This window comes from Streptosporangium brasiliense, assembly GCF_030811595.1.
GTDB lineage: Bacteria > Actinomycetota > Actinomycetes > Streptosporangiales > Streptosporangiaceae > Streptosporangium > Streptosporangium brasiliense.
In genome coordinates this window covers 399871-628379 of record NZ_JAUSRB010000001.1, presented here as the reverse complement: position 1 = coordinate 628379, position 228509 = coordinate 399871, and the positions used below count along the sequence as shown (strand labels likewise).

The window sequence follows — 228509 nt, the reverse complement described above, 5'->3', positions numbered from 1 at the left end:
TCGGGATCACTTCGATGGGCGCGCGGGTCTCATCGCCGAGGCGCATGACAGAGCCCTTGCCGAACTGACGCTCGATCTGAGCGAGCGCGGTCTCGAGCGCCTTCTCGCGGTCGTTAGCCGCCATGGGAGCCCCCTGAAGGGTCGCGGGTTGAATCGGTTGCCAGAAAGCTACGGGGTGCCACCGACATTTTCTGGAGAGCACGCCACGGGTGGCGGCGTGTCCAATATAGCCGAACGATTGTTCGATCGTGGCTCAACGGCACCGGACGCTCCCGGGGGCGCCGCAGGTCACAGGAGAGGGCGACCCCATCCTTGAGGCGACATTTCCGGGCATTCACTCGGACCTGTTGCCACCGGGCTGACCTGGGGTGATGCTGGAGGCAAACGACTCCGAGGTGCCCGACGTGACCGCTGCGTTCGCCCAGCAACGCCTGGCCCGCCTTGAGGCCCTGGCCGCCGAGCTGTCCGGCCGAGGGCTGGTGGGACGCATTGTCGGGGCCACCGCTCCCGTGCTCTGGGTGTGGCATCCGGGCAGCGGGAGACAGACGATCGTCTTCGCCAGCCCGGCCAGGGAGGGCTGGCTCTTCCTGTGGTCGCCAGACGGCCAGGAGAGCGCGGAGGCCCCCGGCCACGTGGCCGAGCTGGTGCGGAAGCTGCTGGACCGCGCCTCCTGACCGCACGCCCCGAGAGAGCTCCGGCGCCTTTCCACCGGTCGCGGTCTCGGACCGCGGTCGCACTCTCGGAACGCGGTCGCGGTCTCGGACCGGCCGGCGCAACCTTTCAGCACGACCGGACGGCGCACCCCTCCGACACAGCCCTTCGACACAGCCGGACGGCGCAGCCCTTCAGCGGAGCCGTGCGGGGACGTCGGACACCCCGCACACGGCCCGCCAGACGTCCTTGGCGGCGATGCCGTCGGCCAGCGCCTGGTTCACCGTCCGGCCGCCGAGGTCGGCGATCACGTAGTCACGGGCCCACGACTCGGCGTAAGAGTCGCCGAAGTGTAGTTTCATCCGGTTCCAGAACTCCGACAGGCGCATCCCCCAAGTGTGGCCCCTCCCGGCCGCGCCCATGACCGCCGGTTCCTCCTCCGGGGCGCCGGCCAGTCCCGCCCGGGGCCTCAGATGACGCGGAAGCCGTACATCTCGCCGAGCGGGTCGGCGAGCAGCTCCAGGCGGGCTCCGTCGGGGTCCCTGAAGTAGATCGACGCGCCGCTCTCGATCCGGTGCGGCACACCCTCCGCCTCCAGCTTGCCCCGCAGCCGCTCCCAGGTCGACGGGTCCACCGAGATGGCGATGTGGTGGAGCCCGCCGAGGACCTCCTTGTAGGGGCCGAGGTCCAGGCCCGGGAAGTCGAAGAAGGCCAGCAGGTTGCCGTTGCCGACGTCGAAGAAGAAGTGGCTCGACCCCCGGTGGTCACGGTTTTCGAAGATCTCCGTGAGGGGGAACTCCAGGAGGTCCTGATAGAACGCGATCGTCGCCTCGACGTCGGAGGAGATCAGCGCGAAGTGGTGCAGACCCCTCGCGCTGCTCGGTGGACGGTGCTCCCGCAGACGTTCCGCCTTGATCCGCTCACGCGCCGTCTCCACGGCCGGCTGGTCGATGCTCATCGCTGGCTCACCGCTCAATGCGTCGGATGCTCGTCTGGTCTCTATCTCCGTGACGGGACGCGGTGAACCTTCCCCAGCCGTCACGCCATGGTGGCGAGGATCTCCTCCACGATCTCCATGGACGTGCCGGGATGCAGGAACGCGAACCTGGCGACGGTCTCGCCCTCCCAGCCGGTCGGCGTGACGAAGCCGATCTGCCCGGCGAGCAGCCGCTCGGACCACTCGTAGTAGTCCCGGGCCGTCCAGCCGGTGCGCCGGAACAGCACGGCCGACAGCTCGGGCTCCCGGATCAGCTCCAGGTGCCCGGAGCCGTCGATCAGCGCGGCGGTCTCGCGGGCGAGCGTCAGCCCCTTCTCGATCGCCTCGGTGTAGGCGTCGGTGCCGTTGACCGCGAGGGAGAACCAGAGCGGCAGGCCACGGGCGCGCCGGGTCAGGTGGTAGGCGTAGTCGGTGGGATTCCACTCGTCGCCCTCGGCGTGCAGGACGTCGAGATAGGAGGCGTCCTGGGTGTGCACGGCGCGGGCCAGGCGAGGGTCGCGGTAGAGCAGGGCCGCGCAGTCGAAGGGCGCGAACAGCCACTTGTGCGGGTCGACGACGAAGGAGTCGGCGTGCTCGATGCCCGCGTAGCGGTGACGGATCGAGGGGGCGAACAGCCCGGCGCCGCCGTACGCGCCGTCCACGTGGAACCAGAGGCCGCGCTCGCGGGCGACCTCGGCGATCCCGGCGAGGTCGTCGATGATGCCCGCGTTGGTGGTGCCCGAGGTGGCGACCACCGCGACCACGGTGGAGGGGTCGGGGTCGGCCGCCAGCGCCGCGCGCAGGGCCTCGCCGGTGAGGCGGTGGTCGGAGGAGGGCACGACGAGGGCGTCCACGTCGATGATGCGCAGGGTGTTGGAGATCGAGGAGTGCGCCTGGTCGCTGACCGCGACGCGCAGGCGGCCCTCCGGACGCGCGCGCCGGGCGGTGTCGCGGGCCACGACGAGTGCGGACAGGTTGCCCGCCGAGCCGCCGGAGACGAAGCAGCCGCCCGCGCCGACCGGCATCCCCGCCCTGTCGGCGAGCAGGCGGAGCACCTGGTTCTCCGCGGCGATCGCGCCGGAGGCCTCCAGCCAGGAGATGCCCTGCAGCGAGGCACAGGAGACGACCATGTCGAACAGCAGGGCGGCCTTGGTCGGCGCGGCCGGGACGAACGACAGGAACCGGGGGCTGTCGGCGGAGATGACCGCCGGGGCCAGCTGGGTCGCGTAGACGTCCAGGACCTTCTCCGGGTCGGTGCCCCCGGGGGTGATGAGTCCGGCCAGGGCGGCGTCGAGCTTGTCCTTCACGCCGGGGTTGTCGAGGGGGACGGGATCAAGGGCGAGCCGCTCCCGCATGTAGGAGAAGACCAGATCCGTCAGGCGCTCGTCGTAGCTGTGCACCCGAGAATTATGCGGACAAAACAGCTAAAACGGGTAATGGATGCCTAAGATCACTTAACACCACTTTTCCCCCATTCGTGCGGCTACGTCCCGGCGGCCGGTTCTGTCGGTGGGGCGATGCACTATGGAGCGATGACCGGATCAGCGCTCGACCACTTCAGCCCCGTGACCAGGGAGTGGTTCGCAGGAGCCTTCGCCGCGCCCACCGCCGCCCAGGAGGGGGCGTGGTCCTCGATCGCCCGGGGGGACAACACGCTTGTGGTCGCGCCCACCGGGTCCGGCAAGACGCTGGCCGCGTTCCTGTGGTCGCTCGACCGGCTGGCCACCGAGCGGATGGCCCCGGCCGCCGGTGGCGGGCCCGCCGCCCCGGCCTCCGGTGGCACCCCGGGCACCGCGGGCGGGCGCGGGCGGGCGGGCAAGGACGGCGGCCCGGCCCGGCTGTGCCGGGTGCTCTACGTGTCACCGCTCAAAGCCCTGGCCGTGGACGTCGAGCGCAACCTCCGGGCACCGCTGGCCGGGATGCGGCAGACCGCGCGGCGGCTCGGGCTCACCGTGCCGGAGATCTCGGTGGCGATCCGGTCGGGCGACACCTCGCCGGAGGAGCGGCGCCGTTTCGCGGCCAAGCCGTCGGACATCCTCATCACGACCCCCGAGTCGCTGTTCCTGCTGCTGACGAGCCAGGCCCGCGAGGCGCTGCGGGGTGTGGAGACGGTCATCGTCGACGAGGTGCACGCCGTGGCGGCCACCAAGCGCGGCGCCCACCTGGCCCTCAGCCTGGAGCGGCTCGACGCCCTGCTGCCCCACCCCGCGCAGCGCGTCGGCCTGTCGGCGACGGTGCGGCCGGTCAGCGAGGTGGCCGCCTTCCTCGGCGGCCCCCGCCCGGCGGCGGTGGTTCAGCCGCCCTCGGAGAAGGTGATCGAGGTCGAGGTGGTCGTCCCTGTCGAGGACATGACGGAGCTCGACGGCGCCCCGCGCCCGGCCCGCTCCGGCGACGACGACCAGTGGCTGATCGAGCCCCCGGCCCGGCGCTCCATCTGGCCGCACGTGGAGGAACGGCTGTTCGACCTGATCGGTGGTCACCGCTCGACGATCGTGTTCGCCAACTCCCGGCGGCTGGCCGAGCGGCTGTGCACCCGCCTCAACGAGCTGGCGTGGGAGCGGGAGGCGGGCGGGGCCGGGGCCGCGCAGCCGGCGGAGCCGGCGCACTGGGCCGAGGGGTTCCCCTCGCCGCCGGCGTCCCTGTCCACCCCGGCAGCGATGATGGCGCAGGCCGGCGCCTCCAAGGGCGCGGTCCCGGAGATCGTGCGGGCCCACCACGGATCGGTGTCGAAGGAGGAGCGCTCCCAGATCGAGGAGGCGCTCAAGTCCGGGCGGCTGCCCGCCGTGGTCGCGACCTCCAGCCTGGAGCTCGGCATCGACATGGGCTCGGTGGACCTGGTCGCCTGCGTGGAGTCGCCGCCGAGCGTGGCCAGCGGCCTGCAGCGGATCGGCCGGGCCGGGCACCAGGTGGGGGCCGTCTCGCGCGGCGTGATCTTCCCCAAATACCGCGGCGACCTGGTGCAGACGGCCGTGGTGGCCGAGCGGATGAAGAGCGGGGAGATCGAGGAGCTCCGCTACCCGCGCAACCCGCTCGACGTGCTCGCCCAGCAGATCGTGGCGATGACCGCGCTGGAGGAGTGGACGGTCGACGAGCTGGAGACCGTCGTACGGCGCGCCGCGCCGTACCGGACCCTGCCCCGCAGCGCGCTGGAGGCGACGCTCGACATGCTCGCCGGGCGCTACCCGAGCGAGGAGTTCGCCGAGCTGCGCCCGCGCATCGTCTGGGACCGGGTCACCGGCGTCCTGCAGGGCCGGCCCGGCACCCAGCGGCTGGCCGTGACCAACGGCGGCACGATCCCCGACCGCGGGCTGTTCGGCGTGTTCCTGGTCGGGGAGCGGGCCTCGCGGGTGGGCGAGCTCGACGAGGAGATGGTCTACGAGTCCCGGGCCGGCGACGTGTTCGTGCTGGGCGCGACCTCCTGGCGGATCGAGGACATCACGGCCGACCGGGTGCTGGTCTCCCCCGCGCCCGGACAGCCGGGCAAGCTGCCGTTCTGGCACGGTGACAGCGCGGGGCGCCCGGCGGAGCTGGGCCGGGCGATCGGCGCGTTCCTGCGCGAGATGTCCGGCGCGGACGCCGGCTCCGGCGCCACGGAGCGGATCAGGGCGGCGGGGCTCGACGGGTCCGCCACGGCCAACCTGCTGTCCTATCTGGCCGAGCAGCGGGAGGCCACCGGATACGTGCCCGACGACCGGACGCTGGTGGCCGAGCGCTTCCACGACGAGCTGGGCGACTGGCGGGTCGTGGTGCACTCGCCGTACGGGGCGCGGATCCACGCGCCGTGGGCCCTGGCGATCGGGCGGCGGCTGCGGGAGCGCTACGGCGTCGACGTCCAGGCCGTGCACTCCGACGACGGGATCGTGCTGCGCATCCCCGACACGCTCTCCGGCCCCCCGACGGATGTCGCGATCTTCGACGCGGAGGAGATCGAGCAGATCGTCACCGAGGAGCTCGGCGGCTCGGCGCTGTTCGCCGCGCGGTTCCGGGAGTGCGCGGGACGGTCGCTGCTGCTGCCGCGCCGCACACCCGGCAGGCGCACCCCGCTGTGGCAGCAGCGGCAGCGGGCCTCGCACCTGCTCAACGTGGCAGGCCGCTACGGCTCGTTCCCGGTGGTGCTGGAGACGATGCGCGAGTGCCTGCAGGACGTCTTCGACGTGCCGGGACTGGTCCGGCTCATGCGGGACATCTCGGCGCGGCGCGTGCGGCTGGTGGAGGTCGAGACCTCCCAGGCGTCGCCGTTCGCGGCGTCCCTGCTGTTCAACTACGTCGGCGCGTTCATGTACGAGGGGGACGCCCCCCTGGCCGAGCGCCGCGCCCAGGCGCTCGCGCTCGACACCAACCTGCTGGCCGAGCTGCTGGGCCAGGCCGACCTGCGCGAGCTGCTCGACCCGGAGGTGATCGCCGAGACCGAGCGCGAGCTGGCCCGGCTGGACCGGCCGCTGCGCGACGCCGAGGACCTGGCCGACCTGCTCCGCGCCCAGGGTCCCCTGGTCGAGGCCGACGTGAGCCTGCGCGGAGGTGACCCGGCCTGGCTGACCGGCCTGGAGAGCTCCCGGCGGGCGATCAGGGTGCGGGTGGCCGGGCAGGAGCAGTGGGCGGCGATCGAGGACGCCGCCCGGCTGCGCGACGCGCTCGGCGTGCCGCTCCCGGTGGGGGTGCCGCACGCCTTCCTGGAGCCGGTGGACGACCCGCTGGGCGACCTGGTCGCCAGGCACGCCCGCACGCGGACCCCGTTCTCGGCGGGCACGGCCGCCGCCAGGTTCGGCCTCGGCCCCGCGGTCGTCACCGACGCCCTGCGCCGCCTGGCCGCCGCGGGCCGGGTGGTGAGCGGGGAGTTCAGGCCGGGCGGCCGGGGCGAGGAGTGGTGCGACTCCGGGGTGCTGCGGATGCTGCGCCGCAGGTCCCTGGCCAGGCTCCGCAAGGAGGTGGAGCCGGTCTCCGCCGAGACGCTGGCCGCCTTCGCCCCCGCCTGGCACGGCATCACCGGCGCCCCGCAGCGGGGCAGGCCGCCGATCGACGCGCTGGTGAGCGCGGTCGAGCAGTTGCAGGGCGCGGCGGTGCCCGCCTCGGCGCTGGAGACCCTGATCCTGCCCTCCCGGGTGCCCGGATACGACCCGTCGCTGCTGGATGAGCTGACCTCCTCCGGCGAGGTCGTCTGGGCCGGGCAGGGCTCGCTGCCGGGCGGGGACGGCTGGGTGGCGCTGTATTTCGCCGACACCGCCCCCCTGCTGATGCCCGAGCCGTCCGAGATCACCATGACCCCGCTGCACGAGGCCGTCCTGTCGGTCCTCGGCGGCGGGGGCGCGCTGTTCTTCCGCGACCTGGCGGGCCGGGTCGGCGCGCTGACGGCCGGCGCGGTCCCGGACGACATGGTGCTGGCGGCGGCGGTGTGGGACCTGGTGTGGGCCGGGCGGGTCACCGGTGACACGCTCGCGCCGCTGCGGGCCACCCTCGGCACCGGCCGTCCCGCCCACCGGCCGGCCACGACGCGCAGGCGGCGGCCGGTGCTGCCCACCCGGAGCGGGCCGCCGACCGTGGGCGGGCGCTGGTGGCTGCTGCCCGCTACGGCGGGCGAGCCGACCCGGCGGGCGCAGGCCCAGGCCGAGGTGCTGCTGGAGCGGCACGGCGTGGTGACCCGGGGCGCGGTCGCCGCCGAGCGGCTGCCCGGCGGGTTCGCCGCCGTCTACCAGGTGCTCCGCGCCTTCGAGGAGAGCGGCCGGTGCCGCCGGGGCTACTTCGTCGAGGGGCTGGGCGGCGCCCAGTTCGCCCTCCCCGGAGCCGTCGACCGCATGCGCGCCGCCTCGGCGCCGCCCGCGCCGTCCGTGCCCGACCCGTGGAGCACCCGCAGGCCGGACGGCAACGGCCGGCGGGCGGTGGTGCTGGCGGCGGCCGACCCGGCCAACCCCTACGGCGCGGCCCTGCCGTGGCCCGGCCGTCCCGGGGAGGCGTCCCACAAGCCGGGCCGGAAGGCGGGCTCGCTGGTGGTGCTCGTCGACGGGCACCTGGTGCTCTACGTCGAGCGCGGCGGCAAGACCCTGCTGTCCTTCTCCGACGACGACCGCCTCCAGCCCGCCGTGGACGCCCTGGCGCTGGCCGTACGCGACGGCGCCCTCGGCAAGCTGACCGTGGAACGCGCGGACGGCGCCGCCATCAACGACTCCCCGCTGGGCGCCGCGCTGGAGGCCGCCGGTTTCCACCCGACCCCCCGGGGCCTGCGCCTGCGGGCCTAGGTGTCCATTGAGGATCTTGGCCTGGGCCGCCGGGCCTCGCGTCGTCCGGCGCGAGGCCGGACCGCGCGTGGGCTCCTAGCCGAGCTTGCCGAGGGCTCGGGCGAGGATGGTGGCGGTGTCGGCGATGACCTTGTTGTCGTTGGGGGCGTCGGCGGCGCGGTGGGTGGTGTAGATGGCCATGATCAGCGGGGAGGCGGACTCGGAGGTCCGGATGACGGCGATGTCGTTCGTGGATCCGTAGTTCGTGGAGGAGCCGGTCTTGTCGCCGATGATCCAGGTCTTGGGCAGTCCGGCGCGGATGCGCTCGTCGCCGGTCTTGTTCGCGCGCAGCCATGCGTTCAGCCGCGCCCGGTCCCTGGTGTCGAGCGCGTTGCCGGAGGTGACTTCCCGCAGGTTCCGGGCCATGGCGGCGGGGGTGGTGGTGTCCCGCTTCTCCTTGGGGTTCCAGTCGTTGAGCTCGGTCTCCCAGCGGTCCAGACGGGAGATCGGGTCCTTCAGCGTGCGGAGGTACTTCGTCAGTCCCGCCGGCCCGCCGATCTGCTTCAGCAGCATGTTGCCCGCGGTGTTGTCGCTGAGGGTGATGGCGGCCTCGCACAGTTGGGCGACGGTCATCCCGTCCTCCACGTGCCTCTCGGTCATCGGCGAGTTCGCCTTCACCTCACTGGCCTTCCAGTGGACGACCCGGTCCATCAGCCCCGGGTCGGAGGTGCGGGCCTTCTGCAGCACCGCGGCGGCCGCCAGCGCCTTGAAGGTGGAGAGCATCGGGAAGCGCTCGCCGGACCGGTAGGCGACCATCCTGCCGGTGGCCGTGTCGAGGGCGTAGGCGCCGATGCGGCTCCCGGAGGAGGCTTCCAGCGCGCGCAGCCGCCGGCGCGCGTCCGCCTGGTGGGACGGCTCCCGCAGGTCGTCGAGGACGGCCTGCCCGCTCCCCGCCCCGGCCGGGGCCGTCGCGGCCTGCGGGACCGCCTGGCTGTCGGCCGAGGCGGCGTCCACGCCACAGGCGGTGCCACCCACCAGGATGGAGATCGCCAGCCCGGTCGCCTTCAGGCTCGCGGGGAGGCGGCGGGCGTCAAGGTGTCGCATTCCGTGTCCTTGCTCTTGATCAGCAGATGGACGGAGCCAATCAGACAGGATTGACTGATGTCCAATATCGATATAAGTAAAGTATCGATATTGACTTGCGTATCAATGCAGCTCACGTCGTCCCTGGCGGGCCTCGCCGCAGAGACCGCGGACGCTCACCGGGGCCGCGGGCGGTCAGGGCCCTGCCCCCTACGGCTACCGCCACGGGCTCGGGCCGGCGGTATGCGCGAGAGCCCTGTGTGTGCGCCCCTCACTCCCTCATCGGGACCGGAGGGCCGGCTCATCCACTGACGGCCAGCGCTTCATCGGGGACGGCCTGTGAGATCTTGCGGCGAGTGCCGAGCATGACGAGCAGCGAAGCCGCTATCAGCGCCGCACCGAACCAGAAGGCGCTCCTGACCCCGAAATGATCGGCGAACAGTCCGCCGAAAAGCGCTCCGAGCGCGATGGACGTGTTGTATCCCAAGGTGTTGAGTGACATGGCGGCCTCGAAGGTGTCGGGCGCGGCAGCCAGCGTCATGTTGACCTGGCACAGGTTCATGGCGCCGAAGGAAACCCCCCAGAGGGCCACCGAGACGATCAGACCGACCTGCCCGTGACCGATCGTGAGCAGCAACAGCAAGGACACCACGAGCCCCGCGCAGGCGACGACGGAACTGGCCCGCAGATTCTTGGTCACGGTGTATCCGGCGATGAAGTTCCCGGCCGCGCCCCCGACGCCATAGATCACCAGCAGCGCGGTGACGAAGGCGGGCGTGGCGGATGAGTTGTTCTCCGCGAAGGGCCGTATGAACGTGTACGCCCCGAAGTGGCCGAGCACGTACAGCGCGACGGCAAAGATCACCAGACGTAGCCGCACGTTTCTGAGCGGGAGCCCGAAGACCTCCCGGACCGAGACCGCGTTCTCCGACGGCAGTGACGGGATCACGGCGGCGACCGCGAGGAACACCAGCACGCTGAGGCCGCTCCAGATGAGGAACGTGGTCCGCCAGCCGGCGAGGCTCTCCAGGAATGTTCCCAACGGCATGCCCACCACCGTGGCGATCGAGATGCCGGACAGCGCGACCGCGGCCGCCCTGCTCGCGTGGCGTTCCGGGACCAGGCGCATCGCCATGCTCACGCCTATGGCCCAGAACACCCCGTTGGCGAATCCCATGATGAGCCGCGTTGTCAGGACCAGCGGAAAGTTCGGCGAGATGGCGGTGATCAGGTTTCCCAGGGCCAATATCGCCAGTAGCGCGGACAGCAGCACGCGCCGGTTGACGCGCCTGGTCCAGGCCACGATGAACGGGACGCCCAACCCGGCCGAGATGCCGTACAGAGTGACCATCAGCCCGGCGACCCCCACCGATATCCCCAGGTTCACGCTTACCGGGGTAAGCAGGCCGACGGGCATCAGCTCAGTGGTGACGAAGACGAACAGACTCGCTGTGATGATAGAGACACCCAGCCACGACCTCAGGGCCGAGTGCGGGTGTTCATCGTGTGCAGCCATTTCTTCTCTCTGTTTTCTCAGGTTTCGGACTTACGGACAGCCGGATGAACCGCGGTGTTTCAGGCCGCATTCATCGAGCTCTGTGCGCGGATGCGCAACGGCCTCGGAGGAGCCGTGGGTGATGACGTCGGATTCCGTCGCCACCGGCGGCCGGCCGACGGCGATGACGTCCGATATCTCTTCGCCGGACACCGATGGGCCCGCTCGGGGGTCGCCCAGGTGTCGTCGTGAGCGCCCCCACCGTCCACGGTGGATCCGTGCCGGGTGCCGCGGGGTCGTCGCTGTCAGGGGGTCACAGGGTGGAGCTCTCGCGGCTTGACCGGTCGGGGTTGCGCGAGCAGCACGGCACCGATGATCACCACGATCCCGGCCAGCTGCGGAATCGACAACGCCTGCTGAAGGAACAGATATCCGAGGAGGGCCGCGACGATCGGGCTGCCCAGGGTGAGGACCGAATCCTGTCCCCGATGAGCAGCGCCGCCAGGACCAGCACGAGCATCGGCTGCACCGCCATGATCATTCCCGCGACACCACCCGGCAGGCGATAGGCCGCGACGAACAGCAGGAAGTTGAACGCGCCGATGTTGAGCGCCCCGAGCACCAGGACGCGCCACAGCCACATCCCGGTCGGCAGCGTGCGGGCGTAGGCCAGCAGGACCAGGCCCACGGGAAGCACCCGCACGGTGGCGGCCAGCAGGGGACGGTCCGGCGGCAACCACTCCGTCGTCACCAGGTAGGTGCTGCCCCAGATCGCCGGCGCCAGCGCCGTCACACCCGCGGTGAGGAGTTGCCGGTCGCTCTTTATGCCACACCGCCTCCGTGTCGAATCACCGGTCGCCGAAGTCGCCGGCGCCAGGCGACAGCCGGTTAGTTTCCATGGAAGTTACATTATTTTCCATGGAAGGTATAGTCAAACCATGCCTCAGGACATCGACTCCTTCGCCTCGCGCACCGACGCCGACGCGGTCGATCGCATCGTCGGCCAGTGGCGCCGGGAGCGGCCCGACCTCGACCCCAGCCCGATGCATGTGATCGGACGCATCACCCGCCTGCACTGGGCGTTGGACGAGCGGCTGGGCCGGGTCTTCGAGCGCTACGACCTGGGCAGGGGCGAGTTCGACATGCTCGCCACGCTGCGCCGTTCCGGCCCTCCCTTCGAGCTGACCGCCGGCGAGCTGCGCGAGTCGACGATGGTCACCTCGGGAGCGGTGACCAAACGGATCGACCGGCTGGAACGCGCCGGGCTGGTCAGTCGCCGAGCGGCCGAGGACGACGCGCGGGGCCGGCTGATCCGGCTCACCCACCGGGGCCAGGAGCTCATCGACGGAGCGGTCGAGCAGCACGTCCGGAACGAGACGCGACTGCTCGCCGGGCTGACCGCCGACGAGCGGAGCACCCTGACCGATCTGCTGCGCAAGCTGGGCCGGACGTTGCCGGACGAGTAGCGGCCGGCGGTGTCGCCCGACCGACGGGACCACCGCGCCGCCGGGGGGGAGCCCGCGGCCCTGTGACGCGCACGCCCGCCGGCCCGGCCCATGGAGGCCGGGCCGGCGGGCGCGGACGTCACATCTGACCAGGACGGCGGGCGCGGACCCCGTACTACGACCGGGCCGGCGGGCGCGGGCGGTTCACCTCCGTACGGCGGCCGCCTCGACGGCCGGCTCCGCGGCCGGTCCGTGGCGCTGCTGCAGGGTCTGGAAGCCGACCAGGTCGTCCGGGAGCGCGTCCGGCACGTCCACGTCGAACCGCGACAGCGTCCGGGTGCGCATCGCGACCAGCGCGGTGACGGCGATGGCGACCGCGAACAGCACGTACATCAGGCCGACGCCCCGGCCCTCGCCGGTGCCGAGCACGAGGCCGACCGTGCCGGCCAGCGGGCCGCCGGGCAGCAGCAGCGGCTCGAACAGGGCGCTGCCGTACGGCGCGACCAGGCCGAAACCGATGGGCAGCGTGGACCAGGCGATCAGCGTGTTGAGCGCGATGACCCGGCCGTGGAAGCGCTGCGGCACCTTGACCTGGATGATCGTGGCGTAGACCCCGTTGAGCATGGTCAGCCAGAACGACATGCCGAACGCGCCGACCGCGATCACGACCAGGTTCTGCTGGAGGCCGGTGACCAGGCAGAAGACGGCGAGGATCACGGTGGACAGCAGCACGCCGCGCAGTCGCCGCCGGCGCGGACCGCCCCAGACGGTCATGGTCAGCCCGCCGAGGAAGACGCCCAGGCCACCGGCGAAGGAGATCCGGCCGACGTCCTGCAGCGTGGCGAAGCCCAGGACCAGCGGGGAGATGAGCAGGAACAGAGGGGACAGGAAGACGTTCAGCACCGCGAAGAAGAAGAGCATGCCGCGGAAGCCCCGGCTGCCCCAGGAGAACCTCCACCCCTCCACCATCTCGGAGACCAGGGACTCCCTGCGCTTCCAGGCCATCGTCTTCGGGAAGCGGACCAGGAGCAGCACCGCGATCGCGAAGGCGTAGGAGACGACGTCCAGGACCAGGATGCCCTCCAGACCGATCACGGCCATCAGGCCGACCGCGACCAGCGGGACGACGAGCTGGGCGGTGCCGGTCACCATCTGGACGACGCCGTTGGCGTGGCCGAGGAAGCGTTTGGGGACGAGCTGGGGGACGGCCGAGTTGTAGGCCAGGCGCTGGAAGGTGAGCGCGACCGACAGCAGCACCAGCAGCGGGTAGATGTGCCAGACCTCCAGGTTGCCGGTCCACAGCAGGATCCCGAGGGCGAGCTGGGTACCGAACGCGCCGGCGTCTCCGGCGAGCATGACCTTGCGCCGGTCGTAGCGGTCGACGAGGGCGCCCGCGATCGGGGAGACCAGCATGCCGGGGACCAGCGCGAGGACCGAGAACAGGGCGAACCTGGCGAGTGAGCCGGTGGTGACGTAGATCCACAGCGGGACCGCGAACTCGGTCAGCGACGATCCGACGATCGAGACGAGCTGCCCCGCGGCCACCGTGGCGAACCGCTTCATGCTGGGCTCCGGCCCCCGCCCCCCGACCGGGACCGCCCCGCCTCCCGGCCCGGCCCGCCCGGGTCCGGCCTGCTCGGGGACGGCCCGCCCGGGTCCGGCCGGGACAGGCCCGGCCCGCTCGGGGACGTCCGATACGGCCTGCTCGGGGACCTCCGACGCGGCCTGCTCGGGGACGTCCGGGACGGCCGTGGCCCGGCCGGTCGCGCTCTGGTCGGAGACCCCGCCGAGCCACCAGGTGGACCGGTCCGTGCGGCCCAGCGCGGCGGTCTCGCCGGAGGCGATGGCCCGGTGCGTGCCGGTGACGATGGCGGAGAGCTCCTCGGCCCGGTACTTCAGGAAGAAGTGACCGGCCTCGTCCAGGACGACCACGGCGGTGGAGTCGGTGAGGAGATGCCACTCGCGGTAGCGCTCCTGGTAGAACTCGGTGGCCGGATCGCGCTCGCCCGCCACGGAGATGATCGGCGCCCTGAGCGGCTCGACGCCTTCGGCGAACAGGCGGGTGAAGTAGCGCTCGGCCTCCTTGGTGCCCTTGCGGCGGTTGTCGATCATCAGCTTGAGCTGGTCGCGGTCGAGGTCCTCGACGTCGAGACCGGCGGCCTGGAGGGCGTTGGCCCAGACCTGGTCGCTGCGGAGGCGGTCGGTCAGGTTCGACAGCCAGGCCAGCGTCGAGGCGGGCCGGGCGAAGGGGAAGATGCCGCCGAGGTAGATGGCCTCGACCGGCCGGCCCGCCGCCTCCAGACGCCGGGCGATCTCCACGGTCAGCATGACGCCGAGTCCGCAGTGGCCGTACAGCGCCAGCGGCCCCCGGATCCCGTCGAGGATCTCCTCCACGCAGCCCTGCGCGACCTCGGCCACCGGCCGGGTCTCCTCGACCAGGCCCATCTCCTGGCCGGGGACGGCGACCGCGTGCAGCGCCCAGCCCGCGGGCATGGCGTCGGCCAGCGGCTGGTAGATGGCCGCGCTGCCGCCGCCGTACGGCACGCAGACCAGGGTCGAGGTGGCGGTGCGGGCCGGGGTGAGCCGGTGCAGGAGCATGCGTGGGCCGTCGTCACCGGCCTCGACGAGCCGGGCCAGCTCGCGGACGGTCCGGTGCTTGAACAGGTCCAGGATGCTGACCTGGCGCCCGCCTGCGGGAAGAGCTTTCCGCAGGCGGGCGACCACCTGTGCGGCGAGCAGCGAATGTCCGCCCAGGTCGAAGAAGTCGTCCAGCACGCCGACCCGGACCAGGCCGAGCACCTGGGCCCACACCGCCGCGATCGCCTCTTCCACCGGCGTCTCCGGCGGGACGAACCCGGCCTCCTGGTCCGGCCGCTCCTCGTCGGGCTCGGGCAGCCGGGCCCGGTCGACCTTGCCGTGCGACTTCAGCGGCAGTTCGTCCAGCCAGACGAACCGCCCAGGGATCATGTATTCGGGGAGCCGCTCGCCGAGTGCCGCGCGCAGCTCGCTCACGCTGGTCCGCTCTCCGACGAGGTAGCCGATCAGCCGGTCCCCGCGCAGCTCGACGACGGCCTGCGCGACGCCGGGCCGGCCGGTGAGGACCGACTCGATCTCCGACAGCTCCACCCGGTAGCCCCGGACCTTCACCTGGAGGTCACGGCGGCCGAGGAAGCACAGGTCCCCCGAGGGCAGCCAGCGGCCGAGGTCGCCGGTCCGGTACATGCGCGCGCCGGGCCCGCCGTACGGGTCGGGCAGGAACCTGTCGGCCGTCAGGCCGGGCTGCCCGAGGTAGCCCCGGGCGAGCCGGTCGCCGCCGAGGTAGATCTCACCGGTCATGCCGGGCGGGACCAGCCGCAGATGCTCGTCCAGCACGTAGACCCTGGCGCCGGGCAGCGGCCGGCCGATCGGGAGGTTGAGCGCCCGCTCGGCCTCGCCGGTGACGGCGTGGGTGGAGATGCCGACCGTGGCCTCGGTGGGGCCGTAGTGGTTGACCACGGTGGTGTGCGCGCTCAGCTCCCGCGCCCAGCTCCACCTGGACGCCTCGCCGCCGAGGACGAGCAGCTTGCGCGGGAGCAGCTCGGCGGGGTCGGTGACGTCGGGGTCGGACAGCAGCGAGGCGAGGTGGGAGGGGGTCATCTTCAGGTAGTCGGTACGGCCGAGCTGCCCGGCCAGCTCCTCGACCGGCGACTGCGGGTCGGCCAGGTGCAGCTCGCCGCCGGTCATGAGCGACAGGTAGAAGATCGTCACCCCGAAGTCGAACGAGAGCGACTGCAGCAGCGTGTAGACCGCCGCGGGCTCGACCTCGAACCGCTCCCTGACCCCGGCCAGGTAGTTCAGCACCTGCCGGTGCTGCACCCCGACGCCCTTGGGCCGCCCGGTCGTTCCCGAGGTGTAGATCACATACGCCAGGTGGTCCGCCGTGACCGCGGGCGCCTCGAACGCGCTGTCCCGCAGGGCCTCCTCGTCCAGGCAGACGACCGGCGTCCCGGGGACCAGGTCACGGAGGGAGGAGGTGGTGACGACGGCGACGGCTCCGGCGTCGCCGAGCATGTGGGCCAGCCGGTCGCGGGGCTGCTTGGGGTCGAGGGGGACGTAGGAGCCGCCCGCCTTCATGACGCCGATGACGGCCGCCGCCAGGTCGGTGGACTGCTCCAGGAAGACGCCGACCCGGGTGTCGGGGCCGACGCCGTACCGGCTCCTCAGCAGGGCGGCGATCCGGGTGGAGCGGTCGTCGAGCTCGGCGTAGGTGAGGGACTCCTCACCGCAGACCACGGCGGTGGCGCCGGGGGTCAGCGCGGCCTGCGCGGTGACGAGGTCGTGGAGCAGGTCGTGGCCGGCGGGGGCGGGGGCGGTGCTCGACCCGAAACCCAGGACCCGCTCCCGCTCCTCCTCGGAGAGCAGGGACAGCTCCCCGACCCGCGTCCGCGGGTCCGCCACGATCGACCGCAGCAGCGTCTCGAACCGGGACGCCAGCAGCTCCATGCTCTCCGGGTCGAACAGGGCCGTGCTGTAGGTGAGGTTCCCCACCAGCCCGTCGGGGCTCTCGAACAGGTAGAGGCCCAGGTCGAAGCGGGTGGTCCTGGCCGGCAGGGCGAGGTAGGAGACCCGGCCGTCCTCCTCGCCTGCCTTGAAGTTCTGCAGCGCGAACGTGACCTGGACGAGCGGTGACCGGCTCACGTCGCGGACCACGTTCAGCTCGTTGACGAGCCGGTCGAACGGGAGCTCCTGGTGGGCGAACGCGTCCAGCGCGGTCTCGCGGGTGCGCTCCAGGAACACGCTGAACGGCGGGTCGTCGGCCAGGTCCGCGCGGAGCACGAGCGTGTTGACGAACATGCCGACGACGCCGTCCAGCTCCGGCAGGCCACGGCCCGCGACCGGGGAGCCGACCGCGAAGTCCGACTGCCCCGAGTAGCGGGCCAGCAGCACCTGGAAGGCGGCCAGCAGCGTCATGTACGGCGTGGCGCCGGCGGCCTGGCCCAGCTCGGTGAGCCGCCGGGTGAGGTTGGCGTCCAGCCGGACGTCGAGGGCGGCCCCCGCGTGGCCCTGCTCGGCCGGGCGTGGCCGGTCGGTGGGGAGCTCGATGGCCGGCAGGCCGGCGAGCCGGTCCCGCCAGTGGTCGATCTCCCGGCGGTGGTCGCGCCCGCGCTGCCAGAGGGCGTAGTCGCCGTAGCCGACCGGGGCGGGCGGCGGGACCGCGCCGTCGTGCAGGGCGAGTAGCTCACGGATGATCACATCGGTGGACCAGCCGTCGATGACGGCGTGGTGCGCGGCGATGAGAAGCACGTGGTCGTCCGGCGCGAGCCGGACCACCACGGTCCGGAAGAGCGGGCCGTGCTCCAGGTCGAAGGGGGTGGCGAGGTCGGCGTCGAGCAGCTCGATCGCGGCGTCCAGATCGGCCGCCTCGGTGACGCGCAGCTCCGCCGGCCGGGGGTCGTCGACCACGAGTTCGGGGGTGCCGTCCTCGGTGGTGAGGAAGCGCGTCCGCAGGGCCTCGTGGCGCGTGACGATCTCGTCCAGCGCCCGGCGCAGCGCGCCGGCGTCCAGTTCGCCGCGTAGGCGCGCCGCGACGGGGACCGTGTAGGTGGTCGTTCCTGGGCGGTACTGCTCCAGGAACCACAGGCGCTCCTGGGCGTGGGACAGGGGCGGGGCGGTCCCCGGGGCCCGGGCCGTGATGGTCCGGGACTCCTCCCGGCGCCGGAGCCGCTGGGCGAGCAGCGCCCGCTTGGCGTCCGACAGCGCGGTCTCGGTCATCGGGATTCCTTATTCCTTAGGCGTGGAGCCCCCGGGCCGTGGCCGCGGGGAGGGGACCGGGCAGGAGGTCAACACAGCTCCGTCCGGAGGGCCGCGAGGAAGAGCGCGGCGTCCCGGCCGTTGATCAGCCGGTGGTCGTAGGCGAGGCCGATGTTCGCGACGGTCCTCGCCGTCACGGTGCCGTCCTCGCCGAGGACGAGCTCCGGCTGCGGCGAGGTGACCGCGAGCGCGCAGACCGTCCCGGGGAAGACGAAGGGGATCGCGAGGGTCACGTCGGCGTCGGTGTGCAGGGTGACGGCGATGTTCGCGCCGGTGAGGTCCCGCTCCCGGAAGCCGCCCTCGGTGGCCGCCAGCCGGTAGCGCATGAGCGTGTCGGCGATCTCCCTGAGCGACCCGGTGTCGTGGACGACGGGCACGTAGAGGCCCTCGCCCATGTCGAAGGTGACCCCGACGCGCGGGGCCCGCGCCAGCACGGCCCGGTCCCCGTCGACCGAGGCGAAGAACAGCGGGAAGGCCGGATGCAGCGCGGCCACGGCCTGGACGGTCAGCTCCGCCAGCCCGACCGGCCTGCGGACCTCCCTGCTCAGCCCCCTGGTCCGCGCCAGCAGCGGCCCGACGTCGAACTTCACCACGGTGTAGGCGGCGGGGATCGTGCCGTGCGAGGTGGTGACCGCCCGCGCGACGGCCCGCTGCACCCGGGAGAGCCGGTGCGTGCCCGCCGTGGTGTCGAGGTCCGTCGCGCCGGAGGCCGTCGCGTCGCCCTGCCCGGAGGCGCCGTCGGCGGGGCCGGAGACCGTGCCGGCCGGCGCGGCGGGGCCGTTGTCGGGACCGGAGCCGGCCAGGCGTTCCACGTCGGCGCGCCGGACGACGGACAGCCCCAGGGCGGCGACCTGGGCGGAGGTGACGCCGAGCTCCGCCATCCGGGCCCGGGCGGGGTCGGTGACGACCGGTCCCCCGGTCGAGGCGTCCGCGCCTCCGAACAGGGCGGGGGCGTCGGTGGCCGGGGCATCCGCGCCGGTGGCCGGGGCGTCCGCGCCTCCGGACGGGGTGTCCGCGCCGGCGGGCGGGGCGGGGGCGGCCTCGGGGGCGATCCGGGCGAGGACGGCACCGGGGGCGACCCAGGTGCCGGCCGCGGCCACGTGGTGGAGGTGACCGGGCTCGGCGGCCTCCAGCTCGTCGGCCGCCTTGGAGGTCTCCAGGACGGCGACGGGGTCTCCGGCCTGGACGGGCTTGCCGTCTTCGACGAGCCACTCCACGACCAGATACTCGGTGTCGTTGTTGTTGAGCTTGGGTACGCGGATGTCAGCCACGCAGGGCCTCCCGTACGGCGTGGTGGATCGTGGACTCCCCCACCAGGACCTCGTTCTCGAGGTGGGCGGCGGTGGGGATCACGCTGGCCCGGGAGTGGACGAGGCGGACGGGGCCGCGCAGGCGGTCCCAGAGGCGGCCGTGCAGGAGATGGGCGACCTCGCTGCCCCAGGTGCCGCCCGCCGTGCTCTCCTCGGCGACGAGGACGACCTCCCCCAGGTACGGCAGCAGCGCCTCGACGTCCAGCGGGTAGAGCCGGGAGGGGACCAGCAGCCGGCCGGAGACCTCCTGCTCCACCAGCAGCGACCGCATGGCGGCCAGGGCCCGGTGCGCCACCCCGCCCGGCGCGATGATCACGTAGTCCGGCCGGTCGCCCGGGTCGCGGAGCTCGACCACGGCCAGATCCCCGTCCCGGCGCACCGTGAACAGCGGGTCGACCTGGTCCATCTGCCGGGTGTAGAGGACCTTGTCCTCGAAGAACACGCACGGCTCGCCCCGCTCCAGCATCGCGCCGAGCACGGCGCGGTTGTCGTGGAAGGGGGACATCTCATACAGCGACAGCCCCGGCATCCCGACGAAGTGCTTCTGCAGGCTCTGGCTGTGCGTGGGCCCGTAGCCCCGGCCGCCGCCGGTCGGGCAGCGCACCACCATCCGTAGCGGCAACCGCCGGCCGTACATGGAGACCGACTTGCTCGCGAAGTTGCAGAGCTGGTCGAAGGCGAGCGCCACGAAGTCGCCGAACATGATCTCGGCCACCGCGGTGTTGCCGGTCAGCGCCAGGCCCGCCGCGACGCCGGTCAGGGCGCCCTCGCTGATCGGGGTGCCGATCACCCGGCCGGGGAACCGGGTCGACAGGCCCCTGGTGACCTTGAAGGCGCCGCCGTACGGGTCGGTGATGTCCTCGCCGAGCACGTAGGCGGTGGGGTCGTCGTCCAGCAGTCCGTGCAGGGCCGCGTTCAGGTTCTCGGCTACTCTCACGCCCCCTCCCAGCGGGCGGGCGGGCGGGCGGCGACCTCGTCGGCGATCGCCTGGACCTCGGCCCTGACCAGCCCGTCGAGCCGGTGGAACTGGTCGGGGTGGTCGTGGGCGTAGCGGTCGTACCAGTCGTTGTCCCTCGCTGCCCGCACGGCGCCGGCCGGGCGGATGTCGTCGCCCTTGCTGTGCGGGCCGAGCCGGTGGGTGACGAACTCCACCACCAGCGGCCGCGACCCGCGCACCTCGGCGACCAGCGGGCCGAGCGAGGCCCGGATCTCGTTGACGTCGCCGGAGACGACCAGGTGGTGCCGGATGCCGAAGGCCGCCGCCCGGCTCCCGACGGTGCCCGCCATGTGCGACGCGGTCGGGGTGGACTGGGCGATGCCGTTGTTCTCCACCACCAGCAGCAGCGGGAGCTCCCAGAGCGCGGCGAGGTTCAGCGCCTCGTAGACCGCGCCCTCGCCCCAGGTGCCGTCGCCGATGTAGACGCAGGCCAGCGCGCCGGGCTCGGACCGCTTGAGGTGGAGGGCGACCCCGGCGGCCACGGGCAGGCTCTCCCCCTGCACGCCGGTGGACAGGTAGCGGTCGCGGTGGATGTGCTGGCTGCCGCCGACGCCCCCGCAGACCGCGCCCTCCCTGCCCATGATCTCGGCGAGCAGGCCGTGCGGGTCGCGGAAGGCGGACAGGTAGTGGCCGTGGCCCCGGTGGTTGCTGAAGACGTGGTCGTCCGGGCCGAGCAGCGGGCGCAGCGCCACCGGGACGTATTCCTGGCCGAGGCAGGTGTGCGTGGTGCCGTTGAGCTCGCCCCTGCCGTACAGCTCCAGGAGTTTCAGCTCGAAGTGCCGGACCAGCAGCAGCAGTTCCAGGTCGTCGTCGTCCAGACGGGACAGGCGGAGCCGGTCGAGGGTCTCAGTCATCGCCGAGTGACTCCACGATCCCGGCGATGGTGGGGTTGTCGAAGAAGGCGTCCAGGGAGACCTCGATGTCCAGGCGCTTGCGCATCCGGGCGATGATCTGCGTGATGGTCAGGGAGTGGCCGCCCAGGTCGAAGATGTCGTCGTGGTCGTCGATCGGCGAGATGCCCAGGACTTCCTCCCAGATCTCGCGTACCTGGTCGGTGAGGGTGGTGACGGAACCCATCTCTTACTCCTGAATTTCGTTCAGTATTTCGTTCAGCGTCAGGTCGGGGTCGTGTGTGGCGCGTTCCAGGAGGAGGCGCAGGTCGGCGGCCGCCTTCGCGGCGTCCGGGACCGCCTCGGGGTCGTGACGCAGGCTGATCGTGAGGCCGCCGGGACCGTCCACGCACTGCAGGTGCAGCGCGCCGCGGACCGCGTGGTTGAAGACCGTCCACTCCACCGAGGTGTCGAGGCCGGCGAACACGGGGTCGGCGCCGTGCGGGTGCGGTAGCTGACCGAGACGGGGACCAGCGCGGCGTGCGGCCGGATGCGGGGCATCGCGCGGGTCAGCGGCACCTGCCGGAACCGGTAGACCTCGCGCAGCTCGGCGCGGAGCGCGGTGGCGAACGCCCGGAAGGTCGTCTCCGGTGAGGGGGTGGAGGCGACCGGGAGCTCGTTGACGAACAGGCCGATGTGGCCGGCCGCCTCGGCGGGCCGGGTGGACAGGTCGACGGCGGTGGTCACCTCGGCGTTGCCGTACCCGGAGAGCAGGACGTGCAGGGCGGCCAGCAGCACCTCGAACCGGGTGAGCCCGGGGACCGACGGGTCGGCGGTGATCCGCAGCACCCGCCCCTCCCCCGCCCGCCGGGACCGCAGCGCCCGGCCGAGCAGCACGGTCTCGCCCGGATCGCGCCACCGGGGCTTCCAGAACTCCTTCGCGGCCGGGAGCAGGGCCGCCACCCGGTCGCGCTCGGCGCGGCCGTGGTCGATCGCGGGCAGCGGGGGCGGCCGCTCGCCGTTGTAGAAGGTGGCCAGGTCGCCGACCAGGATGTCCTTGGACTGGCCGTCGAAGACCAGGTGGTGGGCGACGAAGACGAGCAGGTGCCGCCCGGGGCCGGTCTCGAACAGGGTGAACCTGGCCAGGGGGCCGCTCTCCAGGTCGAAGGGGCGCAGGATCTCCTCCCGCACCGCCGCGTCCATGCCCGCCCCGCCCGCCGGGCCGGTGGACGGCCCGTCCGGGAGACCGTCCGCCGGACCTCCCGGACCGGTGAGCGGACCGTCCGGCAGGCCGTCCGCCGGACCTCCCGGGGGGCCGGCCGCCCGCCGTACGGGGACCTCGGCGCCGGGCACGAGCCGCAGCTCGTCGCCCACCTCCGCCACCACGCCGCGCAGCACCGGATGCCGCTCCACGACGGCCGCGCAGGCGGCCAGCAGCGCCGCGGTGTCGGGCTCGCCGCGCAGATGGACCAGCAGCGGCATGTGGTAGGCGGTGCCCACCTTCACGGTCTGCTCGGTGACCCACATCCCCTGCTGGGTGAAGGTGACCTCGGCCGTCTCCTGCCCGGCGGAGGCCGCGCCGCCGGTCATCGGGCGTCCTCCAGGGTCCGGCGCAGGGCCCGCTTGTCGACCTTGCCGCCGTTGTTGCGGGGCAGCGCGCCGGCGGTGGTCACGTGAGCGGGCAGCTCGTGCGGGGCGAGCCGGTCCTTGAGGAAGATCCGCAGCTCCTCGGGCGTGAGGGGGACGCGGGTCACCATGGTGACGGCGACGACGGTGCCGAGCACGGGGTGCGGGACCCCGAAGGCGGCCGCCTCGACCACGGCCGGGTGCTGGTAGACGGCCTCCTCGACGTGGATCGTGGAGACCTTGTAGGCGCCGGACTTCACCACGTCGCCCTCCCGGTCGACGAGGTAGAGGTAGCCGTCGGCGTCGATGCGGCCGAGGTCGCCCATCCGCACCCATCCGTCGCGGAAGGTCCCGCTCTCCGGGTCGCCGTAGTAGGCGCGCGGCGCCGCCGGTGACCGCATCCAGACCTCGCCGGTCTCCCCCTGCGGGAGCGGCGCGCCCTCGGCGGTGGCGATCCTGACCTGTCCCCCGGCCACCGCGCGGCCGACGCTCCCCGGCCGGTCCGGGTCGAACATCATGATCGTCTGGGCGGGGGCGGCCTCGGTCGAGGTGTAGTAGTTGGTGATCGTCGCCTTGGGGAAGGCCGTGGTGAGCGCCTGGGCGACGGCCGAGGGCAGCGGCGCGGCGGCCGAGCCGAGCAGCAGCACGCTGGACAGGTCGTAGCGTTCGCCGACCCCGGCGTTGATCAGCTCGATGGCCATCGCGGGGACGAGGAAGACCGTCCCGGCCCGGTAGGACTCGACCAGCGCGGCGAAGCGGCCCGGGGTGAAGCGCGGCAGCGTCACCACGGCCGGGTGGGCGTCGAGCGCGTTGATCAGCATGGCCTGACCGGCGTTCGTGCCGATCGGGAAGGCGTGGAGCAGGTGCCTGGAGTGCGCGAACGGGCGCCGCTTGGCGCCGCAGCCGTAGGCCAGGTTGGCGTGGGTGGCCGACACGCCCTTGGGGCGACCCGTGGTCCCGGAGGTGTAGAGGATCTGGGCGAGGTCTCCGGGGGCGGGACAGGTCAGCTCGCGGGCCGCCCCGCTCCGCTCGTAGGACGTTTCGGCCCGCAGCTCGGCGACCGTGGCGCTCCAGCCGACCTCGGGCACGGTGAGCCCGCCGGCGTGGACGGTTCCGCTCGCACGGCAGTGCTCCAGCATGAAGCGCAGATCAGCGGGGGCGAGGCGGTCCGACAGCGGCACGGCGGCCGCCCCGGCCGCCAGCACCCCGCAGAACGCCACGGCGTAGTCCGCCCAGTCTGCGCTCCCGAAGACCAGGCCCACCCGATCGCCCCTGGTGACACCCCGCGCCACCAGGCTGTTCGCGATCACGACGGACCGCTCGTACCACTGGCGATAGGTGAGCGGATCCGAGCCGTGCACGATCAGCGCGACCCCGTCGGGGTCGGCGGAGGCTCGGTCTCTGAGCAATTGGGGGACGGTCAGGTTCACCATGTGAACCTCCCAATAAAGATCGGATGTATATGAGCTCAGCGCATGCGGGCGCCCGAGTCGCAACAGGAAAGAATCTTTACTATTCTAAAACGAGCGTCAGTCTTACATGATCGCCACAGCAGCGCAAGCCCTTTGCCGAGGTTCGCGAGAGCACCGGAAACCCTTGCCACACAGGGCCTTGCGCACCCCGGGCGGAGGTGTAACACTAACCACCCGGAACTAACTGAAAGGTTTCTTTCCAGAAAGAAGCTTTTCCCATTACGTGCTCAACTCGGTAAATATGCGCGGAGCGGGCTTCCGCATTCCCATTTTCAGGCGCCATCGCGCGAATGCGGGCCCGCGGCCGACGAAGGAGCTCTGCGTGCCCCAGCCAGAGACCGTTTCCCCCGGCCGACCTGCGACGGAATACCCGCTGTCGTACGGACAGCAGCGGCTGTGGTTTCTCCACCGGCTCGATCCAAGCGACTCGGCCTACAACACATCCTATGTTTACAGGTTGAAAGGCCGCCTTGACACGGTCGCGCTGGAGGCCGCCTTCACCGCCGTGGCGGCCCGGCACGAGAGCCTGCGGACCCGGTTCCGGGAGGTGGCCGGAGAGCCGCTGGCGATCGTCGACCCGCCCGCGCCCGTGACGCTGGAGCGGCTGACGGCCGGGGACGAGCAGGAGGCGCGGGGCCTGGTCTCCATGCTCACCAACACGGCCTTCGACCTGTCCGCCGCGCCCCCGTTCCGGGTCGCGCTGATCGGTCTCGGACCCGACGAGCACGTGCTCTGCGTCGTCCTGCACCACATCAACGGCGACGGCTGGTCACTGAACGTGCTCCGCTCCGAGGTGGCCGTCCACTACGGCAGCGGCGGCACCGCCCCGCTGCCCGAGCTGCCCCTCCAGTACGGCGAGCACACCCGCCGCCGGCACTCGGCGGACTCCGGCCTCCAGTGGTGGGTCGAGCGGCTGACCGGGGTGCCGCCCCTCGAACTGCCCACCGACCGGCCACGTCCCGTCCAGCGCAGCGGCGCCGGCGGCGAGGTGGACTTCCGGATCGACGCCGACGTGGCCGACGCCGTCCGGGACCTGGCCCGCCGCGCCCGCTGCACGCCGTACATGGTGCTGCTCGCCGCCTACCAGGTCCTGCTCGCCCGGCACACCGGCCAGAGCGACTTCTGCGTGGGCACCCCGTCGGCCGGCCGCGACAGCACCGAGCTGGAGACCATGATCGGTTTCCTGTCGACCACGCTGGCCCTCCGCTGCGACCTGTCCGGCGACCCCACCTTCGGCGAGCTGCTCAAGCGCACCAGGCGGGTCGTGCTGGACGCGCTCTCCCGGCAGGACGTCCCCTTCGAACGGCTCGTGGCGGAGCTGGACGTGGAGCGGGACCTCAGCCGCACCCCGCTGTTCGCGACCCTGTTCGCCTTCCACACCCACGGCGAGTGGGTCGACCCGCTGCCCGGCCTGACCGCCACGCCCTTCCCGCACGGCTGGTCCCGGGCCCGGCTCGACCTGTCGGTGGACATCTCCCCCGCCCACGACGGCCACCTGCTGGGCAGCGTGGTCTACAGCACCGACCTGTTCGACCGCGAGACCGTGGAGCGGATGGTCGCCCGCTTCCAGGAGCTGCTCGTGGCCGCCGTGGCCGACCCCGAGGTGCCGGTGGGCTCGCTGCGGATGCTGCCGGAGGCCGAGCTCGCGCTGCTGGAGGAGTGGAACGGGACCGGCGCCGAGCTGCCCGGCGTGACACTGGTCGACCTGGTGCTGGAGCAGGCCGCCGCGACCCCGGACGCCGTCGCGGTGCAGACCCTGACCCACCCCGGACAGCCGGCCCCGGACGCCGCCGCGGAACCGGCCCACGCCGGCCGGCCGGCCGCCGCCCCCGGCCACACCGTGGTGAACACCGTGACCTACGCGGAGCTGGTACGGCGGGCCGCGGAGCTGGCCGGCCGGCTGGGCGCCGCCGGCATCGGCCGCGGCTCGCTGGTCGCGGTCCGGATGGAGCGCGGCGCGGACATGGTCGTCGCGCTGCTGGGCGTGGCGATGAGCGGCGCCGCCTACCTGCCGGTCGACCCCGACTACCCCCAGGCCCGCGTCTCGTACGTGATCGAGGACTCCGCGGCCGCGCTGGTGCTGACCGGCCTCGACGACCTTCCCCCCGCGGCCGCCGCGCTCTCGCGGCCCGGCCCCGGCGACACCGCCTACGTCCTGTACACCTCCGGGTCCACCGGGCGTCCGAAGGGCGTGGTGGTGCCGCACCGGGCGCTGACCAACTTCCTGCTGGCGATGCGGGGCCTGGTCGGGTCCTCGCCCCGGGACGCGTGGCTGGCGCTGACCTCGCTGTCGTTCGACATCTCCGCCCTGGAGCTGTATTTGCCGCTGGTGACCGGCGGCCGGGTGGTCGTCGCCGACGCCGAGACGGCCCGCGACGGCGCCCGGCTCGCCCGGCTCGTCCGGGACGCGGGCGTGACCCACGTCCAGGCGACGCCGTCGGGGTGGCGGGTCCTGCTCACCGGGGACCTGCCCCGGGTGACGGGCCTGACCGGCGGCGAGCCGCTGCCGGCGCGGCTCGCCCGCGAGCTGCGTCCCCGGGTGGACCGGCTCGTCAACGTCTACGGCCCGACCGAGACCACGATCTGGTCCACGGCCTGGGAGGTCCCCGAGGACCCCGACGAGATCGTCATCGGCCGCCCGATCGCCAACACCACCGTCCACGTCCTGGACCCCACCGGCGCTCCCGCCCCGATCGGGGTCCCGGGCGAGCTGCTCATCGGCGGCGCGGGAGTCGCGACCGGCTATCTCGGCCGCCCCGCCCTGACCGCCGAGCGCTTCGTCCCCGGCCCCGGCGGCTCCCGCGTCTACCGCACGGGGGACCGCGCCCGGCTGCGGGGTGACGGCGCCCTGGAGTTCCTCGGCCGCACCGACAACCAGGTCAAGCTCCGGGGCCACCGCATCGAGCTCGGCGAGATCGAGGCCGTGCTCGACGCCCATCCCGCCGTACGGCAGGCGGTCGTCGCGGTGCGCGGGGACCGGCTGGTCGCCTACGCCGTACCGGCTCCGGACGCCCGCGGGCTCCTCGACGAGATCGGCGAGCACGCCAGGCGGGAGCTGCCGGGATACATGGTGCCCAGCGTGTTCGTCGAGGTGGAGGCGTTGCCGCTGACGCCGAACGGGAAGATCGACCGCAGCGCGCTGCCGGACGCGGAGGGCGGGTCCCGGCGGGAGGCGAGAGCCCCCCGCACTCCGGGCGAGCGGCTGGTCGCACAGGTCTTCGCCGAGGTGCTCGGGGTGGCCGAGGTCGGCGCGGACGACGACTTCTTCACGCTCGGCGGTCACTCGCTGCTGGCGACCATGGTCACCGCGCGGCTGTCGGCGCTGTCCGGCACGGAGGTGCCCGTCCGGGAGGTGTTCCTGCGGCCGACGGTCGCCGCGCTGGCGGAGCTGGTCGGCGACGGCGCGGAGCCCGCCGGCCCCGGGGACGGGCGGGCGGGACAGGCCGACGACCCCGGTGACGGGACGGACAATCGGTCCTACATCGCCGGGGACAGGACGGCCGGGCACGCCGCCGGCTCCGGGGACGGACCGACGGGACGGGAGGGCCGTCCCGGGGGCGGGCCGGCCGACGGGCCCCGGCCGCGGCCGGCGGGGACCACCGCGCCGCTCTCGGCCGGCCAGGAGCGGCTCTGGTTCCTCAACCGGCTCGACCCGGACGACGCCTCCTACAACATGTGCCTGGTCAGGCGGTTGCGGGGCCCGCTGGACCTGGACGCCCTGGGCAGGGCCCTGGACGGCACGGTGGCCCGCCACGAGAGCCTGCGCACCCGCTTCCCCGAGGTGGACGGCGCCCCCGTCACGGTCGTCGACCCGCCCGGCCCGGTCGCCGTCGACCGGGTGGGCGCCGAGGGCGAGGCCGGGGCCCTGGAGCTCGTCGCGGCGCTGACCAACAGGCCCTTCCCGGACCTGGCCTCCCGGCCGCCCCTGCGGGTCACGCTGGTCAGGATCGGCGAGGACGACCATGTCCTGTGCCTCGTCCTCCACCACATCCTCGGCGACGGCTGGTCGCTCAACCTCGTCTTCGACGAGCTGTCGGATCTCTACTCCGGCCGGGCGGAGCTGCCCCCGGTGCCGCTCCAGTTCGGCGACGTCGCCCGCTGGCAGCGCGAGCGCGACACCGGCGGCCTGCTCGCCTACTGGCGCGACCGGCTCGCCGACCCGACCCCGCTGGAGCTGCCGGCCGACCGGCCGCGCACCGCGGGCGCCGCCCGGCGCGGCGACGTGGTGACGGTCCGGCTGACCTCCGGCGAGGCCGGCGCGCTGACCCGGCTGGGCAGGGAGCACGGCGCCACGATGTTCATGGTCCTGCTCGCCGCCTACCAGGTGCTCCTGGTCCGGCACACCGGCCAGAGCGACATCCTGGTCGGCACGGCCACCGCGGGCCGGGACCGGGTCCAGCTCGAACCGGTCGTCGGCTACCTCAGCGACACCCTGGTCCTACGCGGCGACCTGTCGGGCGACCCCACCTTCGCCGACCTGCTGCGCGAGACCCAGATCGGCGTCCTGGACGCCTTCTCCCACCAGGGCGTCCCGTTCGAGGAGTTGGTGACGGCCCTGCGGACCGAGCGGGACCTCACCCGCACACCCCTGTTCCAGACGATGTTCATCCTGCACACGCAGGACTCCGGGCACGCCCGCGACGCCTTCGCCGGGCTGACCACCACGGCCTTCGAGCACGGCATGCGGCAGGCCAAGCTCGAACTGATGCTGGAGGCCTGGCAGGACGAGCACGAGCTGCTGATCACCCTGGTCTACGACGCCGAGCTGTTCGACCGGGCCACCGTCGAGGGGCTGGCCGGCCGCTTCCGCCTGCTCCTGACCGCGCTGCCCGGGGCCGCCGGCGAGCGGGTCTCCGCCCTCCCGCTGCGCACCGGGGACGACGACGCCCTGCTCCGCCGCCTGTCCGAGGGCCCGGCCCAGCCGCCGGCGACCGCCGTGCCGGACCTGTTCGCGGCGGCCGTGCGGAGCACGCCGGACGCGGTGGCCGTCGGGTGCGGGCAGACCCTGCTCACCTACGCCGAGCTGGACGCGCGCGCCGACGGGCTGGCCGCGCTCCTGCAGGCGCGCGGCGTCGCCCCCGGCGACGTGGTCGGCGTCCGCCTGGGCCGGACCCCGGACACCGTCGCCGCGCTGCTGGCCGTCTGGCGGGCCGGAGCCGTCTACCTCCCGCTCGACCCCGACTACCCCGAGGACCGGCTCGCCTTCCTGGTGGCCGACAGCGGGGCCTCCCACGTGCTGGCCGAGGCCGGGCCGTACCAGGGGGTCCCGGAGCCCGCGCCGCGCGACGCCGCCGCCTACGTGATCTACACCTCGGGCTCCACCGGCACGCCCAAGGGCGTCGTGGTCGAGCACGAGGGGCTCGCGGCGCGGGTGGCGTGGATGCGTGAGGCGTACGGCCTGGGCCCCGGCGACCGGGTGGTGCAGTTCGCCTCGCTGAGCTTCGACACCCACGCCGAGGAGATCTACCCCACCCTGGCCGCCGGGGCCCGGCTGGAGCTGCTGCCCGACGGCGGCGTCACCCTGCCCGACCACCTGGACCAGGTCACCGTCCTGGACCTGCCGACGGCCTACTGGCACGCGCTGGTCGACCAGATCGACGAGATCGCCTGGCCCCCGACGCTGCGCCTGGTGATCCTGGGCGGCGAACAGGTCCACGAGGCGGCGGTGGCCCGCTGGCGGGAACGCTTCGGCGACCGGGTGCGGCTGGTCAACACCTACGGCCCGACCGAGGCCACGATCATCGCCACGGCCGCCGAGCTGGACGGCTCCCCCGGCAGGCCGCCGATCGGCACCCCGATCGGCGGCACCCGGGTCATGGTCCTGGACGGCCACGGCGAGCCCGTGCCGCCGGGCGCGCCGGGCGAGCTGTGCGTGACCGGGGCCGGGGTCGCCCGGGGCTACCTCGGCAGGCCCGCGCTGACCGCGCAGCGCTTCGTCCCCGGCCCCGGCGGTTCACGGATCTACCGGACCGGCGACCGGGCCCGCTGGCGGAGCGACGGGCGGCTGGAGTTCCTCGGCCGCGACGACGACCAGGTCAAGGTCAGGGGCTTCCGGGTCGAGCTGGGCGAGATCGAGGCCAGGATCCTGGCGCATCCCGGCGTCGGCCAGGCGGCGGTGGCCGTACACCAGGAGACCCTGGTCGGCTACGTCGTGGGCACCGCCACGGGCGAGGAGCTGGGCAGGCACCTGACCGGCGCGCTGCCCGCCTACATGGTCCCGGCGCTCTGGGTCGGCCTCGACGCCCTCCCGCTGACCCGCAGCGGCAAGATCGACCGGGCCGCGCTGCCCGCGCCCGAGGTCAGGACGGGGGCGGCGACCGCCCCGCGCGGCGACGCCGAGCTGCTGGTGGCCGACGTCTTCGGCGAGGTGCTGGGGATCGGGGAGATCGGCGCCTTCGACGACTTCTTCGCCCTGGGCGGCCACTCGCTGCTGGCCACCCGCGTCATCGCCAGGCTGCGCGCCCTCGTCGAGGTGGACGTACCGATCCGGACCCTGTTCGCGCGGAGCACCGTGGCCGGTCTCGCGGCGGCGGTGGAGGAGCTGCTGATCGCCGAGCTCGACGGGCTGTCGGAGGAGGAGGCCGCCCGTCTCGTGCAAACACCTCAAGGAGAAGGGGAGCTGGGATGAGTCACCGCGTCGTGGTCAACCACGAGGAGCAGTATTCGATCTGGCCCACCGGCCGGGAGCTGCCGGACGGCTGGCGGGAGGAGGGCGCCGCCGGGAGCCGGGACGAGTGCCTGGCCCACATCGACCAGGTCTGGACTGACATGCGCCCGCGCAGCGCCAGGGAGGCCGGCGGTGTGTGACGAGTGGATCTGGATCTCCAATGACGACGGCCCGCGGCACACGACAGGAGCCCGCAATGGTGGTTAGGGAACAGCTGGCCGCGATGGTGGCCACGGCGTCGGACGGCGCGGTGACGGCCAAGGAGGCGCTCGCCGCGACGGTCCCGCTGTCGGCGCTGGGGGTCACGTCCCTGGCGCAGATGCGGTTGATCGACGCGGTGGAGACCGAGTTCGGGGTCGAGATCGACCTGTCGGGCGACGGGTTCGACCTGCTGGACGACCTGGACGCGCTGGAGCGCTACATCGCCGGGGCCGGACGCACCGGCTCCTGAACACCTCGCGGACGTGCTCGGCACGTCTCGAACGGGAGAGGCACATGGACATCCGGTTCTCGGGGAGCCGATCGGACACGGCGCCGCTGACCTGGGGGCAGCGGGCCATCTGGGACACGATCCAGAAGACGGCGCCGGACGACCACTACTTCAACTTCGGCCGCGTGCTCGCCGTGCCCAGGCGGGCCCGGCCGCTCACCGTGGAGCGGGCCGCCGCGGCCCTGGGTGCGCTGGTGGAGCGGCACGAGTCGCTGCGGACCAGGCTGGGGGCGGGGCCGTCCCAGGTGCTGGGGACCTCCGGCGCCATCCCGGCCACCGTGTCGGCCGGTGATCCGGACCGGCTGCTGGAGGCGCTGGCGGCCAGGGCCTTCGACTACGGGGACGAGTGGCCGCTCCGGGTCGGCCTCGTGGTCGCCGACGGGACAGTCACCCACATCGTGCTCGTCTTCTGCCACCTGGCGGCCGACGGCCTCGGCGCCGAGGCGGCGATCACGGATCTGCGGCTGCTGCTGCTCCGCGGGGCCGTACCCGGGCCGCCGCCGCCCTCGCCGCTGGAGCTGGCCCGCTGGCAGCGGTCGGAGCGGGGGCTGAAGGTCGCCCGGACCGCCGCCGAGCACTGGGAGGACGGCTACCGGCGGATCCCGCCGACCATGTTCGACCGGCCCGTGGCCGTGCCGGAGAGCCCGCCCATCCGGCGGGCGCGGATCGTCTCCCGGGCGATGGACCTGGCCGTCCAGCGGATCGCCGCCGTACACGGCGCGAGCACCTCGACCGTGCTGCTGGCCGGCGCGTCCGTGCTGGTCGGGGCCGTGACCGGGCACGACGTGTGCGCGATGCTGCCGATCGTGGGCAACCGCTTCCGCGGCGACACCGCGAACGCGGTCACCACCCTCTCCCAGGAGGGCCTGTTCGTGCTGGACCTGCGCGGCGGCGCCGCCTTCGCCGACCTGCTGCGGGCGGCCAAGCCGGCCGCGCTGCGCGCCTACCGCTCCGCCTACCACGACCCGGGCGACCGGGACCGGCTGACCGCCCGGATCAGCCGGGAACGGGGCACCGGGATCCACCCCTACTGCTGCTTCAACGACATGCGCTTCATCGACCGGGTGGACGCCTCCCACGACGAGCGGACGGTACGGCAGGCGATGGACGAGACGGCCCTGACCTGGCCGCTCAGCCAGGAGCGGCTCAACTGCCGGTTCTGCCTGCACGTGACCGGCGAGCCCGGCGGGCTGGGCGTCTCGCTGACCGCCGACACCCGCTACCTGCCCCGGCCGGCCATGGAACGCTACCTGCGCGACATGGAGTCGCTGCTGGTGGAGGCGGCGTTCCGCGAGGTGCTGGAGCCGGTGGGATGACGGTCTACGCCTACGCCGAGGCCACCTCCTGCGTCCAGGGCGGCACGCTCGGCTTCCACCTCGCCCGCGCCTCCCGGGCCCCGCTGCGCGGCTCGGTCCTGGTGGAGGACGTCTGCGCGGACACGGCCGTGTCCGACGCGGAGTTCAGCGGGCCGCTGTGGACGCTCGACGTCCCCGCGGACCTGCCGAGCTCGCTCTACCGGGCGGTGTTCACCGCCGACGACGACGTCTCCGAGGTCTACTTCGCGGTGCGGGCCGCCCGCCCGCGCTCGCCGATCCTGCTGTCGATCCCGTTCCCGACCTGGCAGGCGTACAACCGGGCGGGCATCCCCGGCGAGTCCATCTACTGGACCGAGCAGGCCGGCCGGGCCTCGCGGGTCTCCTTCGACCGGCCCGGCGGCGGCCCGCCGCCCGAGCGCTGGGAGGAGGGGATGCTGCGCTGGCTCGGCCCGGCCGGATACGAGGTGGACTACTGCTCGGGGCTGGACCTGCACGACGGCTCGGCGCTCCTGTCGGGCTACCGGCTGCTGGTGGTCAACGGCCACGACGAGTACTGGACGGCGGGGATGCGCGACAGCGTCGAGGAGTTCGTCCGCCGGGGCGGCAACCTGGCGGTGTTCTCCGGCAACACCTGCTGGTGGCAGTTCCGGCTGGAGGACGGCGGGCGGACCATGGTCTGCTACCGCGACGCGGTCACCGACCCGATGGCCGCCGTGGAGCCCGGGCTCACCACGGTCGAGTGGTCCAGCGCGCCGGTGAACCGGCCGGAGAACACGCTGACGGGGGTCAGCTTCCGGCGCGGCGCCGGGACCTGGGGACCGTACATGAAGCTGATGCACGAGGAGTCCTACACCACCCGGTTCCCCGAGCACTGGGTCTTCGACGGGACCGGGCTGGGCGAGGGCGACAAGTTCGGCCGGGGCGCCATCGGCTACGAGACCGACGCCTGCGACTTCACCGAGGTGGACGGCGTCCCGGTGGCCACCGGCCGCGACGGCACCCCGCCGTCCTTCGTCGTCCTCGCCACCGCCGACCTGCGCCACTGGCACCGCTACGGCCAGGGCGGCATGGCCACCATGGGCGTCTTCGGCCTCGGCGCCGGGACGGTGTTCACCGCCTCCACCGTGAACTGGGGCAACACCCTGCACGACCCCGCCGTGGACCGGATCACCCGTAACGTGCTGGACCGGCTGTCACGCCCGTCCGCCGGGTGGGAGGCCATCGGCCCCGAGTGCTCCCTGCGGGCGCTGACCGCGTGCGACTCCCAGCTCTACGGCGTGGGCGAGGACGGCTCGCTGTACCGCAGGGAGGTCTCCGGCCAGAACCTGCGCTGGCGCCGGGTGGGCTCCGGCGGCGGCGTCGTGGCCATGGCCACCCCGCGTGAGGCGTCCACCACCAGGTCCATCGGCCTGTACGGCCTGACCGGCGACGGCCGGCTCGTCTACCGCGACTCCGATCTCGCCTCCCCCTGGACCGTGCTCGGCCAGGCGCCTTCCGGCGGGGTCGGGCTGGCCCTGGTGGACGGCGACCTGTGGGCCGCCACCGCCGACGGCGGCCTGTGGCGGCTGCCTCCGGAGACCTCCGAGTGGATCCTGGTCGGCAGCGGCACCGACGCCACCGCGCTCACCTCCATGAACGGCCGCCTCTACATCGCCGACGTGGCGGGCCGCGTCCGCACGCGCCTGCCGGTGGCGGCGCCCGCCGAGTGGAGCGACCTGTGCGGGGCGGGCGGCTGTACCGTCCTCACCGCCCACGCCGGCCGGCTGATCGGCACCGCCCCCGGCCACCTCCTCCGCTGGCGCGTCCCGGTCCCCGACCTGTAGCGGAAGGCGCGGCTCAAGGTCCGGGAAGGCGGGGCCGGGTCCGGGAAGGCGGGGCCGGCGCCCGAGCCCGGGGCCGGAGGGAGGGCGCGGCCCGGAAGCCCGGAAGCTCAGAAGGAGGCGGGGCCGTACACGGCGGAGGCGGCCCCGGTGGTCATGGCCCAGTAGCGGTCGCCGTAGGACCAGTGCCACCACTCGGTGGGGTAGTTGACCAGGCCGGCGGCCGTCAGGGCGGTGCCGAGGAGCCGGCGGTGGTGGCGGGCCTCGGACGACAGGCCGGGGGCGTCGGTGTAGCAGGCGCCCCCGCTCTGCTCGGGGGTGGCGTTGAGCGGGGTGCCCATGTCGAGCTCGTCCCCGTCGTCGGTGCACAGGGTCAGGTCCACCGCCGCCCCCGCGGTGTGCGGGGCGACCTCGACCGGTGAGACGTAACGGCTCGCCGCCACGCAGATCTCCTCGGGCGACATCTCCGGGAACACCACCCGCAGCTCCGCCGAGTATTCCTCGAAGATCCGCTGCTGCATCGCCAGCGGCCGGTAGCCCTCCACGACCAGCAGCCGGTAGCCCGGCGGGAGCTGCGCCTGCGCGCCCTCCAGCCGGGTCAGCAGCCCCTGCCGCAGGTGGGCGAAGGCCCCCTCGGAGTCGGCCAGCCGCCTGTCCACCCGCAGCCGTCCGCGCACGTCGGCCAGCCGCTCCCCGGACTCTTCGACGGGGATCGCGGCGACCCGGGGGTCGGAGATCAGCACGATGTCTCGCATAGCGGTAATTCTCACACCGTTTGCGAGAATACCTGTTCGCGGGCCTGCTCCAGGGCCGAGACCAGGGCGCCGCGCAGCACCGGGTTGCCCTGGACCCGCGTCGTCACGACCCTCGGCTGGCTGGGGCAGACCCTGGCCACGGCCTCCTCGACCCTGGCCGCGAGCGCGCTCCCGCCGGCCCGGCCGACGTCGCCGCCGAGCACGATCAGCGCGGGGTCCAGGACCACGGCCACCGCCGCCACGCCGACCGCCAGCCGCCCGGCCAACTCGTCGAGGAAGCCGTCCGATCCGTCGGCGACGGCCGTACGGACGTGGTCGCCGGGCGAGTCGCCGGCGACGCCGTGCGCGCCCGCCAGGCCGGCCACGGCGTCGCCGCCGACCAGGCGCTGGAACGAGCCGGACTGGGGTTCGCCCACGTCGGTGGGGAGCGGCTCCCCGGGGACCGGGAGCCAGCCGATCTCCCCCGCGCCGCCGGTGAAGCCGCGGTGCAGGCGCCCGCCGAGCATGACTCCCAGTCCCTGGCCGACGCCCGCCCACACGAGCACGAAGTCGTCCATGCCCTCGGCCGCGCCGTGGCAGCGCTCGGCCAGCGCGGCCAGGTTCACGTCGTTCTCGATCGTCACGGGGACGTTGAGGTCGTGGCGGAGCCCGGCGAGCACGCCCTCGTGCCAGGAGGGCAGGTCGAAGGAGAAGCGGACGTCGCCGGTCCGGGGGTCGACGACGCCCCGGGTGCCGATCACGAAGGCGCGCAGGCCGGTCATCGGGATGCCCGCCGACGCGCACGCCTTCTCCACGGCGCTGTGCACGAGCCGGACCGGGTCGTCGTGGCCGTTGGGGTCCACCGAGATCTCGGCGACGGTCTCGCCGGTGATGTCGGCCACCCCGGCGCTGATCCGGTCCGGCAGCACGTCGAGTCCCACGACGTAGGCGCACGAGGGCACGACGCCGTACAGCGCGGCGTTGGGCCCGCGCCCGCCGGCCTGCTCGCCGACCACCGCGACGAGGTCGCGGTCCTCCAGCCTGGCCAGCAACTGGCCCGCCGTCACCTTGGAGAGACCTGTGTGTTCTCCCAGCTCAGCTCGGGTGAGTGGGCCGCTGGACAGCAGGAGCTCCAGCGCCGCGCGGTCATTGAGCTGGCGCAGCAGCCGGGGCGTCCCCGGGCGTCTGGACAAGACTGCTCCCCCCCGTCACGATCCGCTAACGATCGTTTCTTTTAAGAAAGTTTCTTGTTAGTTTAGCCCTAGTCAGCCCGCAGGCAAGAGTGACAGCAGGCTGCGGGATGTCAGAGCGCCGACCGTGAGGAGGCGCCTTCGACCAGGTGTGGCGGGGCATGGGGACCGCGCCGGCACCCGAAGCGCGACCCCGACGCGAAGCCGGGAAGGGAGAACCCCGAAGTGAAAATCACGAAGATCGCGGTTACGACTGCTACCACCGCCGCCCTGGCCCTGGGCCTCGCCGCATGTGGCTCCGCCAGCGAGCCCGCCAAGAGCGCCGACCCGCAGGCCGGCGCCTCCACCGCGGCCTCCGGTCCGAAATACGCCGGCCAGACCCTGACCGTGTGGCGTCTCGGTGACAGCAACCCGGCCGCCCAGAAATACATGGACGACCTGAACGCGGCCTTCGAGAAGGAGTCCGGCGCCAAGATCAAGCTTGAGTGGATCCCGTGGCCCCAGGTGAACGACAAGTTCACCGCCGCCGCCGCGGGCGGCGCCGGCCCGGACGTCACCGAGATCGGCAACGACCAGGTACCGCTCTGGCAGAGCCAGGAGGCCCTCGCCCCGGTCACCCCGCTGGTCGAGGCCGGCGACCAGGCCGAGATCCCGAAGAACCTGCTCGGCCTGGAGACCATCGACAACGAGGTCTACGCCCTGCCTTGGGGCGCCGGCTCCCGCGCGGTGCTCTACCGCAAGGACTGGTTCAAGGAGCTCGACATCGAGGTCCCCAAGACCTGGGACGAGCTGGTCGCCGCGGCCAAGAAGATCCAGGCGGAGAAGGGCAAGGACGTCGACGGCTTCGCCTTCAACGGTGGCTCCGACGCCAACCACCTGCTCGGCGCGTTCGCCTGGTCCGAGGGCGGCGAGTACGCCCTCAAGGAGGGCGACAAGTGGGTCGGCAAGGTGACCGACCCCAAGTTCAAGGCCGGCTTCGCCACCTACACGGGCCTGGTCACCGACGGCCTGTCCGGTAAGTCGCGTCTCACCCAGAACACGGTGGACATCCGCAAGCGCTTCGCCAACAACAAGGTCGGCATGTACCTGACCGCCGGCTGGGACCTGCCCGGCATCGAGGTGGACAGCAAGGGCAAGCTGAAGGCCGACAAGCTGGCCTTCTTCCCGCTGCCGGCCAAGTCCGGCGGCGAGGCCCCGTCCTTCTTCGGCGGCAACGACATCGCCATCTGGGACAGCGCCAAGAACAAGGAACTCGCGGCCGAGTACCTGAAGATGGCCACCAACAAGGAGTGGGCGGGCCGTTACGCCACCGAGGGCGGCCTGCTGCCGATCTACCCCGAGGCGCTGGCGAAGCTGAGCTCGGACCCGGCGCTGGCCCCGTTCGCGGCGGCCTTCGCCAAGGCCAAGGCCTTCCCGGCCGACTCCAACTGGACCGAGGCCAACGAGACCAAGGCCGTGCTGCAGAACGCCGCGCGCTCCGTCATCGAGGGCAAGGCCACCGCTGACGAGGCGCTCAGCAAGGCCAACGGGGAAATCGAAGAGATCCTGAACCAGTAGTCACATGACGAACACGTCTACGATCGCCCGGGGCGGGGGCAACCCCCCCGCCCCGGGGCGGCGCCGTCACAGCCCGCAACGCCCCGCCAAGGCCAGCGGGCTCCCTCCGTGGGTCATCCCGTACGCCCTGCTCGTGCCCGGCCTCATGGTGATCGCCGGACTGCTGCTCTACCCGCTGTTCCAGATGATCGTCATCTCGTTCCAGAAGGTGGGCATCCCCCAGATCAACGGCAAGAAGCCGGCCGACTGGGTGGGCTGGGACAACTACACCAAGGTGCTGGACAACGAGATCTTCTGGTCCTCGCTCCGCAACACCGTCGTGTTCGCCGCCATCACGGTGACCCTGACGCTGGTCCTCGGGACCGCGGTGGGCGCGCTGCTCAACAAGCTCGGCAAGAAGATGTCCACGTTCGTGGTCGTCGGCATCATGTCCGCCTGGGCGGTACCGCCGGTCGCCCAGGGCGTCATCTGGCGCTGGCTCTTCGACGCCGACGCCGGAATGATCAACTGGGTGCTCAACCTGCTCCCGGACTGGCTGTCCAGCCTGCTGTTCGGGCGGTCCGACTGGACCGGCGAGCCCTGGCTCAACGACGCGGTCACCATCTATCTCGTGCTGATCGTCTGCGTGGTCTGGGCCTCGTTCCCGTTCATCGCGGTGTCGGTGCTGGCCGGCCTCAAGGGCATCCCCACCGAGCTCTACGAGGCGGCGAGGGTCGACGGCTCCGGCCCCTGGCGGACCTTCAGGAAGATCACCCTGCCGCTGCTCAAGCCGGTGTTCTCGGTGCTGACGATCCTGTCCATCATCTGGAACTTCAAGGTCTTCAGCCAGCTCTACGTGCTGATGAACGGTCCGACCAACCGTGAGGCGTTCAACCTGTCCATGTTCTCCTTCGCCGAGGCCTTCCGCAGCCCGCCGAAGATGGGCACCGGTGCGGCGATCGCGGTGATCCTCACCCTGCTGCTGCTGGTCGTCACCGCCGTCTATGTCCGGCAGATCGTGAAGACGGAGGAGATGTGATGACTCCGATCGCACGCAAGCGCCTCACGAAGGCCGCGCTCAACGCCGCCGGCGTCCTGGTCTTCATATTCGCGGTCTTCCCCGTCTACTGGATGGTCTCGACCTCCTTCAAGACCAACGACCAGATCTTCACGACGGACTTCATCCCGTTCCCCACGGAGTTCACCCTCGAACACCTGGACCGGGTCCTCAGCGAGGGCGTGGCCGGCAACTCCATCTGGCTCTACATGCGCAACAGCGCGATCGTGGCCCTGGGCACCGTGCTCATCGGCGCCGTCTTCGCGCTGCTGGCGGCCACCGCCATCGCCCGCTTCAGGTTCAGGGGCCGCGCCGGCTTCCTGGTCCTGCTGCTCATCGTCCAGATGATCCCGGCCGAGGCCCTGCTCATCCCGCTCTTCCTCAACGTCAAGCGGCTCGGCCTCTACGACCAGCTGCTGGGCCTGATCGTCATCAACGTCGGCCTGACCCTCCCCTTCGGCATCTGGATGCTGCGCACGTTCGTCGCCGCGGTGCCCAAATCCCTGGAGGAGGCCGCCTGGATCGACGGCGCCAGCCGGTTCACGACCTTCTGGAAGGTCCTGTTCCCGCTGGTGGCCCCCGGCCTGGTGGCGACGAGCATCTTCTCGTTCATCACCGCCTGGAACGAGCTGATCTTCGCGCTCATCCTGATGTCGGACTCCTCGGGCTACACGATGCCCGTCGCGCTGCAGTTCTTCTTCGGGCAGCGGGGCACCGACTGGGGCGCCATCATGGCCGGCTCCACGATGATGACGATCCCCGTCGTCGTCTTCTTCCTCCTGGTGCAGCGACGGATGGTCACCGGCCTCGTCTCGGGCGCCGTCAAGGGCTAACCCCTCCTGGGGCTGGTACGGCTCCGCACCCACAAGGCGCGAGCCGTACCAGCCCTGTCTCATATTCGACACCCCCTAACCTCAGGTAAGGAATCAGGTAGCGCCATGTCTGAGCTCATCGCGGACTCCAGCGATCAGGGGCTGCGTCGTCTCGCGGCCGGCACGTTGCTCGTCGCCTTCCAGGGCACCACCGCCCCTGAATGGGTGCTCCGGGACCTGCAGAACGGTCTCGGCGGCGTCACCCTCTTCGGTTTCAACGTCGCGGACCCCGCCCAGCTGTCCGGGCTGACCGCCCGCCTGCGCGAGGCCGGCGACCCGGTCATCTCACTGGACGAGGAGGGCGGCGACGTCACCCGCCTCGACTACCACGTGGGCAGCCCCTACCCCGGCAACGCCGCCCTCGGCGCCGTCGACGACGTCGAGCTGACCCGGCGCGTCTACCGCTCCATCGGCGACGACCTGGCCCGGTGCGGCGTCAACCTCGACATGGCGCCGTCCGCCGACGTGAACACCGCCGACGACAACCCGGTGATCGGCACCCGCTCGTTCGGGCCGGACACCGCGCTGGTCGCCCGGCACACCGTCGCCGCGGTCCACGGCCTCCAGGCGGCCGGCGTGGCCGCCTGCGTCAAGCACTTCCCCGGCCACGGCGCCACCCGCCAGGACTCCCACCTGGAGGTCCCGCTCGTCGACGCCTCCCTCGAACTGCTGCGGGAGCGCGAGCTCGTGCCCTTCCGCGCCGCGATCGACGCCGGGACCAGGTCCATCATGACCGCGCACGTCCGCGTCCCGGCCCTGACCGGCACCGCCCCGGCCACGCTGTCGACCGCCGCCCTGACCGGTCTGCTCCGCGGCGAACTGGGCTACGACGGCGTGATCGTCTCCGACGCCCTCGACATGAAGGCCGTCACCGACGCCTACGGCCTGGCCGGCGGCTCGGTGCTCTCACTGGCCGCCGGGGCCGACCTGCTCTGCCTCGGCCCGCTGCCGACCGAGGAGGACGTCCACCGGATCATCGCCGAGATCGTCGCCGCGGTCGGGGACGGCCGGCTGCCGCGGGCCCGGCTGGAGGCGGCGGCCGAGCGGGTGGAGCGCCTGCGCGCCTGGTTCGGCATGCCCCGCGCGGGTCAGGCGGAGGAGAACCTGATCGGCCTGGCCGCCGCCCGCCGCGCGATCAGCCTCACCGGCTCGGCGTCCCCACTGGTCGACCCGCTGGTGGTGGAGGTGGACACCCCGCCGACCATCGCCGTCGGCGACGTTCCGTGGGGTTTCGCGCCCCTGCTGCCGCAGGCGGAGATCCTCCGGGTCAAGCCCGAGGCCGCGGACGTCCCGGGCATCCTGGAGCGTGCCATCGGCCGTTCCCTGATCGTCGTGGTCAAGGACGCCCACCGCTACGAGTCCAGCAAGTCGGTGGTCTCCGCGCTGCTGAGCGCCCGCCCCGACGCCACGGTGGTCGAGATGGGCCTGCCGATCTGGCGGCCCGAGGGCGTCACCTACCTCGCCACGTACGGCGCCGCCCGCGCCAACGCCCAGGCGGCCGCCGAGCTGCTCGGCGTCTGATCCGCCGGTCACATGCCGGTACGGCCCGCACCCGGGAGGACCCCCCTGGGCGCGGGCCGTACTGTTGCGTGGTCAGGTCGCGGCCAGCAGGCCGTGGTGGCGGGCAGCCGCCTGGATCTCCTCCCTGAGCGCGGCGGGCGGGCGGTGGCCGAACCGCTCCAGGTAGGCGGCCAGGTGTGCGGGGTCCTCACGCAGGAACGGGAAGTCGGTGGCGACCATGTGCCGGACCGCCAGCAGCGGGACCGGGCTGCCCAGCGGCCGGAACCCGGGGTTCCAGAGCCCGGCCTTGGGCGGCGGGCCGGGGTAGAACTCCCCGATCATCAGTCCCTCGGAGACGTAACGCGACTTGAGCGCCTCCTGGGCGGCGTCGATCACCTCGGCCGCCCCGGCCTCGGACAGGTCGGGGAAGAGCACCAGGATGGTCCGGTACTGCGGGGACACCCCGGGCGGCGAGACCAGCCGGAGGAACCAGTCCCGGTAGCCGTCGAGCACCTCGGCCGCCTCGGCGCCGTCCGGCGTTCCGGGATGGACGCCCAGGTAGAAGGTGCCCCGCTCCAGCGACGTCTGGGCGTATGGGCAGACCGGGCCCTTCCTGCCGAGATCGCCGTGGGGGCGGCACAGATACTCCCGCGCCCAGGCGACGATCTCCCCGAGGGCCGCGCCGTACCGCCTGACCAGCTCGTGGCCGCCGTCCAGGTCGGAGGTCTCGACCAGCAGGCGGGTGGGGTCCGCGGGATCGGTCAGCATCGTGCTCCGCCCTTCCGGGTGCTCCGCCGTACGGCGGCCAGCGCCGCGGCGCCCGCCGCGGTCCCGGCCCAGCGCAGGATCGCGTCCTGGCGCCGGGCGCGGGTGAGGGCGTCCGCGTACGGGATGGTCGTGTGCGAGATCATCGTGTAGAGCGGGACCCAGCGGCCGGGCAGGAGCCGGGCGAGCAGCAGGTCCGCCTTCTTGCGCGCGAGGTGGAGCGGGGAGCGGAGCCGCTCGCGCAGCTCCACGAAGTTCTGCCTGGACAGCTCGTCCAGCACGTCGGTGTGCGGCTTGCGCAGGCGCTGGTACTCGGCGAAGGCCCTGCCGAGGTCATCGGGGTGGGCGCCGACGCAGCGGTCGAGGACCGTGCAGTCCTCCAGCGCCGCGTTCATGCCCTGGCCGTAGAAGGGGTAGACCGCGTGACAGGCGTCGCCGATGAGGGCGACCCTGTCCCGGTAGTGCCAGAGCGAGGTGCGGATCGACACCAGATGCCCGACGGGATGCTCGGCGTACTCCTTGGCCAGGTGGGGCATGAGCTCGATCGCGTCGGGGAAGCGCTCCCGGAAGAACGCCTCCGGGTCGGCGATCTCCGCGAACCGCCCGGCCGGCAGGAAGAGCGTGCCGGTGAGGGAGTTGTCCCGGTTGGGGTGGGCGACGATGAGGGCGTCCTGGCCGGGCCACACGTGCAGGGCCTCCAGCCTGGCCCTGGCCGACCCGTCGTCGGCGGCGGGGATCGTCAGCTCCTTGTACCCCCACTCCAGGAACTCCTGGTGGTGGTCCACCCTGAGCCCCTGCTGCATATGGGTGCGGACCTGCGAGAACGCGCCGTCCGCGCCGATCACCGCGGTGCCGGGGACGGTGAGCGCGGCCCCGGTGTCCTCCTCGACGAGATGGACGACCGCCGCCTCGCGGTCGAGGCCGACCAGCCGGTGCCGGAAGTGGAAGCTCACCCCGGGCAGGGTCTCGGCGTGGTCGATCAGCGTGGTGATCAGGTCCCGGCGCAGCACCGAGTGGAGGATCTCCCCCTCGTGCGCGCCGTAGGGCTGGAACGGCGCCCCGCCGCCGCGCAGGTGGATGGCCCGGCCCCGCATCGGCACGGTGAGCGGCCACAACGTCCCCATCAGCCCGATGCCGTCGAGCGCCTTGATCCCCCGGGCGGACAGGCCGAGGTTGATCGACCTGCTCTCGTCCTCGTCGAGCAGGCGGGGGTCGGCCCGCCGCTCGTAGACGTCCACCTGGAAGCCGCGCCCGGCGAGGTGGCAGGCCAGCAGCGTCCCCGCCGGGCCCGCCCCGACGATGATGATCCGGCGCCTCATCCGTCCTCCCCACGGGTCCGGGCCGCGTCCGCGCCTGTCTCCGGGGTCCGCTCCGCCCCGGATTCCGGGGTCCGCTCCGCGTCTGTCTCCGGGGTCCGCTCCGCCCCGGGCAGGCGGGCGACGAGCAGTTCGCTGGGGCCGTCGATCGCGTGCCGCTCGATCCGGCCGAACCCGGCCTCGGCCAGCCATCCGGCGACCTCGTCGAAGGAGTAGATCCGGCCGCCCTGGGTGACGGCGAGGTTGAGGCTGAAGGCCCGGGTGAACGCCTCGGCCACCGGTGGCGTGCCCTCGGGCAGATCCGCGAAGGGCTCCAGGATCAGCACCGTGCCGCCGGGACGCAGCGCGGCGGCGACCCGCGCCAGCAGCGCGCGGTTGCCCGGCCCGTCGAAGCCGTGGCAGAGGTTGAACAGCAGCGCCGTGTCGTGGCCGGCGCCGAGGTCGGCCCGGGCCACGTCGCCCGGGACCGCCGTGACGCGGCCGCCCAGCCCGGCCCGCTCGATCCTGGCCCGGCCGCCCCGCAGCGCCTCCGGCAGGTCCACGATCGTCGCGGTGAGCCGGGGATGGGCCTGGCAGAAGGCGATGCTGTAGCGGGCGTGGCCGCCGCCGACGTCGAGCAGCCGCTCCCCCGGGTCGGGCGCGGCCGCGGCGACCAGCGGCGCGAGCCCGGTGGCCATCCCGTCCAGCATGGCCTGGAACTCGCGCAGCGTCCGCGGCCGGCTCTCCAGCCACCCGTAGAAGTCGGCCTGGGGACGGCCGGTGCGGACGGTCTCCTCCAGCCCGTCCCAGAGCTCGCCCAGCAGGTCCTGCCAGAAGGCCAGCGCCGGGGCGTAGCTCCACGGGCTCCGCCGGTCCAGCACGGCCGCCATCGGGCTGGCGGCGTAGCGCCGGTCGGGCAGCCGGTCGAGGTAGCCGAAGGAGACGAGCGCGTCCAGCAGGACGGGCAGGGCGCCGGCGTCCGTGCCCGTCCGGGCCGCCAGCTCGGTCACGGGCAGCGGCCCGTCCAGGAGTGCCTCGAAGACCCCCAGCCGCTGGGCGGCGCCGGCCGCCCGGAACGCCATCGTCCCGATCAGATCGAGATGCGGCCCGGGTGCCTGGTCACGGAGTTCGTCAGGGTCGAGATACAACGGCATCGCTGTCTCCTTGCGCGATGTGAACGCCTTGCGCGACGTCGGGGTGCTCGGTCTCGGCCTCCGGACCCGCGCCCTCCTCCCGCCCCGGGGGGCGGGCGGTGGCGGCGTCGTCGTCCGGCGGTGAACGTGCGGGATCGGTCTTGGCGGGGACGGGCTCCGGCGGGTGCACGTCCTCGGCGTCGGGGAGCTCGGACTCCACGTTGCGGAAACGGGGCCGGAGGTAGGCGAGCGGGGCGAGCAGGAGCAGGCCCAGCCCGGTGAGGAGGAAGACGGCCGCCAGACCCCGGCCGGTGCCGGCGCCTATCACGCTGCCGAGGGTGCCGGCGAGCGCCCCGTCGGGGGCCATCATCGGTTCGAGGACGTGGTCGGCGAGGGGGCCGGCGGCCAGGTAGGTCAGGACGGTGGCGGCCTGGGTGAGCGTGCGGACCGTGCTGAGGACGCGGCCCAGCGCCGCCGGGTCCGTCTTGAGCTGCAGCACGGTCATCCCGACGCCCTGCACGAACGGGAGCGTGAACAGGAACGCCGGCGCCACCACCGCGATCAGCCACGGCGACGGGGCGAGGCTGTGCAGGGTCAGCAGCACCCCGCCGAGGGCCACCGACACCGCGATGCCGCGCATCCGGCGCCGGGGTCCGCCCCAGGCGCTCAGCACGAGACCCCCGGCGAAGACGCCCGCGCCACCGGCGAACATCAGCGCGCCCAGCACCGCCGGCGACCCGAACGACAGGATCAGCGGCTGGACCAGCACCCCGGACATCCCGAAGAACAGGTTGTAGGCCGCCAGCACCATGACGAGCTGGAACAGTCCGGGCCTGGCCCGCAGGTGCCGCCAGCCGTGGAGCAGGTCCCGGCGGAGCGGCTCGGGCGGGGTCGCGGCGCCCGGCCGGGTGACCTCCGGCGGCAGCCGTACGGCGAACATGACCACCCGGGTGACCAGGAACGTCGCCAGGTCGACCACGACCACGCCGGTGACCCCGACCGTCACCAGCAGCGTCCCCGCCAGCAGCGGGGCGGCGATCTTGACCGAGTCGGCCACCTGCATCAGGCCGTTGGCCCGGCCGAGGTGCCGCTGCGGCATGATCAGCGGCATCATCGAGTGGTAGGCGGCCATGTGGAAGGTGCCGAAGACCGAACCGGCCACCGTGATCGCGTAGACGTGCCAGACCTCCAGCGCGCCGGAGGCCAGCAGCACCGCCAGCACCCCGGTCACCGCGGCGGCCCCGGCGTCGGCCGCCATCAGCAGCCGCCGGCGGTCCCACCGGTCGGCCGCCGCCCCGGCCACCGGCGACAGCAGCACCTCGGGCAGGACCGCGCAGAGCATGATCAGCACGAACTCGGTGGCCGAGCCGTTCTTCTGGTAGACCCAGACGCCCAGCACGAACCCGGTCAGGCTCGACCCGATGATGGACAGGAGCTGCGCCGCCCAGATCACCACGAACCGGCGGATACCGTCACGCACGGCGGGCCCCCGCGAGGACTCCGGCGCCGATGTAGTGGTCGAGATACCGGCCGAGCAGGGCTCCGTCGGCGGGCGGGCAGACCAGCCCCGCCCCGGCGAGCGTCTCCTCGGTGGCCGAGCAGTCGAAGGACGGCCCGCCGGGCCCCTCGTGGTCGGCGACGAACGCCGGGTAGAGGGCGATCGGCAGGTCGTCCCCGACCGCCAGCCGGTCGCGGACCAGCCGACGCCACCGCCCGCCGGGCACGAGCCGCACCGGGAAGCCCCGCTCGCGCAGGCCCTCGGCCAGCTCCGCCGAGTTCAGGACGCGCGGATTGTAGTAGTGGAAGTCCCCGGTGGCGCGGCTCCGGGCCAGGTGCACGATCGCCGCGGCGACGTGGTCGACCGGTGCCATGTCGAGCCGTTCCCCGTCGGGCACCGAGCCCAGGAGCGCGCAGGTGGCGAAGAGCCTGCCGAGGAAGTCGCCGGGCGCGGACCGGCCGGTGCGGCTGTCGGCGGAGACGCGGGCGGGCCGGTGGATCGCGATCGGGAGCCCGGTCCGCCGGGCGGCGCCGGCCAGCCGGTCGGCCACCCATTTGCTCTGGTCGTAGCCGAGGTGGAGCAGGTCCGGGTCGGGCAGCGGGTCGCCTTCCCTGACCGTGCGCTCGCCCGGGGTCAGGTGGACGCCGAGCGTCGAGACCAGGTGGACCGGGGTGGTGATCCGGCCGCGCGCCGCCAGGCGCAGGATCTCCAGGACGCCGTCCACGTTGGCCGCCCGCAGCCGCCGGTAGGGCAGGGCGAAGTTGACCAGGGCGCCGTTGTGCACGATGAGGTCGGCCGAGTCGGCCAGCTCGGCGGAGCGTCCGGGCGGCAGGCCGAGCCCGGGGGCGCCGAGGTCGCCGCGCTCCGGGACGATCCGGCCGGCGAACCGGTCCTCCCAGAGGCCGTGGCGCTCAAGGTTGCCGCGCAGCCGCCCGACCGGGTCGTCGCCCCTGACCAGGCAGTGGATCTCGGCCTCGGTGGCGCGCAGCAGACCGGCCAGGAGGTAGGCGCCGAGGAACCCGGAGGCGCCGGTGAGCAGCACCCGTTCCGGTGGCCCGTCCGGGACCGGTGCCCCGGTGCGGGCGATGTCGCCGGGCAGGACCGCCTCGGCGCGCAGGTCCACCGCCTCGTCCGGCCGGCCGTCCACGACGGCCGCCAGCTCGGCCAGGTCCGCGGTGGCGAACAGCGCGGTCATCGGGACCGTGACCCCCAGCCCGGCGGCGATCCCGGAGACGATCCGCGGCGCCAGCAGCGAGTGGCCGCCCAGGTCGAAGAAGTTGTCCCGGCGGCCCGGCTCGACCTTGAGCACCTCGGCCCAGACCGCCGCGAGCGCCCGCTCGGTGCCCTCTCTCGGCGGCTCGTACGGCGGGGCGTCGCCGTCCCGGTCCGGCTCCGGCAGGGCCCGGAAGTCGATCTTCCCGTGCGAGGTGAGGGGCAGGGCCGCGAGCATGACGACGGCGCCGGGGATCATGTAGCCGGGGAGCCGGTCGGCGAGGAAGGCCCGCAGGGCCGCCGTGGTGAGCGGCTCGCCCACCAGGTAGGCGACCAGCCGCCGGGCCCCGGCGACGACCACGGCCTCGCGGACGCCGGGATGGGCCAGGCAGGCCGCCTCGACCTCGCCCGGCTCGATCCGGTTGCCGTTGACCTTCACCTGCCGGTCGGTCCGGCCGAGGAACTCCAGGTTCCCGCCGGACCGGACCCTGGCCAGGTCGCCGGTGGCGTACATCCTGGCCCCCGGACGGGGCGAGAAGGGGTCGGGCAGGAAGCGTCCGGCGGTCAGGCCCGGGCGGCCGAGATAGCCGTGGGCCAGGCACTCGCCGCCGATGTGCACCTCGCCCGGCACGCCGATCGGGGCCGGGTTGCCGTGCCGGTCGAGCACGTAGACGCGGGTGTGCGGCAGCGCGGTCCCGATCGGCAGGTGCGTGGCCGCGCCCAGCTCCGACCCGTCGACCGTCCGGTAGGCGGTGGCGCAGACGGTCGCCTCGGTGGGGCCGTAGTGGTTGTGGAAGGCGACCCGGCCGCCGGTCAGCCCGGCCCAGGCCCGCAGGCGCTCCAGCGGGACGCCCTCGCCGCCGACCATCATCGTGGTGAGCGGGAACCCCGCGCCGCCGGCCCGCGCCCCGCCGTCACCGGCCTCCTCCAGGTGCTCGACCCACTGCTGCCACAGCGCCGAGGCGGTGTCGACCATGGTGATCGAGTGCTCGGCGCACAGGTCGACGAGCGCGGGGCCGGTGAGCGAGGCGGGGTCCGGGTGCAGCACCAGCGCCGCGCCGCTGATCAGCGCGGGGAAGACGTCTCCCGCCGAGGCGTCGAAGCTGAGCGGCGGGACCATGAGGACCCGCTCCCCCGGCCCGAACCCGTGCAGGTCCCGGAACGACCTGGCCAGGTGGGAGAGCGTGCGATGGCCGACGACCACGCCTTTGGGCCGTCCGGTGGATCCGGAGGTGTAGATCACGTAGGCGGCCTGGTCGGGATGCCTGACGGCCGGCTCCGGGACCGCCGCCCGCTCCGTCGTCCAGAAGGCGAGGTCGGCCCGGGTCACGATCGGCCCGGTGAACCCGGCGAACCCGGCCTCCTCCGCGATCACCACCGCCGCGCCGGAGTCCGCCAGCAGGTAGGCCAGCCGCTCGGCGGGCTGCGCCGGGTCCAGCGGCACGTAGGCGGCGCCCGCCTTCAGGATTCCCAGCAGCGCCACGACGGCCTCGGGCCCGGCGGTCAGCGCCAGCGCGACCCGCGCGCCCTGGCCGGCCGGCCCGGACGGCGCCGTCCGGGCCAGCAGCAGGCGGAGCCGGTCGGCGACGGCGGTGGCGGCCCGGTCGAGTCCGCCGTAGGTGAGGACCGTGCCGCCGGGACCGCCGGCCGTGCCGGGGGCGGCGGGGCGGGCAGGGGCATCGGAGGTCGCGGAGGCGCCGGCCGTGCCGGGGACGATGACGGCGGGGGCGTGGGGGGTCCGGGCGGCCTGCCGGGCGATCAGGTGGTCGAGCAGCAGCGCCCCGGTCTCCCAGGCGAGCTCCTCGGGGGGCTCGCCGAGGACGGCGGCGAGCTCGCCGGCGGGCAGGATCTCTAGCTCCGACAGGCGACGGCCCGGATCGGCGACGATCGACCGCAGCAACGTCTCGAAGTGGGCGGCCATCCGCTCCACCGTGGACCGGTCGAACAGGTCGGTGCTGTAGGTGAACATGAGCTGGACGTGGGTGGGGTAGACGACCACGTCCAGGGCGAGGTCGAACTTGGCGCCGGTCAGGCCCGACAGCACCGGCTCGGTGCGCAGGCCGTCGAGGGTGAGTGTCCCGCCGTCGGGGTTGCCCAGCATGAGCATCGTCTGGAACAGCGGCGTCCTGGCCGGGTCCCGGTCGAGCCGCAGCTCGCCCACCACCCGCTCGAACGGCACCGCGGCGTGGCCGTACATGGTGAAGGCGCGCCGCCGCACCCGCTTGAGCGTCTCGCGGAAGGTGGGGTCGCCGGCCAGGTCCGCGCGCAGGGCGAGGGTGTTGATGAAGATGCCGAAGACCGACTCGTACTCCTCGTGGTCACGGCCCGCGACGGGGGTGCCGACGCAGAAGTCCTCCTGCCCGGTGTAGCGGGACAGCAGCACCTGGTAGGCGGCCAGGACGGTCATGAACGGCGTGCACCGCTCGGCCCTGGCCAGCGCGGTGACCTCCTGCCACAGCTCCACCGGGATCCGGTGGACGGACAGGTCCCCGCCGGTGGTCCGCACGGCGGGGCGCGGCCGGTCGGCGGGCAGCTCCAGCACCGGCACCCCGTCGAGCTCCCGGAGCAGGCCGTCGAGCTCGGCCGGCCGCTCGCGCTGCAGGCGCGCGTAGTCGCGGTACTGCAGGGCGGGGGGCGGCAGCGGCGACGGCAGCCCGGCGGTGAAGGCCGCGTACAGCGCGGCCAGCTCGGCGAACAGCACCTGCTCGATCGACCAGGCGTCCCCGGCGATGTGGTGCACGACCAGCAGGAAGACGTGCTCACCGGGTCCGGTGCGCAGCAGGGCGGCCCGGAACAGGGGCCCCTCGGCCAGGTCGAAGGGCCGGTTGCTCCGCTCGGCGAGCAGCTCCCGCAGCCGCTCCCCGGCCGTCCCGGAGGGGTGGCCCCCGTCCCCGCCGGTCAGGTCGAGCCGTTCGATCTCCACCGGGGCCGGGTCCAGGACCACCGCGGCGGGGGCGCCGCCGGCCTCGGGGAAGACGGTCCGCAGCGACTCGTGCCTGGCGACGATCTCGCTCAGCGCCCGGGCCAGCGCGCCGGGGTCGAGCGGCCCGATGAGCCGCTCGCAGACGACCATGTTGTAGGTCCCGTCCCCGGGGGTGAGCCGGTCCAGGAACCACAGCCGCTCCTGGGCGTAGGAGAGCGCGCTCACGCGAGCCCTCCTCGCAGCCGCGTGACCTCCTCGGCCAGGCCGGCGATGGTGGGGTTGTCGAAGAAGACGTCGAGGGAGACCTCCACGCCCAGCCTGCGCCGGGTCCTGGCGATGATCTGGGTGATGGTCAGCGAGTGGCCGCCGAGGTCGTAGAGGTCCTCCTCCAGGCCGATGTCGTCGAGCCGGAGGATCTCCTGCCAGATCTCGCGCACCTGGGTGATCACGGGGTCCTCCCGCTCCGGGCTGTCGAGCACGGGGTCCGGGGCCGGGGGGGACAGGTCGGTCACTGGAGCTCCTCGTCGGATTCGTGGTGAGGCGGCGCCGGAAGGTCCGCGACCTTCGCGTACGGCTCGCCGGCGATGGCGCGCAGCAGGGCGCGCAGGTATCCCGCGACACGGGCCACGTCGTCGTGGCCGATCACCGCGGGGTCGAAGCGGAGGCCGAGGGTGAGGCTCAGGTCGCCGTCCACGGCCTGGACGTGCAGCGCGCGGCGGGCGGCGCCGTTGAAGACCGTCCACTCCACGCCGGTCCCGAGGCCGGGGAAGCTCGGCGCGGGCGCCCTCCTGCGGTAGCTGAGCAGCACGGGGGCGGAGGTCGCCGGCGGTGGCGCGTGCCGGAAGCGGTACAGCTCGCGCAGCTCGGCCTGGACCGCGCGCAGGTGGGCGGGGAGGTCCTCGCCGGGCCCCGGATGCGGGACGAACGGCACCCGCGCGACGAAGTTCCCGATGTGGTGCCGCGTCTGGTCGGTCCGGGTGCCGAGGTCGAGGGCGAGCGGCGAGCCGGTGGCGCCGTAGCGGCGCAGCAGCATGCCCAGCGCGGCCACGAGCAGTTCGAACCTGGTCGCGCCGAGGGCGGTGGCGGCGGCGGCGAAGGCCGCGAACTCCGCCCCGCCGAGCACCATCTCGACGATCTCGCCGGGACCGGTGCCGGCACCGCCGGTGCCGGCGCGCAGGCCGGGCAGGACGAGCCCGGCGGGCCGGTGGTCGCGCTCGGCCCAGAACGCCTCGGCGCCGTCGGCCGGGGGACGCTCGCCGTACGGCACGGCCAGCGGGGGCAGCGCGGCCCGCGAGAAGTAGGCGTCGGCCAGGTCGTGGAGCAGGAGGTCCTTGGAGCCGCCGTCGAACACCCGGCCGTGCGCCGTGAAGATCAGCCGGCTGCTCCGGCGTCCCAGCGTGACCAGCGTGAACCGGGCGAGCGGGCCCTGGTCCAGGTCGAACGGGCGGGTGACCTCGGCGGCGGCGACCTCCGGATAGCGCCGGTCGGACGTCTCGGTCCGGGCGACCCGGACCGGGCCGAGGACCGGGTGCCGCGCGGCGACGGCGGCGCACGCGCCGAGGAGCGCCGGGACGTCCAGGGGGCCGTTCAGGTGGAGCACCAGCGGGATCCCCCGCAGGTCGAAAGAGGCGTGCGACATCCTGTCCGTCTCCCTCGTGGGTGACTTCTCTTCGGGCAGGTGACGGGGGGCATGGGTCACCCCGGACAGACATTTATTAGGAAAGTTTCCTGTCTATTTACGCAACCCGAATGGTACACATGTGGTACGTCTGAAACAAGCGACTCGTGATGAACCGAGCTGGAGGCATTTGATGATCGTTCGCGGCGGGCCGGCGGGCATGAGCCCCGAGCTGGCCGGGCTTGCCGACACCGTCCTGCAACCCGGGTTCGTGGGGGTGGAGGTGCCCGACTGGCTGCGCAGGCGCCTGGCCGAGGGGCTCGGCGGGGTCGCGCTCTACTCCCGGAACATCGTGGACGGCGCGCAGGTCAGAGCGCTGACCGCGGCCCTGCGGGCGGAGAACCCGGACGTGGTGATCGCCACCGACGAGGAGGCGGGCGACGTCACCCGGCTGGAGGCGCTCACCGGCAGCTCCCGGCCGGGCAACCTCGCGCTCGGCGCGGTGGACGACGCCGAGCTGACCGAGGAGGTCGCCCGCGGGATCGGCCACGACATGGCCGAGGCCGGCATCACCCTGAACTACGCCCCCGTGGTCGACGTCAACTCCGACCTGGACAACCCCGTCGTCGGCACCCGCGCGTTCGGCTCCGACCCCTGGCTGGTGGCCCGGCACGCCCGCGCCTGGGTCACCGGCCTGCAGTCGGCCGGGGTGGCCGCCTGCGCCAAGCACTTCCCCGGCCACGGGGCCACCGCCGTGGACTCCCACAACGACCTGCCGACCGTGTCCTACTCCGCCGAGGAGCTCGCCGCCACGACGCTCCCGCCGTACCGGGCCGCCATCGAGGCCGGCGTCCAGGCCGTGATGACCGGCCACCTGCTCGTCCCCGCCTACGACCCCGCCGCCCCCGCCACGATGAGCAGCCGCCTCCTCGTCGGGCTGCTGCGCGAGGAGCTCGGCTTCGACGGCCTGATCGTGACCGACGGCGTGGAGATGCCCTCGGTCGCCGAGCGGTACGGCGTGACCGGCGCGGCCGTCCGCGCCCTGGCCGCCGGGGCCGACGCCGTCTGCGTGGGCGGCGAACGCAAGGGCGCCGGCGTGGTCGGGTTCATGCGCAACGCCATCGTGAACGCCGTGATCGACGGCACCCTCCCCGAGGAGCGCCTGGCCGAGGCCGCCGCCCGGGTGCGCCGCCTGGCGGCCTGGTCGGCCGGGCAGCGCCGGGCCGCCTGGGCGACGGGCCGGCCGGCGCCGGCCCCGGCCGGTCTCGCGGCGGCCCGGCGCGCCCTCCGGGTCCACGGCGAGGGCCTGCCGCTGACCTCGGCGCCACAGGTGATCGAGTTCGTGTCGGAGACGAACATCGCCATCGACCGGGCCACCCCCTGGGGCGTCGCCGCCCCGCTGGCCGCGCTGCTCCCCGGGACGAGCGCCGTGCGGCTCGGCGCCGAGGACCCGGACCCGCCGCTGACCGGCGGACGCCCGCTGGTGGTCGTGGTGCGGGACGCCCACCGGCACGCCTGGGTCTCGGCCCGGCTCGACGCGCTGCTGTCCCGGCGGCCCGACGCGGTCGTGGTGGAGATGGGCCTGCCGGGCCCCGCGACGCCCGGCGGCACGCACATCACCACCTACGGCGCGACGAGCGCGTGCGGCCAGGCGGCGGCCGAACTCCTGGCCGGCCACCCCGCCGGGATCCCCGCGGGCACGCACTGACCCGGCCGCCCCGCCGGGGTCCCCGCGGACCGCGCCGGAGCGGCCGGGTCACCTCCCGACGGACCCCGCGGACCCGTGGGCCCGGCCGCCGCTCCAGGGAGCCCCCGCCGGACCGTGCCGAGACGGCCCGATCACCCGGCGGACCCCGCGGACCCGCGCCGGAGCGGCCGGGTCACCTCTCGACGGCCCACACCAGCTCGTGCTGGAGCGGCCCGGGCACGGCGAGGAACTCCCCGTAGTCACAGGCGAGCGGCGCGAGCTGGGAGGCGTAGGCCAGCACGGCGCGCCGTTTGACCGTCCACTCGGCCCCCTCCAGCCGGATCCGCAGCACGGGGCGGATCCGGTGCCGCTCCGCGAGGGCCCGGACCGGCGGTGTGGCGGCCAGTGCCCGATCCGCCGAGGCGGTGCCCCACTCACGCGCCGCGGCGGCGTACGGAAGGTCGGCGTAGACCCACGGCTCCTGGACGCCGGCCCGCCACAGCGCCTCGAGCGCCTGGTCCCGGACCGCCTCGTGGTCGGCGTTGCCGATCCCCATCGGGACCAGCACCCGCGTATCCGGCGTGACGTGCGCGGCGAGGAAGTCCTCCAGCTCCCGCAGCCGGAGTCCGGCCGCCGGGACGTCGGGATGGGCCAGCGCCACCTGGTCCGCCCCGAGGATCTCGCACGCGCGGGCGTCCTCCGCCCGCCGCTCCCGCGCCGTCTCCTCGGCGGAGGCGAACCCGCACAGCCGGTCCCATGCCGAGACCTGCCCGCCCGGCACCCCGCCCAGCGCCGTGACGATCACCGCCGGTCCCCCGTCCCGCGCGAGCACTCCCGCCACCGACAGGGCCGCGTCGTCGAAGTGCGGCGAGACCACGACCGTCCGCCGGCTCACCCCGCGGCCCCGGCCCTGGTCAGCACGAGCCCGCGGCTGCCCCGTTTACGCAGGTAGGCCAGGCCGTCGCAGACGGATTCCAGCGTCGGCGGGGCGAGTTCGAGGCGTTCGGCCACCCGCCAGACCGACTGCCCGCGGAGCCACGGCCAGACCAGGTCGTTGAGCCGGCCGCTCTCCAGGGCGATGAGGACGCGGTCGGTCGGCAGGGCGTCGAGCAGCGCCAGGTCCTGGTCGTAGTAGAGCATCTCGATCAGCAGGTACGCCGCCGCCGGGCGGTCCCGGCGGGCGGCCAGGTCCTCCAGGCTGTCCGGCGAAACCTCCGCCCCGGGCCACCCCGCCACCCCGGGGACAGCCCCCGCCGTATCCGGGGAACCCGCGCCCGCCTCCACACCGGTACCGGAGCCCGTGCCCGTCCTCATCCGCCCGGCCAGCCGGGCCCGGAACCCGGCGTTGGGCTCGGTGGCGTGGACCGCGTAGCCCTTGCCGGCCAGCCGCCGGGTCAGCTCGCCCTCGCAGGCCCCCACCTCCACGATCGGCCCGTCGTCCGGCGAGCACCACCGGGTGACCCAGGCCGCCGTCGCGTCGAGCCGGTCGGCCTCGTACGCCGACCGGCCGAACTCCCACGGGTCGTCGGCCACCGCGGCGTCGTCACCCAGGCTGGAGATCAGCGCGTACAGCCGGTTGGCCTGCGTCACGTCGGCGGCGAAGAAGCGCTCGACCACCGGGACCCGGTCGGTGGTGACGAGCCGGTCGGCCACCCTGCTGCGCAGCAGCTCCCCGGCGTGCCGGTTGATGAAGTCGATCTTGATGTCGGCCTCGGCCCCGGTGAGCGCGGCCACCTCGCCGGGGACCGTCTGCAGGAACGGGTTGTCCCCGACGGAATACGTCACGGTCAGGCCGGGGACGGCGCAGGAGACGGTCCAGCCGAACCGGGCCCGGCGGATCCGGTGGTCGGCCGGCGAGTGGGTCCAGACCTCGGCGGGCGGCCCGTCCAGCCAGCCGGCCACCTCCTCCGGGGACGGCAGCGCGGCGGTGTTGCCGCCGGGCTCGACGAGGGGGGCCAGCAGCCGCAGCCGCTCCCGCGGGGACAGCCCCGCCGGCAGGGTCACTCCGGCCCCCGACTGCCCGACGATCACCCGGATGTCCCGATCGGCATGGCGCCTCAGGACGGAAACGAACTCGAGAGCGACGTCCTCGGCATGCAGCACGGCGATGACGACTGCCATAGATCCCCGATCCCTGATCACAGAAGGATGTCTTTTCCATGACATTTCCGCGCCAGCATAGACGATCTTCCCGGCGCCGCAACGGGTACGGACCGAGAAGGATCGCCTGTCTCATCGGGCTCTCAGGACGCGAAGATCTCCTCCCGCGCCTGCTCCAGAGCGGCGAGGACGGCGCCGCGCAGCACCGGGTTCCCCTCCACCTCGCTGGCCACCACCTGCGGGCGGACCGGGCAGATCCGGGCCACCGCCTCCTCTATCCGGGAGGTCAGCGCACCTCCGCCCGCCTGGCTGACCTCTCCGGCCAGCACCACGAGCCCGGGGTCGAGCACGACCGAGACCGAGGCCACGCCCAGCGCCAGCCGTCCGGCGATCTCATCCAGCAGGGGCTCTCCCCGCTCCCCCGCCGCGACGGCCGCCGCCACGCATTCGGCGGCGCTGCCCCCCTCGAAACCGTGGGTGGCGGCGAGCTCGGCCACCGCCTCCGCGCTGACCAGTGACTGCAGACCGCCCGCCAGCGACGGCAGCCGGCCGGGCACCGCCCGCACGTCGGCGGCCAGCGGCACGCCGGGTACCGGGAGGTAGCCGATCTCACCCGCGCTGCCGGACCGGCCGCGGTGCAGCCGGCCGCCGAGCACGACGCCGAGCCCGATGCCGCGGCCCACCCAGAGCAGCACGAAGTCGTCGACGCCGCGCGCCGCGCCCAGGGTGCGCTCGGCGACGGCGACGAGGTTCACGTCGTTTTCGATCTTGATATCGCGGCGCAGGTCACGGGCGAGCGCCTCGTGGATGCCCTCGTGCCAGCCCGGCAGGTCGAAGGAGAAGCGCACGTCCCCGGTCCGGGGGTCGACCACGCCCGGGGTGCCGATGACGACCGCCCGCAGCTTGGAGAGCGCGACCTTGGCCGACCGGCACGCCTTGACGACCGCGCTGTGCACCAGGGCGACCGGATCGTCGTGTCCGTTCGGCGCGACCGTCACCTCCGCGACGATCTCACCGTGGATATCCGCGATGGCGGTGGTGACGAATTCCGGGCCGACGTCCAGTCCCGCGACATAGGCAGAGGACGGGATAATTCCATAAAGCGCCGCATTCGGCCCTCGCCCGCCGGCCTGCTCTCCAGCCACCTCGACCAGACCGCGCTCCTCCAGGCGGGCGAGCGTCTGCGACGCCGTCACCTTGGAAAGGCCGGTGAGCTCCCCGATCTGGCCCCGCGTCAGCGGCCCCGAGTCAAGCAACAGCTCCAGGGCGGCCCGGTCGTTGATCTCCCTCAATAGCCTGGGCACGCCAGGACGTCGCTCCATATGCATGCTCTCTTGTTCGCCGTTTCCCCGTCGCTTTTACATTCAGCCAAGAATAGCGGTTCTATTCATTAATAAAGCTTCCTGATAGTTTAGCCCCATAGGGGTCTCCCAAGGGCCCCGGGTGCCCGCGGCGCGCCGCCCCCCTCCCCGCCGCGCTCTCGTCCCCGCCACCCTCCACCCGGATCCGGCGGGCGATCTCCGCCCGGATCCCCGCAGGCGCCGGGAAATCGAGGCTTGCGACGCCCGCCCGTCGCGTGGAACACTCCCGGAAACGGTAAAGGTTCTTTTCAGTTAAAGCCCTTCCGCGTGTGCGAGGCAGGTCTCGACATGGACACCATCATCAGGATCGCCGCCGACTACGCGGGGCGACCGACCCGGAGCGGACCCGTCACCATGGGGCAGGCCAACATGGCGCGCTGTGTGCTCCGCGACCCGCCGCTGCACATGAACTTCCGCGTCACCAAGCACCTCCCGGCGCAGACGACCTTCGCCACCGTCTCCGAGGCGGTCGGCCGGCTGCTCTCCCGGCACGAGAGCCTCCGGGCCACCATCCACGCCGGCGTCCAGAACGTGCCCGGTACGGGTGTCTGCCCCATCGAGGTGCACGGCGCCGGGGCTGGCGCCACCGAACACGACCTGGACGGGCTCGCCGAGGAGGTCGGCCTGCGGATGCAGGGCACCCGCTTCGACGTGGCGGCCGAGCTCCCCATCCGGATCGCCGTGATCACCGAACAGGACGCGCCCCGCCGGGTGGTCTTCGTCCTGCCCCACACCTCGGTGGACGCGATCGGCCTGGCCACCGTCATGCGCGAGTGGGAGCGCCTGGTCCGGGGCGACACCGTGCCCGCCCCGTGCCCGACGCAGCCGCTCGACCTGGCGGCGGCCGAGGCCACCCCGCTCGCCCAGCGCCGCAGCACGGCGGCGCTACGGCACTGGGAGACCCAGCTCAGGCGGGCGCCGCAGGCCATGTTCGCGGTCCGCGAGGCGGCCGACACCGGCGCGATCCGGCCGCGGCTCAGGGTCCGTTCGGCCGTGGCGGGCAGGGCGCTGGGCGCCGTCGCGAGCCGCACCGGGGCGAGCCGCTCGGTGGTGACGCTCGCCGCGCTGGGCGTGCTGATCGGCCTGCGCAGCGCGCAGCGGACCTGCGTGATCGCCTCGCTGTCGAGCAACCGGGTCCGCCCCGAGCTGCGCGACTACGTCGGGCCGCTGGCCCAGGACGCGCTGATGGCCGCCGACCTCGACGTCCCCACCTTCGACGACGCGGTCCGCCGCTTCCGCACCGCCTCCCTGGCCGGATACCAGCACAGCCGGTTCGACTCCACCGCTCTCTGGGAGGTCATCGAGGCCGTCAACGCCGAGCGGGGGGTGAACTTCGCCCGCGACTGCGTCTTCAACGACATGAGCGGCGTCGCCGTGGCCGGCCGGGAGGCTCCGCCCGCCACCGACATCGAGCACGGCTGGCTCCCCGAGGCCTCGCTCCCCGCGCATCTCGCCCTCTGGGCCAACCGGCTGGAGGAGGAGGTGGACCTGACGTTCTGGATCGATCCGCAGGTGATGTCCCGCGAGGAGGCGGAGAGTTTCGGGACCGGACTCGTCAGACTGCTGATCGAGGCGGGAGAGCGGACGATCCCCACCGTGGAGATCCCGGCCGTCTCCGGGGTCACGCCCGTCGAGCACGGCCCCGGATGGGTCCACGCCGATTCCTGCTGGGTGAGCCTCGCCGAGGTCGACCGGCTGGTCGGCGAGGCCGTCGGCGGACGGCCACACCGCGTGACCTACGGCGCCGACGGACGTCTGACCTGTCACGTCACCTCCGGGACCCCGGAGGAGATCCACGCCGCCTGTCTCGCCCTGCTGCCGGGCCGCACCTCCGCCATGACACCCCACCACTACGTCGTCCACCGGCCCGCCCCCGGGGAGAGCCCGCTGGACGGCCCCGTGGTGACCGAGGGTGACGGGCGCCGACTCGGTTCTTCCATAACCGCGCGCATAAGCAGTCAATAGCAAGCGGGATAATCGATTACATGCGTCTATCCGCTCGTGTCGACTATGCCCTGCGTGCCGCCGCCGAACTCGCCGCCGCCGGCGACGGACCAACCACTGTGGGTGAGCTGGCCAAAGAGCAGGACATGCCGCCCAAGTATCTGGAGAACATCCTCCTGCAGATGCGCCGGGCCGGCCTGGTCCGCGGCCAGCGTGGCCCCGAGGGCGGTTACGTGCTGGCCCGCCCGGCGACCGAGATCACCTTGGCCGACGTGATCCGCGCCGTGGACGGCCCGCTGGCCAACGTGCGGGGCGAGCGGCCCGAGCATGTCGACTACCGCGGCCCCGCCGAGTCCCTGCAGCAGGTGTGGATCGCGCTGCGGGCCAGCGAGCGGGCGATCCTTGAGGAGGTCACGCTCGACAGCGTGGCCACCGGCGCGCTCCCCGAGCGGGTCCGCCAGCTCGCCGCCGACCCCGCAGCCTGGGACTGAGCGGGCTCCCGTGCCCGAGGGCGACGTCGTCTACCGCGCTGCCGGACGGCTCGGCCGGGCACTCGACGGCCGGGTCCTGACCCGCTCCGACTTCCGTGTGCCGCGCCACGCCACGGCCGACCTCACCGGCCGGACCGTGCTGGAGAACGTATCGCGCGGCAAACACCTGCTCACCCGGATCGAGGGCGGCCTGACCGTCCACACCCATCTGCGCATGGACGGGAGCTGGCAGATCTCACCCGCCACCCGCCGCCCGCCCCCGGGCGACGTGGTCCGGCTGGTGCTCGCCAACGCCGAATGGCAGGCGGTGGGCGTACGGCTCGGCGTGGTCGACCTGGTGACGACCGATGAGGAGCGCCGGCTCGTCGGGCATCTCGGGCCCGACCTGCTGGGACCGGACTGGGATCCGGCGGAGGCCGTGCGGCGGCTGTCGGAGAGACCGGGGACGGCCATCGGGGAGGCGCTGCTCGATCAGCGCAATCTGGCGGGGATCGGCACCATCTATCGGGCCGAGACGTTGTTCCTCGCGGGGGTCTCGCCGTGGCGGCCGGTGGGGGCGGTCGAGGATGTCGGGAGAGTGGTGACGCTCGCGCAGCGGTTGATGCACGCCAACAGGGAGCGGCCTGAACGCGTGACGACGGGCGACCTCCGCCCGGGACGGGGCAGTTGGGTATACGGCAGGGCAGGACGGCCTTGCCTGCGCTGCGGACAACGGATCAGTCGCGGGGAGATGGGTGCACAGCCGCAAGAACGGCTGATCTTCTGGTGCCGTCACTGCCAGCCGGGAGAACCGACCGGCTAAGCGGCGACCATGTCGTTGACCTCGGGGAAAACGGATTCCGGGAGGGCGCCGCCGGGCACGGTCTCGGCGATCGGCAGACGCTCCCGTTCGGGGACGTCGCCGGCAAGCACCGGGGCGTGCTGGAGCTCGGCCAGCGCGAACTGGTCGGAAACCTCACGGAGCACCTGTGAAAGCGGCACACCGAGGGCGCCGCAGATTGACGCGAGTAGCTCAGAAGATGCCTCCTTCTGGCCGCGCTCCACCTCGGACAGGTATCCAAGGGAGACACGGGCCAATGTGGACACCTCACGCAGCGTGCGGCTCTGCCGCACGCGCAGCCGCCGCAACACGTCACCGAGCAGCTGACGCAGCAGGACCATCTGTCGCTCCCTCCCCGGCGCGGGCGTCTGCACAACACTCCGCGCGATCGGTTCGTGCCGCCCGTTCTTCGAACTCGACCCTTGGTACATACTCCTCGCCGTCATCATCGCTTGACCTTTACCTCACTCACATCTCCACCGTACCTGTATCGACCAACACCGCGGCAGACCGTGATGAGCATGTTCGCTGGGGACGTAACGCGGTAATCACCCGGAATGTTCCCCCAAGTTCGTCTCGAGCACACCTTGAAGTAGGTCCACAGCCTCGTTCACCGTCGATTGCCGAATTTCCTCACGAGTCCCGTCAAGACGGAGGTCCCGGTGCCATACCCGCCCATCTGGCCCGCTAACAGCCAGATGCACGGTGCCGACCGGCTTGCCGTCCTGCGGGTCGGGGCCGGCCACGCCGGTGGCGGCCAGGCCGTACGTGGAGCCGGTGAGCTCGCGCACGCCGACCGCCATCGCCGCGGCGACCCGCGGGTGCACGGCCCCCTCACGCTCCAGCAGGTCGGCGGGGACCCCCAGCAGGCGGTGCTTGAGGTCGGTGGAGTAGGAGAGGACCCCGCCCACGAAGGCCGCGGACGCCCCCGAGGGGGCGGTGAGCGCGGCGCCGATCAGCCCGGCCGTCAACGACTCCGCTACCGCCACCGTCTCGCCCCGGCGGACGAGCAGGGAGAGCACGTTGGTGGCGGCGAGCAGGCGGTGACTCATCAGGCCCGCGCCCGCTTCGCCACCTGCCGCAGTTTGACCGCGCGGACCACGTAGTCGAGCCCGGTCCCCACGGTCACGACGACCGCCGCGCCCATGACGGCCCAGCGGATCGGCTCGGGCACCTCCGGCCACATGTAGGAGACGATCGCCGCGATCTGGAGCACGGTCTTCACCTTCCCGCCGTAGCTGGCGGGGATGACGCCGTGCCTGATGACGGCGAACCGCAGGAGGGTGACGCCCAGCTCCCTGCCCAGGATCACGGCGGTGACCCACCAGGGCAGCTCGTCCAGGACCGAGAGGCTGATCAACGCGGCGCCGATCAGCGCCTTGTCGGCGATCGGGTCGGCGATCTTCCCGAAGTCGGTGACCAGTCCGTAGCGGCGGGCCAGCTCGCCGTCGAGCAGGTCGGTGAGCGAGGCGACCAGGAAGACCACCAGGGCCGTGACCCGCCAGCCGGCCCCCGGCAGGAACAGGCAGACCACGAAGAACGGGACCATCGCCAGCCGTATCACTGTGACGACGTTGGCGATGTTCCACGCGCTCACCTTGGGGCGCGCGGCTGCCGCGGTCGCGTCAGTGCCGGTCTCTGGCGTGTTGGTCATACGCTCTCCCGGCCCGGCGGCGCGCTCATGGTGCGACCTTTATGCGGGCGATCAGATCGACCCCCTCGGAGTCGACCACGACGGCCCGGACGATCTGGCCGGGGACCAGGCCGATGCCCTGGACCGTCACGGATCCGTCGACCTCCGGCCCCTGGTGGGCCGCGCGGCCTTCGTAGCCGCCGTCACCGAGGTCCTCCTCGATGAGGACGTCCACCTCGGTGCCGATCCGCTCCTCGGCCCGCTGGGCCATGAGCTCCTCGGCCAGCTCGGTGAGCGCGGCGACGCGGGCGTCGACGACCTCCTGCGCCAGCTTGCCGGGCAGCTCGGCCGCCTCGGTGCCCTCCTCGTCGGAGTAGCCGAAGACGCCGATCACGTCGAGCCTGGCCTCCTGGAGGAAGGACGTCAGCTCGCCGAACTCCTCCTCGGTCTCGCCCGGGAAGCCCACGATGAAGTTGGAGCGCACACCCGCCTCGGGGGCGATCGCCCGGACCGCCTCCAGCAGGTCGAGGAAGCGCCTGGGGTCGCCGAAGCGGCGCATCCGGCGCAGCACCGAGCCGCTGGCGTGCTGGAAGGACAGGTCGAAGTAGGGGGCCACGCTCTCGGTCGAGGCGATCATCTCCAGCAGGCCCGGGCGGAGCTCGGCCGGCTGCAGGTAGCTGACCCGCACCCGTTCGATGCCCTCGGTCGCGGCCAGGGAGGGCAGCAGCTTCTCCAGCGCCCGCAGGTCTCCGAGGTCCTTGCCGTAGGAGGTGGAGTTCTCGCTGACCAGCACGAGCTCCTTGACGCCCTGCCCGGCCAGCCACGCGGCCTCGCCCAGGAGCTCCTCCGGAGCACGCGAGACGTAGGCGCCGCGGAAGGCCGGGATGGCGCAGAACGTGCAGCGCCGGTCACAGCCGGAGGCCAGCTTCAGCGACGCCACCGGGCCGTCGGCCAGGCGCTTGCGCAGCGGCCGGGGGCCGCTGGCCGGGGCCAGCCCCTCGGGCAGCTCGCCGTGGCCGGGGATGTTGGTCTTGGGCGCGGCCGCGCGCTCGACCGGCGAGATGGGCAGCAGGGTCCTGCGGTCACGGGGACTGTGCGGGACCAGCGGCTTGCCCGCCAGCACGTCGTCCAGGCGCGTGCCGATCTGGGTGTAGTCGTCGAAGGAGATGACGGCCGACGCCTCGGGCAGCGCGTCGGCGAGCTGATCGCCATAGCGCTCGGCCATACAGCCCGCGGCGACCACCTTGGCCCCGGAGTCGGCCGCGGCGAGCAGCGTGTCGATGGAGTCCTTTTTCGCTGAGTCGATGAAGCCGCAGGTGTTGACGACGATGACATCGGGGTCGTCGTCGCCCACCTGCCAACCGGCAGCCTCAAGACGCGCGGCGAGCTCCTCGGAGTCGACCTCGTTGCGCGCGCAGCCCAGTGTTATCAGCGATGCGGTTCGGCGGGATGACATGGTGAACACTACGGTATCGGGAGTTGGCCACCACCGATGCACCTCCCCCATCACAAGCTCGCTGCGGACCGGCCACCATCCTGTGGAGAGCGCCGCGGCGGACCGGGCCGCGGACCTAGCGCGACCGGGGCGCGGGGGCCCCGTAGGAGCGGGTGAGGACCTGTCCGGAAGGGCCGGGAGTGCCGAGGTTCTTCCCGTTCACCCGCAGGAGGAAGGCCCCGCCGTCGCCGAAGGTGACCTTCACCCCCTTCTTCGCCTTCCAGACGGAGGTTTTACCCGCCTCCAGCATGCCGGAGAAGAGTTTGCGGCCGCCCGCCTCCGTCACGTCGATCCAGGACGAACGCTCCGCCCTGACCTGGAAGACGACCATCTCGCCCTTCTTGCCGGTCGCCAGCGACGCCGCCTGGCGCGACGGGCTGGGCGCGGCCGACGCGGCCGGCGGCGGCACGGCCGGCACCGCGGCCGGGCGGACCTCAGCCGTGGGTGTTTCCTGGCCGCCCATCATCTTCACCACGCCGAACACCACGACGATGGCCAGCGCGACCGCCATCGCGGTCGTCCAGTTGGGCGAACGGCTCTCGCGGATCTTGATGGGCGTGTCGGCCTGGAAGACGCTGGCCGCCCGCACCGGCAGCGGCACACCCCCGTGCAGCTCGTCGTATCTGTGCACCATGGTCTCCGGATCGAGCCCGATGACCTTGGCGATGTTGCGGATGTGTCCGCGCGCGTAGAAGTCTCCCCCGCACTGGGAGAAGTCATCCCGTTCGATCGCGTGGATCAGCGCCTCGCGAACGCGCGTGCGCGCGCTCAACTGTCCGACGGTCAGACCCGCCGCCCGACGCGCCTCTGCCAGATCGCTGCCAATGCTCATAGCGCACGCCCCCCAGCCCCCGACGTTGCGTAGTGGGTCCTATTCAACCAGTAATCGAAAGGGGCTCGTGCGGTGGGGGTCGTTCTCCGCGCAGGTCAGTCGCGGTGGGGGTCATTCTCCGCCGCGCAGGTCGGCGAGGAGGCCGGGGAGCTCGTCGGGTTTGACCATCACCTCCCGGGCCTTCGACCCCTCGCTCGGCCCCACCACGTTCCGGCTCTCCAGCAGGTCCATCAGGCGGCCCGCCTTGGCGAAGCCCACCCGCAGCTTGCGCTGGAGCATCGAGGTCGAGCCGAACTGGGTGGTCACGATCAGCTCGGCCGCCTGGATCAGCAGGTCGAGGTCGTCGCCGATGTCCTCGTCGATCTCCTTCTTGGCGGTCGCCGCGGCGGCCACGTCGTCGCGGTATTCGACCTGCATCTGGGCCTTGCAGTGCGCGACGACCTCGGTGATCTCCTTCTCGGAGACGAAGGCGTTCTGCAGGCGCATGGGCTTGCTGGCGCCCATCGGCAGGAACAGCGCGTCACCCTGGCCGACCAGCTTCTCCGCGCCCGGCTGGTCCAGGATGACCCGGCTGTCGGCGAGGCTGGAGGTGGCGAAGGCGAGCCGGGAGGGCACGTTGGCCTTGATCAGGCCGGTGACGACGTCCACCGACGGGCGCTGGGTGGCGATCACCAGGTGGATCCCGGCGGCGCGGGCGAGCTGGGTGATGCGGACGATGGAGTCCTCGACGTCGCGCGGGGCGACCATCATCAGGTCGGCGAGCTCGTCGACGATCACCAGCAGGTAGGGGTAGGGCTGGTAGACCCGCTCGCTGCCCGGCGGCGGCACGAGCTTGCCGGCGCGCACCGCCTTGTTGAAGTCGTCGACGTGCCGGAACCCGCTGGCGGCCAGGTCGTCGTAGCGGCGGTCCATCTCGCCCACCACCCACTCCAGGGCCTCGGCGGCCTTCTTGGGGTTGGTGATGATCGGCGTGATGAGGTGCGGGATGCCCTCGTAGACGCTGAGCTCGACCCGTTTGGGGTCGACCAGCACCATGCGGACCTCGTCCGGGGTGGCGCGCATCAGGATCGAGGAGATGAGGCCGTTGACGCAGACCGACTTGCCGGCGCCGGTGGCACCCGCGATGAGCAGGTGCGGCATCTTGGCCAGATTGGCCACGATCGTGCGGCCCTCGACGTCCTTGCCGAGACCGACGATCATCGGGTGCTGGTCGGCCTGGGCCACCTGGGAGCGCAGGGTGTCGCCCAGCGACACGAGGTCCTTGTCGGTGTTCGGGATCTCCACCCCGATCGCCGACTTGCCGGGGATCGGGCTCAGGATGCGCACGTCCGCGGACTTGACCGTGTAGGCGATGTTCTTGGTGAGCGCGGTGACCTTCTCGACCTTGACCGCCGGGCCGAGCTCGATCTCGTAGCGCGTCACCGTCGGCCCGCGGGTGAAACCGATCACCTGGGCGTCGATGGAGAACTGCTCCAGCACGCTGGTCAGCGCGTTGACCACGACCGTGTTGGCCTTCGTCTGCGGCTTGGGCGCGCTGCCCGGGCGCAGCAGCTGCGAGTCGGGCAGCGTGTAGGGACCGGCCTGCGGCGACAGGACGAGCTGCTCCACCTTGCGCGGCGCCGGGCTCGGCTCGGGCGGCTCGGACCTGCGGGCCGGAGCCTCCTCGTCCTCCCCCACCAGCCCCGGCACGATCTCCGGGGAGTGGTCGGCGGGCTCGGGGGGCTCGGCCGGCCGCCTGCCCTGCGGTTCGGTGACGACCGGGGTGTCGTACGGCTTGACGTTGTCGCCGACCTCCGGCCCCTCCTCCGGCTTCTTGCGCGCGGTCCGCTTGCGGGGCTCGCGGGGCTTGGCCGGGAGGTCGCGGTTGAAGAGCATGTGCTTGATCTCGGCCAGCCGCTCCGGGATCCGGTGCACCGGGGTGGCGGTGATGACCAGGACGCCGAAGCCGGACAAGATCAGCATCAGCGGGATGGTGACGAAAGCGGGCAGGATGCTCGCCGGAGGCGCCGAGACGACGAAGCCGATCATGCCGCCGGCGGCCGACACCTTGTCCATGCCGTTGGGTCCGCCCCCCGAGGGGTACGGCGTGTCGTGCACGATGTGCACGACACCGAGGACGCCGACGGTGAGCGCGGACCACCCGATGCTCATCCGGCCGGTGTCGGCGTTCTGGTCCGGGTGGCGCAGCAGCCGCCAGGCCAGCAGCGCCAGCAGGATCGGGATCAGCCAGGCCAACGATCCGAACACCCCGCGCATGACGGCGTTGACCACCGCCGAGACCGTGCCCGTGCTCTCCCGCCAGGTCATCGCGGCCAGCACGATCGCCCCGGAGAACACCGCCAGGCCGAGCCCGTCACGGCGGTGCACCGGGTCGAGCTCCCGCGCGTTCTGCCCGAGGGCGCGCGCCGCGCTGCCGATGCCACCGGCGAGCAGCATCCAGACCCCCATGAACAGCTTGCCGATCATGGTGAAGACCCAGCCGATCGGGTCCTGGTTCGGCGTGGCGGACCTGCGGGCCGGGGCCGTCGTCCTCGCCCGCGCGGCGGAGGGCCGCCTGGCGGGGGCCGTACGGGACGGGCGGGGTCCGGACCGGCCAGCGGACCCCTTGCCAGCGGACCCCTTGGCGGGGGTCTTACCTGAGGCGCCTTTAGACGTACGGGTGGCCATGATAGTGAGGCTAACGAGACGGATGGTGGATCGCGCGGAGGCTCGCCGGGAACGGCACGGACCGCCCCCGGACCGCGTGACGGATCGACCGTCGCCACACAGTCGGGCCGTACGGCGGCGGCGGAGGTCGGACCGCGCGGCCCGAGGCGGTGGCGTAGGCGGGCTGCCGGCGGCACCGCCTCACGAGGAGCGAGCCGCCGCCCGCGGTGGGGCGGCGGCGGGCCGTGGGCGGCCGGTGGGGCCACCGTACGGCGGAAGGGTCAGACCTCGATCACCACGGGGACGATCATCGGTCGGCGGCGGTAGGTGTCGCTCACCCAGCGCCCGACGGTCCTGCGGACCACCCGGCGGATCTGCTGGACGTCCACCACCCCGTCGGCGGCCGCGTGCTCCTCCACGGCCTTCTCGATCTGCGGGATGACCTCCTCCAGCCGGTCGGGGTCGATGCCCGACCCCCTGGCGTGGATCTCCGGGCCGCCGGTCAGCTTGCCGGTGGCGGTGTCGACCACGATGACGATGGAGATGAAGCCCTCCTCGCCGAGGATGCGCCGGTCCTTCAGCGCGTAGTCGGTGACGTCGCCCACCGAGGTGCCGTCCACGTAGACGTAGCCGACGGGGACCGCTCCCACGACCTTCGCGCGGCCGTCGAGCAGGTCGACCACGACGCCGTCCTCGGCGATCACGATGTGGTCGTCGGGCACCCCGGACAGCGCGGCGATCTTGGCGTGCGCCCGCATGTGCCGCCACTCGCCGTGCACCGGCATGAAGTTGGACGGCCGGGTCAGGTTGAGCACGTAGAGCAGCTCGCCCGCGGCGGCGTGCCCGGAGACGTGCACCTTCGCGTTGCCCTTGTGCACCACGCGGGCGCCCCAGCGGGCCAGCCCGTTGATTACCTTGTTGACGGCGCTCTCGTTGCCGGGCACGAGCGAGGAGGCCAGCAGCACGGTGTCGCCCTCGGCGACCCTGATCGGATGGTCGCGGTTGGCCATGCGCGACAGCGCCGCCATGGGCTCACCCTGGGACCCGGTGCAGATCAGCACCACGTCCTCCGGCGGCCAGGTCTCGATCTCCTTGGAGTCGACGATCAGGCCCGTCGGTACCTTCAGGTAGCCGAGGTCGCGGGCGATGCCCATGTTGCGGACCATGGAGCGGCCGACCAGCGCGACCTTGCGGCCGTGCTTGTGCGCGGCGTCCATGACCTGCTGGACGCGGTGGACGTGGGAGGCGAAGCTCGCCACGATCACGCGCTTCCGCGCGGTGCGGACCACCTCGTCGATGACCGGCGCGATCTCCCGCTCGCTGGTGACGAAGCCCGGCACCTCGGCGTTCGTCGAATCGGACATCAGCAGGTCGACGCCCTCGGCGCCGAGCCTGGCGAATCCGCCCAGGTCGGTCAGCCGCCCGTCGCTGGGCAGCTGGTCCATCCGGAAGTCGCCGGTGTGCAGCACGATGCCCGCGGGCGTGCGGACCGCGACGGCCAGCGCGTCCGGGATGGAGTGGTTGACCGCGAGGAACTCGCACTCGAAGGGCCCGAACCGGCGCCGCTCTCCCTCGACGACCTCGATCTTGGCCGGCTGGATGCGGTGCTCGGTGAGCTTGGCCTCCACCAGCGCCAGCGTCAGCTTCGATCCCACGACGGGGATGTCGGCCCGCTCGCGCAGCAGGTACGGCACGGCGCCGATGTGGTCCTCGTGCCCGTGGGTCAGCAGCACGGCCTCGACGTCGTCGAGGCGGTCCCGGATGTATTCGAAGTCGGGCAGGATCAGGTCGATGCCGGGCTGATCGGGCTCGGGGAACAGCACCCCGCAGTCGATGATCAGCAGGCGGCCTTCGTACTCGAACACCGCCATGTTGCGGCCGATCTCACCGAGACCGCCCAGCGCGACGATGCGCAGCGCGCCTTCGGGCAGCGCCGGCGGCGGCCCGAGTTCGGGGTGGGGGTGACTCATGCGGCCACACCTCTCTCACAAGCGTCGGCGGAGCCTCTGTCCGGCAGGAATGCTCCCTCGCCGAGCACTCCGGTCTCCAGCGGACCGCTGTGTCCTCTGTCGCTCAAACTCCCGTTCCTCCCCACTGCGGCCGGTACCGGCCGCTACGTGCTTTCTCATGCCTTCTCATGACACAACCCCGTCGGACAGCTTCACGCCGCCCGCGATCAAGTCTTCTCTCAGCCGCGCGACCTGCTCCTCGGTGGCCTCCACCAACGGCAGTCGCGCCGGTCCCGCGGACCGCCCCACCAGCTTCAGCGCCGCCTTCGCCATGATCGCACCACCGGCCTGCGTCATGATCCCGGAGATCACCGGGAGCAGCCTGCGGTGGATGTCGAGCGCGCCCGAGACGTCGCCCGAGCGGTACAGCGCGATCATCGCGGCGATCTCCGCGCCGACGACGTGCCCGACGACGCTGACGCATCCGACGGCCCCGACCGACAGCCACGGCAGGTTGAGCGTGTCGTCGCCCGAGTAGAACGCCAGGTCGGCGGCCGCCATCACCTGCGATCCGGCGAACAGGTCGGCCTTGGCGTCCTTCACCGCGACGATCCGCTCGTGGCGGGCCAGCCGCAGGAGGGTGCCGGTCTCGATCGGCACGCCGCTGCGGCCCGGGATGTCGTAGAGCATGACCGGCAGGCCGGTGGCGTCGGCCACGGCGGTGAAGTGGCGGTAGAGGCCCTCCTGCGGCGGCTTGCTGTAGTACGGCGTCACCAGCAGGAGGCCGTGGGCCCCGGCGCGTTCGGCGGCGCGGGCCAGCTCGACGCTGTGGTGGGTGTCGTTGCTGCCCGCCCCGGCCACGACGGCGGCGCGGTCGCCGACCGCCTCGACGACGGCGCGCAGGATGCGATCCTTCTCGGCGTCGGAGGTGGTCGGGGACTCGCCCGTGGTGCCGCTCACCACGAGGCCGTCGTTCCGCTGCTCGTCCACCAGGTAGGCGGCCAGGCGCTGCGCTCCCTCGTAGTCGACCGCGCCGTCATCGGTGAACGGCGTGACCATGGCGGTCAGCATGCGGCCGAAGGGTGCGTCGGAGGTTCCAGTTGGCGCTGCCATAGACCGAACGGTACCCGGATCCACCCATACGGTGGACCCCGCCACCCCGCCTAGCCTCGGTACACCGATGCACTCAAGGGTTGATATCCCCTGAGACGCCTCGTTTCACGCCGTAAAGGCGGATATAACGTGCCAAACAGCGACGCCGCTCCCCCTTCCGGCGGGCACGACCGCCGGGAGGGCAACGAGGATCACAATTTTGTCCCCATAAGGGCAAAAAAAGTAGTTACAGGATTCATGTCCGCTTCCAGTCGGCCGGCACCCTCCACGGACATGAAAGAAGCCGCCGATATGTGCTCGGGGGTACACACATCGGCGGCCTCTACCGTTGAATCGCGGGCGCTTACGCGGGTGTTACACGGTCTCTGAGATATTTTCGGGCACTTCTCCGGGCCCCCGCAAAGTTGGAGCTCCAAACCGGGGCCATTACCCTGAGTTGTCCATCGAATACGACAGGATGGGACGACGCCTGTCGAACCCAGGGATGGACACGTGGCAACCTCCGATCCGGTCTACCTGCGCGTCGTCGCCGACATCCGCCGTCAGATCGTCGACGGCTCCCTCTCCCCCGGCGCGCCGATCCCCTCCCGCGCCCAGCTCACCCGCAAGTACGGCGTGGGCGAGACCGCCGCCCGCCACGCGCTGCGCGTGCTCGCCGCCGAAGGGCTGGTCGTCGGCCGGGTCGGCTCCGGCCACTACGTCCGGGCCCAGCCCGTGCTGCTCCCGCTGCACCGCTGGCGCCTGCCCGACCACCACTCCCCCTTCGGCGCCGAGATCCAGTCGCAGGGCCCCCGCGCCTCCTGGGAGCGGCGGGCCGAGCCCGCGGAGGCCACCCCGGAGATCGCCCAGCGCCTGCGCCTGGACGACTCCGCCCCGGTGACCCGCACCCGCCACGTCTTCCGGGGCGACGGCAGACCGGTCCAGCTCGCCACCTCCTACGAGCCCGTCGAGTTCAGCGAGCCCGCCGCCGAGGAGCACCCCCGCGGCCTGATCGCCCGGCTGTCCGCGCTCGGCGTCAAGATCACCGAAATAGTGGAGGAGGTCTACACCCGCGTCCCCCAGCCCACCGAGAGTGACGCCCTCGCCCTGCCGACCGGCGTCCACGTCCTCCACGTCGAACGCACCCACTGGGCCGGCGACCGCCCGGTCGAGACCAGCGACATCGTCATCCCCGGCGACCGCTTCCGCCTGGTCTACGCCCACTCCCCGCAGCCCTAGAAGGCCGGCGCCTCCCCGCAGCCCTAGGAGGCCGGCGCGCCGAGCCACGCGCGCAGGGCCGCCTCCAGCGCGCCGGGGTCCGCCCGGCCGGCGTCGGCCGCCCAGGCGACGGCCCCGTCCGGCCGCACCAGCAGCCCGGCCAGCTCGGGCCGGTCGGGCAGGGCCCCGGTGACCACCTTCAACCGGTCGCCGTAGCCGCCGGCCGCCGCCCGCAGCTCCCCCGCCGGGTCCAGCAGCAGCGCCCGGCCGTCGTGCAGGTGGTCGGCGAGCCTGGAGCCGTCGGCCAGCCCGAGGTCCGGCGCGCTGCCGCCGATCAGCCGATGGTCGCCGGGAAGGTCGTAGCGCTGCCAGACCCCGGAGATCTTCTTGACGAAGTAGGTGGTCCCGGTGACGGTCTCCGCCAGCTGGGCCACCACCTCGCGCAGCGCCCGGGCGTGCGGATCGGGGCGCATCAGCGCGATCTGGGCGCGCGTCCAGTCCAGCACCCAGGCGCCGATCGGGTGGCGTTCGGCGGTGTAGGTGTCCAGCAGACCTTCCGGAGCCCGGCCGCGCACGGTGGCGGCGAGCTTCCAGCCGAGGTTCATCGCGTCCCCGAGCCCCAGGTTCAGGCCCTGGCCACCGAAGGGCGAGTGGACGTGGGCCGCGTCACCGGCCAGCAGCACCCGCCCGAGCCGGTAGGTGGTCGCCTGGCGGGCGTTGTCGGTGAACCGGGTCGCGGTCCTGACCCCGGTCACGACGGCGTCGACCCCGCTGACGTTCCGGATGGACGCCTGCAGCTCATCGGCGGTGACCGGGGCGTCCCGGTCGGCCGGAGCGCCGCCGAACTCCACGGTGAGGACGCGGCCGGGCATCGGGCCGTGCGCGTAGACGCCGGTGGGGGTGGCCTGCCAGCCCGCCCCCAGCGCCTGGGAGCCCTCCATCTCCACCATGGCCTGGTAGGCGGTGATCTCCGGGCCGGTGCCGGGGAAGTCGAAGCCGGCGAGCTTGCGGACCGTGCTCCTGCCGCCGTCGCAGCCGGCCAGCCAGCGGCCCCGGATCCGCCCGTCGCCCGTCATGACGGTCACCCCGTCGGCGTCGGCCTCCAGGCCGGTCAGCTCCACACCCCGGCGCACCTCGACCCCGAGCTCGGCGGCACGCAGGGCCAGGAGCTCCTCAAGCTGCTGCTGATTGACCATGCCGACGAGGTCCGCGGGGCCGTGCCCGGTCAGCTCCGGGTCGGACGGGTCGAGCCGGTCGCCGCTGAGCATGATCCCCGCGAAGTGGCCGGCGAACCTCGGCGGCGCCTTGGCGGGCCCTCCTTCGGGGAGCCGCTGCCGCATGAACGCGGCATACCGCTCCAGGTTCTCCTCCTGGGCCCGCTGCAGCGCGGGCAGCAGACCGCGCCGGTAGAGCGCCTCCACGCTGGGCGTGTTCAGCGCGCCGGCCTTGATGGTGGGGTCCATCTCGGCCAGCCGCTCCAGCACCACGACCGAGACGCCGCCGAGCCGCAGCTCACAGGCGAGCATCAGCCCCACGGGGCCGCCCCCGGCCACCACCACGTCAACGTCGTACGACATGCCACCTCCCGGACAATCACTACCGTCGCTAAAAACTTACTGCGACTAAAAGTTTTTATCAACTATAGTGATTACCGTGAGCTATGAGCCTGGACTCCGCGAGCGGAAGAAGCAGCAGACCCGCAAGGCGATCTCGGACGTGGCCTCCGGCCTCTTCATCCAGCGCGGGTTCGACAACGTCACGGTCGCCGAGGTGGCCGAGGCGGCCGACGTCTCGACGAAGACGGTCTTCAACTACTTCCCGAAGAAGGAGGACCTCTTCCTCGACCGGTTCCCCGAGGCCGCCGAGCTGATCACCTGCGCGGTCCGCGAGCGCCCCGAGGGCGAGGAGCCGCTGGCCGCGCTGCGCCGCATGCTGCTGGGCCTGCTGGAGCGGCGCCATCCCCTGGGCGGGGTCGGCGACGGCTACCAGTTCTTCTGGCAGGTCATACTCGACTCCCCGGCTCTGCAGGCACGGGCCAGGGAGCTGGTGGACGGCCTGGAGGACCTGCTCGGCTCGCTGTTCGCCGAGACCTCCGGGGCCGGTCCCGGCGACCCGTGGCCCCGGGTGGCGGCGGCGCTGGTCGTCTCTGCCTACCGCACGACCTACATCACCACCGCCCGCAGGATCCTCGCCGGCGAGAGCTTCGACGACGTCATCGACGACCACATCGCCCTGCTGAACCGCTCCTTCGACGCCCTGGAACGGGCGCTGGCCACCCGCTGAGACCTCCCCGGCCCCCACGCCCCGGCCGGGGCGGAATGTCGGTGCCGCCTGGTACAACCGAGCTGGTTTTCCAAGCCGGAGGTGCCGATTGCGCGTCAAGGACATGCCCCCCAGCGACCAGCCGCGCGAGCGGCTGCTGTCCGGTGGCGCGACCGCGCTGGCCGACCGGGAGCTGCTCGCCCTGCTGATCGGCTCGGGCAGCCGGGGCACCAACGCGGTCGAGCTCGCCTCCCATCTGATCGCCCACTGCGGCGACCTGCGCGGCCTGGCCCGTTCCGACGCCCACCGCCTGATGTCGGTCCCCGGCATCGGCCCGGCCAAGGCCGCCCGGGTCGTCGCCGCCTTCCATCTCGTACGGCAGGCGCAGTCGGAGCCGGAGCGCCGCCGGATCACCTGCTCGGGAGACCTGGCCGCCGTCGCCTCCCCGCTGCTGCGCGGCCTCGGCCACGAGCGCGTGGTCGTCGTGGTCTGCGACCCGAGCGGCGCGGTGACCCGCAGGGCGATCGCCAGCGAGGGCGGCAGCGACCACGCCCCGGCTCCCGTCCGGGAGATCATCACCACCGTCCTCACCTCCGGCGGCGCCTCCTTCGGCCTGGCCCACAACCACCCCAGCGGCTCCCTCGAACCCAGCCCGGCCGACCTGGAGGTCACCGTCCGCCTCCGCGAGGCCGCCGAGACCGTCGGGATCCGCCTCCTCGACCACGTGATCGTCACCGACACCGCCTGGCGCCGCATCGCCGCCTGACGGCGGCCCGGCCGAGAGCCGCCCGCCCGGCGGCGCTCCGGGTGGACGGCGGCCCGGGTGGAAGCCGGCCTCCCGAAGGGCGGGTTCCACATGAGGGTCTCGATGAGGGTTTCGCTTGATGGGGTCTCGCTTGGCGGTGATCCCGTGCCACCCGGTTGGCACGGGACCACCGCCGGCCCTCAGCGGTCGGATTGTGGGATGCCCGCTGAGGACAGCACCCCGGCGGGTGATGGGAAGGGAAGCCCACCGGGGAGTTTCACGTGGTGGTCCCGCGTCCGCCCTTCAACGGACGCGGGGACCACCGCCCTGCCTCCCCGACCGTCATGGCCCGCCGGAGAGGCAGGGAGCTCATGGGATGCCCGGACGGAGCGACATGCGCCCCGCCGCCGAGCACGGCCGTCCGGCCGTCAACGGGCGCTGCCCATCAGCAGGCGGAGCCACAGCTCCTCCACCTGGCGCGAGAGCGCCCAGGGCGACTCGTGCACGGTCACCGCTCCTCTCAGCCGATGCGTCCGCCGTACGAACATCAATCCGCCTGCCTGACACAGCTCGTAGAAGGTCGCCCGGCAGTCACAGGTGTGCTCCTTCACCCGCACCCGATCGGCCCTCGGCCGCTCCGGCCGCCAGTCGATCAGCTCGTGCACCGCCTGCAACGGCCCGAGATGATGCCCGTGATGCCGCTCTCTCGACACCCCGGTCACCATCCCCACCACCGCCTTCCTCGCACGATCACTCGGTGACTATAAGTTAGGTCATCCGTCCCGGTCTACTCGCTCGTATAGTCTCGTTCCAATGAACGTCCGTTATGTAGGTATACGTTTGCATTGGTCTAGTGTTCAACCGTGCTTGATCGAGACGGCCCCATACCGGTCTATAAGCAAATAGCGGAGGTGATTCGTGAACGAATCACCAACGGCGACATCACTCCCGGCGAGGCCATGCCCAGCGAGACCGAGCTGGAGAGCGAGTACGGCATCGCCCGGGCGACCGCTCGCCGGGTCGCGCGGGAGCTCCGCGAGCAAGGGCTCGTCTACACCGTGCAGGGCGAAGGGACTTTCGTCGGCGAACCGGATGTGCCACGGGCTCCCCGCAAGACGCCCCTCTACCAGCAGATCGCCGACGAGGTCGCCGTGCGCATCCGCGAAGGCGAGTTCCGGCCGAACCGCGCGATCCCCAGCGAGAAAATGCTGATGGAGCAGTACGGCGTCGCCAAGGTCACCATCCGGAACGCCGTCGCGTTCCTGCGCGACCAGGGCTGGGTCTTCACCGTGCCCCATCGTGGCACCTACGTTTCGCAGCCTGAGGAGTGGCCCGGCTCGGCGGAGTGAGCGGGAGGGACGCCGGCGACGCGGAGCCGGGTGATCGAGGTGAGGCCGCCTCGGGATCGGACGGCGGCGCCCCCGGGTTCCCGGCCAGTCCCGCGCGCCCGGTCAGTCGTGGGTGACCGCGTCGGCGAAGCGGGTGGACAGCTTGCGGATGTGCCGGGCGAGTTCGGGTGGTGACTCGACCTCGAAGTCGGCGTCGAGCATGCTCAGCACGAGCACGACGGGGCCGAAGGAGTCCGCGGCGAGTTCCAGCAGGCAGGTGTGGTCGTCGAGGGGGGTCACCGTTCCGTTGACGCGCGCGGTGACCTCGGCCGCGGAGGCGTGCACCCGCAACCGCGCGCGCAGCGGCCACATCTCGAAGCCCATCGTTCTGCGCAGGTAGGCGGCCACGTCACCGTCGGGGGGCTCGCGGTGGGCGAACCGAGGACCGTTGGGCGTCCGCAGCGAGATCCGGTCGACCCGGAAGGTGCGCCAGTCCGCCCGTTCGACGTCCCACCCGACCAGATACCACCTCCGCCCCCAGCAGACCAGGCGATGCGGCTCGACGGCGCGGCGGGACTCGGTCTCGTGGTGGCTGACGTAGTCGAAACGCAGCAGCTCACCGGCTCGGACCGCGGCCGAGATCGCGGTGAGCGCCGCCGCCTCCACGGTGGGCTCGCTCCCCGGCGGCATCGTGACCACCGCGCCCTTCAGCGCGGCCACCTGGGGCCGCAGCCGGGACGGCAGCACCTGCTCGATCTTGGCCAGGGCGCGCAGCGAGGCCTCTTCGGCCCCCGACACATGGCCCGCCGCCGTGGTGTGCAGCCCGACCGTGACCGCCACCGCCTCCTCGTCGTCCAGCAGCAGCGGGGGCAGCGAAGCGCCGGCGCCGAGCCGGTAACCGCCCACCGGCCCCTTCCAGGCGTGCACCGGGTATCCCAGCTCACGCAACCTGTCGACGTCGCGGCGGACCGTCCTGGTCGTGACGCCCAACCGCCCGGCGAGTTCCGTACCGGACCAGTCACGGCGCATCTGCAGCAACGACAGCAGCCGCAGCAGTCGAGCGGAAGTCTCCAGCATTCCTCCACTGTCGCCGATGTACAGGACCGGAGCTGTCCTACACAGGGCGCATCGTGGGCGGCATGAGCACAGTAGAGCCCTTCCGCATCGACGTCCCGCAGGCCGGACTCGACGACCTGCGCGACCGGCTGGCCCGCACCCGCTGGCCGGACGAGCTCCCCGGCGTCGGCTGGACCTACGGGGTGAACAAGGACTACCTCGTCGAGCTGGTCGAGCACTGGCGCACCGGCTACGACTGGCGCGGGCACGAGGCCCGCCTCAACAGGGTCCCGCAGTTCACCACGGAGATCGACGGCCAGAACGTGCATTTCCTGCACGTGCGCTCGCCCGAGCCGGACGCCGTCCCGCTGATCGTCACACACGGGTGGCCGAGCACGGTGTACGACTTCCTCGACATCCTCGGACCGCTGACCGACCCCCGGTCTCACGGCGGGGACCCGGCGGACGCCTTCCACGTCGTCGCCCCCTCGGTGCCCGGCTTCGCGTTCTCCGGGCCGACGCGGGAGACCGGCTGGGGCGTCAACCGTACGGCGCGGGCCTGGGCCGAGCTGATGCGGCGGCTGGGATACCACCGCTACGGCGCCCAGGGCGGCGACTTCGGCAGCATCGTCTCCCCGGAGCTTGGCCGGATCGACCGGGAGCACGTCATCGGCGTCCATGTCAACGCGCTGGCCAACGCCGCGACCCCGGCCGATCCCGGCGAACTGGACACGCTCTCCGCGGCGGAGCGGGAACAGGCCGCGCAGAACCAGAGGTGGTGGTACGGCCACTCCGGCTACGCCACCCAGATGTCCACCCGGCCGCAGACCATCGCCTACGCGCTCAACGACTCCCCGGCCGGACAGCTCGCGTGGAACCTGGAATGGTTCGTGGACTGGGATCCCACCCGGACGGAGCGGCCCCCCGTCGACCGGGACACCGTCCTGACCAACGTCACGATCTTCTGGCTGACCGCGACCGCGGGCTCGGCCGCGCGACTCTACCTGGAGGCCGGATCGGAGGCGTGGGGCCGGCGTCCCGCGCCCTCACCGGTCCCCACGGGTGTGGCGAACTTCCTCGGCGACCGGGCGATCCGCGGGCTGGCGGAGCTGTCGAACACGATCACCCACTGGTCGCGGTTCTCCCACGGCGGGCACTTCGCGTCGCTCCAGGCTCCGGACCTGCTGGTCTCGGACATCCGGCAGTTCTTCCGGACGGTGCGCCCCCGGTAGCCGCCCAGGCGGCCATGCCCGATCTGGGGCACACGGCGGGCGTCACCGGTGCATCATGGACCCAAGACACGATCATGGAATGGAGCCGATGCTCTCGCCATCACGCCGCCGCCGCGCCACCGCTCCCCGCCGGGCGACGGCCGGAGGCGGGCTGGCGGCCACGCCCATCCTCGACCGGGGGCATCCCCGGATCCTGGAGCTGGCGGCCGAAGTCCAGGAAACGGGCGCCGGGACGGGCCGGGATCTGCTGATCACGGCCCACCGGCTCATCGCCGCGCGGGTGCGTCCGGTGTACGCCATGAACGAAGCACAGCCCGCCTCCAGGACGCTCGCCCTGGGGCGTGGGTCGTGCAGCCAGCGGCTGGCGCTGCTGGAAGCCGTGGCGCGGGCCTGCGGGGTCGCCAGCCGGGTCAGAGGACTGCTGGTGGAGGGGCGCTTCTGGTATCCGCGGTTCCCCCGCCTGCGGGCGCTGATCCCCCGCCAGGTGGTGCTCGCCTGGCCGGAGTTCCTCCTCGACGGCCGGTGGACGGCCGTCTCGGAGCTCTACGGCGACCTGGACACCTTGCGGGCGGGTGGCGGGTTCACCAACGCCGACGGTGAGACGCTCTTCGACGCGGTCGCCCGCACCGCCGTGGACTGGGACGGTGTCACCTGCTCGGCGTGCGACCTGTCGGGCCACGTACTGGCCGATCTGGGCTACTTCGACTCCCGCGACGAGCTGTTCAGGATGGGCGGTCAGACCTTGTGCCCGCCGGTCCGCATCGTCGCGGACCTCGTCATGAGCCGTCGGGCGGCCTGAGCGTCGGGTCGGCGAGGGGCGGTGTGCGCCCAGGCGTCCTCGCGGGTCCGTGGCGACGGTCCCTGTCCTGAGCCGTGCCGTCGTCGTCCTGCCGGGAGGACCCGTCAGCGGCCGGGGGGCGGGGTGGTTATCCGGCGGCCGGGTCGGGGCGGACGCCGAAGGTGACCGAGGCGAGCTCCTGGCCGTCGACCTCCAGGGTCCAGGTGTAGCGGCCGGGCCCGAGCGAGAGCGAGTGCACGTTGATGGCGAAGCTGGAGTGGATGTCGAGGCTCCTGGCCAGCCCGTCGAGCTCGGCGTCGGCCGGGTCGACCGCGAGCTGCCCGCTGAAGCGTAGCGGCCGCTCCTCCTCGGCCGCGGGCACCATGACCGGCTCTCCGCCCTCGTCGACCAGGCCGAGCGTGAAGTCGAGGTCCGCCCTGGCCTCCTCCCAGGGCACCCGGAGGAAGCCCGCGATGGCCGTGGAAGGCAGCTCCGGCCCGGTCAGCGACCATCCGGCGCCCAGCATGCTGATCTTCCCGGTCGCCCGGTCGGTGCTCGCCGAGTCGCAGAGCACCAGGAACCCCTGCATCAGCCGGCCGCCTGCGTGAGGTCCAGGCTGACGACCCCGCCCGTCGCGCCCCGGGCGGCCGTGGTGCCGCCCGCGCCGTCGAGGTGGATCCGGGCGGGGGCTGCCTGAGTCTGCGCCCGCGGACCACCCGAGGTCCGGACGAGGTGGGCGATGTCGGCGCCGATGGCCAGGGCGTAGCGGCGGACCGTGGACAGGTGGGGGTCTCCTCCCAGACGCTCGAAGTCCGAGACCGCCGGCTGGCTGCGGCCCATGCGCTCGGCGACCTGCGCCTGGGTGAGCCCCTGTGCCTTGCGGAGCCGTACCAGGGTCTCGATGAGGCGCATGTCACGCTCGATGGCCTCGTTCTCGCGCCGCACCTCGGGATCGTCCAGATCGATGCCGAGCAGTTCGGCGACCTGCGGGTCGGTCACGGTGCGCCTCCTCGTATCGGTTCAACCTTATATCCTCCGCAGCCAGTCGGCCAGCCGCCTCCCGGCAAGCTCCTTGACCCGGTCCTGAGCGCCCCGCCCGCCCTTCTTGTGGAAGGCGAGCCCGAGAAGCACGTGCTCCCGCTGCGGGCCGAGGGCGTAGTAGAGCCGGTATTCCGTCCCCTCGTGGCTCAGCCGGGCCTCGTACAGCCCCCCGCCCAGGGAGCCGGTGTCGCGGGGCAGCGCCTTCCCGAGCTGGATCCGCGTCATCAACGCGCCGAGCTCCTTCAGCGGAGGACCGCCCCCCAGGACCTTGCGGACCTCCTTGCTGACCACGGGCTCGCCGGAGGCGGACACGTACAGCAGCCAGGTGGCCTCCGGCTTGTCCACACCCGCCCCCGTCCCATGGCCGCGCCGATCGAGACCGAGGTGCCGAATGTAACGCTCCGTCCCGGCCCCGGCACGCATCGACGCGTCCGCACGCGGCGTGACGCGGGGCACGGCGGCACCGGGCCGGTCACCGACGGCGGGGCTTCCGCCGGGGGCTACCCCGGCAGTTTGGCGGCGATGACGTTGGTCCTGATGATGTTCGGCGCCTTCTCGAAGAGGTCCGGAGCCTTCTCCATGAGGGCCTTGGCGACCTCGCCGGACAGGTGGGTCTCACGGCCGGACTCGTCGGGGAAGAAGTCGACGATGGCGTAGAGCGACGGGCTCAGGCGGATCGCGAACCAGGCGACGGTCTCGGGCTCCGCCTCGGCGAGATGGAGCGCCTCGTCGAGGAAGCGCTCCACCTCCGCCTCCTTGCCGGGCTTGGCTTCGAGCGGAACGAGAAATCCCAGGCTGACCATGCATCCTCCTGCCGGATCCAGGGAAGGTTCGGCTGTCTCCCCTGAGCGTCTCCGGCGCTGGGTCACGGCTACACCGCGCGCTGTCCTGGGACCTCTACGCAAAAAGGCGTGACCGTCCCCGCCAGGTCACGCTCCGGCCCGTGATCGCAAGACTTCCAGGGCCCGGTCGGCGTGGGCCTGCATGCCGGTCTCACTGTGGATCACTTCGAGGAGACGGTGGTCCACGTCGACGACGAAGGTCATGCGGCGGGTGAGGAAGGGGCCCACCGCGATGCTGCGCCGGGCGCCGAACCGCCGGGCGACGGTGCCGTCGGGGTCCGACAGCAGGGGGAAGCCCAGCTCATAGGTCTCGGCGAAGCGCCGCTGCCGGTCGACCGCGTCGCGGCTGATCCCGACCCGGACCGCCCCCACCGCGGCGAACTCGTCGGCCAGGTCCCGGAAGTGGCAGCTCTCGGCCGTGCACCCCGACGTCATGGCGGCCGGGTAGAAGAACAGCACCACCGGGCCGTCCGCCAGGAGATCGGTGAGCCTGCGCGGGGTCCCGGTCTGGTCGAGAAGCTCGAAATCCTCGACCACGTCTCCGACCGCGGGACTTCCACTCACGACATTTCCTCCTGTGTCACCGAAGAGCCTCCCCACCCGGAAACTCCGCGGGCGACGGGACCGGGGCTGGTGTCCCGACCCCCATTGTGGGAGAGATCGTCACTCCAGGAACAGTTCCCCGGCGTTCTCATCGCCGCGGACCCGCCCGGTCAGGCCGTAGGCGGGCATCGGGGTGAACGGCGGCCGGGGCGCGCCGTGCCCGCCGCCGGACCCGGCGCGGGTCCGGCTCAGGCCGGGCCGTCGATGGCGCACGCCCGGCACGGGGGCCGCCCGCAGATGCACTGCAGGATGGCGTCCAGGACATCGTGGTCGTGGTACAGGCACTGGTCCCTGCAGGTGTGGCGCGGGACGAATCCCGGCTGGATCTCGTCGGGCCAGGGCTCCTCGCCGTCGCGGCAGCGGACGAACCGCTCGGGATCCGCCGAGTGCAGCCCCTCCATGCTCGTCCGGGCCTGGCTCTCCAGCACCCGCGCCTCCGCCACCATGGTCTTGATCTGAGCGGCGAGGCCGGAGTACCGGTCGTCACCGGTCCGTACGTGCGCGGCCCGCAGTGCCATCACCGCATTGCCGAGAAACCGGCCGGCGTCCTGGAGGTCTGTGGTGTGGTGCAGTTGTATGCCCGTTACGCCCCGTACCCACACGGCGTCGTTGTTCATTGATCGACCTTTCGATGACAGGCACTGTCACCTGTTTTGATTTGCCCCGATTCGGTTGACATGTCAGGATTTCCTAGTACACGAAAGCATAACTGCCTTTTGCGCGTTCTTGAGTTTCCGCCGACACCCATGTCCGACGAGCCGGGTGGCCGTCGGCGCACGGCCGCGGGCCGCGGAAACCCCCAAGGGAGCCGGACATCGCCCGATCGGGCCTCTCAACTGGCCTGGAAGGTACTTCGACCGATCACCCGGCACGCCGTCGGGGCGGAAGATATTTGACGATGAATTTGCCGGAAAATTAATCAGATAAAACCGGTTCCGCGCGTCGGGTGATCGACGCCGCCCCGGTTCTCGCGCGGCGCCCGATCCGGCGGATCCGTTCTCCGCGGCGGCGGGCCGCCGCTCCGCCCGCGCGCCCAGGCGACGCGGCGCAAAGTGACGAATACATTGATGATCGTTATGATCACTCGCATTGGTCACAGGAGAATCCCGTGCGTCACCAGTTTCTCGCAATCCTTGCCACCACCCCTCTGATCGCCTCCGGCGCCGCCTCCGCCGGACCCGTCGTGGCGGAGCACTACGCGGCTCTGGGAGATTCCTTCTCCTCCGGTTCCGGCGCCGGGGACTACGACCCCGACAGCGGGCTGTGCCGTCGCAGCGCCAACTCCTACCCGGTCCTGTGGGCCCGCGCCCAACGCCCCGACACCTTCGAGTACGGCGCCTGCGGCGGCGCGGTCACCGACGACGTGGTGTACAGGCAGATCCCCGACGCCCTGAGCGATGACACCACTCTGGTCACCCTCACGATCGGCGGCGACGACGCCGGCTTCGAGGCGGCCGTCGTCGACTGCGTCGTGGCCGACGGCGACGCCGGGGACTGCGAGCGCGCCCTCGGCGACGCCGGCCGGTTCACCGAGCAGGAGCTCCCCGGCAAACTCGCCTGGACCTACCGGGCCGTCCGTGCGGCCGCCCCGGAGGCGGAGGTCCTCGTCGTCGGCTACCCGCGGCTGTTCGAGCCGGACCACACCCCTGACTGCGCCGTCGCCGAGTGGCGGCGCAGGGGCGTGAACCAGCTCGCCGACCATGTCAACGCGGTCATCCGGGAGCAGGCCGGCAGCGCCGGCTTCCACTACGTCGACGTGCGTGAGGCCTTCGCCGGGCACGGGGTGTGCGCCCTCGGCGGGATCGGCCGGGAGTGGGTCACCCGCATCACGCCGGACGACGCCTGGCAGTCCTACCACCCGAACAAGCGTGGGCAGTCCTCAGGCTACCTGCCGGCCGTCGCCTCCGCGGCGGGCTGACCGGCCCGCCGCGACCGTGGCGAGCGCGAGGAGCGTGAACAGCAGCGGCAGCGCGCCCGCGCAGAGCGGCGCGAGGCGCAGCAGGAGCGCGGCGCAGAGCGCGCCGGCGACGAGGGCCAGGACGACCACCGCGCGGTGCGCGGCGTCGACGGTGCTACGCCCGGCCAGCGAGCGCATCAGCGAGGTGAGGGTGCCGGTGACGAAGGTGGCGGTGATGCCGGCGACGTCGACGCGCCGGGCCGCGGCCGCCTGCAGGCCCATGGCGCAGGAGGCCACCGCGATCAGCGGGAGCGTCCAGGCCGCTCCGGGTACGGCGTCGCAGAGCATCCAGCCGGCGAGGAAGACGGCGTGGAGCGCGAGGCAGGCCCGGAGCAGGCCGGTGACGGCCGGCGGCCACGCCTCGCCCGGCCGGCCGCGTCCGGGCGCCGCGAAACCGGCGAGGAGCCCGACACAGAAGATCACGCACGCGGTGCCCGAACGCACCGCGCGGAGCTGCCAGTCCTCGCCGCCGACGAGGGCCACGAGGATCAGGTTGCCGGTCATGTTGGCGGTGAAGACGCCTCCGAGCGCCAGGAAGGCGACCGCGTCCATCGCGCCCGCCGCCAGGGTCAGCAGGACCAGGACGGCGTAGCTCCACCGCCGCGCCGCCGCGGCCGCTCCGCCGCCGATGGTGGTCACCGGGGTCAGAAGACCGGGATGATGTCCTCGGGGTCGAGGAAGTCGACCTCGACGCCTTCGATGTCGAGCTCGGGGATGGCGGGGAACTCGATGCCCCAGCGCTCCACGATGGCGCGGATCCGGGCCATCGCCACGCGCCAGTTGTCGGCCTGCTCCTCGTAGGAGAGCACGCCGAGTCCGGCGTCGCGGGCGTGGTCCATCAGGACGCGGTGGTTGTGCAGGAAGTAGGGGGGCAGCTCCCAGAAGCCGCCCGGCGGCTCCCAGAGGATCATGGAGAGGAAGACGAACCCGGCGCGGAGCTGGCGGGTGATCAGCGTGCGGGTGTCGTCGGTGAGGCCGGGCCACTCGTTCTCCAGGATGGTCATGCAGATCTGGAGATGGCGCGACTCGTCACGGCCGATGCGCTGGAACATCTCGCCGAAGACCGGGTGGGTGGTGCCGGTGGCCATCCCGCGGAACAGGGTGGAGGCGGCCATCTCGCCCATCATGAAGCTGGTGAACAGCACCGGCAGGGTGTATTTGCCGACCGCGCCGCTGTAGCCCGTCCAGTAGCGGCCGCCGTTGTGGTAGAGCCAGCCGATGTTGTTGTGGGCGGCCCTCTCCAGGTCGGTGGCGGGGCTCCAGTCGAGCGGCCCGCCCGGCCAGAGTTTGGCGATGGTGCGCTGGCAGCACTCCTCGTGGTTCATCTCGTCACGTGTGATCGAGAAGAAGCACTTGCGGACCGGATCCTCCTCGTGCTTCTCGAACGCCTGGATGGTGGCCCGGGCGAAGACGGCCGGGCCCGAGGCGTCGAAGTTGGCCAGCACGGCGAACCAGTACATGATCCCCAGGCGCTGTTCGGGGGTGAAGTCGTCCGGGTCGAGGCCGTCCCAGGGCAGGTCGGCGGGGTTCCAGACCATGCGCTTGGACTTCTCGTAGATGGCCGCCAGCTTGTCCGTCTCGACCCGCCACTCCATCGGGTAGATGTTCGGCTGGGGGATCTCCGGAGCGGGCCAGAAGCCACCTTCGGGAATCGATAGGTCCGCCATGCTTTCACCCCTTTTGTGACAGCTACAGCTCACATCCTGCGCCTGGATGTCACATCCTTCAAGAGCGTGCCCGCTGGCTCATGGCGACACACACGAGCACGGCCAGCGCGGCCGCGACCGTCACCGGGCCGAACCGCTCGTCCAGCAGGAGCCACGCCCACAGCAGCGTCAGCAGCGGCTGCACGAGCTGGGTCTGCCCGGCCCGGGCGATCCCGCCCGCGGCCAGGCCCGCGTACCAGGGGATGAAGCCGAGGAACATCGAGACCAGCCCCACATAGGCGGATCCGGCCAGCGACACCGCGCTGGGCCGCGGGTCCGTGGTCAGCGCCAGCGCGACCGTCAGGGGGACGGTGAGCGGCGCGGCGACGACGAGGGCGTAGGAGATCACCCGCCAGCCGGGGGTCTCGCGGGCCAGGCGGCCGCCCTCGGTGTAGCCGACCGCGGCCGACAGCAGCGCGCCCACCAGGAGCAGGTCGGCCCCGGTGACGTGGCCGCCGCCGCGGCTGACGGTGAAGGCCGTGATCGCCACGGCCCCCAGGCCGCAGGCCACCCAGAACAGCGGCCTGGGCCGCTCCCCGCCCCGCAGCACGGCGCAGGCGGCGGTGGCGGCGGGCAGGAGCCCGATGACCACCGCGGCGTGGGAGGTGCTGGCCCCGGCGTCGAGCGCCAGCCCGCTGAATACGGGGAAGCCGAACACCACGCCGGCCGCGATGACGAGGTAGGACCGCAGGTGGGACCTGGGCGGCAGCAGCGGCCCCCGGGCCACCAGCAGGAAGGTCAGCGCCGCCGCCGCGGCCACCGCGGCGCGGCCGATCGCCACGAGATAGGGGTCGAACCCCTCCATCGCGAAGACCGTCGCCGGGAAGGATCCCGAGAACGACAGCACGCCGAGGCCGGCCAGCAGGGTCCCGCGCCACGCCGTGCCCGGAGAGGCGGACGGACCGGTCCCGACGCCCGCAACCGGGGCGACCGCTACTCGATTCGGGACAATAGCGCTACTCTTATTCATCATGAATGACGATAGCAGTATCGTCCGTCTGGCGGCCATCATCCGGGAGGTGACAGAGCGCCTGCGGCCCGGGGACAGGCTGCCGTCGAGCCGGGAGCTCATGCGGCTGCACGGCGTGAGCCCGGTGACGGTCTCACGGGCGCTCGGCCAGCTCGCCGCCGAGGGACGGGTGGTCATCAGGCCCGGCAGCGGCACCTACGTCGCCCCCGCGACCCCCCGCTCCGGCGACACGGCGGACCTGTCCTGGCAGACGGTGGCGCTGGGCGACCGGGTGGTGGACGACGCCACGGTGAGCGGCCTGCTGGCCTCCCCGCCGGACGGCGTCATCCCGCTCACCGGCGGCTATCTCACCCCGGCCCTGCGCCCCGCCAGGGCCCTGTCGGCGGCCGCCTCCCGCGCGCTGCGCCGCCCCGGCGCCTGGGAGCTGCCACCGCTGACCGGCCTGGCCGAGCTGCGCGGGTGGTTCGCCCGGGAGGTGGGCGGCGGCGTCACCGCCTCGGACGTCCTCGTCGTCAGCGGCGGCCAGTCCGCCCTCACCCACGCCTTCCGCGCCCTGGCCGCCCCGGACACCCCCGTCCTCGTCGAGACCCCGACCTACCCGGGCGCGCTCGCCGCCGCCCGGGCGGCCGGACTGCGGGCGACGGCCGTGCCGACGGACCGCGACGGGGTCCGGCCCGAGCTGCTGGCGGAGGCGTTCGCCGTCACGGGCGCGCGGGTCTTCTTCTGCCAGCCGACCCTGCACAATCCCACCGGCGCGACCCTCACGCTCGAACGGCGCCGGCAGGTGCTCGCGATCGCCCGGGCGGCGGGGGCGTTCGTCGTCGAGGACGACTACGCCCGATACTTCACCGCCGCCCCCGCCCCGCCGCCGATGGTCACGCTGGACGCCCACGGCACGGTCGTGCACGTCAACTCGCTCAGCAAGGTCCTGTCGCCCAGCATGCGGGTCGCCGGGGTCGTCGCCCGGGGCCCGGCGGCGCGGCGGCTGCGGGCGAGCCAGGTGGTGGAGTCGTTCTTCGTGGCCAGGCCGCTGCAGGAGACGGCGCTGGAGTTCGTCGGCTCGCCCGCCTGGCGGCGCCACCTGGCCGCGGTGGGCGCCGAGCTGACGGTCCGCCGGGACGCGCTCGCCGCCGCGCTGGCCGCCCGGCTGCCCGCCGCCGAGATCCATCTCGTCCCCAGGGGCGGCCTGCACCTGTGGGTACGGCTGCCGCCCGACCGTGACGAGGACGCCGTGGTGGAGACGGCCCGGCGGGCGGGCGTGCTGGTGAGCCCGGGACGCATCTACTACCCGGCCGAGCCTCCGGGCCCCCACATCCGGGTGACCCACTCCTCGGCCGTCCACCTGGCGGAGCTGGCCGAGGGGGTCCGGCGGCTGGCGACGGCGGTCGAACAGACACCGCTCAAAGCATTATGACGGCGTCTCACTGAACACCACCCCCTAATGACATACAGTGGTTACGGAGAGGTGACCGAACAGATGAACAGCCCTTCCGACCTGGTGTGCGACTTCGTCAACAGCTACGACGTCGAGAGCGGGGCCGACGCGATCCCGTCCCCCGCCGCGCTGGCCGCCTGGCTCGGCCGGCGGGATCTGATCGGACCGGGAGAGACGGCCGACGACGCCGACCTCGCCCTGGCCGTCGACCTGCGCGAGGCCCTGCGCGAGGCATTGCGCCGCAACCACGACGGCCGCGCCCGCGACGGCCGCGACCACGAGGGCTCCGGAGACCACGACCACGGCGGTCGCGCCCGCGAGCCCGAGCCGCCCCCCTCCTTCGCCGCCCTCCCCCTGCGGGTCACCCTGACGGCCGCCGGCCCCGTCCTCGAACCGGTCTCGGCCGGGGTCCCCGGCGGGCTGGCCAGGATCGCGGCCGCGGTGATGGGCGCGCACGCCGACGGGATGTGGCCGAGGCTGAAGGTGTGCACCGAGAGCACCTGCCAGTGGGCGTTCATCGACTCCTCCAAGAACCGCTCGCGGTCCTGGTGTTCCATGAGGGTCTGCGGCAACCGCACCAAGACTCGGGCATATCGGGCTCGCCGGCAGACCGAGACAGGCTCGCGTCATCTCTGAGTCGGATTCCCCGATACGGTGTAGGAGCCTGTCTCGGGGATCCACCCGCCTGATGCCCGCTCGCGTGGCACGAGACCCGCGAGACAGTGCTTCCTGAGGCGACGGCAGACGGCAGAGAAGGAGCGGGCCGAGATGGCAGACGTAGGCGTGCGGGCGGCTCGGCACGATGATGTCGCCGCGGTGACGAGCACCCAGATCCGCGCCTGGAAATACGGCTATCGGGACTTCCTGCCCGAGGGGCCGCTGGAGCAGATGACCGGCCCGGCCGCCGAGGAGATGTGGCGGCGCCAGTGGGACGAGGCGATCATCACCCCGCCGTCCTCGCGGCACCGTGTGCTGGTCGCGGTGGAGCAGGTCGTCCTCGACACCGACGCCTTCCCCGCCCTCGGCCCCGGCGGGATCGAGGCCGCCGCGGCGATGCGGGGCGCCGAACGCGTGGTGGGCCTCGCCTCGCACGCCCCCGCCGAGGATCCCGACCTCGACCCGACCACCACCGCCGAGATGCTCACCTTCCTGGTGGACCCCGACCACATCCGGCGCGGGCACGGCAGCCGCCTGCTCAACGCGACGGTCGACTACCTCCGTGACGACGGCTACCACACCATCGTGACGTGGGTGTTCGCCGACAACCACGGCCCGCTCGGGTTCCTGGAGTCGGCGGGTTGGGGCGAGGACGGAGCCGAACGGGTCCTCAACATGGGCCGGCCGGTGCGGATGATCCGCCTGGCCACCGACATCAGCTAGCACCGCGGCCGCCGGCCGGAGCCAGCGCCATCGGCTGGCCCCCGGCCCGGCGGCGGCCGTCCGAGAGGAACCCGCAACACCATGGCCACCCCGAGCCAGTGGATCGCCGGAGCCCGTCCGCGCACCCTCCCCGCCGCCGTCGTCCCCGTCGCCGTCGGCACCGGCCTCGCGGCCGGATACGGCGGGGCGGTCTGGTGGCGGGCCCTGCTCGCCCTGTTCGTGGCGCTCGCCCTGCAGGTCGGCGTCAACTACGCCAACGACTACAGCGACGGCGTGCGCGGCACCGACGACGAGCGGGTCGGCCCGATGCGCCTGGTCGGCTCGGGGGCGGCCGCGCCCCGGGAGGTCCTGGCCGCGGCCCTCGGCTGCTTCCTGGCCGCCGCGGTGGCGGGGCTGGTGCTGGTCGTGGCCACCGGCGCGTGGTGGCTGCTGCTGGTCGGCGCGGTGTCGATCGCGGCGGCCTGGTTCTACACCGGCGGCTCCAGGCCCTACGGCTACCGCGCGCTCGGCGAGATCTCGGTGTTCGTCTTCTTCGGCCTGGTCGCGGTGGCGGGCACCACGTTCGTGCAGCTCGAACGGCTGCCCTGGACGGCCCTGGCGGCCGCGGTCCCGGTGGGCCTGCTGGCCTGCGCGATGCTGGTGGTCAACAACCTGCGCGACATCGTCACCGACGGCCCGGCCGGCAAGCGCACCATGGCCGTGGTGCTCGGCGACAGCCGCACCCGGACGCTCTACACCCTCTGCCTGGTCCTGCCCCTGGTCATCGCGGCGGCCATGACGCCGTGGCAGCCGTTCGCGGCGCTGGCCGTGCTCGCCGCGCCGCTCGCGATCGCCCCGGTGCGGGCCGTCAGGCAGGGCGCCATCGGTCCCGCCCTGATCGCCACGCTCCAGCAGACCGGCCGCTTCCAGCTCGTCTACGGTCTGCTGTTCACCGCCGGCCTGGCGCTCCAGGCCCTGTAGAACGATCACCTTGGAGACCGCTACAGGCGGGCTCCCCCAGACTCGTGCTCTTCGACAACAGGAGCACGGCCTCCCCTTTGGTTCACTGAACGTGAATGTTCAATGACAAAGTTGGAGGCTCCGTGGCCGTCGAGCAACGCGGGATCGAGCTGGTCTCGCCGTCGGAGAGGTACGGCCGGCCGCGTGATCTGCTCTTCCTCTGGAGCGGCACCACGCTCGGCATCTTCACCCTGGTCTACGGCACGGTCGTCGTCTCCCTGGGCCTGAGCTTCCCGCAGGCCGTCATGGCCATCGTGATCGGCAACCTGCTGGCCTTCCCGCTGGTCGGCCTGACCAGCCTGCAGGGCCCGGAGGTCGGCACCTCCACGATGGCGGTCTCCCGAGCCGCGTTCGGCCCCAAGGGCGCCCGGGCGCTCAGCTTCTTCGGCTGGATCAACATGGTCGGCTTCGAGGCCGGCGGCATGGTGCTGATCACCTTCGCCTCGCTGGCCCTGCTCGACCAGGCCGGGATCACCGACCAGAGCGCCGCCCTGAAGATCGCCGTGATCGTCGTCGCGGCGCTGATCCAGCTCGTGCTGCCGCTCATCGGGCACGCCGCCGTGATGAAGGCGCAGAAATACTTCACCTGGGTGTTCGTCGCGATGTTCGCCGTCATGGGTGTGCTCATCGGGCCGAAGGTGCAGGTCACCCCGGGCGACGGCGCCGATTTCGCCACGTTCACCATCGCGGTGGCGCTGGTGATGTCGGCCGGCGGGCTGTCGTGGGCCCCGCTGGGCAGCGACTACTCGCGCTACCTGCCGGCGGGCTCCAGCAAGAAGGCCGTCTTCGGCTACGCGACGCTCGGCGGGCTCGTGCCGTACATCCTGCTGATGACGCTCGGCGCGGCCGTCGCCACCGTGGTCAAGGACGCCGGCGACCCGGTCTCCGGCCTGCCCGGCGCGCTGCCGTCCTGGTTCGTGGTGCCCTACCTGCTGCTGGCGATCGTCACGCTGTTCGCGGTCAACACCACCGACCTCTACTCCTCCGGCCTGAACCTGCAGGCCTCCGGGATCAGGCTGAGCCGGTCCGTCGCGGTCGTGCTCGACCTGGTGATCTGTGTCGCGATCACCTGCGTGGCGGTGTTCTCCGACTCCTTCAACACGATGCTCAACACCTTCCTCGGCCTGCTGATCATCTGGCTGGCCCCCTGGGCGGGCATCTACCTGACCGACTGGCTGCGGCGCCGGGGCCGCTACGACGCCGAGGGCCTGTTCGCCGACGGCGGGCCGTACCACGGCAGCGGCGGCATCCGCTGGAACGGCATCGCCGCGCAGGTCACGGGCATGGTCGCGGCGGCGCTCTGGATCAACTCCACGGCCTTCACCGGGCCGCTCTCCCAGGCCACCGGCGGCTCCGACTTCAGCATCTTCGCGGGCTTCCTCGTGGCGGGCCTGGTGTACGCCGCGCTCGACCGCCGCCCCGTCCCCGTCCCCGTCGCCGCCTGACCCCGATCCGAAAGGCATCACAGCGAAAATGGTCGACCGCACCCTGCTCGACGTCGCCTACGGGCGGCGTCCCGCCGACACGATCATCACCAACGGCGTCCTCGTCAACGTGCTGACCGGCGAGACCTACCCCGCCGAGATCGGCATCAGCGGCACCCGCGTCGCCGCCGTCGGCCCCGACCTCCCCCGGGGCCCGGAGACGGAGATCATCGACGCCGCGGGCGGCTATCTCGTCCCCGGCCTGATCGACGGCCACCTGCACATCGAGTGCAGCAAGCTCTCGGTGACGAGCTTCGCCGACCTGGTCGTCCCCTACGGCACCACCAGCGTCGTCTCCGGCCTGGACCAGATCCTCGTGGTGGACGGCCTGCCCGGCGTGCGGGGCTTCCTGGACGAGGCCGCCCGGACCGGCATGCGCGTCTGGTGGGGCGCGCCCGCCAAGGCCCCCTACACCGTCCCGGAGTCGACCGTCGGGCACACCTTCGGCCCGGCCGAGCACCGCCAGGCCCACGAATGGCCCGAGTGCGTCGGCATCTGGGAGACCGTGCAGGAGTTCGTCGAGCACGGCGACGAGGCCGTCATGGAGGCGCTCGACCTGGCCGAGCGGCACCGGCTGCCAGTCTTCGGCTGCGCCCCGCTGTCGGACCCGCGCCGCATCAGCGGCCTGGCCGCCGCCGGGATCCGCCTGGACCACGAGTCCTACTCCGCCGAGGAGACGCTCGACAAGCTCCGCCGGGGCATCTACGCCATCGTGCGCGAGTCGAGCGTCGCCCACTTCCTGGAGGAGAACATCAAGGTCGTCTCCCAGGTCGGCGCGCGCCGGGTGGCCTTCTGCACCGACGACGTGCACGCCGCCGACGTGCTCGCCGGGGGCCACCTGGACAAGCTGGTCCGGATGGCGGTCAAGGCGGGCGTGGACCCGGTGACCGCGATCCAGATGGCCACGGTCAACTGCGCGGAGATGTACCGGATCGACCATCTGGTCGGCAGCATCGCCCCCGGCCGGTACGCCGATGTGCTGATCGTGGACGACCTGGCGGACTTCCGGGTGCGCGAGGTCGTGGCGGGCGGCGCCCTGGTCGCCAGGGACGGCGCGATGATCACTCCCTCCACGCCCCCCTCCCGTGGCGAGGTGCGGCCCTTCCCCGTCCCCGAGCTGACCGCCGGCGACATCGTGCTGCGCGCCCCCGAGGGCGCCACCGAGGTCACCGCGCTGACCATGAGGATGACCCCCGAGCAGGTGTTCGTGCGCAAGCGGCACGACGTCACGCTCCCGGTCTCCGGCGGGATCGTGGAGCCGTCCGTGGAGCAGGACGCGCTCTACATCACGGTCGTCGAGCGGTACGGCAAGACCGCCAACCGGCCGGTCGCCCTGGTCAGCGGCTACGGCATCACCAGGGGCGCCATCGCGACCAGCGCCGCCCCCGACGACAACAACATCATCTGCGTCGGCGCCTCCCGCTCCGACATGGCCCTGGCCGTCAACACGGTCGCCGGGGCCGGCGGCGGCCAGGCCGTCGTCGTGGACGGCGAGGTCCGGCAGCTGCTGCCGCTGCCGGTCGGCGGCATCGTCTCCGACCTGCCGGCCGGGGAGATGGCCGAGGCCGAGAGCCGGCTGGACGACCTCGCCCGCGAGCTGGGCTGCGCGCTGCCCTCCCCGCTCATGTATCTGTTCTTCCTGTCGATCACCGCGATCCCCGACTACGCCATCACCGACCTCGGCCTGGTGGACTGCGTCAAACTTGAGGTCATCGACCCGATCCTCTCCTGGAGCTGACAATGACGGATTTCATCGAGGGCCTGCCCAAGTGTGAGCTCCACCTGCACATCGAGGGCACCCTGGAGCCGGAGCTCAAGTTCGAGCTCGCCGGGCGCAACGGCATCGAGCTGCCCTACGCCTCCGTCGAGGAGATCAAGGCGGCCTACTCCTTCGACGACCTGCCGTCGTTCCTGAAGATCTACTACGAGGGCATGGACGTGCTCCGCACCGAGCCCGACTTCTACGACCTGGCCATGGCCTACCTGCGCAAGGCCGCCTCGCAGAACGTCCGCTACGCGGAGATCTTCTTCGACCCGCAGGCCCACACCTCGCGCGGCGTGCCGTTCGACCTCGTGATCCGCGGCCTGCGCCGGGCGCTGATCGACGCCGAGACCCAGCTCGGGGTGAGGGCGCAGCTCATCATGTGCTTCCTGCGCGACTTCCAGGCGGAGTACGCCATGGCGACGCTGCTGGAGTCCCTTCCCTACCGCGAGTGGATCGTGGGCGTCGGCCTCGACTCCGACGAGAAGGGCAACCCCCCGGTCAAGTTCAAGGCCGTCTACGAGCGGGCCCGGCAGGAGGGCTACCTGCTGACGATGCACTGCGACGTCGACCAGGAGAACTCCACCGAGCACATCCGCCAGGCCATCGAGGAGATCGGCGTCAACCGCATCGACCACGGCGTCAACGCCCTGGAGGACCCCGCGCTCGTCGAGGCGATCAAGGCCCGGGGCCTCGGCCTGACCGTGTGCCCGATCTCCAACGGCTACGTGACCGACTCGATGAAGGACGACGCCATCCGCCGGATGCTCGACCTCGGCCTGCGCGTCACGGTCAACTCCGACGACCCGGCCTACTTCAGCGGCTACGTCCAGGAGAACCTCATCGCCCTCGCCGACGCGCTCGACCTCTCCCGGGAGGACCTCGTCCAGCTGGAGCGGAACGCCTTCGAGATCACCTGGCTCCCCCGCCACCTGAAGGACGCCTACCTCGCCGAACTCGACGCCTACGCCGCTCCCTGAGGCTCCGGCCCCGCGTCCCGGGACCTCCCCCGCCCCCGCGCCCTGAGCGCCGCCGCTCAGGGCGCTCAGGGCGCTCAGGACGTGCCGTGAACGGCTAGCGCATCCTGAGCGCCAGCAGGAAGTCGACCCGCTCGTCCAGGGCGTTGAGCGAGCGTCCGGTCAGCTCCTCGATCCGCTTCAACCGGTAGCGCAACGTGTTGACGTGGACGTGGAGCCGGTCGGCGGTCGCCGCCCACGAACCCGACTCCTCCAGGAACGTCTCCAGCGTCTCGACCAGGTCCGTCTGGTGGGCCGCGTCATACTCCTCCAGCGGCCCCAGCAGCCGCGTCCGGAACGAGCGGCGCAGCTCCCCCGGGATCGCCGCGATCAGCGAGCGGTGGGAGCTGACGTCGGCGCCGGTGATCGCCGACACCCGGCCCTCGCCCAGCTCGGCCAGCGTGCGGGCGTGCCGGGCCTCCTCGATCAGGCTGCTCAGCGCGGCCGGTCCCGTGGTGACGCTGCTGACGCCGATCGTGATCCGGGCCTGGCCCAGCCCGGCCTCCAGCGTGGCCGCCCCGGCCAGCATGTGGGCGGTCAGCTCGGCGGCGGTGTTGCCCGCCAGCGGGACGAGCGCGACCGCCTCCCGGCCCACCGCCGTCGCCACCCCCGGCGCCAGCGGGCGCAGCAGCTCGTCGAGCACGGCGACGCCCACCTCCTCGGCCCGGTCGGCCCCCTCGACCGCGAGCGCCACGGCCAGCAGGCCGTGCTCGGTCTCGATGTGCAGGGTGTGCAGCCGGGAGACCACGCCCGGCAGGTTCGCGTCGCCGGAGGCGAGCAGTCCCAGGAGCTGGTCCAGCACCCGCCGCTCGATCCGCTGCGCCGCCTCCAGCCGGGAGCGCTCCAGGGCCACCAGCGCGGCCAGCTCCACGATCAGGTCCTCGTGCTCGCCGCCCGCCCGCACCTGCTCCCCGGCGTAGGCCAGGAACCAGTTGGCGATCCGGTGCGGCGCCCCCTTGCTGACCGGGAACACCGACAGCACCGTGCCGTCGGCCTGCGCCGCCGTACCGGGCAGGAAGCGCGCCGACAGGAATGCGTGCGCCAGCCGCCCACCCGCCCCGGCCGGCAGCGGCTGCGAGCCCACGACCACCCGGCCGGTCGCCGACATCACCCAGCAGGGCACGTCCAGCTCCCCCGCCACCGTGGTGACGACCTTGCTCAGGCTCCCGCCGTCCACGAGCGTGCTGGCCAGCCTCCTGCGGGAGCCGTACGGCCGGCCCGGGGCGGAGCCGAACTCGTCGATCAGGGCGCGCAGCACGTATTCGGTGAGCGCGCTGAAGGAGACGTCGACGCCGAGCGCCAGCATCGGCAGCCCCGCGTCGGCGCAGGCGTCGATGAGGTCGGCCGGCGGGACCTTCAGCGCGGTGCCGGAGCAGAGCGCGGCGACCCCGGCCTCCACCAGCGCCGCCACGAACCGCCCGGCGGACTCGGGGCCGTCGTGCCAGGTCAGCTCGGTCAGGACGAGCTCACCGGCCTTGAGGAAGCGGCCCGGCTCGATCAGGTCGGTGGTCGCGACGCCACGGACCCGGCGGTCGAGCAGATCGTGGCCGCTGAGCACCTTCAGCCCCAGGTGATCGACCTGGCACAGGTCCCGCAGGCGCATACGAGTAGGTTAGCCGCGGCTCAGACCGGCCAGGACTCCCGCCGCCACGCCGCGTCCCAGAACAGCCACTCGTAGCGCGCGGTGGTCAGCGCGTGCTCGCACAGCCTCCCCCGGTCGGTCTCGGGCAGCTCCGCGGCGACCCCGTCGAGCAGGTCCAGCACCCCGGCGACGGTCTCCTGGTAGTGCTCGTTGCCGTAGGTCTCGATCCACCACGCGTAGAGCGGGTCGGGCGACGACTGCTTCAGCAGCTCCTCGCCGACCTTCGCGTAGATCCAGTAACAGGGCACGATCGCGCCCAGCGCCTCGGGGAAGGTGCCCAGGTGGCAGGCTCGCAGCAGGTAGGAGCCGTAACCGACGGTGGTGGGAGTGGCCCCCTCGCCGAGCGCGTCGCCCTCGTCCATCCCGAACGCGGCCAGCAGCTCGACGTGGAGGCTGTGCTCGACCTCGACCGTGCGCGCCGCGTCGGCGGCGAAGCGCTGCACCACGGCCGGGTCGGCGGCCCGCACCCCGCAGGCCGCCAGCGCCCGCGCGTAGTCGGGCAGGAAGTGCGTCTCCTGCACCACGAAGTGCCGGAAGACCTCACGCGGCAGGGTCCCGTCGGTCAGCCCCGTGAGAAACGGGTGGACCAGGATCTCGCCGTAGACACCCTCGACGACCTGCCACAACTCATCACGGAACCGGCTCACGCCAGCGATGCTACCGGCATCGCCGCCGCGGGGTTGACTTAATTAATACGGTCGTCCATATTGAAGGGGTGGCCAGACCATCGAAGAAGGAACAGATCCTGCGCGAGGGCCTAGAGGTGGTGCGCCGCCGGGGGTTCAACGCCGCCGGAGTGCGCGACATCACCTCCGCGGCGGGCGTGCCGCAGGGCTCATTCACCAATCACTTCACCTCCAAGGAGGCGTTCGGGCTGGAGATTCTCGACCGCTACTTCGCCGACGTGCACACGACCATGGCGGCGACCGTGGAGGGGGCCGGCAGCGGGCCGCTGGAAAGGCTGCGCGCCTACTTCGACGCGATCACCGACCGGCTTGAGGATCGCGGCTGGCACCACGGCTGCCTGATCGGGAACATGAGCCTGGAGGTGGCCGAGCACAGCGAGGCGATCCGCGCCAGGCTCACCGAGATCTTCAGCCAGTGGCGGGAGCCTTTCGCGCGGTGCCTGCTGGAGGCCGAGGCCGCCGGTCAGATCCGGCTCGACGTGCCGGCCGTGGAGCTGGCGGACTTCCTGATCACCTCATGGCAGGGCGCCATCCTCCGCATGAAGGTCGAGCGGACCCCCGAACCCCTGGAGCGGTTCAAGCGCGTCGTGTTCGCCACAGTGATCCATTCCTGACGAGCACGGTCGTCCATCCCGAGAACGAGAGAAGAGAGTTCGATGACATCCCCCCAGACTCCGCGGATCGACGCCGCCGACCCCCACCCCCGCAGGCGGATCCGTGTCCTGGACACCGAGATGAGCCACGTCGACACGGGCGACGGTGACCCGATCGTGTTCCTGCACGGGAACCCGACCTCCGCCTATCTCTGGCGCAACATCATCCCCGCCGTCCACGACCTCGGCCGGTGCCTGGCCCCGGACCTGGTCGGCATGGGCCGCTCCGGCCCGGCACCCGACGGCGGCTACCGGTTCGGCGACCACGCGCTCTATCTCGACGCGTGGTTCGACGCCCTGGGCCTGACGGAGAACGTCACACTGGTCCTGCACGACTGGGGATCGGCGCTCGGTTTCCACTGGGCGGCCCGTCACCCGGAGCGGGTCAAGGCGATCGCCTACATGGAGGCCATCGTCCAGCCCCGGCTCTGGTCGGACTTCCCGCACGGCCGCGACGAGCTGTTCCGCGCGCTCCGGTCCGACCGGGGAGAACACCTGGTCATGGAGGAGAACTTCTTCGTCGAGACGGTCCTGCCCAAGAGCGTCATGCGCACGCTGACCGACGAGGAGATGGCGGCCTACCGCGCGCCGTTCCAGACGCCCGCCTCCCGCCTGCCGACGCTGGTGCTCGCCCGTGAGCTGCCGATCGACGGGACTCCCGGCGACGTCGCCGAGATCGTCGAACAGTACGGGCGCCACCTCTCGCAGAGTCCCGTCCCCAAGCTGCTCGTGGCGGCCGAGCCCGGGGCCCTGCTCGTCGGCCGGGCCGCGGAATACGCCCGGAGCTGGCCGAACCAGCGCGAGGTGACCGTCAAGGGGAGCCACTACATCCAGGAGGACTCCCCCGTCGAGATCGGAACCGCTCTCCGCGACTTCCTCAACGATCTCTGACGCCTCCGGCGGTCCCCGGCCCGCGGGCGCGGACGGCCTCGCCCGGCTCCCGCCCGGCGGGACGGCCCGGCGGGCACACCGCCGCTCAGAGGGCGCGGCGCATCACGACGCGGGGCGCGAGCTCGATGCCCAGCTCCCGCTCGTGGTCCACCAGTGCGGCCAGCTCCGTCCCCCACTCGGCCGGATCGAGCACGGCGAAGCCCCGCTGGGCGTACCACGGCCCGTTCCAGGGCACGTCCCGGAAGGTCGTCAGCGTCACGGCCGCCGAGCCCGCCGAGGCCGCGTGGTCGCAGACCGCCTCCAGCAGGCGCCCGCCGATGCCCTGCCGCCCGTGGTCGGGGTGGACGGCGAGCTGGTCGAGGTGGACCAGCCCGTCCACCCAGCCGATCATCGCGAACCCGACCGGCGGGGTCCCGGCGACCAGGACCCGCGACGGGTCGTCGGTCTCCTCGACCATCGTGGTCCCCTCCGGGAAGGTGATGCCCACCTGGGCGAACACCCCGTCGGCGGCGACCTCCACCGCCGCCAGGCCGGGCAGCTCCCCGGCCACGGCCCAGCGGACCTCAGTCGAAATCGAAGATCGAGTGCTTGTCATAGAACTGGAGGATATAGCGGCACCGCACGCAGATCATCAGGGTTATCCGGTGGGAGGTGATCCCCCACCGACTGTCGACCCTGCCGTGCTCCTGCTGGAACTCCGTGCCCTGACAGAGGGGACAGACGAGCTCGGATCGCGTCATATCCGGTAGACGGACAGGCCGCCTCCGGAGTTCCTCGACCGGTCCCGGAGTGTCTCGGCCAGGTCCCGGAGTGTCTCGGTCACAGGTCGAGCAGGGGCTCCAGGCCGACGGTCAGTCCGGGCGTCTCCCCGACCCGGCGCACGCCCAGCAGCACGCCCGGCGTGAACGACGAGCGGCTCATGGTGTCGTGGCGGATGGTGAGCGTCTCCCCGTCGCCGCCCATGAGCACCTCCTGGTGGGCGACCAGCCCGGCCAGCCGCACGGAGTGCACGCGGACCCCGTCCACCTCCGCGCCCCGCGCCCCCTCCAGCTCGGCGCTGGTGGCGTCGGGCATCGGCCCCACCCCGGCCTTGCTCCGCGCCTCGGCGACCAGCTCCGCCGTACGGCGGGCGGTGCCGGAGGGCGCGTCGGCCTTGTTCGGGTGGTGCAACTCGACGATCTCGACGGAGTCGAAGTATCGGGCGGCCTGCTGGGCGAAGTGCATCATCAGCACGGCGGCGATGCCGAAGTTGGGGGCGATCAGCGCGTTGACGCCGGGGTTGTCGTCCAGCCAGCCCCTGACGGTCGCCAGCCGCCCGGCGTCGAAGCCGGTGGTGCCGACCACCGGGTGGATGCCGTGGGAGATGCACCATTCGAGGTTGCCCATGACCACGTCGGGGTGGGTGAAGTCGACCACCACCTCCGAGCCCGCGAGACCCTCGATCGGGTCGCCCTTGTCGACCGCCGCGACCAGCTCCAGGTCGTCGGCCGCCTCGACGGCCCTGCACACTTCGATACCGACACGCCCGCGGGCGCCGAGAACTCCAACCCTGATCACGGCCCAAGGCTATACCGTCCGCCTCCGCGCGGACCCGCCAGCCATGCCCTGACCTCGCACGCCGCGCCCGGACGGACAACGGCCCCGGCGCACGGGGCGCCGGGGCCGTTGGCGACAGGACGGCTAGCCGTTCACGGCCCAGCTGAAGTCCTTGTCCTCGTAGGGGCCGATCACCGCGAGGGTCATCGGACGGTTGAGGACGTCGCGGGCGACCTCGGTGATCTCATCCGGCGTCACCGCCTCGATCCTGGCCAGGACGTCGTCGACGGAGAGCAGCTCGTCGTAGACGAGCTCGCCCTTGCCGATCCTGGACATCCTGGAGCCGGTGTCCTCCAGCCCGAGCACCAGACCGCCGCGCATCTGTCCCTTGCCGCGGACGATCTCCTCCTCGGTGATGCCGTCGGCGATCACCCGGAGGACCTCCTCACGGCAGATCTTCAGCACGTCGTCGGTCTTCGACGGCAGGCAGCCGACGTAGATGCCGAACTGGCCGGTGTCGGCGTGGGCGGAGGTGTAGGAGTAGGCGGAGTAGGCCAGCCCCCGCTTCTCCCTGATCTCCTGGAACAGCCGCGAGGACATGCCGCCGCCCAGGGCCGCGTTGAACACGCCCAGCGCGAAGCGGCGCTCGTCGGTGCGGGTGAGGCCGGTCGTGCCGAGGACCAGGTTGGCCTGCTCGGTCGGCCGGTGCACCACCCGGACCCCGGAGCGGGTCCCGACGCCGGGGCCGGACAGACGCGGAGGGATGGGCGAGGCGTCCCCGCCGAGGGCTCCGGCCCGCTCGTAGGCCGCGGCGACCAGCGCGACGACCTGCTCGTGGCTGACGTTGCCGGCCACCGACACCACGGTGTGCGTCGGCAGGTAGTAGCGGTGGTAGTACTCGGCGATCCGGTCACGGCTGACGGCGTTGATCGACTCGACCGTGCCGAGGATCGGCCGGCCGATGGGCGTGTCGCCGTACAGCTCGGCGGAGAACTGCTCGTGCACCATGTCGGAGGGGTCGTCGTCGTGCATGGCGATCTCCTCCAGGATCACGCCACGCTCGGCCTCGACGTCCTCCGGGGTGATGAGCGAGGAGGTCACCACGTCGGCGAGCACGTCGATCGCCACCCGCAGGTCCTCGTCGAGGACCCGCGCGTAGTAGCAGGTGTATTCCTTGGCGGTGAAGGCGTTGATCTCACCGCCGATGCCCTCGATCGCCGCGGAGATCTCCAGTGCGTCCCGCGTGGGGGTGCCCTTGAACAGCAGGTGCTCAAGGAAGTGGGAGGCCCCCATGTGCTCGGGGGCCTCGTCCCGCGATCCGATGCCGACCCACATGCCGACCGCGACGGAACGCACGGTCGGCATGGACTCGGTCACCACCCGGAGCCCACCGGGGAGGACGGTGCGCTGCACCACCCCGGCACCGTCCTTGCCGGGGTGCAGAGTGGTGGTCATCACGAGTTGCGGTCTTCTCCTCCGCGGCCGCCGCCGCTGGTGCGGGTGCGGGTGCGGCGGGGCCGCTCCTCGCGGGGCCGCTCGTCGGCGGCGGGTGCCGCGGGCTCCTCCTCGGGGGCGCCGCCCTCGGCCTTGGCCGCGGCCTCCTTCTCGATGACCTCGACGGGCACCAGGGAGAGCTTGCCGCGCGAGTCGATCTCGGCGATCTCCACCTGGACCTTCTCGCCGACGTTCATGACGTCCTCGACGTTCTCGATGCGCTTGCCGCCGTGCAGCTTGCGGATCTGGGAGACGTGCAGCAGGCCGTCCTTGCCCGGCATGAGGGAGATGAAAGCGCCGAAGGCGGCGATCTTGACGACCGTGCCCAGGTAGCGCTCGCCGACCTCCGGCATGTGCGGGTTGGCGATGGCGTTGATCGCCGACCGGGCCGCCTCGGCGGACGGGCCGTCGGTGGCGCCGATGTAGATGGTCCCGTCGTCCTCGATCGTGATCTCGGCGCCGGTGTCGTCCTGGATCTGGTTGATCATCTTGCCCTTCGGGCCGATGACCTCGCCGATCTTGTCCACCGGGACCTTGATCGTGATGATGCGCGGGGCCGTCGCGTTCATCTCCGCCGGGGAGTCGATGGCCTCCTGCATCACGTCGATGATGGCCAGGCGGGCGCCCTTGGCCTGCTTCAGCGCGGCGGCCAGGACCGAGGCGGGGATGCCGTCGAGCTTGGTGTCGAGCTGGAGGGCGGTGATGACGTCCTTGGTGCCGGCGACCTTGAAGTCCATGTCGCCCATGGCGTCCTCGGCGCCGAGGATGTCGGTCAGCGTGACGTACTGGTCGCCCTCGTTGATCAGGCCCATCGCGATGCCCGCGACGATGCCCTTGAGGGGGACGCCCGCGTCGAGCAGCGCCATGGTCGAGGCGCAGACCGAGCCCATGGAGGTCGAGCCGTTGGAGCCCAGCGCCTCGGAGACCTGGCGGATCGCGTAGGGGAACTCCTCGCGGGCCGGCAGGACCGGGACGAGCGCCCGCTCGGCGAGCGCGCCGTGGCCGATCTCGCGGCGCTTGGGCGAGCCCACCCGGCCGGTCTCACCGGTGGAGTAGGGCGGGAAGTTGTAGTTGTGCATGTAGCGCTTGGTGCGCTCCGGGTTGAGCGTGTCGATCATCTGCTCCATGCGGAGCATGTTCAGCGTGGTGATGCCCAGGATCTGGGTCTCGCCGCGCTCGAACAGAGCCGAGCCGTGCACCCGGGGCACGACGTGGACCTCGGCGTTGAGCTGCCGGATGTCCTTGACGCCGCGGCCGTCGATGCGGACGCCCTCGGAGATGACCCGCTCGCGCATGAGCTTCTTGGTCAGCGAGCGGAACGCCGCGCCGATCTCCTTCTCGCGGCCCTCGAACTCGGAGCCGACCTTCTCGGCGGCCAGGGCCTTGACGCGGTCGAGCTCGGTCTCGCGCTCCTGCTTGCCGGCGATGGTCAGCGCCGCGGCCAGCTCGCTCTTGACCGCGCCGGTCACCGCCTCCAGGACGTCGTCCTGGTAGTCGAGGAACAGCGGGTATTCGGCGGTCTCCTTGGCGGCGACCTTGGCGACCTTGGACTGCGCCTCGCACAGGACCTTGATGAACGGCTTGGAGGCCTCCAGGCCCTGGGCGACGGTCTCCTCGGTCGGAGCCACGGCGCCGTCGGCGACGAGCTTGAGCGTGTCGCGGGTGGACTCGGCCTCGACCATCATGATCGCGACGTCGCCGTCCTCCAGGACGCGGCCGGCGACCACCATGTCGAAGGTGGCGTTGGCCAGCTCCGCGTGGGTCGGGAAGGCGACCCACTGGCCCTCGATCAGCGCGACGCGGACGCCGCCGATCGGGCCGGAGAAGGGCAGCCCGGCGAGCTGGGTGGACAGGGACGCGGCGTTGATCGCGACCACGTCGTAGAGGTGGTCGGGGTTGAGCGCCATGACGGTCGCGACGACCTGGATCTCGTTGCGCAGCCCCTTGACGAACGACGGGCGCAGCGGCCGGTCGATCAGCCGACAGGTGAGGATGGCGTCCTCGGAGGGACGGCCCTCACGGCGGAAGAAGGAGCCGGGGATGCGGCCCGCGGCGTACATCCGCTCCTCGACGTCCACCGTGAGGGGGAAGAAGTCGAGGTTCTCCTTGGGATTCTTGGAAGCGGTGGTCGCGGACAGGACCATCGTCTCGTCGTCCAGGTAGACGACGGCGGAACCCGCCGCCTGGCGTGCGAGCCGGCCGGTCTCGAACCGGATGGTACGCGTGCCGAAAGAGCCGTTGTCGATGACGGCTTCACTGCTGTGGACACCCTCCACGGGGGACCTCCTTGTAACTCGGTCGCCCGCGCCCACTCAGGCACGCGTCTCGCGCCTGAGTCGTCTGCTTGCCGGCTCCCCGTAGGTGCAGCGCCGGTCTTCGATCGAAGCGCCCGGTTCCGTACGGCTCACGCCATGATGACCGGGGGCCACTACCGAGGACCGGCCCTCCGACGCCGTGGGGCGCGCTTGCTGGCGGACGCGGGGCACTGTCTCGGCTATTCAGTTTGCTCACTGGGACGGCGTCTGCATGGCGCGACGCGCCGACACCGGCCCATATGAGATCCATATGAGATGAGGGAGCGGCGCGGACGCCACTCCCTCACAACTCTATCGGCGCAGGCCGAGCCGCTCGATGAGCGAACGGTAGCGCGCGATGTCCTTGCTCTGCAGGTACTTGAGCAGACGGCGGCGGCGACCCACGAGCAGCAGCAGGCCGCGGCGGCTGTGGTGGTCGTGCTTGTGCGTCTTCAGGTGCTCGGTGAGCTCGCTGATGCGCTTGCTCAGCAGCGCGATCTGCACCTCGGGGGAACCGGTGTCGGTCTCACCCTTGGCGTACTCACCGATGATCTGCTTCTTGGCGGCGGTGTCGAGCGACACGTCTCTCCTTGGACTCCTACGGGCACGCGTGATGTACAAGATGCCCGAGCGACCGTGCGTGCCTACAGTCGCCGTGGCGAGATCAGCGCCGGGGTTGTGACACCGCCGGTTACAGAGCTGACATGCCAGGTTACCATCAGCCCTCCCGTCATCGCACATCCACGGGAGCGCCGGGGCCTCAGCCCCTCCGGTGGACGGTCCGGCCGTCGACGATCACCGTCTCGGCCCGGACCTCGGGGATGCGGGCGGCCGGGATCTCGAAGAGGTCCTCGGACAGGATCACCAGGTCGGCGAGCTTGCCCGCGGTCAGCGAGCCCCGGTCGTGGTCGCAGAAGTTGGCGTAGGCCGAGCCTAGGGTGTAGGCGCGGACGGCGGTCTCCAGATCCACGCACTCCTGCGGCATCCAGGCCGGGCCGCCGGCGAGGCCCTGCCGGGTGACGGCGGTGTAGATGCCGATCATCGGGTCCATCTCGGCCACGTTCCAGTCGCTGGAGAAGGCCAGCACCGCTCCCGCCTCGTGCAGCGAGCGCATCGGCCAGGCCTTGCCCCACCGCTCCGGGCCGACCGCCGAGGCCCAGTCGTGGCCGGGACCGGCGATGTCGGGCGAGCAGTGCCGGGGCTGCATGCAGGCCACCACGCCCAGCGAGGTGAAGCGCGGCACGTCGGCCGGGTCGAGGCACTCCACGTGGACGACCTGGTGGCGGGCGTCACGGCGGCCGTTGACCCGGAAGGCGTGCTCGACGGCGTCCAGCACGGTGCGGATGCCCCGGTCGCCGGTGGCGTGCACGAACGCCTGGAAGCCCGCGGCGTCCAGCTTGGCCAGCAGGCCGGCGAACTCCTCCGGCGGGTAGAAGGTCTCGCCGCGGTGCGAGTGCCCGCAGTAGGGCTCCAGGAGCGCGGCGGTGTGCGGCTCCACCACGTCGTCGATGTAGAGCTTGAGGGGCCCGACCCGGAACCACTCGTCGTCGTGCTCGGCCGCCGCGGCGGCGAAGTCCGCCAGGTCCGCCTCGTCCGTCCCGCGGGGGTGGAAGAGTGCTGCGATCACCCGGGAGCGGAGCCGTCCCTCGGCCCTGGCCCGCCGGAACAGGGCCAGGTCGTCCAGCGAGTTCTGCGGTTCGACGATCGTGGTGACGCCCAGGGCGGTGGCCATGTCGAGGCTGGCCAGCAGGCGGGGGTAGGCGCGGTCCTGGCCGGCCCACGGCACGCCGAGATCGGCCAGCGCCCGCTGCCCGGCGTGGGAGAGCCCGCGCACCGCGAACTCGGTGACGAATCCGGTCGGCTCTCCCGACCCGTCGGTCTGGGCCACGCCGAACGGCAGGTCCGTGTGGTCGCGGTCGATGCCGAGTGCGCGCATCGCGGCGGTGTTCAGCCACATGGTGTGCACGTCGTAGCTGAACACGAAGGCGGGCAGGCCCTCGGTGAGCGGGTCCAGGTCGGCGGCGCGGGGCATCCTGCCGCCGGGGACGGCGGAGTACTCGAACGCCTCGCACTCGATCCACCGGGCCTGTGGGTTGGCCCGCCGCCACCGCGCGATCCGCCGGCCGATCTCCTCCAGCGAGCGGGCGCCGGCGAGCTGGACGCACGCCTCGTCCGAGCCCAGCCGGACGTGGTTGTGCGCGTCCACGAAACCGGGCAGGACCAGCCGGCCGCCGGCGTCGAGCGTCTCGGCGGCGGCGGGGGCGTCGGCGTCGGCGCCCACCCAGGTGATCCGCCCGTCCCGTACGGCCAGCGCCTGCGCCCGTGGCAGCGCGGGGTCGACGGTGTGGATGCGGGCGTTCCGCACGACCAGGTCGTTCATCGCTCAGTCCTCGGTGGTCGTCACGACCCAGCGGGTCAGCGGGCGGGGGCGCAGGTAGAGCAGGTAGTAGGCGGTGAAGAGCGCCACGATGACACCCGCGATGGCCAGGTCGACCCACGACTGCTCGGCCAGGGCGTAGGCCAGGGCGGCGACCACCGCGACCGGGATCGCCGGCCACAGCGGCATCCGCCACGCGGCGACCTCGCGGTGCCCGGCCGACCGGGCGCGCAGCGCCGCCACCGCGATCAGCAGGGAGACGACCGTCAGGACGACCGACGTCACCCCGAGCAGCCCCTCGATGTCGAACAGCGCGGCCATGAGCGCGCCGGGCAGGCCGATGGCCAGGGTGCTCACCCAGGGGGATCCCCATCGGGGGTGGAGCCTGGTCAGGGCCCGGTTGACCGGCTCGGGCCAGGCCCGGTCGCGGCCGGAGGCGAAGATGACCCGGCCGTTCTGCAGGGCCATGACCAGCACCGCGTTCAGGATGGCGATGGCGATGCCCAGGTTGATGAAGACCGCGAAGCCGGGGCCGGCCCAGGCCCGCACGTAGTCGGGGAAGGTGCCGTCGACCAGGTCGCCGAGCGAGCCGACGCCGAGCACGGCGGCCGCCGTGGGCACGATGATGACGACCCCGGCCAGGCCGAGCGCCCAGAAGACCGTGCGCGGCACGTTCCGGCGCGGCTGCTTGATCTCCTCGGTGAGGTAGACGGCGGACCCGAAGCCGTTGAAGGAGAACATCGTGACGGTGAGCCCGGCCATCAGGATCGCCAGGGAGAACGCCGACAGGCCGCCCTGGCCGTCCGGCACCACCGGGGAGACGAGCACCGACACGTCACGCTGGGCGTGGGCGAAGCCGAGCCCGGCGACCACCATGGCGGCGACCACCTCGATGGCCAGGAAGACGCCGGTGATGAAGGCGTTGGAGCGCACGTCGAGCACCGCGAACAGGGTGGCCAGCAGCATGACGACCGCGCCGGCCAGCGAGCGGTCCACGGCGAACAGGTCGGAGAGGTAGTCGGCGGTCCCCAGCGCGATGATCGGCGGAATGATGATCAGCAGGACGGCCGACAGACCGAAGGTGAGCCAGCCGGCGAAACGTCCCAGAAGCGTGGTGACCATGGCGTACTCGCCGCCGGAGCTCGGCGCGAGCGTGCCCAACTCGGCGTAGCAGAAGGCGATGCCGACCGAGACCACCAGGCCGGCGACGAGCGCGATGACCGCTCCGCTTCCCTGACCTGCGAGAACCTCGGGGACGATGATGAACAGCGACGAGGTGGGCGTGATGCACGACAGGGTCAGCATGACCGCGCCGAAGAGGCCTAGCACCCGGGGCAGGGAGGGTGCCGCTTGTTGCTTGAGCACGGGGGACATTCCTCACATGGCGATCATTTTGAACGGCATTCAAATATTTGAATGTCATTCAAAATGCACTGCCGTACAGTCGGACGTCAAGAGTGCGCCAGGACCCTTTACCGGAACGAGGCGAAATGGCACGACGGCGGCTGGAACGTCCACGCGAGCAGATGCTCGAAGCGGCGATGGAGGCGATCACCGAACACGGGCTGGCCGAGCTGACGATGGCGGCGCTGGCCCGGCGGCTGGGCACCAGCGGCGGCCACGTCCTCTACTACTTCGGCAGCAAGGACCAGGTCCTGCTGGAGACCCTGCGCTGGAGCGAGGACAGGCACACGAGGTCCAGGGCGACGCTGCTCGCCGCGGGAGGCAGCGCGCTGGAGCGGCTCGACGACTACGTGTCGATCTACCTGCCGGAGGGGGCGGGCGACCCGCGCTGGCTGCTCTGGGTGGATGTCTGGAGCCGCACCCCGGCGGTGCCCGCGCTGCGCGAGGGCCAGGTGGAGATCGACCTGGGCTGGCACCGCGACCTGGTCGCGCTGCTGGAGCAGGGCGCGCACGGGGGCGAGTTCGCCGGCGTCGACCTGGAGTCCTTCTCGGTACGGTTCCGCGCCATGCTGGACGGCTTCAGCACCCAGATCGTGATCGGCGTGCCCGGGGTGAGCCGGGAGGGCGCCGCCGCCCACGCCCTGGCCTACGCCCGGCAGGTGCTCGGAGCCGCCCCCGCGCCCACCGGCTGACGCCCCGGCGCCCACCGGCTGAGCCGCCTCCGGCCCCGGGCCCGGACGGCCCGTCCGGGCCGTCCGGGCGGGGCCGCGGGTTCAGGAGGTGAGGCGGCGGGCCTCGTCGACGTCGGCGCGTATCTGGTCGATGAGCGCCTCGACCGATTCGAACCTGACGTTGCCGCGGAGCCGGGGCCCGAAGTCCACGGCCATGTGGGCGCCGTAGAGGTCGAGGTCGTCACGGTCGAGCGCGTAGGCCTCGACGGTGCGCGGCACCCCCTCGAAGGTGGGGTTGGTGCCCACCGAGATGGCCGCGGGCCAGCGCTCGCCGCCGTAGACGGCCGGCAGGTTGCCCGTCGAGATGCCCTGCAGCCAGCCGGCGTAGACGCCGTCGGCGGGGATCGCGGTGAAGTCGGGGGACTCCATGTTGGCCGTCGGGAAGCCCAGCTGGCGGCCGCGCTGGTAACCGCGGACGACCACGCCCTCGACCCGGTGCGGGCGGCCCAGCGCCGCGGCGACGGCCTCCATGTCCCCGGCGGCGAGCCGCTCGCGGATGAGGGTGGAGGAGATGGTCTCCCCGTTGCTCACCAGCGGGACCGCCTCCGCCACGAAGTCGTATTTCTCGCCGAGGGTCTGCAACGTCTCGACGTCACCGGACGCCTTGTGCCCGAAGCGGAAGTTCTCGCCCACCACGACCCCGCCCGCGTGGAGCCGGTCGACCAGCACGGTCTGCACGAACTCGTCCGGGGTCATCCGGGAGAACTCCAGCGTGAACGGCAGCACGCACACCGCGTCCACGCCGAGCGCGGCGAGCAGCTCGGTGCGGTGCCGGGCCGTCGTCAGCCGGGGCGGGTGCGTGCCGGGCCGCACCACCTCCTCCGGATGCGGGTCGAAGGTCACCACGACCGAGAGCAGCCCGAGCTCGTCGGCCATCTCGACGGCACGGGCCACCATCTGCTGGTGGCCGCGGTGAACCCCGTCGAAGACGCCGATCGTGATGACGGACCTGCCCCAGTCTTCGGGCACGTCGTCCAATCCGTGCCAGCCTCGCACCGCAGCCTCTTCCCCTTGTAGCGGATCGACCCCTAAAGCCTGCCATGCTTGGCCGCCATCTCTCCAATCGGGGAGCTCATTGGAAAGTGACAGGCCACCTGACGTCCCCCGACGCGGCCCAGCGCGGGACGTTCGGTACGGCAGCGCTCCTGGGCGATCGGACAGCGGGGATGGAAGGAGCACCCCGTGGGCCGGTCGATCGGGCTGGGCACGTCACCGGTCAGCACGACGCGCTCGCGGCGCGGCGCCCCGGACCCGTCGTCGATCTCCGGGACCGCCGACAGCAGCGCGTGGGTGTAGGGATGCGAGGGCGCGGCGTACAGCGCCTCGGCCTCGGCCACCTCGACGATCTCCCCCAGATACATCACCGCGATCCGGTCCGAGACGTGCCGCACCACGCCCAGGTCGTGCGCGATGAAGACGTAGGTGAGCCCGAGCTCGTCCTGCAGGTCCGCGAAGAGGTTGAGCACCTGCGCCTGCACCGACACGTCGAGCGCCGAGACCGGTTCGTCGGCCACCACGAGCTTGGGCGACAGGGCGATGGCCCGGGCGATGCCGATCCGCTGGCGCTGGCCGCCGGAGAACTCGTGCGGGTAGCGGTCCAGGTGGGTCCTGGCCAGCCCGACCAGGTCGAACAGCTCGCCGACCCGCCTCCTGACCGCGGCGGCGTCGCCGTGGCCGTGGATCCTGAGCGGCTCGGCGACCGCGTCACCGGCCGTGCGGCGCGGGTTGAGCGAGGCGTAGGGGTCCTGGAAGACGAGCTGCAGGCCCTTGCGGACCGGGCGGAGGGCGCGCCGGGACAGGGCGGTGATGTCCTGCCCGTCGAACTCCACCCGGCCGGCGGTGACGTCGGTCAGCCGGACCAGGCAGCGGCCGAGCGTGGACTTGCCGCACCCGGACTCGCCGACCACGCCGAGGGTCTCCCCGGTCCGGACCTCCAGCGAGACCCCGTTGACGGCCTGCACGCCGCGGCCGCCGCGCGCCTTGAAGTGCTTGACCACATCGGTGGCCCTGAGCAGGGTGCTCATCGTCGTGTCCGCTGTGTTCACGGGTCGCTCACCGCTCCTCATCCGCCGCGTGGGCGGTCCGTCGTGCCGGGGTCGTCTCCGGGGCGCTCCGGTCACCACGCCGGATCCGCTCCCGGTCCTCCCCGGGCAGCCGGCAGGCGTCCAGGTGACCGGCGCCGCCGGTGAGCGGGGGGACCTCGTCGCAGGCCGCGTGCCGGTGGGAGCAGCGGCCGGCGAAGGGGCAGCCGCCGCCGCCCGAGGCTCCGGGGGCGCCCGGGATCGTGGGCAGCCGCCGGACGCGCGGTCCGCCCACCCGGGGCACCGAGTCGAGCAGGCCCCAGGTGTAGGGATGGCGGGGAGCGCGGAAGACGTCCCCGCGGGGGCCGCGCTCGACCGCGCGCCCGCCGTACATGACCAGGACCTCGTCCGCGATCTCGGAGACCACGCCCATGTCGTGGGTGATCATGACGATGGCCGAGCCGTGGTCGGCGCGCAGGCGCCGCATCAGGTCCAGGATCTGCGCCTGGGTGGTGACGTCGAGCGCGGTGGTGGGCTCGTCGGCGATCAGCAGCCCGGGGTTGCACGAGAGCGCCATGGCGATGACCACGCGCTGGCGCATGCCGCCGGAGAACTCGTGCGGGTAGGAGTCGACCCGTTTGCCGGGGGCCGGGATGCCGACCTCGTCGAGCAGCCGGACCGCGCGGTCGCGGGCGGCCTTCCTGGAGATCCTCTCGTGGGCGCGGATCTGCTCGGCGATCTGCCAGCCGACCGTGTAGACGGGGGTGAGGGCGGTCATCGGGTCCTGGAAGATCATGGCGATCTCCCGGCCCCGCACGGCCCGCATCTCCCGGTCCTTCAGGGCCAGCAGATCCCGCCCTCGAAAGATTACTTTCCCGGAAATTTCGGCATTAGGGGTGCGGATCAGGCGGAGCACGCCGAGCATCGACACGCTCTTGCCCGAACCCGACTCCCCCACCACGCCCAGCACCTCGCCCGGCCGTACCGAGAACGACAGGCCGTCGACGGCGGTGAAGTGGCCCGTGCCGGAGCGGAAACGCACCCGCAGGTCGCTGACTTCGAGAAGGGGCTCGACGGGCGGTTCGGAAAGGGATCGGTCAGGCACGGCGCACCCTCGGGTCGAGCCGGGCGTACAGGACGTCCACCACGGCGTTGGCCAGCACGACGAAGAAGGCGGCGTACAGGACCGTGCCCATGATCACGGGCAGGTCGAGGTTCTGCAGCGCCTGATAGGTGAGCTTGCCGACGCCCGGCAGGCCGAAGACCACCTCGGTCAGCAGCGCCGCGCCGCCGACGAGGGCGCCGAAGTCCAGTCCGAACAGCGACACGATCGGGATCAGCGAGCAGCGCAGGGCGTGCCTGATCAGAATGCGCCGCTCCGACAGGCCCTTGGCGCGGGCGGTGCGCACGTAGTCCTCGTTCAGCGCCTGGATCAGCTCGCCGCGCAGCAGCCTGGCGTAGATCCCCGCGTACAGCAGGGCCAGGGTGAGCCAGGGCAGCAGCAGGTGCAGCGCCCACTGCCCGGGGCTCTGCGAGAACGGCACGTAGCCGAGCGGCGGCACCCACGAGAAGACCGACCCGTGCAACTCCTTCTGGGTGATCAGGTTGACCACCTCGCCCAGCCAGTAGACCGGCAGCGAGACGCCGAAGACGCCCAGCAGCATGACCAGCGGGTCGACCAGGGTGCCGCGCATGGCCCCGGCGAGAGTGCCCATCGCCACGCCCAGCACCATCCAGATCACCGCCGCGCCCACGACGAGCGAGAGCGTGACCGGGACCGCGTCCATGATCTGCGGGATCACCAGCGTGCCCCGGTTCACGAACGAGGTCAGGTCATGGCTGACGAACAGGTGCTTCATCATCATCAGGTACTGCACGGGCAGCGGCCGGTCGAAGCCGAACGACTCGCGTACCTGCGCCAGCGTGGCCGGGTCGGCGTTCTTGCCCGCGATGCGGGCCGCCGGGTCCACGCCGGGGGTGGCGAAGAAGATCAGGAAGACCAGCACGCTGATCGCGAACAGGACGAGCACCGCGGCACCGAGCCGCCGCAGGACGTATCCGGCCATCAGGCGCCTCCCCGCAGCCGGGCGTTCGGGTCGAGCGCGTCGCGCACGCCGTCGCCGAACACGTTGAGCGCGACCGCGGTCAGCGCGACGGACAGTCCGGCCGCGATCGTGATCATCGGCCGGGTGTAGAGCAGGGCCAGGCCGTCGTTGATGATCGTGCCCCAGCTCGCGTCGGGCGACTGGACGCCGACCGACAGGAACGACAGCGCCGACTCGGTGAGCATGTTGAGCGCGGTCATCAGCGGCAGGAAGACCACCACGGTCGGCAGGACGTTCGGCAGGACCTCACGGCGCATGATCCGCAGGTCGCTCGCGCCCAGTCCGACGGCGGCGTGCAGGAACTCCTTGCCGCGCAGCGCCATCACCTGGCCCCGCAGCGGCCTGGCCACATAGGGGACGTAGATGAGCGCGATGATGACGACCGGCAGCGCGAGACTGCCCGCGTCGATGTGGACGGGTCCCAGGTGCAGGCCGCTGGTCAGCAGCACGACCGACAGGCAGATGGCCAGCAGGTAGACCGGGAAGGCCCAGACGACGTCGAAGAGGCGGGAGAGCACGGCGTCGATCCAGCCGCCGAAGTATCCGGCGACCACGCCGAGGACCGTCGCCAGCGCGCAGCACAGCAGCGCCGAGGAGACGCCGATCAGCAGGCTGTTGCGCCCGCCGTACAGGATCCTGGCCATGACGTCGCGGCCCTGGTTGTCGGCGCCGAGCAGGTAGTGGCCGGGGTCGCCGGTGGGGCCGATCGGGGTGACGCCGAGGCCGAGACCCTCGGTGCTCTGCTGCAGGACCTGGACCTCCTGGCCGCCCACGACCGTGGTGCCGGAGACGTTGGAGACGAACGGGTCGGTGTGCGCGATCGAGCCCGCGTAGACCGGGGCCAGCAGGCAGACGAGCACGATGAGCAGCAGCCCGGCCCCCGCGGCCATCGCCGAGCGGTTGCGCAGGATCCGGGTGGCGGCCTGCCGCCACGGACCGGCACCGGGCCGGACCGGGGCGGCGACGACGGGGATGGGTCCGGCCCCGTTCACCGTGCTCATCTACTTGACCCAGAGCTGGGAGATGAGCATGAAGAACTGCTTGTGGAACTGGTAGTTGCCGACCCGGCTGGAGACGAAGTCCACCTGCTTGGGGGTGAACAGCGGGATGATCGGGCTCGCCTTGGTCAGGTCGCGGTCGATCTCGCCCCACTTGGCGTTCGCGGCGTCCTTGTCCGTCCGGTCCAGCGTCATGGCCTCGGCCATCCGGGCGTCGACGTCCTTGTCGCAGTAGCCGGAGATGTTGATGCTGGAGTCGCTGCCGGGCCGGAAGGACGCGCAGGACAGCAGCACGTGCAGGAAGTCCGAGGCGGCGGGGTAGTCGGCGTACCACTGGGAGACGCTGACCTGGACCTTGTTCTTGTCGTTCTGGATGTAGGTGAAGTGGATGTTCGTCGAGATGACCTTGAGCTTGGCCCGGTAGCCGATCTGCTCCAGGGTGCTGCGGACGTACTCGCCGATCTGCTTGCTCACCTCGTCGTCGGCGACGACCACGGAGACCTCCTGGCCCGCGGTCCCCGACCGCTGGACGAGGTCCTTGGCCTTGGCCAGGTCCGGCTCGGGGAAGTCGCAGAAGTCGGCGTGGCCGGGGATGCCGGGCGGCAGGAGCGTGCAGGCGGGCTGGGCCACGTTGGCCCCGCCGAACATCTTCACCACGGCCTGGCGGTCGATCGCCCAGTTGAGCGCCTGACGGGCCTCGGGCCTGTCGAACGGCGCCAGGTTGGTGTTGAGCGGCAGGTACCAGAAGGCCGACAGCTGGTTCACGTGCGCCTGGGAGGCGTAGTTGGCGCCGATCTCGCCGAGCCGGTCGGCGGGCAGCGGGTCGAAGACCCAGTCGGCCTGGCCGTTCTGGACCGCGGTGACCGCGGCCTCCGCGGTGAGGCCGTAGGAGTAGACGATCTCGTCCGGGTAGCCCTGCGGCTGCGCCTCGCGCGACCACTCGGTGAAGTCGGGGTTGCGGACGAGCTTGAGCTCCTTGTTGGGGTCGTAGGAGACCGCCGTGTAGGGGCCGGTGCCGCCGATCGGCTTGGTGCCCTGGTCCTTGTCCGGGGTGTCCTTGGGCAGCACGACCGCGTGCGGCAGGGCGAGCTTGAGCGGGAACTCCGAGTCCGGCTCGACCAGGTTGACCGTCACCGTGTTCTTGGCCCTGTCGGCGACCACGCCCTTGTCGAGCGTGCACTCGTCGGGCTTCTTGACGCAGGCGGCGGCGCCGACGATCCCGGCGTAGAAGGTGCCGGAGGTGGGCCCGGAGACCTTGTAGATCCGCTGGAAGGAGGCCACCACGTCGTCGACGGTGACCTCGGCGCCGCCGGCGAACTTCACGCCCTTGCGGAGGGTGAAGGTGTAGGACCTGCCGTCCGCGCTGACCTCGGGCATGGCCTCGGCCAGGTCGGGGACCAGGTCGTAGGACGCCTCGCCGCCGACCTTCTTGAAGGCCAGCAGGCCGTCGTACATGGCCTGGAAGACCTGCCAGTTGCCGTTGCTGTAGTTGATGTGCGGGTCGAGCGTGCCGTCGCCGGCCTTGGCCTGCAGGCGGAGCGTGCCGCCCTTGTGCTGCTCCTGGAATCCCGCGCCGGCCGCCTGGGAGGTTCCGGCCGGCCCGGCCGGCCCGGTCGGCCCGGTCTGGGGGGAGCCGCCGGAACAGGCCGCGACGGACAGGGCGAGCAGGGCCGCGCCCGCCGCGATCGGGATGTTGCGCTTCATGGTGGTCCTAGTCCGTGGAGTCGAGGAAGGAGCCGACCACCTGCAGGAAGAGCTCCTCTTCCTCGATGTGCGGCATGTGGCTGGAGTGCTCGAAGATCTGCCATCGGACGTCGGGGATGTGGTCCGCGAAGGGCTGCACGGTGCGAGGGGTGGCCTCGTCGTGGCGCCCGGAGACGAGCAGGGTCGGCGCTGTCACCTGGTGCAGCCGGTCGACGACCGACCAGTCCTGCAGGGTGCCGACGACGTGGAACTCGGTCGGCCCGTTCATCGTGTGGTACACGGTCGGGTCCTCGGCGGTCTTGGCGTCGCTGGCCAGGACCTCCGGCGGGTTCGGCACGATCATGCAGACGTGGCGGGCGTTGAACACCTTCTCCGCCGCCCGGTATTCGCCGCTGTCGGTCGTGCCGGCGGCCTCGTGCTCGCGGAGCGTCCGCTCGACCTCGGGCGGCAGCTCGGCGCGCAGCCGGTCGCACTCCTCGCGCCAGAGCTTCATCGAGGCGGGCGAGTCGGCGATGACCAGGCCCCTGAGTCCGCGGGGCCGCAGTACGGCGTGCTCGGCGGCGAGCATGCCGCCCCACGACTGGCCGATCAGGTGGTAGCGGCCGTCGATGCCCAGGTGGGCGAGCAGGTTGTCCAGCTCGTCGAGGAAGAGTTCGACGGTCCAGAAGTCGGCGCCGCGCTCGGGCAGGTGGGTGGAGAGCCCCACGCCGAGCTGGTCGTAGTGGACGACGGCCCGGCCCTGTTCGGCCAGCCGCGCCATGCGCAGCGTGTAGTCGTGGGCCGCGCCGGGGCCGCCGTGCAGCACGACGAGGGGGGTCTTGTCCGCGTTCAGGTCGCCCGTCACGCGGTACCAGGTACGCCAGTCCTTGAAGGGGGCGAGAGCCTGGGTGGTCGGTTCGGGGATCGCCACCGCAGTCCTCCATATGACAATTGGGGACACATGCCACCAGATGAGACGAATGTCCGTGTTGTGGACATCTTAAGGATTAATGGCCTGAACACAAGACCTTTTTTGAAACCGGGAGTTTGGGTAACGTTCCAGGTGTGCACCCCGACGCGACGCCCCCCACTACCGACGACCTCTCCCGGATGCTGGGTCAGGTGCTGGACGACGTCGCCCAGCCCGCCGCGCTCGGCCCCGTCCGGGTGCAGTCGGTGGCCACCGAGGTGGCCGACCGGTTGATGACCGCCGTCGCGATAGGCGACTACCTGCCGGGCGAACGCCTGCCCGGCGAGCGCGAGCTGGCCACGATCCTCGACGTGAGCCGCGCGACCGTGCGCGAGGCCATCGGCCGGCTGCAGGCGGTGGGCATCGTGGAGATCAAACGTGGCCGGACCGGCGGGGCCTATGTCAGGGCGAGCTGGACCGAGGCCACCGCCTCGGCCGTGCGCCGGACGCTCCTGCCCCGCTGGCCCGAGCTGGAGCAGCTGTTCGACCTGCGCTGCCTGGTGGAGGGGCTGGTCGCGCGGACCGCCGCGCTCCGCCGTACGGACGAGGACCTGGCGGCCATGCGCGTGGCGCTGGCGGGCTACGCGGCGGCCGGCACGCTGGGCCAGGAGCAGGCCGCCGACGCGGCCTTCCACAACGCCGTACTGGCCGCGACGGGCAACCCGAAGATCAACGCACTGAGCCGGGACCTGCTGACGCGGGTGAGCCTGGGGTTCCCGGTCGAGCCGTACGGCGAGGACGACCCCGACGCCTACCAGCGGGCGCTGATCGAGCACCGGAAGATCTACGAGGCCATCGAGGCGGGCGACGCCGAGCAGGCGGGCTCCCTGGCGGAGGAGCACTTCACGCTCACCTCCGACATGATGCGCACCATGCTCGAACGCGCCCAGGGCCGGGTCCCCGGGCAGGCCGGCCCGGCCGGGGAGCCGGCCTCCCGGGTCGGGCCCGCCTAGCACCCGCCGGGGCTGCCGGACGGCATCGCGCGCGGCTCGCCGGCGGACCGGGCCGCCGGTGCCCGGAGACTGCGTCACCCGGGCGGGGCGCCGCAGCCGCCGGGCGATCAGGGGAGGTCAGAGGAGATCAGGGGAGGGCGGGACGGCCCGGGAGCCCCCGGCCGTCCCGCCGGAGACCTAGGCCGCCCGCCGTACGGCCACCCGGGTGTGGGCCACAGCGGCGTTGCCCGCCCGGTCCACCACCCGATACGTGATCGTGTACACCCGGGCCGACCCGCCGTCCCGCTCCGCACGCAGCGCGAAGGAGGTGTCGGCCGTGCCGTACGAAGCGCCGCGGACGTCGTCCTCCACCCCGGCCGAGGAGCTGGTGATCGAGACCAGGGTGACCGTGACGGGACCGGCGTCGGCCGCCTTCAGCGAGATGTCCACCGGCACCAGCCTGTGGTTCGGCGGCCACAGCCGGTCGGGGTCGGGCGTGGCGGTCAGTGTGGGAGCCGTCGTGTCGATCCTGACGGTGACCGATCGGGGCTCCTCGACGTTGCCGGCCCGGTCGACGCTGCGGAAGGCCAGCACGCTCTCCCCCTCACGGTCCACGCGCACGGGACCGGAGTAGGGCCGCCAGGAGCCGTCGCCGAGGTGGTATTCGGTCCGCTCCACACCGGCGCCCGAGTCGGAGGCGGTCAGCACCACCTGCACGGGCCGGGAGGTCCAGCCCGAGGGCACCCCGGACGCGGTGGTCACCGGCGCCTCGCCGTCCCCGGCGGTAGTGTGGATCTTGAAGCCGTCGACGATGAAGTAGGAGCCGTCCTTCTTCACTCCCTTGAGCGTGTGCGGCCCCGGTGCCAGGCCGGTCCTGGTGTAGACGATCTTCTGGTACTCACGGGTCGGGTTGTGGTTGTCGATGGTGGTGTCGAGCTTGCCGTCCAGGTAGAGGTCGACCTTGCCCTCGTCGGAGTTGACCTGGGCGATGTATTCGACGCCGGTGCCGTGGAAGGCCAGCTCGAAGGCGTCCCCGTCGGCCTGGGTGGCGTGCAGGTCGTCGAGGGTGGACCCGGCGCCGCCGCGCTGGTCGTTCTTCCAGTCCCAGCCGGTGCCGGTGTAGGTGACGCCGGAGACGTTGTCGATCGTCTCCACGCCGGCGGCCTTGGTCAGGCTCAGGTCCGTCAGCGCCTGGTTGCGCCAGACCTTCAGCGCCGTCGGCCGTCCGGCGGGGGTGCGGTTGTAGACCTTCCAGAAGCTGTTGCGGTCGCTCACCTTGACGTCGGCGATCTCCCTGATGACGTCGCCGGTGCGCAGCCCCTGCCGCCAGGCGTGGGAGTCGGCGGGCACGGCGGCGAAGAACAGGCCGTCGTAGTCGGTGAGCCCGACGGAGGACTTCACCTCGTCGCTGTGGATCTCGGTGACCGTCGCGCCCATGAGCGGCTCGGCCAGGTTGCCGATCGTCAGGCCGGTGTCCGGCTTGCGCCAGGTGAGCGGCGGCGGCGTGGGCGAGCCCGGCTTGCCGAACCCGGTCATCGCGAAGGGCTCGAAGCCCAGCGCCAGAGCCGGGGAGCCGGCCTTGAGGGAGTAGTCGAGCTTGGCCGGATCGGCGTAGGGGCTCGCCCCCTCGAACAGGGGATCGCCGACGACCGAGCGGGTGTCGAGGCCGCGGGCGCGCCAGGCGTCGGTGATGTCGGCGACGGGCCTGCCGTTGTTCCAGAAGAGGTTGTCGTCGTAGGCGGTCCTGGAGGCGGACGGATCGCTCTGGATGAAGTCGTAGGGGTCGTCGGTGACGAAGATGTTCTTCTCGACGACGTCGCCGTTGTCGGCGTAGGAGACGTGGAAGTGCCCGCCGCCGTTGACGAAGATGTTGCCGCGCACCGTGCGGAAGAAGCCCTCGCGCAGCTTCACCCCGCCGTTGAGCAGGAGGTTGCCGGTGACCTCGTAGTTGGACGAGCCGTCGTCGAGGTCGACGTCCCAGTGGGAGGAGTGCCAGATCCGGTTGTGCCGGATCTTCGTGGTCTCCATCGCGTCAAGCTTGGCGTAGTCCTTCTTCACGGCGTCGCCGGCGGTCAGGGGCCAGAAGCGGTCGCGGCCCCAGGAGTTGATCGGCCCGTGGTCGGAGGTCTCCTTGACGCAGTCGAAGATGTCGTTGTCCTCGATGACGTGCCCGCCCCAGGTGCCGTCGTTGATGTCGACGCAGGCTCGCGGCCCGTCGTGCACGGTGTTGCCGGAGACCGTGACCCGGCGGCTCATCGAGATCTGCACGCCGGAGGTCTGCTTCTCGAAGCGCCCGTTGCGGGTCAGGTAGTTGCCGGTGATCGTGATGTCGCGCGGGTAGTCCTCGGTCTTCGGGCCCGGCGTGGTGTCGGTGATGGTCCGCCGCATCTCGTCCCAGGTGGAGCGCTCGCGGACGGCCTCGTGCGAGCCGATGACCGCGATGTCGCTGGCCCCGGAGTCGCGGAAGTCGCCGCCGGAGACGACGTTGCCCTCGGCGTATCCGTCCATGAAGACGGCGTTGCCGCCGACCTGGTCGAAGCGGGCGTCACGGACGGTGATCTTCTTGGTGTTCTTGAGGTAGACCGCGCCCGCGCGGACGATGGCCCAGTCACCCAGCTGCAGTTTCTCGTACGGCCGGCTGAACAGCGTCCGGTGCGTCTGGGTGAAGGTGAACCCGGCGAAGGTGAGGTCGTGCACCGGTGACGCGGGTGAGTCGCCCACGACGCGGATGAGCTCCTCCCGCTCGGCCGTCTCGACGCGGACCGCCGCGGGATCGACGCCGGCGGGAGGCTGGAGGTACAGCCTGCCCGCGGCCCTGTCGTAGAACCACTCCCCCGGCGCGTCCAGCTCCTCCAGGACGTTCTCGACCATGCGCTTCTGCGGGTGCAGCCCGCTGCCCCGGTTGTTGTCCCCCACCCACTGCAGCGTCGGGTCGCCGTTGCCGTCGACGCCTGTCACCTTGAAGGAGTTGCCGCCCCATTCGCCCTGGTGCAGCCCGCGCACCAGCGCGGTCGTGGGGTTCTTCCAGCGGGCCACCCGGGACGGGGAGATCGCGTCGGCGGCGTACCCGTTGAGCACCGCGACCTTGGGGTCGAAGTTGGGGTACCTGGCCAGGACCTGCCGCCTGCCGTCCAGGAAGAGCTCGTCGAAGTCGAGGTCCTTGCCGATGTCGGCGACCAGGGTGGCGCCCTGGTGCGTGGTCCAGGCGGGCGCGAGCCTGCGCCCGCCGCTGAGCACGACCGGCTCACCCGCGGCCGCCTCGTAGGTGGCGCCGGAGTCGGCCGGGGTGAAGGTGAGGGGCTCGGCCAGATAGTAGACGCCGCCGCGCACCCGCACCCGCAGCGGGCCGGTCGCGGTGGGCCGTGCCTCGCGTACGGCACGCTGGGCGCGCGCGATCGTCCTGAACGGCGCGGCCTCGGTGCCGGCGGCCGTGTCGTCCCCCTGGACGGCCACATGGAAGACGGTGTCGGCGGCCAGGGCCGCGGTGGGGGTGAGGGCGGTCAGCCCGCTCGCGGCGACGCACGCCGCGAGGAGCAGCCGCCAGGGCTTGCCGTGGTGCACAGGGCCTCCTGTCGTGGATGGCCCTCATTGTTGGCACAGCCCTCTTGTGAAGGCGATCACGCCAAGGTTACGTTTCATCCGATCAATCAACGTCTGGAGCCCCCACATGAGGCGGAAACTGCTCTTAGCTCCCGCTACTAGCCTCCTTATCATCGGATCTATCTTCACCACGCAGCCTGCCGCGAGCGCCGACCCGCCGCCCGCGTACGAGCCCACGGTGGAGTCGCTGAACAGCCACCCGGTGCCGGGGTGGTTCAACGACGACAAGTTCGGCATCTTCATCCACTGGGGTGCCTACTCGGTGCCCGCGTGGGGACCGCGCGGCAGCTACGCCGAGTGGTACGGGAACTACATGAACTCGCCAGGCAGCGCGACGAACGCCCACCACAAGGCCACCTACGGCCAGGACTTCAACTACGACGCCTTCCTGCAGCAGTGGAAGGCGGAGAAGTTCGACGCGGCCGACTGGGTCAAGCTGTTCAAGGACGCCGGCGCCAAGTACTTCGTGCTGACCTCCAAGCACCACGAGGGCATGGCCCTGTGGGACAGCAAGGTCAGCGGGCGTGACAGCGTCGACCTCGGACCCGGCCGCGACCTGGCCAAGGAGCTGTTCGACGCGGCGCGCAAGGACGAGGCCAAGCTGAAGGCCGGGTTCTACTACTCGCTCTATGAGTGGTACAACCCCTCCTACACCGGGCGCCCGCCGACCAACCCCTACACCGGGGCGCAGATCCCGTACACGGGCGCGCCGGTCGTCGGCGACTACGTCAAGGACTACATGCTCCCGCAGATGCGCGAGCTCATCGACGGCTACGACCCCGACATCATCTGGTGCGACGGCCAGTGGGAGAAGCCGGCCTCCTACTGGGACACCGCCGGGGTGCTCGCCGACTACTACAACAAGGCGCTCAAGAGCGGCAAGGAGGTCGCGGTCGCCAACCGGTGCAAGATCCAGAGCGGCAACCTCGACAGCCCCGAACTGGACTTCCAGACCCCCGAGTACGCCGTCAAGCCGGACATCGACCCGGTCAAGTGGGAGTCCAGCCGCGGCATCGCGCACTCCTACGGCTACAACCAGAACGAGCCGGAGGAGGACCACCTGACCTCCGACCAGCTCGTGGACTCGCTCGTGGACATCGTCAGCAAGAACGGCAACCTGCTGCTCGACATCGGCCCGAAGGCCGACGGCACGATCCCCGAGATCCAGCGGCAGCGGCTGCTGGACATCGGCGCCTGGCTCAAGGCCAACGGCGAGGCGATCTACGGCACCACGTACTGGAACCGGGCCGAGGAGAAGGGCGGCCCCGACGACGTCCGTTACACGGTGAAGGACGGCACCCTGTACGCCACGGCGCTGAAGTGGCCGGGCGAGCAGCTCACGCTCGGCGCCGACCTGCCGGTGGACCACAGCACCCGCGTCACCATGCTCGGCTCCGACGCGCGCCTGTCATGGAGCCGTGACGAACAGGGCCGTGTCGTGGTGAACACCCCGCCGGAGACCGGGAAGCACGCCTACGTCTTCAAGATCGAGACGCCGGGCGTGCACAGCCTGCTGCGCACCTCCTCCAGCCTGGCGAAGGAGGTCGCCCCCGGTCAGACGGTCAGCGGCGAGCTCACGGTCACCAACCCCGGCAAGCGGCACGCCCCGGCCACCAAGCTCTCCCTCACCGTGCCGCAGGGCTGGACGGCCACGCTCGGGGCGCCCCGCGTACGCCCGCTCGGTCCCGGTGAAAGCGTGAAGGTCCCGATCAGCGTGAGCGCCCCCGCGGGTGTGGCGCCGGGCCCCTACACGCTGGGCCTGCACCAGCGCACCGGGCGCATGGGGACGACCACCGCCCTGCCCCTGGCGGTCAACCGCCCCAACCTCTCGCTCGGCAAGCCGGCCACGCAGAAGAGCACCGGCTACGACGCGCCGGCCTCCCGGGCCGTCGACGGCAACACCGACGGCAACTGGGGCTCCGCGACGACGACGCACACCGCCGAGCCGGAGAAGCAGGCCTGGTGGCAGGTCGATCTCGGCGCCTCGGCCGCGCTGGACAGCGTGGACGTCTGGAACCGGCTCGACTGCTGCGCCGACCGGCTGAAGGACTTCTGGGTGATGGCCTCCGACCAGCCGTTCACCACCGACGACCTGGACCAGGCCCGCACCGCGCCCGGCGTGACCGCCGTGCACGTCGGCGAGCAGGCCGGCTCGCCGAGCAAGGTCAAGCTGCCCGAGGGCACCAGGGGCAGGTATGTCAGGATCCAGCTCGCCTCGCCGTCCGACCCGCTGTCCCTGGCCGAGGTCCAGGTCAGAGGCTAGCCGTATGGACCAGGGGCGCTGCTGACAGCAGGGCTCGGTCCGTGGCGGGGACCTCCGGTGAGGCGAAGGTGTCGAGTCCTCACCTCACCGGAGGTCCCCGTGTCCCACCGTGCACCTCACCGGAGGTCCCCGTGTCCCACCGTGACGCCCGGCCGGGGGCGGGTCTCCGGACCGGCCTGGGAGCGGGTCTCCAGATAGCCGATCAGCGTGCGGACCATCGCGCCGGTCGCCCCGGCCGGGCCCAGGTCGGTGGCCTTGTCCAGGTAGGCGGTGGTGGCGAAGTCCAGGTGCGCCCAGGGCAGCCCGGCGGTGAACGGGCGCAGGAACAGCGCGGCGATCGTCGCGTCGGCCAGGCTGCCGCCCTCGTTCCTCGCGTCGGCGATCTCGGAGCTGAGCCTGTCGGCGTAGGGCTCCCACAGCGGCAGCTCCCACATCGGCTCGCCGGCCCGCGCCCCGGCCGCGATCAGCTCGCCGACCAGCCGCCGGTCGCTGCCGATCACCCCGGTGATGTCCTCCCCGAGCGCGTGCATCACCGAGTAGGTCAGCGTGGCCGCGTCGATGAGCACGTCCGGTGAGCTCTCGGCCAGGTAGGCGAGCGCGTCGGCCAGCACCAGACGGCCCTCGCTGTCGGTGTCGGTCACCTCGGTGGTCCGCCCGTTGCGATGTGTGAGCACGTCCCCGGGGCGGATCGCGGAGCCGCTGACCATGTTCTCGGCGGCGGGCACCACGGCGGTGACCCCCACCGGCAGCTCCAGCCGGGCGGCGGCCTGGACGACCGCGAGCATGGTCGCGCCGCCCGCCATGTCGCACTTCATGGTGGACATCGCCCCCTGGCCCTTGATGGCGAGACCGCCGGAGTCGAAGGTGATGCCCTTGCCCGCGAGGCCGACCGTGGCGTGGGCGCCGTCGCCGGGGTGGCTGACCTCGATCAGGCACGGCGGGTTGGCACTGGCCGCGCCCACGCCGAGGACGCCGCCGAAGCCGCCCGCACCGAGCGCGGCGGTCTCCAGCACCCGCACGCCCAGCCCGTACGTCTCGGCCATCGCCCGCGCCCGCTCGGCCAGGTCCATCGGGACCAGGTCGCCGGCCGGAGTGTTGACCAGGTCCCGGGCGAAGGTCACCGCGTCGGCGACGATCCCGGCCCGCGCGACTCCCCGCGGGTCCCCGCCGGCCAGAACGATCAGCTCCCGTACGGCGTGCCCGCGCGGCTCGCTCTTGTAGCCGTCGAACCGGTAGCCGCCCAGCCGCACTCCCTCGATGACCGCCTGGGCGTCGGGGAAGGCGACCGCCACCGTGGGGAAGTCGGCCAGCCGGGGCGCGACCCGGCCCACCGCCCGCCGCACCGTGTGCCCGTCGTCGTCGGCGCCGAGCCCGACGAGCAGGACCGCGGACGCCCGGAAGGCGTCGCCGTCCCGGCGCGGCAGCAGCAGGTCCTGGCCGGCCCGGCCGGTGAACCTGACCTGGCCGAGCACGGCGCCCAGGCCCAGCCCGGGGTCGCATCCCTCGCGCACCGGCAGGACGAGCAGGTCCGCGGCGACCTCGGCGGCGGGACGGGAGGAGAGGGACACCTCCATGAGGCGACTCCTAACAGAGCTAAAAGGTCCAGTCCACGAACCTTAAAGCACTGTCATGTCACGCGGAACACCGGGTCAGGAGACGAACACCGCCAGCGATTTGGTGATCTTTCCGTGCTCCTCCACCAGCGCCAGCAACGTGCCGTCCGGGCCGAACACCCCGATCGGGCCCTTGCCCAGCCCCAGCGAGGGCAGCCGCCCGCCGTGCGCGACGGTGCCCGCCTCCTCGGCGGTCACGTCGCGGCGTGGGAAGGCCGCCGCGACCGCGTCGGCCATCGGCAGGATCGTGCACTCGGCGGAGAGCTGCTCGACGGTGCGCGCCATCGACAGGTCGTAGGGCCCGACCCGGGTGCGGCGCAGGTAGGTCAGGTGACCGCCGGTGCCCAGGTCGGCGCCCAGGTCACGCGCCAGCGCGCGGATGTAGGTGCCGCTGGAGCAGGTCACCGAGGCGTCGACGTCGATCAGGTCGCCCGCGCGGCGGATGCCGGTGATCTCGAAGCCCGACACCGTCACCGGACGCGCCTTGAGCTCGACCTCCTCCCCCGCCCTGGCCCGCTTGTAGGCGCGCTCGCCGTTCACCTTGATGGCGCTGACCTGGGGCGGGACCTGCATGATCCGGCCGGTCAGGGCGGCGACGCCCTTTCTGAGGTCCTCCTCGGCGATCCCGGCGGCCGGAGCCGTCGCGATGATCTCCCCCTCGGCGTCGTCGGTGTTGGTGGACTGGCCGAGCCGGATCGTGGCGTCGTAGCCCTTCTCGGTGAGGGCGAGGTGGCCCAGGAGGCGGGTGGCCTTCTCCACACCGACCACCAGCACCCCGGTGGCCATCGGGTCCAGGGTGCCCGCGTGGCCGACCTTGCGGGTGCCCGCGATGCCGCGGAGCTTGCCGACGACGTCGTGCGAGGTCCAGTCGGCGGGCTTGTCCACGATGATCAGCCCGCTCGGCGGCGGGGTGCGCTTGGCGCGAGCCGTGCTCATTCGAACAGTCCTTCTACAGAAAGTGCGCGGAGGCTACAGGAGTGCGCGCAGACCGGCCATCGTCTGCTCGACGGGCAGATAGGAGGTGAAGCCCGCCGCCTTGGCGTGCCCGCCGCCGCCCAGCGCGGCGCAGACGCGGGAGACGTCCACCGCGCCCTTGGAACGGGTGGAGACCTGCCAGGCGCCGTCGTCGTCCTCCTTGAGGATCACCGCGACGTCGGCCTCCTCGGTGCGCCGGATCACGTCGATGATCCCCTCCACCTCGTCGTACGGCAGGCCGTGGGCGGCCCGGTCCGCCCGGGTGACGAACGTCCAGACCAGTCCCCGGCCCACCTCCGGCTCCAGCGTCACCCGGTCGAGGACGGCGCCGAGCACCTTGAGGTAGCCGAACGGGGAGCGGTCCCACAGCTCCCGGGCGATCTCCTCCGGGTTCAGCCCGGTGTCGAGCAGCCTGGCGGCCATGAGGTGCACCCCGGGAGTGGTGGAGGAGTGCCGGAACGAGCCGGTGTCGGTGACCAGCCCGGCGTACAGGCAGGTCGCGATGGCCCTGTCGAGCGGCAGGCCGAGCCGGTTGATCAGCTCCTCGGCGAGCACCGCGGTCGCCGCGGCGGCGGGATCGACGAGGTTGAGCGTGCCGAACCCGGTGTTGGACGGGTGGTGGTCCACCACGATCAGCTCGCGGGCCTTGAGCGCGTTGTCGGCGAGCAGGCCGAGCCGGTCGACGATGGGGACGTCGAAGGTGATCATCAGATCGGGGGCGGCCGGGTAGTCGCCGGGCTCGGCCAGCAGCTCCTGGCCGGGCAGGAAGCGCAGCAGCCGGGGGACCCTGAAGCGGCGCTCCCCGAAGGAGGCCGTGACCCGCTTGCCCGCCGCGCGCAGCGCCAGCCCGAGCGCCAGCGTCGAGCCGAGCGCGTCGCCGTCCGGCGAGATGTGGCAGGCCAGCGCGATCTCGTCGGCGGACGAGATCAGGCCGACGGCCCGATCCCAGTCGCTGACCGGGATCGGGACGCCGCCGCGCAGGTCGGGCGTCACGTTGCGGGGTATCCCGCGCGCTGTGACGGCTCCTCGTCGTTCTCCTCGGATCCGTCGTTCTCCTCGCCGGGCTTGCGGTAGGGGTCGGCGTCCCCGGCGTGCTGCGCGCCCTCGGCCCGCTTGGCGATCTCGGCGTCCCGGGCCTTCGCCTCGGCCAGCAGGCCGTCGAGGTGGCGGGCGCTGTCAGGGAGCGGGTCATGGGTGAACATCAGCGTCGGGGTGTGGCGCAGACCCGTCTGGCGGCCCACCTCCGAGCGGATGAGCCCCTTGGCGCTCTCCAGGGCCGCGGCCGAGTCGGCCCGCTCGGCCTCCGAGCCGAACACGGTGTAGAACACCGTGGCCTCGCTCAGGTCATTGGTGATCCGCGTGTCCGTCACGGTCACGAACCCCAGCCGCGGATCCTTGATCCGACGCTCCAGCATCTCGGCCACGACCTGCTGAATCCGGTCGGCGATCTTACGTGCGCGTGCGGCGTCCATATTCACTCCCCCCTTCTCACAGTAACGACCGGGCACGGAGGGCGGCTCCGCGACCGGTCATCCCTGTGACTAGTCCTCGTCCTCGTTGTAGAGCCGCTGCCGGGCGGACAGCAGCTCGATCTCCGGATGGAAGGCGACCAGGCGCTCGCAGTCGTCCAGCACCGCGCCGCAGTTCGCGGCGGTGGCGGAGACGACCGCGATCCCGATCTCGGTACGGCGGTGCAGATCGAGATGGCCGGTCTCGGCGACGGCCACGCCCGGGAACCGTCGCTGCACCTCGGCGATGATGGGACGCACCACAGAGCGCTTCTGCTTCAGCGAGTGAACGTCGCCGAGCAGGATGTCCAATGTCAGGGCACCTACATACATATTGAGTCATTCGCCACGGGGCACCGTGCGCCGGCGGCGCGGGGCCACCCGCCGGCCGGAGGCGGCCCACCCATGGGGTGGAGGCCGCCTCCGGCCGGGCGAGCGGTCCCGCGCCGGACCAGAGCATCAGACGCGCGGCTTCTCCCGCATCTCGAACGTCTCGATGACGTCGTCGATCTTGATGTCGTTGTAGCCGACACCGATACCGCACTCGTAGCCCTCGCGGACCTCGGTCGCGTCGTCCTTGAAGCGACGCAGCGACGACACGGTGAGGTTGTCGGAGATGACGACACCACCACGGATGATCCGGGCCTTGCTGTTGCGGACGATCGTGCCCGAGCGGACCAGCGCACCGGCGATGTTGCCGATCTTCGGCACCTTGAAGACCTCGCGGACTTCGGCGGTGCCCATCTGGACCTCTTCGAACTCCGGCTTGAGCATGCCCTTGAGGGCCGCCTCGATCTCCTCGATCGCCTGGTAGATGACCGAGTAGTAGCGGATGTCGACGCCCTCGCGCTCGGCCAGGTCGCGCGCCCGGACTTCGGGGCGCACGTTGAAGCCGATGATGACGGCGTTGTCGTCGGCGACCGCCAGGTTGACGTCGTACTCGGTGATCGCACCGACGGCGCGGTGGAGCACCCGCAGGCGCACCTCGTCACCGACGTCGATCTTGAGCAGCGCGTCCTCGAGGGCCTCGACCGAACCGGAGACGTCACCCTTGATGATGAGCTTGAGCTCGTCGACCTGGCCCTTCTCCATCTCGCTGAAGAGCTCTTCGAGGGTGCGGCGGCGGCCGGACCTGGCCATGTCCGCGATGCGCTTGCGGGCCGCACGCTGCTGGGCGATCTGGCGCGCCATCCGGTCGTCGGTGACGACGATGAAGTTGTCACCGGCACCCGGGACCGCGGTCAGACCGAGGACCAGCACCGGACGCGACGGGTCGGCTTCCTGGATCGCCTCGCCGTTGTCGTCCAGCATCGCCCGGACGCGGCCGAAGGCCTCGCCACAGACGATCGAGTCGCCGACGCGGAGCGTGCCGCGCTGGACCAGCACGGTCGCGACCGGGCCGCGGCCCTTGTCGAGGTGCGCCTCGATGGCGACGCCCTGGGCGTCCATCGTGGCGTTGGCCCGCAGGTCGAGCTCGGCGTCCGCGGTGAGCAGGATGGCCTCGAGCAGGTTCTCGATGCCGATCCCGTTCTTGGCGGAGATGTCGACGAACATCGTGGTGCCGCCGTACTCCTCGGCGACCAGGCCGTACTCGGTGAGCTGGGCCCGGACCTTGTTGGGGTCGGCGCCCTCCTTGTCGACCTTGTTGACCGCGACCACGATCGGCACGTCCGCCGCCTGGGCGTGGTTCAGCGCCTCGATGGTCTGCGGCTTCACACCGTCGTCGGCCGCGACCACCAGGACGGCGATGTCGGTGACCTTGGCACCACGGGCACGCATGGCGGTGAACGCCTCGTGACCCGGGGTGTCGATGAAGGTGATCTTCCGGTCTTCGCCCTCGTGCTCGGTGGCGATCTGGTAGGCACCGATGTGCTGGGTGATGCCACCGGCCTCGCGCGCCACCTCGTTGGTGTTACGGATGGCGTCGAGCAGCTTGGTCTTACCGTGGTCGACGTGACCCATGACGGTCACCACCGGCGGACGCGCGACGAGGTCGGACTCGTCGCCCTCGTCCTCGCCGAACTCGATGTCGAAGGTCTCGAGAAGCTCGCGGTCCTCCTCCTCCGGGCTGACCACAAGCAGGTTGTAGTCGAGCTCGGCGGCCAGGAGCTGGAGCGTCTCCTCGTTGACCGACTGCGTGGCGGTCACCATCTCGCCCAGGTGCAGCATGATCTGCACCAGGGACGCCGGGTTCGCGCCGATCTTGTCGGCGAAGTCCGCCAGCGAGGCGCCACGCGACAGCCGGATCGTCTGACCGTTGCCGCGGGGAGCCTGCACGCCACCGATCGCCGGGGCCTGCATGTTGTCGAACTCTTGACGCCGCTGGCGCTTGGACTTGCGCCCACGGGTCGGGCGTCCGCCCGGACGGCCGAAGGCGCCCGCCGTGCCGCCACCGCGGCCACGGCCACCGCCGCCACCGGGACGGCCGGCGAAACCGCCGCCACCGCCACCGGGACCACCGGTTCCGGTGCCGGGACGGCCCGCGCCGCCGCCACCACCGGGACGGCCGGCGAAACCACCGCCACCACCGGGACGGCCACCGCCGCCACCGGGACGGCCACCGCCGCCGGGACCGGGACGACCGCCGCCGCCCGGACCGGGACGGCCCACGCCGCCGCCGGGACCGGCGGGACGGCCCTGGGGCATCATCATCGGGCTGGGACGGGGACCTCCGGGACGCGGACCACCCGCACCGGCGCCGGGGCCGGGGCGCGGACCACCCGCACCGGGACCCGGACGCGGACCCGCCGCACCGGGCGGACCCGGACGGGCCGCGGGCGGACGGGGACCGGCGCTGTCGCGCTGCCCCTGGTCGCGGGGGCCGCGGTCCTCACGAGGACCGGGACGCGGACCCCTGTCGCCGGGGCCGCCGTCACGGCCGCCGGGACGCGGCGGACGGGCCTGGCCCATACCGCTGGCGTTCGACGAGAACGGGTTGTTGCCGGGGCGCGGCCCACGCGGGCCCGGACGCGGGCCGGGCTTGGGGCCGGGCGCCGCACCGGGGCGGGGGCCCGAAGGGGCTCCACCCGGGCCGCCGGAGGGACGGCCCTCCGGACGCGCGGCCTCCGGACGGGGCGCCGGTCCCGGACGCGGAGCCGGGCGAGGACCCGGCTTGGGGCCGGGGGTCGCGGGGCGTCCGGCGTCGGGGCGCGGAGCCTCGAAACGCGGCGGCTGAACCGGCGAAGGCTGCTGCTGCTGCTGAGGCGGCGCCTGCGGAGGCTGGGGAACCACGGGCGGGGCCTGCGGCGCGGGGGCCGCGGGACGGGCCGCTGCGGGCCCAGGCCTCGGACCCGGCTTGGGGGCCGGTCCCGGCTTGGGAATCGAGGACGGCGCCGCGGGGGCGCCGCTTCCGGCCTGGCTCTCAGCCGGCCGGGGTGCCGCCTGGGGCGGCCTGGGCGGCCTGTTGCCGCCCCTGTCGGACGAGCCCCTGGGGGGACCGCCCAAAGCTTCCGTGAGCCTACGGACTACCGGTGCTTCGATAGTCGAGGACGCCGAACGCACGAACTCGCCCATCTCCTGGAGCTTGGCCATGACGACCTTGCTCTCCACACCGAACTCCTTGGCGAGCTCGTATACCCGGACCTTCGCCACTGCACTCCCTTACTCGGCCCGGGAGGCAGTGCCGCCGGACCGTCGTTACGTAGATGTACTCATCGCCGCATGCTCATCAGGCGCTCATAGCTATCTGACCAGCCCATCAACTCGGCGTCCTACATGACAGTTGGCAACCATTTCACCCGATCCTTTCAGCGTGGACCTCTTCCAGGTGGGCCCGTACGCGCGACGGGTCGAGCGGGCCCGCCACGCGAAACGCGCGCGGAAACGCTCGGCGACGCTCGGCGAGCTCGAGACAGCTCAGGGAGGGATGCAGTGAAGCACCACGACCCTGGAGCCGTCGTCGCAGGTCGGGGACTATAACGCCCTCGACCACCACCAGGCGGAGCAGCTCGGAGGAGACCGTGCGAACCCGGCACCCCACACACATCCTCAGCGGGGCGGCCTGGCCACCATATTCCAGCTTACCGTGTGGACGCATCTGCGGAACCGGCCGCATCCCCTGCTTGTGTGTCCGGACGGATGTCGATGCGCCATCCGGTGAGGCGATTGGCCAGCCGGGCGTTCTGCCCCTCCTTGCCGATCGCCAGGGAGAGCTGGTAGTCCGGCACGGTCACCCGCGCGGCGCGCCCCTCGGCGTCGATCACCTCGACATGGGAAACACGGGAGGGTGAGAGGGCATTCCCGACGAATTCCGCGGGATCCTCCGACCAGTCGATGATGTCGATCTTCTCGCCGTGCAGCTCCGCCATCACGTTGCGCACTCGCGAGCCCATCGGGCCGATGCAGGCGCCCTTGGCGTTCACGCCGGGACGCCGCGACCGCACAGCGATCTTGGTCCGGTGGCCGGCCTCGCGCGCGATGGCGGCGATCTCGACCGTCCCGTCGGCGATCTCCGGGACCTCCAGGGCGAAGAGCTTCTTCACCAGACCGGGGTGGGTGCGCGACAGGGTCACCGACGGGCCCTTGTGGCCCTTCTTGACTTGGACCACGTAGCAGCGGATGCGCTCGCCGTGGACGTATTCCTCGCCGGGGACCTGCTCGTTGTGCGGGAGCACGGCCTCGATCTTGCCGAGGTCCACCAGGACGACCCTCGGGTCCTTGCCCTGCTGGATGACGCCGGCCACGAGCTCGCCCTCACGGCTGGCGAACTCACCGAAGTTGATCTCGTCCTCGGCGTCCCTGAGCTGCTGCAGGATGACCTGCTTGGCGGTGGTCGCGGCGATGCGGCTGAAGTTGCCCGGGGTGTCGTCGAACTCCCTGAGCACCTCCCCGCTCTCGTCGTCGATCTCGGCGGCGAAAATGGTCACGTGCCCGGACTGCCGGTCGAGCTGGGCCCGCGCCTTGGCGGCCGCGCCCTCGCTCCGGAAGTATGCGATCAGTAGCGCGTCCTCGATCGCCTTGACGACCAGGTCGAAGGAGATGTCCTTCTCCCGCTCCAGGCTGCGCAGGACGCTCATGTCGATGTCCACGAGGCTCCCCCTTAGCCTTCGTCGCCGTCTTCGCCGTCGTCTTCGGCGTCGTCTAGCCGGCGGAATTCCACCTGCACCCGTCCTCGGGTCAGGTCCTGATAATCGATGCGGCGCGGTGCGCCCGCAACGTCCAGCTCCACGCCGGTCTCGTCGGTGGCGACGATCCGGCCCTCCACGGAGGTGCCGTCCCTCAGGTCGGCCTTGACCAGCCGTTTCACCGCCCGGCGCCAGTGGCGCGGCTCGGTGAGGGGGCGGTCGACCCCCGGAGAGGAGACCTCCAGCACGTAGGGGGTGTTCCCCATGGCGTCGTCGGCGTCCAGCGTGGCGGAGACGGCGAGGCTGACCTCGGCGACGTCGTCCAGGCTCACGCCGCCGTCACGGTCGACGACGACGCGCAGCAACCGCCGCTTGCCCGCCGGTGTGACCGTGACGTCCTCCAAGTCGAGCCCTTCGGCTCCGACGACAGGTTCCAGAAGCTTTATCAGGCGGTCGCGGGATGTGGCGCTGCCCATGCCGACCTCCTATTGTCACGATCTCAAGCCGGGCGGACCTCGCCCATGTGGTTCACCAGCCTATCCACACCGGGACGTGGAAAGAGCGCCACTCGGTACGGCGAGCCCGTCCGAGAAGCGCGGTGAATGTGATTCCAAGCCCGTACGATGCTAGAGCGTCAGCAGCCCACCCATAACCGGAGGTCGTCCGTGCGTTCCCTGTCCCGGCGCGCCCTGTTGCGGGGCGGCGCTCTCGGGGTGGCCGCCGCGGCGGTCACGGGGTGCGCCGCCGAGGAGCCGGAGCCCCCGCGGGCCGAGCCTCCCGACCCGGAGACCGTGCTGCTCAAGCAGCTGATCGCGGGCAAGGAGCAGACCATCGCGCACTACGCGTCGGCCGCCTCCGCCAAGCTCGCCCCCTTCAGGGAGCGGCACGAGGCCCACCTCGCCGAGCTCCACAGGCGGCTGCCGCCCGAGGCCGCGGCCACCCCGGCGCCGGCCGGGGGCGCCCCGTCCCCCGCGCCCTCCGGCACCCCCGCGCCGGCCCGGAAGGCGTCCCTGCGGAGCCTGCAGGCACTGGAGCGGAAGGCCGCCGCGCTCCGCCCCCGCCAGCTCGACGGGGCCTCCCCCTCCCTGGCCCAGCTGATCGCCTCCATCGGCGCCTGCGAGGCCGCCCACGCCCTGGCCCTGTCGAGGCCGCTGTGAGGGCCGGACGGGGGCTCGACACGGCCCTGGCGGCCGAGCACGCGGCCGTCTACGCCTACGGGGTCATCGCCGCCAGGTCCACGGGCGCTCTGCGCACCGTCGCGACCGACGCCTTCGACGCCCACCGCGCCCGCCGTGACCGGCTCCGCGCCCTGATCGTCGCCCGCGGCGGCGCCCCCGCCGAGCCGGCCCCGAGCTACCGGCTGCCGCTCACCCCGTCCGGCGCGGCCCAGGCCGTGGAGCTGGCCGTGACGGTCGAGCGGGGGGTGACGGGCGCCTATCTGGAGCTGGCCGCCTCCGACGACCCGGCCCTGCGGAAGATGGCCGCGCTGGCCATGCAGGAGTGCGCCGTCCGCTCCTACGGCCTGCGCCCGGACATCGAGGCCTTCCCCGGGATGCCCGCGCGTCCCGCGCCCACCCCCACCGCGACGACCCCGCCACCGTGACCGCGTGAGCCGCCGCCCGCCCGCGTTTGGAACGGCGCAGGCGGGTAGCTGAACCTCCCTGCCGACACCTCAAGGGAGGAAGCAATGGGCTGGGGATACAGGAAGTCGCTGAAGTTCGGTCCGTTCCGTCTCAACCTGTCGCGGAGCGGGGTCGGCCACAGCTGGGGCAACCGCGCGTTCCGGGTCACCAAGACGGCCGACGGCCGCCGCACCCTGAGCGTGAACCTGCCCGGGGGCTTCCACTGGCGCAAGACCCTCGGCGGCAACTCCCGGTAACCGGCGCCGCGCGGGAGGACCCGCCCGGCGGGGCTCCCGGGCGCGGCGCCGCGGGCTCCACGTGCCGGTCCGCGGGCCGGGCGCGCCCCGACCGCACGGCCCGCGGGGGCCGATGCCCCGGCTGCACGGCCCGCGGGGGCCGATCATGCGGGCCGCGGACGGCTGGTTTTCTCACCGGACCCATCGGGCACAAACCTCACATGCAACGCGAAACGGACAATTCGGTCACAGTGACCCCTTGCGAAGACGGGCCGTTGCTGCTGCGGGGGCCGTTCACGCTGACGACTCAGGACGGGGCCCCCATCGCCCCCGGCAGGGCCACGGTGGCGCTGTGCCGCTGCGGGCGCTCGTCCGCCAAGCCCTTCTGCGACGGCTCGCACCGGCCCGCCGGGTTCCGGGCCCCGAGCGAGCCCGACCCGCCGGCCTGACGGTGCGCCCTGAGCCGACGGCTCGAATGCGCGGCCGTCCGCATCCGGCGCCCCGAGTAGGCGACCCCTCCCCGGAGGAACCGGGCCCCCAGCGCCAGCCAGCTGCAGACGGCCCGCTCCAGCACCCACACCGGGGCGAACAGCGCGGCGCCGAAGGGGAAGACCCGCCGCCCGCCGGCCCGGCGGCGGCCGATCTCGGCCAGCCCCACCACCAGCCCGGCACCGGCCAGGACCGTCCCGCGCCGCCGTAGCAGCACTCCGGCGGCCAGCGCGGGCAGGACGGCGAGGAAGAGCGCCATCCGGGCGGGCTGCGCCAGATCGTCGTAGGCCTGGCGTACGCGCTGGGCCCAGAACCTCGCCGGATCGGGCGGCAGGCGGCGGACGTAGAGGTCGAGCGGGCGGCGTTCGCGCCCACCGTGGGCGCGGACGGTGCGGATGAGCTCCAGGTTCTCGAACAGCACGTCGCCGTCGTAGCCCCCCATCCTCAGGAAGGTCGAGCGTCGCACGCCGAACGTGCCCGGGTAGTCCGCGCCGAAGCAGCGGTTGAGCAGCGCCCTGGCGGTGTCCCAGCGGGCGTGCCAGGGCAGGGGGTCGAAGTAGTTCTGTGGCCGCACCAGGTCGGCCGTCCGCAGCAGGGCGTCGACCCCGGCCAGCTCGGCCTCGCCGTAGCGGACGTCGTCGTCGGCGATGATCACGTGCTCCGCCCGGGCCCGGCGCATCCCGGTGATCACCCCGGCGACCTTGCCGTTGGCGGACCCGAGGTCGCCGTCGGGCCGCACGTGCAGGACGAGCCCGTCCCAGAGGGCGGCGTGCCGGTCGAAGACCGCCTGCGGGGAGCCGTCGACGACGATGACCCGCGCGCTCCGCCCGAGCCGGCGCAGATAGGCCGTCAGCTCCGCCAGGCCCGAGTCGTCGTCCCAGCGCAGCGGCAGCACGTAGTCGAGATCCGTCACCGGCCGCCCACCGCCTGCCCCGCCTCGCGCAGCGACGTGGCCCCGCGCTCCCAGCGGTCCAGGACCCGCTCGGCGAATAGACGGTCGAGCGTGAGGGCGCAGGCGGCCCCGTACAGGACGTCACCGGCCAGGGCGGGGTGCGCGGCGGCGAACCCGCCGCACATGTCGTGCGCGGCGATCTGCTCGTGGACGGCGTCGGCCTGCACGTGCTCGTCGTAGAAGCGGCAGGCCGTGGCGTCGCCGCCCAGCCGCCTCAGGCCCCGTCCGTATTTGCGGTTGGGCAGGGAGGAGGTCATCTCGAAGGCCGCGAGGTGCCCCAGCAGAGCGCCCCGGTGCCGCCGGTGGAGGCCGAACAGCGACATGGCGTTGCCGACCGCCAGGGTGGTCGCCGGGACCCGGTCGAGGTAGGCCCCGTAGGAGTCGTCGAGACCCAGCCCGCGCATCGTGGCCCGGAACAGCTCCGAGTGCATGCGTTCGAGCCGGCCCCCGCCGTACTCGTCGGCCTGGATCTCCACGAGGGCCGCCTTGGCGCGGCCGCGCAGCCGGGGGATCGCCCATGTGTGCGGGTCGGCCTCTTTCAGGTGGTAGATCGAACGGTGCGCGACGAACTCGCGGAACTGCCCGAGGTCCGCCTTCTTCTCCAGGAACGACGCCAGGGACGGGCCCTCGCCGGCGGCGACCACCAGCTCCGCCAGGGCCCGGCGCATGCGCGCGGGCGGCGTGGGCGGCGCGGGGAGCGGGCGCGGCACGGCCTCTGCCAGGCCGCCCTCGAACCGCCGTTCCAGCACCTGCCTGGCGGCCAGCAGCGACGGGTCCCACTCCCACCTGTCGTCCACCCCGTCGAAGCCCTGGTAGTGCAGCTCGTAGCAGGCGAAGAGCGCGAGCTGGAGGTCTTCGTCCTCGACCGCCGGTCCGCCGGCGGGCGCGGGCAGCGGGCCGAGCTCGCGGGGCGGGCCCGCCAGCCCGTCGAAGAGCAGGGCGGTGACGGGCCCTCGGGGCGCAGGTAGCTGCATCGCGGCCTTCCGGACGGGGTCGGGGCTCGGCGGGCGGGTCAGCGGCGGTAGACCGACACGTGCGCCCGGCTGTCGTCGGTGAAGGGGGCGCCCCGCCAGTCGGCCCATCGGTGCTCGCGCTCCATGCCCGCCAGGCGCGCCATCAGGTCGAGCTCGGCGGGCCAGGCGTAACGGTGGTTGGCGGGCAGGAGCCGCAGGCCGCCGGAGGTCAGGTCGATCTTGGTCGTGTACATCATCTGATCGGCCGGGGACAGCCGCGCCGCCTCCACGAAGACCCTGTCCTCGCCCAGCGACAGCAGGCGCAGCGCCGTGCCGTCCCGGAACGCCGCCAGATCGGGCGTCCACGCCTCGACCACGAAGCGGCCGCCGGGCCTCAGGTGGGCCGCCGCGTTGCGGAAGCAGGAGATCTGGGCCTCCTGCGAGGGCAGCGCGAAGATCGTGTTGACGGCCAGCACGACCAGGCTGAACTCGCCCTCGACCCGGGTGCCGGCGAAGTCGCCCACCGTCACCGGGATGCGGTCGCCTCCGGGTTTGGCGCGCAGCACCTCCACCATCTCCGGGGAGCCGTCGACCCCCGCGACGATCAGCCCCCGCGCCGCCAGGGGCAGCGCCAACCGGCCGGTGCCGATGCCGAACTCCAGAACGGGGCCGCCCGCGGCGAGCTCCTGGAGCCGCTCCACGGCGGGCTCCGTGGGGGCGTCCGCCATGGTCATGTCATAGACGTCCGCGATGGCGCGCCCGTACGCGGACGCGTCGAACTCCTGCGCCATGGGCCCCCGTCCCCCGATCCCCCGCATGCTCACCGTCCGCATGCGAGGGATTACCGTCGGTCTCAGTGACTGGACTGCCCACCTGGCCGACGGGGGAAACGTCCGCGGTCCGGGGCCGCGGCGTCAGGCGGCGGGTCAGCCGCGGCAGGCGGCCAGGACCCGCTCGGCGGCCTCGGCGACGGGGATCTCCTCCTTGACGCCGGTGGCGCGGTCGCGCAGCTCGACGACGCCCTGGGCGAGGCCCCGGCCGACGACCAGGATCGTGGGCATGCCGAGCAGCTCGGCGTCCTTGAACTTCACGCCCGGGGAGACCCCGGGGCGGTCGTCCACCAGCACGCGCAGGCCACGGGCCTGGAGCTCCTCGGCGAGCTGGGAGGCGACCTCGATCTGGTTGTCCTTGCCGGTGCCCACGACGTGGACGTCCACCGGGGCGACCTCACGGGGCCAGACCAGGCCGAGCTCGTCGTGCCTCTGCTCGGCCAGCACGGCCACGGCGCGGGAGACGCCGACGCCGTAGGAACCCATGGTGACGCGGATCGGCTTGCCGTCGGGGCCCAGGGCGTCCAGCTTCGCGGCGTCGGCGTATTTGCGGCCGAGCTGGAAGATGTGGCCGATCTCGATGCCCCGGTCGATGGAGAGGCCGGAACCGCAGACCGGGCAGGCGTCGCCGGCGCGGACCTCGGCCGCCTCGATCGTGCCGTCGGCGACGAAGTCACGGCCGGCGACCACGCCGGCGGCGTGCCTGCCGGGCTCGTTGGCACCCGTCACCCAGGCGCTGCCGTCGACCACGCGGGGGTCGACGAGGTAGCGGATGCCGAGGTCCTTGAGCACCTGCGGGCCGATGTAGCCGCGGACCAGCCCGGGGTGCTTGGCGAAGTCCTCGGCCTCGAAGATGGCGGGCTCACCGGGGGCCAGCGAGGCCTCCAGCCGCTTGAAGTCGACCTCGCGGTCGCCCGGCACGCCGATGACCAGCGTCTCGGTCTTGCCGGAACCGGGGGTCGCGACCTTGACCACGACGTTCTTGAGCGTCTCGGCGGCGGTGATGCCCAGGCCGTGGTGCTCGTTGACGTGGTTGACCAGCGACTCGATGGTCGGGGTGTCGGGGGTGTCGAGGACCCGCAGGGCCGGCCGCTCCCCGGTGATCGCCGCGGGGGCGGGGGTGGTGACCGCCTCGGCGTTGGCGGCGTAGCCGCACCGGTGGCAGGCGACGAAGGTGTCCTCGCCCGTCGGGGCGGGCGCGAGGAACTCCTCGGAGGCGGAGCCGCCCATCGCGCCGGAGGTGGCGAAGCAGATCTTGTAGTTGATGCCCAGGCGGTCGAAGGTCCTGATGTAGGTCTCGCGGTGCTGCTCGTAGGAGCGCTTGAGACCGTCGTCGTCCAGGTCGAAGGAGTAGGAGTCCTTCATGACGAACTCGCGGCCGCGCAGGATGCCGGCCCGGGGGCGGGCCTCGTCGCGGTATTTCGTCTGGATCTGGTAGAGCGTCACCGGGTAGTCCTTGTAGGAGGAGTATTCCCCCTTGACCATGTCGGTGAACATCTCCTCGTGGGTGGGGCCGAGCAGGTAGTCGGCGCCCTTGCGGTCCTTGAGGCGGAAGAGCGTGTCGCCGTATTCCGTCCAGCGGCCGGTCGCCTCGTAGTAGTCGCGGGGCAGGAGGGCGGGGAAGAGCACCTCCTGGCCGCCCATGCGGTCCATCTCCTCGCGCACGATGCGCGTGACGTTCTCCAGGACCATCTTGCCGAGCGGCAGCCAGGAGTAGATGCCGGGTGCGACACGACGGACATAACCGGCGCGGACGAGCAGCTTGTGGCTCGGGACTTCCGCGTCTGCCGGGTCGTCCCTCAGCGTTCGAAGAAACAACGACGACATTCGCAGCAGCACGGCTACTCCTAGCTAGCAGGGATCGATGGCTACAGGCTATCGACTCGCGCAAGCCGGTCGCCTGTCTTTAAAGGCCGACCACGAACACGAAGTAGGTGGAAGCGATGATCAGCACCACCAACGCCGAGCGGAGCCACCCCGCGCCCCGCCGCAGCCAGAACAGCAGCCCCGTCACGAGCGCGATCACCATCAGGACGCTCCACGGCCAGAATCCGGCGACGTGTTCCGGTCCGGTGGGCAGCGCCTTGTCCATGGCGTCGAGCGCGAAGACCCCGCCCAGCACCCCGCTCGCGAGGTCTCCCCACAGGTCCTTGCGCCTGGTGAAGTAGGACAGCATGCCGAAGGAGGCGAGGGTCAGGAGCGTGATGTTCAGCGTGGCGCCGTGGCTGCCGAGACTGAGGGACTCACCGCCCGTTCTGAAGATCGAGGCGGCCAGCAGCGAGATTATCGGGCCGAAGGTGGCCAGCGCGCTGGTCAGCGCCGCCCAGCCGAGGCTGGCGGCGGTGCGTCCCACGACGACGACGAACAGCACGTAGGCATAGGGCTCGTAGATCGCGTACAGCAGGTCCGACTTGGAGGAGAGCACCGCGCCGAAGGCGCCCAGCACCATTCCCCCGACGAACGAGAGGACCATGTGGAGCACGATCGCCCGCTCCTGGCGATCATCGGCGAGGAAGGCGGCCGTGTAGTTCTGGTCAAACGTGTAGTTCCGGTCAAGCGAAGCCACTGATCCCCCGATCCGCATTACCTTGTGGCCATGTGAAGCATATCTGACCTGCAAGAATGCACAAAATGCGGCAAATATTCCATAACAAGCAACCGCTTGTTTATGCTGGCCGGATGAGCCTGACCCAAGAGCAGTCCGAACTCCGCGAGGCCGTCCGGTCCTTCCTCGTCGAACGGCCCGGAGCCCCCTGGAGCCGGTTCGCCGCCGAACTCGGCGTGGCGGGCCTGGCCGTCCCCGAGGAATATGGCGGGGCGGGGTGCGGGATGGCGGAGGTCGCCGTCGTCTGCGAGGAACTGGGCCGCGTCCTGGCGCCCTACCCCTATCTGTCAACCGCGGTGCTGGCCGCCGAGGCGATCAGGACCGCCGGGGACCGCTGCGCCATGGCCCGGCTGCTGCCGGGCATGGCGGATGGCTCAATCACCGCAACTGTGCTGTTCCCCGATGACGCGGATCTAACCTTCAGTGACGGAAAGCTCACCGGGACCGCCCGTTACGCGCTGGACGCCGAGGTGGTGCTCGCCTATGTCGACGGCGAGCTGATCGAGGCCGTCCCCTCCTCCCGGACGCCGCACACCACCCTGGACCAGACCCGTCCGCTCACCACGCTCGTCTTCGACGCCGTCCCGGCCGTGCGGGTGGGCGACGGCGCGGCCTGCGGCCGGGTCCGGGACCTGGGGATCACCGGCCTCGCCGCCGAGCAGGTGGGCGGCGCCGCCCGCTGCCTGGAGACGGCCCTGGCCCACGCGAGGCAGCGCCACCAGTTCGGCCGCCCCATCGGCTCCTTCCAGGCCGTCAAGCACAAACTCGCCGACCTGCTCCTGCTCGTCGAGTCCGCCCGCTCCGCCGCGCAGGCGGCCGCCCGGGCCTCCGGGGACGACCTCCCCGTCCAGGCGGCCATCGCCGGCTCCTACTGCACGGAGGCGTATCTGACCGCCGCGGGCGAGAACATCCAGATCCACGGCGGCACCGGTGTCACCTGGGAGCACTCCGCCCACCGCCACTTCAAGCGCGCCACCGCCGACGCCCAGCTCTTCGGCCCCCCGCAGGCGCACCGCGGCCGGCTGGCCGCGGCCGCCGGCCTCTGACCCGCCGGACGGCCGGGGCACGCGCGCGGCGCGCGAGGACGCCACGGACCCCGGCGGGGTCAGCCGCCGAGGAGCACCACTTCCCAGGGCGGCCGGGAGGTGGTCCTGCGGGTGGTGTCGAGGGCTTCGGACATGCGCCAGAGGCCGGGACGGACGCGCAGCCGCTCGCGCCCCACGGGGTCCGCCGCGCGCAGGACGAACAGGACGCCCATGACGTCGAGGGCGGCGGTGGCGGAGGTGGCCGGACCCGCCGGGACGGCCAGGGCGCCGGGGACGCCAGGGTCCCGGACGCGCTCGGCCAGCGCGGCGGCGACCTCGGCGGCGTGGGGGCCGTCGCGCCACTCGACGTGCCAGCTCTGGTCGCTCCCCCGCCACCAGGCCAGGTCCCGGCAGGACTCCATGAGCCCGGCCTCGCCCGCCAGCGCGGCCATCACCCGCCCCAGGGCCTCGAACCGGCGCCCGTCCTCGGGCGGCGCCTCGCCGGAGGAGGCGCGGAGGCGCCCCGCCGGGCCCGGCGTCCTCACCTCCGGGGGCGTGCCGTCCCGCCGACGCCGCGCGCCGGCTCCGCGCCGTCTGTCCGCCCCTGAGCTCACAGAGCCAACTGTGATCGGCGGGGCCCGTCCCCGCAAGCCCCGGTCCGGCCGCCGGGTGGGCGGGGTCGGCTTGTTGCCGTCCCACCAGGCTGGTAATCTCGCCAAGCGAGCGCTTGGTTAAATGAAGGGCTCACGACCGGGGACCGGATGTGACACAACGGAGGCGTGGATGACGTCCCTACGGATCAGCCTGGGATATGAGCTGGAGGTCCGCGGGCGCTCCCGCGAGGTCGAGCAACAGGCGTTCCAGAACGTGATCGAGCAGGTGGTGCTCGGCGACCGGCTGGGCTTCGACACCGCGTGGTTCGTGGAGCACCACTTCACCCGCGGCTTCTCCCACTCCTCGGCCCCCGACCTGGTGCTGGCCGCCATCTCCCAGCGCACCGAGCGCATCCATCTGGGCCTGGGCGTGGTGCTGCTGCCCTTCCAGTCCCCCATCCGCACGGCGGAGCGGGTCGCGACCCTCGACGTCATCTCCGGCGGCCGGGTCGAGTTCGGCACGGGCCGGGGCGCCTCCCCGCTGGAGTACCAGGCGTTCCGGAAGCCGTTCGAGAAGTCCCGGCAGATCTGGGAGGAATCCCTGGAGGCGACCCTCGCCATCTGGAGGGCCGACGGGGAGCCGGTCAGCCGCTCCGGCGAGTTCTTCGAGATCCCCGACGTCGCGGTCTACCCGCGCCCCGCCCAGGTGCCGCACCCTCCCGTGTGGGTGGCCTCCACCTCGCTGGAGGGATATCTGGCCGCCGCCAAGCACGGCTACAACCTGCTCGGCATGACGATGCTGAAGGGGATCGACGACGTCGCCGACGACATCGCCCGCTACCGGCAGTGCCTGGCCGACAACGGCTTCGACCCCGACAGCCGCCGGGTCGCGCTGATGATCCCCTGGTACGTCGCGGAGACCCGCGCGCGGGCGTTCGAGATCGCCGCCGACCCGGTGCTGTGGTACATCCGGCGCCAGGTCAACCTGGTCACGCCGCCCGACTACTACGACGCCCGGCACGCCACGCACAAGGTCCTCGGCCAGCTCGCGGCCGGGATGCCGTCGGAGGAGGCGATGGCCACGCTCCGCGAGCACCACATGGTCGTGGTGGACGACGTGGAGGGCTCGCGCAAGGCGGCGGCCCGCATCGCCGAGGCCGGGGCCACCGACCTGATCCTCCAGGCCCAGGTCGGGGGGCTCGCCCACGAGCACGTCTGCGAGTCGATGCGGCTGTTCATGACCGAGGTGGCCAGATGACGGCCGGCCCGGGAGGGACCCGGGTCCGCGACCGGGGCGACAGGACGGCCGGTGACACGACGGCCTGGAAGACCCGGGGTGATCTCGCCGCGGCGGGCCGTACGGCGACCGGCCTGCTGCTGGTCTCCGCGGACGCCGGCAGCGTGGTCTCCGCCGGCGGGCCGGCCGAGACCGTCCGCGCCTGTACCGCCGCGCTGGAGGCGGCGGGGGTGGGCGCGACGGACCGGGTCGTGGTGGCGCTGTCGGGGGACGGCGAGCTCGCGGGCGCGCGGTGGGCGATGGCCGCGGCCGAGACGGCCCAGGCGGCGGCCTCCGTCGGCCCGCGCGGCAGGCTCCGGCTGCACCACGCGCTGGAGTCGCTGAGGGCGACCACCCTGGTGATCACGCCGACCGGGGCCATGGACCTGCTGGCCAGGCTGCACCTGGAGTTCCTGCTCGACCCGCTGGACCTGGGGCTGCGGCACATCATCCTGACCGGGGAGATCGCCTCCCGGCGGACGATGCCGCACCTGGCGGCGGAGTTCGAGGCGGAGGTGACGGAGGTCTACTGCTCGCCGTTCACCGCGGTGCCGCTGGGATGGCGCTCCTCGGAGACGGCCCCGCTCACCCTGTTCGCCCCGGGGTCGGCGGGCCTGGCCCCGCTGGACAGGGACGAACTACTGACCGCTCCGTACGCCCCCGGCCTGGCCGAGGTGGTCGTCGCCGACCCGTCGGCCGGCACGACGCTCCGTACCGGGCAGGTCGTCCGGCCGACCGCCGGAGACGCCTTCCCCGCGCCCGAGCACACCGTCGGCGACCACGTGCTGGTACGCGGGGTGTGGCTGTCGCTGGAGCGGATCGAGAGGGCGCTCGGCAGGATCGACGGCGTCTCCGGCTGGGAACTGGGCGTGACCCGGCAGGGCACGCTCGACGCCGCGACCCTGACGGTGACCTTCAACCGAGAGAGTCTCGTCAGTAACCCCATGTGGAGGTCGCGCATCCAGCAGTCGCTCAAGGCGCTCACGCCGGTCACGATCGCCGTCGAGATCTGCCCGCAGGTCTCGGAGGCCGGCCCCCGGGGCGTGGTGAACGACGAGCGCGGCCACCATCTCGGCAGGGACCGCACGGCCATCGCCCGCTGACCCCCCTCGAAAGGCGCGACCGGCATGGAAGTACCCGGCTGGGGGACGATCCCCCGGATGCTCCGCGACCAGGCCAGCACCCACCCCTCCGACATCGTCGTGGACGACGGCGAGGTACGGCTGTCGCTCGCCGATCTGCGCGACCGGGCCGGCGCCGTCGCCCGGGGCCTGATCGCCCTGGGCGTGCGGGCCGGGGACCGGGTCGCGATCTGGGGCCCGAACGACCCGGGCTGGGTCACGAGCGCGTTCGGCGTCTGGGACGCCGGGGCGGTGCTCGTGCCGCTCTCGGCGCGCTGCAGGGGCATCGAGGCCGCCGGCACGCTGCGCGGGACCGGGACGAGCGTGCTGATCACCGGAGACGGCCTGGACGGCACGGTCTTCACCGACCTGCTGGCCGGCGCGGCGGGCGGGCCGGACGCCGGGCGGCCCTACGCCGGCCTGCCGGAGCTGCGGCAGGTGATCGTGCCGGAGCGGGTGCGACGCCCCGGGACGGTGCGGCCCTCCCAACTGCTCTCGGACGGGTCCCGGGTCGGCCGGGCCGAGGCGGAGGAGCGGGCGCTGGCCGTACGGCCGGACGACCTGTGCGAGATCATGTCCACCTCCGGCAGCACCGGGACGCCCAAGGGCGTCATGCTGGAACACGGCCACACGCTGCGCGGCTACTGGGACTGGGCGGAGATCGTCACCCTCCGCCCCGGCGACCGCTATCCGGTCATCGCGCCGTTCGCGCACGGTTTCGGGCTCAACGCGGGGCTGCTGGCCTCGGTGATGCGCCGGGCCGTGATGACTCCGGTCCGGGCGTTCGGCCCCGACCTGCTCATGGACCTGATCCGCGACAGGAGGATCACGGTCCTGGCCGGGCCGCCGACGCTGTTCCACCGGCTGCTGGAGGAGCCCGACCTCGGGGAGCACTCGCTCCGGGTGGCGATCTGCGGCGCGGCCTCGGTGCCCGCCGAGCTCATCCGCAGGCTGCTGGAGCGGCTCGGGCTGGAGCGCATGATCAACGCCTATGGGCTGATGGAGGGCACGGTCGTCTCCATGACCAGGGCGGAGGACCCCGTCGAGGTCGTCGCGTCGAGCACCGGCCGCCCGGTGCCGGGCATGGAGGTCAGGATCGTGGACGAGCGCGGCACCGAGGTCCCGCCCGGCGGGCGCGGTGAGATCGTCGTGCGGGGCTACGGGGTGATGCGCGGCTACTGGAACGAGCCGGGCAGGACCGCCGAGGTGATCAGGGACGGCTGGCTCCACACCGGTGACGTCGGCGCCTTCGATCCCGGCGGCAACCTCGCGGTCGTGGACCGCAAGAAGGAGCTGTACATCGTCGGCGGGTTCAACGTCTCCCCCGCCGAGGTGGAGGGCCTGCTGCTGCGGGAGGGCTCGCTGGCCCAGGCGGCGGTGGTCGGGGTGCCGGACGGGAGGTCGGGCGAGGCCGGGTGGGCGTTCGTGGTCCCCCGGCCGGGCGTCGCCGTCGATCCGGCCGGGATCGTCGCGTGGGCCAGGGAGAACATGTCCGACTACAAGGTGCCCAGGCGGGTGGTCGTGGTGGACGCCCTGCCGGTCAACGCCAACGGGAAGATCGACAAGCGGGCCCTGCGCGCCCGGGCGGCCCCCCGGGCGCAGGCGTGACGGACCGGCGGTCCCCGCGGCCCGGCGCGCGGCGGGCGGGGCACGGCGGCGACCGGCGGAGCGGGTCGGCGACGGCCCCGACCGGTGGGATGCGGCGAGAAAGCCGCGGCGGGCGGAGTGAAGCGGCGACGGCCTCAGCGAGTTAGATCCGGCGAGAACGGCTTCTATGAGTGGGTATGACGGATATATACGGCATGACGTCGGATATATCCGCCGGTATGGCGGCGCGCGCACCGGCCACACGGGTTATCTGGATCATGTTGCCTGTCGAGGCTGGCAGGGCGCGCCCCGTTGATACAGAATCGCGTTCACGACAGCCCGCGCCTAGGAGGCGATGTGTCACTGCGAGTCGCGATCGTCGGATCAGGGCCTGCCGGGATCTACACGGCCGAGGCGCTGATGAAGCAGGCCCCCGGGGCCGTCGAGGTGGACGTGCTCGAACGGCTGCCCACGCCCTACGGCCTGGTGCGGTACGGCGTGGCCCCCGACCACACCTCGATCAAGTCGATCGCACAGTACCTGCGCCGGGTGCTGGAGCTGCCGTCCGTGCGGTTCCTGGGCGGCGTCGAGCTGGGCAAGGACGTCGGCGTCACGGACCTGCTGGACTGCTACGACGCCGTGGTCTACTGCACCGGCGCGATGGTGGACCGGCGGATGGGCATCCCCGGTGAGGACCTGCCCGGCAGCGTGGCCGCCACCGACTTCGTGAACTGGTACTGCGGCCACCCCGACATGCCCGCCGACCGCTTCGTCCTCGACAGCCCGGAGGTCGCGGTGATCGGCGTGGGCAACGTGGCGGTGGACGTGGTGCGCGTCCTCGCCAAGACCGCCGAGGAGCTGCGCGCCACGGACGTGCCCGACGAGGTGCTGTCCCGGCTGGCCGGCAGCCAGGTCAAGGCCATCCACATGATCGGCCGCCGGGGGCCCGAGCACGCCAAGTTCACCCTGAAGGAGCTCCGGGAGCTGGGCGAGCTGACCAACGCCGACGTGTGCGTGCGGCCCGAGGAGGCGGTGGCGGACGTCACGGACCTGCCGCGCCAGGTCCGGGGGAACGTCGAGGTGCTGCAGGGCTGGGCCGCCCGCACCCCGGTGGGCCGCCCCCGGAGGCTGGACGTGCGGTTCTGGATGCGCCCGGTGGAGATCCTCGGCGAGAGCCGGGTGGAGGCGCTCAGGCTCGAACGGACCCGGCTGGTGGACGGCCGCGTCGTGGGCACCGGTGAGTTCGAGACCCTCCCGGTCGGCATGGTCCTGCGCTCGGTCGGCTACCAGAGCGTGCCGCTGCCCGGCGTCCCCTTCTCCGAGGCCACCATGACCGTCCCGAACGAGGCCGGCCGGGTCCGTGACCGCGAGTACGTGGCCGGCTGGCTCAAGCGCGGCCCCACCGGCGTGATCGGCACCAACAAGTCCGACGCCGCGGAGACGGTCCGCACCCTGCTGGCCGACCTCGCCGGCCGCGAGCCGGCCCGCCGCGCCGACCTGGACGACCTCCTCGCCTCCCGGGGCGTCTCCCCCATCACCTACGGGCACTGGCTGGCCATCGAGGAGGCGGAGGCGGCCCTGGCCAGGACCCTGGGCCGCGGCGAGCGCGTCAAGCTCCTCGGTCTCGCCGCCATGCTCACCGCCTCCGGCCGATGACCCGGCGGTGCGGCGGGCCGGTGCCGGAGATCGGCGGGGCGGCCCGCCGCCGGACCGTCGGACCGCGCAGACACGGACACGGCGACCCGGCCACCGCACCGCGCAGACATGGACACGGCGACCCGACCACCGCACCACGCAGGCATGGACAGGGCGCCCGAGAACGGCCGAGCATTGAGGGGCGAAGCCCGGCCCGCCCACGAGGAGTACCGCCATGCGCGTCACACTCGCCGACCCGTCGGCCCTGATCCCCGGCTTCGAGCAGACCCACCGCGAGCAGTCGGCGGCCTATCCGGCGACGGCGGCGACGGTGGGATGGCAGCCGGTGCACACCGTCTACGTCCCCGCCGACCGGTTCGACGCGGGGACCGTGGCGGCGTGGGGTGAGGAGGCGCAGGACCTGCTCGGGCGGCACCTGTCCAGGAAGGACCTGGCCAGGCTCTTCGAGATGCACGAGCAGACCGCCAAGGCCGTGCACGAGAAGGTCGCCGCCAAGCTCGACCGGGAGCCGATCGAGGACCTGCGGGTGGACTTCGAGGACGGGTACGGCCTGCGTCCCGGGGAGGAGGACGGCCACGTCGCGCGGGCGGCGGAGGCCGTCGCGGCCCTGCACGCGGGCGGGACGCTCCCGCGCCGCTGGGGGCTGCGGGTGAAGTCGTTCGCCGACGGTGACCCGGTCCGGAGCCTGCGCACGCTGGACGGGTTCCTGACCGGGGTGATCGACCGGGTCGGGCACCTGCCGGGAGGGTTCGTGGTCACCTTCCCCAAGGTCCTGATGAGGGCCTACCTCGGCCAGTTCGCCGACTGCCTGGAGGCGCTGGAGCGGGGGCTCGGCCTCGCCGGGGGCACGCTCCGGTTCGAGATGCAGGTGGAGGCCACCCAGACGGTGCGCTTCCTCGACGCCGGCCTGGTCGCCTCGCTCGGGGGCCGGCTGGCCGCGGCACACTTCGGCGTCTTCGACTACACGGCGAGCTGCTCCCTGCCCCCGCACGAGCAGCGGCTGGACCATCCGGCCTGCGACCACGCCCGGCACGTCATGCAGACGGCCTTCGCCGGGACCGGGGTGGAGCTGTCGGACGGCTCGCTGGCCGCCTCGCCCGCCTCCGACGACAGATACGTCGTGCGGAACCTGTGGTGGCGGCACGTGGCGCTGATCAGGCACTCCCTGAGCCACGGCTTCTACCAGGGCTGGGACATGCACCCTTCGCACCTGGTCAGCCGCTACGTCGCGGTCTACCACTTCCATCTGTCGCGCTACGAGGAGTACGCGCGGCGGGTGCGCGCCTGGGAGGAGCAGCGCGAGGCGGGCGGCGGCGTGATGGACGAGCCCGCCACGGTCAGGACGATGGCCGCCGCACTCCGCCGCGCCGACCTGGCCCTCGGGACGGCCTGACGGCCGTCAGTCGATCAGAGCGCGCCACCGGCGGACCAGGTGCGGGTCGACCGGGTCGGACCACGACGGCCGCACGGCGCTGCCGACGTGGAAGGCCCGCACGCCGTACTCCAGCAGCGCCGGGACGTGACCCGGCCGGAGCCCGCCACCCGCCATGATCAGCGGGCCGTCGCCGGCCTCGCACCGGGTCTTGAGCAGCGCCAGTCCGTCGGCCACGCCGCTGGGCGCGCCCGAGGTGAGGACGGTGGCGAGGTTGGGCAGCAGCCGGACGGCCCGCCAGCCCGCCTGGAGGTCGGCCGCGTGGTCGACCGCCCGGTGGAAGGTCCAGGGCAGCGGGGCGACGGCGTGGATGAGCGCCTCGGTGGCGGCCAGGTCGACCGCCCCCGCGGAGTCGAGGAAGCCGAACACGAACCCGGCCGCGCCCGCCTCGGAGAGGGCCCTGGCATCGCGCCGCAGGCCCTCCAGCGACTCGGGCGTGGCCAGGAACGAGGGCTCGCCGCGCAACATCACCATCTGCGGCAGCGCGCACTCCTTGGAGATCGCCGCGACCGTCTCCACCGCGGGGGTGAGCCCGTCCGACGCCATGTCGACGACGATCTCCAGGCGGTCGGCACCGCCTTCTTCCGCCGCGACGGCGTCACGCACGTCGAGCGCGATCACCTCAAGCAAGGATCCGGTCATGGAGTGAGGCTATCGGATGACTTTGTCCTAGGATCGCCCTGGTTCAGACATGCTGCCTCACGGAGGATCCACGCAGGTCGACGAAGGGCAGCGCGGCACCGGCGGCACCGCCGCGCAGACCTCCGGCGCGCTGGAACAGCGCCCCCGAGGCGCGGTGCGGCAGATCGACCGTGCGGAGGTGGGCGAAACGCTGGCCCCGATAGTAGTCCTGCAGTCGCGCGTTGTCCTTGGAGCAGTCAAGCCGGAGCCAACGCCTGCCCGTCGCCAGCACCCGCAGGCCCGCCCAGTCGAGCAGCGCCTCCCCCAGGCCGCGGCCGGAGTGCGCCCGCGCCACCGACAGCTTGTGGACGTAGAGCGCCGACTCGGGGCCGTCCTCGGCGGCCCAGAACTCGGGGTCGGCGTGGCCGTCCAGGGCGAGGGTGGCGGCGGGCCCCTCCTCGCCGTCCAGCAGATACATGGTCCCCTCCTCGATCAGCGGGGCGATGCGCTCGGCCGGGAAGCCTCCGGCGGGCCACTGGCGCACGCCGCGGCGGTTCAGCCAGCCGGCCGTCTCGGCGAGGAGCGCGAGCACTCCCGGGAGGTCGGTCCCGGTCGCCCTGCGCAGCGCGAGCCGGCGTGCGGTGGTGGGGTGGAAGGTGTCGGAGTGCATGGTTGATCCCTTCGTTGCACTGGGTGCGGGAGTGGACACGGAAAGTGGCCGGATGATGGCGCGCGGTATCCATGCCCGGCTAGGCGGGGCGCCTAGGGGTCTGAGGGGAGCGGCGGGAACAGGCCGCGCCTGCCCGTCCGGCCGGCGCGACCCGGTGGTCGCCCGCGGCGCGGACGGTGTTCGGGCCGCCCCGTCAGGGCGGCCACGGAGACGTCAACGGCTTTCCAGCTCGTATCTGATCAGGTGCTTGTCGGCGGGGAGCACCGACACGGCGACACGTACGGCGGTGTCGGTCTCGTCGTATCCGACCCGGACGTAGACGACCACGGGCGTCCCCGACTGGAGCTGGAGCCGCTCGGCCTCCGAGCTGGTGGGCATCCGCGCCCAGATGTCGTCCACCACGCGGACCTGGGGGTGGCCGAGCTCCTCCAGCACCCGGTTGGCGCCGCGCATGATGTCGCCGGGACGGGCGATCTCGGAGCCGGCGACCAGCGCCAGGGGGAAGTAGGAGTCGTTGGTGTTGTACGGCTGGCCGTCCACGAACCGGAGCCTGCGGCGGACCACGGCGAGCTCCTCGTCGGGCAGCTCCAGCCTGCTGGCGATCTCCTCGACGGGCTGCACGATCGAGACCTCGATCTCCTGGCTGGGCTCGCGGCCCTCCTGGGAGACCGCCCAGGCGAATGCCTCCCTGGTCTCCTCGGGCTGCGGCTGGAGCTCTCGCTGGGGGTGGATGAGCAGCGGGCGGCGCTCCCTGACCACGGTGCCCCTGCGCGGGGTGCGGGTGACCAGGCCCTCGTTGACCAGCTCACCGAGGGCGAGCCGCACGGTGTTACGGCTGACCTGGTGGGTCAGCATGAGCTCCGCTTCGGTCGGCAGCTGATCTCCCGGTCCGAGCGCACCGGAGTAGATGGTCCTCCGAAGCTCGGAGGCCACCAACTGATACAGCGTTGACCGTGCCATTTAGTCCCCTTTGTGCCAACAAAACTAGACGATCTGGTTCTAGCGGGGAACAGCCCCTTGACCCAACCTCCCAATACCCGCATCATCCAATCGTTGGTACAAATCCATCGAAAGGTCGGCGAGGAGGTGAGACCGGTGCCGTCGATCCGCGCGGACGCGCCCTACCTGCCCTGGCGCGATCCCTGCGAGGCAACACGTTTACTGCGCTACGCGTTGCATCGCCAGGGATTCACCCACACCTACCAGAGCAACGGGAGCGGGATGTCCGTGCTTTCGGTGCTGACCGATCTCACCGTGTGGTGCAAGAGCGGCCTGTTCGTGTGGAGCGAGGCCGGCCGCGAGACCTCCCACCCGGCCGGCGACCCGGTCGGGGCGGCGCGTCTCATCTCACGTCACCACCGGTCGCCGGCCCGCGGTGCCCCCTCCGGGGAGAGGACGGGCCCCCGGGGCCACTCCTCTCCCCCCACCCGCTCCGCGCGCGATTAGCCGGTGCCAGGACCCCAACCCTCGCCGGGGTCCTCACACCGCCGCGCCGGGGACGGAGCGCGTCCTGGCGGGTCCCCCACGCCCGCCAGGGCGCGCTCCCGTCAGGACGCGCCCTCCGTCGGCTCCGGCGGCCCGTCCCGACCTCGACCGGACGTGCGGCCCGGGGCCTCCCCCGGCACTCCCGGGCCGCCCGTCCCCTGCGGCCGCGTCACTCCGCCGGCCGCCAGTTGATCAGGGACAGCTCCTCGTCCACCACGGCGAAGACCGCCCGGACGGGCCCGCCCGCGACCGGCGGCTCCGGCCAGTCCCAGTTGCCGTACATCACGCATTCGGGCGCGTCCGCCAGCCGTACCATCACCACGACGTAGGGCTCGGTCACCCCGGCGAGGAAGGGCTGGTGGCTGACGATCCAGCTTTCGACGCGGCCGGCCGGGGCGATCGGCCGCCAGTGCCACCGGCGGGTCCGGCAGCGGTGGCAGTAGGCCCGGGCCGGGAAGCGGAGCGTGCCGCAGGAGTCGCACTCCTGGACGGCGAACTCGTGCCGGGCGACCCGCTCCCACCACTCCGCCGAGTCGCGATCGGTGACCGGGCGCACGCTCACCCCTTCCGGAGGATCAGGGCCGAGGTGGCGGGCAGGATGTAGCCGGGCTGGGCGGTGGACAGGGCCACCTCGGCGCCCTCCACCTGCCGCTCGCCCGCATCGCCCCGCAGTTGCGAGACGGCCTCGGCGATGTGGTTGACGCCGTGCACGTACCCCTCGGACAGGAACCCGCCGTGCGTGTTGACCGGCAGCTCACCGCCGAGCGCGGTGGCGCCGGAGGCGACGTACGGCCCGCCCTCGCCCTTGGCGCAGAAGCCGTAGTCCTCCAACTGCACGATCACCGAGTAGGTGAAGCAGTCGTAGATCTCGGCCACGTCGATCTCGGCGGGACCGACACCCGCCTGGCGGTAGAGGCGGGGGGCCAGCTCGGCCGCGGCGGTCACCGTGACGTCCGTGCCGCCGCCGGACAGGAAGGAGTCGCCGCCGCCCCACGCCGCCGCGGAGATCAGCACGGGCGGCCGCCTCAGGTCACGGGCCCGGTCCGCGCCGGTGATGACGAGCGCGCAGGCCCCGTCGGTCTCCAGGCAGCAGTCGAGCAGCCGGAACGGCTCGGCGATCCACCGGCTGCCCAGGTAGTCGTCCAGGGTGATCGGGGTGCGCATGAGCGCGCGGGGGTTGCGTGCCGCGTTGGCCCGCTGCGTGACGGCGAGCCGGCCGAAGTGCTCGGGCCGCGTGCCGTACCTCTCCATGTGGGCGCGGGCGACCATCGCGTACTGCTGCGGCGGCGCGAAGTATCCGTAGGGCGCCTGGTACTGCACCTCCGGGCCGACCGGCAGCCCCCGGCCCGTGCCGCCCATCCGGAACTCCGAGCGGGCGTTGATCGCCCGGTAGCAGACGATCGTCTCGGCCACCCCCGCCGCGACCGCGAGCGCGGCCTGCCCGACCACCGCGTGGGAGACGCTGCCGCCGCCGAACTGGTCCAGGTGCCAGGCCGGCCGGTGGATGCCGAGCGCGGGGCCGACCACCGAGGGGGCTGCGGAGTCGCCGACCCGGTGGGTGGCGATCCCGTCGACGTCGTCGACGGTCAGTCCGGCGTCCTCCAGCGCGGCCAGGACCGCCTCACAGGCCAGGGTCAGCGTGCTCACCCCGGAGTCCCTGGACAGGCGCGTGTATCCGACCCCCGCGACGGCCGTACGGTCCCGGAAACCGCCCACGCACACCCCTCCGAATACAAGCAAGCGCTTGGCCAAAGGCTAGGCAGGACCACCCCTGGGTGTCAACGGGACGTGACGGCCACCACTTTTTCCGGCGCTCCACTGTTATCCAAGCAAGCGCTTGGTAATATGAACGGAGACGGCGGAGGACGCCGTCCGCCGCCGAACTTCCCTCGGGGGCCGACCTGGCGCGATCGAGGAGGCGAGTGCGACCATGAACACCCATGCGGCCCGGCTGCTGGAGCCGGACGGTCACCTGCGCGTCACCCCCGGCGCACGCGGGATCATCGCCAACGGAGTCGCCATGCACAGTGGCCTTCCCCAAGGCCTGTCCGACGGAGCCGACAACCGCGCCCAGGCCGTGGACGGCACATGGTTCCGCTCCGTGCTGGGCCATTTCGCCACCGGCGTCGTCGCCATCACCGCCATCGACCCCGACAGCGGCGAGCCGTGCGGCCTGGCCGCCAACTCCTTCACCTCGGTCTCGCTGGACCCGCCCCTGGTGGCCTTCTGCGTGGCGCACACCAGCACGAGCTGGCCGCGCCTGCGCGCGGCCAAGAGCCAGACCGTCAACGTGCTCGCCGAGCACCAGGAAGCGGTCTGCGCCGCGCTCGCGAGCCGGGGCGGCACCAAGTTCGCCGGCCTGACCTGGACCGACTCCCCCGGCGGCAGCCCGGTGATCGACGAGGCACTGGCCTGGATCGACTGCACGATCGAGGCCGAGTACCCGGCGGGCGACCACGTCATCGTCGTCGCCCGGGTCCACCAGCTCGGCCTCCACGGCGACGGCGGGCCGCTGCTGTTCTTCCGGGGCGGCTACGGCCGGTTCCGCTCATGACCCTGCGCGAGGAGATCCGCGCCTGGCTGGCCGAGCATCTCGACGGCGAGTTCGCGCACGCCCGCGGTCTGGGCGGGCCGGGCCGCGAGCACGAGAGCCACGACGTCCGCCTGGCCTGGGAGCGGCTGCTCGGCGAGGCCGGCTGGACGTGCCTGGGCTGGCCCAGGCAGTACGGCGGGCGGGACGCGACGCTGGAGGAGCAGGTCGCCTTCCACGAGGAGTACGCCCGCGCGGCGGCCCCGGCCAGGGTCGGGCACATCGGCGAGGGGTTGATCGGGCCGACCATCATCGACCACGGCACCGAGGAGCAGCGACGGCGCTTCCTGCCCCCCATCCGGCGGGGCGAGGAGCTGTGGTGCCAGGGCTACTCCGAACCCGACGCGGGCTCCGACCTGGCCGGCGTGCGGACCCGCGCCCACCTCGAAGACGGCCACTGGGTGATCACCGGCCAGAAGGTGTGGACCTCACTGGCCCACGTGGCCGACTGGTGTTTCGTGATCGCCCGGACCGAGCCCGGCTCGCAGCGGCACCGGGGCCTGTCCTACCTGCTGGTCCCGATGGACCAGCCGGGGGTCGAGGTCCGACCCATCGTCCAGATGACCGGCACCAGCGAGTTCAACGAGGTCTTCTTCGACGGTGCCCGCACCCCCGCCGCCAACGTCCTGGGCGCCCCCGGCGAGGGCTGGCGGGTGGCCATGGCCACGCTCGGCTACGAGCGCGGCGCCTCCACCCTCGGCCAGCAGATCGGCTTCCAGCGGGAGTTCGCCGGGGTCGTGGAGACCGCGAGGCGGACCGGGGCCGCCGCCGACCCGGTGCTGCGCGACCGGCTGGTCCAGTCGTGGCTGGAGCTGCAGATCATGCGCCTGAACGCGCTGCGCACGATGACCTCGCTGTCGGCCGGGGAACCGGGCCCCGAGGTGTCGATCGGCAAGCTCTACTGGTCGGAGTGGCACCGGCGGCTGGGCGAGCTGGCCCAGGCCGTCCAGGGCCGGGAGGGCCTGGTCGCCGACGGCCCGCCGTACGAGCTGAACGACCTGCAGCGGCTCTACCTGTTCAGCCGCGCCGACACCATCTACGCCGGGTCCAGCGAGATCCAGCGCAACATCATCGCCGAGCGCACCCTGGGCCTGCCCAAGGGCTGAGCCGGCCGTGCCCGCCCCCCTCCCCCGCCGGAACGGAGCCCAGGTGATCCCTCCGCCTCCCCCCTACCCCCGCCCCCACGGCCTGCTCGACGGGAAGGTCACGCTGGTCACGGCCGCGGCCGGCGCGGGCATCGGATACGCCACGGCCCGGCGCTGCGCCGAGGAGGGCGCCAGCGTGGTCATCTCCGACCGCCACGAGCGGCGGCTGGGCGAGGCCGCCGACGCGCTGGCCGAGCTGACCGGGGTCCGGCCGCTCGCGGTGCCGTGCGACGTCACCTCCGAGGCCCAGGTCCAGGAGCTGTTCGAAGCGGTGGAGCAGGCGCACGGGCGGCTGGACGTGGTGGTCAACAACGCCGGCCTGGGCGGTACGGCCAGGCTCGTCGACATGACCGACGGGCAGTGGGACGCGGTGCTGGGGGTGACCCTCACCGGCACGATGCGCTGCACCCGGGCCGCCCTGCGGCTGATGGTCCCGCGGGGCTCGGGGGTGATCGTCAACAACTCCTCGGTGATCGGCTGGCGGGCCCAGGAGGGCCAGTCCCACTACGCCGCCGCCAAGGCCGGGGTGATGGCGCTGACCAGATGCGCCGCCGTGGAGGCCGCCCCGCACGGCGTCCGGGTCAACGCGGTCGCCCCGTCCCTGGCCATGCACCCCTTCCTGGCCAAGGTCACCAGCGACGAGCTGCTCGCCGAGCTCACCGCCCGCGAGGCGTTCGGCCGCCCGGCCGAGCCGTGGGAGGTGGCCAACGTGATCGTCTTCCTGGCGAGCGACTACTCCACGTACATGACCGGCGAGGTGGTCTCGGTCTCCAGCCGCCACCCGTAGGACCGCGCGCCCTGCGCCCGTACGGCCGGCGCCGTCGACATCGGCCCAGCTCAGGGCCGAGATCGAAGAGTGTGAGTGGGTCGACACGGCTTGGGTGGGTATCGGACAATAGTCGGAGATGGAAGGGCTGCCGACCGAACGGCTCTGTTCCCCGAGGTGGGGGGACGGGAGGACCATGGAGAGCAGCGACCAGTCCCCTCCGCGTGTCGCCCTTCTGGGCGGCTTCCGGCTGCTGGCCGCGGGCGGCCAGGTGACGGTCTCCGGCGGGTCCGAGCGCCTCCTGGCGTTCGTCGCCCTGTGCGGCCATCCCGTGCCCCGCAACCTGCTGGCGGGGACCCTCTGGCCCGACGCGCCGGAGCGGCGCGCGGGTGCGAGCCTGCGCTCGGCGCTGGTCCGCCTGAACGGCGCCGGACGGCAGGTGCTCAGCGTCGGCTCGACCGAGATATGCCTGCGCCCCGGGGCCCACGTCGACTTCCACGAGGCCCGGTCACTGGCCCAGCGCGTCCTCGACCCCACCACGCCGACCCACGAGCGGGACCTCAGCGCGGAGGCCGTCGCCCTGCTGTCGGACAGCCTGTTGCCCGGCTGGTACGACGACTGGGCCGTCGTCGAGGCGGAGGAGTGGCACCAGCGGCGCCTGCACGCGCTGGAGGCGCTGACCGCCGACTTCATCACGGCCGGCCGGTACGCCGACGCGGTCGCCGCCGCCAGCGTGGCCGTGCGCGCCGAACCACTGCGCGAAAGCGCCCGCGCCGCGCTCATCCGGGCCTACCTGGCCGAGGGCAACCAGGCCGAGGCGCTGCGGTGCTTCGAGCACTACAGCCACCATCTCCAGGCCGAGCTGGGCCTTCAGCCGACGCCACGCCTGTGCGGACTCGTCGCCGGGCTGCGCCCGGGCACCGGCCGCTGACGGCGGTCTCACCTGCCGGCGGAGCCCGGCCTCTCCCGCGGCGTGGTCACGCCCGCATGCGTGGTCACGCCCGCATCACACCGGCGTCGCGGCCGGGTGACGCCGGGCTGGTCACGATGAACGAGGAGGTCAGGACCGGACCCGGCCACCGGATGGTGCCGTGGACGGCCCTGCTCCCGAAAGGAGACAGGCATGCATGGCAAGCGACGTCTGCTGCTGATGGGGCCGGCGCTCCTGGGCGCCCTCGCACTGGGACCCGCCGTGCCCTCGCAGGCCATGGCCGTCCCCGGCCCCGTGCAGCCGGCGGGGACCGGCACCATGGTGAACCTGACGACCGTGCTCACCTCCACATCCGAAAAGCCCGGTAAACGGTACAGAGCGGGTAGACGAGACGGCTTCGCGGACGGCCGGGGCGACTGCAAGGCCGGGCGGCCCCATGACCTCAACATCAGCGGTTCCGGGAACTACGCCAGGGGATTCCGGGACGGCTACAACGAGGGCTACCACAGCTGCACGCAGCCCAAGCCCAAACCCTCGACCACGACCACGACCACGCCGCCCGGCGGCGGTGGCGGTGGCGGTAGCGGCGGACCCGGTGGCGGGTCCGGCGGCGGATCCGGCGGGTCCGGCGGGGCCGGTGGCGGCGGCGGTAGCGGCGGGTCCGGCGGGGCCGGTGGCGGTGGCGGCGGATCCGGTGGCGGTAGCGGCGGATCCGGCACCCGGTAAGTGAGAGCGCCCGAGCGGGGGAGGCGGCACGGCGTCCGCCGCCACGCCCCTCCCCCTCGGTCCGTGCCGCGCCGGGGAGCGGTCATGCCCGGCGGGTCATTGGTACGTTCCAGATCCGTGACGTCCCGCATATGGCGCGGTTCGGGCTTCTCCCTCTAACGTGCGCATCATGACCACCGATGGGCGCTCGGCGCACATTCTCGACGTCCTGATCACCGAGTTCGGTGACTCCATCAAGCGCGACCCCGCGGCCTTCCGGCGCAAGTTCCGGAAGATGGCCGCCTCGCCCTTCGCCTTCTACCGGGGCAGCGCCAGCCTGTTCTACGCGGACATGACCGGGGCGTTCGCCGACGGGTCCTTCCTCGACGGCCAGACGCGCCGGGTGTGGATCCACGGTGACCTGCACGCCGAGAACTTCGGCACCTACATGAACGCCTCGGGCGTCCTGGTCTTCAACGTCAACGACTTCGACGAGGCCTACGTCGGGCCCTATGTCTGGGACCTCAAGCGGTTCGTGGCCAGCGTCGCGCTCATCGGGTACGCCAAGGCGCTGTCGGACGAGGTGATCACCGATCTGGTGGCCGGGTTCGCCCACGCCTACCTCGCCGAGCTGACCGGCATCTCCGAGGGCGGGGACGACGCGATCGGCTCGCTGACCCTGGAGACCACCACCGGCGTGCTCCACCGGGTGCTGCAGGTGGCCCGGCTCAACACCCGGGTGGCGCTGCTGGACGCCGAGACCACGATCGACAACTTCGACCGCAGGTTCGCCGCCATGGAGGGCCGTTTCCCGATCGACGAGGAGACCCGGCACGCGGTGGAGGCGGCCTTCCAGGACTACCTGACCACGCTCCCCGCCGTCTCCGGGGTCGAGCACCGGATCAAGGACTTCGCGCTCCGCACGGGCGTCGGCATCGGCTCGGCCGGGCTGCCCTCCTACAACATGTTGCTGGAGGGCCACACCCAGGCCCTGGAGAACGACGTCATCCTCTACATGAAGCAGGCCCAGGTCCCCGCCGTGGCCCGGCACATCTCCGACGAGAAGGTGCACGGCTACTTCAGGCACCAGGGCCACCGCACCGCCGAGTCGCAGCGGGCCCTGCAGGCCTACGCCGACCCGTGGCTCGGCTACACCACCCTGAACGGCGTCGGCCAGCTCGTCGCCGAGGTCTCCCCCTACTCCGCCGACCTCGACTGGGGCGACGTCAACGAGCCGGACGAGCTGGCCTCGGTGATCGGCGACCTCGGCCGGGCCGTGGCCCGGATGCACTCGGTGGCCGACGACGAGTCCAGCCACGACCTGGTCGACTTCTCCACCGAGGACGCGATCGTGGCGGTGATCGGCGGCGACGCCGACGGCTTCACCGCCATGCTCGTCGAGTTCGCCCACTCCTACGGCGCGCAGGCCAGGACCGACCACCAGCGCTTCGTCGACCTGTTCCGCAACGGCCGCCTCCCCGGCCTCTGAGGGCGCCGGATCACGGCCGCGGCTGTCCCCGGCGCGCCCCGGCGTAGTGGCAGGCGGCCTGCGACCCGGGCACGGAGGGGAGCACGGGCAGCGGCTGTGATCTGCACCGCCCCTCGACCCCGGCCTCGGCGGCCGCGCCCGCGGCCAGGACCTGGCAGCGCGGGTGGAAGCGGCAGCCCTGCGGGATCCGGGTCGGGTCCGGCGGCTCGCCGCCCAGCACGACCGGCGACGGCGACTCGGGGAGCACCGACAGCAGCGCCTGCGTGTAGGGGTGGGACGGCGACTTCAGGATCTGCTCGACGGGTCCTGACTCGACGATCCTGCCGAGATACATCACCGCGACGCGGTCGGCGATGTTCCAGGCCAGCCCGAGGTCGTGGGTGACCACCAGGGCCGACAGGCCCAGCTCGGCGCGGAGCCGCAGCAGCAGGGCGAGGATCTCGCCGCGGACCGAGGCGTCCAGCGAGGCCACCGGCTCGTCGGCCACCAGGAGCCGGGGCTCCAGCGCGAGGGCTCCGGCGATGACGACGCGCTGGCGCTGGCCGCCGGACAGCTCGTGGGGGTAGGAGTGGAAGAAGCGCTCCGGCGGGCGCAGCCCGGCGCGCGACAGCGCCGAGGCGACCCGCTCCTCCTCCCCGGCCAGGCGGTGGATCCGCGGCCCCTCGGCCACCGCCTCGTAGACGGTGTGCCGGGGGTTGAGCGACCCGGTCGGGTCCTGCAGCACGAGCTGCGCCTCGCGGCGGTACGCCTTCAGGGCGCGCGAGCCGTAGGACAGGGGCGCCCCGCCGTACAGGACCGATCCCGAGGTGGGCCGCTCCAGGCCGAGCAGGGTGCGCGCCAGCGTCGTCTTGCCGCAGCCGGACTCACCCACCAGCGCGACGATCTCCCCCTCGCCCACCTGGAGGTTCACCCCGTCCACCGCGCGGGCGCGCCGCCCGCGTGAGGAGAACTCCACGTGCAGGTCGCGGGCTTCCAGCAGGCTCATGTGGCCCCCTCCGTCGGTCGGACGACCGAGATGCGGTGCTTGCCGGTGCGTGTGATCCGCCCGGTCACTGGACCTCCTCCACCGGCCGGCCGGACACGGCGCCCCGCGCCCCGGGCTCCTCACCGTGCGCCCCTGGCTCCTCACCGTGCTCACCCTGTGCCCCGGCCGTCTCCGGCAGGACGCGCACGCACGCGGCGGTGTGCGGGGCCGGGCCGCCGCCCGCGGGCCACAGCTCGACCTCCCGCGACGCGCACGAGGGCAGGGAGACCTGGCACCTCGGGTGGAAGGAGCAGCCGGTGGGCAGGTGCCGGGGGTCGGGCGGGTCCCCGCCCAGGCCCTTGGGCGCCATCCGGGAGGCGGGGTCGCCGACCGTGGGGAAGGCGGCGGCCAGCGCCCGGCTGTAGGGATGGCGGGCGTCCTGGAAGACCTCGTGCGAGGGGCCCGACTCGACCACGCGCCCGGCGTACATGACCGCCAGCCGGTCGCACATCGAGGCCAGGACCGACAGGTCGTGGGAGATCATGATCATGCCGATGCCGTGCTCGGCGATGAGCGAGCGGATCAGCGCGAGCACCTGGGCCTGGATCATGACGTCCAGGGCCGTCGTCGGCTCGTCGGCGATGATCAGGCGTGGCGAGCAGGCCAGCGCCATGGCGATCATCACCCGCTGGCGCTGCCCGCCGGACAGCTCGTGCGGGTAGCCGCGGGCGCGCCAGGCGGGCATGCCGACCTGTTCCAGCAGCTCCGCCACCTTCCGGCGGGCCGCGGCCGGGGTCGCCAGCCCGTGGACCAGCAGGGGCTCGGCGAGCTGGTCCTCGATCCGCCGCACCGGGTTCAGGGCGTGCTGGGCCCCCTGGAAGACCACCGAGGCCGACGCCCACCGCACCGCGCGCAGCCGTCCCCACTTCATCGTGAGCACGTCCTCCCCGTCCAGCAGGATCTCGCCGGACACGCGCGCGTCCCGGGGCAGCAGCCGCAGCAGGGCCATGGCCAGCGTCGACTTGCCCGACCCGGACTCCCCCGCCACGCCGAGGGCCTGACCGGCGGCCAGGTCCAGGGACACCCCCCGTACGGCGGGCACCTCTCCGGCGGTGCCCCGGTAGGTCACCGTCACATCGCGCAGTTCGAGCAGAGTCACGAGGCCCCCCGCAGGCGTGGGTTGAGTACGGCCTCCAGCGCCCGGCCGCAGAGCGTGAACGCCATGACGACCGCGACGATGCACAGGCCGGGCGCGAGGATGTACCACCACGCGCCGGAGGTGGCGGCGCCCCAGTCGTAGGAGCCGCGCAGCATGCCGCCCCACGACACGCTGCCCGAGTCGGCGCCGAGGAAGGCCAGCGTCGACTCGGCGACGATGGCGCTGGCCACCTGCAGGGTGGTGTTGGCCAGCACCAGCGGGGCGACGTTCGGCAGCACGTGCCTGGTCATGATGTGCCAGTGTCCCGCGCCGAGGGCTCTGGAGCGTTCGATGTAGGGCCTGGCCTCGACCGACAGGGTCTGCGCCCGGATCAGCCGCGCGGTGGACGCCCAGGAGGTCACGCCGATCGCCAGGATGATGGTGGAGGTGCCGCCACCGAGGATGGCCGCGAGCACCAGGGCCAGCACGAGCGAGGGCAGGACCAGGAACCAGTCGGTGATCCGCATCAGCACGGCCGAGGTCCAGCCGCGGAAGTGGCCCGCCGCGATGCCCATCACCGTGCCGATGGTCATGCTGAGCAGGGCCGACATGAAGCCGATGAGCAGCGAGACACGCGAGCCCCACAGGATCATCAGCAGGACGGACCGGCCCGACTCGTCGGTGCCCAGCGGGAAGTCCAGGCTCGGGGCGGCCATCTTGGCGCCCGTCGCCTTGGTGACGTCCATCCCGGCCGGGTCGGTGACCAGCGGGGTGAGGAGGGCCAGGACGACGGCCGTGATCAGGATCGCGGCGCCGTACAGTCCGGCCCGCTGCCGGCGGTAGTCTCGCCAGAAGCGCGACAGCGCCGCCCTGCGGCGGGTCCAGGTGACGCTCACGCCGACCTCACCCTCGGGTCCAGGACGTGGTAGGCCACGTCGGCCAGCGTGTTCATGACGATCACCGCGGTGCACACCACCATGAACGTCCCCTGCATGACCGCGAAGTCCGGTCCCTTGATCGCCTCGTAGAACAGCAGACCGAGACCCGGCCAGGAGTAGACGGTCTCCACCGAGACCGCTCCCCCGACCACGAACCCGATGTGGATGAACACCAGCGTCACGGTCGGCAGGAGCGCGTTGGGCACGGCGTGGCGCCGCCGTACCTCGTCGTCGCGCAGCCCCTTGGCGCGCGCGGTGGTCACGTAGTCCTGGCCGATCTCGTCGAGCAGCGAGGAGCGCATGACCAGCAGGTACTGCGCGTAGACCACGGCGACCAGGGTGAGGCACGGCAGCACGAGGTGGTGGGCGACGTGCAGGAGGTAGGCGGGCCCGTCGGGCGCGTCGATCCCCTCCATGCCCCGGGTGGGGAACATCCCCGGGATCGGCCCCACCCCGGCGGCCAGGACCATCAGCAGCAGCAGTCCCAGCCAGAACGTCGGCACCGACCACAGGACGAGCGACAGGCCGGTGGACAGGCGGTCGAACCGGCTGCCGTGCTTCCACGCCGCCCGGGTGCCCTGCCACAGACCCAGGCTGACCGCGATGACCAGTCCGGTGCCCACCAGCACCAGCGTCGGGCCGACCCGCTCGCCGATGAGGTCGACGACCGGGCGCTTGTACTCGTAGGAGGTGCCGAGGTCCAGCCTGAGGGTCCGCAGCACGAAGTCGAGGAACTGCTGCGCCAGGGGCCTGTCGAGCCCCATCTGGTGGCGGAGCAGGTCGAGCTGTTCGGGGCTGAGCGGTACGTCGCGCGTGTAGGCGATCGCGGGGTCGCCGGGGATCAGCCGGAAGACGAAGAACGTCGCGACGATGACCATGGCGACGCTGAGCACGGCCCCGCCGGCCTTCGCCAGCGCGTAGCGCAGCACCGTCCGGCGGGCGCCGCGCTCCTGGCCGGAGCCCGCCGCCGGGCCGGCGGCGGGCTCGGTGTCGAGAGGCGCTGTCATCGAGGGGTCACTCGCGTTCGTCCGCCGCGGAGCGGCGCCGCCTGGCGAGCAGGAAACCGCCCGCGCCCAGGACGACCACGGCGGCGGCGATGCCCGCGACGAGGCCGGTGCCGAGGCCGCCGCCGGACGTGCCCGCCGCCGGCGCGGCCACCGCGTCCAGCGAGTAGAAGGGCCAGGAGCTGCTGCCGCCGTACAGCAGGCCCTTGTCCTCGGGGATCGGGGTGATGCTGGTGATCTTGTCCTTGCGGTAGCCCTCGAGGTTGTTGGGATAGTAGATGGCGATGACCGGGGCGTCGGTGTAGAGGCGCCTCTGCATCTGCTTGATGATCTCGATGCGCTTGGCGCGGTCGAGCTCGGTCAGCTGCTCCTGGTAGAGCTTCTCGTACTCGGGGTCGCAGTAGAACGACTCGGTGCCGCCGCCCTCGCCGCCTGCCGTGGGCCGGCGGCTGCACAGGTGGGTGGCCAGGACCTCCTCGGGGTCGGGGTTGACCGACCAGCCGCTGATCGCGATGTCGAACAGACCGGTGAAGCCGGTCTCCTCGGTGAACTTGCTGGAGTCGAGCTTCTTCGTCGTGAGCGCGATGCCGATGTCCTTCAACCAGCCGGTCAGGAACTGCGCGAGTTTGTCCTCGACCGGGACCTCGGTGTGGATGCTGAAGCGCATCTCCAGCTTGCGCTCGCCGTCGGGCATCGTCCGGATCCCGTCGGGACCCTTCTTGTAGCCGGCGTCATCGAGGATCTTGTTGGCCTTCGCCACGTCGTGGGTGACGAGGTCGTCGCCCTCGGCCTTCCAGAAGAAGTCCTTGTACATCGGCGGGATGACGGACCCGTCGGCCGGCACGGCCAGGCCGTTCTGCACCTGGTCGACCAGTGCCTGCTTGTCGATCGCGTAGTGGATGGCCTGCCGGACCTTCGGGTCCTTCAGGGCCGGGTGCCCGTCGCCGACCGGCTTGTCGTCGATCGTCTTCGCGCCGTGGTTGATCTGCAGGTAGGCGGCCCGGCGGCCGAGGGTGTTCCACTGGACGATGTCCGGAGCGCCCGCCAGCGCCTGGAACTGGGGAGCGTCCAGCCGGCCGATCAGGTCGATGTCGCCCTTCTTCAGGCCCGCGATGGCGGCCTCGGGGTTCTCGTAGAAGACGACGTGCAGCTCGTCGATCTTGGGGGCGCCCCGCCAGTAGTCGGGGTTGGCCCTGAGCTTGATGTAGGCGTCCTTCTTGTACTCGACCGGGAGGTACGGGCCACTGCCGGCGGCCGGGAACCGGTCGTTCTCGAACTTGCCGAGGTCGCCGACCTTCTCCCAGACGTGCTTGGGCACGATCGGGATGGGGTTCTCCAGCATCGAGGCCTGTGGCTTCTTGGTCTTGATGACCAGGGTCCGGTCATCGGTCGCCGTGACGCTCTCGAAGTTCTCCACCGCCGGACCGTTGGCCTGCTTGGCCGCGTCGACGGTCATGACCGTGTTGAAGGTCCACGCGGCGTCCTGCGCGGTGACCGGCCGGCCGTCCGACCACTTGGCGTTGGCACGGATCTTGAAGGTCCAGGTCAGCTTGTCGTCGGCCGTCTCCCACGACTCGGCCAGGTCGGGGCTCGGCTGCAGGGTCTTGGGGTCGGGGACGGTGAGGAAGCCGTACATCCACCGGTGGATGGAGGAGGAGACCACCCGGACCGCCAGGAACGGGTTCAGCGAGTCGACGGCCTGCAGGGCGCCCACTCGCACGATTTTCTTGCCCGTCGCGGGCGCCTGTCCGGCCAGCGCCTGCGTCGCCGGGAGTATCGCCAACAGCAGGGTCAGGCCGAGCGCGGCCAGCCGCGCGCCCATTCTCGTCATGGTGGTGTCCCATCTCCGAGCCGGTGGTCCGTTGTAGACGAAGGCACACCATAGAGACGCCGCACGTCAACGAGCGGTGGAAGATTGTTTCATTCTTGTTTCTTTCCGTGACGTTAATTTTCAACCAACCGTTCGGTATGGACGGGCGTCCGGCGGTGCGGCATGCTGCCGACCATGGATCTGTTCTCGGTGGAAGGCAAGACCGTCGTCGTCACCGGCGGCTCGCGCGGGATCGGCAGGATGATCGCGGCCGGTTTCGTGGCGGCCGGGGCGACCGTCTACATCTCCTCGCGCAAGGCCGCCGAGGTCGAGAAGACGGCCGCCGAGCTGGGATGCGTCGCCGTGCCGGCCGACCTGTCCACCGAGGACGGCGCCCGCACGCTCGTCGCGGCGGTCACCGCACGGGAGTCACGGCTGGACGTGCTGGTCAACAACGCCGGAGCGACCTGGGGCGCACCCCTTGAGGAGTATCCGGAGCACGCCTTCGACAAGCTCTGGGGGATCAACGTCAAGGGCGTCTTCCACCTGACCCAGCGCTTCCTGCCGCTGCTGCGCGCCGCCGCGACCCCGGAGGAGCCGGCCAGGGTGATCAACATCGGGTCGATCGACGGGATGCGGGTGCCCGCGATGGAGAACTACGCCTACTCGGCGGCCAAGGCGGCCGTGCACATGCTCACCCGGCACCTGTCCCAGCGGCTGGCCGGCGAGTCGATCACGGTCAACGCCATCGCGCCGGGCCCGTTCGAGTCGAAGATGATGGCCTTCGCGCTCGACGACCCGGCGACCCGCTCGGCGATCGAGTCCCACGTGCCGCTGGGCCGCATCGGCAGCCCGGAGGACATGGCCGGCACCGCGATCTTCCTGTCGTCGCGGGCGGGCGCCTATCTCACCGGGGCGGTCATCCCCGTGGACGGCGGCATCTCCGCCCGCGGCTAGTCCCGTCCCGCCACTCGCCGGGCTCCCGCGGCCCGCGGTAGCGTGGGAGCCGGCCTCTCCGAGCGGCAACCTCACCCTCGGTCCCGGTCCATCGCGCGGAGTCGGAGGTGATCACGGTGCATCCGGTCCCATGACAGCCCCATCCCGGGGTGTCACGGAGCCGAAAGGTGACCGTATGAGCAAGACCGACAAGACCCGGCCCTGGTGGGTGCGGATGGCCGAGGCGCCGATGGTGACCTGCCTGCCCGTGCATGATCACCGGTCCGGGCCGTGCACGCTACCGGAGGAGATCACCGCCGACAGCGCGTCCCTGAGCCACCGCACGGACGGTTGTTACTGGGGCGCCACCGCCCACACCTACTACCTGTTCCACTGCGGCCGCGGTGACGGGGGCCGGGAGTGGTACCGCTTCCGGCGCGAAGAGCGCCGCCGCAGCCGTCACCAGGCACGCCACGCGCTACGCGCCTATCACGGCGAAGACTGAGAGCCGAGGGCCGGACGTCGGCGGGCACCGCCCCCTGCCCCGTCCGGCCCGAGAGCAGAGGCTCGACTTCCCCGGCCGGCCGGAGAGCAGAGGCTCGACGCCAGCACATCGCGCCACAAAACGCCTATCGATCCTTAAATGGGACAATGCGTTGAATAGGCCGCAAGCATTAAATCATGTCCCTTAATGGGGATATCAACTACAACAAATCCCCCTTGTTCGCAATTAATGTGATGTGACATATTACGCGTGACACTCCCCGTTTCCGAAAGGAACTCCCCCCACGTGCGTAAGCTCATCACCATGCTCGCGGCCGGGCTGGTCGGGACGGCCCTGGGCGCCTCCGCGCTGCCCGGCCTCGCCGCCGCGGACCCGGACCCGGCCCCCAAGCTTCCCGCCGCCAAGCCCGGGGACGGCCGGCATTCGGACGCGGTCAGCCCGTTCGCGGTCGAAGAGCAGTCCCTCCGGACCAAGGCCATGGAGCAGGCGCTGACCGCCCCCCAGGCGGGCAAGCGCTCCTCGGGCAAGGTCAAGGTCGGCGACCGGTACGTCGAGCTCGCCCTCGAACGCAAGGACAAGATCTTCACCGTGCTCGCCGAGTTCGGCAACAAGATCGACAACACGACCCTGCACGGAGGAAAGATCCGCTACGGCGGCGTACCCGGCCCGCTGCACAACCAGATCCCCAGACCCCAGCGGGGCTACGACAACCACACGCTCTGGCAGCGGGACTTCAGCCGGGCCTACTACCAGGACATCTACTTCAACGGCGCCCAGGGCGCCAACTCGCTGCGCAACTTCTACCGGCTCCAGTCCGCCGGCCGGTACGACTTCGACGGCTACGTCTCCGACTGGGTGAAGGTCCCCTACAACGAGTCCCGCTACGGCACCCCCCGCTGCGACAGCGGCCTGGACTGCGACACCCCCCTGTTCGACTTCGTCAAAGACTCCGCCAACGCCTGGTACGACGCCGAGCGCGCCAAGGGCCGCAGCGTCGAGGACATCACGGCCGAGCTCAAGTCCTACGACGTCTGGGACCGCTACGACCACGACTTCGACGGCGACTTCGACGAGCCCGACGGCTACATCGACCGCTTCCAGGTGATCCACGCCGGTGTCGACGAGACATGGGGCGGCGGCGCGCAGGGCGCGGACGCGCTGTGGGCGGTCAACCACGACGCCTACTGGAACCTGCGCGGGAGCTCCGGTCCGGCGGGCAACCTGCGGGGCGGCACCCAGATCGGCGACACCGGCGTCTGGGTCGGCAAGTTCCTGACCGCCGGCGAGAACAGCGGCGTCGGCCTGATCGCCCACGAGTACGGCCACGACCTGGGCTTACCCGACCTGTACGACGGCGGCGGGAGCAACAGCGTCCAGTTCTGGTCGCTCATGTCCAGCGCCTCGTACCTGAGCAGGAAGGACGGACCGAGCGGCGAGTATCCGGGCGACCTGGACGCCTGGAGCAAACTGCGGCTCGGCTGGCTGTCCCACGACAGGGCCAAGGCCGCCACGGCGTCCACCCACACCCTCGGCGTGAGCTCCTACAACACCGCCGACCCACAGGCCGTCATCGTCGACCTGCCACCGCACACGGTCACCACCGAGCTGGTCGAGCCGGCCCAGGGCTCCCATCAGTGGTGGAGCGGCAGGGGCGACTACCTCAACGAGACGCTCAGCCGCGAGATCGACCTGACCGGCGCGGCCCCGGCCGTCCTGAACGCCAAGGTCTGGTACCAGATCGAGCAGGACTTCGACTACCTCTACGCCGAGGTCTCCGAGGACGGCAAGGTCTGGACGCCGATCGGCGGCACCGTCGGCGGGCAGCCGATCCCGAGCGTCAACGGCGTGCCCGGCATCACCGGACGCAGCGGCTGGACCGACCTGAGCCTCCCGCTGGACGCCTACCGGGGGAAGAAGATCCAGTTCCGGTTCCGCTACTTCACCGACACCAACACCGCCGAGAACGGCTTCATCGTCGACGCCGTCACCGGCGCCGTCACCGACGACGCCGAGAACGGCGACAACGGCTGGAGCGCGGCGGGCTTCAGCCGCGTCGGCAAGACCGGGACCAAGCAACACCCCCGCGCCTACATCGCCGAGAACCGGCGCTACACCGGCTACGGCGCCTACCTCAAGACCGGCCCCTACAGCGCAGGCTTCTCCAACGACCCCACCCGGCGCGAGATCTACGAGCACTACTCCTACCGGGAGGGCGTCCTCGTCTGGCTCTGGGACACCTACTACACCGACAACGCCACCCGTAACCACCCCGGCGAGGGCATGATCCTGCCCATCGACGCCCACCCGGTCCCGCTGCTCTGGAAAGACAACAGCATGGTCAACGACCGGCTCCAGGGCTTCGACGCCCCCTTCGGCCTGTCCTCCACCGGCCGTTTCGCGCTGCACAAGGACAGCGCCAAGACGACCTTCCCCTCGCTCCCCGCCGTCCCGGCCTTCAACGACCGCACCGGCGTCTACTGGTACAGCACCAGCCCCCTGCTGGGCGTCCGGCCTCCCGACACCAACACCGAGATCAAGGTGGTCCGGGAAGCCGCCAAGGGCCTTCGCACCACCATCACGGTGGGCCCCGCCTCCTGAGCGGGCGCGGGCTCGCGTTCCACCGGGCCCGGAGAGCCCGGATCCCGGCGGCCGATGACGGCCGCCTGCCACCCGCGGCCGGGTGAGCACGCGGGGGCGAACGCGCGGGGGCGCGCGACCGTGGTCGCGCGCCCCCGCTCATTCAGTCGCCCCGGGCCGGATCAGTAGATGACCGGCACATCGACGGAGACGGAGGTCGGGCCGGGCAGGGGCGTGCCGCCGCCACCGGGGCCCACCGGGCCGGGGGTGATCTCCACCTTGGCGCGGACCGTGGTCCCGGAGGCCACGGTCGTGGTGACGCCCTCGACGGTGAAGGTGTTGTTCCAGATGCTCAGCGCCTGGCTCCCCGACCCGAGCGGGGCACCGCCGACGATCGCGCCGGAGACCAGCGCACCGACGCTGCGGGGGTTGACCGGGGGCTCGGAGATGCCTAGGGCGCCGATGATCCCGTAGACCCGCACCTGACCGCCGGTGACGTCCACGCACGCCTTGACGTTCAGCCCCTGGATCGGACCGCTGGTGCTGCATGTGGTCGTCGTCGTGAGAGTCGCGGCCGAGGCGGGAGTGCTCATCGCGAGCCCGCCGGCGATGGCGGCCCCGGCCATCACGAGCGCGAGACCGCGGTTGACGATCTGGTTCATCGAATTCCTCCGTTGGGATCGGGCGCCCAGCCCCGTTGCCGGGCGCCCGTGATTTATAAGATGCCACATGTCACATTGCACAGGGGTGAGCTCCAAGAGAATTGCCGGAAAATTGCTTGGAGCGCCTTGGAACGCTGCAATCCTGCGGCGCCATGCAATGAAACGCCGCGCCAGATCGGCACCCCACCGGACGCCATTCGCCCTACTGCGGGCGATACCGAGTCCGCCCTTAATTAAGGGCATTACACAATCCAATTAAGGGCCTTACCCAATATCGGGAATCGGCTTCTCCGGCACCACCCGCCGCAAACCGCGCCGGCCTCGACCAGGCCCTCGCCACCGGAGTTCGGAGCGGCGCCGGCCGACGTCGGCCTGCCGCGCCGCTCGCACGGCTCGGTCTCACTGCCCCGAGCCGGCCGCCGGCTGACCCGGCTCAGGCCCGGGCGGCGCGTTCGATCGCCACCCCCACCCCGTCGAGCAGGTGGTCCAGGCCGGCGCGGAAGTCGTCGTCCGGGCCGGCCCCTGGGCGGGGGGCGAACACCCCGGCCTCGACGGCGCGGGCCAGCGCCGGGAACCGGCCGGGGTCGGCGAGCTCGGTGAGCAGGGCGGCGTACGTCTCGTCGGCCTTTTCCTCCGGTTCGGCGGTCATGGACGTCAGGAGCTGGGCCGCGCCGCGTACGTAGTGCACCGTCAGCATGACGATTGAGAGCCGGGCCCGCGGGTCCAGCGGCGTGCCGTCGAGGGCGCGCAGCGCGGCGTCCAGCCAGGCGAGCTGGCCGGGGTCCATCGGCGGGGAGTTCACCAGCTGGACGATCCATGGATGCCGTAGGTAGACGCCGAACAGCTCGACGGCCCACCGGGTGAGTGAGCCGCGCCAGTCGGCCGGCGCCGTGCCGAACTCCGGCGGCGGGCCGGGCGCGGCGGCCAGCATGAACAGCTGCAGGTCGTCCTTGCCGGCCACGTGCCGGTACAGCGACATGGGCGCGCAGCCGAGCCGGTCGGCGAGCCGGGCCATGGACAGCGCGGCCAGGCCCTCCTCGTCGGCGAGGGCGACGGCCGCCGCCACGATCCGCTCCAGGCTGAGCGCGGGCGTGCGTCCCCGCCCCTTCGGCTTGGTCCGCCCCCACAGCACGTTCAGCGCGTGTGGCAGCCCGTCTTCGATGTCGTCCGGCATTCCAGGAGCCTACCAGTTTGCGTATGGCCTACGCATTGCGTATATGATACGCAGTAAGCGTATGGCATACGCATCTGCTCGACCATCCCCCTTGGAGCCGTCATGCACACGACGATCGACAGCCCTCCGCCGGTACCGGCCCACCGACGTCCGTGGTGGCGGCGCCCCTGGACGGCGCCGCTCGGCCTGCTCACGGCCGGATTCCTCGCGTTCTCGCTGCCGCCGTACCTGACCGGGGACCCGTCGCTGTCCCGGGTGCCGCAGCCAGAGGGGTTCGGCCTGCACTACCCGCTGCTCGTGGCACACGTGCTGGTCGCCACGGTCGCCATGGTCACCGCGTTCTTCCAGGTGTGGCCGTGGTTCCGCCGACGGCACCCGGTGTGGCACCGGCGCGCCGGGCGGGTCTACGTGTTCGCCGGGGTGCTGCCGGCCGGCCTGACCGGCCTGGCCATCGGGGCAGGCAGCCCGTTCGGGCTGTTCCTCGCGGTCAGCGACGTGCTCCTCGCCCTGCTGTGGCTCGCCTTCACCGGGGCGGGCTGGCGCGCCGCCCGCGCCCGCCGGTACGCCGACCACCGGCGCTGGATGCTGCGCAGCACCGTGCTGACCTACTCCATCATCACCAACCGGGTGTGGACCGTGATCCTGATCATCGCCCTGCCCCCGCTGCAGGACACCGTCTTCCACGGCGACCCCAACCTGGTGGCGTGGACGACCTCCGGGCTGGCCGGCTGGCTCGGCTGGACGATCCCGCTGCTGGCCATGGAGTGGTACCTGGAGCGCGAGGTGGCCCGCCGCGGCCGCCGCAGCACGCTCGCGGCCTGATCCCGGAGGCCGATCCCGGAACGGTCCCGGAACGACCGCCCGCCCCGGAACCGCCGCCGGCTTCGACCCGGCCCCCAGCCCCCGATCGCGGACCTGTGGAACGTCTGGGACGGGGTCGAGGAGTACGCCAACGGCGGCACCACGGCCTGCGCCGAGACCGCCGATCTCGTCGTCGACGAGATCGCTGAGCGCCACCCTGTCGCGTCCGGCCGTCAGAGCCGGCGCATCCGTCCAAGGAGGAACAATGAAGATCACCATTGACCGTGCCAGGTGCGCCGGCCTGGGCATCTGCGAGTCGCTCGCTCCGGAGTACTTCGAGGTCGACGGCGACGGTGAGCTGGTCCTGCTGCGGGAGGACATGCCGGAGGAGGACCTCGACGGGCTGCGGGCGGCGGTCGAGGGCTGCCCGACCGAAGCGCTGCGGCTCAAGTCATGACCGAGCGGCGGCTGGTGGTCGCCGGAGCCTCCCTGGCGGGCCTGCGGGCGGTCGAGGCGGCCCGCAGGAGCGGCTTCGACGGCTCCATCACCCTCATCGGTGCCGAACCCCACCTGCCCTACGACCGGCCGCCGCTGTCCAAGGAGTTCCTGGGCGGGGCCGGGCTGCCCCCCTTCCGTTCCGAAGACGTGCTCCGCGACGGACTGGGTACCGAACTGGCGCTCGGCACGGCGGCGACCGCACTGGACACCGCTGCCCGGACCGTCCGGGCCGGGGATCGCGAGTACGGCTACGACGCCCTGGTCATCGCGACCGGTGCCACGGCCCGGACCCTGCCGGGCACCGAGGGGCTGGACGGGGTCCACACCCTGCGCACCCGCGACGACGCGATCGCCGTACGGCGGGCGCTGGACGCCGGTGCCCGCACGGTCGTCGTCGGCGCCGGATTCATCGGCTCCGAGGTCGCCTCCGCCGCCCGCGAGCGCGGCCTGGAGGTGACGATCGTCGAGGCGCTGCCCACCCCGCTGGCGCGCGCGGTCGGCGAGACCATGGGAACGGCCTGCGCCGTCCTGCACACACGCAACGGCACGGATCTGCGATGCGGGGCCGGTGTGGCAGCCGTCGAGGGCGAGAGGAGGGTCGAGCGGGTCCGGCTCACCGACGGGACCGTGCTGCCGGCCGACCTGGTGGTGGCCGGCATCGGCGCGGTGCCCGCCGTCGACTGGCTCGCCGGGTCGGGGCTGTCCCTGGACAACGGTGTCGTCTGCGACGAGACCCTGTGCACCGGAGCTCCAGGGGTGTACGCCGCCGGGGACGTCGCCCGCTGGCGCAATCCGGCGTTCGATCGGCACATGCGGCTGGAGCACTGGACCAGCGCGGCCGAGCAGGGGGCCGTCGCAGCGCGCAACGCACTCGACCCCGGCAACGCCAAGCCGTACTCCACGGTGCCGTATTTCTGGTCGGATTGGTACGGCTCGCGCATCCAGTTCGTCGGGGTCCCGGCCACCGATGAGATCCGCGTGATCGACGGAGACCCCGGCGGGAACCACTTCGTCGCTCTCTATCGAGAAGGCGGTCGCCTGGCCGGGACTCTGACGATGAACGGTCAGGCTCAGATCATGAAGTACCGCGGGCTCATCATGCGCGGTGCCTCGTGGGCCGAGGGCCTGGAGTTCGCCGAGCGCCGCAGGGCCGCGGCCATGGAGAAGGTGTGACAGGGAGATACCGGCGGTGAGCGTTGACACGACCGGCCGGAAGGCGCAGCCCCCACCGGGCAGGCCCGGCCGCCTGCCGTGCAGCGCGGGCAGGTCGTCCTGGGTGCGCCCTGATGAATCTTCTCCACCTGGATGTCGTGCGCCGTTACCACCGGGACCCCTGCCCAACGGCACGACAGCGCGCCGGTGGACCAGCGTGGCGTTGTACCCGGACGCCGCGCCACCGTCGCGATCCGGCTATGGCGGGGACGGTCTGTCGGGTGCGCTGGTGGCCCGGATGAAGCGTGCGCCCCACTCCTGGACGTGCGCGGCGAACTCCGGCGGCCCCAGCACCTCGAACTCGGCGCCCACATTGCCCAGCGCCTGGGTCGGCCAATCGAGAGAGGTCGAGGTCATGGTGATCCGGCAGGTGCCGTGGTCGAGCGGTTCGATCGTGCCCCACTGACCGACCGCCTGCCGTACCCGGGCCGCGGGGGCGTGGACGAGCGCCTGGACCGTGTACGGCGCCGGCGCCCCGCCGGCTTCCTGGACGAAGGCCGCGGCGTCCTCGGCCGGGAGCGGACGCGGTCGGAAGCGCGTGCCGGTCGCGGCCGGCTCGGTCAGCCTGTCGAGGCGGAAGCTGCGCCAGTCGTGCCGGGCCAGGTCGTAGGCGACCAGGTACCATCGTCCGCCGAGGGCGACGACGCGGTGCGGCTCGACCTCGCGCTCGGTGGGGGCGGAGCGTCTGGCGGTGTAGCCGAAGCGCAGCCGCTCCTGGTCCCGGCAGGCCTGGGCGACCGCGGTGAGCACTCCCGCGGCGACGACCGGCCCGGATGCGGCGACGGAGAGGGTCATCTCCCGCAGGGCGTCCACCCTGGCCCGCAGCCTGGGCGGCAGGACCTGAACCACCTTGGTGAGTGCGCGCAGCGACGCCTCCTGCATCCCGGCGATCCCGCTCTGCGCCACGTCACCGATGCCCACCGCGAGGGCCACCGCCTCCTCGTCATCCAGCAGCAGCGGCGGCAGGACCGCACCGGGCGCGAGCTGGTAGCCGCCGTCGGTGCCGCGGGCCGCGCTGACCGGGTAGCCGAGCTCGCGCAGCCGGTCAACGTCGCGGCGCAGGGTCCGCTCGGACACCCCGAGCCGCTCGGCCAGTTCCATGCCGGGCCAGTGGCGGTGGGTCTGCAGCAGCGAGAGCAGCGTGAGAGTCCGTGAGCTGGTGTTCGCCATACCACCATCCTCGCCCGACTTCCGGTCAAAAAGTGACCGGAAGCCTCTCTAGAGTCGATTTCGAAGGCCGCACCGACATAAGGACCAAGAGATGATCACCCGCGAGATCCAGCTGACCGCACAGGTCGTCGGCACCCCCACGCTCGACCACTTCACTGTCACCACGACCGAGGTGGAGGGCGAGGTTGTGGTGCGGACTGACCGGATCGGGCTCGCCGCGACCTACCTGGAGCTGATGCGCGCCGACTGCACCATCCCGGTACCGGCCTGGCAGCCGGGCCGGCGGGTGGGCGTGGCCGCCATCGGCACCGTCGTCCGGTCCGACAGCCCCGAGCTCGCGGTCGGTGACCTGGTCCAGTCGATGACCGGCTGGAGCGAGTACTCGGCGGGCCCGGCCATCCAGTACACCAAGCTTGATCCCGTCGTGGACCCCGGCTACTACCTCGGTCAGGGGCCCACGGCCTACTACGGGATGGCCGACGTGGCGGGCGTCGGCGAGGGCGACGTGGTGTTCGTCTCCGGCGCGGCGGGCGGGGTCGGCTCGCTGGCCGGGCAGATCGCCAAGTGCCTGGGCGCGGCGCGGGTGATCGGCAGCGCCGGCAGCCCGGCCAAGGTCGACTATCTGGTGAACGAGCTCGGCTACGACGCCGCCTTCGACTACCGCGACGGCTCGGTGGCCGACCGGCTCCGAGAGCTCGCGCCCGAGGGCATTTCGGTGTTCTTCGACGTCGTGGGCGGCGAGCAGTATCAGGCCGCGCTGCAGACGGCCAGGCCCGGCGCCCGCTTCGCGCTGTGCGGCTCGCTGTCCAGCCAGCTCGGCGGTGCGGCGGAGCGCTTCCCCAAGCCCGATCACGCCGCGGCCCAGGCCCTGGGCGTCGAGCTGCTGCCGTTCTCCTGCTACCACACCCCCGACCAGATCGCCGCCTGGCGGGAACACTTCAGCACCTGGCTGGGCGAGGGCCGCTTCGTCTACCCGCAGACGGTCGTCAAGGGCGGGATCGAGGACGTGCCGCAGGCGTTCCTGTCCCTGCTCCAGGGGTCCTACCGGGGCAATGTCTCGGTGCGGCTGTCGTGACGACGCTCTCGAGCGGGGCCCTGAACCGGGCCCTGCCGGGCCGCCGGTCGACAACGTGTCGGGGAAGCCGTCTCAGCCGAGCCGGCTCGCGCCCTCGACCAGCTCGGCGATGTTCGCGGCCGCCGCGAAGCTCAGCCGGAGGTAGGCGTCGGGGGGCTCGGCGGGGAAGTAGCGGTTGCCGGGGTTGACGAAGACGCCGCGGGCCTGGGCGGCGTCGGCCACAGCGACGGCCTGCCGGCCGGACGGCAGCCGGACCCACAGGTGGAGCCCGCCCTCCGGCACTCGGGTGAGCGTCCAATCGGGGACCTGGCGGGCCAGGGCGCCGGCGAGGGCGGCGCACCGTTCGCGCAGCGCGCCGGCCAGAGCCTGGAGGTGGCGATCCCACGCAGGCGTGCTGAGCAACTCGATCGCCGCCTCCTGCAGCGGCCGGGCGACGAAGAAGTCGTCGACGTAGCGCATGCCGAGCAGCCGCCGCGTCACCGGGCCGCGGGCGATGACGGCGCCGATGCGCAGGCTGGGAGAGGCGGGCTTGGTCAGGGAGGTCAGGTGGACGACGGTCCCGTCGGGGTCGTCGGCGACCAGCGGGGCGAGCGGGGGGCGTCCGTGGCCGAGGTGCCTGGCGAAGTCGTCCTCGATGAGGAAGGCGCCCGCGGCCCGCGCGACCTCGACGATCCGGCGGCGCCTGTCGGGGGCCAGCACCGTCCCCGTGGGGTTGTGGAAGGTGGGCTGGCAGTACAGAAGGGAGGCTCCGGTCATGTCGAAGGCGCTCGCCAGCAGGTCGGGACGGACGCCGTCGTCGTCCATGGGGACGGGGATCGGGCGCAGCCCCGCGGCCCGGGCGGCGGCCAGGGCCCCCGGGTAGGTGGGCGACTCCATCAGCACCGGGCTCCCCGGTGCCGCGACGGCGCGGAACAGCATGGACAGCGCGCCCTGGCCGCCACCGGTGATCAGCACGTCCTGCGCGGTCACGGCGCCGCCCACCGCTCGGGCGAAGATGGCGCGCAGTGGTTCCAGGCCCGCTGTCGGCGCGCGGTGCCAGGCGTCCGGGCGGCGCGCCGCGCGGGCGAGGGCGGCCGCCAGCGCCCGCGTCGGCTGCAGCGTCTCGTGAAGGTAGCCGCCGGACATCGCGATCCCTCCCTCCAGCGGAGGGTGGGCCGCCTCGACGGCGTTGCCCGGGTCGTACTCCCGGCCGGCCAGCGTGATCTCCTGCCACGACGTGTCACCCGGCGTCGCGGCCGGACGGGCCGGGCGAGGGGCGACGAACGTGCCGATTCCCGGGCGGGTGACCACGGTGCCCTCGGCGATCAGCACGGCGATCGCACGGGACACCGTGCCGGGCCCGACCCGGAAGCGCTCGATCAGCTCTCGGCTGCTCGGCAACCGGTCGCCGGGCGCCATACGGGCCAGCAGGGGCCGGAGGCTCTCGACCAACTCCGCAGAAGTGCTACTGTCCGCCACGGAAATCAATAGTAGTACTACTGGCATCGCTGCAGAATCACCTCCGGCGGAGGGCCGGCGCCGGCATGGTGGTCTGTTCTCAGGTGCAGAACTCGGCGTTCAGGGCCTGGTTCATGGCCTGGTCGACGGCGGCGTCGTCGGGGGCGGGCAGGGCGGTGGCGGCGACGGTGATGCTGCGGCGGTCGGTGTGGAAGCTGTAGGTGGCATATCCGGGGATGTGGCCCTTGTGCCCCCAGACGGTCGTGCCGCAGGTGAGGGTGAGTTTCATCAGGCCCAGGCCGTAGGTGAAGCCGGGGGTGACCGGGACGGTCTGTTTCATCTGGGTGAGCAGGCGGGCCGGGAACAGCCGGCCGTGCAGCAGCAGGGTGAAGAAGCGGTTGACGTCGGCGGCGGTGGAGATGACGGCGCCGGCGGCCCAGGCGTTGGAGGGGTTGAAGCTGGTGATGTCCTCGAGGTGGTTGTTCTCATCGCGCATGTAGCCGCGGGGGTGGGCTCCGGCGATGGCGCGGGTGGTGGTGGGCAGGTGGGTGGCGGGCAGGATGTGCGGGCTGAGCAGGCGAGTGTGCAGGGCGCGGGTCAGGTTCTGGCCGGTGATCTTCTCGATCAGCAGGCCGAGTGCGGTGTAGCCGGTGTTGGAGTAGGCCCAGGCGCCGCCGGGGGCGGAGGTGGGCGGCAGGCCGGTGCCGATGGCGATCAGTCGCCGGGGGGTGTAGGTGGTGATGGCCAGGCGGCGCAGTCCGGCCGGGGTGTTGCCGAAGGTGGCGGCATAGTCGGCGATGCCGCTGGTGTGGTTGAGCAGCATCCGGACGGTGATCTGATCGCCGTGGGGCAGCAGGCCGGGCAGGTGCCGGTCGATGGGGTCGTCCAGGGCGAGCTTGTTCTCGCCGGCGAGTTGGAGGATCAGTGCGGCGATGTAGGTTTTGGTGACGCTGCCGATGCGCCAGCGCGCGTTGGGCGGGACGGGGGCGTGGGTGCGGGTGTCGCCGGTGCCGGCGGTGCCGCTCCAGCGGCCGTTCTCGTCGCGGGTCTCGGCCAGGGCGCCGGGGGCTCCGGCGGTGACGATCGCCTCCAGGGCGGCCTGGACCGCCTGCCGGCGGGTGGGCGGGGCGGATGCGGTGTGCTGGGCGGCGGCCGGTGTGGGTGCCGAGGCCAGCAGCAGCGGCAGAGTGAGCAGTAGCGGGGCGAGGGCGTGCGGTTTCACCAGGGGTCTCCTTGGTCAGGGATCACGGCCGCAAGACGGTGGATCTCGATTCCGAAAAGCTCGGAGGGTGCCCCGGGGACGGCCCGCCGCAGGTGTGCGGGCCGGCCCCGGGGGCGTTCAGGACGGGATGGTCACCCGGCTCGGCGCGCGTTGTGGGATCAGCCGGCCTTCGCGGCGCTTTCGGTCATGGGCCGGCAGGGCGGTGTCTGGAAGACCACGCCGTCCAGGAAGTTGCCGAACGTCGGGCGGCCTCCGGCGGCCGATACCGACTTGAAGGCGAACCGGGTGACGGTCTGCCCGGCGGGCACGACGTAGGTGCCGCTGTAGTGGCCCCAGGCGGTGTTGCCGTCGGAGATGTCCGGGGAGGAGGCTCCGGTCGGAGTCTGGGGCACGGGTGCGCCCGGGGCGCCGATGAGAACCCGCATCACGTCGGTCCCCAGACGGCCTCGGTGATACAGCGACCAGGTCATCTGGGTGCCGGGAACGGTGGGGACGTCCTGGTAGAGCGTGGAGACCTGGTTGGCGTTGAGTTCGGCGAACTGCCGGCCGTCGGCTGCCGGGACCCCGCCCGCGCCGCTGGGCCAGAACTCCAGCTTGTTGTCGGTGGCGGTGGTGTGCCAGCCGACGGCGGGGTTGGTGGAGGCGTCGGGGATGTTCCAGTCGATCCGGCGCACGGCGGGTGTCTCGAAGCTGCCGTTGACCAGGTTGATGGGCTCGCGGGTGCAGGTGACGGTGACGGTGACCGTGGCGGTGGAACTTCCGCAGGCGGTGGTGATGGTGTAGGCGAAGGTGTCGGTGCCGCCCAGGCCCGGGTCGGGCGTGTAGACGACGGTGTTGCCGGAGATCGTCGCGGCGCCGTGGCGGGGCTGGGTGACGCTGGTGATCGTCGGCGCGGTCGCGGTGTCGTTGGCCAGCACGGGCACGGTGACGGCGGTGCCCTCCGTGGTGGTGGCGGTGTCGTCGACGGCGTTGGTGGGCGAGATGGACTGGCCGCTGACGATGTGGATCGGCGGGGCGGGGGCGTTGTTCCCGAGCTGGCCCGGGAAGGCGATGACGCTGCTGATCCCGGTCGGCCGGATGGTCATGCTGCGCCCGACGGTGCCCGGCCTGACCCGGAAGGTGATGACCTTCGCGGCCGGGTCGGTCTTGGTGCCCGGCGAGGTGATCGACAGGGTGTTGCCGTTGATGACGCCGGTCCCGGACTGGCCGACGATGTCGGCGCTGGCTCGCAGGGACGACAGGTCCCAGGTGGTGGTGTAGGTGCGCACCAGCAGCGGCCAGCGGGCCGTGCGGTGCGTCAGGGTGAGGGTGAAGGTGCTGCCCGGTGCGATCTGCCCGCCCCACAGGGAGGGGGAGGTGGTGACCGCCACCGACCCGTTGCCCAGCCTCATGCCGAGCACGTTCTTCCAGTAGTAGTCGACGGGGTAGTTGTGCTGCCCGTGCCGGATGCAGGGTGCGGCGGCCTGTGTGGTGGCCTGCCGCGTTGTAGCGCCGGTGTGCGCATCGGTGTCGGCTACCGCCGGGGTCACCCATGCGGCCAGCAGCGTGGTCAGGGCACAGGTAAGCGTGGTGAGCGCGGACCTGGGCCGTTGCGATATCGCCATGGAACTCCCGATCTGTGTGGGGACACGTTCAAGATCAAATACATGGCGATGTTACTGAATGCAACCGGAGGATTTCGTTCAGTGGCAGCCGCGGTGATTCCGTGTCGCCCTCGCCGATCACCGCCCGCCGATCACCGCCCGCCGACCACCGCCCGCCGATCGCTTCCTCCGGCGCGCACCGCCGGCGCTGGAAAGTCACGCTCCCGCCCGAACCGTCGATGAGATGGACTCCCGCGGGCGGGACAGCCGAGGGGGTGCGAGGTCCCGGTCGCCGGCGGGCGGGGTTGTCCCTGGCGGGGGCGCGTGGGGGCGGTCCCCGGCGAGCGCGATCAGCGCTTGTTTCCCCGCCGGATCGACGCTCAAGGCCCAGCGCAGCTTGACCGCGATCCATTCGGCCAGACACCGGCAGCGGGTCGGGGCATACGGCGGCAGCCACTGGCCGGGATCCTTGTCGGCTTTGCTGCGGTTGCTGCGCGCGGTGACCGCGACCAGGTGGTGCCGCCCGTCCAGGCGCCCTCCTCGACCCCCGCATCAGGCTCGGGTGACTTGGCGGCCGGCTCCGGATCGGGCATTGACGGAGATTAATTACATGTTTTGATGAGATAAGTCAGAAAATTTCCACACAGCTGCACCATCGGACCCGGGGGACCGTCGGAGCCCACCCCAGGAGGATGCGCATGGCGCGCAGCCAGCCCACTGACCCGCCCGTCGACTTACTCGCAGCAGTCCAAGGAGAAGTCTCCTGGTTCTGCTGCGGCACGGCCTGGGGGCCGTGCAGCAGCACCGGTAAGGGAGCCTGCGGCACCTGCAACTCCGGGAACCTGCAACACGCCTGGCCCAACACCTCCGACGCCTGCTGGTCGATCACCCGGCCGGACAGCTGCGGCGTCTCGCTGTCCCGCAGGACCTGCGGTTTCAACCACCGCATCACGGCGCTGTGCAGCGGCGCCGCCGTCGTCACCTCCATCGCCGACTGCGGACCGCAGACGGACCTGTTCTGCGGCGAGCGCAGCTGCTGCGGCGCGACCTGCGCGAGCAACCGGCTGATCGACCTGACCCCGGCCGCCTACAGCCGGATCGCCAGCCTCTCGACCGGCCTGCGGCCGTGCGAGATCTCGGTCCCCTAGGAGGCGGTCCGATGACCAGCAGAAGGCAACTGCTCAAGTCCGCCCTGCTCGGCGGCGGAGCCGGCGTCGTCGCCGCGACCGCGCTGGGATCGCTCGGCCCGGAGGCGGCCTTCGGCGCCGTGGCACCCGAGATCGAGCCCGGCACCCCCGACCCCAACTTCGCCGAGGGACGGATCCGTTCCATCAAGGACAACACGCTCTTCGTCCTGGGATCGAACATGGTCTTCCACCGCATCAGGGTCGTCGACGGCACGAGCCTGTGGAAGCTCGGTCCCGTCGCCTTCGACCAGGCCAGACCCGGTGACGGGCTCTACGCCCGGGGCGTCCGGATGCCCGACGGGGTGCTCGCCGCCGAGGCGGTGTGGCTCAACATCGTCAACATCAAGGGCCACATCAGGAACATCACCAGCGAGAAGATCCACCTGGACCACAAGGGGCAGGAGATCCTCTGCCACCGCGTGCCGGGCAGATCGGTCGCCGTCTACTCCGACTCGCCGCCCTCCGCCGACCTGTCGCTGCTGCGGGTGAGCCAGCACGTGCAGGTCCTGGGCGCCTGGCGGCCCGACACCAACGAAGTCGACATCGCCACCGTCTTCTCCCCTCATTAGGAGCGACAGATGCATGGGATCGCCGCGCTGCAGCCGTATGTGATCGGCTCCTTCCTGCTCTGGGCCGCGCTGGTGAAACTGCTCAGCCGGAAGATGCGGGCGCGGGCCGGGCAGAGCGCGCTGGCCCGGCTGGTCGGCTCGGCGCGCGCGGTCCCCGCGCTCCGGCTCGTCGGGGTGCTGGAGCTCGCGGTGGCGGCCGCGCTGCTGCTGCCGCCGGTCCTGCCCGCGGAGGGCGCGGCCGGCGCCGCGCTCTCCGCGGGATTCCTCGCCTATCTCACCTATGCGCGCCTGGCCGCGCCCGCCGCGTCCTGCGGTTGCCTGGGCACGCACTCCCGCCCGGCGGACCGGCGCGCCTTCGCCCGGGCGGGGCTCCTGCTCGTCATGGGCGTCGCGGCGCTCTGGGCGCGGCCGTACCCGCTGGACCCGCCGCTCGCGGTCCTGGGCCTGGTGGAGATCGCCGTCCTGCTGGGGCTCTCGGCGGAGCTGGACCGCCACTGGCTGATGCCCCTGCGCCGGCTGCTCGTACGGCTGCGCAGACCGCTCGCCCCGCCCGCACCGCAGGAGATCCCGCTGGAGGTCACCCTGCGCCTGCTCTACCTCAGCCCCGCCTACTGCTCGACGTCGGCGCGGCTCACCTCCGACGTCCAGGACGTGTGGGACGAGGACGGCCTGCGGTTCGTGGTCTACGCCGCCGGCGGGCGGACGGCGGTCTTCGCCGTCCCGCTCTCCGGCGGCGACCCGTCGGCCGTCCGCGCCGCCCTCGTCGACGAGCCCGCGCTCACCTGACCGTCCGGCGGCCTACCCGGCCGCCGGCGCGCGGGTCAGAGCGCCGCGCCCAGCGCGCGGGCCAGGTTGGCCGCGGCCTCGGGCGCGTAGCGCAGGAACAGGTAGGGCTCGGTGAGCTCCAGCTCGATGAGGACCGGGCTGCCGTCGGGCAGGCGGACCAGGTCCACCCGGGCGTAGAGCACGTCGGGGAACTCGGCCAGCACCTGCTCGGCCAGGGCGAGCTGGTCGCCCCCGGGAGTGCGGAGCTCACCGTGGCCGTTCCCGCGCCCCGGCCCGGTGGCGTTGCCGGCCAGCATCGGGTTGCGCCGGATGGCGTGGCTGAACCGGCCGCCGAAGTAGAGCAGCGAGGTCTCCCCCTCGGTCTCGACCATGTCCAGATAGGGCTGGATCATCGCGGTCCGCCCCTCGGCGACCAGCCGGGCGGCGTGGGCCCCGGCCTCCCCGCGGTCGCCGGTCCTGATCGTGTCGCGGGCCCCGGCCGACACCGTGGGCTTGACCACATACTCGTCGAGGACCGGGAAGTCGGCCTCCTCGCCCGGCCCGACCCAGTAGGTGGGGATGGCCGGCGCCTTCAGGTCCCGCAGGTAGGTCTTGTCGGTGTTGCGCTCAAGCACGGCGGCCGGGTTGAGCAGCCGGGTGACGGACTCGACGCGGCGGGCCCAGTCGAGGAACTCCGCCCGCCGGTCCACGTAGTCCCAGGCGGAGCGGACCACGACGGCGTCAAAGGCGGCCCAGTCGGCCTCGGGGTCGTCCCAGCGCACGATCCGCCCGGCGATCCCGGCCTCGGCCCAGGCGGCGAGAGCGAGCTCCTTCTCGTCGTCGCCCCCGTCCGGGTCTGCGAAAGTCACATAAGCCGCGGAAACGCTCATTGAAAGCCCCTCATGTCAGCACCAACCAAACATCAAGGACCTTACACAGAGCCGCTCGCCAGCCCCGGCCCAGCCCCGGGCCTCCGCGGCTACGCCCCGTAGACGGGCTCCGGCTCGGCCGCCTCGGCCAGGAGCCCGGCGACCGCGTCGCCGATCTCGGCGGGCTCCCAGCGGGCGCCCCGGTCGGCGCGGGGGCCGTGCCGCCAGCCGTCGGCGAGGGAGAGGACGCCGCCCTCGACCTCGAAGACCCGCCCCGTGACGTGGGCGGACCTCGCCGAGCCGAGCCATGCCACCAGCGGCGCCACGTTGGCCGGGTCCATCGCGTCGAAGCCGTCCGCGGGCCTGGCCATCGTCGTGGCGAAGACCTCCTCGGTCATCCGGGTCCGCGCGGCCGGGGCGATCGCGTTCACCGTGACGCCGTAGCGGCCGAGCTCGGCGGCGGCCACCTGGGTGAGCGCCACGATGCCCGCCTTGGCCGCGGCGTAGTTGCCCTGCCCCACGCTGCCGAGCAGTCCGGCGCCGGAGGAGGTGTTGATCACGCGGGCGTCCACCGGCTCCCCCGCCTTCGACCGCTCCCGCCAGTGCGCCCCGGCGTGGCGCAGCGGCAGGAAGTGGCCCTTGAGGTGCACCCGGATCACCTCGTCCCACTCCTGCTCGGTCATCGAGACCAGCATCCGGTCGCGGACGAACCCGGCGTTGTTCACCAGCACGTCCAGCCGGCCGTAGGCGCTCAGCGCCGTCTTGACCAGCCGCGCCGCGCCGTCCCAGTCGGCGACGTCGTCGCTGTTGGCCATCGCCTGGCCCCCCAGCGCGCGGATCTCGGCGGCCACCTCCAGCGCGGGCACCCCGGAGCGGCCGTCTCCCCGGGGACCCGCGCCGAGGTCGTTGACCACGACCTTCGCCCCCTGCCTGGCGAACTCAAGGGCGTGTTCCCGCCCGATGCCGCGCCCGGCCCCGGTCACGATCACCACACGCCCGTCACAGATGCCGCTCATGCAAGGTCCTTCCATGCAAGGTCCTCCGTCGTGATCATGCAGAGTTTCCCGGGGGTTCACCCGCCGTGTCCAGAAGCGATCCGCCGCCAGGCGGGGATCTCCCCGCCGCCGTGCAGGAGGAGCTCGGCCCCGGTCACATAACCGGGGGCGGCCAGCCACAGACACGCCCCGGCCACGTCCTCGGGCAGGGCCATCCGGCCCGCGGGGACGGCGGCGCCCATCCGCCGGACCCCCTCGGGGCCGCCGTAGTGATCGGCCGCGCTCTCGGTCTCGGCGAGGCCGACGACCACCGTGTTGACGCGGACCCGCGGCGCCCACTCGGCGGCCAGGCAGGCGGCCAGGTGGTGCAGGCCCGCCTTGGCCGCGCCGTAGGCGGAGGTGCCGGGCGAGGGACGCGCGCCGCTCGAACTGCCGATCATGATGATCGAGCCGCCCACCGCGGCCAGGAGCGGGTGGGCGCGCTGGGCGACCAGCAGCGGAGCGATCAGGTTGAGCTCGACGATCCGGGCGTGCAGCCGCGGCGAGGTCCCGGCCAGCGGCGCGTACGGCGAACCGCCCGCGTTGCTGACCACCGTGTCGAGCCGCCCGTGCCGCTCCTCGATCTCCCCGACCAGCCGGTCCACCTCGGCCGGGTCCCGCACGTCGGCCGCGACGAACCCGATGCCCGCCGGCAGCGCCCGCGGCTCCTGGCGCGCGCACACCACCACCCGGGCCCCGGCGGCCAGGAAGGCGCCGGCGATCCCGGCGCCGAGTCCCTTGGTCCCACCGGTGACCAGCACGACCGATCCGGCGTAGTCGTAGGAGACCCGCATGACACCCTCACCGTCTTCCTTCCGCCCGGCCTGTCGCGTGCTACCGTACCAAGCAAGCGTTAGGTGAATACAGTGAGGCGCGATGGGAATCACTCTGCACGGCGGCGGACCGGTCGCCGAGGTGGTCATGGACGTGCCCCCGGTCAACGCGTTGACCGTCTCGGGCTGGTTCGAGCTGGCGCGGGCCCTGCGGGAGGCCGGACGCGACCCCGTCACCCGCGCGGTGGTGCTGCGCGCCGAGGGCCGGGGCTTCAACGCCGGGGTGGACGTCAAGGAGATGCAGGCCACCCCCGGGCACGCCGCCCTGGTCGGGGCCAACCGGGGATGCGCGGCGGCCTTCGCGGCGGTCTACGAGTGCGAGGTCCCGGTGATCGCCGCCGTGCACGGGTTCTGCCTGGGCGGCGGCGTCGGCCTGGCGGGCAACGCCGACATCGTCGTGGCCGCCGAGAACGCCTACTTCGGCCTGCCGGAGGTGGACCGCGGCGCGCTGGGCGCGGCCACCCACCTGGCCCGGCTGGTCCCCCAGCACCTGATGCGCGCCATGGTCTACACCTGCCGCACCGTCACCGCCGCCGAACTGCGCGCCTTCGGCTCGGTGCTGGAGGTCGTCCCCCGCGACAAGCTGCGCGAGGCCGCCCTCGACATCGCCTCCGCGATCGCCGCCAAGGACCCCTACGTCATCCGCCGGGCCAAGGAGTCGCTCAACGGCATCGACCCGGTCGACGTCAGGCGCAGCTACCGGTTCGAGCAGGGCTTCACCTTCGAACTCAACCTGATGGGCGCCGGCGACAGACACCGCGACGCGTTCGTCTCCGGCGAGGCCGGGGCGGACGGGGCGCCGGGCGAGGAGGATCGATGAGCGGCAAGGTGATGTCGGTCGAGGAGATCGTCGGCTCGCTGCGCAGCGGCATGACGGTCGGGATCGGCGGCTGGGGCTCGCGGCGCAAGCCGATGGCCCTGGTCCGCGCGCTGTGCCGCTCCCCCCTCGAAGACCTGACGATCGTCTCCTACGGCGGCGCCGACGTCGGCCTGCTCTGCGCCCACGGCAAGGTCCGCAGGGTGATCGCGCCCTTCGTCACGCTCGACTCGATCCCCCTCGAACCGCACTTCCGGGCCGCCCGGCAGAGCGGCGCCGTGGAGTTCACCGAGTACGACGAGGGCATGTTCATGTTCGGCCTGCTCGCGGCGGCGCACCGGCTGCCCTTCCTGCCGACCCGGGCCGGGCTCGGCTCGGACGTGACGCGGGTCAACCCCGGCCTGCGGACCGTCCGCTCCCCCTACCCCGACGGCGAGGAGCTGATCGCGGTCCCCGCGCTGACCATGGACGCCGCGCTCGTCCACCTCAACCGGGCCGACCACCTCGGCAACGCCCAGTATCTCGGCCCCGACCCCTACTTCGACGACCTCTACGCCAAGGCCGCCGAGCGCTGCTACGTCTCCTGCGAGCGCCTGGTGGACACCGCCGACCTGCTCAAGGAAGGCCCGCTCCAGTCGCTGCTGATCAGCAGGTCCATGGTGACCGGCGTGGTGGAGACGCCCGGCGGCGCCCACTTCTCCACCTGCGAGCCGGACTACGGCCGCGACGAGACCTTCCAGCGGGCCTACGTGGCCGCCGCCGCCGACCCGCAGGCGTGGAAGGCGTTCCGGGAGCGCTACCTGTCCGGCGACGAGACCTCCTACCAGGAGGCCGTACGGCAGGCACGGGAGGGCGCGTGAGCGCCGGCCCCCTCCGGCGCCGCCGCACCGGACAGTTCAGGACACCGGCCCCCGGGAGGGACACGTGACGATCACCGCCACACGCGCCGAGGTGTGCGTCGTCGCCTGCGCCGAGGCGTTCCGGGGGGACGGGGAGATCCTCGCCGCCGGCATCGGCGGCGCGATCACCATGCTGGCCGCCCGGCTGGCCCGGCTCACCTTCGAGCCCCACCTGATCACCCATGACGGGACGTGCCTGCTGACCGGGGACGTGCCGCCGCTGGGCGGGACGCCCGGGGTGGTCGAGGGCTGGCTGCCCCTCCGGGACCACCTGTGGCTGGTGCTCAACGGCAGGCGGCACGTCATGCTGGGGGCTAGCCAGCTCGACCGGTACGGCAACAGCAACATCTCCTGCATCGGCGACTGGGCCAGGCCCCGCTCCCAGCTCCTCGGCGTGCGCGGCGTCCCGGGCAACACCGTGTGCGGCCCGACCAGCTACTGGATCCCCAAGCACTCGCCCCGGGTGTTCGTGCCGAAGGTGGACATGGTCAGCGGCGTCGGCCACGACCGCGCGGCCGAGGCGGGACCCAGCGCCTACCGCCACCACGACCTGCGCCGGGTGGTCACCGACCTGGCCGTGCTGGACTTCGACACCCCCGACCACTCGATGCGCCTGGCCTCGGTCCACCCGGGCGTCACCGTGGCGGAGGTCGTGGAGCGGACCGGCTTCCGGCTCGCCGTCCCGGACACGGTCCCCCGGACCCGCCTGCCCACCGGCGAGGAGCTCCGCGTCCTCCGCGAGGTCCTCGACCCCGGCTCCCTGCGCGAGCGCGAGGTCCCCGACCCGGGCCCGCCCGGCGCCCCCGCGGCCGCCGCGGCCCCTGGGCCCCCCGGCGCCGCCTCCCCGCGCGAGCGCGGGGCCCCCGCGTGACCTCCGGTCCCGGGCCGGCCGTACCCGCCGGCGGCGCCGCGGACCCGGCCGGGCCCGCGGCGCCCACCCTGACCACCCGGCTCACCGAGCTGGTCGGCTGCCGCCATCCCGTCGTGCAGACCGGCATGGGCTACGTGGCCGGCGCCCGGCTGGCCGCCGCCACCTCCGCCGCGGGCGGCCTGGGGATCATCGCGGCGGCCACGATGCCGGTCGAGCAGATGACCGCCGCGATCCGGGCGGTCCGGGAGCGGACCGACGCGCCCTTCGGGGTGAACATCCGCTCCGACGCCGACGACGCGCGCGAGCGGATCGACATCATGATCCGCGAGGGCGTCCGGGTCGCGTCGTTCGCGCTGGCGCCCAGGCGGGAGCTCATCGCCCGGCTGAAGGACGCCGGCGTGGTGACGGTCCCCTCGGTCGGCGCGCGCAGGCACGCCGAGAAGGTCGCCGCCTGGGGGGTGGACGCGGTGATCGTGCAGGGCGGCGAGGGCGGCGGGCACACCGGGGCCGTCCCGACCACGGTGCTGCTCCCCCAGGTCGTGGACGCGGTGGACGTCCCGGTCATCGCGGCGGGCGGCTTCTTCGACGGACGCGGGCTGGTCGCCGCCCTGTCGTACGGCGCGTGCGGGATCGCGATGGGCACCCGCTTCCTGCTGACCTCCGACTCCCCGGTCGGCGAGGAGGTGAAGAAGGTCTACCTCGGCATGTCCGACACCGTGGTCACCACCCGGGTGGACGGCGTCCCGCACCGCGTCCTGCGCACCCCCTTCGTCGACTCCCTCGAACGCTCCCGGCTGCGCCTGCTCCGCGCGATCGCCAACGGAGCCCGGTTCAGGAGGCTGTCGGGCACGTCATGGGCCGGGATGGTGCGCGAGGGCCGCCGGATGAGACACGGCCGCGACCTGACCTGGGCCCAGGTCCTGCAGGCGGCCAACACCCCGATGCTGCTGCGGGCCGCCATGGTGGACGGGCGCGCGGACCTGGGCGTCATGGCCTCGGGACAGGTCGTCGGGCTGATCGACGATCTGCCGAGCTGCGCGGAGCTGATCGGCCGGATCATGTCCGAGGCGCACGCCGTACTGGACCGTCTGCCGCGTCCGTGACCAGGTCGGGCCCGCCTTTACGAAGTATGTCCGTTTTTCGGGTCTCTTCGGCCGGTACGGCCCCGCCGGCCGACGCGGCCGCGTGGCACGCGCCGCGGCCGTCGGCCCGGGCGACGATCCGGCCCGCCTCGACGCGGACGGCGGCCTCGGTCCCGTCGCTGACGGCGGGCACACCGGCGGCCGCGGCGAGGGCGCCGGAGCCGTCGTGGACCACCTGGAGGGGCGGCCACGCCGTGGGCGGGAAGGCCTGGCGCAGGCAGGCGCAGAGGCCGGCGACGGCCAGCCGGGCCAGCGGCGTCAGCTCGGCGGGGTCGCCGGTGACCAGGACGGCGGTGACCGTGGCTCCGGCCGGCGCGGCCCGCACCGCCTCCTCGACGGCCTCGAGCCGGTGCAGCCCGAGGACCGCCACCACGCCGTCGTCGGCCAGCCGCGCGGGTCCGCCGCGGATGACGTCCGCGGCGGGCGGCGGGGACCACGGCTCGTCGGCGGGCCGCGCCAATGGGACGTAGGGGAGGTGCGGGGGCTGCCACGCGTCGCCCAGGTCGAGGTCCGCGAGCTGCTCGCAGACGCCGATGACGTTGAAGGGCTCGACAAAGCCGGGCGCGGCGGCGGCCAGCTGCCCCGCGCCGTGCAGGGTCGTGAGCACGGACTCGGCCACGCGCACCAGGCGGCCGGCGGGCGTCCCGGGCGGGCGCAGCCGCTCCAGGGCCAGTCCGAGCAGGATCGCGTCGAACCTCATCAGCTGCGCGAACGGCAGCCGGGTCCGCCCGTCCACCAGGATCTCGGACATCAGGTCCGAGCCGAGCCGGGCCGGGCCGGGCCGTTCGTCGGTGGCGAGGGGGAGCCCGGCGACCCAGGCGCGGGCGAACGCGCCGAGCGCCTCGCGGGCGGTGCGGCCCGGCTCCGGGTGCGGCGACCGCGGCGCGCGCTCGGCGAGGTCGGCCAGGACGGCGAAGTAGAGAGCCCGTTTGCCGGGGAAGTTGGAGTAGACCGCGCCGCGGGTGAGCTCGGCGCGCTCGGCGATCGCGTCGATCTTGGCGTCGCGGAAGCCGCGCTCGGTGAACTCCTCCTGGGCGGCGGCCAGCACCCTGGCGCGGTTGCGCTCCTGCGTCTCAGCCCTGGTGAGCCGGCCCATCGTCCCCCTCGTTCCGGCGTTGCCCGCCCGTTCCGCCCCAAGATATCGTCGCCATCTATATGATGGGATCATCTGATCAGATCATTCGAAGCCTGGGGTGTCCATGACCGGCGTCGGACCGGGTGCGGGCGGCGCACCCGAGATCGACCTGATCCGGCCGGGTCCCGGCCCGCACGACCGTTGAGGAGACGTTCTCGAATGGCACGCATCGGTGACGGCAACCTGCTGAGGTGCACGTTCTGCGGCAAGAGCCAGAAGCAGGTCCGCAAGCTCATCGCGGGCCCGGCCGGCGTCTACATCTGCGACGAGTGCGTCGGGCTCTGCAACGAGCTCATCGAGGAGGAGCTCGCCGAGTCCGCCGCGGGTGAGCCGTGGGAGCCGCCGAAGCCGCGGGAGATCCACGACTTCCTCGATCAGTACGTCATCGGGCAGGACGCCGCGAAGAAGACACTCGCGGTGGCGGTCTACAACCACTACAAACGCATCCGGCCGGGGGCCCGCGGGAGCGGGCGGCAGGCCGCGAAGGAGGAGCCGGTCGAGCTCGGCAAGTCCAACATCCTGCTGATCGGCCCGACCGGCTGCGGCAAGACCCACCTCGCCCAGACGCTCGCCCGGATGCTCGACGTCCCGTTCGCGACCGCCGACGCCACCGCGCTCACCGAGGCCGGCTACGTCGGGGAGGACGTCGAGAACATCCTGCTCAAGCTGCTCCAGGCCGCCGACTACGACATCGCGAAGGCCGAGACCGGCATCATCTACATCGACGAGATCGACAAGGTCGCCCGGAAGAGCGAGAACCCGTCGATCACCCGTGACGTCTCCGGCGAGGGCGTCCAGCAGGCGCTGCTGAAGATCCTGGAGGGCACGATCGCGAGCGTGCCGCCGCAGGGCGGCCGTAAGCACCCGCAGCAGGAGTTCATCCAGATCGACACCGGCAACGTGCTGTTCATCGTCGGCGGCGCGTTCGACGGCCTGGAAAGGATCATCGAGCGGCGGGCCGGCCACCGGGGCGCCGGGTTCGGCGCCCCGGCCCGCACCGAGGACAGGGCAGCCGAGAAGGACGCCCTCGCCCGGGTCATGCCCGCGGACCTGCTGAGGTTCGGCCTGATCCCGGAGCTCGTCGGCCGCCTCCCGGTGGTGTCGACCTTCCAGGCGCTGGACCGGACGGCGCTGACGCGGATCCTCACCGAGCCGCGCAACGCGCTGGTCAAGCAGTATCAGCGGCTCTTCGAGATCGACGGCGTCGAGCTGGAGTTCACCGAGGACGCCGTCGACGCGATCGCCGAGCAGGCGCTGCTGCGCCGCACCGGTGCCCGGGCGGCCCGCGCGGTCCTCGAAGAGGTCCTGCTCAACGTGATGTACGAGGTGCCGAGCCGGGACGACGTGGCCCGCGTCGTGATCAGCCGCGAGACCGTGCTCGGCAACGTCAACCCGACCCTGGTCCCCCGCGGGCGGCCGGACCGCGGATGGGAGCGCCCCGAGAAGTCCGCCTGAGACGTCCCCGGCCTCCGGCGCCGCGGTCCGGCACCGGAGGTCAGAGCTGGGCGTCCCCGGCGAGGAGCTCGGCGGCGGCCTGGCCGCAGACCCGGGCGGCCCCGTGGGTGGCGATGTGGACGGCGCCGAGGTCGGAGCGGCCGGGCAGGCCCATCTCGACCACCACGGCGTCCGGCCGGGCGGCCAGGAGGTGGTGGAGGGCGTCGGTCTGCCAGGGGTGGCGGTGGGCGTCGCGGACCACGGTGACCAGCGGGCGCTCCGCCGCTGCGGCGAGGGCGGCCTCGATCGCGCCGCCGGTGGCGGCCGAGGCGTTCAGGCGGGTCACCGTGGTGCCGGGCAGGAGCTTGCCGAGCGGCTCCCCGACGCCCCAGGGGGTGTCCTTCTCGATGGCGAGGTTCATCTCCGGGGCGAGCTCGACCACGTGGGGCGGGGCGGGCAGCGGGAGGACCGCGGTCGCCGAGCGGCGGGTGATCCGCAGGGCCCGCCGGGCGGCGGCCAGGCCGATCCCCGCGTCGCCGGGGCGGGCGGCCCCGGAGCGCCCCCGTGCGGCGGAGACGCTCCAGAGCGCGAGCTCGCAGACCCGGTGGGCCGCCTCGGCCAGCCGCTCCTCGGGGAGCCGTCCCTCGATCACGGCGTCCACGATGGCGTCACGGACCGCGGTCGCGGTGTGCTCGTCGGCGTGCTCGCCGCCCACGCAGATCGCGTCGGCGCCCGCGGCGATGGCCCGCGCCGAGGCGCCGCCGATGCCGTACGGGCCGGAGACGGCCGCCATCTCGATGCCGTCGGTGACGATGACGCCGTCGAAGCCCAGCTCGACCCGGAGCAGGTCGTGCAGCACCCGGCCGCTGAGCGTGGCGGGCAGAGCGGCGTCGAAGGCGGGGACCAGCAGGTGGCCGGTCATGACCGTGCGCACGCCCTCGGCGATGGCCGCGCGGAAGGGCCGCAGCGCCATCTCGTGGAGCTCTTCGGCGGTGGCCGCGACCAGCGGGACGCCGTGGTGGGAGTCGACGGAGGTGTCGCCGTGCCCGGGGAAGTGCTTGGCGCAGGCGGCGACGCCGGAGGACTGCAGGCCCCGGACCCAGGCGGCGGTGTGCCGGGAGACCAGGTCGGGGTCGGCGCCGAAGGAACGCAGGCCGATGACCGGGTTGTCCGGGTTGGAGTTGACGTCCGCCGAAGGGGCGAAGTCGAGGTTGACGCCCGCCGCGGCGAGGTCGCGACCGAGATCCCGGGCGAGCTCCTCGGTGAGCTCGGTGTCGTCGACGACGCCGAGGGCGAAGTTCCCCGGCCGGGTGCTGCCGGCCGCGGCCTCCAGGCGCGTGACCTCCCCCGACTCCTCGTCGACGCCGACGATCACCTGCGGGTTCTCCGCGCGGAGCGCGGCCGTCAGCTCGGCGACCTGGGACAGGGTCGCGATGTTCCTGGAGAAGAGCACCACTCCGGCCAGGCCGTCGGCCAGACGCCTGCGCAGCCAGTCAGGCGGCGTCTTCCCCTCGAACCCCGGAAGAACTACCGTGTCCGCCAGACGGAGCAGCTCTGGGCCGCGTTTCATGCACCCTCCTCGCCTGACGGCCGACCGGCATCCCCTGCCGAAGACACGTAGACAACGCATTGTGTGGCACCTCGAGAGAGAGCGCTCCCAGAGGCTTGGGCGTAAATCTAATAGGAAACTTTCCTAATTGCTAGTGGGCTGACCATGGGCATTTGACTCAAGGTTTACTCACCAAAGTGATCAGTGGGGCTGGAGGGAGCCCGCCGGGACGAGACCTCGTCCGGGCCGGGACGCCGGCCGCGCGCGGGAACCGGCCGTCACCTCCCCGGCGGACGCCGAGCAGCGCCCCGCCGGGGGACGTCGTCGCCGTCGAGCCCCGGCCGGCGGTCTCCAGACTGATCACGCGCAGACCGAACGGGACCGACGCCGAGATGGCCCGCACCGCCTCCGCCCGGGCCGCTCTCCCATTACCAGCGGAAGGCGCGTGCGACTTACCGGCGGAAGGCGCGTGCGACGACGCCGCTTCCGAGCGGACCGACGGCCACGACGAGGCGGACCGGCGGATCCACCGCCACCGCGCCCTCGACCTTCCCGCCCGGCGGATGGTCGTCATCGACCGCTCCGTCGCCTCCGTGGCCGTCACCCCGGACGACGGACGTCTCCCCGCGCACCTGGTTCACCGCCGCACGCCGGGCGCCCGCCCGGGGCGAATGCTCTCTCAGAGCCGTTCGATGATCGTCACGTTGGCCTGGCCGCCACCCTCGCACATCGTCTGCAGGCCGTACCTGCCGCCGGTCCGCTCCAGCTCGTGCAGGAGAGAGGTCATCAGCCGGGCGCCGGTCGCGCCGAGCGGGTGGCCGAGCGCGATGGCGCCGCCGTTGGGGTTGACCCTGGCGGGGTCGGCGCCGGTCTCCTTCAGCCAGGCCAGCACGACGGAGGCGAACGCCTCGTTGATCTCGACGGCGTCGATGTCGCCGATCGACATGCCCGTCCTGCGCAGCGCGTGCGCGGTGGCGGGGATCGGCGCGGAGAGCATCATGATCGGATCGTCGCCGCGGACGGACAGGTGGTGGACGCGGGCGCGCGGGATCAGGCCGTGGACCCGGACCGCCTCCTCGGAGGCGACGAGCAGGGCGGCGGCGCCGTCGGAGATCTGGGAGGAGACCGCGGCGGTGAGGCGCCCGCCCTCGACCAGGGGCTTGAGCGCGGCCATCTTCTCCAGCGTGGTGTCGCGGCGGGGGCCCTCGTCGACGGCTACACCCTCGTACGGGGCGATCTCGGCGGCGAACCGGCCCTCGTCGACGGCGCGCAGCGCCCGCCGGTGGGACTCGTAGGCGAACTCCTCCATGTCGAGCCGCGACACCTCCCACCGGGAGGCGATCATCTCGGCGCCGCGGAACTGCGACACCTCCTGCCCGCCGTACCGGGACCACCAGCCCTTGGAGCCCGCGAACGGGCTGTCGGAGCCGAGGGCCTGCCCGGCGGTCATGGCGTAGCCGATCGGGACGCGGCTCATGTTCTGTACGCCGCCGGCCACGACCAGGTCGCAGGTGCCCGACAGCACGGCCTGGGCGGCGAAGTGGACCGCCTGCTGGGAGGAGCCGCACTGGCGGTCGACCGTGACGCCGGGCACCTCCTGCGGCAGCCCGGCGGCCAGCCAGCAGGTGCGGGCGATGTCCCCGGCCTGCGGGCCGACGGTGTCCACGCAGCCGAAAACGACGTCGTCCACGGCCGAGGGGTCCACCCCGGTGCGCCGGACGAGCTCCCCGAGCACGTGGGCGCCCAGATCGGCGGGGTGGGCGCCGGCCAGGCCGCCGTTCCTGCGACCCACGGGGGTCCGGACCGCGCCGACGATGTACGCCTCAGCCATTGCGTGTCCCTTCGTTGTCCGCAGACGACAAGGGTAGCAAGCGCTTGGTCACATACAAAGACCTGGATGAGCTGGCGCGTTCAGGTGAACAAGCGATTGCGCAAGGGCTCATAATGGAGGTGTGAACACGCGAAAGAACTCCGGCGGCGCGACCACCACCCCAGTCAAGCGCCAGGGCACGACGAAGCGCGCGGCCTCATCCGGCTCCGCCTCCGAACGCCGCGACCACCTCGTCAAGCTCGCCGCCGAGCTTTTCGCCCGCAAGGGCTTCCAGGCGACCACCGTCCGCGAGATCGCGGAGGAGGCGGGCATCCTGTCCGGGAGCCTCTACCACCACTTCGACTCCAAGGAGACGATCGTCGACGAGGTGCTGACCACCTTCCTCGACGACCTCGTCGGCCGCTACCGCGCGGCCCTGGAGCAGGAGGGCGAGCCCCGCGCAATCCTGTCAGAGATGGTGCGCATCGGGTTCAGCACCCTCGAACCGCACCGCGCGGCGATCACCGTCATGCAGAACGACTGGAACTATCTGCGCTCCCTGCCCGGCGACCGGTTCGACTACCTGGTCAAGGCCGAGGACGAGGTCGAGCGCATGTGGGTGGAGCAGATCAAGCGCGGCCAGGCCGTCGGCCAGTTCCGCGCCGACGTGGACCCCAAGCTCACCTACCGCATGATCCGCGACACCATCTGGGTGGCGGTCCGCTGGTTCCGCCCCGGAGGCCGCCTCAACACCACCGGCCTCGCCGAGCACTACATCACGGTCCTGTTCGACGGCCTGGCGACCGGCGAGCGGAGCAGCCACAGCGCGTGACGCGCCCGGCCGGGCGGCGGCGGGCGGTGCGGACGGAGAGTGACGGGCGGGCATGACAGCGCGGGCGGAGCCCGCCCGACGAGCGCGGCGGCCGGCGCGGGACGGGCCGCCCACGGTGCGGACGAGGAGTGGCGAGCGGGCATGGACACCCTGCACGAGGCGGTGCGGCGCGCGTTCACCGAGGTGGCCGACCCGGCCAAGGCGCCGGCGATGCGGGCCTACATGAAGTCGGAGATACCCTTCCTCGGCGTCCAGGCCGGGCCTCGCCGTACGGCGCTGCGGAGGGTCTTCGCCGAGCATCCGATCGAGAGCGCGCCCGAATGGCGCAGGACGGTCCTGTCGCTGTGGCGGGACGCCGAATACCGCGAGGAGCGCTACGCGGCGATCGAGCTGACCGGACACCGGCCGTACCGGAGGTTCCAGACCCTTTACGCGCTCCCCATGTACGAAGAGATGATCGTCACCGGAGCCTGGTGGGACTACGTCGACGAGCTGGCCGTCCACCGCGTCGGCGGCCTGCTGTCGGCCTTCCCCGACACGATGCGCCCGCTCATGCTGGAGTGGGCGCACGGCGACGACCTGTGGAAGCGCCGCACGGCCATCCTCTGCCAGAACAGGTTCAGGTCCGCCACCGACACCGGCCTGCTCTACGCCTGCATCGCGCCGAGCCTGTCCGACATCGACTTCTTCGCCCGTAAGGCGATCGGCTGGGCCCTGCGCGAATACGCCAAGATCGACCCCGACGAGGTCGTCCGCTACGTCGACCACATGGGCATCACCGGCCTGAGCCGCCGCGAGGCCCTGAAGAACCTCCCGGCCCGGTGACCCCGCCGGCGCCTGACCGGCGGACGGGCCGGGCCCGCCCGCCGGGGCCGGTCACTTGATCGTGTAGGGGTCGCCGTAGACCTTCCAGGACAGCGGGGTGTTCAGGTCGAGGTTGCCCTTGTTGAGGAAGACCCGCTGCGCGGTGTCGACCCGGCTGGTGTCCTCGTGCGCCTCCTCGGCCTTCATGGCCACCTTGCGGGCGTCGAGGAAGGCGTGCAGGTATTTGACCTCGTCGCCGCCCTGCGCGGGCGGCTTGGCCTTCTTGAGGGCGTTCCTGCGGATCGCGCTGAAGCTCTCCGGGTCGCCCCCGTCGCCGTGCATGACGATGGCGTCGTAGTAGGCGAACTGCCCGAGGGCGCGCAGGCCGTCCTGCTTGGCCTGCTGGACCGCCGGGTTGAAGTAGACCCGGTCACGCTCGTCGTTCTGCGCCTGCTGGAAGGCCGTGTCCTTGGCCGCGGTGGCCCAGTCCTTGGGGTAGTTCGGGTCGAGGCCCTTGTGGGAGTCGGTGCCGTTGACCTTGCGCAGGGCGGGCAGGTATTTGGCGAGCACGTTCCCGGGCTTGCGCTCGGCGTAGAGCTCGACGAGGTCGAGCATGTCGCCGGTGCCGGAGCAGAAGCCGATGATCCCGGCGGTGTAGCCGCGCTCGTCGTCGATGTCCTCGATGTACTTGTACTGCGCCTTCCAGTTGAGGGAGGAGTTCTCCGCGCTGGAGACGAGCTGCATGGCGATGTCCTTCTTGCGCGGGTCGGTGAGGTCGACCCCGGCGGCCGCCGGCTCCGGCGAGGACACCGACAGGCGCGGTGCCGGCCCGGCGGCGTGCGCGGGACCCGCGTGGACGGACAGGACCGGGGCGGCGACCACGGCCGTGGTGAGCAGGAGCCGCAGCATCCGGCGGCCGGAGCGCGGATCTGACGAGATGGGCACGTGTCTCTCCAGGGGGACGGTGGAGGAACGACCGGAGGCGAGGAGTCTTCGCCCGCTCGTTAGGAAAGTTTCCTAACGAACTTAACCGCCGATATGCCCCACCCGTCAACCCGTATCCCCTTAATCGCAGAATAGGATCTTCTTAAGCGGAGGTTAACGGGCTACTTGAGCGCCCCCGCCGTCAGGCCCTTCTGGATCTGGCTCTGGAAGATCGTATAGACGATCAGCATGGGGAGGATGGCCATGCTGAGCGCGGCGAACAGGGCCGACCAGTCCGCGTCGTAGCCGGCGGCGGTGGAGATGTCGGCGATGCCCTGCGTGAGCACCCACTTCTCCTTGTCGGCGGGCAGCAGCACCAGCGGCAGCTGGTACTGGTTCCACTGGCCGAGCACGTTGAAGATGGTCACGCTGATGATGCCCGGCCTGGCCATCGGGAGCATGATCTGGAAGAACACCCGGGTGTGCGAGGCCCCGTCCACGAAGGCCGCCTCGGCCACCGCCCCGGGCAGCGTCCTGAAGAACGCCGCGAGGAAGAACACGGTGAACGGCAGCGAGTAGGCGATGTAGACCAGCACCAGCCCGCCGTGGGAGTTGAGGCCGATGAACCGGCCGATCACCGGGACCGCGCCCATGTTCTGCACGACGAAGAACAGCGGGGTCAGCGCCAGGTAGACCGGGAAGGCCAGGCCGGAGACGAACAGCAGGTAGATCGCCCGGTTGCCGCGGAAGCGGTAGCGGGCGAGCACGTAAGCGGCCATCGAGCCGAACAGCATCGTGCCGAAGGTGCCGGCCCCCACGACGACGATGCTGTTGATCATGTACTGGCCCACGTGCGCCTGCTCCCAGGCCCGCGCCCAGTTGTCGAGGCGGAGGGAGACCGGCAGCGACCAGGCGTCGCCGAAGATCTCGTCCTCGCTCTTCACCGACGCCAGGAACGTCCACAGGATCGGCACCACCACCAGGACCGTCCACACCAGCAGCGCGACGTGCGTCAGGGCCGACAGGGGGCCCAGGCGCCTCCTGCGCTCCTGCCGGGCGTAGGCCCGGCTCCGGGAGATCATCGTCTCTGCCGTGGGAGTCATCGCGTCTGCCACTAGAACTCGATCCGCTCACGCCGCGACAGGCGCAGGGCCAGCGCCGCGAACCCGATGGTGAAGAAGAACAGCACCACGCCCATCGCGGAGGCGTAGCCGAACCTGAAGTACTGGAAGGCGTTGCGGTAGATCTCCGCCGCCATCACGGTCGTGGAGGAGTCGGGCCCGCCGTGTTCGGCCGTCATCACCCACACGACGGCGAAGACGTCGAGCGCGGCGATGCCGAGGTAGACCCAGCCCACCTGGATGGTGTCCCAGAGCAGGGGCAGCGTGATCCGGAAGAACAGCTGCGCTCCCCCGGCGCCGTCGATCGACGCCGCCTCGAACATGTCACGCGGGATGGAGGAGATGCCCGCCGAGAAGAGCACCACGTAGAAGCCGACCGCCTGCCAGACCAGCACGCCCAGCAGCGCCCAGAGCGCGACGTCGGTGTCGGACAGGAAGCCGACCGGCTCGAACCCGAGGGCGATCAGCGGCGCGTTGAGCATCCCGCTCCGGTCGGGCCGGAAGACCTGCTGGAACAGGACCGCGACCACGACGACGGCCAGCACCTGGGGGAAGAAGAACACCACCCGGTAGAACTTCGACCCCCAGACGCCGCCGGTGCCGCCCCGCCCTCCGCTGTTGAGCAGGAAGGCGAACAGGAGCGCGATCCCGATGGTCAGCACCGGCATCAGGATCAGCAGGATGAGGTTGTGCCCCACCGCCTTCCAGAAGACGTCGTCGTCCAGGAGTCTCCGGAAGTTCTCCAGGCCCACGAACTGCGGATCCGCGCTCACCCCGCGCCAGTTGGTGAACGCGATGTAGAAGGCCTGCGCGTAGGGGGCGATCACGTAGATCACATAGAGCGCCACCGGGATCGCGAGAAACCCGGTGACGAACCGCGTCCTGCCGTAGTTCATCGCCCGCCTACCGTTCCCCTGCTCGCCGCGCGGACCGCCCGCCCCGGACGGACCGCCGTCCGCCTCTCACCGGCGGCCCGCCTCCCGCGGGCCGCCCGCCACCGCCGTCGTACGCCACCGCCACCTCTTACCTCTTGAACTTCTTCACCGAGGAGTCGTTCTTGATCGAGTCGGCCTTCTTCTGCGCCCGTTCGATCCACTGGTCGACGGTCAGCTTGCCGTTCATGAACTGCCCGGTCGCCGCGGCCACCTCGTCGTGCATCTCCACGTACCACTTGCGGAACAGGAACCAGACGGCGTTGTCGCCCGCCGCGGCCAGGGCGGTCGAGGCGCTCTTCAGGCCCGGCTTGAGCGTGCGCCCCTCGCTCGCGCCCTTGACGACGGTCAGCGTGGAGACCATCTCCATGAACTTGCCGGCGCCCTCCTTGGAGAGCATCGCCCGCATGTACTCCAGGCCCGCCCGGGGATTGGCCGACTTGGCCGGGACGATGAACTCCTCACCCGGCCGGGCGTGCAGCGTGCCGTACGGCAGGGCGTCGGAGGAGCCGAAGTCCGGCAGCGTGAACATCGCGTAGCCGAAGTCGGCCGGGGTGGAGTCCTTCTGCTCGTTCTCCAGCCAGGAGCCGCAGGGCAGCATGGCGACCTGGCCCTTGTTGTGGGCGGTCTGGGTCTGGACGTGGTCCAGGCCGGCGGTGCCCTGGAGGAGGTATTTGGCGCCGATCTCGGCGAAGGCGGTCGCGGCCTGCTTGACCGGCTCGACCTGCCAGGCGCCGTCCTCCAGGTTGTCGATGTTCTTCAGCACGTCCTTGCCGCCGATCTTCGCGGCGAGGGTGAGGATGGTCTCGTAGATGTAGAAGGGGTGCTTGCCCGCGTAGGTGAACGGCGCCATCTTGCCGGACTTCTTGATGGTCTCGCAGAGCCGCAGGAACTCCGCCCACGTCTTGGGCGGCTGCCAGCCCTCGGCCTCGAAGAGCTTCTGCGAGTACCAGATGCCCCAGACGGTGCTGGCGTAGTTCAGGACGTACGGCTTGCCGTCGTAGCTGCCCAGCTCGATCGCGGCCGGGTCGATCGTGTCGCGCACCTTGACGGCGGGGTCGTCCCAGCTCGGCGCGTCGTACAGGGGCGTGAGGTCGGCGAGCTGGCCGTCCTGGACCAGGGCCCCGAAGTCCATCGCGTTGGCGCCCGAGTTGTTGACGAGCTCCGGCGGGTTGCCGCCGGCGAAGCGTGGCTGGAGGGTCTTGGCGATCTCCTTGGTCGTGTTGTGTTTGATCTCCAGCTTGGGGAACTTGCCCTTGACCAGCGGCTCGTGGACGTCCGTGGCGTAGGCGTCGCCCAGGCCGCCGTCGAAGATCCAGACCTCCAGGGGGCTGGTCTCGACGAGGCCGAGCGGGTTGGCCGCGCTGGTGGCCCCGGCGGCCGGCGCCGCCGGTGAGGCGCCGCCGGGGCCCGCGGGACTGGCGCACGCCGACAGCACCGGCAGGGCGATCCCCGCCAGGGCCGCGCTGCGCAGAAGCTCACGCCGGGACAGGTTGGTCATGCTTCCTCCTGCAGGGGGGTGATCAGGCACCTCGCCGGATCCTTCCGGCATAGCGGTTCTCAAGATCCCGGTTGTGCTCGTCGCCGCCGACGGTGTTGACCGAGCGGTAGACCGGCGGGGTCTGGCCGGCCTCGATCAGGCCGCGCACCACCTCGGCCACGACCATCTGTGCCAGCAGCGCCGAGGTGATCGTGGAGACCGCGCCGAACGCGCCGCCGTCCGGCAGCGGCATGATCGCGTCGCCGTACGGGGCCCCGTTGTCGAGCACCACGTCGGCGAGGTCGAGGAGCTTGCGGCCCGAGGGATGGCGGGAGACCATCGCGGTGCTGTGCTGGACGGAGGTCAGGGCGATCAGGCCGTGCCCCCTTTCCTTGACGATGGAGGCCAGCTCCACCACCGAGCCGTTCACCCCGGAGCTGGAGATCAGCACGAACACGTCCTGCGGCTGGACGGGGGCCAGGTCGTAGAGCCGCCGGGCGATCGCCGGGTCGCGCTCCAGCTCCGAGGGGGCGCCCAGGAGCACCTCCACCGGGGCCCCGCCGTACAGCACGACGTCGCGCAGCGCGAGCCGGTTGGTGGGGACCAGCCCGCCCGCGCGGCCGGCGATCTCCATGGCGATCGCCTCGGAGTGGCCGGAGCCGAAGGCCTGCACCACCCCGCCGTCGAGCAGCGACCCGATGATCAGGCCGGCCGCCAGCCTGACCCCGTCTCTCTGCGTCTGGGAGACCTCGTCCGTCAGGGCCCTCACTTCATGGACGTAGTCGGCGGCGCCGATATCCACGGTCAACTCCTCTCCACGCGGTGGCTCTCAAGTGCGCGGACCGTCCGCTCGAACGCCTCGCTGGTCCGCTCGTAGGTGCGCTGCGCGACCGCGACGTAGACGGCGTCGAGGACGAAGAGCTGGGAGTGGACGGCGGCCAGGCCGCCCAGCCTGAAGGTGGTCTCCCGGCTCGCGGTGGTCAGCACCAGGTCGGCCAGCTCGGCCAGCGGGGAGCGGGCGAAGGAGGTGACGGCGACGGTCAGCGCGCCCCGGTCGCCGGCCTCGGCGAGCGACTCCAGCACCTCGCGGGTGCGGCCCTGGTGGGAGATCCCGATGGCGACGTCGCCCTCGGCCAGCAGCGCCGCGTCGGCGAGCGCCTCGTGGGCGTCGGCGTGGCTCCAGCAGGGCACCCGGATCCTGCGGAGCCGTCCGCCGATCATGGCGGCCGTCCCGCCGCTGATGGAGACCCCGAAGACCAGCACCCGCCGGGCGGCGACGATCGCGTCGGCGATCTTGGCGACGGTGCCCGCGTCGAGCTGGGCCGCGGTCTCCTGGATGAGCCGGGAGTCGGCGGCGGCCATCACGCCGATCGCCGTGTCGAGCGCGTCGGTCGGGCCGATCTCGCGGCCCACGTTGGCGTCCCAGTTGGCCTGCGCGGCGCGGCCGGTCTCGGTGGCCAGCGCGACCCGGAGCCCGGCGTATCCGGTGAAGCCGAACACCCGGCAGAACCGTGTGACGGTGGCGGGCGAGCTGCCGCTCCGCTCGGCGAGCGCGAGGATCGTGGACCGGGCCGCTCCGGCCGGGTCGGCCAAGATGGCCTCGCCGACCCGGCGAAGGGCCTCGGGCAGCGCGGACGTCTCGGTCTGGATGCGTCCGAGAGCCCCTACCGCCACAGGCATTCCTTTCACCCGCTCAGTGATGGGGTGAAAATTATTCTCAAGCACGGTCCGCGTCAAGACCCTTCGGGGAGCGGGCGCCCTGGACCGTTCCGGCTGCGTCCCGGACCGCTCCCGCTACGCCCCGGACCGCTCCGGCGGCGTCGGCGGCAGCAGCTCTCGGTCGTCGTCGGACAGGGGCCGGAACACCCGGGCGATCGCGCGTCCGGCCGGGCTCAGCCGGGCCGGACCAGCAGCGCGGCGCTGCCGTAGCTGCCGCCGAACCCGGTCACCAGCGCCGTCTCCCGGCCCGCCCTGAGCTCCCGTACGGCCTGGGCCACGTTGTTGAGCCCGTGGACGTAGCCCTCCGACAGCAGGCCGCCGTGCGGGTTGACCATGGCGTGGCCGCGCCGGAGCAGGAACTCCCCCAGCTCGGCCCGGCCGGCGAGGCCGAAGTCCTCCAGCTGCCGGGGCACCAGCCAGGAGTAGGCGTCGTAGAGCAGCGCCACGTCGACGTCCGCCGGCCGCATGCCCGAGACCTCCCACAGCATCGGGGCGACATGGGCGGAGAAGACCGCGCTGACGTCGGGCGAGCGGTCCATGGACGAGCAGCCGGGACCGCCTCCCCTGACCACGCTGTGGACACGGGGGGCGTCGGGCGCGAGCCGTGCGTCGCGGATCACCAGCGCGCAGGCGCCGTCGGTCTCCTGGCAGCAGTCCACGGTCCGCAGCGGCGAGCAGACGTACGGCCGGGCCAGATAGTCCTCCAGGGACAGCGGGTCCCGGCGCAGCGCCCGGGGGTTGGCCGCGGCGTTGTCGCGGGACTGGGCGACGACGGCGTGCAGGTGCTCCTCGGTGAGGGAGGTCTCGTACAGGTAGCGCTGGGCGGCCAGGGCGAACATCGGGAGCGGCCCGGCCATGCCGTAGGGGATGGTGAAGCGCTCCTGGGGGCCGGTGGAGACGGTGTTCATGCGCTTGCCGGAGCGGCCGTTCAACGCCCGGTAGACCAGCACGTTGCGCGCGAGGCCGCAGGCGATCGGCATCGCCGCCTCGGCCAGGATGGAGGCCGCCTGGGTGCCGCCGCCGGCGATGTCGTTGTGCCAGCCCAGTTTCTCGATCCGCAGCGCCCCGGCGACCTGGACGACCGGGGCGGAGTCGTTCAGGTGATAGCTGAGGACCGCGTCGATCTGTCCGGCCTCCATGCGGGCGTCGGCCAGCGCGAGCCGGGACGCCTCGACCGCGAGCTCCAGCTCGGTCCTGCCCGACTCCCGCGTCAGGGCCGTCATCCCGATCCCGGCGACGGCCGCCCTGCCTCTCATCCGACGCCTCTCCTCCGGCTCCTGAGGGTCCGGGACACCTGGCTCCCGGGGGTCCGGGACACCTGGCTCCCGAGGGCCCGGGTCGCTCGCCGGGGCGGGGCGCGATCCGCTCCGGCGAGCGACGTCCGCAGGCCGCGGGGCACCGCACGGGGCGGCGGCGCCCTCCCGAGGGGGCTCCCGCCCGCCCCCGAGAAGGGCTCCCACCCGGCCCCGGGGACGCCGCGCGGCGGCCCGGTCACCTCGACGGGGCGGCGGGCCCGGACGGTCCCCGCCACCCGGCCGCCTCGGACCGCGGCCATCGCCCGTCACGCTAGCCCGCGCGCGCTACTTAGGCAAGCGCTTGCTCGGTATAACGCGCGGTAGTCTTGCCCGAAGATCCACACCTACGCGTTAGGCGATCATGCTCGACCAACGACTCCGCCCCACCATGCCGTACGCCGCCCTCGTCTTCGACTGCGACGGCACCCTCGTCGACACCGCCTCCGCCAACGAGACCGCCTGGCGCGCGGCCCTGGCGGACTGGGAGGTGGAGCTCGACCCGGCATGGTACCGGGCCCGCACCGGCCTGTCCGGCGACCGCCTGCTGGCCGAGCTGGAGACCGAGACCGGCGCGGAGCTGGACTACCCGGCGGTCCGGGCGGCGGCGCTCGACGCCTACCAGTGGCTGATCCACACCGTCACCCCCCACCGGCCGGTCGCCGCGGTCGCCGAGGCGCACCGGGGCCGGGTGCCGATGGCGGTCGCCTCCGGAGGGGCCCGCCACGCGGTGGAGGAGACCCTGCGCGCCACCGGCCTGCGCCCGCTCTTCGACGCCGTGGTGACCAGGGACGACGTCCGCTACGGCAAGCCCGCCCCCGACGTCTACCTGCTGGCGGCCCGGCTCCTGGACGTCGCCCCGCACGCCTGCGTCGCCTACGAGGACACCGACGAGGGGGTGGCCGCCGCGCTCGCCGCGGGGATGGCGGTCATCGACGTCCGCCCCTCGCTCCAGGACGGAACGCGGGACGGAACATGAGCGACCGTCAAGCGCAGTCGAAGATCGTCTAAAATCTCCGGTGAGCCTCGTCCGATCGAGGCGCGGTCGGGGCTGAGGAGATCGTGATGGCCGGGGAACAGGCGCCGCAGGGGATCGATCCCACAATCCCGAGCGTGGCCCGCATGTACGACTACTACCTCGGCGGCAAGGACAACTTCGCCTCCGACCGCGCGGCGGCCGAGAAGTTCATCGAGATCGTCCCGGGCGTCCGGGAGATGGCCCAGGCCAACCGCGCCTTCCTCCGCCGGGCGGTGAGCGAGCTCGCCGCCCGGGGGGTCCGCCAGTTCCTCGACATCGGCTCCGGGCTGCCCACCCAGGAGAACGTCCACCAGGTGGTGCACCGGATCATCCCCGACGCCCGGGTGACCTACGTGGACAACGACCCGATCGTCCTGGCCCACGGCCGGGCCCTGCTGAGCGACAACCCCCACACCACCGTGATCCAGGCGGACATGCGCGAGCCGAAGGCCCTGCTCGACCACCCCGAGGTGCGCGCGAGCATCGACTTCGACGAGCCGGTGGCCGTGATCCTGCTGGCGATGCTGCACTTCGTCCCGGACGACGCCGTCGCCGACCAGATCATCGCCTCGGTGCGGGAGGTGCTGTCCCCCGGCAGCCACCTGGTGCTCTCCCACGCCTACGCCGGCCGGACCGGCGCGGAGACGCGCGCCAGGGCGGACGACGTCTACGGCTCCACCACCGCCGGGTCGATCACCTCACGCGGCCCCGCCGAGCTCGCCGCCTACCTGGACGGTCTGGACGTGCTGCCTCCCGGCGTCGTCCCCGTCGAGGCCTGGCGCCCGGAGTTCGACGAGGACGTCACCGTCGACTTCAGCCGGCCCAGCATCCTCGGCGCGGTCGCCAGGGTGCCCTGACCGGCACCGGCGGGCGAGACCCCGCATTGGTTAGCTGTACTATCCAATAATGCGGATATCCCAGCTCAGCGCCGCGTCGGGCGTCCCCATCCCCACGATCAAGTACTACCTGCGCGAGGGTCTGCTCCCTCCGGGCGAGCAGACCGCGGCGACCAGGGCGGAGTACGGCGAGAGCCATCTCCGCCGGCTACGGCTGATCCGCGCGCTGCTGGAGGTCGGGCGGCTGCCCATCGCGGCCATCCGCAAGGTGATCGCCGCCGTGGAGGACGAGAGCCTGGGCATGCACGAGGTGCTCGGCACCGCCCACTACGCCATCGCCCCCGCGGTCGAGTCCCACCAGGAGGACGAGGACTGGCGGCGCGCCCGCGCCGAGGCCGACCGCCTGATCACCGACCTCGGCTGGCGGGTCCACCCCGAGGCCCCCACCCGCGTCGAGCTCGCCCAGGCCATCCTCACCCTCGACCAGCTCGGCATGCCCGCCACCGGTGAGGCCCTGCGCCCCTACGCCGAGGCCGCCGTCAACCTCGTCGTCGAGCACGAGATCGGCACCATCCCTCTCGACGGCCCCCGCGAGGCCGCGGTCGAGGCCCTGGTCGTCGGGACCGTCGTGCACGGCAGGGTCCTCGACGTCATGCGCCGCCTCGCCCACGAGTCCATCTCGGCACGTTTCTTCGGCGTCTCGGAGGAGTGACGTCACAGTGCCGGAGAGCGCCTCGGAGGAGTGACGCCCACAGAAGGAGAGCCTCTCGGAGAGCTGACATCACGGCGACGGAGAGCGCTTCGGAGAGCTGACATCACAGTGACGGAGAGCACCTCGGAGGGCCGGCGTAACAGTGACGGAGAGCACAGACTCGCAGCTCACAGCCCTGGAATCGCCCTGTGCAAACTTTCCGCAGGCTATCTGCCTGGCCGAACGGGCTTGAGTAACATCCTGTTCACATTCGGGCAACAGATGCGAAATCGCGACTTGCAACTCTTTGGGAGCAGCAGCCCACTTTCTCCTCAAGGACTCCGCTGATGACCTTCAAGGCTGAATACATCTGGATCGACGGCACCGAGCCGACCGCCAAGCTCCGTTCGAAGACCAGGATCCTGGCCGACGGCGCCGAGCTCCCGATCTGGGGCTTCGACGGGTCCAGCACCAACCAGGCCAACGGCGGTTCCTCCGACCGGGTGCTCAAGCCGGTGTTCACCTGTCCGGACCCGATCCGCGGCGGCAGCAACGTGCTGGTGCTCTGCGAGGTCCTCGACACCGACATGACCCCGCACTCCAGCAACACCCGCGCCGCCGCCGTCGCGGTGGCCGAGAGGTTCGCCGACCAGGAGTCGTGGTTCGGCATCGAGCAGGAGTACACCTTCTTCAAGGAGGGCCGCCCGCTCGGCTTCCCGATCGGCGGCTTCCCCGCCCCGCAGGGTGGTTACTACTGCGGCGTCGGCGCCGACGAGGTCTTCGGCCGCGATGTCGTCGAGAAGCACCTCGACCTCTGCCTTGAGGCCGGTCTGGCGATCTCCGGCATCAACGCCGAGGTCATGCCCGGCCAGTGGGAGTTCCAGGTCGGCCCGGCGGGCCCGGTGGAGGTCTCCGACCACCTGTGGATCGCCCGGTGGCTGCTCTACCGCGTCGCCGAGGACTTCAACATCGCCGCCACGCTCGACGCCAAGCCGGTGAAGGGCGACTGGAACGGCGCGGGCGCGCACACCAACTTCTCCACCAAGGCGATGCGCGAGGGCTACGACCCGATCATCACCGCCTGCGAGGCGCTCGCCGTCAACGCCGAGGAGCACGTCAAGCACTACGGCGCCGGCATCGAGGAGCGTCTCACCGGTCACCACGAGACCGCCCCGTGGAACAAGTTCAGCTACGGCGTCTCCGACCGCGGCGCCTCGGTCCGCATCCCGTGGCAGGTCGAGGTGGACAAGAAGGGCTACATCGAGGACCGTCGCCCCAACGCCAACGTCGACCCCTACCTGGTGACCCGCCTCATCGTGGACACCTGCTGCTCCGCCCTGGAGAAGGCCGGCCAGGTCTGACCGGGCACGCGCGGCGGGCCGCGACCACCCTGCCGGGGGTGGTCGCGGCCCGCCGTTCCGCTGCCCCTACGACAAGACGATACGTTTCGACTCGCCTTTGGTATATTCGGCCGGATGAAGACACCCAACCCGTCCCGCCGCAGCGAGCAGTCGCGCCGGGCCATCCTGAACGCCGCACTCGACCTGGTCGCCGAGGTCGGCTACGCCAAGCTGACCGTCGAGGCGATCGCGGCCCGCGCGGGCGTGGGCAAGCAGACGATCTACCGCTGGTGGCCGTCCAAGGGCGCGGTGCTCGTGGACGCGGTGCTCGCCCTCAGCGAGGACGAGGAGGGCGCCATCGCCCTGCCCGACACCGGTGACATCCGGGCCGATCTGCGGGGCGTGCTGCGGGCCATCGTCGACGAGTACAACGACCCCAAGATCGACACGATCACCCGGGCGCTGGCCGTCGAGTCGCTGACCGATCCCACGCTGAACACCCAGATCACCGGACGGGTCCTGGGACCGCTCCTGGAGGTCACCAAAGACCGGCTGCGCGCCGGGCAGCGGGCCGGACAGGTGGCCGAGGGAGTGGACCTCGGCGTCGCCGTGGAGCTGCTGTACGCGCCGATCTACCACCGCTGGGTGCTGCGCACCAACCCCCTGACGCACGAGTACGCCGACACCGTCCTCGAACTCGCCCTCAAGGCCCTGAGCCCCGCGACGATAAATACCGTCGAATAAGGCGCTTTAGGGCCACGCGAAACTACCACCGCGCGCCGTACCATGACTGCGATGCGGGACGTAGTGGAACAGTTGCAGCGCCTGGGCATGTCGGGTTACGAGGCCAAGGCCTACGTGACGCTGGTCGGCTCCGGGCAGCCGCTCAACGGTTACGAGGTGGCCAAGCGGTCCGGCGTGCCGCGCAGCACGGTCTACGAGACGCTGGGCAAGCTGGTGGCCAAGGGCGCGGCCTACGAGGTACGCGGGGCCGAGGACGCCACCGACTACCTGCCGCTGCCGCCCCGGTCGCTGCTGGAACGCATGCGCCGGGAGTTCGACGACTCGATCGAGTCGCTGCAGGCCGCGCTACCCACGATCGTGGCGCCACCCGAGGCCCACCTCATCCACAACCTCAAGGACGCCGAGGCGCTGCTCGCCCGGGCCGAGGACGTGCTGGCCGCCGCACGCACCGACCTGTTCCTGTCGATCTGGCCGGAGGAGATGAAGCGGCTCTCCCCGCTGGTCAGGCGGGCGGTCGAGCGTGGCGTCGACGCCTCGGTGATGCATTTCGGCCCCGCCGAGGAGGCGGTCGGGCACCTGTACGAGCACCGGTTCTCCTCCCCCGAGGTGATCATGGAGAGCCTGGGCTGCCGCCTCCTGGTCGTCGCCGGCGACCGCCGCGAGGCCCTGGTCGGCGGGTTCATCGACGGCTCGGCCTGGGGCGTCTACACCGAGGACCCCGCCGTGGTCCTGATGGCGGTGGAATACATCAGGCACGACATCGCCCTGCAGATCATCGCCGACCGGGTCGGGCACGAGTCGCTGCGCGAGTTCTGGACCAGCGACCCGGAGTTCACGCGGCTGCGCGCCGGCCGAGGGCGCCCGGCCGCCCTGCTCCGCGCCGCCGGATGCCCCGCCCCCGAGCTCCCGCCGAGGTGATCCCTTGGGGGGATGTGACATCCTTCGAGGTAAGTTGTCGTAATTTTCCGGGGAAGGCAGGTCATGGATAAGCCGGTCATCATGACGGTCGATGACGATCCGGGCGTCTCGCGTTCCGTGGCACGCGACCTGCGACGCCGTTACGGCCATTCCTACCGCATCGTCCGGGCCGACACCGCGGTCGCCGGGATGGAGAGCGTCCGCGAGCTCCGGCTGCGCGGCGACGACGTCGCGGCGATCCTCGCCGACTACCGGATGCCCCAGATGAACGGCGTGGAGTTCCTGGAGCAGGCCATGGACCTGTATCCGTACGCCCGCCGGGTGCTGCTGACCGCCTACGCCGACACCGACGCGGCGATCCAGGCGATCAACGTGGTGGATCTCGACCACTACATGCTCAAGCCGTGGGACCCGCCGGAGGAGAAGTTCTACCCGGTCCTCGACGCCCTGCTCGAGGCCTGGCACCGGGCCGAGCGGCGCGAGTCCGACGAGCTGCGGGTGGTGGGCGCCCGCTGGTCGGCCCGCTCCTACAAGATCCGCGACTTCCTGTCCCGCAACCAGGTGCCCTACCGCTGGGTGCTGGCCGACGACCCCGAGGGCGCGCAGCTGCTGGCCGCCGCCGGCGAGGAGTGCGAGATCAGCCCGGCCAAGCTGCCGCTGGTCATCACCTCCGACGGCACCACGCTCACCGCCCCCACCACCGCCGAGCTGGCCGGGGCGGTGGGTCTGTCCACCGCCCCGGCCACCGACTTCTACGACCTGATCGTCATCGGCGGCGGCCCCGGCGGGCTGGGCGCGGCCGTCTACGGGGCCTCGGAGGGGCTGCGCACCGTGATGGTCGAGCAGCACGCCTCCGGCGGGCAGGCCGGTCAGAGCTCCCGCATCGAGAACTACCTGGGCTTCCCCGACGGCGTCTCCGGCTCCCAGCTCGCCGACCGCGCCCGCCGCCAGGCGCTGAAGTTCGGCGCGGAGCTGCTCACCGCCCGCACCGTCACCAGCCTGGAGGTCAAGGGCCAGGCCCGGGTGGTCGGCTTCGCCGACGGCAGCAGCATCGCCGCGCACACCGTGATCCTGGCCACCGGCGTCTCCTACCGGCGGCTGGCGGCCCCGGGCCTGGACGACTTCGTGGGCCGGGGCACCTACTACGGCGCGGCCGTGACCGAGGCGCCCGAGTGCAGGGATCGCGAGGTCTACATCGTCGGCGCGGCCAACTCTGCCGGGCAGGGCGCGGTCTACCTGTCGGGATACGCCAGCAAGGTCCACCTGATCGTCCGGAGCGACGGGCTGGAGAAGTCCATGTCGCACTACCTGATCGAGCAGATCTCGAACATCTCCAACATCGAGGTGCACACCGAGACCGAGGTGGTGGGCGCGGAGGGCGACGACCATCTGGAGCGGCTCACGCTGAAGGGCCCGGACGGCGAGCGGACGGTCGGGGCCGAGTGGCTGTTCGTCTTCATCGGCGCCGAGCCGCTCACCGACTGGCTCGGCGACACGATCGAGCGTGACGCCAAGGGCTTCGTCCTGACCGGGCCCGACCTGACCTCCGCCGAGAGCCGTCCCCGCAACTGGCCGCTCCGGCGCGAGCCGTACCACCTGGAGACCAACGTGCCCGGGGTCTTCGCCGCCGGAGACGTCCGCGCCGACTCGATCAAGCGGGTCGCCTCCGCGGTCGGCGAGGGGGCGATGGCCGTGGCGCTCGTCCACCGTTACCTGGAGAAGGCATGACCGGACGGGCCGAGCGCCCCATCGTGGGCTGCGACTGGACCATGGGCGACGAAGGAGGCCAGATGATCAGCACGGACGTCCTCCGTGGACTGTTCCTCTTCGAGAAGCTCGACGACGAGAAGCTGGAGTGGCTGGCCTCCCACGGCGAGGAGCGCGAGTTCGGCGCGGGCGAGCCGATCATCCGGCAGGGCGACCCGGCCGAGTGCTTCCTGGTGCTCATCGACGGCGAGATCGTCATGTCCACCGAGACCCCCGCCGGGGTGGTCACCATGACCCCCACCTCGCAGCCCGGGGTCTACGCCGGAGCGACCTCCGCCTACCTGGGCGACCGCGCCCCGGCCACCTACTCCCACTCGCTGCGCGCGACCAAGCCCTCACGGATCTTCGCGCTCCCGGCCAAGAAGTACGGCCTGATGATCGGCGAGTGGTTCCCGATGGCGGTCCACCTGCTCGACGGGGTGCGCCTCGGCGGGCTCGCCCAGCGGGAGATCATCGACCGGCGGCAGCGGCTGACCGCGCTCGGCACCATCACCGCCGGGCTCACCCACGAGCTCAACAACCCGGCGGCGGCGGCCGTGCGGGCCGTGGGCGAGCTGCGGGGCAAGATCCGGCTGTCGCGGCGGCAGCTCGCCGGGCTGACCGAGGCGGGCATCTCGGCCGACCGGCTGCGCGGGCTGATCGACATGCAGGAGAGCTGCACCGACAGGGCCGGGAGCCCGCCCGCCCGCTCCCCGCTGGAGATCTCCGACGCCGAGGAAGAGCTGGGCGACGCGCTGGAGGAGGCCGGGGTGGACGACGGCTGGGAGCTCGCGCCGCCGCTGGTGGCCGCCGGCTTCGGCCCCGGCGGGCTGGAGAAGGTCCGCGGCGCGGTCGGCGACGAGCACCTGTCCGGGGCGATGCACTGGCTCGCCGAGGCCATCGAGATCAACCAGATGCTGAACGAGGTGACCGACGCGACCGAGCGGATCTCCTCGCTGCTCGCCTCCGCCAAGCAGTACTCCCAGATGGACCGCGCGCCCTACCAGACGGTGGACGTCCGGGAACTGCTGGACAGCACGCTCACCATGTTCCGGGGCAAGATCCCGCCCGGGATCAGCCTGGCCACCGACTACGACCCCGGACTGCCGCCGCTGCCCGGCTACGCCGGAGAGCTCAACCAGGTGTGGACCAACCTGATCCACAACGCGCTGGACGCGATGGCCGGCAGCGGCACGCTGACCGTCCGCACCCGCCTGGAACACGACACCACCGCCCTGATCGAGATCTGCGACACCGGCCCCGGGGTCCCCGAGGAGCTGCGGGAGCGGATCTTCGAGCCGTTCTTCACCACCAAGGCCGTCGGGGAGGGCACCGGGCTGGGCCTGGACATCTCCTTCCGCATCGTCGCCGGCCGGCACGGCGGCGACCTGCGCGTGGAGTCGGTGCCCGGCGACACCCGTTTCCAGGTACGGCTGCCGCTGACCGAGCTCCCCGCCCCCTGAGCGGGCCGCGTCACGCGCCCGGCTCCCCCGGCCCCCGCTCCCGCCTGCCTGGCGGGAGGTAGACAATCGTCCCCATGCGATTCGGGATCCTGGGCACCACGCGGGCATGGGGGGACGACGGGAGCGAGGTGCCCGTCGGCGGGCCGACCCGCCGCGCGCTGCTGGCCCTGCTGCTCGCCCGCCCCGGTGAGGTGGTGACGGCCGACAGCCTGGTCGACGACCTCTACGGGGCGCGGCCGCCGGGCGGGGCGGGCCACGCGCTGCAGTCGCAGGTGTCCCGGCTACGCCGGGACCTGGGGCGGGAGGCCGCGATCGAACCCGTCCGCGCGGGCTACCGGCTCGCGGTCGACCCGGACGACGTCGACGCCCACCGCTTCGAGCGGCTGGCGGAGGAGGGACGGCGGGCGCTGGAGGACGGGGACCCGGAGCGGGCGGCCACGCGCCTGCGGGCGGCCCTCGACCTGTGGCGGGGCCCCGCGCTCGCCGACGCCGCGGACGCCGGCTCCGTCCAGACGCGGATCCTGCGGCTGGAGGAGCTGCGGGTCGAGGCCCTGGAGGACCGGATCGAGGCGGATCTCCGGCGGGGCGGGCACCGGGCCGTCGTGCCCGAGCTGCGGGAGCTGATCGGCCGCCACCCCCTCCGGGAGAGGCTGCACGGCCTCCTCATGCGCGCGCTGCAGGCCGGCGGCAGGCAGGCCGAGGCCCTGGCCGCCTTCGAGGAGGCACGGCGGATCCTGGCCGAGGAGCTCGGCGCGGACCCCTCGGCCGGGCTCGCCGCGCTCCACCGGGCGCTGCTGCGGGGCGAGGGGCCGCCCGTGGCTCCCGGGCCCGCCTCCGGCACGCTCCCGGCGCAGCTGACGAGCTTCGTCGGCCGCGCCGAGGACGTGGCCAGGGTCACCGAACTGCTCGGCACCGCACGCCTGGTCACCCTGCTCGGCCCGGGCGGCGCGGGCAAGACCCGGCTGTCGATCGAGGTCGCCGCCCGCCGGCCCGACGTGTGCCTCGTCGAGCTCGCGCCGCTGCGCGACGGGCAGGACCCGGCGCAGGCCGTGCTCGGCGCGCTCGGCCTGCGCGACAGCGGGCGCCTGACCGGACCGGCCGAGACGGCGCCCGTCTCCCGGCTGATCGCGGCGCTGGCCGACCGGCCGCTGCTGCTCGTCCTCGACAACTGCGAGCACCTCGTGGAGGCGGTCGCGGCACTGGCCGGGCGGCTGCTCGCGGGCTGCCCGGAGCTGCGCGTCCTGGCCACGAGCCGGGAGCCGCTCGCCATCACCGGCGAGCACCTGTGGCCGGTCCGCCCGCTCCGCCCGGCCCCGGCCGCCCGGCTCTTCGCCGACCGGGCGAGCGCCGTACGGCCGGGCTTCGTCATGGACGAGGCCGCCGCCGGGGCCGTGCGGCGGATCTGCCAGGCGCTCGACGGCCTGCCGCTGGCCATCGAGCTCGCGGCGGCGAGAATGCGCACGCACGACCTCGCGGAGCTCGCCTCCCGCCTGGACGACCGCTTCCGCCTGCTGTCGCGGGGCAGCCGTACGGCCGAGGCCAGGCACCAGACGTTGCGCGCGGTCGTGGCGTGGAGCTGGGACCTGCTGTCGGAGGCCGAGCAGACGGTGGCCAGGCGCCTGACGGTCTTCTCCGGCGGCGCGGCCGCCGAGGCGGTGGCGCGGGTGTGCGGGGCGCCCGGCGCCGAGGACGTGCTGGACTCCCTCGCCGACAAGTCGCTGCTGGAGGTCAGTGGCGGCCGCTACCGCATGCTGGAGACGGTCCGCGCCTTCTGCGCCGAGCGGCTGGGCGCGGCCGGCGAGACCGCCGCGCTGCGGCGCGCGCACGCGGAGCACTTCCTGGAGCTGGCCCGGACCGCCGACCCCCACCTGCGCCGCGCCGGGCAGCTGGAGTGGCTGGGGATCCTGACCGCCGAGCACGAGAACCTCCAGGCCGCGCTGCGCTGGGCCGTGGAGACCCGGGAGGTCGAGTTCGCGCTGCGGCTGCTGGCCTCCCTGTCGTCCTACCTGTGGATGCGCGGCATGCGCGCCTCGGCGACGGCGCAGGCGGTCGCGCTGCTGGACGTGATCGGCGACGGCCCGCCCCCGGGGCTTGAGGACGAATACATCCTGTGCGTCCTGGCCGCGGCGGCGGGCGAGACCGGCCAGGAGGCGTGGGAGCACCACCGGCGGACGGCGGAGTCGATCGTCGTCGCCCTGGACCGCCCGCACCGCCACCCGATCCTCACCTTCCTCTGGCTGATGATCAACGCGGGTGCGGGGGATCCCCGGGTCGCGCTGTCGGTGATCGACCGCAGCCGGACCGGGCCCGACCCGTGGGAGCGGGCCATCGTCCACCTCCTGTGGGGATATCCGCAGCTCGCCGCCGGGGATCCGGGGCAGGCCGAGCACGAGTTCGCGCTGGCCGCCGACGGGTTCCGCGCGCTCGGCGACCGGTGGGGGACGGCGCTGGCCCTGGACGCGCTGGCCGGCCTGGCGGCCATGTGCGGCGACACCGCGAGGGCGATCGTCCTGATCGAGGAGGCCCTCGCCCTCACCGAACAGCTCGGCGCGGTCGAGGACCTCCCCGACCTGCTCTGCAACCGGGGCGACTACCTTGTCCGCGCCGCACGGAGCGGGCAGGGCGGTCCGGATCCGGCGGGTCCCGGCATCGCGGCGGCGCGCGCCGACTACGAGCGGGCGGCCGAGGTCGCGCGCCGGGTGGGCAGTCCCACCTATCTGGCCGGGGCGCTGCGCGGGCTCGGCGACATCGCGCGGATGGAGGGTGACCTGGACGGGGCGCGCCGGCTGTACGAGCAGGCGCTGGAGCGGTTCGAGACCCGCTGGGTGCGGAGCGCGGGAAACTGGACGGGCGCCCTGTTCGGGCTCGGGAGGGTCGCCGAGGCCACCGGCGACCTGGACGGGGCCCGGTCGCTGCACCGGCAGGCCGCCGAGGTCGCGGTGCGGTCGGGGGCGATCATCGAGAGCGCCCGCGCGGTGGAGGCACTGGCGGGGATCGCGCTGCTGGAGGGCGACGCGCCGGAGGCGGCCCTGCTGCTCGGCGCGGCCGCCGGCCTGCGGGGGATCATCACCGAGGACGGCCCCGAGGTCTCGCGCACGGCCGCCGCCGCGCGGGCCGCCCTGGGCGAGGATGCCTACGGGGCCGCCCATCTCCGGGGCGTGCGGCTGGCCCCGGAGGACGCGCTCCGCCGGGCCGGCGTGCCCGAGCCCGCCATCCAGGCGTCACCGATCAACTCCATGGCCGGCCTCGGCGCGGTCCCCGGCACTGGTCCGGTGAACGCCGGTGAACGCCGGTGAGCACGTGGTGAGCCGGCGGTGAGCGCCTCCGGACATGCTCTCGGGCATGACCACAGCACCGTGGCTCAAGAACAAGAACATCCTGATCTCCGGGGCTGGCGTCGCCGGCCCGGCGCTGGCCTACTGGCTGAGCCACCACGGCTTCACCCCCACGGTGGTGGAGCGGGCCCCCGCCCTGCGCGACGGCGGCTACGCGGTCGACTTCCGCGGCCAGGCGCACCTCACCGTGCTGAGGCGGATGGGGATCCTGGACGACGTCCAGCGGGCGCAGACGGGCATGGGCGCGATGTCCTACGTCAACGGCGCGGGCAGGAAGATCGCCAGCATGCCCGCCGACGTCTTCAGCGGGGACGTCGAGATCCTCCGGGGCGACCTGGCCCGCATCCTCCACGAGGCCACCCAGGACCGCGCCGAATACGTCTTCGACGACTCGATCACCTCCATGACCGACGGACCCGGCGGCGTCCAGGTCACCTTCGAGCGGGCCGCGCCCCGCGAGTTCGACCTGGTGGTGGGGGCCGACGGGCTGCACTCCAAGGTCCGGACGCTCGCCTTCGGGCCGGAGTCGCGGTATGTGAGGGAGCTGGGCCTGTACTGCGCGATCTTCACCACCGCCAACCACCTGGAGCTGGACCACACGGGGCTGATCTACAACACCCCCGGCAGGCTCGTGTCGATGTACAGCGCCCGGCACAACACCGAGGCCAGGGCCCTGTTCTACTTCGCCTCGCCGCCGCTGAGCTACGACCGCCACGACATCGGGCAGCAGAAGAAGATCCTCGCCGAGGCGTTCGCCGGGATCGGCTGGGAGGCTCCCCGGCTGCTGGAGGCCATGGCCGACGCGCCGGACTTCTACTTCGACTCCACCAGCCAGGTCCGCCTGGACCGCTGGTCGCGGGGCCGGACCGTCCTGCTCGGGGACGCCGGCTACTGCGCCTCGCCGCTGTCGGGCATGGGCACCGGCCAGGCCATGGTCGGGGCCTACGTCCTCGCCGGAGAGCTGGCGGCCGCCGGCGGCGACCACCGGGCGGGCTTCGCCGGCTACGAGGAGGCCATGCGCGGCTACGTCGCGGGATGCCAGAAGTCGGGCGAGGGCGTGAGCAAGTGGATGGTCCCCGAAGGCCGGTTCATGGCCTGGTTCGTCAACCAGAACTACAAGCTCATGCCCTACCTGCCGGGGAAGGGGCTGATCGCCAGGAGCGCCCGGAAGACGGCGAGCGCCATCGCCCTGAAGGACTACGGGCGCTGACCCGCGTCCTTCGTCAGCCGCCGCAACTCGGCGGACTGCCGCTCATGGAGACCGCAAGGCGGGCAGCAGGGTCGCTTCGAGCACGTCGGCGGCGGTGTCCTGGCTGAGGTGTCCTGCGGTGACGTCGGCGGCGGCGGCGTGTAACAAGCTGTAGACGGTGGTGACCAGCCAACTCAGGGGGAGGTCGGTGCGGAAGGCGCCCTCCTGCCGGCCGCGGACGAGGAGTTGCTCGACATGGCCCATGGCCTGGTCGTGGTGCCGGCGCAGCACGGCGGGGTCGAGTTCGCGCTGGGCGAGCTCGAACAGCCGGCGGTGCCGGTCGAGGACGCGCCAGGAGATGCGCAGCAGCCTGCCGAGGGCGTCGACGGCGGGGCCCTCGTCCGGGGCGGCGGTCTCGATAGCGGCGCCGGCCTGGGTGATGGTGTGGTCGAGGACGGCTTCCAGCAGCACCTCCCGTGAGGGGAAGTGGGTGTAGAGGGTGACCCGTCCGACTCCGGCGGTGCGGGCGATCGCCGCCATGCTGGCCTGGGGCTGCTCGGTGAAGCACACGAGCGCGGCGTCGAGGATGGCGGTGATGTTGCGTTCGGCGTCGGCGCGGCGCCTGGGCGCGCCCTGCTTCCCTACGGCCCCGTCTGGTCGATGGCTCGTGTCCGTGATCCCCACGATGACCCAGCCTAAGCGGTCAGTGGGCGGACACGGGGCCGTCGGTGGCGGGCGGGCGGCCCGCCGGTATCAGCCACCCGGCGACCACGGCAATGATCACGGCTGTCACGGCCGCGGCGGTGAACCCCGCACCGGATCCGGTGATCGATGCCGGACCCGCGGGCACGGTGTTCAGGCCGGCGGAGGCGATGGTGGATACAGACGCGATGCCCAGGGTGGCGCCGAGTCCGTGCCCCGTGCTGATCAGCGCGGAGGCCGTACCGGCGTCCTGCGGATCGACGTGCGCCATCGCGGTGGTGGTCGCGGTGACGAACGTCGCGCCGACGCCCTGCGCGGCACGCGCGGCCACGAGCAAGGTCGCGTCATCGGCCGGCCCGGAGGCGAGCGAGGCGAGGGTGAACACCGCCGGCCCGGCCAGGAACACATGCCTGCGGCCGAACGCGTCGGCCGTCCGCCCGCCAAGCGGCATCAGTCCACCGAAGCACAGCGTGTAAGCAGTGATCACCCAGGTCAGCGCGGTCCGGTCCAGGTCGAGCCGGTCGGCGATCGCGACGTTCACCACCGTCACGTCCAGAACCACCATGAACTGGGCCGGGCACAGCAGGACCAGCACCCACCGACGCCGGGCCGTTCGCTGCCCGTCGACTGCCTCCGGGGCGTCCGGTGCGCGGGAGATGATTCATCGCCCCCCATAAATCGAACATCAATGTTCGGGTTAAGGTACAGTCGGGTCCGCGATAAGTCGAACATCAATGTTCGGTTTCAATGGGAAGGCATGGTGAGGCGGATGGCCGGCGGGCGACAGGCCGACGGAACGGACCGGGAACCGACAAGCGGTGAGGCGCCAGTACCGCTGCCCCACGAGACCTGCGGGGATGCCGCGGGAGCCCGGTCCCCCCACGCGCCGATCCCGTTCCCGGCGGCCGACCGTGCGTAGCGACCCGGCGTTGGGCACGGACACCACCGTCGTTCTGCTGGTAGCAGGGCTGATCTTCCTCGGGGCGTTGGTGCTGGGCGTCTGGAAGTACCGGCAGATGGTCCGCTCGGAACAGCACGTGGCCCACCCCTACGTGGACATCGCGCACCGGGCCGCGCTGCTCTATTCGTTCGCGACGCTGCTGGTCGCGGTGTTCGTCGAGCTGAGCGGCTGGTCGCCGGTGGTGGATCTCGTCGCGGCCGGCGTCGTGATCCTGTTCTTCGTCACGTCGATCGCGACCTACGTCCACCACGGCCGGCGCCAGGACACCGACAACCAGTTCCGCCATCCCGTCCGCGGCACGACCGCCTTCATGTCCGCGCTGATCGTCGGCGAGATCGGCGGCGTCACCGTCCTGCTGGCCGGATTCGTCCAGGCGCAACTGCTGTGAACCGGGGGTCGCGCCACCGGCATCGCGACCGTCCTCCACCGCCGCCGCTCCGGACCTGACCGGAAGCGGCGCTCGGGTGAGCCGGGCCCGGCACCCGGCCCACCCCCGGGGCCCTCAGCCGTGGACGCCGTCGAGCATGTCCATCAGGCGGGCCAGCACCCGGCCGCCGGAGACGCGGACGCCGTCGTGCTCCCACTCGTTGGTCACCCAGGTCCGCACGTTGCCGACCGCGCGGGCGGTCCGCGTCGACAGGCTCTCGTCGACGTACATGTCGTCGTAGTAGACGGCGGCGGCCACCGGGACCTGGTTGGCGGCCAGCCGTACCGGGTCGTAGAGGGCGGGCCAGTCGGAGGCCGCGGCGAGGATCTCGGCGGCGCCCTTGAACGGGCGGAGGGCGGCGATCTCGTCGAACATCCAGGGGTAGATCATCTCCCCGGTGGGCAGCAGCGGCTCGGCCTCCTCCCCGAACTCCCCCGGCAGCAGCCGGTGCGCCGCCCAGGCGGTGGCGGCGCCCTGGGCGTAGATCGACTCGTGCAGGACCGCGTAGAGCGGGTTGCCGACGAAGCCGGTGGCCATCATGACCTCGTAGCGGAACAGGTCGGAGAGCCGCTCGCCGTTCCAGGCCTCCTCCAGCACCCAGTGCAGGTATTCGGCGCCGTCGCTCATCCCCAGGCACAGTCCCAGGGTCTGCAGGCGGCGCACGGTCAGCACGTCGCCGTCGGGGAGCAGGACCTCCTCGCGGCGCAGGTGGCCGGCGATCGCGTCCAGGCGAGCGGAGTCGCCGGGGTAGCGGGCGAAGTAGCGGTCCACCTTGTCGCGGACCCGGGGGTAGGTGCGGGAGTAGACGTCGTCGGCGGTGGCGTCGAGCCCGGCCAGGCCGCCGGTCACGTAGCAGGACCGCAGGCCCTCGGGGGCCTGGGAGAGGTAGGTCAGCGTGATGAACCCGCCGTAGCTCTGGCCGAGGGTCTCCCACGGCCGGTCGCCGCAGAGCCGGCGCCGGATCAGCTCGGCGTCGGCCACGATGGCGTCGGCGCGGAAGTGCCGGAGCCGGGCGGCGAGCTCGGCGTCGGTCCCGGTGACCGTCCCGGCGGTGACCGGGGTGCTGCGGCCGGTCCCCCGCTGGTCGAGCAGGAGCACCCGGTGGGTCTTCAGCGCGTGTCCCAGCCAGCCGTCCGCCGCGGTCGGCCTCGGCGACCTGCCGCCGGGGCCGCCCTGCAGGAAGACCAGCCACGGCAGGTCCTGGTCCTGCTTGGCGGGGTCCACCGCCTCGCGGGCGAAGACCTCGATCGTGGGGCCGCCGGGGTCGGCGTGGTCGAGGGGGACGGTGAAGACGTGGTCGGTGAGCGCCACACCGGGCAGAAGGACAGTCACCCGGGGAACGTTACCGGCTGTGCCATTGCCGATATCCCGGGCGCCCCCGGGCGTGGTCGGCGAACACCCTCGCCGCCAGATCCCGTACGGCGGGCACATGGGCGGCCAGGGCGCCCCGCGGATGCCACACCAGCAGGTGCCGCATCACCAGCGGGTCGCCGCGGAGCGGGCGGATGACCAGCCCGTCGCTCTCGGCGAAGGTGGCCCGGCAGGGCGCGATGGCCCGGCCGGAGACGACGATCTCCCTGATGGTCCAGGCGTCCGCCGCCTGGTGCGGCGCGCGGGGGGTGAAACCGGCCTGGTGGCAGGCCGTGCGGAAGCACTCGGGCCAGCCGCCCCCGTCGGAGGGCGACAGCACCCACGCCTCCGCCGCGAGGTCGGCCAGGTCGAGCTCGGGGCGGCCGGCCAGCGGGTGGGCGCCGGCCAGCGCCACGTACACGGGCTCGGCGGCGACTTGCTCCTGGCGGAGCGGCGGGGCCGGGCGCAGCTCGTGGCCGACGTAGTCGACGACCACGGCGGCGTCCAGGCGCCGGGCCGCGACCAGGTCGCACAGCAGGCGCGGAGCCGCCTCGGCGTAGGAGGTGACCTCCCGGCCGCCGAGCAGGTCGCCGAGCCGGTCGACCAGGCCGACCAGGATCGGCCCGTCGACCCCGCCGAGCCGTACCGGGCCGTCGGCGGGGCGGGAGGCGGCGCCGAGCAGCAGCTCGTCCATGCCGCTCAGCACGGTGCGGGCCCGGGCGAGCACGTATTCGCCGAGCGGGGTGGGGCGGGCGCCGTGGCGGTCGCGGTCGAAGAGCCTGCCGCCCAGAGTCCGCTCGATCCGCTGGAGCTGCGCCGAGAGCGCGGGCTGGGTGGTACCCAGGAGCGCCGCGGCCCGGGTCAGGCTGCCGGTGTCCGAGATGGCGCACAGGACGCGCAGGTGCCGTAGTTCCAGGCTCACCGGACGAGCGTATGCCCCCCATCCCACTTTCCATCACTGCGAGGTGATGGATCCCCTCTGGCCTGCGCGCATGCCCTCTCCCCCGGTTCCGGCGGGCCGTCTTGTCACCTCCGCGTGATCGGGGCGTTACCGGTGGGCGTCGAAGATCAGCGCACCTCATGACATTTCCGAAAGTCCGGAAAGGAAGTTCTGTGCGCCGAATCCCCCTGCTGGCCACGGCGGCCGTGGCCACCGCCTGCGCGGCCGCCCTGGCCGCCACACCCGCCCTGGCCGCCGCGCCCGCCCCCTCCCCCACCACGGCGACCGCGCTCCCGGCGGGTGCCGCGGGTCCGGCCAGGCCGGTCGAGGTCTTCGCCGAGGACGGCACCATCACCCGCGCCGAGGTGCCCGCCTCCGCCGGGCCCAGGGCCCGTTCCCTGGCCGCGCCCGCCGCCGAGGTCACCCCTGTCGAGGTCAACGGGCCGAGCGAGGACCGGATCGACCTGGTCTTCCTCGGCGACGGCTACACCGAGGCCGAGCTCGGTCTCTACGGCGACCAGGTCGCCGCCAAGTGGGCGCTGCTGTCCAACCGCGAGCCCTTCAAGAGCTACCGCCGGCTGTTCAACGTCTGGCGGGTCGACATCCCCTCGCCCGTCTCCGGCGTGAGCGGCGACCCCGCCCGCGACGTGGTCAGGGACACCCCGCTCGGGATGACCTTCTGGTGCGACGGCCTGGAGCGGCTGCTCTGCGTGGACGAGGACCGCGCGAAGTCCTACGCGGCGCTGGCGCCTGGCGTGGACCAGATCGCGGCGATCGCCAACTCCGCCAAGTACGGCGGCGCGGGATACACCGACGAGGAGATGGCGACCTTCTCCGGCGGCAACGAGCGCGCCGGAGAGGTCCTGCCGCACGAGCTCGGCCACTCCCTGGGCGACCTGGCCGACGAGTACGACTACTACGCCTACCCGGGCGACGGCAGCCGCTACGACGGCCCCGAGTTCTCCGAGGTCAACGTCAGCGTCCGCGACGCCGGGCGGATGCGGGCCGAGCGGGCCAAGTGGTGGTACTGGCTCGGCGCCCCCAGCCCCGACGGCGACGTCGTCGGCGCCTACGAGGGCGGCTACTACACCCAGTACGGCGTCTACCGGCCCACCCCCAACTCGCTGATGAAGTCGCTGGGCCGGGAGTTCAACTCGGTCGGCCGGGAGAAGATGATCCAGTCGTTCTACACGATCGCCCGGCCGATCGACTCCCACACGCCCAACGGGCGGCCGGTGGAGCGCGGGGCGACGCTCTCGGTGACGCCCGCCCCGGTCTCGACGCTGTCGATCCGCTGGTACCGCGACGGCAGGGAGCACCGCCCCTGGCGGGGCCGCACCTCGGTGGAGGTCATCGGCATGGGCGGCGGCGGCACCGTCACCGCGGTCGTCTCCGACGGGACCGCCGATGTGCGCGACCCGGGCTACCGCGAGAAGTTCCTGACGCAGTCGGTCGCCTGGACCGTCCGCGGCAACCACTGATAGGCTCACCCAAGCGAGCGCTTGGTTACGTACCGCCAGCCGTACCCGGAGCGCGGAACGGGACACACGGAGACGACCCCCAAGGGACAGCCGATGAAGTTCTCGACCTTCCACCTCTTCCACCGGTTCGACGGCCAGAGCTTCAAGGACGTCTACGACTACCACCTTGAGCTGGTCGAGCTCGCCGAGGAGCTGGGATTCTCCGGGGTACGGCTGGCCGAGCACCACTTCCGCGACTACGGCGTGGTGCCCAACCTGTTCACGATGCTGGCCAACCTGGCCGCGCGCACCGAGAGGCTGCGGCTGGGCACCGGCATCGTGGTCCTCCCCCTGCACAACCCCATCCACGTCGCCGAGGAGGCGGCCATGGTGGACATGCTCTCCGGCGGGCGGCTGGACCTGGGCATCGGGCGCGGCTACCAGAGCTTCGAGTTCGAGGGCTTCGGCATCGACCTGGCCGAGGCCCGCGACCGGTTCAACGAGGCCCTGGAGGTCGTCCTCGGCCTCTGGGGCAGCCCGTCCTTCCGGCACGAGGGCAAGTTCTACCGGACCGGCACCGAGGTGGAGCTCGTCCCCCGGCCGGTCCAGCACCCGTTCCCGCCCATCCACGTGGCGGCCGTCTCCCCCGAGACCGTGACCATGTACGCCGAGCGGGGCCTGCCGATCCTGGCCGACCCGGCGGCGCCCTTCCGCAAGGTGGTCCGGGCCGCCGAGACCTGGCGGGAGACCGCGGCCGAGGCCGGGCACGACGTGACCGCCGCGGAGCTGGTGGTCGCCCGCAGCGTCTACGTCGCCGCGACGGCCGAGCGGGCCCGCGAGGACCAGGCCAGGTTCGAGGCGATGTTCGACCGGAGCCGGATCTTCAACGAGCGGAGCGCGCCGATCGACCCCCGGACCGGCAGGGCCGCCCAGGGGTTCGAGTACTACCAGGACCGCTACCTCAAGGGCGGCTCGGTCTCCAACGACTTCCGCTGGGAGCAGCTGGAGGTCATCGGCGACCCCGAGCGGGTGGTCGGCCAGATCCGGCTGCTCGAGGCGGCCGGGTTCGCCGACCTGCTCTGCGACTTCGGCAGCACCAGGCCGATGCCGCTGGAGGAGATGAAGAAGGTCATGCGGTTCTTCGCCGCCGAGGTCATGCCGGCTTTCGAGTGATCCGTCCCGTACGGCGCGCACCGGCCGCAGGCGGAGGCGCGGGCCGTACGCCCCCCGCAGGAGGCGCGATGATCGACCAGTTGACCCTGTCCGACGTCCTCGCCGAGCACGCCCGCAGCCGCCCCACGGTGACGGCGGTCGTGGACGGCGAGGTCCGGCTCACCTACCCCGAACTCGACGAGCGGGTCACCCGCCTGGCGGACGCGCTGGCCGCCCGGGGGGTCACCGCCGGGGAGCGGGTGCTGTGGCTCGGCCGCAACAGCCACGTGGTGCTGGAGCTGCTGCTCGCCTCGTCCCGGCTCGGCGCGATCTTCTGCCCGGCCAACTGGCGGCAGTCCACCGACGAGCTGTCCTTCGTCGTGGCCGACCTCACCCCGAAAGTCGTCGTCTGGGAGCGGTCCGAGGCCGCCGCCCCGCTGAGCGGTGACGGCTGGATCCTGGCCGGCGCCGACTATGAGGCGTTCCTGGCCGGCGGGTCGGCCGTCCCCCGCCCGGAGGGGCACCCCGGCGGGCCGGCGGGCGGGTCCGCCCAGGCGCCGGGGCCCGGCGACGACTCGGCCCCGCTGCTCGCCCTCTACACCGCCGCCTTCGACGGCCGCCCGAACGCGGCCCTGCTCAGCAGCGCCGCGCTGGTCGCGCACAGCACCGCGCTGCTGGTGGTCCGCCGGATGGAGGACGGCTTCACCTTCCTCAACAGCGGGCCGCTGTTCCACGTGGGCACGATGATGTTCTGCCTGGCCACCCTGCAGATCGGCGGGACGAACGTGTTCACCCCGGCGTTCGACGCCGAGGAGGTCTGCCGCCTGGTCGACGCCGAGCGGGTCACCCAGGCGTTCCTGTTCGGCCAGATGATCGACGCGGTGACAGAGGCGAACAGGGACGGCAAATACGACCTGACGTCGCTCCGCTTCATCTCCCACTCCGCCGAATGGGACGGGATGACGACGGTGGACGACTCCCCCTGGTGCCGGTCGAAGATGGGCGGCTACGGCCAGACCGAGGTGGGCGGCATGCTGACCTTCCTCGGCCTGGCCCCGGGCGCCGCCGGGCCCGCCGGACGGCCCTCGCCGCTGGTCCAGGTACGCCTGCTCGCCCCCGACGGGGGCGAGGTGCCGGCCGGGGAGGTGGGCGAGATCTGCGCCCGCGGCAAGTCGCTCTTCTCCGGATACTTCAACAGGCCCGAGCTCAACGCGGCCAAGACGCGCGGCGGCTGGCACCACACCGGCGACCTCGGCCGCCGCGAGCCCGACGGCACGATCACCTTCGTCGGCCCCATGCTCCGCATGATCAAGTCCGGCAACGAGAACATCTACCCCGCCGAGGTCGAGCGGGTGCTGAAGACCCACCCCGCCGTCGCCGACGCCGCCGTCATCGGCGTCCCCGACGAGCGGTGGCGGCAGGCCGTGAAGGCCGTCGTGGCCCTGCGGGGCGAGGCCACGGCCGAGGAGATCGTCGAGCACGTCCGCGCCCGGCTCGCCCCGTACAAGAAGCCCAAGCACGTCGACTTCGTCGAGGCCATCCCCAAGAAGGGCTTCACCCCCGACTACGACGCCCTCGACGCCGCCCACGGCGGGGGCGGCTACCCCGGGTCCTGACCGCCCCGCCGGCCGCCCCGCGGGTCCCGGGGCGGTCACGGGAGCAGCAGCCCCCAGTAGAGCGCCCACGGGACGAACACCGTCCCACCGGCGAGCAGGAGGCCGAGCCGTACCCGCTCCCCCCGCGGCGCGGAGCCCCGGGCGCGGCGCCAGGCCAGCGCGGTGCCGGCCGTGGCGACCACCGAGACCACCGCGAGGGCCTGCAGCGCCAGCCAGATCAGCGGGCGCCCGGCCACGACGGGACCGGGCGCGGCCAGCTTGCCGCCGGTCATCATCAGGTAGACCAGGTAGGAGAACGAGCCGAACACCGCCACGAGCCCTCCGGCGCTGAGCAGCCTCGCGGCCCCGGCCGCCGGAGCCGGCCGGCGGCCGCGCAGGCGGCGCACCAGCGCCACCACCGGGTAGGCGGCGAAGGCGGCCACCAGCACCACCAGGACCGCGAGCTGGAGCGCCGCCGACTCCCACCAGGACGGGGGGTCGACCGGGACGGTCGGCGACTCCTGCACCGGGGCGGGCCCTGACACCCGCGCCACCGGCGCCCGGCCGGCCGTGACGTCCGCCACCCAGGAGCCGACCAGGTCGGCGTAGCCGGGGGCGAGCTCGGGCAGCCGGGTGACGCCCCCGTCGGGGGTCCGGTGGGCGGCGTGGTCGGCGTCGGGGAAGAAGCGGAAGGTGTAGTGCCGGTTGCCCCCCTTCTCCAGCGCCGCGGCGAGCAGCGGCGGGGTCTCCCGGGGAGGGGTCAGCAGGTCGTGGGTGCCCCAGACGCCGAGCACCGGCTGCCTCACCGCGGCCAGGGTCGGCTCGGGGTCGTGGTAGGGCTCGGGGAACATGCCGCCGTCGGCGATCGTCCGGTACAGGTTGAGCTCGGCCCGGTCGACGAGCGAGCCCGACACCCCCGCCTTGCGCAGCCCCGCCGCCACGGCCCAGGTCTGCTGCCGCAGCGGCTGCAGCGCGTTGGCGCCCACGAGCACGACGAAGGCGATGTCCGCCGAGCGGGAGGCGGCGATCGGGGCGACCCAGCCGCCCTCGCTGAGCCCCCATATGCCGACCTTCGCCGGGTCGACGCCCGGCTGGGAGCGGAGCGCGGCCACGGCGCCGAGCGCGTCGTCGGCGAGCTGCGAGTAGGAGCGCCGGAAGAGCGAGTAGCCCTCGGAGCGCTTGTCGTAGATCAGCACGGCCAGGCCCCGGCGGGCGAACTCGACGGCCTCGCCCATGAGCTTCGTGCGGGGCGTGCCCGTACCCGCGCCGTGCACCAGGACGATGCCGGGCCGGGCGGGCCCCGCCGTGGCGGGCGAGAGGACCGTGCCGTGCAGGGTGAGGCCGCCGCTGCCGCGGAAGCTCACCCCCACCGCCCTCAGGTCGGAGGGCACGGCCAGGTCGGAGGGCCCGGCGGGGGTGGGCGCGACGGCGGCGGGCACGGCGGCAGCGGGCATGGCGGCCATGGACTCGGCGCCCCCGGGCACGGCGGCGGCGGGCACGGCGGCAGCGGGCACGGCGGCGGCCGTGACGGCCGCGGCGGGGGCGGTGAGCAGGCAGAGGGCGAGGGCCGTCGCCGGGAGGATCGGTCTCATATGCCGAATATATTCTGCAGAGATTTATCGGCAAAGGATTGTCTGCAGATATCCTTCTGCAGGACTAGGCTGTTCATCATGAAGGATGAGGAGTCGTTCACACTCGACGATCCGGCGAAGCTCAAGGCACTGGCCCACCCCATGCGGCGGCTCATGCTGCGCCATCTCGGCCTGCACGGTCCCGCCACCTCGACGACGCTCGGCGAGCTGCTCGGCGCCAAGACGGGCACGACGAGCTACCACCTGCGGCAGCTCGAGAAATGCGGCTTCATCGAGGAGATCCCGGAGCGCTCCGGCGGCCGGGAGCGCTGGTGGCGCAGGGCCGAGACGCCCAGGGACATGCGGCTGCCCACCCCCGACCGGCTGGCCCCCGAGGACCGCCCGGTGCTCGCCGAGTTCCACCGGATCGGCTGGGAGGAGGACCGCGGGCTGCTCGACCGGCTCCCCGAGCTCTACCGGCGCGATCCCGAGTGGGTCAAGGCGTCGCGCGGCCTCGGCCGGATGACCATGACGGAGTTCGAGGAGTTCTTCGACGCCTACGTCGCCCTGCTGATGAAGTACAGCCACCGGGCCGAGGACGCGCCGCCGGACGCGCGGCCCCTGTACGTCCGGCTCTTCGCCTTCCCGGCCGACGAGAGCTGACCCCGCCCCGGGAGCCGGCCGGCGGCCCCGGGGAGCGGCGCCCCGAGAGGCCCGCCGGGCACGGCGCCGGCGGACCGGAGCGCGGGGCCGGATGGTCCGCCCGGCGTCCGGGGTCACCGGGGCACGAGGGCCGAGTAGTCCTTGAGCGTGATGTTGGTGGCGAACTTGTCGGTCATCCTCATCATGATCTTCAACAGGAAGCCGTACTTGAACATCCAGTTCCGCATCCGGATCCGGCCCGGCGTGCCGGGGGCGAGGAAGGGACCGGCGTTGCCGTTCCGGGCGACCTTGGCGTAGTCGCGGAACTCCTCCTCGTAGCGCCGGAAGGCGACGCGGTGGTCCCCTCCGGCCGCCGCGAGCTCGCCGGCCAGGACATAGGCGCCGACCATGGCCAGCCCGCTGCCGAAGCCGCCCAGCGTGTTGCCGTAGGCGGCGTCGCCGAGCAGCACCACCCGGCCCTTGGCGTAGTGGTCGATCCGGACCTGGCTGATCGAGTCGAGATAGAAGTCGTCGGCGTGCCGTACCGCCTCGATGACGGCGGGGGTGCGCCAGCCCATCCCGGCGTAGGCGTCGATCAGGATCCGCTTCATCTCCTCGGTGTCGTAGCGGTCGTAGTCCAGCCGCGGCGAGGCGAAGACGAAGAACGCGGGCGACTTGGGACCGCCGAGGGCGACCATCCTGCCCGGCTCGTTGTATATCTTCGCGGCGTTCTCGAAACCCGCGGGGAGATCGACCAGGGCGTAGTAGTGGCCGAGGAATCGGACGTAGTCGGACTCGGGGCCGAAGGCCAGGCGCCGGACGTTGGAGTGGATCCCGTCCGCGCCCACCACCAGGTCGAAGGTCCGGGGGGCGCCGCGCTCGAACGTGACGTGCACGCCGCCCGCGGTCTCGGTGAGGGAGGTGATGGAGTCGCCGAAGACGTACTCGCACCCGGCGGCGGCGGTCCTGTCGTACAGCAGCCGGGCCAGGTCGCCGCGCATGATCTCAAGCTCGCCGCCGGTGAACTCGCCGGGCATCACCGCCAGCGTGCGGCCGTCCGCGTCAACGAACTCCTGGTCGGTCCCCCCGGTCTGCAGCCGCCGCACGTCCTCCAGGACGCCCATCCGCTCCAGCACGGCGAGGTGCGTCTCGCCCTTGAAGTCGACGGCCTGCCCGCCGGGCCGCAGGGCGGGGGCCTTCTCGACCACGGTCACGTTGTAGCCGTAGCGGATGAGCCAGTGGGCGAGCGCGGGACCGCCGATGCTGGCGCCGGAGATCAGGACGTTGGTGTCTGTCATGTCAGTGAGCTTCGCCGGAGGCGCTGACAGGCCGGAGACAGTGGGCTGACAGTCAGAGGAGGACTGTCAGCGCCTCCTCCCGGCCCAGCGCGGCGCCCCTGGCGAACTCCGCGGCGAACGCCTGCGCGCCGATGAGCTCCGTGGCGCCCGCGGCGGTCCCGGCGACGTCGCGGTCGCCGGTGACGGCCATGCCGCGCAGCGCCACCCCCACACCGAGCAGGAACGCCGCCCGCCCGGCGGCGCCTTCGAGCAGGGCCAGCCCGGCGTGCCCCTCGACGACCTCGGCGAGATCCGTCGCCACCGCCGTCGACGCGCGGGCCAGGGAGAGCGCCTCGCGGTGGCGCTCCTTGGCCTCGGCGAGGTCGCCTCCGGCCTGGGCCAGCCGCCCCAGCCCGGTGAGCACGAGCGGCCTGATGCCCTCGGCGGCGTAGGTGCCGGGGCTGACGGCCTCCAGTGCCGCCGTGTAGTGCTCGCGCGCCTCGGCGTGGTCGCCGCACAACCGGGTGAGTTCGCCCCATCCCAGCTCGACCAGGGATGACCGGTGCGACGTGCCCGTCCTGCGCACCAGCTCGGCGGCGCGGTGCAGGTCGGCGCGGGCCGCGGGGAGGTCGCCCTCGCGCAGCAGCCCGCCGGCCCTGCGGCAGAGCACGTCCGCCATCTCGTCCAGGGCGCCGAGCTGCCCGTGCAGGTCCAGCGCCTGTCCCCACAGCCGCCTGGCCCGCGCCCAGTCGCCCCGCCAGTTGGAGATCAGCCCCAGCCATTCGAGCCCCTGCGCCATCCCCCAGCGCTCGCCCGTGGCGCGGAAGCCCGACAGC

At 72.4% G+C, this 228509-nt stretch carries 199 protein-coding genes and 2 pseudogenes (2 of these 201 only partly in view); 84 read left to right on the top strand and 117 right to left on the bottom strand.

What is annotated here, in order from left to right:
- On the bottom strand, nucleotides 1–124 hold the beginning of the coding sequence (recA, locus tag J2S55_RS02775; protein WP_306857036.1) for a recombinase RecA. The gene continues 974 nt to the left of window position 1, outside the view; the window shows 124 of its 1098 coding nt (coding positions 1–124); it begins with the start codon at nucleotides 122–124; its stop codon lies beyond the left edge, outside the window.
- 247 nt (nucleotides 125–371) lie between these two features.
- Here recA and J2S55_RS02770 point away from each other — a divergent pair, with 247 nt between their 5' ends.
- Nucleotides 372–674, top strand: a complete 303-nt coding sequence (locus J2S55_RS02770) for a hypothetical protein (RefSeq protein WP_306857035.1) — start codon at nucleotides 372–374, stop codon at nucleotides 672–674.
- 171 nt (nucleotides 675–845) lie between these two features.
- Here the strand turns inward: J2S55_RS02770 and J2S55_RS02765 are convergent, their stop codons facing one another.
- The 3 genes from J2S55_RS02765 to J2S55_RS02755 form a co-directional block, all read right to left on the bottom strand.
- Complete coding sequence (locus tag J2S55_RS02765) at nucleotides 846–1040, bottom strand: DUF3046 domain-containing protein (RefSeq protein ID WP_306857034.1); 195 nt, start codon at nucleotides 1038–1040, stop codon at nucleotides 846–848.
- An 80-nt stretch (nucleotides 1041–1120) separates the two neighbouring features.
- Entirely contained in the window at nucleotides 1121–1609 is a 489-nt protein-coding gene (locus tag J2S55_RS02760) for a VOC family protein (protein ID WP_306857032.1), read from the bottom strand.
- An 80-nt stretch (nucleotides 1610–1689) separates the two neighbouring features.
- Entirely contained in the window at nucleotides 1690–3027 is a 1338-nt protein-coding gene (locus J2S55_RS02755; protein ID WP_306857031.1) for a pyridoxal phosphate-dependent decarboxylase family protein, read from the bottom strand.
- 132 nt (nucleotides 3028–3159) lie between these two features.
- Here J2S55_RS02755 and J2S55_RS02750 point away from each other — a divergent pair, with 132 nt between their 5' ends.
- Nucleotides 3160–7857, top strand: coding sequence for an ATP-dependent helicase (locus J2S55_RS02750; RefSeq protein ID WP_306857030.1), 4698 nt, complete (start codon nucleotides 3160–3162; stop codon nucleotides 7855–7857).
- A 75-nt stretch (nucleotides 7858–7932) separates the two neighbouring features.
- On the opposite strand, the gene bla is transcribed toward J2S55_RS02750, so the two are convergent.
- The 3 genes and pseudogenes from bla to J2S55_RS02735 all read right to left on the bottom strand — a co-directional run.
- A complete protein-coding gene (bla, locus tag J2S55_RS02745) occupies nucleotides 7933–8940 on the bottom strand; it encodes a class A beta-lactamase (RefSeq protein WP_306857029.1) in 1008 nt (335 codons plus the stop codon).
- A gap of 280 nt (nucleotides 8941–9220) precedes the next feature.
- The gene (locus J2S55_RS02740; protein WP_306857028.1) at nucleotides 9221–10435 is read right to left on the bottom strand and encodes an MFS transporter; all 1215 of its coding nucleotides are present in this window, start codon (nucleotides 10433–10435) and stop codon (nucleotides 9221–9223) included.
- A gap of 451 nt (nucleotides 10436–10886) precedes the next feature.
- Nucleotides 10887–11240: pseudogene (locus tag J2S55_RS02735) on the bottom strand (EamA family transporter); the annotation flags it as partial.
- 112 nt (nucleotides 11241–11352) lie between these two features.
- Here J2S55_RS02735 and J2S55_RS02730 point away from each other — a divergent pair.
- Nucleotides 11353–11880: a MarR family winged helix-turn-helix transcriptional regulator gene (locus tag J2S55_RS02730; RefSeq protein WP_306857026.1), complete on the top strand. Its 528-nt coding sequence runs from the start codon at nucleotides 11353–11355 to the stop codon at nucleotides 11878–11880.
- 183 nt (nucleotides 11881–12063) lie between these two features.
- Here J2S55_RS02730 and J2S55_RS02725 read toward each other — a convergent pair whose 3' ends face one another.
- The 7 genes from J2S55_RS02725 to J2S55_RS02695 all read right to left on the bottom strand — a co-directional run bounded on the left by J2S55_RS02725 (nucleotide 12064) and on the right by J2S55_RS02695 (nucleotide 23845).
- Complete coding sequence (locus J2S55_RS02725; RefSeq protein WP_306857025.1) at nucleotides 12064–17610, bottom strand: non-ribosomal peptide synthetase/MFS transporter; 5547 nt, start codon at nucleotides 17608–17610, stop codon at nucleotides 12064–12066.
- 68 nt (nucleotides 17611–17678) lie between these two features.
- Complete coding sequence (locus J2S55_RS02720) at nucleotides 17679–18920, bottom strand: 2-oxo acid dehydrogenase subunit E2 (protein ID WP_306857024.1); 1242 nt, start codon at nucleotides 18918–18920, stop codon at nucleotides 17679–17681.
- Nucleotides 18913–19896, bottom strand: coding sequence for an alpha-ketoacid dehydrogenase subunit beta (locus J2S55_RS02715; RefSeq protein ID WP_306857023.1), 984 nt, complete (start codon nucleotides 19894–19896; stop codon nucleotides 18913–18915). The genes J2S55_RS02720 and J2S55_RS02715 overlap by 8 nt, the downstream gene beginning before the upstream one ends.
- Complete coding sequence (locus J2S55_RS02710) at nucleotides 19893–20810, bottom strand: thiamine pyrophosphate-dependent dehydrogenase E1 component subunit alpha (RefSeq protein ID WP_306857022.1); 918 nt, start codon at nucleotides 20808–20810, stop codon at nucleotides 19893–19895. Before J2S55_RS02710 ends, J2S55_RS02715 begins: the two co-directional genes overlap by 4 nt.
- On the bottom strand, nucleotides 20803–21033 hold the full coding sequence (locus tag J2S55_RS02705) for a phosphopantetheine-binding protein (protein ID WP_306857021.1): 231 nt from the start codon (nucleotides 21031–21033) through the stop codon (nucleotides 20803–20805). The genes J2S55_RS02710 and J2S55_RS02705 overlap by 8 nt, the downstream gene beginning before the upstream one ends.
- A 38-nt stretch (nucleotides 21034–21071) precedes the next feature.
- Nucleotides 21072–22376 (bottom strand): condensation domain-containing protein, encoded by a 1305-nt coding sequence (locus tag J2S55_RS02700; protein WP_306857020.1) that lies wholly within the window; start codon nucleotides 22374–22376, stop codon nucleotides 21072–21074.
- Nucleotides 22373–23845, bottom strand: coding sequence for a class I adenylate-forming enzyme family protein (locus tag J2S55_RS02695; protein ID WP_306857019.1), 1473 nt, complete (start codon nucleotides 23843–23845; stop codon nucleotides 22373–22375). Before J2S55_RS02695 ends, J2S55_RS02700 begins: the two co-directional genes overlap by 4 nt.
- 280 nt (nucleotides 23846–24125) lie before the next feature.
- Between J2S55_RS02695 and J2S55_RS02690 the strand changes: the two genes are divergently transcribed.
- Genes J2S55_RS02690 through J2S55_RS02670 form a run of 5 tightly spaced genes read left to right on the top strand, consistent with a single transcriptional unit; the run spans nucleotide 24126 to nucleotide 34180 of the window.
- The gene (locus tag J2S55_RS02690; RefSeq protein WP_306857018.1) at nucleotides 24126–30512 is read left to right on the top strand and encodes a non-ribosomal peptide synthetase; all 6387 of its coding nucleotides are present in this window, start codon (nucleotides 24126–24128) and stop codon (nucleotides 30510–30512) included.
- Nucleotides 30509–30691 carry an MbtH family protein gene (locus J2S55_RS02685; protein ID WP_306857017.1) on the top strand — a complete coding sequence of 61 codons (183 nt, stop codon included), beginning with the start codon at nucleotides 30509–30511 and terminating at the stop codon, nucleotides 30689–30691. The genes J2S55_RS02690 and J2S55_RS02685 overlap by 4 nt, the downstream gene beginning before the upstream one ends.
- Before the next feature lie 56 nt (nucleotides 30692–30747).
- On the top strand, nucleotides 30748–31002 hold the full coding sequence (locus tag J2S55_RS02680) for an acyl carrier protein (protein ID WP_306857016.1): 255 nt from the start codon (nucleotides 30748–30750) through the stop codon (nucleotides 31000–31002).
- Nucleotides 31003–31046: 44 nt separating this feature from the next.
- A complete protein-coding gene (locus J2S55_RS02675) occupies nucleotides 31047–32357 on the top strand; it encodes a condensation domain-containing protein (protein WP_306857015.1) in 1311 nt (436 codons plus the stop codon).
- Nucleotides 32354–34180, top strand: a complete 1827-nt coding sequence (locus J2S55_RS02670) for a N,N-dimethylformamidase beta subunit family domain-containing protein (protein WP_306857014.1) — start codon at nucleotides 32354–32356, stop codon at nucleotides 34178–34180. The genes J2S55_RS02675 and J2S55_RS02670 overlap by 4 nt, the downstream gene beginning before the upstream one ends.
- 107 nt (nucleotides 34181–34287) lie before the next feature.
- Here J2S55_RS02670 and J2S55_RS02665 read toward each other — a convergent pair whose 3' ends face one another.
- Together J2S55_RS02665 and J2S55_RS02660 are read right to left on the bottom strand one after the other, a co-directional pair.
- Nucleotides 34288–34932, bottom strand: a complete 645-nt coding sequence (locus tag J2S55_RS02665) for a M15 family metallopeptidase (RefSeq protein ID WP_306857012.1) — start codon at nucleotides 34930–34932, stop codon at nucleotides 34288–34290.
- An 11-nt stretch (nucleotides 34933–34943) separates the two neighbouring features.
- Complete coding sequence (locus tag J2S55_RS02660) at nucleotides 34944–36104, bottom strand: ROK family transcriptional regulator (RefSeq protein WP_306857011.1); 1161 nt, start codon at nucleotides 36102–36104, stop codon at nucleotides 34944–34946.
- 222 nt (nucleotides 36105–36326) lie between these two features.
- Between J2S55_RS02660 and J2S55_RS02655 the strand changes: the two genes are divergently transcribed.
- From J2S55_RS02655 to J2S55_RS02640, 4 genes are all read left to right on the top strand, one after another.
- Nucleotides 36327–37658: a sugar ABC transporter substrate-binding protein gene (locus tag J2S55_RS02655; RefSeq protein WP_306857009.1), complete on the top strand. Its 1332-nt coding sequence runs from the start codon at nucleotides 36327–36329 to the stop codon at nucleotides 37656–37658.
- A gap of 4 nt (nucleotides 37659–37662) precedes the next feature.
- Nucleotides 37663–38676 (top strand): carbohydrate ABC transporter permease, encoded by a 1014-nt coding sequence (locus J2S55_RS02650; RefSeq protein WP_306857008.1) that lies wholly within the window; start codon nucleotides 37663–37665, stop codon nucleotides 38674–38676.
- Nucleotides 38676–39527, top strand: a complete 852-nt coding sequence (locus J2S55_RS02645) for a carbohydrate ABC transporter permease (protein WP_306857007.1) — start codon at nucleotides 38676–38678, stop codon at nucleotides 39525–39527. The genes J2S55_RS02650 and J2S55_RS02645 overlap by 1 nt, the downstream gene beginning before the upstream one ends.
- A gap of 105 nt (nucleotides 39528–39632) precedes the next feature.
- Entirely contained in the window at nucleotides 39633–41087 is a 1455-nt protein-coding gene (locus tag J2S55_RS02640; protein WP_306857006.1) for a glycoside hydrolase family 3 protein, read from the top strand.
- 72 nt (nucleotides 41088–41159) lie between these two features.
- Here J2S55_RS02640 and J2S55_RS02635 read toward each other — a convergent pair whose 3' ends face one another.
- From J2S55_RS02635 to J2S55_RS02605, 7 genes are read right to left on the bottom strand one after another with little or no spacing between them, the layout of a single operon-like run.
- Nucleotides 41160–41834 (bottom strand): DUF6875 domain-containing protein, encoded by a 675-nt coding sequence (locus J2S55_RS02635; RefSeq protein WP_306857005.1) that lies wholly within the window; start codon nucleotides 41832–41834, stop codon nucleotides 41160–41162.
- Complete coding sequence (locus J2S55_RS02630) at nucleotides 41828–43150, bottom strand: FAD-dependent oxidoreductase (protein ID WP_306857004.1); 1323 nt, start codon at nucleotides 43148–43150, stop codon at nucleotides 41828–41830. The genes J2S55_RS02635 and J2S55_RS02630 overlap by 7 nt, the downstream gene beginning before the upstream one ends.
- Nucleotides 43147–44280 carry a methyltransferase gene (locus J2S55_RS02625; RefSeq protein WP_306857002.1) on the bottom strand — a complete coding sequence of 378 codons (1134 nt, stop codon included), beginning with the start codon at nucleotides 44278–44280 and terminating at the stop codon, nucleotides 43147–43149. Before J2S55_RS02625 ends, J2S55_RS02630 begins: the two co-directional genes overlap by 4 nt.
- Nucleotides 44258–45739 carry an MFS transporter gene (locus J2S55_RS02620; protein ID WP_306857001.1) on the bottom strand — a complete coding sequence of 494 codons (1482 nt, stop codon included), beginning with the start codon at nucleotides 45737–45739 and terminating at the stop codon, nucleotides 44258–44260. Before J2S55_RS02620 ends, J2S55_RS02625 begins: the two co-directional genes overlap by 23 nt.
- The gene (locus J2S55_RS02615) at nucleotides 45732–50117 is read right to left on the bottom strand and encodes a non-ribosomal peptide synthetase (protein WP_306856999.1); all 4386 of its coding nucleotides are present in this window, start codon (nucleotides 50115–50117) and stop codon (nucleotides 45732–45734) included. The genes J2S55_RS02620 and J2S55_RS02615 overlap by 8 nt, the downstream gene beginning before the upstream one ends.
- On the bottom strand, nucleotides 50114–50404 hold the full coding sequence (locus tag J2S55_RS02610) for a phosphopantetheine-binding protein (protein WP_306856998.1): 291 nt from the start codon (nucleotides 50402–50404) through the stop codon (nucleotides 50114–50116). Before J2S55_RS02610 ends, J2S55_RS02615 begins: the two co-directional genes overlap by 4 nt.
- On the bottom strand, nucleotides 50401–51531 hold the full coding sequence (locus tag J2S55_RS02605) for a condensation domain-containing protein (RefSeq protein WP_306856997.1): 1131 nt from the start codon (nucleotides 51529–51531) through the stop codon (nucleotides 50401–50403). The genes J2S55_RS02610 and J2S55_RS02605 overlap by 4 nt, the downstream gene beginning before the upstream one ends.
- 172 nt (nucleotides 51532–51703) lie before the next feature.
- Between J2S55_RS02605 and J2S55_RS02600 the strand changes: the two genes are divergently transcribed.
- Nucleotides 51704–53218, top strand: a complete 1515-nt coding sequence (locus J2S55_RS02600) for a glycoside hydrolase family 3 N-terminal domain-containing protein (RefSeq protein ID WP_306856995.1) — start codon at nucleotides 51704–51706, stop codon at nucleotides 53216–53218.
- Between the two features lie 172 nt (nucleotides 53219–53390).
- On the opposite strand, the gene J2S55_RS02595 is transcribed toward J2S55_RS02600, so the two are convergent.
- From J2S55_RS02595 to J2S55_RS02585, 3 genes are all read right to left on the bottom strand, one after another.
- Nucleotides 53391–54092 carry a PIG-L deacetylase family protein gene (locus tag J2S55_RS02595; protein ID WP_306856994.1) on the bottom strand — a complete coding sequence of 234 codons (702 nt, stop codon included), beginning with the start codon at nucleotides 54090–54092 and terminating at the stop codon, nucleotides 53391–53393.
- Nucleotides 54089–55318 (bottom strand): hypothetical protein, encoded by a 1230-nt coding sequence (locus J2S55_RS02590; RefSeq protein WP_306856991.1) that lies wholly within the window; start codon nucleotides 55316–55318, stop codon nucleotides 54089–54091. The genes J2S55_RS02595 and J2S55_RS02590 overlap by 4 nt, the downstream gene beginning before the upstream one ends.
- Nucleotides 55319–55440: 122 nt before the next feature.
- Nucleotides 55441–56619, bottom strand: a complete 1179-nt coding sequence (locus tag J2S55_RS02585) for an ROK family transcriptional regulator (RefSeq protein ID WP_306856990.1) — start codon at nucleotides 56617–56619, stop codon at nucleotides 55441–55443.
- 327 nt (nucleotides 56620–56946) lie between these two features.
- Here J2S55_RS02585 and J2S55_RS02580 point away from each other — a divergent pair, with 327 nt between their 5' ends.
- Genes J2S55_RS02580 through J2S55_RS02570 form a run of 3 tightly spaced genes read left to right on the top strand, consistent with a single transcriptional unit; the run spans nucleotide 56947 to nucleotide 59895 of the window.
- Nucleotides 56947–58623: a condensation domain-containing protein gene (locus J2S55_RS02580; RefSeq protein WP_306856989.1), complete on the top strand. Its 1677-nt coding sequence runs from the start codon at nucleotides 56947–56949 to the stop codon at nucleotides 58621–58623.
- Between the two features lie 20 nt (nucleotides 58624–58643).
- A complete protein-coding gene (locus J2S55_RS02575) occupies nucleotides 58644–59093 on the top strand; it encodes an RrF2 family transcriptional regulator (RefSeq protein ID WP_306856987.1) in 450 nt (149 codons plus the stop codon).
- A gap of 10 nt (nucleotides 59094–59103) precedes the next feature.
- Nucleotides 59104–59895, top strand: a complete 792-nt coding sequence (locus tag J2S55_RS02570) for an Fpg/Nei family DNA glycosylase (protein WP_306856985.1) — start codon at nucleotides 59104–59106, stop codon at nucleotides 59893–59895.
- Here the strand turns inward: J2S55_RS02570 and J2S55_RS02565 are convergent.
- From J2S55_RS02565 to dapA, 8 genes are all read right to left on the bottom strand, one after another.
- Nucleotides 59892–60254 (bottom strand): helix-turn-helix domain-containing protein, encoded by a 363-nt coding sequence (locus tag J2S55_RS02565; protein ID WP_306856984.1) that lies wholly within the window; start codon nucleotides 60252–60254, stop codon nucleotides 59892–59894. The two genes, J2S55_RS02570 and J2S55_RS02565, sit on opposite strands and share 4 nt — an antisense overlap.
- 207 nt (nucleotides 60255–60461) lie before the next feature.
- A complete protein-coding gene (locus tag J2S55_RS02560) occupies nucleotides 60462–60965 on the bottom strand; it encodes a CinA family protein (RefSeq protein ID WP_306856983.1) in 504 nt (167 codons plus the stop codon).
- On the bottom strand, nucleotides 60965–61567 hold the full coding sequence (gene pgsA, locus J2S55_RS02555) for a CDP-diacylglycerol--glycerol-3-phosphate 3-phosphatidyltransferase (RefSeq protein ID WP_306856982.1): 603 nt from the start codon (nucleotides 61565–61567) through the stop codon (nucleotides 60965–60967). Before pgsA ends, J2S55_RS02560 begins: the two co-directional genes overlap by 1 nt.
- 25 nt (nucleotides 61568–61592) lie before the next feature.
- On the bottom strand, nucleotides 61593–63002 hold the full coding sequence (gene rimO / locus J2S55_RS02550) for a 30S ribosomal protein S12 methylthiotransferase RimO (RefSeq protein WP_306856980.1): 1410 nt from the start codon (nucleotides 63000–63002) through the stop codon (nucleotides 61593–61595).
- Nucleotides 63003–63117: 115 nt separating this feature from the next.
- On the bottom strand, nucleotides 63118–63873 hold the full coding sequence (locus J2S55_RS02545; protein ID WP_306856979.1) for a helix-turn-helix domain-containing protein: 756 nt from the start codon (nucleotides 63871–63873) through the stop codon (nucleotides 63118–63120).
- 111 nt (nucleotides 63874–63984) lie between these two features.
- On the bottom strand, nucleotides 63985–66540 hold the full coding sequence (locus J2S55_RS02540; RefSeq protein ID WP_306856978.1) for a DNA translocase FtsK: 2556 nt from the start codon (nucleotides 66538–66540) through the stop codon (nucleotides 63985–63987).
- Nucleotides 66541–66800: 260 nt separating this feature from the next.
- The gene (locus J2S55_RS02535) at nucleotides 66801–68489 is read right to left on the bottom strand and encodes a ribonuclease J (RefSeq protein ID WP_306856976.1); all 1689 of its coding nucleotides are present in this window, start codon (nucleotides 68487–68489) and stop codon (nucleotides 66801–66803) included.
- A gap of 165 nt (nucleotides 68490–68654) precedes the next feature.
- Entirely contained in the window at nucleotides 68655–69581 is a 927-nt protein-coding gene (gene dapA / locus J2S55_RS02530) for a 4-hydroxy-tetrahydrodipicolinate synthase (protein WP_306856975.1), read from the bottom strand.
- 492 nt (nucleotides 69582–70073) lie between these two features.
- On the opposite strand from dapA, the gene J2S55_RS02525 reads away from it, so the two are divergent.
- Nucleotides 70074–70799: a GntR family transcriptional regulator gene (locus J2S55_RS02525; protein ID WP_306856974.1), complete on the top strand. Its 726-nt coding sequence runs from the start codon at nucleotides 70074–70076 to the stop codon at nucleotides 70797–70799.
- A gap of 23 nt (nucleotides 70800–70822) precedes the next feature.
- Here the strand turns inward: J2S55_RS02525 and J2S55_RS02520 are convergent, their stop codons facing one another.
- Nucleotides 70823–72355, bottom strand: coding sequence for an FAD-dependent monooxygenase (locus J2S55_RS02520; RefSeq protein ID WP_306856973.1), 1533 nt, complete (start codon nucleotides 72353–72355; stop codon nucleotides 70823–70825).
- A 76-nt stretch (nucleotides 72356–72431) separates the two neighbouring features.
- Here J2S55_RS02520 and J2S55_RS02515 point away from each other — a divergent pair, with 76 nt between their 5' ends.
- Nucleotides 72432–73061 carry a TetR/AcrR family transcriptional regulator gene (locus J2S55_RS02515; RefSeq protein ID WP_306856972.1) on the top strand — a complete coding sequence of 210 codons (630 nt, stop codon included), beginning with the start codon at nucleotides 72432–72434 and terminating at the stop codon, nucleotides 73059–73061.
- A 103-nt stretch (nucleotides 73062–73164) separates the two neighbouring features.
- The gene (locus J2S55_RS02510) at nucleotides 73165–73806 is read left to right on the top strand and encodes a JAB domain-containing protein (protein ID WP_306856971.1); all 642 of its coding nucleotides are present in this window, start codon (nucleotides 73165–73167) and stop codon (nucleotides 73804–73806) included.
- Nucleotides 73807–74213: 407 nt separating this feature from the next.
- On the opposite strand, the gene J2S55_RS02505 is transcribed toward J2S55_RS02510, so the two are convergent.
- Nucleotides 74214–74510 carry a hypothetical protein gene (locus J2S55_RS02505; protein WP_306858546.1) on the bottom strand — a complete coding sequence of 99 codons (297 nt, stop codon included), beginning with the start codon at nucleotides 74508–74510 and terminating at the stop codon, nucleotides 74214–74216.
- A gap of 138 nt (nucleotides 74511–74648) precedes the next feature.
- Between J2S55_RS02505 and J2S55_RS02500 the strand changes: the two genes are divergently transcribed.
- Entirely contained in the window at nucleotides 74649–75134 is a 486-nt protein-coding gene (locus J2S55_RS02500; RefSeq protein WP_306856970.1) for a GntR family transcriptional regulator, read from the top strand.
- A 102-nt stretch (nucleotides 75135–75236) separates the two neighbouring features.
- Here J2S55_RS02500 and J2S55_RS02495 read toward each other — a convergent pair whose 3' ends face one another.
- On the bottom strand, nucleotides 75237–76190 hold the full coding sequence (locus J2S55_RS02495; protein WP_306856969.1) for a helix-turn-helix transcriptional regulator: 954 nt from the start codon (nucleotides 76188–76190) through the stop codon (nucleotides 75237–75239).
- A gap of 62 nt (nucleotides 76191–76252) precedes the next feature.
- Here J2S55_RS02495 and J2S55_RS02490 point away from each other — a divergent pair, with 62 nt between their 5' ends.
- Nucleotides 76253–77401, top strand: coding sequence for an epoxide hydrolase family protein (locus J2S55_RS02490; protein ID WP_306856968.1), 1149 nt, complete (start codon nucleotides 76253–76255; stop codon nucleotides 77399–77401).
- Between the two features lie 88 nt (nucleotides 77402–77489).
- Nucleotides 77490–78200: a transglutaminase domain-containing protein gene (locus tag J2S55_RS02485; RefSeq protein WP_306856967.1), complete on the top strand. Its 711-nt coding sequence runs from the start codon at nucleotides 77490–77492 to the stop codon at nucleotides 78198–78200.
- 127 nt (nucleotides 78201–78327) lie between these two features.
- Here J2S55_RS02485 and J2S55_RS02480 read toward each other — a convergent pair whose 3' ends face one another.
- The 7 genes from J2S55_RS02480 to J2S55_RS02450 all read right to left on the bottom strand — a co-directional run bounded on the left by J2S55_RS02480 (nucleotide 78328) and on the right by J2S55_RS02450 (nucleotide 81282).
- Nucleotides 78328–78768 carry a DUF6941 family protein gene (locus J2S55_RS02480; RefSeq protein ID WP_306856966.1) on the bottom strand — a complete coding sequence of 147 codons (441 nt, stop codon included), beginning with the start codon at nucleotides 78766–78768 and terminating at the stop codon, nucleotides 78328–78330.
- Nucleotides 78768–79178: a helix-turn-helix domain-containing protein gene (locus tag J2S55_RS02475; RefSeq protein ID WP_306856965.1), complete on the bottom strand. Its 411-nt coding sequence runs from the start codon at nucleotides 79176–79178 to the stop codon at nucleotides 78768–78770. The genes J2S55_RS02480 and J2S55_RS02475 overlap by 1 nt, the downstream gene beginning before the upstream one ends.
- Nucleotides 79179–79205: 27 nt before the next feature.
- Nucleotides 79206–79565, bottom strand: coding sequence for a type II toxin-antitoxin system RelE/ParE family toxin (locus J2S55_RS02470; protein ID WP_306856964.1), 360 nt, complete (start codon nucleotides 79563–79565; stop codon nucleotides 79206–79208).
- Nucleotides 79566–79720: 155 nt separating this feature from the next.
- Nucleotides 79721–80023 (bottom strand): putative quinol monooxygenase, encoded by a 303-nt coding sequence (locus tag J2S55_RS02465; protein WP_306856963.1) that lies wholly within the window; start codon nucleotides 80021–80023, stop codon nucleotides 79721–79723.
- 126 nt (nucleotides 80024–80149) lie between these two features.
- The gene (locus J2S55_RS02460; protein WP_306856961.1) at nucleotides 80150–80626 is read right to left on the bottom strand and encodes a peroxiredoxin; all 477 of its coding nucleotides are present in this window, start codon (nucleotides 80624–80626) and stop codon (nucleotides 80150–80152) included.
- Between the two features lie 99 nt (nucleotides 80627–80725).
- Nucleotides 80726–80878: a hypothetical protein gene (locus J2S55_RS02455; protein WP_306856959.1), complete on the bottom strand. Its 153-nt coding sequence runs from the start codon at nucleotides 80876–80878 to the stop codon at nucleotides 80726–80728.
- Nucleotides 80854–81282 (bottom strand): hypothetical protein, encoded by a 429-nt coding sequence (locus tag J2S55_RS02450; RefSeq protein ID WP_306856958.1) that lies wholly within the window; start codon nucleotides 81280–81282, stop codon nucleotides 80854–80856. The genes J2S55_RS02455 and J2S55_RS02450 overlap by 25 nt, the downstream gene beginning before the upstream one ends.
- 491 nt (nucleotides 81283–81773) lie before the next feature.
- Here J2S55_RS02450 and J2S55_RS02445 point away from each other — a divergent pair, with 491 nt between their 5' ends.
- Entirely contained in the window at nucleotides 81774–82583 is an 810-nt protein-coding gene (locus J2S55_RS02445) for an SGNH/GDSL hydrolase family protein (RefSeq protein WP_306856957.1), read from the top strand.
- Here J2S55_RS02445 and J2S55_RS02440 read toward each other — a convergent pair.
- The 3 genes from J2S55_RS02440 to J2S55_RS02430 are packed head-to-tail and all read right to left on the bottom strand — an operon-like array spanning nucleotide 82545 to nucleotide 85301.
- On the bottom strand, nucleotides 82545–83261 hold the full coding sequence (locus J2S55_RS02440; protein WP_306856956.1) for a YoaK family protein: 717 nt from the start codon (nucleotides 83259–83261) through the stop codon (nucleotides 82545–82547). The genes J2S55_RS02445 and J2S55_RS02440 overlap by 39 nt on opposite strands.
- Nucleotides 83262–83266: 5 nt before the next feature.
- Complete coding sequence (locus J2S55_RS02435; RefSeq protein WP_306856955.1) at nucleotides 83267–84289, bottom strand: hypothetical protein; 1023 nt, start codon at nucleotides 84287–84289, stop codon at nucleotides 83267–83269.
- Between the two features lie 58 nt (nucleotides 84290–84347).
- Complete coding sequence (locus tag J2S55_RS02430; protein WP_306856954.1) at nucleotides 84348–85301, bottom strand: DMT family transporter; 954 nt, start codon at nucleotides 85299–85301, stop codon at nucleotides 84348–84350.
- Between J2S55_RS02430 and J2S55_RS02425 the strand changes: the two genes are divergently transcribed.
- The 7 genes from J2S55_RS02425 (at nucleotide 85300) to J2S55_RS02395 (ending at nucleotide 93338) form a co-directional block, all read left to right on the top strand.
- Entirely contained in the window at nucleotides 85300–86712 is a 1413-nt protein-coding gene (locus tag J2S55_RS02425; protein WP_306856953.1) for an aminotransferase-like domain-containing protein, read from the top strand. The genes J2S55_RS02430 and J2S55_RS02425 overlap by 2 nt on opposite strands.
- Nucleotides 86713–86775: 63 nt before the next feature.
- Entirely contained in the window at nucleotides 86776–87369 is a 594-nt protein-coding gene (locus J2S55_RS02420; protein WP_306856952.1) for a CGNR zinc finger domain-containing protein, read from the top strand.
- Between the two features lie 132 nt (nucleotides 87370–87501).
- Nucleotides 87502–88113, top strand: coding sequence for a GNAT family N-acetyltransferase (locus tag J2S55_RS02415; protein ID WP_306856950.1), 612 nt, complete (start codon nucleotides 87502–87504; stop codon nucleotides 88111–88113).
- 81 nt (nucleotides 88114–88194) lie between these two features.
- Entirely contained in the window at nucleotides 88195–89073 is an 879-nt protein-coding gene (locus J2S55_RS02410; RefSeq protein ID WP_306856949.1) for a 1,4-dihydroxy-2-naphthoate polyprenyltransferase, read from the top strand.
- 122 nt (nucleotides 89074–89195) lie between these two features.
- Nucleotides 89196–90557, top strand: coding sequence for a purine-cytosine permease family protein (locus tag J2S55_RS02405; RefSeq protein WP_306856947.1), 1362 nt, complete (start codon nucleotides 89196–89198; stop codon nucleotides 90555–90557).
- 28 nt (nucleotides 90558–90585) lie between these two features.
- Nucleotides 90586–92334: an adenine deaminase gene (locus J2S55_RS02400; protein WP_306856945.1), complete on the top strand. Its 1749-nt coding sequence runs from the start codon at nucleotides 90586–90588 to the stop codon at nucleotides 92332–92334.
- Between the two features lie 2 nt (nucleotides 92335–92336).
- On the top strand, nucleotides 92337–93338 hold the full coding sequence (locus J2S55_RS02395; protein WP_306856944.1) for an adenosine deaminase: 1002 nt from the start codon (nucleotides 92337–92339) through the stop codon (nucleotides 93336–93338).
- 94 nt (nucleotides 93339–93432) lie between these two features.
- On the opposite strand, the gene J2S55_RS02390 is transcribed toward J2S55_RS02395, so the two are convergent.
- A complete protein-coding gene (locus J2S55_RS02390) occupies nucleotides 93433–94977 on the bottom strand; it encodes a PucR family transcriptional regulator (protein ID WP_306856943.1) in 1545 nt (514 codons plus the stop codon).
- A gap of 20 nt (nucleotides 94978–94997) precedes the next feature.
- Nucleotides 94998–95663 (bottom strand): thiaminase II, encoded by a 666-nt coding sequence (gene tenA / locus J2S55_RS02385; RefSeq protein ID WP_306856942.1) that lies wholly within the window; start codon nucleotides 95661–95663, stop codon nucleotides 94998–95000.
- 68 nt (nucleotides 95664–95731) lie between these two features.
- On the opposite strand from tenA, the gene J2S55_RS02380 reads away from it, so the two are divergent.
- The gene (locus J2S55_RS02380; protein WP_306856941.1) at nucleotides 95732–96316 is read left to right on the top strand and encodes a TetR/AcrR family transcriptional regulator; all 585 of its coding nucleotides are present in this window, start codon (nucleotides 95732–95734) and stop codon (nucleotides 96314–96316) included.
- A 42-nt stretch (nucleotides 96317–96358) separates the two neighbouring features.
- Complete coding sequence (locus J2S55_RS02375; RefSeq protein WP_306856940.1) at nucleotides 96359–97246, top strand: haloalkane dehalogenase; 888 nt, start codon at nucleotides 96359–96361, stop codon at nucleotides 97244–97246.
- Between the two features lie 85 nt (nucleotides 97247–97331).
- Here the strand turns inward: J2S55_RS02375 and J2S55_RS02370 are convergent, their stop codons facing one another.
- The 8 genes from J2S55_RS02370 to J2S55_RS02335 form a co-directional block, all read right to left on the bottom strand.
- Nucleotides 97332–97841 carry a GNAT family N-acetyltransferase gene (locus J2S55_RS02370; RefSeq protein ID WP_306856939.1) on the bottom strand — a complete coding sequence of 170 codons (510 nt, stop codon included), beginning with the start codon at nucleotides 97839–97841 and terminating at the stop codon, nucleotides 97332–97334.
- A complete protein-coding gene (locus J2S55_RS02365; protein WP_306856938.1) occupies nucleotides 97810–97986 on the bottom strand; it encodes a hypothetical protein in 177 nt (58 codons plus the stop codon). The genes J2S55_RS02370 and J2S55_RS02365 overlap by 32 nt, the downstream gene beginning before the upstream one ends.
- Before the next feature lie 79 nt (nucleotides 97987–98065).
- Nucleotides 98066–98803: a 4-hydroxy-tetrahydrodipicolinate reductase gene (gene dapB / locus J2S55_RS02360; protein ID WP_306856937.1), complete on the bottom strand. Its 738-nt coding sequence runs from the start codon at nucleotides 98801–98803 to the stop codon at nucleotides 98066–98068.
- Between the two features lie 123 nt (nucleotides 98804–98926).
- On the bottom strand, nucleotides 98927–100237 hold the full coding sequence (locus J2S55_RS02355; protein ID WP_306858545.1) for a M16 family metallopeptidase: 1311 nt from the start codon (nucleotides 100235–100237) through the stop codon (nucleotides 98927–98929).
- Nucleotides 100237–102552 (bottom strand): polyribonucleotide nucleotidyltransferase, encoded by a 2316-nt coding sequence (locus J2S55_RS02350; RefSeq protein WP_306856936.1) that lies wholly within the window; start codon nucleotides 102550–102552, stop codon nucleotides 100237–100239. Before J2S55_RS02350 ends, J2S55_RS02355 begins: the two co-directional genes overlap by 1 nt.
- A 330-nt stretch (nucleotides 102553–102882) precedes the next feature.
- Complete coding sequence (rpsO, locus tag J2S55_RS02345; protein WP_012888860.1) at nucleotides 102883–103152, bottom strand: 30S ribosomal protein S15; 270 nt, start codon at nucleotides 103150–103152, stop codon at nucleotides 102883–102885.
- A gap of 178 nt (nucleotides 103153–103330) precedes the next feature.
- Nucleotides 103331–104950 carry an amidohydrolase gene (locus tag J2S55_RS02340; protein WP_306856932.1) on the bottom strand — a complete coding sequence of 540 codons (1620 nt, stop codon included), beginning with the start codon at nucleotides 104948–104950 and terminating at the stop codon, nucleotides 103331–103333.
- Nucleotides 104951–104953: 3 nt separating this feature from the next.
- Nucleotides 104954–106312 (bottom strand): APC family permease, encoded by a 1359-nt coding sequence (locus J2S55_RS02335; protein ID WP_306856931.1) that lies wholly within the window; start codon nucleotides 106310–106312, stop codon nucleotides 104954–104956.
- 125 nt (nucleotides 106313–106437) lie between these two features.
- Between J2S55_RS02335 and J2S55_RS02330 the strand changes: the two genes are divergently transcribed.
- Entirely contained in the window at nucleotides 106438–107043 is a 606-nt protein-coding gene (locus J2S55_RS02330; RefSeq protein ID WP_306856930.1) for a TetR/AcrR family transcriptional regulator, read from the top strand.
- 81 nt (nucleotides 107044–107124) lie between these two features.
- Here the strand turns inward: J2S55_RS02330 and J2S55_RS02325 are convergent, their stop codons facing one another.
- From J2S55_RS02325 to J2S55_RS02295, 7 genes are read right to left on the bottom strand one after another with little or no spacing between them, the layout of a single operon-like run.
- Entirely contained in the window at nucleotides 107125–108078 is a 954-nt protein-coding gene (locus tag J2S55_RS02325; RefSeq protein WP_306856928.1) for a bifunctional riboflavin kinase/FAD synthetase, read from the bottom strand.
- 32 nt (nucleotides 108079–108110) lie between these two features.
- Nucleotides 108111–109127 (bottom strand): ABC transporter ATP-binding protein, encoded by a 1017-nt coding sequence (locus J2S55_RS02320; RefSeq protein ID WP_370879585.1) that lies wholly within the window; start codon nucleotides 109125–109127, stop codon nucleotides 108111–108113.
- A 7-nt stretch (nucleotides 109128–109134) separates the two neighbouring features.
- Entirely contained in the window at nucleotides 109135–110208 is a 1074-nt protein-coding gene (locus tag J2S55_RS02315; RefSeq protein WP_306856926.1) for an ABC transporter ATP-binding protein, read from the bottom strand.
- Nucleotides 110201–111169 carry an ABC transporter permease gene (locus J2S55_RS02310; RefSeq protein WP_306856925.1) on the bottom strand — a complete coding sequence of 323 codons (969 nt, stop codon included), beginning with the start codon at nucleotides 111167–111169 and terminating at the stop codon, nucleotides 110201–110203. Before J2S55_RS02310 ends, J2S55_RS02315 begins: the two co-directional genes overlap by 8 nt.
- Nucleotides 111169–112209, bottom strand: coding sequence for an ABC transporter permease (locus tag J2S55_RS02305; protein WP_306856924.1), 1041 nt, complete (start codon nucleotides 112207–112209; stop codon nucleotides 111169–111171). Before J2S55_RS02305 ends, J2S55_RS02310 begins: the two co-directional genes overlap by 1 nt.
- Nucleotides 112210–113910 carry an ABC transporter substrate-binding protein gene (locus tag J2S55_RS02300; protein WP_306856922.1) on the bottom strand — a complete coding sequence of 567 codons (1701 nt, stop codon included), beginning with the start codon at nucleotides 113908–113910 and terminating at the stop codon, nucleotides 112210–112212. It abuts the gene before it with no gap.
- Nucleotides 113911–113917: 7 nt separating this feature from the next.
- Entirely contained in the window at nucleotides 113918–114820 is a 903-nt protein-coding gene (locus J2S55_RS02295) for a proline iminopeptidase-family hydrolase (protein ID WP_306856920.1), read from the bottom strand.
- Between the two features lie 134 nt (nucleotides 114821–114954).
- Here J2S55_RS02295 and J2S55_RS02290 point away from each other — a divergent pair, with 134 nt between their 5' ends.
- Nucleotides 114955–115812 (top strand): FadR/GntR family transcriptional regulator, encoded by an 858-nt coding sequence (locus J2S55_RS02290; protein WP_306856918.1) that lies wholly within the window; start codon nucleotides 114955–114957, stop codon nucleotides 115810–115812.
- Nucleotides 115813–115989: 177 nt separating this feature from the next.
- Here J2S55_RS02290 and J2S55_RS02285 read toward each other — a convergent pair whose 3' ends face one another.
- Nucleotides 115990–119352, bottom strand: coding sequence for a PDZ domain-containing protein (locus tag J2S55_RS02285; protein WP_306856917.1), 3363 nt, complete (start codon nucleotides 119350–119352; stop codon nucleotides 115990–115992).
- Between the two features lie 106 nt (nucleotides 119353–119458).
- On the opposite strand from J2S55_RS02285, the gene J2S55_RS02280 reads away from it, so the two are divergent.
- Complete coding sequence (locus tag J2S55_RS02280; RefSeq protein WP_306856916.1) at nucleotides 119459–121654, top strand: alpha-L-fucosidase; 2196 nt, start codon at nucleotides 119459–119461, stop codon at nucleotides 121652–121654.
- A 116-nt stretch (nucleotides 121655–121770) separates the two neighbouring features.
- Here J2S55_RS02280 and J2S55_RS02275 read toward each other — a convergent pair whose 3' ends face one another.
- The 9 genes from J2S55_RS02275 to rimP form a co-directional block, all read right to left on the bottom strand.
- Nucleotides 121771–123228: a leucyl aminopeptidase gene (locus tag J2S55_RS02275; protein ID WP_306856914.1), complete on the bottom strand. Its 1458-nt coding sequence runs from the start codon at nucleotides 123226–123228 to the stop codon at nucleotides 121771–121773.
- A 75-nt stretch (nucleotides 123229–123303) separates the two neighbouring features.
- Nucleotides 123304–124203: a tRNA pseudouridine(55) synthase TruB gene (truB, locus tag J2S55_RS02270; protein WP_306856913.1), complete on the bottom strand. Its 900-nt coding sequence runs from the start codon at nucleotides 124201–124203 to the stop codon at nucleotides 123304–123306.
- Between the two features lie 33 nt (nucleotides 124204–124236).
- A complete protein-coding gene (locus J2S55_RS02265; protein ID WP_306856912.1) occupies nucleotides 124237–125235 on the bottom strand; it encodes a DHH family phosphoesterase in 999 nt (332 codons plus the stop codon).
- Nucleotides 125232–125714, bottom strand: a complete 483-nt coding sequence (rbfA, locus tag J2S55_RS02260; RefSeq protein ID WP_306856911.1) for a 30S ribosome-binding factor RbfA — start codon at nucleotides 125712–125714, stop codon at nucleotides 125232–125234. The genes J2S55_RS02265 and rbfA overlap by 4 nt, the downstream gene beginning before the upstream one ends.
- A gap of 69 nt (nucleotides 125715–125783) precedes the next feature.
- Entirely contained in the window at nucleotides 125784–126083 is a 300-nt protein-coding gene (locus J2S55_RS02255; RefSeq protein ID WP_271217836.1) for a DUF503 domain-containing protein, read from the bottom strand.
- 126 nt (nucleotides 126084–126209) lie between these two features.
- A complete protein-coding gene (gene infB / locus J2S55_RS02250) occupies nucleotides 126210–129341 on the bottom strand; it encodes a translation initiation factor IF-2 (RefSeq protein WP_306856910.1) in 3132 nt (1043 codons plus the stop codon).
- Between the two features lie 142 nt (nucleotides 129342–129483).
- Complete coding sequence (locus tag J2S55_RS02245) at nucleotides 129484–129735, bottom strand: YlxR family protein (RefSeq protein WP_306858544.1); 252 nt, start codon at nucleotides 129733–129735, stop codon at nucleotides 129484–129486.
- A 34-nt stretch (nucleotides 129736–129769) separates the two neighbouring features.
- A complete protein-coding gene (nusA, locus tag J2S55_RS02240; protein ID WP_306858543.1) occupies nucleotides 129770–130765 on the bottom strand; it encodes a transcription termination factor NusA in 996 nt (331 codons plus the stop codon).
- A gap of 23 nt (nucleotides 130766–130788) precedes the next feature.
- Nucleotides 130789–131289 carry a ribosome maturation factor RimP gene (rimP, locus tag J2S55_RS02235; RefSeq protein WP_306856909.1) on the bottom strand — a complete coding sequence of 167 codons (501 nt, stop codon included), beginning with the start codon at nucleotides 131287–131289 and terminating at the stop codon, nucleotides 130789–130791.
- A 189-nt stretch (nucleotides 131290–131478) separates the two neighbouring features.
- Between rimP and J2S55_RS02230 the strand changes: the two genes are divergently transcribed.
- The 4 genes and pseudogenes from J2S55_RS02230 to J2S55_RS02215 form a co-directional block, all read left to right on the top strand.
- On the top strand, nucleotides 131479–131970 hold the full coding sequence (locus J2S55_RS02230; RefSeq protein ID WP_306856907.1) for a hypothetical protein: 492 nt from the start codon (nucleotides 131479–131481) through the stop codon (nucleotides 131968–131970).
- Nucleotides 131967–132416 carry a ferritin-like domain-containing protein gene (locus tag J2S55_RS02225; protein WP_306856906.1) on the top strand — a complete coding sequence of 150 codons (450 nt, stop codon included), beginning with the start codon at nucleotides 131967–131969 and terminating at the stop codon, nucleotides 132414–132416. Before J2S55_RS02230 ends, J2S55_RS02225 begins: the two co-directional genes overlap by 4 nt.
- Before the next feature lie 84 nt (nucleotides 132417–132500).
- Nucleotides 132501–132692, top strand: coding sequence for a DUF4236 domain-containing protein (locus tag J2S55_RS02220; protein WP_306856905.1), 192 nt, complete (start codon nucleotides 132501–132503; stop codon nucleotides 132690–132692).
- Between the two features lie 200 nt (nucleotides 132693–132892).
- Nucleotides 132893–133015, top strand: a pseudogene (locus tag J2S55_RS02215) (hypothetical protein); the annotation flags it as partial.
- Here J2S55_RS02215 and J2S55_RS02210 read toward each other — a convergent pair.
- From J2S55_RS02210 to J2S55_RS02190, 5 genes are all read right to left on the bottom strand, one after another.
- On the bottom strand, nucleotides 132979–134073 hold the full coding sequence (locus J2S55_RS02210; protein WP_306856904.1) for a glycosyltransferase family 2 protein: 1095 nt from the start codon (nucleotides 134071–134073) through the stop codon (nucleotides 132979–132981). The pseudogene J2S55_RS02215 and the gene J2S55_RS02210 overlap by 37 nt on opposite strands.
- The gene (locus tag J2S55_RS02205) at nucleotides 134070–135086 is read right to left on the bottom strand and encodes an iron-containing redox enzyme family protein (RefSeq protein WP_306856903.1); all 1017 of its coding nucleotides are present in this window, start codon (nucleotides 135084–135086) and stop codon (nucleotides 134070–134072) included. The genes J2S55_RS02210 and J2S55_RS02205 overlap by 4 nt, the downstream gene beginning before the upstream one ends.
- 38 nt (nucleotides 135087–135124) lie before the next feature.
- On the bottom strand, nucleotides 135125–135898 hold the full coding sequence (locus J2S55_RS02200; RefSeq protein ID WP_306856902.1) for a class I SAM-dependent DNA methyltransferase: 774 nt from the start codon (nucleotides 135896–135898) through the stop codon (nucleotides 135125–135127).
- 93 nt (nucleotides 135899–135991) lie between these two features.
- Nucleotides 135992–137734: a proline--tRNA ligase gene (locus tag J2S55_RS02195; RefSeq protein WP_306856901.1), complete on the bottom strand. Its 1743-nt coding sequence runs from the start codon at nucleotides 137732–137734 to the stop codon at nucleotides 135992–135994.
- A gap of 67 nt (nucleotides 137735–137801) precedes the next feature.
- Nucleotides 137802–138461, bottom strand: coding sequence for a hypothetical protein (locus J2S55_RS02190; RefSeq protein ID WP_306856900.1), 660 nt, complete (start codon nucleotides 138459–138461; stop codon nucleotides 137802–137804).
- A 113-nt stretch (nucleotides 138462–138574) separates the two neighbouring features.
- Here J2S55_RS02190 and J2S55_RS02185 point away from each other — a divergent pair, with 113 nt between their 5' ends.
- Nucleotides 138575–139546 (top strand): acyl-CoA dehydrogenase family protein, encoded by a 972-nt coding sequence (locus J2S55_RS02185; protein ID WP_306856899.1) that lies wholly within the window; start codon nucleotides 138575–138577, stop codon nucleotides 139544–139546.
- A 59-nt stretch (nucleotides 139547–139605) separates the two neighbouring features.
- Here the strand turns inward: J2S55_RS02185 and J2S55_RS02180 are convergent, their stop codons facing one another.
- Nucleotides 139606–140070 carry a hypothetical protein gene (locus J2S55_RS02180; RefSeq protein ID WP_306856898.1) on the bottom strand — a complete coding sequence of 155 codons (465 nt, stop codon included), beginning with the start codon at nucleotides 140068–140070 and terminating at the stop codon, nucleotides 139606–139608.
- Between the two features lie 238 nt (nucleotides 140071–140308).
- On the opposite strand from J2S55_RS02180, the gene J2S55_RS02175 reads away from it, so the two are divergent.
- From J2S55_RS02175 to J2S55_RS02155, 5 genes are all read left to right on the top strand, one after another.
- Nucleotides 140309–141376 (top strand): LLM class flavin-dependent oxidoreductase, encoded by a 1068-nt coding sequence (locus J2S55_RS02175; RefSeq protein ID WP_306856897.1) that lies wholly within the window; start codon nucleotides 140309–140311, stop codon nucleotides 141374–141376.
- Nucleotides 141373–142497 (top strand): phenylacetate--CoA ligase family protein, encoded by a 1125-nt coding sequence (locus J2S55_RS02170; RefSeq protein WP_306856896.1) that lies wholly within the window; start codon nucleotides 141373–141375, stop codon nucleotides 142495–142497. The genes J2S55_RS02175 and J2S55_RS02170 overlap by 4 nt, the downstream gene beginning before the upstream one ends.
- 24 nt (nucleotides 142498–142521) lie before the next feature.
- Nucleotides 142522–144123 carry an AMP-binding protein gene (locus tag J2S55_RS02165; protein WP_306856895.1) on the top strand — a complete coding sequence of 534 codons (1602 nt, stop codon included), beginning with the start codon at nucleotides 142522–142524 and terminating at the stop codon, nucleotides 144121–144123.
- 336 nt (nucleotides 144124–144459) lie between these two features.
- Nucleotides 144460–145758 (top strand): FAD-dependent oxidoreductase, encoded by a 1299-nt coding sequence (locus tag J2S55_RS02160; RefSeq protein ID WP_306856894.1) that lies wholly within the window; start codon nucleotides 144460–144462, stop codon nucleotides 145756–145758.
- Nucleotides 145759–145972: 214 nt separating this feature from the next.
- On the top strand, nucleotides 145973–147151 hold the full coding sequence (locus J2S55_RS02155; protein ID WP_306856893.1) for a DUF6986 family protein: 1179 nt from the start codon (nucleotides 145973–145975) through the stop codon (nucleotides 147149–147151).
- Between the two features lie 6 nt (nucleotides 147152–147157).
- On the opposite strand, the gene J2S55_RS02150 is transcribed toward J2S55_RS02155, so the two are convergent.
- The 3 genes from J2S55_RS02150 to J2S55_RS02140 all read right to left on the bottom strand — a co-directional run bounded on the left by J2S55_RS02150 (nucleotide 147158) and on the right by J2S55_RS02140 (nucleotide 149441).
- The gene (locus J2S55_RS02150; protein ID WP_306856891.1) at nucleotides 147158–147832 is read right to left on the bottom strand and encodes a copper homeostasis protein CutC; all 675 of its coding nucleotides are present in this window, start codon (nucleotides 147830–147832) and stop codon (nucleotides 147158–147160) included.
- A 43-nt stretch (nucleotides 147833–147875) separates the two neighbouring features.
- The gene (locus J2S55_RS02145) at nucleotides 147876–148481 is read right to left on the bottom strand and encodes a GNAT family N-acetyltransferase (protein WP_306856889.1); all 606 of its coding nucleotides are present in this window, start codon (nucleotides 148479–148481) and stop codon (nucleotides 147876–147878) included.
- Between the two features lie 213 nt (nucleotides 148482–148694).
- Nucleotides 148695–149441, bottom strand: coding sequence for a GntR family transcriptional regulator (locus tag J2S55_RS02140; protein WP_306856887.1), 747 nt, complete (start codon nucleotides 149439–149441; stop codon nucleotides 148695–148697).
- Nucleotides 149442–149576: 135 nt separating this feature from the next.
- Between J2S55_RS02140 and J2S55_RS02135 the strand changes: the two genes are divergently transcribed.
- Complete coding sequence (locus J2S55_RS02135) at nucleotides 149577–149927, top strand: hypothetical protein (RefSeq protein WP_306856886.1); 351 nt, start codon at nucleotides 149577–149579, stop codon at nucleotides 149925–149927.
- A 208-nt stretch (nucleotides 149928–150135) separates the two neighbouring features.
- Here the strand turns inward: J2S55_RS02135 and J2S55_RS02130 are convergent, their stop codons facing one another.
- Nucleotides 150136–150522 carry a Zn-ribbon domain-containing OB-fold protein gene (locus tag J2S55_RS02130; protein WP_306856885.1) on the bottom strand — a complete coding sequence of 129 codons (387 nt, stop codon included), beginning with the start codon at nucleotides 150520–150522 and terminating at the stop codon, nucleotides 150136–150138.
- A gap of 2 nt (nucleotides 150523–150524) precedes the next feature.
- Nucleotides 150525–151682 carry a thiolase C-terminal domain-containing protein gene (locus tag J2S55_RS02125; RefSeq protein WP_306856883.1) on the bottom strand — a complete coding sequence of 386 codons (1158 nt, stop codon included), beginning with the start codon at nucleotides 151680–151682 and terminating at the stop codon, nucleotides 150525–150527.
- Between the two features lie 214 nt (nucleotides 151683–151896).
- Here J2S55_RS02125 and J2S55_RS02120 point away from each other — a divergent pair, with 214 nt between their 5' ends.
- From J2S55_RS02120 to J2S55_RS02095, 6 genes are all read left to right on the top strand, one after another.
- Nucleotides 151897–152520 (top strand): flavin reductase family protein, encoded by a 624-nt coding sequence (locus J2S55_RS02120; protein WP_306856882.1) that lies wholly within the window; start codon nucleotides 151897–151899, stop codon nucleotides 152518–152520.
- Nucleotides 152517–153662 carry an acyl-CoA dehydrogenase family protein gene (locus tag J2S55_RS02115; protein WP_306856881.1) on the top strand — a complete coding sequence of 382 codons (1146 nt, stop codon included), beginning with the start codon at nucleotides 152517–152519 and terminating at the stop codon, nucleotides 153660–153662. The genes J2S55_RS02120 and J2S55_RS02115 overlap by 4 nt, the downstream gene beginning before the upstream one ends.
- Nucleotides 153663–153708: 46 nt before the next feature.
- The gene (locus J2S55_RS02110) at nucleotides 153709–154488 is read left to right on the top strand and encodes an SDR family oxidoreductase (RefSeq protein ID WP_306858542.1); all 780 of its coding nucleotides are present in this window, start codon (nucleotides 153709–153711) and stop codon (nucleotides 154486–154488) included.
- 175 nt (nucleotides 154489–154663) lie between these two features.
- Nucleotides 154664–155398: an AfsR/SARP family transcriptional regulator gene (locus tag J2S55_RS02105; protein ID WP_306856879.1), complete on the top strand. Its 735-nt coding sequence runs from the start codon at nucleotides 154664–154666 to the stop codon at nucleotides 155396–155398.
- 192 nt (nucleotides 155399–155590) lie between these two features.
- Entirely contained in the window at nucleotides 155591–156124 is a 534-nt protein-coding gene (locus J2S55_RS02100; RefSeq protein ID WP_306856877.1) for a hypothetical protein, read from the top strand.
- Between the two features lie 169 nt (nucleotides 156125–156293).
- The gene (locus J2S55_RS02095; RefSeq protein ID WP_306856876.1) at nucleotides 156294–157592 is read left to right on the top strand and encodes a DUF2252 domain-containing protein; all 1299 of its coding nucleotides are present in this window, start codon (nucleotides 156294–156296) and stop codon (nucleotides 157590–157592) included.
- Between the two features lie 10 nt (nucleotides 157593–157602).
- Here J2S55_RS02095 and J2S55_RS02090 read toward each other — a convergent pair whose 3' ends face one another.
- The 5 genes from J2S55_RS02090 to J2S55_RS02070 form a co-directional block, all read right to left on the bottom strand.
- Nucleotides 157603–158577 (bottom strand): ABC transporter ATP-binding protein, encoded by a 975-nt coding sequence (locus J2S55_RS02090; RefSeq protein ID WP_306856875.1) that lies wholly within the window; start codon nucleotides 158575–158577, stop codon nucleotides 157603–157605.
- A gap of 64 nt (nucleotides 158578–158641) precedes the next feature.
- Nucleotides 158642–159715, bottom strand: a complete 1074-nt coding sequence (locus J2S55_RS02085; RefSeq protein ID WP_306856873.1) for an ABC transporter ATP-binding protein — start codon at nucleotides 159713–159715, stop codon at nucleotides 158642–158644.
- Complete coding sequence (locus tag J2S55_RS02080; protein WP_306856871.1) at nucleotides 159712–160590, bottom strand: ABC transporter permease; 879 nt, start codon at nucleotides 160588–160590, stop codon at nucleotides 159712–159714. Before J2S55_RS02080 ends, J2S55_RS02085 begins: the two co-directional genes overlap by 4 nt.
- Complete coding sequence (locus tag J2S55_RS02075) at nucleotides 160587–161639, bottom strand: ABC transporter permease (RefSeq protein WP_306856869.1); 1053 nt, start codon at nucleotides 161637–161639, stop codon at nucleotides 160587–160589. The genes J2S55_RS02080 and J2S55_RS02075 overlap by 4 nt, the downstream gene beginning before the upstream one ends.
- A gap of 7 nt (nucleotides 161640–161646) precedes the next feature.
- Nucleotides 161647–163467, bottom strand: coding sequence for an ABC transporter substrate-binding protein (locus tag J2S55_RS02070; protein ID WP_306856867.1), 1821 nt, complete (start codon nucleotides 163465–163467; stop codon nucleotides 161647–161649).
- Nucleotides 163468–163641: 174 nt separating this feature from the next.
- On the opposite strand from J2S55_RS02070, the gene J2S55_RS02065 reads away from it, so the two are divergent.
- The 3 genes from J2S55_RS02065 (at nucleotide 163642) to J2S55_RS02055 (ending at nucleotide 167485) form a co-directional block, all read left to right on the top strand.
- Nucleotides 163642–164403, top strand: coding sequence for an SDR family oxidoreductase (locus tag J2S55_RS02065; protein ID WP_306856865.1), 762 nt, complete (start codon nucleotides 163642–163644; stop codon nucleotides 164401–164403).
- A 175-nt stretch (nucleotides 164404–164578) separates the two neighbouring features.
- Nucleotides 164579–164887, top strand: a complete 309-nt coding sequence (locus J2S55_RS02060) for a hypothetical protein (protein WP_306856863.1) — start codon at nucleotides 164579–164581, stop codon at nucleotides 164885–164887.
- A gap of 285 nt (nucleotides 164888–165172) precedes the next feature.
- Nucleotides 165173–167485, top strand: coding sequence for an immune inhibitor A domain-containing protein (locus tag J2S55_RS02055; RefSeq protein WP_306856862.1), 2313 nt, complete (start codon nucleotides 165173–165175; stop codon nucleotides 167483–167485).
- A gap of 161 nt (nucleotides 167486–167646) precedes the next feature.
- On the opposite strand, the gene J2S55_RS02050 is transcribed toward J2S55_RS02055, so the two are convergent.
- Nucleotides 167647–168126, bottom strand: a complete 480-nt coding sequence (locus tag J2S55_RS02050) for a hypothetical protein (protein ID WP_306856861.1) — start codon at nucleotides 168124–168126, stop codon at nucleotides 167647–167649.
- Nucleotides 168127–168559: 433 nt separating this feature from the next.
- A complete protein-coding gene (locus J2S55_RS02045; protein ID WP_306856859.1) occupies nucleotides 168560–169300 on the bottom strand; it encodes a TetR/AcrR family transcriptional regulator in 741 nt (246 codons plus the stop codon).
- A gap of 102 nt (nucleotides 169301–169402) precedes the next feature.
- Between J2S55_RS02045 and J2S55_RS02040 the strand changes: the two genes are divergently transcribed.
- The 3 genes from J2S55_RS02040 to J2S55_RS02030 all read left to right on the top strand — a co-directional run bounded on the left by J2S55_RS02040 (nucleotide 169403) and on the right by J2S55_RS02030 (nucleotide 171772).
- A complete protein-coding gene (locus J2S55_RS02040) occupies nucleotides 169403–170122 on the top strand; it encodes a DUF2306 domain-containing protein (protein WP_306856858.1) in 720 nt (239 codons plus the stop codon).
- Between the two features lie 244 nt (nucleotides 170123–170366).
- Nucleotides 170367–170558: a ferredoxin gene (locus J2S55_RS02035; RefSeq protein ID WP_306856856.1), complete on the top strand. Its 192-nt coding sequence runs from the start codon at nucleotides 170367–170369 to the stop codon at nucleotides 170556–170558.
- Nucleotides 170555–171772: an NAD(P)/FAD-dependent oxidoreductase gene (locus tag J2S55_RS02030; RefSeq protein ID WP_306856855.1), complete on the top strand. Its 1218-nt coding sequence runs from the start codon at nucleotides 170555–170557 to the stop codon at nucleotides 171770–171772. Before J2S55_RS02035 ends, J2S55_RS02030 begins: the two co-directional genes overlap by 4 nt.
- A 237-nt stretch (nucleotides 171773–172009) precedes the next feature.
- On the opposite strand, the gene J2S55_RS02025 is transcribed toward J2S55_RS02030, so the two are convergent.
- Nucleotides 172010–172981: a helix-turn-helix transcriptional regulator gene (locus tag J2S55_RS02025; protein WP_306856854.1), complete on the bottom strand. Its 972-nt coding sequence runs from the start codon at nucleotides 172979–172981 to the stop codon at nucleotides 172010–172012.
- Nucleotides 172982–173072: 91 nt separating this feature from the next.
- Between J2S55_RS02025 and J2S55_RS02020 the strand changes: the two genes are divergently transcribed.
- Nucleotides 173073–174056, top strand: coding sequence for an MDR family NADP-dependent oxidoreductase (locus J2S55_RS02020; protein WP_306856853.1), 984 nt, complete (start codon nucleotides 173073–173075; stop codon nucleotides 174054–174056).
- A 72-nt stretch (nucleotides 174057–174128) separates the two neighbouring features.
- Here the strand turns inward: J2S55_RS02020 and J2S55_RS02015 are convergent, their stop codons facing one another.
- The 3 genes from J2S55_RS02015 to J2S55_RS02005 form a co-directional block, all read right to left on the bottom strand.
- The gene (locus tag J2S55_RS02015; RefSeq protein WP_306856852.1) at nucleotides 174129–175514 is read right to left on the bottom strand and encodes an aminotransferase-like domain-containing protein; all 1386 of its coding nucleotides are present in this window, start codon (nucleotides 175512–175514) and stop codon (nucleotides 174129–174131) included.
- A 79-nt stretch (nucleotides 175515–175593) separates the two neighbouring features.
- The gene (locus J2S55_RS02010) at nucleotides 175594–176715 is read right to left on the bottom strand and encodes a serine hydrolase domain-containing protein (protein WP_306856850.1); all 1122 of its coding nucleotides are present in this window, start codon (nucleotides 176713–176715) and stop codon (nucleotides 175594–175596) included.
- A gap of 158 nt (nucleotides 176716–176873) precedes the next feature.
- Nucleotides 176874–178319 (bottom strand): Ig-like domain-containing protein, encoded by a 1446-nt coding sequence (locus J2S55_RS02005; RefSeq protein ID WP_306856849.1) that lies wholly within the window; start codon nucleotides 178317–178319, stop codon nucleotides 176874–176876.
- Nucleotides 178320–178996: 677 nt separating this feature from the next.
- Here J2S55_RS02005 and J2S55_RS02000 point away from each other — a divergent pair.
- From J2S55_RS02000 to J2S55_RS01990, 3 genes are read left to right on the top strand one after another with little or no spacing between them, the layout of a single operon-like run.
- Nucleotides 178997–179446 carry an RlpA-like double-psi beta-barrel domain-containing protein gene (locus tag J2S55_RS02000; protein WP_306856848.1) on the top strand — a complete coding sequence of 150 codons (450 nt, stop codon included), beginning with the start codon at nucleotides 178997–178999 and terminating at the stop codon, nucleotides 179444–179446.
- Between the two features lie 11 nt (nucleotides 179447–179457).
- The gene (locus tag J2S55_RS01995; protein WP_306856847.1) at nucleotides 179458–180054 is read left to right on the top strand and encodes a cell wall protein; all 597 of its coding nucleotides are present in this window, start codon (nucleotides 179458–179460) and stop codon (nucleotides 180052–180054) included.
- A 9-nt stretch (nucleotides 180055–180063) separates the two neighbouring features.
- Complete coding sequence (locus tag J2S55_RS01990; protein WP_306856846.1) at nucleotides 180064–180840, top strand: MauE/DoxX family redox-associated membrane protein; 777 nt, start codon at nucleotides 180064–180066, stop codon at nucleotides 180838–180840.
- A gap of 35 nt (nucleotides 180841–180875) precedes the next feature.
- Here the strand turns inward: J2S55_RS01990 and J2S55_RS01985 are convergent, their stop codons facing one another.
- The 3 genes from J2S55_RS01985 to J2S55_RS01975 form a co-directional block, all read right to left on the bottom strand.
- Complete coding sequence (locus J2S55_RS01985; protein ID WP_306856844.1) at nucleotides 180876–181688, bottom strand: ATP-grasp domain-containing protein; 813 nt, start codon at nucleotides 181686–181688, stop codon at nucleotides 180876–180878.
- 110 nt (nucleotides 181689–181798) lie between these two features.
- Nucleotides 181799–182704, bottom strand: coding sequence for an SDR family oxidoreductase (locus tag J2S55_RS01980; RefSeq protein ID WP_306856842.1), 906 nt, complete (start codon nucleotides 182702–182704; stop codon nucleotides 181799–181801).
- A gap of 56 nt (nucleotides 182705–182760) precedes the next feature.
- Nucleotides 182761–183516 carry an SDR family oxidoreductase gene (locus J2S55_RS01975; protein ID WP_306856841.1) on the bottom strand — a complete coding sequence of 252 codons (756 nt, stop codon included), beginning with the start codon at nucleotides 183514–183516 and terminating at the stop codon, nucleotides 182761–182763.
- A gap of 82 nt (nucleotides 183517–183598) precedes the next feature.
- Between J2S55_RS01975 and J2S55_RS01970 the strand changes: the two genes are divergently transcribed.
- From J2S55_RS01970 to J2S55_RS01955, 4 genes are all read left to right on the top strand, one after another.
- Nucleotides 183599–184375, top strand: a complete 777-nt coding sequence (locus J2S55_RS01970) for an enoyl-CoA hydratase family protein (protein WP_306856839.1) — start codon at nucleotides 183599–183601, stop codon at nucleotides 184373–184375.
- Entirely contained in the window at nucleotides 184372–185232 is an 861-nt protein-coding gene (locus J2S55_RS01965; RefSeq protein WP_306856838.1) for a CoA transferase subunit A, read from the top strand. Before J2S55_RS01970 ends, J2S55_RS01965 begins: the two co-directional genes overlap by 4 nt.
- 70 nt (nucleotides 185233–185302) lie before the next feature.
- Nucleotides 185303–186142 carry a CoA-transferase subunit beta gene (locus J2S55_RS01960; RefSeq protein WP_306858541.1) on the top strand — a complete coding sequence of 280 codons (840 nt, stop codon included), beginning with the start codon at nucleotides 185303–185305 and terminating at the stop codon, nucleotides 186140–186142.
- Nucleotides 186139–187245, top strand: coding sequence for an NAD(P)H-dependent flavin oxidoreductase (locus J2S55_RS01955; protein WP_306856837.1), 1107 nt, complete (start codon nucleotides 186139–186141; stop codon nucleotides 187243–187245). The genes J2S55_RS01960 and J2S55_RS01955 overlap by 4 nt, the downstream gene beginning before the upstream one ends.
- Here J2S55_RS01955 and J2S55_RS01950 read toward each other — a convergent pair.
- Nucleotides 187199–188380 (bottom strand): TetR/AcrR family transcriptional regulator, encoded by a 1182-nt coding sequence (locus J2S55_RS01950; protein ID WP_306856835.1) that lies wholly within the window; start codon nucleotides 188378–188380, stop codon nucleotides 187199–187201. The two genes, J2S55_RS01955 and J2S55_RS01950, sit on opposite strands and share 47 nt — an antisense overlap.
- Before the next feature lie 198 nt (nucleotides 188381–188578).
- Here J2S55_RS01950 and clpX point away from each other — a divergent pair, with 198 nt between their 5' ends.
- Nucleotides 188579–189874 (top strand): ATP-dependent Clp protease ATP-binding subunit ClpX, encoded by a 1296-nt coding sequence (gene clpX / locus J2S55_RS01945; RefSeq protein ID WP_306856834.1) that lies wholly within the window; start codon nucleotides 188579–188581, stop codon nucleotides 189872–189874.
- A 40-nt stretch (nucleotides 189875–189914) separates the two neighbouring features.
- On the opposite strand, the gene J2S55_RS01940 is transcribed toward clpX, so the two are convergent.
- From J2S55_RS01940 to J2S55_RS01930, 3 genes are all read right to left on the bottom strand, one after another.
- Complete coding sequence (locus tag J2S55_RS01940; RefSeq protein ID WP_306856833.1) at nucleotides 189915–191423, bottom strand: glycoside hydrolase family 3 protein; 1509 nt, start codon at nucleotides 191421–191423, stop codon at nucleotides 189915–189917.
- A 431-nt stretch (nucleotides 191424–191854) separates the two neighbouring features.
- Entirely contained in the window at nucleotides 191855–192043 is a 189-nt protein-coding gene (locus tag J2S55_RS01935) for a hypothetical protein (protein ID WP_306856831.1), read from the bottom strand.
- Nucleotides 192044–192081: 38 nt separating this feature from the next.
- Nucleotides 192082–193233 (bottom strand): acetyl-CoA C-acetyltransferase, encoded by a 1152-nt coding sequence (locus tag J2S55_RS01930; RefSeq protein ID WP_306856829.1) that lies wholly within the window; start codon nucleotides 193231–193233, stop codon nucleotides 192082–192084.
- Nucleotides 193234–193354: 121 nt separating this feature from the next.
- Between J2S55_RS01930 and J2S55_RS01925 the strand changes: the two genes are divergently transcribed.
- Nucleotides 193355–194044 carry a TetR/AcrR family transcriptional regulator gene (locus J2S55_RS01925; RefSeq protein ID WP_306856828.1) on the top strand — a complete coding sequence of 230 codons (690 nt, stop codon included), beginning with the start codon at nucleotides 193355–193357 and terminating at the stop codon, nucleotides 194042–194044.
- A gap of 141 nt (nucleotides 194045–194185) precedes the next feature.
- Nucleotides 194186–194869 carry a DNA alkylation repair protein gene (locus J2S55_RS01920; RefSeq protein WP_306856826.1) on the top strand — a complete coding sequence of 228 codons (684 nt, stop codon included), beginning with the start codon at nucleotides 194186–194188 and terminating at the stop codon, nucleotides 194867–194869.
- A gap of 51 nt (nucleotides 194870–194920) precedes the next feature.
- Here the strand turns inward: J2S55_RS01920 and J2S55_RS01915 are convergent, their stop codons facing one another.
- From J2S55_RS01915 to J2S55_RS01885, 7 genes are all read right to left on the bottom strand, one after another.
- A complete protein-coding gene (locus J2S55_RS01915) occupies nucleotides 194921–195793 on the bottom strand; it encodes a chitosanase (protein WP_306856824.1) in 873 nt (290 codons plus the stop codon).
- A gap of 161 nt (nucleotides 195794–195954) precedes the next feature.
- A complete protein-coding gene (locus tag J2S55_RS01910; protein ID WP_306856823.1) occupies nucleotides 195955–196875 on the bottom strand; it encodes a carbohydrate ABC transporter permease in 921 nt (306 codons plus the stop codon).
- An 11-nt stretch (nucleotides 196876–196886) separates the two neighbouring features.
- Nucleotides 196887–197789 carry a carbohydrate ABC transporter permease gene (locus J2S55_RS01905; protein ID WP_306856821.1) on the bottom strand — a complete coding sequence of 301 codons (903 nt, stop codon included), beginning with the start codon at nucleotides 197787–197789 and terminating at the stop codon, nucleotides 196887–196889.
- A gap of 127 nt (nucleotides 197790–197916) precedes the next feature.
- Nucleotides 197917–199326 (bottom strand): N-acetylglucosamine/diacetylchitobiose ABC transporter substrate-binding protein, encoded by a 1410-nt coding sequence (gene ngcE, locus J2S55_RS01900; protein ID WP_306856820.1) that lies wholly within the window; start codon nucleotides 199324–199326, stop codon nucleotides 197917–197919.
- Between the two features lie 22 nt (nucleotides 199327–199348).
- Complete coding sequence (locus tag J2S55_RS01895; protein ID WP_306856819.1) at nucleotides 199349–200107, bottom strand: sugar isomerase domain-containing protein; 759 nt, start codon at nucleotides 200105–200107, stop codon at nucleotides 199349–199351.
- 2 nt (nucleotides 200108–200109) lie between these two features.
- Complete coding sequence (locus tag J2S55_RS01890; RefSeq protein ID WP_306856818.1) at nucleotides 200110–200985, bottom strand: MurR/RpiR family transcriptional regulator; 876 nt, start codon at nucleotides 200983–200985, stop codon at nucleotides 200110–200112.
- A 212-nt stretch (nucleotides 200986–201197) separates the two neighbouring features.
- Nucleotides 201198–202280, bottom strand: coding sequence for a thiolase C-terminal domain-containing protein (locus J2S55_RS01885; RefSeq protein ID WP_306856817.1), 1083 nt, complete (start codon nucleotides 202278–202280; stop codon nucleotides 201198–201200).
- A gap of 400 nt (nucleotides 202281–202680) precedes the next feature.
- Between J2S55_RS01885 and J2S55_RS01880 the strand changes: the two genes are divergently transcribed.
- From J2S55_RS01880 to J2S55_RS01835, 10 genes are all read left to right on the top strand, one after another.
- Complete coding sequence (locus J2S55_RS01880; protein WP_306856815.1) at nucleotides 202681–203295, top strand: HAD family hydrolase; 615 nt, start codon at nucleotides 202681–202683, stop codon at nucleotides 203293–203295.
- An 86-nt stretch (nucleotides 203296–203381) separates the two neighbouring features.
- Nucleotides 203382–204191 (top strand): SAM-dependent methyltransferase, encoded by an 810-nt coding sequence (locus J2S55_RS01875; RefSeq protein WP_306856813.1) that lies wholly within the window; start codon nucleotides 203382–203384, stop codon nucleotides 204189–204191.
- A gap of 49 nt (nucleotides 204192–204240) precedes the next feature.
- On the top strand, nucleotides 204241–204882 hold the full coding sequence (locus tag J2S55_RS01870) for a MerR family transcriptional regulator (RefSeq protein ID WP_306856812.1): 642 nt from the start codon (nucleotides 204241–204243) through the stop codon (nucleotides 204880–204882).
- Between the two features lie 326 nt (nucleotides 204883–205208).
- Entirely contained in the window at nucleotides 205209–206222 is a 1014-nt protein-coding gene (glnII, locus tag J2S55_RS01865; RefSeq protein ID WP_306856810.1) for a glutamine synthetase, read from the top strand.
- Between the two features lie 114 nt (nucleotides 206223–206336).
- A complete protein-coding gene (locus J2S55_RS01860) occupies nucleotides 206337–206945 on the top strand; it encodes a TetR/AcrR family transcriptional regulator (RefSeq protein ID WP_306856808.1) in 609 nt (202 codons plus the stop codon).
- 51 nt (nucleotides 206946–206996) lie between these two features.
- On the top strand, nucleotides 206997–207863 hold the full coding sequence (locus J2S55_RS01855; RefSeq protein WP_306856807.1) for a TrmB family transcriptional regulator: 867 nt from the start codon (nucleotides 206997–206999) through the stop codon (nucleotides 207861–207863).
- Nucleotides 207864–207926: 63 nt separating this feature from the next.
- Nucleotides 207927–209591, top strand: a complete 1665-nt coding sequence (locus J2S55_RS01850) for an NAD(P)/FAD-dependent oxidoreductase (protein WP_306856806.1) — start codon at nucleotides 207927–207929, stop codon at nucleotides 209589–209591.
- Nucleotides 209588–211072 carry an ATP-binding protein gene (locus J2S55_RS01845; RefSeq protein ID WP_306856805.1) on the top strand — a complete coding sequence of 495 codons (1485 nt, stop codon included), beginning with the start codon at nucleotides 209588–209590 and terminating at the stop codon, nucleotides 211070–211072. The genes J2S55_RS01850 and J2S55_RS01845 overlap by 4 nt, the downstream gene beginning before the upstream one ends.
- 74 nt (nucleotides 211073–211146) lie before the next feature.
- The gene (locus J2S55_RS01840) at nucleotides 211147–214368 is read left to right on the top strand and encodes an AfsR/SARP family transcriptional regulator (protein WP_306856804.1); all 3222 of its coding nucleotides are present in this window, start codon (nucleotides 211147–211149) and stop codon (nucleotides 214366–214368) included.
- 46 nt (nucleotides 214369–214414) lie between these two features.
- Nucleotides 214415–215617 carry an FAD-dependent monooxygenase gene (locus J2S55_RS01835; RefSeq protein WP_306856803.1) on the top strand — a complete coding sequence of 401 codons (1203 nt, stop codon included), beginning with the start codon at nucleotides 214415–214417 and terminating at the stop codon, nucleotides 215615–215617.
- A gap of 42 nt (nucleotides 215618–215659) precedes the next feature.
- Here the strand turns inward: J2S55_RS01835 and J2S55_RS01830 are convergent, their stop codons facing one another.
- Together J2S55_RS01830 and J2S55_RS01825 are read right to left on the bottom strand one after the other, a co-directional pair.
- Nucleotides 215660–216280, bottom strand: a complete 621-nt coding sequence (locus tag J2S55_RS01830) for a TetR/AcrR family transcriptional regulator (protein ID WP_306856802.1) — start codon at nucleotides 216278–216280, stop codon at nucleotides 215660–215662.
- A gap of 19 nt (nucleotides 216281–216299) precedes the next feature.
- Complete coding sequence (locus J2S55_RS01825) at nucleotides 216300–216893, bottom strand: MFS transporter (RefSeq protein ID WP_306856801.1); 594 nt, start codon at nucleotides 216891–216893, stop codon at nucleotides 216300–216302.
- A 334-nt stretch (nucleotides 216894–217227) separates the two neighbouring features.
- Between J2S55_RS01825 and J2S55_RS01820 the strand changes: the two genes are divergently transcribed.
- On the top strand, nucleotides 217228–217647 hold the full coding sequence (locus J2S55_RS01820; protein WP_306856800.1) for a hypothetical protein: 420 nt from the start codon (nucleotides 217228–217230) through the stop codon (nucleotides 217645–217647).
- A 114-nt stretch (nucleotides 217648–217761) separates the two neighbouring features.
- On the opposite strand, the gene J2S55_RS01815 is transcribed toward J2S55_RS01820, so the two are convergent.
- Entirely contained in the window at nucleotides 217762–219018 is a 1257-nt protein-coding gene (locus tag J2S55_RS01815; RefSeq protein WP_306856798.1) for an alpha/beta fold hydrolase, read from the bottom strand.
- 10 nt (nucleotides 219019–219028) lie between these two features.
- On the bottom strand, nucleotides 219029–219958 hold the full coding sequence (locus tag J2S55_RS01810) for a LysR family transcriptional regulator (RefSeq protein ID WP_306856797.1): 930 nt from the start codon (nucleotides 219956–219958) through the stop codon (nucleotides 219029–219031).
- Nucleotides 219959–220149: 191 nt separating this feature from the next.
- On the opposite strand from J2S55_RS01810, the gene J2S55_RS01805 reads away from it, so the two are divergent.
- The 3 genes from J2S55_RS01805 (at nucleotide 220150) to J2S55_RS01795 (ending at nucleotide 224204) form a co-directional block, all read left to right on the top strand.
- Nucleotides 220150–221457: a M64 family metallopeptidase gene (locus J2S55_RS01805; RefSeq protein ID WP_306856796.1), complete on the top strand. Its 1308-nt coding sequence runs from the start codon at nucleotides 220150–220152 to the stop codon at nucleotides 221455–221457.
- Between the two features lie 93 nt (nucleotides 221458–221550).
- Nucleotides 221551–222609 (top strand): LLM class flavin-dependent oxidoreductase, encoded by a 1059-nt coding sequence (locus tag J2S55_RS01800; RefSeq protein WP_306856795.1) that lies wholly within the window; start codon nucleotides 221551–221553, stop codon nucleotides 222607–222609.
- A 68-nt stretch (nucleotides 222610–222677) separates the two neighbouring features.
- Entirely contained in the window at nucleotides 222678–224204 is a 1527-nt protein-coding gene (locus J2S55_RS01795) for an AMP-binding protein (RefSeq protein ID WP_306856794.1), read from the top strand.
- Nucleotides 224205–224239: 35 nt separating this feature from the next.
- Here J2S55_RS01795 and J2S55_RS01790 read toward each other — a convergent pair whose 3' ends face one another.
- Complete coding sequence (locus J2S55_RS01790; protein ID WP_306856793.1) at nucleotides 224240–225775, bottom strand: alpha/beta hydrolase family protein; 1536 nt, start codon at nucleotides 225773–225775, stop codon at nucleotides 224240–224242.
- Nucleotides 225776–225853: 78 nt separating this feature from the next.
- Between J2S55_RS01790 and J2S55_RS01785 the strand changes: the two genes are divergently transcribed.
- A complete protein-coding gene (locus tag J2S55_RS01785; RefSeq protein WP_306856792.1) occupies nucleotides 225854–226417 on the top strand; it encodes an ArsR/SmtB family transcription factor in 564 nt (187 codons plus the stop codon).
- Nucleotides 226418–226530: 113 nt separating this feature from the next.
- On the opposite strand, the gene J2S55_RS01780 is transcribed toward J2S55_RS01785, so the two are convergent.
- Together J2S55_RS01780 and J2S55_RS01775 are read right to left on the bottom strand one after the other, a co-directional pair.
- The gene (locus J2S55_RS01780) at nucleotides 226531–227694 is read right to left on the bottom strand and encodes an FAD-dependent monooxygenase (protein ID WP_306856791.1); all 1164 of its coding nucleotides are present in this window, start codon (nucleotides 227692–227694) and stop codon (nucleotides 226531–226533) included.
- Between the two features lie 52 nt (nucleotides 227695–227746).
- Nucleotides 227747–228509, bottom strand: partial view of an AfsR/SARP family transcriptional regulator gene (locus J2S55_RS01775; RefSeq protein ID WP_306856790.1) — the final stretch only. Its footprint extends 2315 nt past the window's final position; 763 of the gene's 3078 nt are visible here — the last part of the coding sequence; its start codon lies off the right edge, out of view — the gene reads right to left on this strand; the stop codon is at nucleotides 227747–227749.

What these genes read in the sequence shown, in the direction of transcription:
- J2S55_RS02770 (WP_306857035.1), top strand. Translation starts at nt 372, where the DNA reads ATGCTGGAGGCAAACGACTCCGAGGTGCCCGACGTGACCGCTGCGTTC.
- J2S55_RS02765 (WP_306857034.1), bottom strand. Translation starts at nt 1,040, where the DNA reads ATGCGCCTGTCGGAGTTCTGGAACCGGATGAAACTACACTTCGGCGAC.
- J2S55_RS02760 (WP_306857032.1), bottom strand. Translation starts at nt 1,609, where the DNA reads ATGAGCATCGACCAGCCGGCCGTGGAGACGGCGCGTGAGCGGATCAAG.
- J2S55_RS02750 (WP_306857030.1), top strand. Translation starts at nt 3,160, where the DNA reads ATGACCGGATCAGCGCTCGACCACTTCAGCCCCGTGACCAGGGAGTGG.
- bla (WP_306857029.1), bottom strand. Translation starts at nt 8,940, where the DNA reads ATGCGACACCTTGACGCCCGCCGCCTCCCCGCGAGCCTGAAGGCGACC.
- J2S55_RS02740 (WP_306857028.1), bottom strand. Translation starts at nt 10,435, where the DNA reads ATGGCTGCACACGATGAACACCCGCACTCGGCCCTGAGGTCGTGGCTG.
- J2S55_RS02730 (WP_306857026.1), top strand. Translation starts at nt 11,353, where the DNA reads ATGCCTCAGGACATCGACTCCTTCGCCTCGCGCACCGACGCCGACGCG.
- J2S55_RS02725 (WP_306857025.1), bottom strand. Translation starts at nt 17,610, where the DNA reads ATGACCGAGACCGCGCTGTCGGACGCCAAGCGGGCGCTGCTCGCCCAG.
- J2S55_RS02710 (WP_306857022.1), bottom strand. Translation starts at nt 20,810, where the DNA reads ATGACTGAGACCCTCGACCGGCTCCGCCTGTCCCGTCTGGACGACGAC.
- J2S55_RS02705 (WP_306857021.1), bottom strand. Translation starts at nt 21,033, where the DNA reads ATGGGTTCCGTCACCACCCTCACCGACCAGGTACGCGAGATCTGGGAG.
- J2S55_RS02700 (WP_306857020.1), bottom strand. Translation starts at nt 22,376, where the DNA reads ATGACCGGCGGCGCGGCCTCCGCCGGGCAGGAGACGGCCGAGGTCACC.
- J2S55_RS02695 (WP_306857019.1), bottom strand. Translation starts at nt 23,845, where the DNA reads ATGGTGAACCTGACCGTCCCCCAATTGCTCAGAGACCGAGCCTCCGCC.
- J2S55_RS02690 (WP_306857018.1), top strand. Translation starts at nt 24,126, where the DNA reads ATGCGCGGAGCGGGCTTCCGCATTCCCATTTTCAGGCGCCATCGCGCG.
- J2S55_RS02685 (WP_306857017.1), top strand. Translation starts at nt 30,509, where the DNA reads ATGAGTCACCGCGTCGTGGTCAACCACGAGGAGCAGTATTCGATCTGG.
- J2S55_RS02680 (WP_306857016.1), top strand. Translation starts at nt 30,748, where the DNA reads ATGGTGGTTAGGGAACAGCTGGCCGCGATGGTGGCCACGGCGTCGGAC.
- J2S55_RS02675 (WP_306857015.1), top strand. Translation starts at nt 31,047, where the DNA reads ATGGACATCCGGTTCTCGGGGAGCCGATCGGACACGGCGCCGCTGACC.
- J2S55_RS02670 (WP_306857014.1), top strand. Translation starts at nt 32,354, where the DNA reads ATGACGGTCTACGCCTACGCCGAGGCCACCTCCTGCGTCCAGGGCGGC.
- J2S55_RS02665 (WP_306857012.1), bottom strand. Translation starts at nt 34,932, where the DNA reads ATGCGAGACATCGTGCTGATCTCCGACCCCCGGGTCGCCGCGATCCCC.
- J2S55_RS02650 (WP_306857008.1), top strand. Translation starts at nt 37,663, where the DNA reads ATGACGAACACGTCTACGATCGCCCGGGGCGGGGGCAACCCCCCCGCC.
- J2S55_RS02645 (WP_306857007.1), top strand. Translation starts at nt 38,676, where the DNA reads ATGACTCCGATCGCACGCAAGCGCCTCACGAAGGCCGCGCTCAACGCC.
- J2S55_RS02640 (WP_306857006.1), top strand. Translation starts at nt 39,633, where the DNA reads ATGTCTGAGCTCATCGCGGACTCCAGCGATCAGGGGCTGCGTCGTCTC.
- J2S55_RS02635 (WP_306857005.1), bottom strand. Translation starts at nt 41,834, where the DNA reads ATGCTGACCGATCCCGCGGACCCCACCCGCCTGCTGGTCGAGACCTCC.
- J2S55_RS02630 (WP_306857004.1), bottom strand. Translation starts at nt 43,150, where the DNA reads ATGAGGCGCCGGATCATCATCGTCGGGGCGGGCCCGGCGGGGACGCTG.
- J2S55_RS02625 (WP_306857002.1), bottom strand. Translation starts at nt 44,280, where the DNA reads ATGCCGTTGTATCTCGACCCTGACGAACTCCGTGACCAGGCACCCGGG.
- J2S55_RS02605 (WP_306856997.1), bottom strand. Translation starts at nt 51,531, where the DNA reads ATGTCGCACGCCTCTTTCGACCTGCGGGGGATCCCGCTGGTGCTCCAC.
- J2S55_RS02600 (WP_306856995.1), top strand. Translation starts at nt 51,704, where the DNA reads ATGATCGTTCGCGGCGGGCCGGCGGGCATGAGCCCCGAGCTGGCCGGG.
- J2S55_RS02590 (WP_306856991.1), bottom strand. Translation starts at nt 55,318, where the DNA reads ATGGCAGTCGTCATCGCCGTGCTGCATGCCGAGGACGTCGCTCTCGAG.
- J2S55_RS02585 (WP_306856990.1), bottom strand. Translation starts at nt 56,619, where the DNA reads ATGGAGCGACGTCCTGGCGTGCCCAGGCTATTGAGGGAGATCAACGAC.
- J2S55_RS02580 (WP_306856989.1), top strand. Translation starts at nt 56,947, where the DNA reads ATGGACACCATCATCAGGATCGCCGCCGACTACGCGGGGCGACCGACC.
- J2S55_RS02575 (WP_306856987.1), top strand. Translation starts at nt 58,644, where the DNA reads ATGCGTCTATCCGCTCGTGTCGACTATGCCCTGCGTGCCGCCGCCGAA.
- J2S55_RS02565 (WP_306856984.1), bottom strand. Translation starts at nt 60,254, where the DNA reads ATGGTCCTGCTGCGTCAGCTGCTCGGTGACGTGTTGCGGCGGCTGCGC.
- J2S55_RS02560 (WP_306856983.1), bottom strand. Translation starts at nt 60,965, where the DNA reads ATGAGTCACCGCCTGCTCGCCGCCACCAACGTGCTCTCCCTGCTCGTC.
- pgsA (WP_306856982.1), bottom strand. Translation starts at nt 61,567, where the DNA reads ATGACCAACACGCCAGAGACCGGCACTGACGCGACCGCGGCAGCCGCG.
- rimO (WP_306856980.1), bottom strand. Translation starts at nt 63,002, where the DNA reads ATGTCATCCCGCCGAACCGCATCGCTGATAACACTGGGCTGCGCGCGC.
- J2S55_RS02545 (WP_306856979.1), bottom strand. Translation starts at nt 63,873, where the DNA reads ATGAGCATTGGCAGCGATCTGGCAGAGGCGCGTCGGGCGGCGGGTCTG.
- J2S55_RS02540 (WP_306856978.1), bottom strand. Translation starts at nt 66,540, where the DNA reads ATGGCCACCCGTACGTCTAAAGGCGCCTCAGGTAAGACCCCCGCCAAG.
- J2S55_RS02535 (WP_306856976.1), bottom strand. Translation starts at nt 68,489, where the DNA reads ATGAGTCACCCCCACCCCGAACTCGGGCCGCCGCCGGCGCTGCCCGAA.
- dapA (WP_306856975.1), bottom strand. Translation starts at nt 69,581, where the DNA reads ATGGCAGCGCCAACTGGAACCTCCGACGCACCCTTCGGCCGCATGCTG.
- J2S55_RS02520 (WP_306856973.1), bottom strand. Translation starts at nt 72,355, where the DNA reads ATGTCGTACGACGTTGACGTGGTGGTGGCCGGGGGCGGCCCCGTGGGG.
- J2S55_RS02510 (WP_306856971.1), top strand. Translation starts at nt 73,165, where the DNA reads ATGCCCCCCAGCGACCAGCCGCGCGAGCGGCTGCTGTCCGGTGGCGCG.
- J2S55_RS02505 (WP_306858546.1), bottom strand. Translation starts at nt 74,510, where the DNA reads ATGGTGACCGGGGTGTCGAGAGAGCGGCATCACGGGCATCATCTCGGG.
- J2S55_RS02495 (WP_306856969.1), bottom strand. Translation starts at nt 76,190, where the DNA reads ATGCTGGAGACTTCCGCTCGACTGCTGCGGCTGCTGTCGTTGCTGCAG.
- J2S55_RS02490 (WP_306856968.1), top strand. Translation starts at nt 76,253, where the DNA reads ATGAGCACAGTAGAGCCCTTCCGCATCGACGTCCCGCAGGCCGGACTC.
- J2S55_RS02485 (WP_306856967.1), top strand. Translation starts at nt 77,490, where the DNA reads ATGCTCTCGCCATCACGCCGCCGCCGCGCCACCGCTCCCCGCCGGGCG.
- J2S55_RS02480 (WP_306856966.1), bottom strand. Translation starts at nt 78,768, where the DNA reads ATGCAGGGGTTCCTGGTGCTCTGCGACTCGGCGAGCACCGACCGGGCG.
- J2S55_RS02465 (WP_306856963.1), bottom strand. Translation starts at nt 80,023, where the DNA reads ATGGTCAGCCTGGGATTTCTCGTTCCGCTCGAAGCCAAGCCCGGCAAG.
- J2S55_RS02450 (WP_306856958.1), bottom strand. Translation starts at nt 81,282, where the DNA reads ATGAACAACGACGCCGTGTGGGTACGGGGCGTAACGGGCATACAACTG.
- J2S55_RS02435 (WP_306856955.1), bottom strand. Translation starts at nt 84,289, where the DNA reads ATGGCGGACCTATCGATTCCCGAAGGTGGCTTCTGGCCCGCTCCGGAG.
- J2S55_RS02425 (WP_306856953.1), top strand. Translation starts at nt 85,300, where the DNA reads ATGAATGACGATAGCAGTATCGTCCGTCTGGCGGCCATCATCCGGGAG.
- J2S55_RS02430 (WP_306856954.1), bottom strand. Translation starts at nt 85,301, where the DNA reads ATGATGAATAAGAGTAGCGCTATTGTCCCGAATCGAGTAGCGGTCGCC.
- J2S55_RS02420 (WP_306856952.1), top strand. Translation starts at nt 86,776, where the DNA reads ATGAACAGCCCTTCCGACCTGGTGTGCGACTTCGTCAACAGCTACGAC.
- J2S55_RS02415 (WP_306856950.1), top strand. Translation starts at nt 87,502, where the DNA reads ATGGCAGACGTAGGCGTGCGGGCGGCTCGGCACGATGATGTCGCCGCG.
- J2S55_RS02410 (WP_306856949.1), top strand. Translation starts at nt 88,195, where the DNA reads ATGGCCACCCCGAGCCAGTGGATCGCCGGAGCCCGTCCGCGCACCCTC.
- J2S55_RS02400 (WP_306856945.1), top strand. Translation starts at nt 90,586, where the DNA reads ATGGTCGACCGCACCCTGCTCGACGTCGCCTACGGGCGGCGTCCCGCC.
- J2S55_RS02395 (WP_306856944.1), top strand. Translation starts at nt 92,337, where the DNA reads ATGACGGATTTCATCGAGGGCCTGCCCAAGTGTGAGCTCCACCTGCAC.
- J2S55_RS02390 (WP_306856943.1), bottom strand. Translation starts at nt 94,977, where the DNA reads ATGCGCCTGCGGGACCTGTGCCAGGTCGATCACCTGGGGCTGAAGGTG.
- J2S55_RS02375 (WP_306856940.1), top strand. Translation starts at nt 96,359, where the DNA reads ATGACATCCCCCCAGACTCCGCGGATCGACGCCGCCGACCCCCACCCC.
- J2S55_RS02370 (WP_306856939.1), bottom strand. Translation starts at nt 97,841, where the DNA reads ATGACAAGCACTCGATCTTCGATTTCGACTGAGGTCCGCTGGGCCGTG.
- J2S55_RS02365 (WP_306856938.1), bottom strand. Translation starts at nt 97,986, where the DNA reads ATGACGCGATCCGAGCTCGTCTGTCCCCTCTGTCAGGGCACGGAGTTC.
- J2S55_RS02355 (WP_306858545.1), bottom strand. Translation starts at nt 100,237, where the DNA reads ATGACCACCACTCTGCACCCCGGCAAGGACGGTGCCGGGGTGGTGCAG.
- J2S55_RS02340 (WP_306856932.1), bottom strand. Translation starts at nt 104,950, where the DNA reads ATGAACGACCTGGTCGTGCGGAACGCCCGCATCCACACCGTCGACCCC.
- J2S55_RS02330 (WP_306856930.1), top strand. Translation starts at nt 106,438, where the DNA reads ATGGCACGACGGCGGCTGGAACGTCCACGCGAGCAGATGCTCGAAGCG.
- J2S55_RS02310 (WP_306856925.1), bottom strand. Translation starts at nt 111,169, where the DNA reads ATGGCCGGATACGTCCTGCGGCGGCTCGGTGCCGCGGTGCTCGTCCTG.
- J2S55_RS02305 (WP_306856924.1), bottom strand. Translation starts at nt 112,209, where the DNA reads ATGAGCACGGTGAACGGGGCCGGACCCATCCCCGTCGTCGCCGCCCCG.
- J2S55_RS02300 (WP_306856922.1), bottom strand. Translation starts at nt 113,910, where the DNA reads ATGAAGCGCAACATCCCGATCGCGGCGGGCGCGGCCCTGCTCGCCCTG.
- J2S55_RS02280 (WP_306856916.1), top strand. Translation starts at nt 119,459, where the DNA reads ATGAGGCGGAAACTGCTCTTAGCTCCCGCTACTAGCCTCCTTATCATC.
- J2S55_RS02275 (WP_306856914.1), bottom strand. Translation starts at nt 123,228, where the DNA reads ATGGAGGTGTCCCTCTCCTCCCGTCCCGCCGCCGAGGTCGCCGCGGAC.
- truB (WP_306856913.1), bottom strand. Translation starts at nt 124,203, where the DNA reads ATGAGCACGGCTCGCGCCAAGCGCACCCCGCCGCCGAGCGGGCTGATC.
- rbfA (WP_306856911.1), bottom strand. Translation starts at nt 125,714, where the DNA reads ATGGACGCCGCACGCGCACGTAAGATCGCCGACCGGATTCAGCAGGTC.
- J2S55_RS02255 (WP_271217836.1), bottom strand. Translation starts at nt 126,083, where the DNA reads ATGTATGTAGGTGCCCTGACATTGGACATCCTGCTCGGCGACGTTCAC.
- J2S55_RS02245 (WP_306858544.1), bottom strand. Translation starts at nt 129,735, where the DNA reads ATGTGTGTGGGGTGCCGGGTTCGCACGGTCTCCTCCGAGCTGCTCCGC.
- nusA (WP_306858543.1), bottom strand. Translation starts at nt 130,765, where the DNA reads ATGAGCGTCCTGCGCAGCCTGGAGCGGGAGAAGGACATCTCCTTCGAC.
- rimP (WP_306856909.1), bottom strand. Translation starts at nt 131,289, where the DNA reads ATGGGCAGCGCCACATCCCGCGACCGCCTGATAAAGCTTCTGGAACCT.
- J2S55_RS02220 (WP_306856905.1), top strand. Translation starts at nt 132,501, where the DNA reads ATGGGCTGGGGATACAGGAAGTCGCTGAAGTTCGGTCCGTTCCGTCTC.
- J2S55_RS02205 (WP_306856903.1), bottom strand. Translation starts at nt 135,086, where the DNA reads ATGCAGCTACCTGCGCCCCGAGGGCCCGTCACCGCCCTGCTCTTCGAC.
- J2S55_RS02200 (WP_306856902.1), bottom strand. Translation starts at nt 135,898, where the DNA reads ATGCGGACGGTGAGCATGCGGGGGATCGGGGGACGGGGGCCCATGGCG.
- J2S55_RS02185 (WP_306856899.1), top strand. Translation starts at nt 138,575, where the DNA reads ATGAGCCTGACCCAAGAGCAGTCCGAACTCCGCGAGGCCGTCCGGTCC.
- J2S55_RS02175 (WP_306856897.1), top strand. Translation starts at nt 140,309, where the DNA reads ATGACGTCCCTACGGATCAGCCTGGGATATGAGCTGGAGGTCCGCGGG.
- J2S55_RS02170 (WP_306856896.1), top strand. Translation starts at nt 141,373, where the DNA reads ATGACGGCCGGCCCGGGAGGGACCCGGGTCCGCGACCGGGGCGACAGG.
- J2S55_RS02165 (WP_306856895.1), top strand. Translation starts at nt 142,522, where the DNA reads ATGGAAGTACCCGGCTGGGGGACGATCCCCCGGATGCTCCGCGACCAG.
- J2S55_RS02155 (WP_306856893.1), top strand. Translation starts at nt 145,973, where the DNA reads ATGCGCGTCACACTCGCCGACCCGTCGGCCCTGATCCCCGGCTTCGAG.
- J2S55_RS02150 (WP_306856891.1), bottom strand. Translation starts at nt 147,832, where the DNA reads ATGACCGGATCCTTGCTTGAGGTGATCGCGCTCGACGTGCGTGACGCC.
- J2S55_RS02145 (WP_306856889.1), bottom strand. Translation starts at nt 148,481, where the DNA reads ATGCACTCCGACACCTTCCACCCCACCACCGCACGCCGGCTCGCGCTG.
- J2S55_RS02140 (WP_306856887.1), bottom strand. Translation starts at nt 149,441, where the DNA reads ATGGCACGGTCAACGCTGTATCAGTTGGTGGCCTCCGAGCTTCGGAGG.
- J2S55_RS02120 (WP_306856882.1), top strand. Translation starts at nt 151,897, where the DNA reads ATGAACACCCATGCGGCCCGGCTGCTGGAGCCGGACGGTCACCTGCGC.
- J2S55_RS02115 (WP_306856881.1), top strand. Translation starts at nt 152,517, where the DNA reads ATGACCCTGCGCGAGGAGATCCGCGCCTGGCTGGCCGAGCATCTCGAC.
- J2S55_RS02105 (WP_306856879.1), top strand. Translation starts at nt 154,664, where the DNA reads ATGGAGAGCAGCGACCAGTCCCCTCCGCGTGTCGCCCTTCTGGGCGGC.
- J2S55_RS02100 (WP_306856877.1), top strand. Translation starts at nt 155,591, where the DNA reads ATGCATGGCAAGCGACGTCTGCTGCTGATGGGGCCGGCGCTCCTGGGC.
- J2S55_RS02095 (WP_306856876.1), top strand. Translation starts at nt 156,294, where the DNA reads ATGACCACCGATGGGCGCTCGGCGCACATTCTCGACGTCCTGATCACC.
- J2S55_RS02090 (WP_306856875.1), bottom strand. Translation starts at nt 158,577, where the DNA reads ATGAGCCTGCTGGAAGCCCGCGACCTGCACGTGGAGTTCTCCTCACGC.
- J2S55_RS02075 (WP_306856869.1), bottom strand. Translation starts at nt 161,639, where the DNA reads ATGACAGCGCCTCTCGACACCGAGCCCGCCGCCGGCCCGGCGGCGGGC.
- J2S55_RS02070 (WP_306856867.1), bottom strand. Translation starts at nt 163,467, where the DNA reads ATGACGAGAATGGGCGCGCGGCTGGCCGCGCTCGGCCTGACCCTGCTG.
- J2S55_RS02065 (WP_306856865.1), top strand. Translation starts at nt 163,642, where the DNA reads ATGGATCTGTTCTCGGTGGAAGGCAAGACCGTCGTCGTCACCGGCGGC.
- J2S55_RS02060 (WP_306856863.1), top strand. Translation starts at nt 164,579, where the DNA reads ATGAGCAAGACCGACAAGACCCGGCCCTGGTGGGTGCGGATGGCCGAG.
- J2S55_RS02050 (WP_306856861.1), bottom strand. Translation starts at nt 168,126, where the DNA reads ATGAACCAGATCGTCAACCGCGGTCTCGCGCTCGTGATGGCCGGGGCC.
- J2S55_RS02045 (WP_306856859.1), bottom strand. Translation starts at nt 169,300, where the DNA reads ATGCCGGACGACATCGAAGACGGGCTGCCACACGCGCTGAACGTGCTG.
- J2S55_RS02040 (WP_306856858.1), top strand. Translation starts at nt 169,403, where the DNA reads ATGCACACGACGATCGACAGCCCTCCGCCGGTACCGGCCCACCGACGT.
- J2S55_RS02035 (WP_306856856.1), top strand. Translation starts at nt 170,367, where the DNA reads ATGAAGATCACCATTGACCGTGCCAGGTGCGCCGGCCTGGGCATCTGC.
- J2S55_RS02030 (WP_306856855.1), top strand. Translation starts at nt 170,555, where the DNA reads ATGACCGAGCGGCGGCTGGTGGTCGCCGGAGCCTCCCTGGCGGGCCTG.
- J2S55_RS02025 (WP_306856854.1), bottom strand. Translation starts at nt 172,981, where the DNA reads ATGGCGAACACCAGCTCACGGACTCTCACGCTGCTCTCGCTGCTGCAG.
- J2S55_RS02020 (WP_306856853.1), top strand. Translation starts at nt 173,073, where the DNA reads ATGATCACCCGCGAGATCCAGCTGACCGCACAGGTCGTCGGCACCCCC.
- J2S55_RS02005 (WP_306856849.1), bottom strand. Translation starts at nt 178,319, where the DNA reads ATGGCGATATCGCAACGGCCCAGGTCCGCGCTCACCACGCTTACCTGT.
- J2S55_RS02000 (WP_306856848.1), top strand. Translation starts at nt 178,997, where the DNA reads ATGGCGCGCAGCCAGCCCACTGACCCGCCCGTCGACTTACTCGCAGCA.
- J2S55_RS01995 (WP_306856847.1), top strand. Translation starts at nt 179,458, where the DNA reads ATGACCAGCAGAAGGCAACTGCTCAAGTCCGCCCTGCTCGGCGGCGGA.
- J2S55_RS01990 (WP_306856846.1), top strand. Translation starts at nt 180,064, where the DNA reads ATGCATGGGATCGCCGCGCTGCAGCCGTATGTGATCGGCTCCTTCCTG.
- J2S55_RS01980 (WP_306856842.1), bottom strand. Translation starts at nt 182,704, where the DNA reads ATGAGCGGCATCTGTGACGGGCGTGTGGTGATCGTGACCGGGGCCGGG.
- J2S55_RS01975 (WP_306856841.1), bottom strand. Translation starts at nt 183,516, where the DNA reads ATGCGGGTCTCCTACGACTACGCCGGATCGGTCGTGCTGGTCACCGGT.
- J2S55_RS01970 (WP_306856839.1), top strand. Translation starts at nt 183,599, where the DNA reads ATGGGAATCACTCTGCACGGCGGCGGACCGGTCGCCGAGGTGGTCATG.
- J2S55_RS01965 (WP_306856838.1), top strand. Translation starts at nt 184,372, where the DNA reads ATGAGCGGCAAGGTGATGTCGGTCGAGGAGATCGTCGGCTCGCTGCGC.
- J2S55_RS01950 (WP_306856835.1), bottom strand. Translation starts at nt 188,380, where the DNA reads ATGGGCCGGCTCACCAGGGCTGAGACGCAGGAGCGCAACCGCGCCAGG.
- clpX (WP_306856834.1), top strand. Translation starts at nt 188,579, where the DNA reads ATGGCACGCATCGGTGACGGCAACCTGCTGAGGTGCACGTTCTGCGGC.
- J2S55_RS01940 (WP_306856833.1), bottom strand. Translation starts at nt 191,423, where the DNA reads ATGAAACGCGGCCCAGAGCTGCTCCGTCTGGCGGACACGGTAGTTCTT.
- J2S55_RS01930 (WP_306856829.1), bottom strand. Translation starts at nt 193,233, where the DNA reads ATGGCTGAGGCGTACATCGTCGGCGCGGTCCGGACCCCCGTGGGTCGC.
- J2S55_RS01920 (WP_306856826.1), top strand. Translation starts at nt 194,186, where the DNA reads ATGGACACCCTGCACGAGGCGGTGCGGCGCGCGTTCACCGAGGTGGCC.
- J2S55_RS01910 (WP_306856823.1), bottom strand. Translation starts at nt 196,875, where the DNA reads ATGACTCCCACGGCAGAGACGATGATCTCCCGGAGCCGGGCCTACGCC.
- J2S55_RS01905 (WP_306856821.1), bottom strand. Translation starts at nt 197,789, where the DNA reads ATGAACTACGGCAGGACGCGGTTCGTCACCGGGTTTCTCGCGATCCCG.
- ngcE (WP_306856820.1), bottom strand. Translation starts at nt 199,326, where the DNA reads ATGACCAACCTGTCCCGGCGTGAGCTTCTGCGCAGCGCGGCCCTGGCG.
- J2S55_RS01890 (WP_306856818.1), bottom strand. Translation starts at nt 200,985, where the DNA reads ATGCCTGTGGCGGTAGGGGCTCTCGGACGCATCCAGACCGAGACGTCC.
- J2S55_RS01885 (WP_306856817.1), bottom strand. Translation starts at nt 202,280, where the DNA reads ATGAGAGGCAGGGCGGCCGTCGCCGGGATCGGGATGACGGCCCTGACG.
- J2S55_RS01880 (WP_306856815.1), top strand. Translation starts at nt 202,681, where the DNA reads ATGCTCGACCAACGACTCCGCCCCACCATGCCGTACGCCGCCCTCGTC.
- J2S55_RS01875 (WP_306856813.1), top strand. Translation starts at nt 203,382, where the DNA reads ATGGCCGGGGAACAGGCGCCGCAGGGGATCGATCCCACAATCCCGAGC.
- J2S55_RS01870 (WP_306856812.1), top strand. Translation starts at nt 204,241, where the DNA reads ATGCGGATATCCCAGCTCAGCGCCGCGTCGGGCGTCCCCATCCCCACG.
- glnII (WP_306856810.1), top strand. Translation starts at nt 205,209, where the DNA reads ATGACCTTCAAGGCTGAATACATCTGGATCGACGGCACCGAGCCGACC.
- J2S55_RS01860 (WP_306856808.1), top strand. Translation starts at nt 206,337, where the DNA reads ATGAAGACACCCAACCCGTCCCGCCGCAGCGAGCAGTCGCGCCGGGCC.
- J2S55_RS01855 (WP_306856807.1), top strand. Translation starts at nt 206,997, where the DNA reads ATGCGGGACGTAGTGGAACAGTTGCAGCGCCTGGGCATGTCGGGTTAC.
- J2S55_RS01850 (WP_306856806.1), top strand. Translation starts at nt 207,927, where the DNA reads ATGGATAAGCCGGTCATCATGACGGTCGATGACGATCCGGGCGTCTCG.
- J2S55_RS01845 (WP_306856805.1), top strand. Translation starts at nt 209,588, where the DNA reads ATGACCGGACGGGCCGAGCGCCCCATCGTGGGCTGCGACTGGACCATG.
- J2S55_RS01840 (WP_306856804.1), top strand. Translation starts at nt 211,147, where the DNA reads ATGCGATTCGGGATCCTGGGCACCACGCGGGCATGGGGGGACGACGGG.
- J2S55_RS01835 (WP_306856803.1), top strand. Translation starts at nt 214,415, where the DNA reads ATGACCACAGCACCGTGGCTCAAGAACAAGAACATCCTGATCTCCGGG.
- J2S55_RS01800 (WP_306856795.1), top strand. Translation starts at nt 221,551, where the DNA reads ATGAAGTTCTCGACCTTCCACCTCTTCCACCGGTTCGACGGCCAGAGC.
- J2S55_RS01795 (WP_306856794.1), top strand. Translation starts at nt 222,678, where the DNA reads ATGATCGACCAGTTGACCCTGTCCGACGTCCTCGCCGAGCACGCCCGC.
- J2S55_RS01790 (WP_306856793.1), bottom strand. Translation starts at nt 225,775, where the DNA reads ATGAGACCGATCCTCCCGGCGACGGCCCTCGCCCTCTGCCTGCTCACC.
- J2S55_RS01785 (WP_306856792.1), top strand. Translation starts at nt 225,854, where the DNA reads ATGAAGGATGAGGAGTCGTTCACACTCGACGATCCGGCGAAGCTCAAG.
- J2S55_RS01780 (WP_306856791.1), bottom strand. Translation starts at nt 227,694, where the DNA reads ATGACAGACACCAACGTCCTGATCTCCGGCGCCAGCATCGGCGGTCCC.